This window comes from Martinezella rhizogenes (genome assembly GCF_000799715.1).
Classification (GTDB): Bacteria; Pseudomonadota; Alphaproteobacteria; order Rhizobiales; family Rhizobiaceae; genus Rhizobium; species Rhizobium rhizogenes_C.
Genome location: NZ_JUHG01000017.1, coordinates 173,015 through 399,242, shown reverse-complemented (window position 1 = coordinate 399,242; position 226,228 = coordinate 173,015). Strand labels below are relative to the sequence as shown.

The following is a 226,228-nucleotide window of genomic DNA, read 5'->3' as shown; positions in this document are numbered from 1 at the left end:
GATTTCGACGTTCGGCGGCAGCGTCTGCTTCACGCTCTCGATGGTCGACCTCACGGCCTCGGCGGTATTGATGGCGTTGGCGCCGGAGGCGAGCATGACGGCGAGACCGGCCGAAGGATGGCCGTTATAGGTGCTCGAGGTGGTGTAGGACGAGGCGCCGAGTTCGGCGGTCGCGACATCGTTGAGGCGCACGAGCGAACCATCGGGCAGGCTCTTCAGGATGATGTTGTTGAACTGCTCCGGCGTCTGCAGCCGGCTCTTGGCCGTGACCGTCGCGTTGAGCTGCTGGCCCTTGCGCTGCGGCAGGGCACCGAGCTGACCGGCCGAGACCTGCGAATTCTGCGCCTCGATCGCCGTGGTAACGTCGCCTATCATCAGTTGGTATTTTGCGAGCTTGTCCGGGTCGACCCAGATACGCATGGCATAACCCGAGCCGAAGAGCTGCGTGTCCCCAACGCCGGAAACACGTTTCAACGTGTCATTCAGCGTGCTGTTGATGTAGTCGGCGAGGTCATTGGAATTGAGCTTGCCGTCCGTCGAGACGAAGCCGACGACCATCAGGAAGTTCGAGGTTGACTTGGAAACGACGATACCCGTCGATTGCACCGTTTGCGGCAATTGCGCGGTGACGAGCTGCAGCTTGTTCTGCACCTGCATCTGCGCGATGTCGGCATCGGCCTTGTTGGTGAAGGTCAGCGAGATCGAAGCCTGGCCCGTCGAGGTTGACGTCGACGTCATGTAGTCGAGATTGTCGATACCGGTCATGCCCTGCTCGATGACCTTGGTCACCGAGTTCTCGACGGTTGCGGCGTCGGCGCCGGAATAGGTGGCGGTGATGCTGACCGTCGTTGGGGCGATCTGCGGATATTGCGAGATCGACAGCGTCAGGATCGACAGCGCGCCCGCCAGCATGATGACGATGGCAATGACCCAGGCAAAGATCGGCCGGTCGATGAAAAAACGAGACATCAAACCACCTCACTTCACAATTGCGGCGTTGGCGGCTTCTTTGAGCTGGCCGGACGCACTGGAGGATGCCTGCGAGAGTTCCCCCGTCGCATCATTGACCGTGACTTCGTCAACCTTCACTTCCTGGCCGTCGCGCACCCTTTGCAGTCCCTCGACGACGACCCGGTCGCCATCCTGAAGGCCCTGGTTGACCAGCCAGCTATTGCCGATGCTGCGCTGGACAACGAGCACACGCTGCTGAACCTTGCCATCGGCATTGACGAAGAAGGCCGTCGGCTCGCCCTTTGTGTTGCGCGAGACGGCGCGTTGCGGCACGAGATAGCTGTTCGGGGCGACACCCTCGGCGATCGTTGCCCGCACATACATGCCGGGCAGCAGCAGGCGGTCCGGATTGGGGAAGACCGCGCGAGCGGTAACGGTCCCAACGGTTTCAGACACGGATGCCTCGAGGAATGCGAAGGTCCCGGGCTGGGAATATTGCGATCCGTCCTCGAGCTTGAGGTTGACCGAGACGTTGTCGCCGCTGGTCTTCAACCGACCTTCGGCGACCGCGCGGCGGAAAGCCAGGAGGTTCGTGCTCGATTGAGTCACATCGACATTGATCGGATCGAGCTGGTTGATGGTTGCCAGCGCCGTCGTCTGCTCGGCGGTGACCAACGCTCCCACGGTGACCGAAGAAGCGTCGATGCGTCCGGAAATCGGGGCGCGGATCTTGGTGTAATCGAGGTTGATACGCGCCGTCTCCAGGGCGGCCTTGGCGGACGCCACATCAGCCTTCGCCTGCGCCAGGGTGGACAGCGCGTCGTCCAGATCCTGCTTGCTGACTGCATCCTGCGCCGTCAAACCCTTGTAGCGCTCCACTTTCGACTGGGCGCTCGGCACTGCACCCTCCGCCTTCTGCAAGGAGGCAACGGCGCTGTCATAGGAGGCCTGGTAGGAACTCGGATCGATTTCGTAGAGCACATCGCCGGCGGCGACTTCGCTACCTTCCTTGAAATTGCGCGCCCTTATGATCCCGCCGACCTGTGGCCGAACCTCCGCGATCAGGGAAGCCGCCGTTCGACCGGGGACTTCCGCTGTGATCGCCACCGATTGCGGATGCAACGTCATGGCGCTGACTTCCACCTTGACCGCGCCCATCGGATTTTGTGTGCTTGATTGCTCGGAGCACGACTGCAACGCGATGCCCATCGACAGCAGCGCTGGAAGCATCAGCGCCGAGATCGGGATTTTATTGTGAACGACTGGAGCGCAGGCGGGCCGGAGATACGGCAAGTGGCTAAAGCGAAATTTGATACTCATAAGAGGTCTGTCCAATCGCGAATTCAACAATGCAAGGGGCCGGATGGCAGGTTTGATGTGACAGTCAGAGCGATGTCCGCAGACACGGCTCCAACGCCAGCATCCGGAAAGCCGGATCAAGTTGGGCGGACCATCGCCGAGAGATGTCATCAAAGTTTGCCAACAGCGGGCAATTCGGTAATCAATTCTGTCACGGTCCGGCGGCCGTGACATTTGGTTACAATTTTGATGTTGCGGGAAACGTCCCGAAAACTTCAAAGACGCGTATCAAGCGTTCCTCGGGCGGAAGCCTTTGGAAACAAGGGAACCAGCAATGCAACGAACACCCCATGTCCTCGTCGTCGACGACCACAAGGAGATCCGCGACCTCCTGGCCAAGTATCTTGCCAAGAACGGACTGCGCGTCAGCACGGCGAACGGCGGGGCGGAGATGCGCCAGCAATTGCGGACCGCCACGATCGACCTGGTCGTTCTGGACATCATGATGCCGGGGGAGGACGGACTATCCCTGTGCAGGTCGCTGCGCCAGACGAGTATGGTGCCGATCGTGCTGTTGACGGCGGTGTCCGACGAGACCGACAGGATCATCGGCCTGGAGCTCGGCGCGGACGACTACGTCACCAAGCCCTTCAACCCGCGCGAACTTCTGGCGCGCATCCGCGCGCTGCTTCGCCGCGCCAATGCCACCGCATCCGTGGCATCGGATCCGGAGCACAAGCGCTACCGCTTCGGAAATTGGACGCTCGACGTCTCGCAGCGATCGCTTGTCGATGCATCCGGCAGCGAGGCGGCACTGGGAACCGCCGAGTTCCGTCTGCTGCTCGCCCTCGTTTCGCGGCCGGGTGTCGTTCTCACCCGTAACCAGTTGCTCGATATTACCGCCGGCCGGTCCGCGCAGGTTTTCGACCGCAGCATCGACAATCTCGTCAGCCGCTTGCGCCGCCGCATCGAAGACGATCCCCAGCAGCCGACGCTCATCAAGACCGTATGGGGAGATGGATACACCTTCGCCGGAACCGTCGAGGAGGTGTCGTGAAGCATCTGCGCTGGCGGATATGGCCACGAAACTTCGCCGCGCGGCTGATCATCTCGCTGGTCGCGGCTCTCACGCTCGCGCAGGTCGCCTTGATCGTCATCCTGAACAGCCAGCAGGACGGCATTGCCGAGCGGGTCGTCCATGGCCAGACCTTGAATGTGACCGCTACCCTGGCAAAGCTCCTGGCCACATCCCCGGTCAACGAGCAGGGTCGCATTATCGAGGCATTTCGGTCGAGGCTATTGTGCGCCGGGATCGAAACGGCCCCTGCGGTCAGCCGTGAGATGAACGCGACTGAAAAGGACCTTGCCGATCGCCTCCTCCGGCAACTCCAGGGCCTGCATTCCGACGCCCCTCGAACTGCCATCGAGCAGGACATGGCTCCATGTCTTGATTTCGCAAAGGGACCGGAGAATTCGGGGCAACAGCCTGATCCGAAGCTGCAAGCGGGTGACGATTTCCCATATCCGTCGCGGATCGTTACTGTCATCACGCAGGTGCCCCTGCCGGACGGGCGTTGGCTTGTCGTATACAATGGCATAGCCCTCCCGACCTTCTGGAGTCCGGTTGCCTTCCTCTCTCTCTTTTTGTCGTCGCTGGCGGCAATCGTCGCTGTGACAATCGCCGTCCGCTCACAGACGAAATCCCTGCGCATGCTGGCAAGCGCATCCGAGCGGTTTGGCCGTGGGGAGACATTCTCGCCCCTGAAAGTCAGCGGTCCGTCGGAAGTCGCGGCAACGATCCAGGCATTCAACACGATGTATCAGAGATTGAGCCAGTTCATTCGCGATCGGTTGCGCCTGTTTGCCAGCATCAGCCACGACTTGCGAACGCCCTTGACGACGCTGCGGCTGAAGGCCGAATTCATCGACAACGACGAGGTCCGGGAGGACATCGTCGCCACGATCGACGAATTGACGACCATCTGCGAAACCACGCTTGCCTTCACGCGGGCCGAGGTCAGCATGGAAGACACCACCCTGGTCGATCTTGCCGACCTCATTCGGCAGGTTGCGGAGGAGTTGCGGCTGACTAAAGGCGACGTGCATCTTACCGCCTTGCCGTCGCTTCCCTATCCCTGCCGGCCGGTCGCCCTGAAAAGAGCCTTGAGAAACCTCATAGAGAACGCCATTCGCTATGGCGGTACCGCTTCCGTTAGCCTTAACGATGCCGATGGCGAAGTGATCATATCGGTCGAGGACGATGGCCCCGGCATACCGGACGATGAGATCGAGGATGCATTTGAGGCTTTCGTCCGCCTCGAACCCTCACGAAGCACGGAAACGGGCGGCCTTGGTCTCGGACTGTCGATCGCTCGCAGTATCGTCAAGGCCCATGGCGGCACCCTGTTCCTGCTGAATCGCGAAGACCACGGCCTGAGGGCCGAACTGCGGCTACCCTCGAAATGAATGGCGCGCCCAGCAAAAAGCCGACCGGAGCTTCCCCCGGTCGGCTATTGGAAACGCTAAGACAGCATCGTCCGTTTAGCTGCGCTTCCTGAGCACGCCGTAGACGATGTTGCGGTTCTTCCCGAAGAACACGCTCGCTTCGTAGTCCTGCCCATCCGTGCTCGCATGGATGATCTTCCACATGTCGGCTTCCGAACGGAGCAGGAGCGCCCAATTCATGAAGGTTTCGATGTAGCCGTCGACCAGAATGGGATACGAATAGTTGGCGAACAGGAAGACGCCATTCGGCTTCAGCATTTCCAGGCAACGCTGCGTCAGCTTGATGGCGACCTTGTCGACCAGATAGTCATACAGGCCCGAGGCATAGACGAGATCGAACTGGCCCGGACGCGAACGCCCCGTCAGCAGGTCGCGGACGGAACCGTTAATGGATTCGACCGCGGTCCCCTGGAAATCGCGGGCGATCGTGCCGATGCTGATCGGATCCTGGTCGAGGGCAACCCAGCGCTTGAGCGCCTTTTCGCGTAGAGCCACGGAATGAGCCGCCTCGCGCAGATGTCCGGCGGCGACGCTCAGGACTTCCGTTTCCGGACCCCTCGCCGCTGCCACTTCATCCACATGACGCGCCAGGATGTCCCGGCGATCCCAGTTGGCCATCGAGGACGGAGCAGTGCTGGTATACTCGAAAAGCGCCCGACCACGTTCGGTGGCCTTCGCAACGTCGTCCAGAATGCTCTCATGCCGATATATGAAGTCGAGCAGCGTGGCGTCGCCCGAATAGCCTCTCGGTTTATCGACGGACCACTTGGTCAGCGGATCTTCCTGAAAGATTGCGGAAACCGGGTGGTTCTGGATGATCGGCACCAACTCCTGCCAAACGCGCGGGTGCAGCGAATGGCGGGTTTCATGAAGCGAAAGCGTCACCCGATCGATAATTTCGGTCGGATTATGGTCTTTCTCGAATTGCTGACGGGCGAGTTCGAGCAACAGGGCGATTTGCCCCTTGCCAACGATCAATTGCTCTTCGAAACGGTCGCCCTTGGGTAGCTCCAGTTCGTTCGCGATTGCCGCCGGGGTAATCAGGCTATGGCCATCGAAATCCATCTTCCGTTGGTTCATGCGAGTTATCCTCTGTTAAATATGAGTAAATTATAAGTTACCGTTTATGGAAACCAGCACTTCTTCAACAGGTCGGTGTTCCAATGATTTCTATCATAATGTGAAACTTTTGATTAACCATAGGATTTCTTTAACATGCTTAACGCCGCGCATTTTCGACTTGATTTTAACGGGATATAAAAAACGACCGCCTATTAGGTGGGAAAATGGCCGGTCTAACGCATCTTCTCAATCCAGGGACGGATCAGCGGCCGCATGAATGCGTCAATGGAATCCGCAGATAAGATGCACCAAAAATTTCTCTGCGAAGCGTAGTACGAGCGAATGGAACAGTGCATGAAGCGCATGTTTGCCAATTCGGCAGAAGTCGATCTCGATAGGAGACTGCAGAGGCCGTCGCCTGCTGAGCTTCAAGACCTCTATCGACGAAATGACGAGATGGCCCGCACGCGCGCGGCGCGCAGCGGCCTGTGGATCGCGGTCATCGTTTATATATTATTCTCGACGACAGACCTTTTGCTGATCCCCGATGTCGCGACCTATACGATCACGGCCCGTTTGGCGGTCGGCGTGATCGCCCTTGCCATATTCGAAAGCCAGAGACACCTGAAAGTCGGCATCACATGGCTCGACCGTACCAGCGCCCTGGCGCTGGTCTTGGGATATGCCGTTTGGATATTTCCAGCGATCCGGACCGTCCACACGGATAGCCTGTCCTATTACATGATATTCGGTGCCATCTTCATGATGGGCGCCAATCTGTTCTTCAGCTTCAGATTTTTGCTATCGGTGGTTGCGTCTGGCGCTGTCCTGGCGACGTTCCTCCTGTCCCTGACTGCATTCTGGCCGACGGATATCTATGCCCTGGCCTTCAGCACATTCTATGTCTCGTGTTTCGTCTTCACATCCTATGTGAACTGGAAGTTGAACCACGAGCGATACAATGTCTTCCTGAATGCGTTGGAAGCACAGATCCAGCAGAGAGAGGCCACTGAACGGGGCGAGGCTCTGCTTCGGATGTCGAATACCGACTATCTGACGGGACTCGAAAATCGCCGGGCTGTCGATCACAGGCTGAGGACCTACTGGAAAGAATGGCAGGCCAATAATCGTGGCTTCGCGGCGGTCCTTGTCGATGTTGACTTTTTCAAGAAATACAACGACTTTTATGGTCACCAGGAGGGCGATCGCTGCCTCATTCATATCGCGTCGGCGATCAAGGAGGCCGTGGCGCCGCTTGGTGGCTCGATCGGACGATACGGCGGCGAGGAATTCATCGTGCTCGCCCAGTTCAGCGAGAAGGAACGGGTCGCCTATCTTGCCGAACGAATCCGCGGCACCGTCGAACAGTTGCGCCTTCTCCACGAGGAGCGGCGCGATGGCACGTCGGTCGTGACCGTGAGCGTCGGAGCTGCCTTCACCAGGGAACAGAGCGGCGCAAAACTCGAAAAGATCATCCACGAGGCCGACCGGGCTCTTTATGGCGCCAAGGCGAGCGGCCGCAACTGCACCCGCCTGTTCGACCCGAACGATCCCAATAGCAGCGATGAAAGCGAAAATATCGCGGCGCTGCTAAAGATCGCAATCCATCAGAATCTGGTGTCGCTGGTCTACCAGCCCATCGAGGATGTCGCGTCCAGGCGGCGGGACGTGGTTGAAGCGCTCATGCGCCTGAGGACGCTTGACGGCAGCATCATCCCTCCGAGCCTCTTCATCCCGATTGCCGAGCGTACCGGCATGATCCTCGAACTCGGCCGCTGGGTGATACGCACGGCCTGCCGCGATCTTCTCGCGGACAATCATGTCCAGATCGCAAGCATCAATGTTTCTCCGATCCAGCTCAAGATGCCAGGCTTCGCCGCGAGTGTGGCGGCGATCCTGTACGAGACCGGGGTTTCCGGCAGCAGGCTGGCTTTCGAGATCACCGAGGGTCTCGAAATGGAGATGCATTCCGACATACTGAGATGCATCAACGATCTGAAAACGCTGGGAATCAGGATCTGGCTCGACGATTTCGGCACGGGCTTCGCCGGCCTGTCATGGCTGCGCCTCATCGACTTCGACACGGTAAAGATCGACCGCTCCTTCCTCCATGGCAGCGCCACTGTGCGGGGCAGGGCCATGCTTCAAGATATTGTCGGCCTCATCCGCAACCGTGGCCCCAAGATCCTGGTCGAGGGAGTGGAAACCGAAAAACAACTCGCCTTGTTGCGAGAGCTGCGCATTGATTACGCACAAGGCTATCACGTCGGACGCCCGGCCTTGGCCCAGACTTTTCGCAATGACGCCGAAGAAGAGGTTCGCCCGTCGTCGGCCGCGCCATCATCGTCATCGGCATGAGGGTGCACCCGGTTTCCTTAAGCGGGTACACGCCCATCATCCATGCTTTCAGCTAGCAATCAGAACTTGACGCTTGCGGAGAGAACCGCGCTGAAGGGTTCGCCGATCTGGTTGCCGAGATTGGTCGTTCCGATCGACGAGGTGTAGTAGGTCTTGTTGAAGATGTTCTTCAGATTGAGCTGCAGCGTCAGCGGCCGTTCCATCTGGAAGGTATAGGCGGCGAAAGCGTCCGCCACGATATAACCGGGCAGGAAATAAGCATTGGTGTTCATGCCCGCCCGCTTGCCGGCGCCACGAAGGCCCGCGCCGACCTTCAGCGTGTTGCCGTTGCCGCCGAGCTCGCCGAAATCATAGACGAAGAACAACGAGCCGGTGTGACGCGGGACGTTGACCAGCTGTTTGCCGGCGTAGGTCGGATCCTCAAGGACCTTGGCATCCGTAAAGCCGTAGCTGGCGATCATGCTAAGTTCGTCGGTAATTTCACCGGCGATATCGACCTCGACGCCCCGGGCACGAACGAGACCGGCAGTCTTGACGTAGGTTTCGCCGTCGATCACTTCCGAATAGGCAACATTCTTCTTGTCGCTGGTATAGAGCGCGACATTGGCCGTCAGCCCCTCGGCGATCTCGAATTTGCTGCCGATTTCATAGGAGATGCCCTCCTCCGGCGGCAGATTGCCGTAATAGCTGGCGATCGAAGACTGCGGGCGGAAGGTCTTGGCGATATTGCCGTAGAAGGAGATATCCGGCGTCAGCTTGTAGACCACGCCGCCGCGCGGCACCCATTTGCCGCCATGGCTGTCGGTATTGGTGACGAAGGGGCGCCCCTTGCCGGCCATCAGATCGTAGTACTGATAGCGAAGGCCGCCGACGAGGATCCATTGGTCGTCGAGATGGAGCGAATCCTGGATATAGGCCGAGGCGGTGGAGATTTGCTCAGTCTGGTCGCTATCGGCCTTCGAGACGGTCGTGCAAGCCGGCATTTTTCCATAGACCGGATTGTAGATGTTGAAATTCACCGATTGCCCGCAGCGGATGAGATCGGTGCGCAGCGTATCGGCGTAGTCGTAGGAAGTGCCGAACAGCAATTCGTTGCGCAGGCCACCGATGTCGACGTCGCCGCTGAGATCGGCGCGGACGGCGTGATTGTAGATTGTCGAGTCCTGCGTCGCGTCGGCCCGTCGGGTGACGTTGCCCGTCGCCGCATTATAGGCCATGGCGCGGGCCTGATTGTCGGAATATTCGTTATAGCTGTAGCCGTAATCGAGGCTTAGCTTCCAGTTTTCATTCAACTCGTGCTTGACGTTGATGGTCGCCATGTCGGAGCTGCCCTTGGAGATATTGTAAGGCTCATCGAAGCGGATTTTCGGATCGACATTGACGGCATGGCCGGTATTGAGATCGAAGATCGTGCCGCGATCGAAGGGAACGCTGTAGTCCTCATGCGTATAGGAGACAGTGACCTCGGTGTCCTCGCCATACCAGGAGAGCGACGGCGAAATGACCCAGTCCTTCGTCTTGCCGAAATTGCGCCAGTAATCGACATTCTTGTATTCGCCGATCAGGCGGTAGGCGAAATCCGTGCCCTCAATCGGGCCGGTGAAGTCGAGGCCGGTCGAGCCTCCGCCGAAGCTGGAAGCGGTGCCGTAGATCTCGCCGCTGAATGTCTGCTGCGGCTTCTTGGTGACGACGTTGATCATGCCGCCGGGATCGAGAATGCCATACAGCGTCGAGGACGGCCCCTTCAGCACTTCAACCCGATCGGTGGTGGCATTGAAGCTTCTCGGCAGCGCCGTCTTCAGGCCGTTGGTCAGGATGGAGCCGTCGCGATTGTCGCCGAAACCGCGGCGGATAACGGAATCCTGCGTACCGCCGAGCGTGTTCGATTGACTGATGCCGCTGATATTGGACAGCGCATCGTCCAACGACTGCGCCTTCTGATCCTTCAACACGTCCTGGCTGACGACATTGACGGCCTGCGGGATATCGATCAGCGGTGTGTCGGCGCGCGTCGCGGTGACGGTCGACACCGGCTGATACCCCTTGGTCGCGCCGTCTTGGCCGCCGCTCTTGACGGTAATCGGCTTCAGAACCGTGTCACCCTCGGCCCTGTCATTTTTCTGGGCCGCCACGGTTTCCGATTTTTTCGGCTGCACCACGGCATCCTGCGCCATCGCTGGATAGGCCGCGCAGGCGCTTAATATCAAAATGGCCGTTCGCACATGATGGATCTTTGCGCCCGTAACCGCCGTCTGCCCCTGCTTCATTCTGCCCCCGTATCCTTGCGGATATCGTCTAATTCCAACGCCTGATGTGAATACCCGCGTGATCGTGAGTTTGGCGGCTTATTCTTTTCTTGAATGTAGTAGTCAACTTTTAATTCGGCGATTTCTTTCCAACTGACCGCAACACGATCAGGCGCGGATAAAGAAATACATCCATTTGCTCAAGGAGACTTTCCGGAAACACCTATTTTTTCAGTAAGATAAGGGCGCCTTATCCTCTTCAGGCATATGCGCCTGAATGGCTCCCCATCCACCATCCCCCAGTTGACACGAGGAATCCCCGGAATTTACAACGCAAAAAATTTGACTACTACATTCAAGAATACTTTCCCTCGGACGGAAACCCACGCGAAAGAGTGCATGCCACAAGGACAGGAAGAGATTTCGGAACGACAGGGCAGGACGGCTGCGACCGTGCTATCCGTCGAAGGCGTCTCCGCGGGCTACGGCAAGCGGCTGATCCTGGACGGCATTTCGCTGTCCATTCCGGAAGCCACCATGACCATGCTGGTGGGGCCGAACGGCTCCGGCAAGTCGACGCTGCTGTCGGTCATGGCACGGCTCCTGACGCCGATGGGCGGAACGGTCAACCTCGACGGCAAGGCGTTGCACGCCATCCCGACGCGCGAGGTGGCACGCAAGCTCGGTCTTCTGCCGCAAAGCCCGCTGCTGCCGGAAGGCTTGACCGTCTATGATCTCGTCGCGCGCGGGCGCTACCCACATCAAGGTTTCCTTCGGCAATGGACGGAAGCCGATGAGGAGGCCGTCCGGCATGCGCTGACGGTGACTGACACGCTAGAATTCGCCGGCCGGCAGGTCGATAGCCTTTCCGGCGGCCAGCGTCAGCGCTGCTGGATCGCCATGGCGCTCGCGCAGGAAACACCCGTCATCCTGCTCGACGAACCGACCACCTTCCTCGACCTGCATTACCAGGTGGAAGTTCTCGACCTGCTGCGGCACCTTACCCGCGAACACGGGCGCACCATCGTCGCCGTGCTGCACGATCTCAATTTCGCGCTTCAATATGCCGACCGCCTGATCTTCCTGAAGGACGGCGCGATTGCCGGCGTTGCCGAACACCCCGGCGAATGCAGCGCCGTCCTCATTCGCGATGTCTTCAACACCGAGGTGGTCCGTCTCGCGCATCCGGAAACCGGCCTGCCCCTTTTCCTTCCCTCGACCAAGGCGGCCAAGAGGGAACGATGAGCGCGATCCCGGTTTCAGCCAATTCCATGCCACGGCGCGCGCGCCCGATGCGCAGCCTTCTCGCCCTCATGACGCTGGCGGCGGTTATTCTCGTGCTGGCCTCGATCCATGCCGGCATAGGCGCGCGGCCGGTGGCACCGGCCACGCTGCTCAAGGCCGTCTTCGCCTTCGACAGCCACAATTTCGAACATCAGATCCTGGTGAAGCTGAGGCTCGCCCGGCTTGCCGCCGCCCTTCTCGTCGGCGCGGCACTCGGCGTCGCCGGCCTGCTCTTGCAATCGCTGCTGCGCAATCCGCTCGGAGAGCCGCATATTCTCGGCCTCAATGCGGGAGCAAGCCTTGCCGTTGTGCTAACGAGCAGCCTGCCGTTTCTGGCCGATGGCCTCGCCCGCCCGCTGGTGGCGGCACTCGGCGCGGGCCTGCTCTTTGCTGCCGTCATTGCGCTCGCCTCCGCCGGACGCGCCGGAATGACCATGCTGAAGGTCACCTTTTGCGGCATCGCGCTTTCGGCGCTTGCCTCCTCCCTCACCTCGGCAATCCTCATCCTCGATGAAGAGACATTGCAGGAAATGCGGCTCTGGCTTGCCGGCGATCTCGCCGGGATCGGTTATGATCTGATCGGAGCGGCGCTTGCGCCCATCCTCATGGGAATGCTGCTGGCCTTCATCATCGCGCCGCGGCTCAACGCATTGGCGCTTGGCGATGCCGCGGCAACCGGGCTCGGCGTGCCGGTCAGGAGCACCCGACTGATCGGGCTTGCTGCCACGGCGCTTCTCTGCGGCGCTTCGGTCTCCGTCGCCGGCCCGATCGGCTTCATCGGCCTTATGGTTCCCAACGCCGCCCGACAGCTTTCCGGCGGCGATCTCCGGTTTGCCCTGCCGCTTGCAGCACTCGGCGGAGCGGCCCTGCTGCTGGCCGCCGATATCGCCGCGCGCGTGCTGATGAGCCCCCACGAGCTTGCAACCGGCATCATGACCGCCATCATCGGCGCGCCGCTCTTCATTCTCGCCGCCTCAAGGTACTTCCGATGAGCGTCGCACGGCAGAACGGCTATCATCTCATCACGCTGGGGCCGCTGTCGCGCCGTATCCATATGCGCAGTTGCATCGTGCTTGTCTTGCTTTGCCTCTTCGTCGTTGCGACGGCCTTGGTCACAGCTCCTCTCGGCAGCCACGAGGCAGGCTTCCGCGAGCTCCTGACGGTGCTCTTCGATCCGGCCCACGCGACCGGCGAAGGCCATCAGATCATTCGCGATTTCCGGCTGCCGCGCATCATCATGGCGGTGCTTTGCGGCGCGATGCTCGGGCTTTCGGGGGCCGCCCTGCAATCCCTAACACGCAACGGCCTCGCCGATCCGGGTCTGCTTGGGGTCAAGGAAGGCGCCAGCCTTTCCGTGATCACGCTGATCCTGTTCGTGCCGTCGGCCGGGCTTTATCTCAGGCCCCTCGTCGGCATGGCTGGCGGGTTTTTCAGCGCGCTTCTTGTCGCCTCGCTCGCGCGTGACCTGACACGCATGCGCTTCGTGCTGATCGGCATCGGATTTTCCTGGCTGATGTCGGCAGCCCTTTCCGTGATCCTGACGACCTCGGATATTCGCGACGTGCAGACGGCCATGGTCTGGCTAGCCGGCAGTCTCAACGCCGTCTCCTGGGATGTGGTGCCGATCGCGCTTGTCTGCGCCGGTCTTGGCGCTTCGATCCTTTTCCTGACCGCAACAGCAGCTGACGCCGCCGTGCTCGGCGATCCCTTGGCGATCGGGCTTGGCGTATCGCTGCGGCGGCTTTCGATCCTGCGCTTCGTCGCACCTGTTCTTTTGACCGCAGCCTGCGTGTCCTGCGTCGGCAGCCTCGGCTTCGTCGGCCTCATCGCACCGCATATGGCGCGACTGGCGATCCGTGGCAGCGGCGAGACGGCGATTCTCGCCGGCAGCGCGCTGTTCGGCGCATCCCTGGTGCTGATCGCCGACAGCATCGGCCGACTTGCCTTCGCGCCGCTCCAGCTTCCCGCCGGCATCGTGCTTGCGATCGTCGGCGTTCCCGTCCTTCTGCTTCTGCTCTGGAAGAGCCGCAACCTTCTTTGAGGATTGTAATGTCTAGACGTTTTGCCGCCGCACTTCTCGTGCTCGCCGTCACCGCTGGTCCGCTGCTTGCGCAGGATAGCGAGAAGCGCGTTTTCACCGATGATTTCGGCCGCAAGGTCGAGGTGCCCGTGCATCCGCTGCGGATCGTCTCCATGCATGACCTCGACATCACCATCCCGCTGATAGAGCTTGGCATACGCCCGGTCGCGAGCCACGGCCGCACCGGCACCGATGGCAAGGCCTATCTGCGCTCCGGCCCGATCCTGACCGGCATCGATTTCGACAATTCGGGCATGCGCTATATCGGCGCCGTCACCGTCGATCTCGAAGCCGTGGTCGCGGCGAAACCCGATCTCATCATCACCGAACCCGGTCGCACGACGCCGGTCGAGCAGCTGGAGAAGATCGCGCCGACCATCGTCATCGACAACACCGTCGGCAGCGCGCCGCATATCTACGAGCGCCTCGCCGATCTCACCGGCACGCAGGATCGGCTCGCCATTCTCGACCGGCGTTACCGCGCGCAGATCGAGGAGTTGAAACAGGTGGTGGATCCGTCCAAGATCACCGTCTCGGTATTGCAGGCGCAGAACGGCAAGATCAGCATCTATCATACTTACCGCGCCCTCGGACGCGTGCTGCGCGATGCCGGTTTCCGGTTTCCCGATATCATCGAAAAGATCCCGGAAGGCGGGCGGATCGAGGTCAGCGCCGAGCGGCTGCAGGCACTCGATGCCGATTTCATTTTCGATACCTACCGGTCGGATACCGGCGGCACGCCCGCCGAGGAGATCGCCGCAATGAACAAGGTACTCCCAGACTATTGCCAGTTCCTCGCAGCCTGCCGCGAGGGGCGCTACATCCTGCTGCCGCGCGAGGAGGCGATCTCCAATTCCTATGCGGCGCTCAACCTGATGGTTTCGATGGTCCAATCGCATGTTGCGGGGCGTCCCGGCTTAAAGCAGCCGCAACAGTGATGCGCCCAAGACTTTCAAAATCGGTAAGAATAAGACAATGTGCCTTCCTTAATATGATTATCTAAGGAAGGTATCTTACCGGCCATGGACGCCGCCCCCAGAATCCAGAAGAAGACGCGCCGGATCGACCGCTTCGGCGAACGACTGAAGAACCGCCGCGCCTCCCTGTCGCCGAGCCTGCTCAGCGTCGCCGATTTTATCGACCAGCATCGCCACGCCATCCTCGGCAAATCCGCGCTCGAAATCGCCAACGAGACCGGCACCTCCGACGCGACGGTCATTCGCGCGATCCAGGCGCTGGGCTTCGAAGGGCTGCTCGACCTCAAGGACACGCTGGAGGCCCATATCGGCGAAACGGATTCACCTTCCGAAAAGATGGCGACGACAACGCGAGAGCTGAACAGCAACGTCGATTCCGCCATCGATTTCGTCATCAACGATCACCGCAATGCCATGGAAGCCCTTTCCGCACCATCTAATCGTCAAGGTATGGCGGATGCCATCGCGGTCATTCTTGGGGCGAAGCGCATCGGCATTTTCGGCATCGGCGCCTCCGGGGTGCTCGCGACCTATGCCGCCCGTCTCTTTTCCCGCAACGGCTATCCTTCCTATGCATTGAACCTCACTGGGATCGCGCTCGCCGAACAGCTTCTGACCATGGAAGAAGGCGATGCGCTGATCATGATGGCCTATGGCCGGGCGCACCGCGAAGGCATGACGACCATCACCGAGGCGCAGCGCCTCGGCATCCCGATCGTCATGCTGCTCGGACAGGAAGACACGGTGCTGCGAAAGCATGCTGATGCATCGATCATCATTCCCCGCGCCAAGGTCGAGCATGTCGCGCTCCACGGCCCGACCCTCGTCTGCCTTGAATCGATGATGCTCGCGCTCGCAACCGCCGCTCAGGAAACGACGCTGCAATCCCTCGACCGCCTGATTACCCTGCGTAGCTCCATCCGCCCTAGCAAACGTTGAGGAAACGGTCTTATCAATCTGAAAATAAGCGGGTAATTCATTCCAAGAATTCGAGAGAAATAGCATGCAATTCCTTGCCCGCCTTGGCCGGCCTCTCTAGTTTCCGCGCCAACGAAGGAGTTTAGAACCCATGAACTTTGCCAAGCGAACTTCGACGACGCTTTTTGCTGCCGCTCTTTCCATCGGCGCGCTTTTCAGCTCGATCGCCCATGCCGACGCCACACTTGACCGCATCAAGGGACGCGGCTCGCTGACGGTCGGCGTCATCCTGTCCGGCGCGCCATTCGGCTACATCGATCCGGCTGGCCAGGAGCAGAAGGGTTATAATATCGATATCGCCAAGGCGCTGGCCGACAAGCTCGGCGTCAAGCTGGAGACGGTGACGGTGACGCCGCCGAACCGGGTGCAGTTCCTGCAGCAGGGCAAGGTGGATATCCTGATCGCCAACATGCAGTACACCGAAGAGCGCGCCAAGATTCTCGACTACGTTCCCACCCCCTATGACCGCAGCGGCGGCGCTGCCGTTGGCCGCAAGGACAGTGGCCTCAAGGACTGGAGCGACCTGAAGGGCAAGGCGGTCTGCGTTTCCCAGGGTTCGAACTACACACAGCCGCTCATCGAGCAGTATGGCGCCGAAGTGAAGGCCCTCCCCAGCCAGCCGGAATCGCTGCTGGCACTGCAGGGCGGCAATTGCGTCGCCGCCGTGCATGTCGGCGCAACGGTCGGCCTTCTCCTCAAGGATCGCCCGGAGGAATGGAAGGACTACACCATCCTCTTCCCGACCGAGCTCATTCCGTCCGATTCGGTAATCTGGCTGCGCAAGGGCGAGACCGATACGAGCAATGCGCTCGACAAGGTCATCCGTGAGCTGCATGCCAACGGCAAGCTGCTCGAATACGCGAAGGCCAACCGGCTGCTCAATACCTCCTATCTCGAGGAAGAGCACAAGAAGCTCGAGAGCGAAGGCAAGTGACGCTTTAGGTCGCTTGAAGCAAGGCTGCTTATGGGGAATTCCCTTCTTCAGGCCTTCATAGACTGGACGGGCAAGATCGGGCTCAACTACGAGTTCCTCGCCAGCGGTTATGAGGCACAGATCTGGCGTGGTGGTTTTATCACCACGCTTTATCTCATTGTGCTTCTAATTCCGCTCAGCCTCGCTTTTGGTCTCCTCTTTGCGGCCATGCTGACATCCAGCCGCAAACTGGTATCCGTGCCTGTAAGAGCGTTTATCGAAATCACCCGCAACACGCCGACGCTGGTGCAGCTGATGTTCAGCTTCCTGGTGCTCAACACACTCGTCTCCAATCTCCTTGGCGGCGCGCAGAACAATCCGCTCTCGCCTTTCTTCTGGGTCGTCGCTGTCGTCGGCCTGCATGTGGCCGCTCTGCACGCCGATGCCATTCGCGGCGGCATCGAGGCAGTCCCTGAGCAGACGGTAGAGGCGGCCCGCGCCATCGGCTTCAGCAGGCTGGAGATCCTGCGGTTCGTGGAAGCGCCGTTGGCGATCCGTGCGTCTCTGCCGGCGCTGGTCAACAATCTGATCAATCTGGTGAAGCTCACGACTGTCGGCAATGCTATCGCGGTGAGCGAGATCACCTACGCCTCAATTATGGTCTGGACGCAGCGCGATAACGTCGTCGAGCTGATGATCGTCATCCTGCTGTTCTTCAGCGCCATCAACCTGGCGGTCGCCCGTATCGGTCATTGGGTCGAAAAGCGCCTGGCCGTGCCGGGATTCGGGGTGGGATTATGACCAACATCAAGATCCTCTCCGCGTCGGCGCACAGCCGGCTACCCTGGTTGTTCGGCGCGCTGATCGCTATTGCCGTCATCTGGCTGCTTGCCGATCTGTCACTGCTGTCGACGCTTATCGAGTGGCTGCCCTATCTCGGCAGCGGCTTTCTCATGAATATCCTGATCAGCCTGCTCGCCATGACGGGCGGCACGTTGGTGGGCGTGATCCTCGGCATCCTGGAACTCGCGCCCTTGAAGATCGTCCGCTATCCGGTCGTCTCCTATGTCCAGGTGTTCCGCAATGCGCCGCATCTCGTGCTGATCTTCGCCACGACCTACATCTTCCCCTTCGAGATCGTGGTGGCCGGCCACTACCTGCCCTTCCCCGACTGGCTGAAGGCGGTGATCGGGCTTGCCATCCCGGCCAGCGCCTATGTCGCCGAGATCACGCGCGGGGCTATTCAATCGATCGCCACCACGCAATGGGAAGCGGCCAAGGGGCTTGGTTTTTCCAGGCTGCAGGCGCTGCGCTGGATCATCCTGCCGCAATGCGCCCGCCGTTCGTTGCCGCCCTGGATGAACCTCTTCGCCTCCATCACCATGGGAACCGCGCTCGCCTCGCTCGTCGGCGTGCATGAGCTTCTGCACGCCGCCACGGATGCAAGCACCGCCGTTCGCCGTCTGGATTTCACCGTGCTTGCCTATATCGTGGTGATGACGGCGTTCTTCGTTCTTTGCTATCCTATTTCCAGCCTGACGCGCCGCCTTGAGCGCCGCCTGAAAGTATGAGGAGCTGGGCATGAGCCAAGCCGCGACCAATCCGATCGTCGAACTGGCGGACGTGCACCTGTCCTTCGGACCCACCGAGGTACTGAAGGGGATCGACCTCCAGGTTGCGCGGGGCGAGACCGTCTCGATCATCGGCCCATCCGGGTCCGGCAAGTCGACGATCCTGCGCTGCATCAACGCGCTGGTGACGCCGCAATCCGGCCGCATCACCGTCAATGGCGCGCGCGTCGACCAGATGACCAGCGAAGCGGACCGGATCAAGCTGCGGCAGAAGATCGGTATCGTTTTCCAGCAGTATAATCTGTTTCCACATCTGACAGTCATCGACAACATCACCCTCGCCCCGATCCGCATCCTCGGCGTCGATCGGTCTGAGGCCGAACGCCACGCGAAGGATCTTCTGGCGCGCGTGCGTCTGTCCGAGAAGGCGCAGATGTATCCGGGGCAGCTTTCCGGCGGTCAGCAGCAGCGCGTGGCGATTGCCCGCGCACTTGCCATGAGGCCGGATCTCGTCCTGTTTGACGAGGTAACCTCCGCGCTTGATCCGGAAACCGTCGGCGAAGTGCTTGCCGTTATCCGTGACCTCGTCAAGGAGGGCATGACCAGCATCCTCGTCACGCACGAAATGCGGTTTGCCGAGGAAATCAGCGACGTCGTCGTCTTCACCGAAAACGGCCTCATCGTTGACAAGGGATCGCCCGAGGACATTTTCCAGAAGTCGGCAAATCCGCGCATCCGCCGTTTCGTCAACGGACTGGCGGGCGCGCGTGGCGCTCTGGAAGACGGCGAAGGCATCTGAAAGGGATCGATTATGGACAAGGTCTTTCCGCTCACCACCGCCTTTGCCGAGGCCATCGTCTCGTCCGAGTCTCTAAAGGACAAAGCCGCCGTTGAGGCTGCCCGCACAGCAATCATCGACTGGCTCGCCTGCGCCTTTGGCGGCGCGCTCGATCGCACGACGCTGATCCTGCTCGACCAGATGTCGCCCGGCAACGGCAATGCTGTGATTATCGGGCAAGAGCGCCGGACGGATGTCCTGACGGCCGCGCTGATCAATGCCCACGCTGGACATGTGCTCGACTACGACGACGTGCATTCCAGCGTACGCGGCCATCCAACGACGGTGATCGTGCCGGCCCTTCTGGCGCTTGCTTCGGAAACTCGGCTTTCCGCCGAGCAATTGATTGCGGGCTATGTGGTCGGGCTCGAAGCCATGGCGCGCCTCGGGCTCTCGCTCGGCACCAAGCATTACGAGAACGGCTTCCATGCGACCGCGACGCTCGGCACGATCGGTGCTGCGGCGGCTGTCGCCCACGTGCTTGGCTATTCGGTCGAGGAGACCGCCGTGGCGCTAGGGCTCGCCGCCACCCACTCGAGCGGATTACGTCTGCAGTTCGGTTATGACGCAAAGCCTTATCACGCTGGCATGGCCGCACGCTCCGGCCTGTTGTCGGCCAGGCTCGCCAAGGCCGGTTTCGGCGGCGCCAGGGATTTCCTCGACAATCCCATCGGCTTCTTCTCCGCCTTCGCCTTTGGCGAAGAGCGCCCGCAGGCCACGGTGGAGAATTGGGGCTCCCCTTGGCAGATCGTCTCGCCCGGCCTGACGCTCAAGGCCTTTCCGTGCTGCACGGCAAGCCATCCCGTCGGTGTAATCGGCATTCAACTGCATCAGGAAGGCTTGCGCGCGGACGCGATCGGGTCGGCGACCATCACCTTCCCGCCGGGCGGTGATGCCGCGTTGGTGGTGACGAACCCAACCACCGGGATCGATGCCCGCTTCAGCGCCGAATATGTCTTTGCGACCGCGCTCATCGATGGAGCGCTCCGGATCGATCATTTCGGCGAAACGCCGGTGCGCGAGGACCTGATGGCGGTTGCCCGCCGGGTCCACCGCCGGCATGACCAGACCGCTCCCCGCCTGTCCAGCGATCCAAAGACGCGTTTCGTGATCGTCGATGTAACCCTCACCAATGGCGAACGACTGATCCGCGAGTTCAAGGGACTGCCGGGGGTCACCGATCCCACCGACAAATTCCGTGGCGCGACTGGCAACCATTCGGCTGTCTCAGCCGTTCCAGAGCTTGCAAGGACGATGCTGAGCGAGGATGATCTCTATCGGCTCCTCGACATGCTCGCCCGACGGCTCACCTGATCTTTTCCGTAATTCCAAGGCATGAAACCATGAGCAAGACCCGCAAGATCCATCTCGGCCTTTTCCTGCAGGGAGCCGGTCATCACGTCTCCGGCTGGCGCCATCCGGACGCCGAAGCCGGCAGCGAGAACTTCGACCTGCTGCGCCGCGTGGCGCAGATGGCGGAAGCGGCAAAGTTCGACATGCTCTTCCTGGCCGACGGCCTGACGAGCGCCATCGACGCGCACCCATCGATGATCGCCCGCTTCGAGCCGTTGACGCTGCTTGCCTCGCTCGCCATGGTCACCGACAAGATCGGCCTTGCCGCCACGGCGTCGACCACCTACGGCGAGCCCTATCATCTTGCCCGCGCCTTTGCCTCGATCGATCATCTGAGCCATGGACGCGCCGCCTGGAACATCGTCACGACCTCCTATGCGCGCACGGCCGCCAATTTCTCCAAGAGCCATCCGGAACACGACGAGCGCTATGCCGTGGCCGAGGAGTTCGTCGATGTGGTGCGCGGGCTCTGGGATAGCTGGGACGATGACGCCTTCCGCAAGGACAAGGAAAACGGCGTCTATGCCGATCCGTCCAAGGTGCGCGTGCTCGACCACAAGGGCAAGTACTACACCGTCAAGGGGCCGCTCAACATTCCGCGTTCGCCGCAGGGACATCCGATCCTGATCCAGGCCGGTTCCTCCGGACCGGGTCAGGATCTTGCCGCCCGCACCGCCGACATCGTCTTTACCGCGCAGCAGAGCCTCGATGAAGCCCAGGCCTTCTACAAGAGCCTCAAGGGCAAGGTTGCGGGCTTCGGACGCGATCCCGATAGCGTGGCGGTCATGCCGGGCTTCCTGCCGGTGATCGGCAGGACGACGGCCGAGGCCCGCGAAAAGCTCGATGTCCTGAACCACTGGACGGACATCAAGAGCGCCATGCCGCTTCTCGAGGAGCGGATCGGCCACAGCCTTGCCGACTACGATCTCGACGGCCCACTGCCGGACCTGCCGATTTCGGACCAGTTGCGCAGCCGCGCTGAGTTGCTGACAGAATTGGCACGACGGGAAAAACTGACGATCCGAGAACTGGCGCTGCGGGTCGCCGCCGGCCGTGGACATCATATCGTGCTTGGAACGCCGGTTGAGATTGCCGAGCGTATGCAGCAATGGTTCGAGAATGGCGCCGCCGACGGCTTCAACGTCATGCCGCCCTTCTTCCCCGGCGGCCTTGAGGATTTCACCCGCGAAGTCGTGCCGATCCTTCAGGAAAAAGGTCTTTTCCGCACGGAATATGAAGGCACAACGCTGCGCGACCACCTCGGCATTCCCCGGCCGCCCCTCGGCTGAGGGCGTTCCTCTCATAAGAGGCGCCCTCGACAACGCGTCAGGTTTGAAGGCCCGCCTTCCAAATTGGAAGGCGGGCCTTTTTACGAACGATCAGACCCGCGAGGTGCCTGTACCTCGCAGATCGCCAGAGGTTGATGCGCGGGCCACCATCCGCCCGACAAACAGAACCAGTACTGCTGCTGCCGTAAGGCAGGCCGCAAGGAAGAACATCGGCGCAATCGTGCTTCCGGTGACATCCTTGATCCACGGAACGACGTTCTGCGCGACGAAACCTCCAAGGTTGCCAATGGAGTTGATGGCCGCAAGACCAGCGGCGGCACCGGCTCCCTGCAGGAAGCGCGACGGCAGGCTCCAGAAAACCGGCTGCCCGGCAAAGATACCGGCAGCGGCAACGCAGAGGAACGCGAACTGAAGCGTATGGTTTGGAATGACCGCCGACAGCACCAGGCACACAGCCCCCGTCAACGCGGGAATGACGATATAGGGCGTCTTGGAAGCAGCCTTATCCGCCATGGACGGGACAACATAGAGGGCGATTGCGACGAGCACCCATGGAATGATGTTCAGGAAGCCATTCGTGGTGTTGCTGACCCCGAAGCCCTTGACGATGGTGGGGAGCCAATAGCTGAGGCCGTAGGCCGCCAGCGGAAAGCCGACATAGCAAAGCGCCATCAGCAGAACGCGCGGATTGATCAAGGCCCGGAAACCGTCGGATGCATTCTGCTCCATGCCCGCATTTTCAGTGGCAAGCCGTTCCTTGAGCCACTTCTTTTCCTCATCGCTGAGAAAGGTGGCCTTTCCCGGCAGGTCGGACAGATAAAAGAAGGTCACTATGCCGGCAATGATGGCGGGAAAGCCTGTGGCGATGAACACCCACTGCCATCCAGCATGACCATAGAGGCCATTCAAGTCCAACAGCGCGCCACCGATGGGTGCTCCGATTGCATTGGCCAATGCGCTGAAAATCATGAACAGCCCGACCATGGTGCCGCGATAGGCAGAGGGATACCAAAGGGTCAGAAGATAGAGAACGCCGGGAAAAAACCCCGCCTCGCAGGCGCCAAGCAGGAAGCGCAGGATATAGAACATGGTCGGGCTCTGGGTATAGGCCAGTGCGACCGTGACGATGCCCCACGACACCAGGATGCGGGCAAACCATTTGCTCGCGCCGAACTTGTCGAGGAGCAGGTTGCTCGGGACTTCAAACAGGAAATAGCCGATGAAAAACAGCGACGCACCCAGGCCGTAGGCATATTCGCTCATCCCCAGAGCATCAACCATTTGCAATTTCGCGTAGCTGACATTCTGGCGATCAATATAGGCGATAAGGTAGAGAATACCTAAAAAAGGCATGAGCCTCCAAGTGATCTTGGAGATAAGCCGTTTTTCATCAACCACGTCGTTTCCTCCTAAAAGTCGCGCTGGACCATATAGATAGCGCAACCCGGCGTTTATCAATCCAAAAGCGTTTAGAAAAACAAGCCGGTCCACGCAAGTCCTACATCGCCATCTGCTGACAAGAGAGAAAAAGGCGTTACAGGCGACGAAGCGCACCGTCGGCGACCACCAGCTGCGGTATTTTTCCGGCACAATGTTGCACAGGTTGAAATTACCGCGTGGGGTTGACCAGAGAAGATTCAGACTTAGCATTATGGTTGTGGCATTTCATTCAGCCGCGGCGCCCGGGCGCCGCGGGGCAAAAATAGCTCCGAATGCCTGCAGGATGCTCGTATGTTTCAAACATGTGATTATCCTTCGGCTAATTGAGTGAAGCCTGTCACAGTTTGGCCGGATTCGCTCATAAACGCTCGGAAGATTGTTTGGCGTTTTACCGATCCTCGCGGGGCTTACAAAATCGAGTAAGACGCAAACGACAAGAACAATATCGGGGAGTTGGCGCCATCAGGGAGAGTGTCCGACAAAGGCTGAGAGCCGGGGGTGTCTATGTCGAATACACGCGACCGCCAATTGGACGGGCTGAGAACTTTTGCCGTCACAATGGTGCTCTACGCACATTTCGTCGCGGCCGACGGAAATTTTTGGGGGCATCTCGGTGTCCGTCTCTTCTTTGTAATCAGTGGATTCCTGATCACACGACTGTTGTTGGACGCGCGCTCCGCCGTTCAATATGAGCCGGCCACCGCGCTGAAATCATTCTATATCCGCCGCGCATTGCGTATATTTCCACCCTATTTCGCGATGCTGGGCTTCATTTGGTTCGTCAACCTCGAGGGCGCCCGCGGCAGCCTGAGATGGCACGCATTTTATCTGTCGAACTACTGGTATGCCATTCGCGATCAGTGGACGCCCTGGGTTCTGTGCCACACCTGGAGCCTCAGTATCGAGGAACAATTCTATATTGTCTGGCCGCTGGTGATACTGCTGGCACCGCGTCACCGGATCGAGCGTATCTGCGTTGCCGTCATTGCATGCTCGATCGCCTACCGCCTCTGTTGGCCGCTGACGGGAACGCCCTCGCTCATGCGCGATCTGCTTCCCTCAGCGTCGATGGACGCACTGGCAGCCGGCGCGCTGCTCGCGGCCTATCGCGGCAGGACCGAGGCCTGGCCGCAATGGATGCGGGTCAGCTGGATGCCGCTGACAGTCGTGGCCGTCATCGCGCTTTGGCTGAGATCAGAGCCCATGACACCGCTGCTCGACTGGGCAGTCTGGATCGGCAGCGAGGTTTTTCCGCTCGTGCCGATGGTCATGCTGGTCGGATACTGTTCGTCGGGCCTTGGAGGCCCCCTCGGCCGGTTGCTCGAACTGCCACCCATAATGGCCGTCGGACGCATCAGTTACGGCATCTACCTTTTCCATCCGATCGTCCTGTCCTTGATCGTCAAGGCTCAGCCCTGGATCCCGATGAATGTCTCGGAACAGGGGCCTGCCCGCTTCGTCATCGGCAGCACGGCCACCTTGATACTCGCCTCGGTTTCCTGGGCATTTCTTGAAAAGCCGCTCAACAGTCTCAAGCGCTATTTCCCTTACGTGGTCTCGAAAGACCAAATCCTTGCTCCGTCATCCGCAACTGTGGGTGGCCCAGATCTCCAATCTCCAATAAGCATGCGAGCCGAATAATGTCCGTTCCACTGGTCTCCGTCGTACTGCCCGTCTACAACGGCGAACTTTATCTTGCCGCGGCGATCGAAAGCATCCTGCGCCAGGATCACGAGCGCCTCGACGTCATCGCGATTGACGACGGCTCCACCGATCACTCGCTGGATATCCTGCAACGCTACCAAAAGGCCGATGATCGCGTCCGCATCGTCTCGCGGGAGAACCGTGGTCTTATCGCAACCCTGAACGAAGGCATGACCCTGGCAAAAGGCGACTTTGTCGCCAGGATGGATGCCGACGACATTTCCTATTCGACACGCCTCTCGCGACAGGTTTCCTTGTTCACGCAGCGGCCCGAGCTTGCGATCAGTGGCACGGGCATCGACCGGCTCATCGGCAATCGTGTCGTGCGCGGCACGCAAAACCCGATCCATCTTTCAGCGAACTGGCATGTACTGTCGATGTTCTACACCGTCTTCATGCACTCAACCGTGATGTACAATCGCAATGTCATCCCGCAAGGCATGCTGATGTATGACGCAAGCTATGTGCATGCGGAAGACTTCGATCTGTTCCGGCGGATTACGCGAGAGTTTCCGGCCGCCATGATCGAGGAGAGCCTGGTCGCATACCGCATTCACGACGAGAGCGTTACGAACAAGCACAAGCGGCAAATGCGCCTTACCCATCTGAAGATTGCCGCCGAGAACCTTCTGCGAGAATCGCTGATCGACGATCCGGACGCTCTTTATGACATCGGTGTGGTGGTGACACCGGACACGGTTCGCCGCGTCGCCGACTGTCTTGTCTCCATGGAGGAAAAAATTGAGGCTCGCACCGACGCAGCGGCATCAAGCTATGAAGACGGCGCCTTGTGCTTCTTCTACTTCCTCTACCAGCTCATCGCTGACGAGAAGCAACCACGACTGACGCACGCATTCCTGACACGCACCGGAAAATGGCATCTTATCCGGCGCCGGGAACGATACGGCCTTCGCGCCGGTGCCTATGCGCCATGGTGCGGCCGCGTCTGGAGCGAGGCAAGCACGCAACTGGACGCGCTGGCACGGTATAGGCAGTCAGTGCCTATCAAAGCAGTGCCACCGCTTCAGGGTCTCGCATAGCATGACCGGGGGACGCCCCGACATCGTGCGAGAGCACGCACAGGAGGCCGCCAAGGCGCCGTCCCCTTCCGGAGGGCACGATCCCGTGGCGAGCTTTATCGTCTGCACCCGCAACCGCGCCGAAGCGCTCGAAGCCTGCATCCAGTCGATCGAGGTCGCCTGTCGCTCGCATGCCGCGATGGCGAGCGAGCTCGTGGTGGTCGACAACGGCTCGACCGACGATACCGCCGAGCGTCTGGCCCATATCGCCGCGACGTCGAGCATGGCGATCATACCGGTGACGGAGCCGCGCCGTGGTCTAGCGGCCGCCCGCAATACGGGGATGGAGCGCTCGCGCGGCCAGATCCTGATTTTCATCGACGATGACTGCGAGATCGACGACCGCTATCTGCAAGACCTGGAGCGGTATTATCTGACCGGCGAGCAATACGTCATTCGGGGCGGCCGCGTCGAACTCGGCAGCGCGCGTGATCTGCCCTTCACGATCAAGCGATCGCCGGAACGCGCATTTTTCAGCCCTGACATTCATCCCGGCGGCTTCATACTGGGTTGCAACATGACCATGCATCGCGAGGTCGCCATGCGCGTCGGCCGCTTCGATGAGCGGTTCGGCGCCGGCGCTGCCCTGCAGTCCGCCGAGGATACCGATTATCTGGTCCGCGCCTTCCAACTCGGCATCCCGATCGAATATGTGCCCGACATGACCGTTTTCCATTATCATGGGCGAGATACACGCGAGGCGATCGAGCGGCTTCACCGAAGCTACAGCCTTGGAAACGGAGGGCTTTGCTTGAAACACATGTTCAAGGCGCCGTGGTTGTTTCGTCACTTTTGCTGGACACTTCGGTCGGCCTGGCGAGAGCTGTTCGGTGGATCTCGCTTCGACCCCGAAGTCTCTCTATCGCACTGGCCGATCGTATTCATGAATTTGCTGGGAGCCGCTGAATTCATGCGCCTCACGATCACTGGCCAGCCGCGACAACCGGACCTAAACCAGATCAAACAAGCGGCTCGTTCGCTGAGGTGATATTCGCCATGCTGAAATTCTTCCTGCCGGGCCTGCAGCTACTGCGCCACGCATTGGGCCGGCAGATGCGTCTGCTTCCGGTCGTGGTCATTTTAGGGCTAGGCAGCGCGGTATTGGAGGGCGCAGGCATCGGTCTGATTATTCCCATGCTCGGCATCATCGGCGGCCAGAAGGATCCGTCCGGAATGGGCGGTCTCTCCGCCGCCTTCCAGCAAGTGGGGTCCAGCCTGGATGATCGGCAAAGATTACTGGTCATCGCGGCCGCCGTGCTTGCATTGATCACCCTGAAGAATGTGCTGGCCTTCGCCAATACCGTGCTGACCAACTTCATCTACGGCAAAGCCGGCCACGCGATCCGAAGCGCGCTCGCCGATCAGCTTTTGAAGATCGGATATCCGTTCTTCCTGCAGGAAAGCCCGGGGCGGCTGCTGAACATCATTTCCAACGAATCATGGCGGGCGTCGGATGCGATACAGACGGCGCTTGCGGCCATCGTGAACGCATCGGCCACCATTATTCTTTTGGCCTTCCTGCTGCTTCTGTCATGGCAGATGACGCTCTGTGTCGCCGTTGGCCTCATCCTTGTCCAGATCGCCCATGCGGTCCTGTCGGCCGGGCTCAAACTGCCCAGCCGCGATGTCACCTCCTTCAACAGCGAACTTGCCACCAGAATGCTTCATCTCGTTCATGCCGGACGACTCATCCGCGTGTTCGGGCAGGAAAAGCGCGAGAAAGCCATATTCGACGGGGCGTCGAATGCCGTGCGAAAGGCGGGCTTCGTCCTCCAGACCCGACAGGGCGCGCTGCCGCCGCTGACAGAAGTGCTGCATTCGGCGCTCTTCCTGGCGGTGGTCGTCAGCGCATGGCTTTGGGGCATAAGCTTTCCGATCATCGTCGCTTTCGTGGTCCTGCTCTACCGGCTACAGCCGCATGTGCGCGCCTTGCAGCAAGCATGGAGCCAGGTACAAGGCTGGAGCGGTTCCCTGGAAGAGGTCAGATGGCTGCTGGACTCCTCCGACAAGCCGAAACCGCCGACGGGACATGAACCCGCGCACGGACTCCGCCAGCAGATCAAATTCGACGGGGTGACCTTCAAATATCCGGGCTCCAGCTCCCGGCCCCTGGTACTGCGCTCCGCCAGCTTCGATATCCGCCAGGGTTGCTCGACGGCAATCATCGGCAGATCGGGCGCCGGAAAGACGACGATCGTCAATCTACTCTGCCGGTTTGTCGAGCCCGACGACGGCGACATTCTCATTGACGGATTGCCGCTAAGCCGGATCGACCCGGCCCAGTGGCGAGGCAGGATTGCGCTTGCCAGCCAGGACCTGGAGCTTGTGGATGGCACGATCCTGGAAAATATAACCTATGGACAAAATGCTTCGCTCGCCGAGGCGGAGCGCGCAGCAAGGCTCGCCGAGGCGCACGAATTTATCGAAAAGCTGCCCGACGGCTACGAAACGATCGTCGGCTACAGGGGAGCGAGCCTGTCGGCGGGCCAGCGACAACGAATAGCCTTGGCAAGAGCGCTTGCGCGGGATCCCGATATCCTGATCCTGGACGAAGCCACCAACGCCGTGGACGGATTGTCGGAGGCGGCCATCGTTGAGACCCTGAAGTCGAGAGCCGGTCGCCGCACGACCGTCGTCATCAGCCATCATCGCAGTACCATTTCATTCTGTGACGAAATCGTCATCCTCGGCGGCGGCGGCGTCCGCAACCAGACCCCGTTTGCCGCCGTCGCCTCGTTGAGCATGGATCAGCTTTACGAGCATGAGGCGCTGGAGAAGCATTAGGATCCGAGGAAGAAAATGATATCAAATGCGATGCCATGCGCGAATAGGTTCATCGGCATGCTGGTCGTTATTCCCTCCCCCAGGCCGAAAGCATGGGCACAGAGGCAATCAGATCGCGCGTATAGAGATGTTGCGGCTGATCGAAAAGTTGCTCCACCGGCCCAGTTTCGACAACCACGCCGTCCTTCATGACGGCGATGCGATGGCTCATATGCTGCACCACGCCAAGATCGTGCGAAATGAAGACCATCGACAAGCCTAGCCGTCCCTGAAGGTCGACCAGCAGATCCAGCACCTGCGCCTGCGTCGTGACATCCAGCGCGGACACCGGCTCGTCGCAGATCAACAGTTTCGGTTCAGCGGCAAGCGCCTGGGCGATGGACACACGCTGCCGCTGGCCGCCGGATAAGGTGTTCGGCCGGCGCGAAAGAAGCTCCGACGACAGGCCAACCAATTCGATCAGTTCCGCTATTCTCCGCCGCCGCGCCGCCCGGTCGAGATCGCCTCGCAGCCGCAGAGGCTGGTCGATGATGCGCTCCACGGTGAAGCGGGGATCGAAAGAGCCAAGAGGATCCTGACTAATGGTCTGGATGCGGCTGCGCAGGGGCCGCCGCTCGGCTTCGGCAAGCCTGCTCCATGGTTTGCCTTCGAAGAGCACGTCGCCGTTGGCCGCTTGTCGCAGCCCCAACGCGACTTTGCCGAGCGTCGTCTTGCCGGAGCCGGACTCGCCGACGATGCCGAGCGTTTCACCCCGGCCAACGTCGAGCGAAACCTGCTTGACCGCTTCAAGCCGGCTGCCGTCAGGTCGCCTGAAGCTCACCGAGACATTGCGGATCTCCAAGAGCAGCGCCTCAGCCTCCATAACCTTCCGTGGGATCGGCGCGCCATCGGTTGCGCTCAGCCAGCGGCCACGGGTCGCGGCCGTTGGCACGGCGGCGAGCAGGCGGCGCGTATAGTCATGCAGCGGCTTGGACAGCACCTGTCGTGCCGGACCGGCTTCCACCAATTGGCCATCCTGCATCACGACCACGCGGTCGGCGAGTTGTGCGGCAACCGCGAGATCATGCGTAATGATAAGAACCGCATGACCGGCGCGCGCCAGCGCCTTGAAAACCGCAAGGACCTGCCGCTGCACCGTCACATCGAGCGCCGTGGTCGGCTCGTCGGCGATCAGCAGGCGCGGCTGCGCGGCCAGCGCCGAGGCGATCAGCGCTCTTTGTCGCAGCCCGCCGGAAAGCTCATGCGGATACTGGGCGGCGCGAATTTTGGGATCGGGGATGCCGGCGCGGCCGAGCAGTTCCTCGACACGCTCCGCCACTTGCGATCGAGGCAGCAAACGATGCGCCAGGATCGGTTCGCCAACCTCACGACCGACCGTACGCAAGGGGTCAAGGGAGACCAAGGCGTCCTGCAGGACAAAGCCAATCTCCCGCCCGCGAAGCTGGCGCCAGGATCGCTCCGATAGACCCAGAAGATCCAGCGCTTGTCCATCATGGCCGACAAGCGTCATCGCCTCCGCCCGAACGGCGGCCCGGGAACCGGCAAGCCCGACGAGCGCGCGCGCCGTCACCGATTTCCCCGAGCCAGACTCGCCGACGAGTGCCAGGATTTCTCCGGCCGCGATCTGAAAGGAAACGTCCCTCACCGCCTGAAACCTGCCACGTGGCGTCGGAAAGGTTACGCTGAGCCTTTTCACCTCCAAAAGTGTGGTGGTCGAAGGAACAACAGTGAAATGGCTCCGCAGGATGGCGTTATCCAGGTTCAACGGGCTTCCCCCTTGGACAAGAGGTTCTGCAACCGGCGGCCGAGAAGGGTGATCGAGATTACGGAGATGGCTACCACCGTCGCCGGCAACAGGCTGGTCCAGGGGGCGATGTCGAGGAAATTACGGCCATTTGCCAGCAGCGCGCCCCATTCCGGCGCCGGCGGCACGACGCCGAGGCCGAGAAAGCTCAGAGCCGATGCGGAGAGGACGGAACTCCCGACCCCGATCGTCGCCAGGATCAGCAGCGGGCGGATGGTATTCGGGATGATATGCCGGGTGACGATCGTCCAGGGATGTTCGCCGAGCGTAACGGCATGCTCGACATAGCCCGAAAGCTTCACTTGCATCACCTGCGAGCGGACCAGTCGCGCATAGGAGGCGACACTGGAAAAACCGACGGCAAGCAGCGTGTTCAAAGGCCCGCGCCCAAGCACGGCGATCACCAGCAGCGCCAACAGTATTTCGGGAAAGGCGAGCAGAATATCGATCAGGCGCACCAGAATGCGGCTGACCGCCCTCGGCGCAAGCGCTGCTGCCGTGCCAAGTAGAATACCGCCGAGGGTGGCGATCATGGTGGCGCCGATGCCGATGGCCAGGGACAGCGATGTTCCGTGCACGACGCGGGAGAAGAGGTCGCGCCCGAGCTCGTCGGTGCCGAACCAATGCCGCAAATCCGGCGGCATCAATATCGCATCCGTATCCACAGCTTCGGGGTCGAAAGCAGTGAACCATTGCGGCTCCCAGATGGCAACGGCAAGAACCACCACGATGGCAAACGGAACAAGCAGGCCGGGAGCCAGCCAGGGATTAGCGCCGGCGCCGCCATCTTGACGCCGGCGTAGCGCCGCATCGAATAGTTCAGCACTGCTCATTGTGCCACTCTCCGTAAGCGAGGATCGATCAGCAGGTAAAGAGCATCAACCAGCAGGTTGATGATGACGAAGACGCAGGCCGACAGCATCACCAGCCCCAGCACCAGCGGCATGTCACGGGTCTTGATCGCCTGGAGCGTGATCTGGCCGATGCCGGATCGGCCGAAGACCGTTTCGGTGAGGATGGAGCCGCCGAGCGTGCTGGCAAACAAGGTGCCGGTCAAGGTGGAAGCGGCGAGTGCTGCATGGCGCAGACCGTGGCGAAACCGCAGGAGGGTTTCGCCGACACCGCGAGCACGCACCGTCAACGCGAAGGGCTGCGACAGAGCCTCTTCCAGACCGTCCCGCAAGACTTGGCTCAGGAGCGCAGTCAAGGGCAGGCTGAGCGCAATCGCCGGCAGCACGAGAGAGGCAAACCCGTCATTGCCGGTCACCGGGAACCATTGCAGTTGAAAACTGAACAGCGACAGAAGCACGATGCCGATCCAGTAGACCGGTGTGCTCAGCAGGATCAGCTCGAGACCGGAAAGCGTCACCGCCAGCCCTCGTCGGCGGCCCGCCGTCGCCAGGGCAACGGTTATCGCCAGGCTGAGCGCGACGACGATGGCGCTGCCCGCCAGTTGCAGCGTCGGGCCAGCCGCCTCCGCTATGACGTCGATGACGGGCTGCCGGTACTGATAGCTCTCACCGAAATTGCCGAGCAGCGCATTGCCGATATAGCGCGCATATTGCAGCACCAGCGGCTGATCCAGCCCATATTGATGGACCAGAGCCGCCCGCTCGGCCTCATCGACGATATTCTCGCCGCCGGAGAGGATCGAGACCGGGTCGCCCGGAATGAGCTTGACAGCGATGAAGGCGATCGTCGCCGCGCCCCACAACACGGCGACGATCACACCCAGCCGCCTTGCGACGGCATGGATCAGGTTACGGGTTGAGCCAGGCATCATAAAAATTCGGTTTGGCGTTGGTGGCCCAGCTAATGCCGAGAAGCTTCTTGGAGGCGCCAAGCTGGTAGGCGGCGACATAGCGCGGCACCGCATAGGCTTGGTCGATGATCTCCGTCTGGATCTCGGCATAGAGCCGCTTGCGCTCCGCGTCGCTTGCGCCGATCGCCTTGCTCAACTTTTCGTCGAGACTGTTGATGCGAGCATAATTCGCACCATTGGGCGGCGCATAGGCCGAATGAAATACCGTGCGCAGAATGTCCGGTTCGGCACGCACGTAGTAGAGCGAGACAAGGTCGTAATCATTGGCATTCGTGCGAGCCGTATAGCCACCGGCGTCGACGGGATCGAGCTGAAGATCGAAGCCTGCCTGACGCACCTGATACTGCGCCGCCTGGGCAAGGGTGATATCAGAATCGCCGACCTGGGCGCTGTCGTAGACGTAATGAAGCGTCAGGCGCTGGCCGTCCTTCTTGCGAATTCCGTCCGCATCCTTTTCCTTCCAGCCGGCTTCATCGAGCAGGCGGTTCGCCTTGGCAAGATCGAAGCCCCATTTGCCGCCAAGGCGTGGTTCGTAATAAAGCGTCGAAGGCCCGAGGATACTATCAGCAGGCTTCAACGTGCCGAAGTAAGCCGCCTTCACGGCCGATGCGACATTCACCGCGCTCTGGAAAGCCTGGCGAACCTTGACGTCCTGGAAGGGACCTTTCGAGATGTTCAGGAGAAAGGCACTGGTTACGCCCGGATTCTCCTTCGTCACGACCTGCAATTTGCCATTGCTCTGTACGGAGCGGAAATTGGCGGGCGGGACTGCGTCGATAGCATCGACTTGCCCGCTTGCCAGAGCGCCGAGACGAACCGATGCCTCCGGCAGGTATTTGAAATCAATCTCGTTGAAATGAGCCGGCCCCTTATGAGTGGCATAGCCGGGTCCCCAATTGTAGTCGGCGCGGCGGGTCAGCTTGCTGCCATTGCCCTTCACGAAACTATCGAGGACGTAGGCCCCGGAGCCGACAACAGTATTGGTGGTGCTCGCCGCCTTCTGTAGATAGGCCGGGGACTGGATCCCGAGATAAGGCAGGCTAAGTCCCTGCAATAGCGGCGCGAAAGACTGACGATAGCTTACGACGACGGTCTGTGCGTTCGGCGCCTCGATCTTGTCGATCGGGCCGAGCAACGACTTCGCATAGCTCGAGGTCGTCTTCGGATCCAGGATGCGATCGAAATTATACTTCACCGCCGCCGCATCGAGCGGTGTGCCATCGCTGAAGGTCACGCCTGGCCGCAGATGAAATGTATAGACCGTGTTGTCGCCATTGATCTCCCAGCGCTCGGCCAGCCAGGGCGTGAAGCTGTTGTCCTCGGCCTGGCCGACGAGCGAGTCGACGATATTGCGGGTGATGACCGCGGTAATCGAGCTGCCGGTGATCGACGGATCGATAATCGCGGTGTCCGTCCCCAAGCCAACCTTGAGGATACCGCCATCGACCGGCTTGGCGCCTTCGGACGCCGCCCAGGCATGGGGGCTGGCCAGAGAAAGGAAGGACAAAGCGACGACCGCGCGGACGCTGCTTCTTAACGAAACTCCAAAGACTGCACGCCTCATATTCTAAGCCCCGATACTGGAAACGATCAAAAATGACCGGCCCTGCCTGCGTGCAAACTTGCGACGCATCGGCAATCCCGTGCTTAGAATATTGTCTATAAAATTAATGGACTAAAGGTATTCTGGTTCTTTTGACGCGATGTTCGAAAAATACCGTTTCAATCTTACACCGGTCATCTATCCGCCGAAGGCCATCTGGCCTCCGATCGCGCAATTATTTGATCCGCCAGATGGAAGATCCATCCAGCATCAGGTGTTAGGCGACGCGCTCGAAACGCGTACGGATATGTTCGATGTAATGCTGGCCGGGCGAAGCCGCCTTGACCATGGCGATAGCGGCCTTTTCCGGAACGCCGGCAAACAGGCGCTCCTCGCCGTTCTTGAAGCGAATATAAAGACGTCCGTCCTCGGGGTGGAAAGCGACGGATTTAATAATTTTCGATGAAACTGGAAACTCTTTCATAGCGCCCTCTTCTTTAAAACGGTTATGCCATGAAAACCCCAACACCGAGTGAAGTGACCTAGTTAAGGAAGAGTAGTCTGCAACCATCCGTTTTTATCGAATGGCGGAAGCGATCTCCGGCACTGTTTTATCGCCCTCCCCCAAGGCCCGTTGCATCAGCACCGTATCGACCCACTGGCCGAGCTTGAAGCCAGCGGATTTGAACGTCCCGATGGGCTGGAACCCCATGCGGCGATGCAACGCGATGGAGCCCGCATTGCCGCTATTGCCAATGACAGCCAGCATCTGCCGCCATGGCCCCTTTTCGCAGCGGGCGATGAGCTCCTGAAGAAGCGCGCTGCCGACACCTAGGCCGCCGAGACCATCCGCGACATAGACCGAATCCTCGATCGAGAAACGATAAGCCGGGCGAGGCCGATAGGCGGTCGCATAGCTGTAGCCGACAATCCCGCCATTCAATTCGGCAACGAGATAGGGCAGCCCCATGGCGAGTACGGATGCCCGTCGCGAACGAAGCTCGTCAACTGACGGCGGCACCTCCTCGAACGTCGCCAGTCCATAGAGAACATGATGCGTATAGATGTTGCGTATGGCCTCCATATCCCCATCGCCGGCATCGCGAATGACGGGCTGAGCCCGCTGAATGGATATGTCTCGGTCTTCCAGGGTCTGCTCGCTTTTCATTGCTCAATCTCGTCTCAACAAGCCGTTGTCCTTAACGACGCCGCATCATGGAGAACGGCAGGTCATGAATGAAGCTTTTGGCGATTATACCAAGCATAAGGAAAACTTTGCCTACCGACCGACCCGGTATTGCTCTGGGGTCTTGCCGGACAGGCGTTTGAACATGGCGATGAAGGCCGAAGGTGTGCTGTAGCCGAGATCGAAGGCGATTGCCTGCAGGGTACGGCCCTTGTCGAGCCATTCGACGGCGCGCAGGAAGCGCATCCGCTGACGCCATTCCCCGAGCGGAATCCCGAGTTCGCGCTGGCAGCGCCGCTCCAGCGTGCGGACCGTCATATGGAACCGCGCCGCCCAGGATGCGAGCGGCAGGTCGCTTGCCGGGTCGGCCTGAAGCGCATCCAGGATCGACTGGATTTCGACTGATGCGGCATGAGGCAGATAGGCGTCGTGCGGCGGCGCGATCTCGATCTGGTCGAGCAGGACCTCGGCTAGCCGCCGGTCGCGACCGATTTCCGGCACATGGATGTCACGTTCGGCAAAATCGACAAGGATCGCCCGCAAGATCGGGCTCAGTTCCAGCGCGCAGGGCCGATCGGAAAACCGCCCGGAGCAATGGGCTGAAATATAGACCGAGCGATAGGCCGTCGCCGTCTCGTTATAGGCGCTGTGTTTCCAGCGCGGCGGGATCCAGACGGCATAGTGTGGCGGCGACAGAAAGCGCTTGCCTTCCACATCAATGTTCATCGAGCCGTAGGAAACGAAGCTCAACTGACCGAAGACATGCGCGTGCGGCGCCATGTAGGTATCAGGGCCGAAATCCTCGGCCCGGAAGTAAACGTCCGAAGGCAGATCCTCCAAAGGTGGCGGCACGGCGATGGTGGGCATCTGTCAGTCTCGCATTATCCTTTGTCGCAATTAAAGCATATACCGAGAAGACGACGCGATCTACGCTGGCCTTGAACCAAATGGACAAGGCGGATGAGCTACATCCTTCTCCTCATCACGGCATTGATCTGGGGTGGCAACGCCATTGTCACCAAGGCCTCGGCCGGTGTTATCTCGGCGGCGGAAATTGCCTTCTACCGGTGGGTCCTGGCAATCCTGATCCTGACGCCGTTCGTCGCCCGGCAGGTCTGGATGAACCGCTCAGTAATCGCCACTCATGGCTGGCGCCTCCTAATCCTGGGCTTCCTCGGTGGTGCAGGGCTGCCCTATCTCTCCTACATCGCGGCTCGCTACACCTCGGCCATGCATCTCGGCATTATCCAGTCGCTGATGCCTCTGCTGTCTCTCGTTCTGGCGATCATCCTGCTCGGCCACCGGATGACCTATGGCGCAATCGCGGGTGGGATCGTTTCGCTCCTGGGCGTTGCGGTCGTCGCCTCGCATGGGCAACTTACGACCCTGTTCACGCAAGGCCCCAATGTCGGCGACGCTATCATGCTGGTGGCAACCGTCTGCTATGCCCTCTACACCGTTCTTCTCAAGCGCTGGCCGAACGGCCTGCCCTTGCTGCAATCGCTCTATCTTCAGGCATGCGCCGCCGCCATTTCGCTGCTGCCGATCTATCTCCTATCCCCCGGGCTGGGCATCAGTGCAGCCAGCCTGCCGCTGATCGCCTATGCCGGCGCCGCCGCCTCCGTTGCGGCACCCTTGCTCTGGATGCGTGGGATCAATCATATCGGCCCAGCGCGCGCATCGCTGTTCTTCAACTTCGTGCCGGTCATCACCGCCATCCTGGCGATCCCGCTGCTATCCGAGCAACTCACAGCCAGCCTCATCCTCGGCGGAGCCTTGACCATGAGCGGCATCATTCTCGCGGAGCTTTGGCGTCGACCGCTGGCGAGCTGGAATCGGGGAGAACGCCGGCACCGCCTTGAGGGCCAGACCGAAGGAAACCCTCGCAGCGGCAACTGAGACTCAGGCAGACTTGAATCTTTACAAGCCGCATTGTCACAAAACTGTCGTATATTCTCATTTCTCAGCATAAATAGATGGTTCGGATGATTCAGTCGTCGTTGTCTCTTTCTGAAGAGAACGAAGAAATGACGAAGGGACCAATCGTTCTTGCCGCGGGGAATTCGTTGCAAACAGCGGTTTTCGAATGGAATGTCCGGATGGGGATCGAGGAGGATCCCCGCTGGAAATAGGGCCGGGCGCGGTCTGCGCCCGTTGGGACACTTGGGAGGAAACATGTCCATACGTTTTATCTGCGCCTCAGCTGCGGCGCTCACTGTCTCGTTTTCCATGACATCGAACGCATTTGCGCTGACCGAGCTGCAATGGTGGCACGCCATGTCGGGCGCCAATAACGAGGTCGTCGAGCAACTGGCCAAGGAATTCAACGAGAGCCAGAAGGACTACAAGATCGTCCCGGTCTTCAAGGGCACCTATCCGGAAGCGCTGAATGCCGGCATCGCCGCATTCCGCGCCAAGCAGGCTCCGGCAATCCTCCAGGTCTTCGATGCCGGCAGCGGCGTGATGATGGGGGCCGAAGGCGCGATCATGCCGGCGGCAGATGTGTTGAAGAAGGGCGGCTATACCTTCGACAAGTCGCTGTATCTGCCCGGTATCGTCTCCTACTATTCCAGGCCTGACGGGACAATGCTATCCTTCCCCTACAACTCCTCCTCGCCGATCCTTTATTATAACAAGGACACCTTCAAGAAGGCCGGGCTCGACCCCGAAAGCCCGCCGAAGACCTGGCCGGAGGTGTTCGACGCCGCCAGGAAGATCAAGGCGAGCGGTGCATCGGCCTGTGGCTTCACCTCCACCTGGCTCACCTGGATCCAGACCGAGAACTTTGCCGCCTGGAACAATGTCGCCTATGGCAGCAATGAAAACGGCCTCGGCGGCACCGACGTCAAGCTCGAATTCAACACGCCGCTCTTCGAAAAGCATTTCCAGGCGATCGCCGATCTCGCCAAGGACGGCACCTTCCGTTATGGCGGCCGTACATCGGAAGCCAAGCAGCTCTTCACCTCCGGAGAATGCGGCATCCTGACGGAATCCTCCGGCGGTCTCGGCGACATCGTCAAGAGCGGCATGAATTACGGTATCGGTCAGTTGCCCTACTACGACGGCGAAGGCCGGCCGCAGAATACCATCCCCGGCGGCGCCAGCCTTTGGGTTTTCGGGGGCAAGAGTGATACGGAATACAAGGGTATCGCCGAATTCTTCCACTTCCTCTCGCAGACCAAGATCCAGTCACGACTGCACCAGGTCTCCGGCTACCTGCCGGTGACGATGGCGGCCTATGAGGAGACGAAGAAGTCCGGCTTCTATGAGAAGAACCCCGGCCGCGAAACGCCGATCCTGCAGATGCTCGGCAAGGCGCCGACCGCCAACTCCAAGGGCGTGCGCCTGGTCAACCTGCCGCAGGTGCGCGACATCATGAACGAGGAGTTCGAGGCAATGCTGGCCGGCAAGGAAGACGCAAAGACGGCGCTCGACAAGGCCGTCCAGCGTGGCAACGCCGCCATCCAGCAGGCCATTGGCAATTGACGCATTGATGCGGTCCGGCCCGCAGCTGTTATGGCTGCGGGCAATTTCCCTGCCCTAGGAGATCGCTGTGCAGCGCGTTGTCTTTCCCAACAAGATCCTTCCCTATCTCCTTGTCGCTCCGCAGATCATTCTGACGGTGGTCTTCTTTTTCTGGCCGGCGAGCCAGGCGCTATACCAGTCGATGCAGCGAGAAGACCCCTTTGGGCTGAAGAGCAGCTTTGTGGGGCTCGCCAATTTCCGCGCGGTGCTGTCCGACGAGACCTATCTGCATTCCCTGCAGGTGACGGTGATCTTCAGTGTATCGACGGCGCTGCTGTCGATGATCGTCGCGCTGGCGCTCGCGACCGCCGCCGACAAGGTGGTGCGCGGGCAGACCCTCTATCGCACGCTGCTGATATGGCCCTATGCGGTCGCGCCCGCCGTCGCCGGCATGCTGTGGCTCTTTATGTTCAATCCAGCGATGGGCACCCTCGCCTACATTCTCCGCCGCAACGGCTTTGCCTGGGACCCGCTATTGAACGGCGATCAGGCCATGGTGCTGGTGATCGTTGCCGCCGCCTGGAAGCAGATCAGCTACAATTTCCTGTTCTTCGTTGCCGGCCTGCAGGCAATCCCCAAATCGCTGCTCGAAGCTGCCTCCATCGACGGCGCGCGCGGCAACCGGCGCTTCTGGACGATCGTCTTTCCGCTGCTGGCGCCAACGACCTTCTTCCTGCTGGTGGTCAACACCGTCTACGCCTTCTTCGACACCTTCGGCATCATCCATGCCGTCACCGGCGGCGGACCGGCAAAGGCGACGGAGACCCTCGTCTACAAGGTCTATAATGACGGCTTCGTCAATCTCAACCTCGGCTCCTCGGCGGCGCAGTCCGTGATCCTCATGGTGATCGTCATCGCGCTCACGGCCTTCCAATTCCGCTTCGTCGAGAAGCGCGTGCATTATGCGTGAGGCGAGCCGATGATCGAAAAACGTCCCGTCGCCAATCTCGTCGGCCATCTGATGCTGATCCTCGGCATCATCATCGTCGCCTTCCCAATCTATTACACCTTCGTCGCCTCGACGATGACATCGGCCGAGATTCTGAGGCCGCCGATCTCGCTGCTGCCGGGAGGGCATTTCGCCGAGAACTATGGGGAAGCACTCTCCGGTGGCGTCGAGCGGGTGGTCGGCGTCAGCCTGCCGCGCATGCTCTGGAACACGTTTGTCGTGGCGATCGTCATCGCCGTCGGCAAGATCGCGATCTCCTTCCTGTCTGCCTTCGCGATCGTCTTCTTCCGCTTTCCGCTGCGGATGGTGTTCTTCTGGATGATCTTCGTGACGCTGATGCTGCCGGTGGAAGTCCGAATCCTGCCGACCTACAAGGTCATCGTCGATCTCGGCATGATCGACACCTATGCCGGCCTGACCCTGCCGCTGATGGCATCGGCAACGGCCACCTTCCTGTTCCGGCAATTCTTCCTGACGGTTCCCGGCGAATTGCTGGAAGCCGCCCGCATCGACAATGCCGGCCCCTTCCGCTTCATGCGCGATATCCTGCTGCCGCTATCGAAGACCAATATCGCCGCCCTGTTCGTGATCCTCTTCATCTATGGCTGGACCCAATATCTGTGGCCGCTGCTCGTCACCAACGACGCCAAGATGTCGACGATCATCATCGGGCTCAGGAAAATGGTGGATTTCGCCGATGCGGCGACGCCGTGGAATTTCGTGATGGTGACGGCGATCCTGGCGATCATTCCGCCCATCATCGTCGTGGTGCTGATGCAGCGCTGGTTCGTCAAAGGTCTTGTGGAGACGGAGAAATAATGGCTGGGATCACCCTCAAGGATGTCCGCAAAACCTATGGCGGCGGCATCGACGTCATCAAGGGCGTGTCGCTCGATATTGCCGACGGCGAACTTGTCGTGCTGGTTGGGCCTTCCGGCTGTGGCAAGTCCACGCTTCTGCGCATGATTGCCGGGCTGGAAAGCATCACATCGGGCACGGTGTCGATCAATGATCGCGTGGTCAATGAGCTGGAACCATCGGACCGCGACATTGCCATGGTCTTCCAGAACTATGCGCTTTATCCGCATATGACCGTGCGCCAGAACCTCGCCTATGGTCTGAAAAACCGCAACATGCCGAAGGACGAGATCGAGCGGCGGATCGACAAGACAGCCCGCTCCCTGGAGATAGAGCAATTCCTGGAGCGCAAGCCGCGCCAATTGTCCGGTGGCCAGCGGCAGCGCGTCGCCATGGGCCGCGCCATCGTGCGCGAGCCGGCGGCCTTCCTATTCGACGAGCCCCTCTCCAATCTCGACGCCAAGCTGCGCGTGCAGATGCGCGTCGAGATCAAGCGGCTGCAACGATCGCTGGCGACCACCAGCGTCTATGTCACGCATGACCAGATGGAGGCGATGACGCTGGCCGACCGGCTGGTGGTGCTGAATGGCGGCCGGATCGAGCAGGTCGGCACGCCCATCGAACTCTACGAGCGCCCGGCCACGACCTTCGTCGCGACCTTCATCGGCTCGCCGTCGATGAACCTCCTGAAGATTACGGAGAAAAGCGGCCTTGCTCTTTCAGCGGGCGCCGGCCCCGTCGGCAACGACACGACCATCGGCATTCGGCCCGAAGACCTTCATCTGGCCGAAGCTGGAAATGCCGCCGCCTTCAGCGCAAGGGTACGCGTCCAGGCGGTGGAGCTGGTGGGCGCGGAAAGCTATGTTTACGGCATCCTTCCGGATGGCCAGACCATCGTCTTTCGCGTTTCCGGACGATCCCAGATCGCGATCGATGCCGAGCTTGTGGTTGCCGCTTCCGCCAATGCCCTGCATTTCTTCGACGGCGAGGGAAACAGGATAGAGCCCGCATAAACGGTTCAAACCTTGGGACGACGCTGTTGGAGAATGTCGTTTCGTAGGCGTATCGGCTTTCCATGTCACGCTCCGTCATTTATGACGAATTTATGACAACGCATGTTTGGAGCGCCGACAGTGAACTGGTTTCGTAAATTGATGCCGCGGGAAGATCGCTTCTTTGATCTCTTCGAGCGGCATTCTCGCACCGTCGTCGGCGCGGCCGAAGCTTTGAACGAATTGCTGGCCGGCAAGGACACGGAGCAACATTGCCAGCGTATCGTCGCGCTCGAGAACGAAGCCGATGAGATTGCCCGCGAAGTGCTGCTCGCCGTGCGGCGCAGCTTCATCACGCCCTTCGATCGGGGTGATATCAAGGACCTGATCATGTCGATGGATGATGCCATCGACATGATGCACAAGACGGTCAAGACCATCCGGTTGTTCGAACAGACGAGTTTCGATCCCAGAATGCAGGAGATGGGGGCTGCGATCGTCCAGGCCGCCAAACTGGTGGCCGAGGCAATCCCGCTGCTCGATCGCATGGGCGCCAACTCGGCCCGCCTCAGCGTGCTCACCGAAGAAGTGGTGAAAGTCGAGGGCCGTTCCGACGAGTTGCATGAGCAGGGTCTCAAGGATCTCTTCCGCCGTCATGGCGGGTCGAACCCCATGGCCTATATCATCGGCAGCGAGATCTATGGCGAGCTGGAGAAGGTGGTCGACCGCTTCGAGGACGTCGCCAACGAGATCAGCGGCATCGTGATCGAGAACGTCTGATGGAGGCCACCCTCGCCCTTCCGCTGCTGGCGGGCCTGATTGCCGTCGCACTGTTCTTCGACTTTCTCAACGGGCTGCACGATGCGGCCAATTCGATCGCCACCATCGTCTCCACCCGTGTCCTGCGGCCGCAATATGCCGTGATGTGGGCCGCCTTCTTCAATTTCATCGCCTTCCTGTTCTTCGGCCTGCATGTGGCCGAGACCCTCGGCACCGGCATTATCGATCCGGGCATCGTGACGCCGCAGGTCATCTTCGCCGCGCTGATGGGCGCCATCGTCTGGAATATCGTCACCTGGATATTCGGCATTCCATCGAGTTCGTCGCACGCGCTGGTCGGCGGCCTGGTCGGCGCCGGGCTGGCGAAGACCGGCACCAGCGCGATCGTCTGGACTGGCCTGCTGAAAACGGCGGGCGCCATCGTCCTGTCGCCGCTGCTGGGCTTCGTGCTCGCGCTTCTCCTCATCTTGTGCGTGACCTGGATCTTCGTCCGGCAGACGCCCTTTGCCGTCGACAGTACCTTTCGCGTGCTGCAATTCGTCTCCGCCTCGCTCTATTCGCTCGGCCATGGCGGCAACGACGCCCAAAAGACGATGGGGATCATCGCCGTGCTGCTCTATTCCCAGGGCTACGGCGGCGGGGAATTCCATGTGCCGCTCTGGGTGGTGCTGTCCTGCCAATCCGCCATGGCGCTCGGAACCCTGTTCGGCGGCTGGAGGATCGTGCATACGATGGGTTCCAAGATCACCAAGCTCAATCCGATGCAGGGTTTCTGCGCCGAGACCGGCGGCGCGATCACCTTGTTTGCGGCGACATGGCTTGGCATTCCGGTCTCGACGACCCACACGATCACCGGAGCCATCATCGGCGTCGGCGCCTCCCGGCGTCTTTCCGCCGTGCGCTGGGGGCTCGCGGGCAATATCGTCATCGCATGGGTGGTGACACTGCCTGCCGCCGCCGCGATTTCCGCGCTGGTCTATTGGATCATGAATTGGGTGGGCTGAACGCCCACCCAAAGGCTTAGTGCCTTTTCCGTGACGGCGGCTCTCTCGACGCATCCACCAATCGCAACTCTGAAATCGGTGCTTTCTTGGGCAATACCAGTCGCTCACCAGCCCACTCACACCCTATGTGATCAATTAATATGCATGCCACGGGCACGCTCAAAACTTATGCGGAATTTCCACGGGAGCTGCTTGACAGACCGAGCTCTGCACGTTCTTAATGTGACCACTGATGCAAACATATACCAGTATATTGGTTGACCATCGGAGCGTCGTTCGCCCCGGCTGACACGCAAAAAGCTCCGATCCGTTGAATACGCACCGCGCCTTCCGAAAGCCCAGATCTGGCTTCCGGAGCGATGCCGCAATGCAAAGTAACGTCCGCACACCAAACGAAAATCCATAAGGGGAACTTCATGCGACGCCTGCTTTCCATGTCCCTCGCCCTGGTCCTCACCGCAAGCGCCGCCTATGCCGCGCCGGTCGAAGGCGGCAAGATCAATCTCATCGTCCAGCCGGAACCGCCGGGGCTGATGATCGGCATCGTCTCGAACGGTCCAAGCGGACTTGTTGGCGGTGAAATCTATGAAAGTCTGCTGCGCTACGACGACAAACTGCGGCCAATGCCTTCATTGGCGAAATCATGGGAAATCTCATCCGACGGGCTGACCTACACCTTTCACCTGCAGGATAATGTGAAATTCCATGATGGGCAGCCGATGACGTCAGCGGACGTCCTGTTTTCTGTGAAAGACTTCCTGCCCAAAACACTTGCGAAGCACCGAAATACGATGGCCCGCGTGGAAAGCGTGACCGCGCCGGATGACAAGACGGTCGTCTTCAAGCTCAAGCAGCCCTTCGAGCCATTCATCCGCGCCATGGATTACGGCGCAATGCCCATCATCCCAAAACATATCTATGAGGGCACGGACTACATGACCAATCCGGCCAACGAAAAGCCGGTCGGGACGGGGCCGTTCAAATTCGTTGAATGGAAAAAGGGCAGCTACATCAAGCTGGAGAAGAACAAGGACTATTACATCAAGGGTAAGCCCTATCTTGACGAAGTCTACTACCACATCATCCCGGACGCAGCATCCAGATCGGTTGCCTACGAGACGGGAAAGGTCGATGTCCTGCCCGGCGGATCGGTGGAGAATTTCGACGTTCCCAGAGTGTCCGCCCTTCCCAATACCTGCGTGACGCAGAAGGGATGGGAGTTTTATTCGCCTCTTTCGTGGTTGTGGCTGAACAACCGTACCGCCCCCATGGACAATCCGAAATTCCGTCAAGCGATCATGTATGCGCTCGACCGAGGATTCGCGCGCGATGCCCTGTGGAATGGGATGGGTAAGGTTGCGACCGGGCCCTTCTCGTCCGGATTGCCCTTCTATGCGCAAGGCGGCCCGGAATACCCCTATGATCCTGACAAGTCCAAGGCACTGCTGAAAGAGATCGGCTACGACGGCAAACCGCTTCGGCTTCTCCCCTTGCCATATGGCGAAACCTGGCAGCGTTGGGCGGAGGCCGTGAAGCAGAACCTTGCGGATGTCGGCATCCCGGTCGAAATCGAGGCCACAGACGTGGCGGGTTGGAACCAAAAGGTCAGCAACTGGGATTACGACCTGGCATTTACCTACCTTTACCAGAATGGCGATCCGGCGGTTGGCGTCGAGCGCAATTACAAGTCTGCGCAGATCGCCAAGGGCTCGCCCTGGAACAATGTCGAAGGCTATAGCAACGCGGATGTGGACAAGCTTCTCGATCAAGCGGCATTTGCGTTTCCGGCGGAGAAACGAAAGGTCCTCTACGATCAGGTACAGGCGAAACTACAGGAAGATGTGCCCGTGGCCTGGCTTCTCGAACTCAGCTTCCCGACGATCTACAACTGCAAATTCAAGGATCTGATCACCACCGGCATGGGTTTGAACGATTCCCTTCGCGACACCTACATCGAGCAGTGAATTGCTGCGCGAGATATGTCTCGCGCAGCTCTCCCGCAACGCATGGAAACCTAACCAGGGGGCTGTTATGGTGCGCTTCGTGACAGGACGATTGCTAAAGGCTGCTGTCATCCTGATCTGCATAACAATTCTGAACTTCCTCCTCATTCATGCCGCCCCGGGTGATCCCGCGGTGGTCATGGCGGGAGAAGCCGGCGATGCCGATGCCACCTTCCTGCAACAATTGCGGGAGCGCTTTGGACTTGACCAGCCGCTTTATGTACAGCTCTGGATCTATGTCTCATCCGTGATGCGGCTCGATCTGGGCTATTCCTACCGCCAGCAGCTCCCGGTTATCCAGCTGATCGCGGATCGCCTTCCGGCGACGCTTCTTCTCTCCCTCACCGCCTTCGTCATTTCATTGGGGCTCGGCATTCTAGCCGGAGCCGTCGCCTCGGCTAGACAGGGGCGTTGGTCGGATACGATCATCTCGCTGGTAGCGCTTATCTTCTATGCCACCCCCCTCTTTTGGCTGGCACTGATGGCGGTGCTTTTGTTTTCCGTGCAGCTCGGCTGGCTGCCCGGCTTCGGTTACGAGACAGTCGGCGCCGATTACACGGGCCTTACCCGCGCCTTCGATATTCTTTATCACCTCATCTTGCCTGCCCTGACGCTCGGGCTGTTTTTTATGGCTGTCTATGCGCGTATGACGCGTGCCTCGATGCTGGAAGTGAGCAGCATGGATTTCGTCAAGACGGCAAAGGCCAAGGGACTGCGCCCCGCCGTCATCCAGCGCCGCCATGTCCTACGCAATGCCATCCTCCCGGTCGTGACCCTTGCCGGCCTTCAGGCCGGGCAGCTTGTGGGCGGCGCGGTGTTGATCGAGACCGTCTTCGCCTGGCCGGGCATTGGGCGCCTGATGTTCGATGCGCTATCGCAGCGCGACTATAACCTGCTCCTCGGCGTCTTCATCGTCTCCGCCGCCATGGTGCTTCTCTTCAATCTGATTACCGATGTGCTCTATCGCATCGTCGATCCGCGTATCCGGGTGACGTCATGAAGGATTTCTGGAAACGCTTCTCCCGCAACAAGGGCGCCGTCATCGGTCTCCTTATTCTATTCGCTGTTATCGCCCTTTCGATTGTCGCTCCATTTCTCTACCCGAAATCGCCCTGGGCCATGGTGCAACGGCCTTTCCTGGCACCTTTCACCATGGATCGGTTCCCGTTGGGAACCGATCCGATGGGCCGCGATCTCGCCTCCGGCCTCGCCCATGGCGCGCAGGTCTCGCTGCTCGTCGGCTTCGTCTCGACCGTCGTCTCACTGCTGATCGGCATACCGATCGGCGCGATCGCCGGCTATTTCGGCGGTTGGGTGGACGATTGTCTGATGCGCTTTACTGAATTCTTCCAGAGCGTGCCAAGCTTCGCGCTCGCCGTCGTGCTGGTCGCCATCTTCCAGCCATCCATCGCATCGATCGTGGTGGCGATCGCCGTGGTGTCCTGGCCGCCGGTCGCCCGGTTGCTGCGCGGCGAGGTGATGTCGCTCAGATCACGGGAGTTCGTCGAGGCAGCAGTGCTCTCCGGCCAGACGCACGCAACCATCATCTGGCGGCAGATCTTGCCCAACACGCTGTCTCCTATCATCGTGCTTGCCTCGATGATGGTGGCGGCAGCCATCCTCATCGAAAGCTCGCTGTCTTTCCTCGGGCTTGGTGACCGCAACGTCATGTCCTGGGGCTATATCATCGGCGCCGGCCGCACGGTGATCCGCCAGGCCTGGTGGGTCAGCTTCTTTCCGGGGCTTGCCATCCTGCTCACCGTGCTCGCCCTCAACCTCGTCGGTGAAGGGCTGAACGATGCCCTCAATCCGCGCCTCGCGCGCCGTGGAAAGTGAAGGCATGATGACCGAAGAGATATCTTTCGACGTCGACATCCATCCGGACCGCATCGAACGCGGCGAACCGGTAGTGCATATCGACCGGCTGAGCATCGCGCTGCCGGAAGGCGCGGACCGGCCCTATGCGGTGGACCGCGTCAGCTTCCGGCTGCATCCGGGAGAAATGCTATGCGTCGTCGGCGAGAGCGGTTCCGGCAAGTCGATGTCGGCCAACGCGCTGATGGGACTTCTGCCCGAAACGGTTCGCGTCGCTCAAGGACGCATCCTGCTTGACGGCGTCGACCTCCTACAACTGCAACCCGAACAGCTTTACGGCATCCGCGGCCGGCGCGTGGCGATGATCTTCCAGGAGCCGATGTCGGCGCTGAACCCGCTGATGAAGGTGTCGGCGCAAATCGAAGAGGTGTTTGAGGCACATGGGCTGCTGACCCCCAGGGAGCGCAAGGCGAGAGCGCTCGATCTGCTCACCGAGGTCGGCCTGCCGGACCCTGTGCGTGCCGCGGGCTCCTATCCATTCCAGCTCTCCGGCGGTCAGCGGCAACGCGTCATGATCGCCATGGCACTGGCGCTGGAGCCGCAGGTGCTGATCGCCGACGAGCCTACGACCGCGCTCGACGTCACCACCCAGGCGCAGATATTGCAACTGATCCGCCGCCTGCAGACCGAGCGCAACATGGCGGTGATGTTCATTACCCATGATTTCGGCGTGGTGGCTGAGATCGCCGATTATGTCACCGTCATGCAACTCGGCCGTATCGTCGAGCAAGGCCCGGCGGAGGACGTGCTGTATTCGCCACGGCATCCCTATACGAGAAAGCTGATCGCCGCGATCCCGAAGCCGAGCGGTGGCAGCGTCTCTCAGCCGCAACGCGAAACGGTATTGTCGGTCGAAAATCTCACCAAGATCTATCGCATGGGCGGTGGGCTGTTTTCGAAACCTAAATCCGTCGATGCGGTCAAAGGCGTGACCTTCACCTTGGGGCGCGGCGAGACGCTCGGCATTGTCGGGGAAAGCGGCTCCGGTAAGTCATCGGTCGGGCGCTGTCTCGTGCGCCTTCAGGACCCGGATGGCGGCCGCGTTCTGCTCGGCGGCAAGGACATGGCACATTTGAAGGGCGCAGAGCTGCGCGCCATGCGCCGACGCATGCAGATGATCTTCCAGGACCCCTTCTCGTCGCTCAATCCGCGCGAAAAGGTCGGGCGGATTATCGCCGACGGTCCGATCGCCTATGGCGAAAACGAGAAAAAGGCGCTGACACGCGCCGCCGAACTGATGGAGATGGTTGGTCTTGATCCGAAGGGTGCGAACCGGTTCCCACATGAATTTTCCGGTGGCCAACGTCAGCGGATCGGCATCGCGCGGGCGTTGGCGCTTGAGCCTGAAATCATCATCGCCGACGAGGCGGTATCCGCGCTCGACGTGTCCATCCAGGCGCAGGTGCTGGAGCTTCTGGGCAAGCTGAAGAAGGAGCTCGACCTATCGCTGGTTTTCATCACGCATGACTTGCGCGTCGCCGCGCAAATCTGCGACCGTGTCATGGTGATGCAGAAGGGTCAGGTGGTCGAACTTGGCACCGGTGCGGAAATCTTCACAACGCCAAAACATGCCTACACCCAGAGCCTGATCGAGGCGATCCCCGGTCGGGACCGGGGATCGCGGATGATGTCAAAACATGCTTGAATTTGAACGGACGGCTGAAGAGCCAAAGGAGCCACTGCACATGCGTATCATGTCCAATTCCATCGAAGGCCGGGACATCGCCTATCAGATGCATCCCAACGTCAACCTGCGCAAATATGAAAAGACCGGCGGTCTGGTGATCGAATCCGGCGACGGCATCTATGTCACCGACAACAATGGAAAACGCTATATCGAGGGCATGGCCGGCCTGTGGTCCGTGGCGCTCGGCTTCGGCGAGAAGCGCCTGGCGGAAGTCGCCAAGGCTCAGATGGAGAAGCTGCCCTACTACCACACCTTCTCCTACAAGACCCATGGTCCTTCGATCGATCTTGCCGAACTGCTCATCAAGATCGCGCCGGTACCGATGTCGAAGGTTCACTTCACCTCCTCCGGCTCCGAAGCCAACGATCTCGCCTGCAAGATGGTCTGGTATCGCTCCAATGCGCTCGGCAACAAGGACAAGAAGAAGATCATCGGCCGCATCAAGGGCTATCACGGCGTCACGATCGCGGCCGCATCGATTACTGGCCTGCCACGCAACCACGAAAGCTTCGACCTGCCGCTCGACCGGATGGTCCATACATCCTGCCCGTCCTATGTGCATTTCGGAAAGGACGGCGAAAGCGAAGCCGATTTCACGGCTCGGATCCTCACCGATCTGGAAGAGCTGATCCTCAAAGAAGGTCCCGAAACCATCGCCGCCTTCTGGGGTGAGCCGGTCATGGGCGCCGGCGGCGTTCTGGTTCCCCCTGCCGGTTACTGGGAAGGCGTGCAGGCGATCCTGAAGAAATACGATATCCTGCTGGTCGCCGACGAGGTGATCTGCGGTTTCGGCCGCACCGGCAAGATGTTTGCCTGCGAGACCTACGATATCAAGCCGGACGTACTGATCGTCTCGAAACAGATCTCGTCCTCCTACATGCCGCTTTCGGCGATCATCATGAACGACGCCTTCTATCAGCCGATCGCCGACGAATCCGAGCGCATCGGCGTATTCGGCCACGGCTTCACGGCTTCGGGGCATCCGGTTGCAACGGCGGTTGGGCTTGAGAATCTGAAGATCATTCAGGAGCGCGATCTGGTCGGCAATGCCGCGCGCCTGGAGGAGAAATTCCTCGGCCGGCTTGCGGAGCTTGCAAAACACCCATTGGCGCATTCGTCGCGCGGCGTCGGGCTCATTGGCGCGCTGGAAATCAAGCCGTGGGACGACGCCAAGCCTGGCGATGCGGCCGCTGCCGTTTCGGCGGCCCTTGAGGAAGAGGGTGTGATCTCGCGCAATATCGGCGAAGCGCTTTGCTTCTGCCCGCCGCTGATCATCACCGCCGAGCAGATCGACGACATGTTCAATGCCGTCGGTCGCGCGCTCGACGCGGTCGAAAAAACAAGAGCCTGATGGGGATTTGGCAATCATGGATACATCGGTCAAAACAGATCTCGGCGAAATGAGTGCCGCGGAACTGTCAGCGCTTTTCGCATCCGGACGGGCTTCCCCCGTGGAGGCCGCCAAGGCCTCGCTTGAGCGCATCGAGCGCTTCAATCCGTCGGTCAATGCCTTTGCCTATGTCGTGCCGGAGATGGCGCTAGTGGCCGCCAGGGAATCGGAGGCTCGCTGGCAGAAAGGCGAGCCACTCAGCCCCATCGACGGCGCCCCGACCACCATCAAGGAGCTGACGCCCGTCAAGGGTATTCCATGGCGGCGCGGCTCGGCGCTCGGCTCGAAGGAACCTTCCGAGAAGGAATTCCTGATCATGAAGCGCCTGCGCGGTGCCGGGGTCACCATTCTCGGCACCACCGCCTCGCCAGAATTCGGCTGGAAGGGCGTCACCCACGGCCCCGCATTCGGCAACACGCTCAATCCATGGCGTACCGATCGCGCCTCCGGTGGCTCATCAGGTGGTGCGGCGGTGGCTGCCGCGCTCAATATGGGCGTGCTGCATGAGGGCTCCGACGGTGCCGGATCGATCCGCATTCCCGCATCCTTCTGCGGCGTATTCGGCATCAAGCCGACCTATGGCTGGATACCGTCCGATACGCCCTCGCCGCTGTTCGAACTCGCCCATCGCGGCCCGCTGACACGCACCGTGGAAGATGCGGCGCTGTTCCTCAACGCCACCACCGGGCCGACGCCGGATGCCATGTACGGCTACTGCCCCACGCCCGTTCCGGACTGGCGGGAAGTCATCCAAGGTGCCGACGTCAAGGGGCTGAAGATCGGCTACACCCGCAATCTCGGCTACGCGCAAGTCCAGCCGGAGGTAGCGGCCGCCATCGAGCGGGCGGCATCCCGCCTGGCCGAGATGGGCGCCATTGTCGAGGAGGTCGATCCCGGCTTTTCCAATCCGCAGGACGCGCTGCTGGCCCTCTGGTATGCGGCGGAAGCGCGGACGGTGGATCTTGCCAATCCCACCGAGGAACAGAAAAAGTTGATGGATCCCGGCCTTCTGCGCATTCACGCCAAGGGCAGCGCTTTGACCGCGATCGACTATGTGATCGCGGAACAGGTGCGGGCCGACCTCAAGGTGAGGATGGCGCGGTTCCACGAAACATATGATGCGCTGATGCTGCCGACCATGCCGACGACAGCCATTGAGGCCGGTGTCGATTTCCCTGGCGGTATCGAAGGCAAGGACTGGTCGGATTGGTCGCCATTCACCTATCCCTTCAACATGACGGGACAGCCGGCCGTTTCGGTTCCCTGCGGCTTCGACGCGGGCGGCCTGCCGATCGGGCTGCAATTTGTCGGCCCACGCTATCGCGACGATATCGTGCTGAAACTTGCCGCCGCCTATCAGGCGGCCTTTCCGGAAAAATTCCCTTCGGCGCCCCGCGCGCTGTAGTGGTATTTCAGCAGATAAACCTCCCTTTCACGATCGTGGAGAGGAAGGCCGGTCGGGCGCGGATGTGGGGCATCCGCGCCCGACCCAGAGCACACAAAAACAGAGGAAACCCATGTTACGCAGTTCCACCCGCGATGCCGGTATCGGTGCCGAATTGAAAACGGATGCGGCGGCCATACCCGCCGATCAAGCCGAAGCCATCGCCCGCGACAAATATGGGCTGGACGGCCGTGTCGAATGGCTGTGGGGAGAAAAGGATTCGAACTATCGGCTAACGTTGCCGGACGGGCGGGAATATCTCTTCAAGGTCCTCAATCCCGCCGAAGATCCCGGCATGACCTCGATGCACAGCCAGGCACTGCTGCATGTCGAGGCTGTCGATCCCGGTATCCCGGTGCAGCGCATCATTCGCACGCTGGATGGCGAAGCGGATTTCCGTATGACCGACGCGGACGGTGGCACACGCGGCGTGCGGATGGTGACCTTCCTGCCGGGCATCGCCCAGAAGGCTGCACCGCATTCTCCAAGACAGCGCCGCAATGTCGGCGCGCTGCTGGCGCGTATGCAGATAGCACTTGCCAGCTTCGCGCATCAGGCGGCCGGTCACCGCATCACATGGGATATGCAGCACGCCATCGGCGTGCGCGATCTGCTGTCGGTCTTCTCCGATCCGGAGCAGCGCCGCCGGTTGGAAACGGCAATGGACAATTTCGAAAAACAGATCCTGCCCGTCATGGCCTCGCTCCCTGCGCAGGTGGTGCATAATGATTTCAACATGGAGAACATCCTCGTCGATCCCGACACACCGGAGACGGTCAGCGGCATCATCGATTTCGGCGACATGGTACATGCGCCCAGAGTGTTCGATGTCGCGGTGGGAGCCGCCTACCAGATGGGCGACGCCGCGGACCCGGTCGAGGCGATCTGCGATTTCCTCGAGGAATATTCGACGCTTATCAGCCTGACAGAACAGGAGATTGCGGCCATCTATCCCGCCATCCTCACGCGCATGGTCATGCGTCTCGCCATTCCGCAGTGGCGGGCCGGGCTCTTCCCGGAAAACCGGGACTTCTATGTCCGCAACAGCCCGACAGTCTGGGCACAACTCGCCCGCCTCGACGCCATTCCGGTCGAAACAATCGTCGCGCGGCTCACCGCAGCCTGCCAGCAAGGAAACAGACAGCCATGACGCCCCCCGAAACCGCAAAAACCGCGCCCGTCATGATCAACGGTTTTGACGCGTCGAAACTGGCCACCCTGCCCGAACGCGAACGCCGGATGGTGGAGCGGCGGCAAGCTCTGCTCGGCCCCTCCTACCGGCTGTTCTACGACAATCCGCTGCATGTGGTGCGCGCGGAGGGCGTATGGCTCTATGACGCGGATGGTGAGGCGCATCTCGACGTCTACAACAACGTACCCTCGGTCGGCCATTGCCATCCGCGTGTCGTGGAAGCCGTCGCCCGGCAGGCCGCCATCCTCAACACGCACACGCGCTATCTGGACGACACCATCCTCGATTATTCCGAGCGGTTGCTCGCCACCTTCCCCGACGAGATCGAGCGGGTGATGTATACCTGCACCGGCAGCGAGGCGGTCGATCTGGCCTTGCGCATGGCCCGTCACCATACCGGCGGAACGGGCATCATCATCACCGAGAACGCCTATCATGGCGTCACCACTGCCGCCGCCGAGATTTCACCGTCGCTGGGCGCCGGCGTTCCGCTTGGCCCGCATGTGATGACCGTTCCAGCGCCGGACGCCTATCGCGCCGAAGGCCGTGACGTGGGGAACGCGCTTGCCGAGGACGTGAGCAAAGCAATCGCCTTCATGCGCCGCCACGGCATCCGCCCCGCTGCCTTCATCGCCGACAGCATCTTTTCGACGGACGGTATCCTGCCGGATCCGGCGGGCTTCCTGCAAAAGACGCTCGCCGTGGTCCATGAGGCCGGCGCGCTTTATATCGCCGATGAGGTCCAGCCCGGCTTCGGCCGCACCGGCTCTCACATGTGGGGCTTCATGCGCCATGGGATCGTGCCGGACATCGCCGTGATGGGCAAGCCGATGGGCAACGGCATGCCGATCGCCGCCGCCGTGATGAAGGCCGAGGTCCAGGAACGGTTCGGCAAGGACGTCCGCTACTTCAACACCTTCGGCGCCAATCATGTCTCGATCGCCGCAGCCAGCGCCGTACTGGATGTCATCCGCGACGAGAAGTTGATGGAGAACGCCGCCACGACCGGCGAGCACATGCTTGCGGGCATGCGGGCGCTGCAAGGGAAGTTCGCCTGCATTGGGGATGTCCGAGGCGCGGGCCTGTTCCTCGGGCTGGAATTCGTCAAGGATCGCGAAAGCCGCACGCCGGATGGAGCGCTGGCGCTCGCCGTCGTCAATGGGCTTCGAGCTCGCCGCGTGCTGATCAGCGCCGCCGGAATCCACGGAAACGTCCTGAAAATCCGGCCGCCCTTGCCATTTTCGCGCAAACACGCCGATATCTTTCTGGAAACGCTGGAGAGCGTGCTTACAGACATTGTATGAAGAACAGGCCGGGGCCAGCCGGATGATAAAACCAAAATATCTGGGAGAGGAGACCATTTCGGGTGAATGCGCGCATCAAGCGGCCTGAGTTACGGCCTGACGGCAACGGTCAGCCAAAAGCACAATGGGCCTACAACGTCATACGTGACGCCATCATCACCATGGCGCTCGAGCCGGGAACCATGCTGAGTGAGAAGGAGACCTGCGCAAAGCTCGGTATCTCCCGAACTCCCATGCGCGAAGCCGTGCTGCGGCTCGCCCAGGAGGGACTGGTCAATGTCGTTCCGAGCGGCGGCACCTTCATCAGCAAGATCTCCGTTCGTGGCGTCATCGAAGGGCAGATCGTCCGCTCCAGTCTGGAACTGCGGATGGTCCGCCTCGCCGCCCGGACCTATGATCCGGTCTTCGAAAAGGATTTCGATCTCCTGATGTTCCGGCAGGCAGACGCCGCCAAGCGGCAGGACTACGACGAAGCCTTTTCCGTCGACAACGCCTTTCATCAGCTGATCAGCAGGGCTGCGGGCTTCCCCAATGTCTGGCACACGATCCGCAACGCCACCGGCCAGCTCGACCGCGTCCGCCGCCGCGCCTACCCGAAGTCAGGCTATTTCGACGAGGTCGTGGAAGAACACCGCGCCATCTACGAGGCCATCCGCACGCGTAACGAGGACGAGGCCTACAGGCTATTGCGTCAACATCTCGACGATATCGAACAGGTCCTGGCCTTCGTCGTTGCTGAAGATCCGGGTATCGTCGTGCAGGAAGAAAACGCCGGCATCCTCGACGCCCTGTTGACGCCGAGGGGCTAGAGGCTGCTGCCGTGCAGCCTCTACAGGCTCTTTTCCCCTCAGCTTTTCAGCATGCGCGGATCGAGCGCATCGCGGACCGCATCGCCGAGATAGTTGACGCTCAAGACCGTCAGCGAAATGGCAAGGCCGGGCCATAGCACGCGGGACGGCGTGAGCTGCAGAAAGCTTGCGCCATCAAATAGCAGACGTCCCCATGTCGGAAAGTCCGACGGGAAGCCAAGCCCCAGAAAGCTCAGCGCGGATTCGGTGATGATCGCGGAGGCAATGCCGAGCGTTGCCGACACCATGATGGAGCTCATGACGTTCGGCAGGATATGCTTCAGGATGATCCGGTATTCCCGCATGCCGCTGCTTCTGGCCGCCATGACGAACTCCAGCCGTTTCACCGCCAGGACGTCGCCTCGCACGATGCGGGCGGTATGCATCCAGCTGGTGACGCCGATGACGAAGACGATCAGGATGAAAATTCCGGTTTCCGGGCCGAAATAGGCACGGAGCGTGTCGCGGAAGAGCATGATGATGACCAGCAACAGAGGCAGGAGCGGCAGGGCCAGAAACAGGTCCGTCAGGCGCATGAGAGGTCCGTCGAGACGCCGAAAATAGCCTGAGAGGACGCCGACCAAGGTTCCGAGCAGAAGCGCCAGCAGCATCGCGGTGATACCGACCGCCAGAGAAATACGCCCGCCCGCCATCACCTGCGCAAGCATGTCATGGCCGAGATTGTCCGTGCCGAAGGGGTGAAGGAGGGATGGTCCCTGGTTCTTGGCGCGAATGTCGATCTTGTTCGGATCGACGCTGTGGATGATTGGGCCGACATAGACGACCAGCAGGATGAATATGAAGACGATCAGGCCGGCAAAGCCGCCTCTGTGAGCGCGAAATTGCCGCCATGTGGCGGCCATGATCGAGCGTGGCGGCGCGGTCAAGGCCGCCGTCGGGATTGCTGTTACGTCAGTCATAACGGATCCTCGGGTCAAGAATGCCGTAAAGCACGTCGGCAATCAGGTTGAAGAGAACGATCAGCACCGCGAAGATGAAGGTCAGGGTCTGAACCATTGGGATATCCCCGCCCTGCACGGCCACGATCAAAAGCTGGCCAAGGCCGTTCACCCGAAAGACCTGTTCGGTGATGATGGCGCCGGAAAAAATCGTCGGCACGCCCAGCGCGATAACGGTCACGACCGGTATCAGGCTGTTGCGCAGCACATGCACCAGAAGCACGGTCTTTTCCTTGACGCCCTTGGCGCGCGCGGTACGGACATAATCCTGATGCAGGTTGTCGAGCATGGAGGCGCGCACGAAGCGGCTGATATGCGAGACGTTGTAAAGCGTCAGCACCATGACCGGCAGGAACATCTGTTTGATCTGCGCCACAAAGCTCGACCAGTCCGTCACGCGCAGATTGGTGTCGTAGACCGATGGAAACCAGTGCAAATAAGAGCTGAAGACAACGATCAGCAGCACGCCGGTGAAGAAGGTTGGCACGGAATAACCAACCATGGAAATGAAGGTGCCGATCTGGTCGAAGATCGAATATTGTTTGTAGGCGGAGAGAACGCCGATCGGGATCGCCAGCAATACGCCGAAGAGGTAGGAGAGACCCACCACCCACAATGTTTGCGGCATGCGCTGGACGACAAGATCGACCACCGGGCTGCGTGTTGCCCAGGAGAGCACCCGCAGTCTATGGCCATCACCGAACTGCCAGCCGGTGATCTGCTCGAGAATATTCAGCGGTTCATTGATGAAGAATTGATGCAACCATCTGAGATAACGGATCAGGAAGGGCTGATCGAGACCAAGTGCTGCGCGGATCTGTTCGCGGACCTCCGGCGGGATCGTCAGCGGCAGATCGCCGGTCGGATTATTGGGCGCGAGGTCGAGAAGAGCAAAAATGACAAAGCTGATAACAAGCAATGTCGGCACGGCAAAGAACAGCCGTCGCAGGGTAAAGTTAAACATCGGAATGTCTCCAGTCCTTCAGGCGACGCAAAACGCCGGCTCCGTCAGAAGACGGAACCGGCGATCGCTGCGTCTTACTTCTTGCGGGACCAGTCAGCGACGTTCCAAAGTTCGGAATCCCAACCGTTGATCCTGACGCCTTCGAGGGTGGCGGAGCGCGCCGAGACCTGGCCGCGGTAGATGAGCGGGATATGAGCGCCCTCCTCCGTCAGCATGTCATTGGCTTTCTTGGCAATTTCCGCGCGCTTGGCGAGATCGGCCGTCTTCGACAGTTCAGTGACAAGCTTCTCATATTCCGGATTGCAGTAGCGCGGCATGTTCTGCCCCTGCCAACCGTTCGAGGGGGCGGGAATTTGGTTGCACAGCCATTCCGCCAGATATTTTTCCGGGTCCGTGCCGTCGAAGTTGTTGGTGTACATCTCGACGTCGGCATAGAATTTCTGGAACGTATCCGGGCTGGCGGGATCGCCGCCGAAGAAGACGGAGGCACTGACATTGCGCAGTTCCGCGGCAACGCCGATCTGAGCCCACATGTCCTTGACCAGCGCCTGGGTGGCCTGACGCACGGAGTTGGTCGATGTCTGGTAGAGGAAGGAGAGCTTCACGCCGTTCTTGGCGCGGATGCCGTCCGAACCCTTGACCCAACCGGCCTCGTCCAGGAGCTTGTTTGCGCCATCGACATCCGGCTTCAGGCACCAGTCGTTCGCCGTCGACGCATAAACCTCCGGGCCTGGCACGATATTGCAGGTCGGCTTGCCGGCCGCGCCATATCCAGCCTCGTTGATGACGTCGCGATCGATCGCCATCGACAATGCGCGGCGAACGGCCGGGTCCGACAATGACGGATGCGGGCCGGCTTCCTTGGTCGAGCGCTTTTCGCCAAGCGACGGGTCGACGGCATAATGGTTGAGGTTGATACGTTCGACCTGTGATCCGAAGGCCGTCACAAGCTCGCCCTTGCCGGCTGCCACCATGGTTGCGAGAATTTCCGGCTCGACCTGCATGTTCCAGGCATAGTCGTATTCGCCGGTTTCAAGCACCGCGCGGGCCGCGGAGACCGCATCGCCGCCGCCTTTGAGCGTTACGGTGGCGAAGGCAGGCTTGGCCGGATCGCGGTAATTCTTGTTGGCTGTGAAGGTAATAACGTCGTTCGGCTTGAACTCCTTGACGACGAAGGGGCCGGTGCCGATCGGGCCGAAATTGGCGGATGTGCAGCCGGGAGCAGCGGCTCCGACGCAATCCTTGAACTGCGCCTTCTGGATGATGGGCGACTGGCCACCGACGAAAGCGCCATAGGGGTAATATTTCGGCTCGGTGAAGGTCATCTTGACGGTGTGGGGGTCGACGGCTTCCACCGACTTGATACCCTCATACTGCGCCTTCTGCGCGCAGCCGCCATCCGGCGCCGTGCAATACTTCCAGGTGAAGACCACGTCATCCGCAGTGAAATCCGTGCCGTCAGACCATTTGAGATCCGGCTTCAGCTTCCAGACCATGCTCGTCATATCCGGCGCAATGTCGCCGTTTTCCAAAGTGGGGATCTCCGTCACCAGCATCGGCACGAGCTTGCCCGTTTCGTCGTAGCGGGCCAGCGGTTCGATGACCATGGACGAGCTGTAGACTTCCTTGGTACCGCCGGAGAGATATGGATTGAGCGTTGAAACAGCCTGCCAGAACAGGATCTTCAGCTCGCCATCACCGCCGCGTTCCGCATGGGCGGTGGAACCTGCCATGGCGAATGCCGCAACCACGCTGGCAAGAAGGATATTGCGTCTCTTCATCTTGATTTCCCCTATGTGATTCTTGTGTGTTGAGTGATCGACGCGACATATCCCAAATGCCGCGTCGAAAAGGCTTGTTTCCGAGAGTGCCCATCCACCGAAAGGCGGCTTGTCAGGACACGAATTTGCGCAATCATGATCCTGGCCTCGGCCCGTCACAGGCCGATATCGCAGCATGCATGAATGTCGTATTGCAGGATGGAATAGGACGAGAGGTCCGCGGCGACAAAGGCCGGGAGGCTGCGTGAGCCAATGGTTTGACGACCATATAGGCTTTCGCGCCCTTTGGTTGTCCCGAACGCTTCAGGCGTAGGCCATCCACGACCGCCACCGGATCCTCGCAAATCGACAGAATGATAACCTCCTGAAATCGCTCAGTTTTTATTCTTTTAAGGCCCGACCATTTATGCGCGCTGAAACTCTCTTTGGCCGCTGCCTGCTATCATTGTTCCCGTTTATTAGCACTCGCGTTAAAGGCGATGCTCAAATTTTGAGCCATCTAAGCACAGGCCTATTTTTCGTTCAAGAATGAAAGTTGAAGCTTGCAAAATCAGATTTTCGCAGCGCAATATACCGCCATATCCCACAGACCCGGACGATTGAGGATAGACGATGCCGATATTGAACCGTGCCGCAGAGATGCAGGAAGAAGTCGCCGGCTGGCGGCGCCATTTGCATGAGACGCCGGAGCTACTCTACGATGTCCACGAGACATCAAGCTTCGTCGCGGAGAAATTAAGGGCGTTTGGCTGCGACATCGTCGAGACTGGTCTCGGCAAGACCGGCGTGGTCGGCATCATCAAGGGCAGACATGGCGACGGGCCGACGATCGGCTTCCGTGCCGACATGGACGCCCTGCCGATCACCGAAACCAGCGGCAAGCCATGGACGTCGAAAGTGCCCGGCAAGGCGCATTCCTGCGGCCATGACGGCCATACCGCCATGCTTCTGGGTGCCGCGCAATATCTGGCGGAAACCCGCAACTTCAGAGGCTCGATCGCGGTGATCTTCCAGCCTGCCGAAGAAGGAGGCGCTGGCGCGCTGGCCATGCTCGATGACGGCATGATGGACAAGTTCGGCATCAGCGAAGTCTACGGCATGCACAATTCGCCCGGCATGCCGGTCGGCAGCTTTGCGATCCGCAAGGGATCGCTCATGGCGGCGGCCGACAGTTTCGAGATCACCATCAACGGCAATGGCAGCCATGCCGCAGCCCCGCATCTCTCGATCGATCCCGTTCTGACATCCGCCCATGTGGTGATTGCCCTGCAATCGATCGTCTCGCGCGGAATGGACCCGCTGAAATCGCTGGTCATCTCCGTGACCACGACCCATGGCGGCACGGCCCATAACGTCATTCCGAGCTTCGTCACCTTGACGGGAACGGTGCGCACGCTTCTGCCCGAAACGCGCGACTTCGCCGAAAAACGCCTCAAGGAAGTGGCGCAGGCGACCGCGATGGCGCATGGCGCAACGGCGGAGGTCAACTACCATCGTGGTTACCCGGTCACCGTCAATCATGAAAACGAAACGGAATTCGCGATCGGCGTCGCAGGCTCGGTTGCGGGCGCTTCCAGCGTCGACGCCAACGTGGCGCCACGCATGGGAGCGGAGGACTTTTCCTACATGCTGGAATCGCGCCCCGGCGCCTTCATCTTCATCGGCAATGGCGACACCGCCGGCCTTCACCATCCAGCTTACGATTTCAACGACGAGGTGCTGCCCTATGGAATCAGCTATTGGGTGACGATGGCCGAAAAAGCCCTCGCCGCATGATCTGACGCGGGGGCTGAAAAGCTGGATGAAGCGAAGTTATTTATAGCTGATCGTGTTCCCGGCTCTCGGCCGATTGAAGAAATGGCGGTCGAAACTATAGCCGTTTGTTCCGGTAAAGCTTGCAAAGAGCGCCGAGACTGGCGTCGTCAATGTGTATTGCACCCGGGTTAGCACGACCTGCACGCCTACTTCCTTGATCTGCGAGGGCACATCGATCGGTGTTGCAGCTCCATAGCTAAGGGCGGACGTATTGAGAGCAGCAGACCAGTTGACCGTCGCGTTACCGCTTTTACTGATATCATCCACCGCGACCGTGATCGTGAGCCCCGTGGTATCATAAGGCTGCAGGATGAAGCTGGAACCGGAAAGAAGATTGGCGACATCGGATTTCGTCCAGGCGCCTTGCTGCGAAATCATATCCCCCGTGGTGGAAGCGATCTCATCGATCTTCCGGCTGACCGTGAGTGCGTGGCCGAGATCGACGGTTCCAACAAGCAGCAGCAGCAGGATTGGCAAGACGATTGCGAATTCCACACCCGAAGTGCCGGACCGATCGCGCGTCAGACGGTGAAGACAGAGTTCGACGAACCGGTAAATGGGCAGGCTCCGTTTCATGATCAGAAGGGCTCGTTGCGGAACAGAACGGAGGATCCGAGCAGATAGCGACCGTCGGCCATCTTGTTGCTCGAAAACGTGAAGAAGTTGACGACGGCATCCCAGGGCAGGAATGCCTGGACCAGAACGAAATCGCTGCCCTTGCCGATATTATAGGTCTCGGTGACGGCGAGATTGCCGCTGGCGTTGATGGGATTGGCACTGGTGGCGGACGATAGATTGGAGAGTATGTCGACCTTGACCAAAAGATTGGCGGAACAGCTGAACGAGAAGAGCATATCGTCGCAGATTTTGGCCTTGAAAGCGGCTTGGGTGGTCTTCGACGAGGCGACTTCTCCGGTGCGGATCATCCGGGAAATCTTTTGAACCGATGCATCCAGCGCGGAGTTGACGAAAAACATCAGCGATATCTCGATGATCGCGAATATCAACATGAACAACGGCAGAGCCAAAAGCGCAAACTCGATCGCGGCCACGCCTTTCCGATCGGCAAGGAGGCGGCGGAACGATGCAAACGACCTTCTTCGCATCATTGGGTCAGCCGAACGGAGGCAAGGTATTGCGTGAAGAGCGCCGACAGGCCGGCCGTAATATCCGTCGCAGACGACGCAGACATGAACAGACTTTTCGAGGACGCGCAGTCAGATAGCGCATAGGGGATGTAGTCCAGCCGCGAAATGCTGGTGGACACACCGCGTTCCATGGTGCCACCCCAAGTGCTTTTCCAATTGGCGCTCGCCATGCTCATGCCCACGGTTGCGTTGTAACCCCAGTCCGTGGTGATCGGCAGATATTCGGTATAAAGAACCGCCATGGTGGCGGACTGTTTTTTTATGTAATTGCACCAATCCGGATTGAGCGGTGCCACCTTCGGCTGAGATTGCGCACCACTGGTTACCCATTCGCGCTGCGATTGAACGCCGTCGGTCAACAACAGCACCAATTTAAGCGGCGACGCCGAAGAGGAGCCGTCTCCGCCTGTTCCGACTTTATTCTTCAGCGCCGCCAGCGAGACGTCAAAATAGGTATAGGTCGTCGAGGTTGCGCTTGTAAGGTCCGAATCCACGCGATTACTAGCGGCAGTGGTGTCCAGGGTTGGCGCCAAAACTTCCGTGATTGTATCGCCCAGACTGTACAGCCCGACCTTGATCCGCTCATGAGTCTTGTCATTGGTATTGATCATGTCGATCACTTCATGAACGGCATCCACGGCAACATCGGCCCGCAGCTTGATGTTCTTTGCGGTGCTATAGGCGTAATTGTTGGCGTATTTCGCACCTGCGACAGTTTGCTTATCGCCCGTATGGCAGGCGAACTGACATCCGATGCCCTTATACATGGCCTGTTGACCCGCGGTCGTCGCCGCCAGCAGCATCGACGGGGATTTGTCGATGACGATGTAGACGTTGAGGTAGGACGATGCCGGTCCCTTGACGGCGCTGGCGACGCTGACGGGAACGGTATTGATATTGGCGATCTTCATCAGGGTCGTGGGAACAGTGCCGCTCGCCGTCGCCGTTATGCGATGGTTAGTCGTATCGATTTCGATATCACCGAGAGAATAGCTGCTTTCCGTCTGAGCATGGAACCAATCGGAAACTTTTTGCTTGAGGGCATCCGTGTTACCGCCGTCGACATTCTTGACCGCGGCGATCAGGGCCGCGTCAAGATCGCTCTGCATGCTCTGCCGGACATTATAGGCCCGAATATAGTCGAAGCTGGCACCGACCGCGAGGAGCATCGGCACCATGGTGAGGGCAACAACGATGGCGACGTTGCCGCCCCTGTTTCTTCCCAGTGCACGAAATATAGCGAAGAATCGGTTGGGTAAATAATCCAGCTTCAAGAACCACCATCACTTAAATTACGAAAAAGTGATGCCACTACGAACCGATGAAGATTAATCTTTCATGGATTCTTACAAATACCGGATAAAATTATAACATTGGCAAACGACTTTCTGCGTAAATTGTATATTATATCGCATTACGTATCTTAGTAATAAGCTATACCTTGCATCTCGCAGTAGAGTTAGATGTAGCGAAAATATTCCTGTACGTGCCCTGCTGCCAAATCTGATTAATTGAGGCCCCCCGCCGCCCGCACGCCGTGGCCGTCAAGTCCGGGCTCCTGGGTCGGCGATATCGGATTGTATTGCGCGCGCATCGTATCGGCTGACTGGCGAACGACTTCGGAAATCTGCAGGAATTGCTTGGCCAGGGGGTTTGTCTTGCGCCAGATCATGCCGATTGTTCGCGAGGGCTGGGCAGTCTGGAAGCGTGCCACGGACACGGACGCCGAGCGCGTCTCCACGCCCACGGCCATTTCCGGGATCAAGGTGACGCCAATCCCGGCGCTGACCATCTGGACCAGCGTCGACAGGGAGCTGCCGTCCATCAATTCCCGCGGCAGCGCCGAGTGTATATTGCAGAACGACAAGGCCTGATCGCGAAAGCAATGCCCCTCCTCGAGCAGCAGCAGCCTCATTTCACGTAGCGCTTCACGATTGGGCACTGGCTTGCCCTCATCTTCGCCTGGCCGGACCAGCACAAAATTCTCCGAGAACAACGCAACCTCCGTCAACGACGGCTCGGAGACCGGCAAAGCGACAATTGCCGTGTCGAGCCGGCCCTCCGCCAGCTCCTGAACCAGCTTCGAGGTCAGCGTCTCGCGCACATGGATCTCAAGCCCATCATGCAGGCGGGTGAGATTGCCGATGATAGCGGGCAACAGATAGGGCGCGACCGTCGGGATAATGCCGATCCGCAGCCGCCCCACCAGCCGGTCCTGCGAGGCCCGCGCCAGATCACCCAGTTCGTCGACCGAACGCAGGATCTCGCGCACCCGCAGTGCAAATGCCTCTCCGAAGCTGGTCAGCCGGACCTGGCGCGCACCTCTTTCGAAGAGCTCCGTGCCCAGCGTTTCCTCCAGCTCCTTGATCTGCATCGACAGAGCGGGCTGAGAGATGGCACAGGCATCGGCCGCACGTCCGAAATGGCCTTGTCGTGCCAAAGCCTCGAAATAGCGGAACTGCTTCAGTGTTAGATTTGTCATAACCCTACCTTATCGCGACGATCAGAAAATCCAACTTAAATTAATGATGGGGCTTAGCTATAGTGCTTAAAGCAGAGATGAGATGCGTCACTGTCACATGCGGCCCATACAGTCGTCGCTGACAGTGCGCATTTCGTTGATGTCCAGACTATCCAGAACGCCGACGCCCCAAGCTCGTTCGCCTCAGGAAGGTCTTCCTCTGACCAGCTCAATTCAAAGAATCTCAAGGGAGAGAATTATGGATACGAAAGTCGACAACGCGGGCAAATGTCCCGTCGTGCACACGCACACGTCCCATGGCGGTCGGTCGAACCGGGACTGGTGGCCGAACCAGCTGAACCTCAAGATTCTCCATCAGAATTCCTCCCTGTCGAACCCGATGGGCACGGCATTCAACTATGCCGAGGAGTTCAAGAAGCTCGACCTGGAGGCCCTGAAGCAGGACCTCTTCGCGCTGATGACCGATTCGCAGGATTGGTGGCCGGCCGACTTCGGTCACTACGGCCCGCTTTTCATCCGCATGGCCTGGCACAGCGCTGGCACATACCGCACCGGCGACGGCCGCGGCGGCGCGGGAGAAGGCCAGCAGCGTTTCGCCCCGCTCAACAGCTGGCCGGACAACGTGAACCTCGATAAGGCACGCCGCCTGCTCTGGCCGATCAAGCAGAAATACGGCAACCAGATCTCCTGGGCCGACCTGCTGATCCTCACCGGCAACGTCGCCCTTGAATCGATGGGCTTCAAGACCTTCGGCTTTGCCGGTGGCCGCGCCGATGTCTGGGAGCCGGCGGAAGACGTCTATTGGGGCGCCGAGGATACTTGGCTTGCCGACAAGCGTTACTCCGGTGATCGCGATCTCGAAAAGCCTCTCGCCGCCGTGCAGATGGGCCTGATCTATGTCAATCCGGAAGGCCCGAACGGCAACCCCGATCCGCTTGCCGCCGCCCGCGACATCCGCGAGACCTTCGCGCGCATGGCCATGAACGATGAGGAAACCGTCGCCCTCATCGCCGGCGGGCATACATTCGGCAAGACCCATGGTGCCGGCGATGCCGCGCATGTCGGTGTCGATCCCGAGGGAGCCGGCATCGAGGAACAAGGCTTTGGCTGGACAAGCAGCTTCGGAACCGGCAAGGGCGGCGACGCAATCGGCAGCGGCCTGGAAGTCATCTGGACCACGACACCGACGAAATGGAGCAACAACTTCTTCGAAAACCTGTTCGGCTTCGACTGGGAATTGACGAAGAGCCCGGCCGGCGCGCATCAGTGGACGCCGAAGAATGCCGGCGGCGCCGGTACCGTGCCGGACGCACATGACCCGTCCAAGCGCCACGCGCCGTCCATGCTGACCACGGACCTTGCCCTGCGCATCGACCCCGCCTACGAAAAGATTTCGAGGCGCTTTTTCGAACATCCGGATCAGTTCGCCGATGCCTTTGCCCGCGCCTGGTTCAAGCTGACCCACCGCGACATGGGTCCTCGCGTACTCTATCTCGGCCCGGAGGTTCCGGCCGAGGAATTGATCTGGCAGGATCCGCTCCCGGCTGTCGATCACCCTTTGATCGACGCCAAGGACATCGCCGACCTCAAGGACAAGATCCTTGCCTCGGGACTGCCCATCTCGCAGCTGGTCTCGACTGCCTGGGCCTCGGCCTCAACCTTCCGCGGCTCCGACAAGCGCGGCGGCGCGAACGGCGCGCGCATCCGTCTTGCGCCACAGAAGGATTGGGAGGTCAACCAGCCTGCCCAGCTCGCAACCGTGCTCGCAACACTTGAGGGCATCCAGAAGGCATTCAACGATGCCCATTCTGGCGGCAAGAAGGTGTCGCTCGCGGACCTGATCGTCCTTGCCGGCTCTGCCGCTGTCGAAAAGGCTGCGAAGAATGCCGGTCACGACATCGAAGTGCCGTTCACGCCGGGTCGCGCCGACGCGACGCAGGAGCAGACCGATGTGGACTCCTTTGCCGTTCTGGAGCCAATCGCCGATGGGTTCCGCAACTATCAGAAGGGCGAATATTCCATTTCGCCCGAGGAGTTGCTGATCGACAAGGCACAGCTGCTGACGCTGACTGCGCCCGAATTGACGGTCCTGGTCGGCGGCTTGCGCGTGTTGAACGCCAATGCCGGACAGTCACAACATGGCGTTTTCACCACGCGCCCTGAAACGCTGACCAACGATTTCTTCGTCAACCTGCTCGACATGGGCACGGCGTGGAAGGCCTCCCCGGACTCGAAATTTGTGTTCGAGGGACGCGATCGCGCCACCGACGAAATCAAGTGGACCGGCACCCGTGTCGACCTCGTCTTCGGCTCCAACTCCCAGCTTCGGGCGCTTGCCGAGGTCTATGGCCAGGGCGATACGCAGGAGAAGTTCGTGCGTGACTTCGTGTCGGCCTGGACGAAGGTGATGAACGCGGATCGCTTCGATCTCGTCTGATCTCCGGACAGAAATACGCTCGGGCGCGGCTGGGTTCCAGCCGCGCCCGATTCATGTGGCGATCAAGCTTATTGCGGATTGACCGCTCGGCTAGCCAGGCGGAAAGGGCTGGATATTGTTGCGCCGATGGCATTGAAGACGAAGGCTCCGGCCTTTCCGACCGCGTTCGTTTTTCCATTCGTGCCGGCATCAAAATTCGGATTCATCGACGCCAGGGCGATGAAACGATCATGATTGCCTGGATCGGACGCTTTGAGCTCTGAAATGTCGATCAGCCGGACACCAGCTTTGACTGCCGCCTCGCGGACGAATTCTTCCCTGACATCAAGCGCACCGACGCGGGGCACGCCGCTTCCCAAAAATGTCGAGGCTTCCAGCGCGCGATCATCTCGCGAGACGAGGACCGTCAGAGGAGGAGACATTTTGCCGATCACATTCAGCTGCGAGATAAACACATCGGCATCTATATCCGGGGCCGCCAGCACCACTGCAAGCTTGGCCAGGACGTCCTCGCGGCCTTCCAGCTTCAATTGCCTGAGAGCCTCGGTGGTCAACCAGCCACCCATGCTGTGAGCGAACACCATAACTTCGCCGCGTCTGCGATCCCGCGTGAGATCGATGAGAAGCTGCGTCAAGTTATCCCGTGAAAATGTGGCTGAATCCTTATCGGCTATATAGCCTGCCAGCGCCGCTTGCGACGGCCATGAGAACAAGATCGGCACGGCCGGGAGATTTGAATCCGCTCTCAACTGAGCAAGGCGAAACAGGGATTCCTGAAAATTGTAATTATACCCGTGGACAAAGACGACAACCCGGCGCTCTCCGCCCTTGTCGGGAAGCGCCTTCAAAAAACTCTCTCGGCCGAGGACGGCCTGTCCAGTGACCGCGAATGTCTTCTGCGGGTCAGGTTTCGGGTGGGGCCATTCTATCTGGCCGCTCTTATGGGTCGGAGGGATGGAGATCGTGAACTGGGCATAGTTCGTTGAAATCGACCGTCCATTCGTGAAAATATTCTGCGCCGGATCTTTTCTTGGCCGGGTCGTTGCCGAATAGACCGTAATCGCATTCGTCGTTACCGGCGCTTTGGAAACCGTTTCCAATACATCAGGTCCTGGGCGGCTCGCACATGACGTGAGGATGGCCATTATCAGAAGCAGGCTAAATCTTTTCATTCTCTGGCCTCTGCCTCCGGTTGGTACGCAACGGCATTACCATGCACATGGGTGCCATTCAAATGATTCATTGACTCATACGTCAACGAATTGAAGCGGCCATCGAGAGACGGTCCTCTACCCAAGCCCGATGCAAGGTGTCGGCAAGGCTTCCATCATTTTCCAATCAGCAGCAAAATCCATTTTATAGGCTATTCAGCTAGGAGAGATACTTATCGAATTTCAGGTTTCGAATATTACTTTTTCTTTCCAGAATAATACTGGAGGCACTCGCCATTTATTATTATTGTTGTACTCTGCACCCTACTATGCTGGTCTGTCAGTTGGAACGGGACGCGCGCATGCAGATGAAAACCGAATTGCCGAGCGGGAAAGAACAAACACCCACTCGCGGACGCATAAAAATCCTGTATATTCAACCGGGTACAAGCTCTTTCGCGGGCATTGAGCGCGTGGTCGATACGATCTGCTCTGCCCTGTCGGAGAAATACGCGGCCGATTTCGAGATCGACGTCCTCTATACGTCTCAGCACAAAAACCGGCCAGCCGGAAAGCAAAGCTACAATACGATCGATAGAATTGCGCACAATAGACGCGAGTTGATGTCTATCTTGAGGAGCGTGTTCAAAAGCAGGGACTACGGCCTTATCGTCGTCCCGCAGATCGAGCCGACGGTTATCTGCATGATAGCCTGCCTGGGAATCCGAAGGAACTTTGCCATGCATCTGCATGGCAATCCACGACTGGAGCCGAGCCACCTGAAAGCCAAGATCCTGTTCTTTCTAATGAAGATCTATTTCATCAAGCGCCTCTCCTATGTCTTCGGCACCTCGCCCAAGCAACTTCAATCATTTAAAGCCATGTTTGCCAGCAAGACCCCGCAATACTGGCTGCCAAATCCCGTCAGAAAGTTTGATTCCCTAAAAAGCAAACCCGTCGACGAAGTAAACTACGTTACCTTTGTGAATGTCGGCCGATTTTCCTATCAAAAGGGGCAGGACATCCTGCTGGACGCATTTGCCGAGCTCTGCAAGGTTCGCAAGAACGTCAAGTTGAAGGTCGTCGGCTACGGCGCCGGCGAGTCGGAACTGCGCGATCAAATCAGACGACTGGAACTCGAGGACGTGGTGAGCATCGAGCATCATCCCGATAATCCACAGCCGGCATTGTCCACCAGTGACGTTTACGTGTCGACATCGCGCTGGGAGGGCTGGTCACTGGCGATATGCGAGGCTTTGAGGTTCGGCCTGCCGGTCATATCGACCGACTGTGAGTTCGGTCCGAGTGATATTCTCGTGGACAGGCGCCTGGGACTTCTCGTTCCGGTCAGCGGTGGCGATGAGCTGGTCAAGGCAATGATATATTATTGCGACAACCTGCAGGATGAATTGTCCCATGCCGAGTACAGACAAAGCTTCATAGATAGCTTCGACACCGAGCGGGTTGTCGATGTGCATGCCGATGCCTTGCGCGTCGCTGCGAAGGAGTTTTCCTAGGCGGGGGCAACTGCGCCCCGCCGCGACAGATTAGCTGATATCACGCGTAAACCTGCATGTAGTCGACCCGCATGTGGGTTAGCCGGTCTTCCGGCTTCAGCGGATTGGGGAACGGAACGTCCGACCGCAAGGCGAGCGTGAGCAGCGGCCAGAACACGTCGCCGCCCGCATCCATCTCCGCCGCGCGGCCCAGCGTCCAATCGATGGGCTGCTGGGTTTTCGGGTCACGGATCTGTTTGCGCTCGAAGTAGAAACGGCAGCGGGCTCCCTCGACGAGCAGGCCATAGCGGAAATATCCTGTGGTGATGTCGACATTGGTCGGGACGCCGATGCCTTCGTGATGCTCACCCGGCTTGCCCCACTCATGCAGGTATGCGCCGTAGAGATCGTGTTCCCACCCCTTCTGTTCGACGATATCGAGCTCGACGCTTGTCTTGGGAAAGAGGATGCTCCTGCCGTTCATCAACCAGAAGGCGGGAAAGCTCAAGGGATGGGCGGGAAATCGCATCCGCGCCTCGAAATAGCCCTGCCGCCACCCTTTGAGGATCGTTCCGTCGGGCTTGGCGGTCTGGATATTGCCGGAAATCCATTGATATTCAGGCAGGTTATTGCCGTAATAGCTCGGCACATTCATCTGGTGTCCAATATACTGGGCCGAAATTTGAAGCGCCTTGCCATTGCTCGCTGATGGGTCGTCGACGATCGCATAGGGATTGAAGCCCTCTTCGCCATCAATCCGGCTGAAGGCGGATCGCCCGTAAAAGCCGGTATCGAAAGTCGTCGCCTTGGGACCCGCATGCCATATGGCCGTGTCCAGCGTCGTAAATCCTTCGTCGAAGACCAGGCTGCGACCTTCGGTCGGATCGGGAGCCTCTTCGGCGGAGGGCCGATTGTTCGTCAAGAGTAGGCCGCCGGCAGCAGCGAGCGAGGCGGCCCCGATCAGGACATTGCGCCGAGATGTTGCGGTCGTCATTTTTTGTCCTTTGTCATCCTGTCGTGCGTTGCGATGTCACGTCGCCAGCTAGGCTGCGGCTTGTGCGGCCTTAGAGCTTGGCGCAAGGGCACCCTCATAGACCTCCATGGTCTCGCGAGCGACACGGTCGATCGTCATGCGTTCGATTCGTATCTGGCTCTTATCCTGCCACTCCCCGATGCGGCTGGGGTTTTCAAGCAGGCCGCAGAGTGCTGCCGCCAGCGCCGGTGGGTCGTGCGGCGGCACGAGAATTCCAGCCGCGCCATATTCCAGCAATTGCGGAATGCCATCCACCTTTGTCCCGATGACGGCGCAGCGTGCCTCGCGCGCTTCGGAAAGAACCAGCGGGGCGGGGTCGGCATGTGACGGCAATACGAAAATGTCGGCGCCCACCATCCAGGGGAAAGGATCTTCTTTTGCGCCCAGGAATGTGACGGCTGACGCGCAGTCCATCTTCGCGACCGTCTCTTGATAGTCGGCGTGGAACGGCCCCTCCCCGACGATATAGAGCCTGGCCGTGGGGTGCTTATCGTGTGCGAGACCAAAAGCTTCGAAAAGATCGGGGAGCCCCTTTCGCGGGTGCAGTCCGCCGACAAATAAGATGCTCGGAGATCCGAGGACAACGGGTAACGGACTGCGGTCTTCGATGCGCGCCGAACCGATCGTGCCATTGAGGACGACGCGAAGCTTCGATGCCGGTATCCCGCGCTTCAACATAGACGCGCCGACGGCCTCGCTGACCGCGATCACGCGCGTTCCGAGACCCATCAGGATCGCGCTTTTCTCGAACTCGTTGTGGACCGTGGTAACGAGGGGGATGCCGGCGACCTTGCAGATCGGCCACGCCAGCACGGCGCTTGTCATCATATGGGCGTGAACGATCTCCGCCCGCCATGTGCGAACATGTCTACGCAATGCGTACGATGATTTAAGCAGATTGAGCGGTTTTCTCTGATGGTCAACCACCACTGTCGTAACACCGTGCCTGTGGAGCAACCGATCGAAATCGCCGCCACCGCTCGCGACGCAAACGTCGTGACCAAGCTTGGCCTGCGCGCAGGCCAGATCCACCGCCGCGTGGACATGCCCATTCAACCTATTCGTGTGATTGAGAATGTGCAAAATTCGCATGAAACGCACTCCAATATCACTGTCAACAAATACAAATCTTTCGATACCGGAATGAAACCCGAATATTACCTACTCTTTTCAGACTATATTCCATCAAAATCTTGGGCATCATCGATGCTTCTGATCATCTCCGGCATACACCTATTCTTCATCTCTCCCGACCCTGCACAACGCTACCTATACAACTTGCGTCTCACGCAGCGAGGCCTCAGCCTCCACCGTGGAAGCACGCGCGGTCGGTTGATAGTTGAACCCGCCCTGGCGTCCGAGAGATTCGAGGCCGAATGCCTGGAGTTGCCGGATGGCTTCGGCTGCATGTTGAGCAGCGCCCCGGCTATAGATCGGATATGCCTCTTCCAGGACATAGCTTCCCTCCAGCTTGAGATCGCCTTGGAACAGTCCATTGGCGCGGACATGGTCCCTGAAATCGCTTTCGGCCTGCTGTACCGAGCCACCGGCGTGGTTGCCGATGACTTCCGCCGTGAAATATTCACGACCGTCCGCGCGGCCGTAGAAGTCGGAATACATCGTCAGGCGCTTCCATGCGCCCTCGTGGGAGAAATTATAGATGATCGACTGACGAAAACCGCGATCACCGGAAAAGCTGAAATAAAGGCCGATGAGCGTGATTGTTTCGAGTCTTCGCCCGGAATCGAGCCCGCACAATTCTTCCGCCCTGTGAATGGGAATGGTCGAAATGACGCGGTCGCATGCGACAATTCTGTCTTTGAGCTGCAGATGAAACTGGTCTTGGACCTTATAGACCCTCAGCATTTCAGCAGCCAAGTGAAACGCGGCTCCGCCTTTTTCCAGCCGGTCGGCGGCGGCCTTGTAGAGAAATCGAAACCCTTCCTTGGGACGCGCCATTTGCCGATTGGTCGGACCTGCCCGTTTCGGCTTCAGCAGGCGCGAAATAAGGTTCTGAACAGACGCATGCTCGCTAATCCAGAGCATTCGCTTCCTGGCGAGCTCAATATCGATCCCATCCGTCGCAACCCCGTAGAAGCGCTTCATATAGGAGTCCAGGCCGGAACGGTGGAGCAGGCGCGCGCCAATCCAATAGCGCGCGAACTCTTTTGCGTTGCGCATTTTCCGCTGGAACAGGCGAGCATAGATCACCGAAGCGAAAATCCGAACGGTCTCTATCAGGCCCGCACCGAAAATATCATCCCGAACCGAGATCGGATAGGTAGTGATCATCCCTTGAGGGTTCAGCCGCGCCCATTGCGGACTGATCGGCACATATAATGGCAGCAACTCGGGAAAATGGTCGAGCAAAGGAGAGTCGTCCTGAAAAATCAGGCTGCCGATGTCGAACGTGTATCCCCCACAGGACCAGTCGATATGATTTCCGCCAATATGGTCATATTCGTCAACAATGAGAATCCGGGCATAGCCCTGCCTCAGGAGAACTGACGCGGACACCAGCCCTGAAATACCGGCCCCAAGGACGACGGCATCAAACCGCTCCGCCTCCGTGACGGGGTCGATGATGATCTGATGGCCTGCATCGTTCATGGAGTCGCCCTCACCTCCAACCGTCTTATAAGCGTAGATTATATTTCTAGACATTGGAAGTTGAATTCAAACATATCTCTCAAATAATTTGCATATTATAGTGTCATCTAATCTTCATTGGAGGGAAAATGGAACAAAAATTCAAGTGATTTCTTTTATAAATCGAATAGTACTTGATATATTTTGCCCTATGCTGCTAATCTATGCTTCAAATTGATATCGATCCATGATTATAGTCAGTTCGATATTGGAAATTATATCTCGCATAGACAAATTGACTAAATCGGTGCACGCCGAGGGGGTGTTTAGTGCTACGGCGAAGCCTCGACGATTTCTATCAGCACGCCAACGAAATCGAGCTGATTTCCACCGACGTGTTCGACACGTTGTTGCTGCGCAATGGAAAGTCGCAGCGCTCCCGAATTGCCGCGGGTGAAGCGCAATTTGCGCATCTCCTGAGAGAGCGGGGTCTGACCATCGGCAAGAGCGAGCTGGCGAGGGCTCGCCTTCTTGCCCAGAAATTTGCTTACCGCGCGCTCAATACAGGCGGTGGCGCGGGCGAAGTGCGCCTGACCGATATCATACGCTGCCAGCTCGCATTGCTCGGTTTGCCGGAGGACCTGGCGGACGAGCGCCTCGCCATAGAATTGGCCGTCGAAAAAACGGCTCTTTCAGCGAACGCGGCACTGGCCACCGTGTTGAGGCGATATCGACAGACCGGCGTCCGGATTGTCGCAGTGAGCGACACGGGACTTTCAGCCGACCGACTTGCGGAATTGATCAACCATTTCCACGGCCCAGGACTTATCGACGGGATCTATTCGAGCGCGGATGCCCAGGCGAGCAAGCGCTATGGCGGACTGTTTTCCGTCGTACTTGAAACCGAGGCTGTTTCCCCGTCCCAAATTTTGCACATTGGTGACGATGTGATGGCCGATGTCCGGGTGCCCAATGCGATGGGGATCAAGACAGTTCATCTCCCAAGAAGCCGCCTCGATCGCTACGCTTCGCGCGCGGACGGGGCAACCACAGAAGCGTTCAGGCAAATCCGTCAGCGCCTGGTGCAGCGCGACCGGGATATTCCCGCGCCAAACGACAAAATCTCCTTCGGCCGGGATGTTTTCGGGCCGATCGTCGCAGAGTTCTGCCTGTTCATCTGGCTATATGCCACGCAGGCAAAAGCTGGCGATGACACCGCGCTGTTGTTCTGCGCAAGGGGCGGAATCGGTATCAGGGAGGCTTTCGAGCGGGTTCTACAGGCGCTCGGTCTGCCACTTGACCTCAAGCGCGACAACATTCTGGTTTCAAGGCTCGTCGCCGCGCGTTCGGCGGTCATGACCAGGAGCCCGACGGTGCTGGACGAACTCGCTCGTGAGTTCCAGCGGGGAAGCTTTGCGGATGTTGCCCGCGCATTGGGTGGGCAAAACTACGAACTGCCAGAGCCCTGGCAACAAACTTTCGATCCAAAGCGGTTTTTCTCGCTGCTCGATACGAACGCCGGCCATATGGTGCTGGAGGACATTCGCAAGCAGAACGACCTGTTCATTCGCCATCTCGATCAGATTTCGGATCAAGCGAAACGTATCGTTCTTTGCGACACGGGCCTTTACGGCAGTACTCAACGGCTGTTGGCTGCCGGCCTTCCCGATCGCCGCTTCGAAACCATCCAATTTGCACGCTGCAATTACAAGGGGCTGAGCGAGGACCATTTTCCGATGGTCACTGGCCTCGTCGTCGAGCAGAATCTGTACAGTCCGTTCAAGGTGGAAACCGTGATCCTGCGATATTGGCAGATCATCGAAAGTCTGTTCGAACCGGCGCTGCCATCCGTTCGTCAGTTCAGCGAGGATGCCGACGGCGTTATCGAGGCCAATTCCGGCGATATCCGCTATGGAAAGCTCGATCCAGCGACCGGAAACCCACTTCTGTCCGGAGCATTGCAATATATCGATCGGATTAAAAGCGGGGCGCAGGTTTTGCGCGATGCCGACTGTGCCTGGGTGCGCCTCAAGCAAGCGATCACCAACCCGAGCCAGATCGATATTGTGGCGCTCGGCGTCGGCGCTCGCTCGGTCGATTTCGGCCGCTCCGACGTGGTGCATGTGCTCAATCGCCCGCAAAACACGGATCTTACCAAGAAGCTGATGTCGGTTAAGTCGCATCTGTGGCGCGAAGGCGCAATTGCGCGCGACTTCCCACTCCTCAAACCGCCGCTGCTTGCCGCGCTCGAAATGGCGCATGTACTGCGGGGGGTCTCGGCTCGCTTGTATCGTTGAATAAATGAGTATGCCAAGGACAGTTTTATGAATGCTGCAATGCGTCTTAACTGCGGTCCTGTCAAAGGATCTTTCGGCTTCCGGCGGCAACTGACCCTGCGACCTGCGTCAGATCTGATTGAGAAATCAAGACAACTGTCTCGACCTCTCGGTTCAGTCGAGGCTCAACCAGAAGAGCTTCGGCTCGCCATGGAACGGCATGGCCCTAATGTTGGGCGACCACGACGATGGGCGGGGGCTTAGGTTCAAAATGCTCGCGTTCAAAGCCTTCAAAGGAGCCGGCTGGCTCATTGTGTCACGCTTCCTCGGGCGCATCATCGATTTCTTCACGCTCCTGTTCCTCGCTCGTATCCTGACCCCCGCGGATTTCGGTCTGGCGGCGCTGGCAATGTCGCTTGTCGTCGTGGTCGACACTGTCCTCGAGGTGCCGGTCACCCAAGCGCTGGTCCGGCTGAACATCATCGACAAAAGCCATCTGGATACCGGCTTCACGCTCAGCGTCATGAGGAGCGGATTGATCGCGATCATCGTCATGACCGCCGCCTGGCCCTTTTCGATGTTCAATCACAACCCACAACTGATCCCGCTGATTGCCATGTTGGCATTGGGCCCGATCGTGAAAGGGTTCTACAGTCCGGCGATGGTGCATTTCGCCCGGGATATGGGCTTCCAGCAGACCTTCCTGATGGAATTTTGCGGGAAACTATGCGCCTTCGTCGTCGCCATCATCACCGTTTTTTCCGGAGGGGCTTATTGGGCCATTGCCGCCAACTTCGTTACCAATTCGATAGCGGCCGTGGCGATGTCCTATGTGCTTGCACCGTACCGGCCGGCGCTCTCGCTGGCGCGTCTGTCGAACTTCGCCGGCTTCGTCGGCTGGTTCAGCTCCGCGCAACTGGTCGCGGCGCTGAATTGGCAATTCGACCGTGTTCTGATCGGCGCTGCCACCGATAGCACCACGCTTGGCCGTTATGCCGTGGCGAGTGATGTGGCTGTGGTTCCGACGCAAAGCCTGATCGGCCCGGCGCTGCAGCCGGTGATGGCGGCCTTTTCGCAGATCAATTCGGATCCCCAGCGAATGAGGCTGGCCTTTCTGAAGGCCGCCCGTTTCGCAATGCTGATTTCAGTGCCGGCCTGCGTCGGGATATCGCTGACAGCGGATCTTGTCACCGATTTGCTGCTCGGAGAGAAATGGAAGGACGCGGCTCCCCTGCTCAGCATGCTTTCGCTGGCGGTGCTCCCTATCCCCTATTTTCAAACCCTGTACTCGGCCAGCATTGCCCTTGATCGCCCTCATATTCTCTTCAGGCTGAACGCCATCGATCTGGGTTTCAGGATCGTTCTGATCTCGATCGGCTTTTACTTTTTTTCGACCGGCGGAGCCAGCGTGGCGCGCGTTGTCCTCTCGACGATCATGTTCGGATTCTATTTGAACGACGTCCGACGGCTGTTGGAGCTTGGAATCTGGACGCAGTTGAAAAACATATGGAAGATCGCTCTTGCCGCGATCGTGATGGCGGTGTGGGTTCTCATGCTGCGAGAAGAACTGGCGGGGCGGTCCTGGAATCACATCCTGGAGCTGGCCTTCGTTGTGGCGATGGGTGCAGCAGCCTATGTCGGGACGCTCTTTGCCCTCGGCATGCGATTGATCACCGGGCGCGGGCGGCTCGAACTGGCTGATCGTCGGCGATGATCGCGTCCCCGCCCGATCGCGTGACAAGCTCAGTGCCGTTACAGCAGCGACTGAATTAGCCCGATAGTTGAGCGTTTTCCGCCGTTCAGCCGATAGGCGAGCCCGCTGCGCGCGCGTCGGTTTGGGAGCACCATGGTCAGGAGGCAGAACGCCGCAACAGTCGCCTTGGTCTTCATGGGGTAGGATTCCCGCCAGAGTTGGCGGAGCAGATCAAAGAGACGTCCAATCGGCGGACGGCGTCCTTCGGCGATAGCCAAATAGAAGCTGCGTTCGAGATAGAAATATGTCTGCTCAGGCTGAACCAGTTCGTCCGCCAGACCATACTGCGCCAGAATTCGGCGCAGGTGGCTCATCCGCTGGACAAAGCGGTTTAGTTCCCCTCGCAGCGATGCCGGATCGACGGCGCGTCCCAGTCCGGAAATATTGCGGCCATGGACGCGGTAGCGTCCCAGTTCCTCAGACAGGCTTACGACATCGCCCATGAACGGCGCGGCAAACAGGATCACTCCGTCGACCGCGCGGTCGTAGGTCATCTCCCGGAGGTGTTCGCAAAGGTCTCGCCTGAACACGTTTCCAGATGTCGGCGGGGTGGTGTAGACGCCTGTGCGCAACACGCGATCGGCCAGTATCTGGCGTTCGCGGAACTCTTTCAGAGGTGTCGCGGCGCTAGTGACCGCCCCCTGATCATTGATGCGGGTCAGCGAGAATTGAAGCTTGGCAACGTCGCTATCCAGCTTCGAAATGATCGTTGCGAGCGAACCTGGAGCCAGCTCGTCGTCCGCATCAAGAAACAGAACGAACGGAGCCTGCGTTCGCTCCAATCCGTAAAGACCTGCCGCACGTTGTCCGCCGTTTTCAATGCGATAGGCGGTCACCCCCTCACCCTGAATGACGTCCCAGGACGAATCGGTCGAGCCGTCATCGATGACGACGAGCTCGCAATCATCGCGGCCCTGCGAAACGACGCTGCGGATCGCGTTCGCCACATAGGCTTCATAATTCCAGCAGGTGATGACGATGGAGATTTTGGGTGCTTCCATTCTCGTCATGCTCTTGCCCGATTGATCACAGTACCAATCACATTGGCGCCGGAGCGTCGCAATTGCTGCAAGGTATCGTTGACTTGTTCTGTGGTCGTCCGTCCGGCGCTGGCGACGATCAGGACGGCGTCGGCGTGAATTGCCAGGGCCTGCGCATCCGTCGAGCCGCCGACTGACGGCAAGCCGAGAAGCACGTCGCCTCTGGCACGGGCTGCTTCGACGATCCGCGCGACACGCCGGTCGCGGAAATCGACATAGAGATTCGTCAGGGCATTTTCGGAATGTATAGGGAGTACGGCAATGCCGTCACCGTCTCCGCGTCCGTTCCCGAAGATCACCTGTTCCGGCCGCATGTCGGCAACGAGCGCATCGGCCAGCGACGTTGTCGGCAAAGCGTCGGGACCATCGTCGCTGAGGTCGATCTGCCCCATCTCCGCATTGAAAAGTGTCGTATGCCGACCGCTCCGGCTGATGAATTGCGCCAGGCTCAAGCAAAGCGTCGACACTCCGGCGCCCGTCTCCCAGCCCGCGACCGCGATCACGATGCCTCGCTCGTTGCGAATTGCCGAGCAGGCGATCTCAATCGATGTCCTGAGATCGCGGATCGCCACGGCATAAGCACTGCCAGGCAGGTTGACGACCACGGAGCTTCTTCTGTTATGCGAGCCTCGCCTGAGGTCAACACGGCTTGCCGCGTCCGGCAAGGTTCCGAGACATGGTATCCCCGTATCCCGCATCAGGTCCTTGGCGTTGCGAACCTTCCGATCGAGCGCAAGATTGAGCGCAATCATGGAGAAACCGGCAAGCAGGCCGAGAACGCCTCCAAGTGCCGTGATCAACGATGGACGCGGTGCCGATGGGCCCAGCGGCGGCAGCGCTGCGCCGATAATCCGCGCATCGCCGTCTGGTGTTGGAATAGCGGGCAGCTTTCCCTGTTTCATGGCATCCGTCGCGGCATCGACCTGCGAAGCCAAGGCATCGAGGCGCCACTGAAGCACCTCTGTCCCTGCCTGGGCCATTTCCGCCTTGAAAGAGACCGCCTGCAGGATATAGCCGGACACGGCCGCATTCGCGACACGGGCGGCAAGCGCCGGATCCGAGGACGAATAGCTGATTTCCATGACGTAGGATTGACCGACCCTGCGCACGTCGAGATTCTTTGCAAAGGTCTGGAATGCCGCTTGACGCGCATCAGTGGCGGAGCCTTCGATATTGCTTGTCGCAGCCGTCCCATCGGACCGGGCTGTTTTGCCGGTCTCTGATGTTATCGCACCGGATCCTGTCGCCGGCACGTTCAAGATGCGCCGTACATTGCTGACGAAAAGATCGATCAAGCGGGGGGGCTGTGGACCGAGTTCCGGGTTGTTCTGTAAATCCAGATTGTCGAATACCGCTGAGAGCAGGCGCTCTGACCGGATAATCTGGAGCTCACTGTCCGCCCTGTTCAGGTCGAGATTCTGTGCTGCGCTCGCGTCCTGGCCCGAAGCCCATGTCGAACGGCGCGGTTCAAGGAGCATGGTCGCTGTCGCCGTATAGACCCGCGGCAGGGAATGGGCGTGGTATCCCGCCAGACCGATACCGACGGCCGTGCACAGAATGAGTTTGGTCTTATGCTGCAAGGCAAGCGAGCACATCGATCGCAGGAGGGCGACCGGTCCCTCATTGGGAGGATCCGCGGGAGCGTCGTCGAGCCGCCAAAGCCGGGACGAACGCTCTAAAAGAGACGGATTGTTCTGCGTCATCTGGTCGTCACCTCCGACTTAAGTTGCCCCGTGCTGTTTTTCGCTGTCAGCCTTGCCGCACGCTCGGGTTCCAGGCGACCTCGAAGAAGGTCGGCGATTGCGATCAAATTGCCCCTGACCCGTCCACGCCTGTCGACGAAGGGTTCGGGCCATGCCGCTCGCGTGAAGTTCATGGCCATGTTGCAAAAGATGTGGTTGGCAACCTTTGCGCCCGTCATCGTGCCTTTGCGCAGCATGTAGATGGGATTTACGATCTGCGAATAGCCGAAGCGATCACCGCTTATGCGACCATTCTTGACTCCCATATGCACGCCGAAAGCTTCCGCGCATTTGACGAAGCGACCACCCCGCCTGGCAAGTGCCGCGGCAAAGTCGCGATCTTCCAGCCATCCATAGAGGACAAGGCGCTCGTCGAAGCGCGTCTCGCCAATGGCTTGCGCCCGGAATGCCATATTGCAGCCGTAGGGACTGTACGGTTCTATCCAGCTCCAGTCGCTGGGCGAAGCGGCTTCCACAAGACGCAATGCCTCTTCGAAACTGATACCTGGACCGTTGACGCCGTCGGCGAGGACTCGTCCGGTAAAGCCTACGATCTGGCAATCGTCGCGAAATGCTCTTGCGGCCGCGGCAAGCCAATTCTTGTCCGCGATGAAATCGTCGTCGAAGAAGGCAACGATCTCAGTCGCTTCCGGGAGGCTCAAAAGCGCCGTATTGCGCTGCGTGGTCAGGCCCGGCAAACCTGTCACCACCGTCACCTCCGAATGCCCGACCAGATCGCCCGCATCCGCAAGATCAATGCAGGAAACGATAACGGCTTCGGGCTTCAACGTTTGCGTGGCGAGCAGGTGGCGGACGGTGGCGTTGACGATACCGGGGCGCCCTCGCGTGGCGATGACGACCGCCGTGCGCGGAGCGCTCGCAGCAACCGGCTTATAGGTCTGCGGTCGCGCGGCGGGCCGTTCGAGCAACTCCATGTAGCCGGCGGCCGTTTGCGACCAGGAAAAATGCCGGACTTGATCATATCCCCTTCCGACAAGCTCGTTGCCGAGTTCCGGGGTCTCCTTGAGTGTACGGATATGCCGGACCCAGGCCGCGGGATCGGAGGGCGAGGCAAGCAGCGCGGCGTTGCCACAGACTTCCGGCATGCTTGCACTGTGCGAGGCGATAACCGGGCAGCCGCGTGCCATGGCTTCGACGATTGGAAGACCGAAACCTTCCGTCAGCGACGGAAAAGCAAGGCAGAGCGCTCTTTCGAGCAGGTAAGCCAGATCGTGGTCCGACACACGACCGATCAAATGGACGTTCGATCGCTGTTTTAGAGCGCCGGGAACGAAAATCTCAGCCCCTCCGCCGGCGATCACGATGTCCACGCCGATTTCGTCAAGACCCGGAGCCGCGTCGACGAGCAACGCCAGATTCTTATGGCGGGCCCTGGAACCCAGCGCCAGAATGAACCGGCGATCGCTCTGTCCGAACGTTTCGGCAATGAAGCCCGGCGCTGTTTCCGCGAGTGCGGGATCCCAGCTCAACGCGTGTTCATAACCGTTTGGCAGCACCGCGATCTCCTCGACCCGGATTGGCAGATGCCGGGCGATCTGGCGTGCCGCGGCATGGGAGACCGTGGCTATCCGCGCGGAGCGACGCACGAGAAGCGGCTGCAATGTTCGGTAAACCATCCTAAAGGCGCGGTTATAGCTTTCGGGAGCCGAAAATATGTTGGCATCATGGATGCAGACGATCTGATCGGCCTTGGTGGCCGGCGCAGTGTTGCAAAGGTTGAGGAGCCGGCCAGGCCATTGAGCGGGTAAAGTAATCTGCTCCCAGGGATGGCCCGAAAGAGGTCCCGACTGTACCAGAGGCATATGGCTGAAACCCGGGTTAGGAGTTCCCGACGGAGCGATGATGGCCGCTCGCGCATCCGCCACGGCGAGCGCCTCATCAAGCGCACGCACGACATTTGAAGCGTAACGCTGCACCCCCGTTGCGTTCTGCGTAAGGAAGCGGCCATTGACCGCGAAAAGGGCGGCAGCACTCATATGGTTGCTCCTATCGGGCGGCTAGCGCGCACCACCTGTGTACCGCGCTCCGGTTGGGCCGAAGCCATGGCGGCCAACATGCAAAAGAACAGACCCTGGTCGATGACCGGGCTTACCAGCATGTCGCCGACCAGCAGACCCAAACAGCCGTTGCGGGCCGCAAGGCGAGCATCGGCCATAAAACTTCCCGGAATGCCGCGCTGTTTGATCAACGCTCCAAATGCGAAAGCCAAATAGAAGATCGTGCCGGGAATACCGACATTCGCAAGAAGGGCCAGCAGGAAACTGGAGGTACGGACCGTTCCAAGACCTACCCCTAGTCCCAGGCTGTCGACGATGTTCTGGATTGCGACCATGTTCCAGGAATTGCGCTCAATACCGGAATTGGACGTGGATTTGCCGAGGGCTACGATGTCGATGTAATTGTAGATAAGTTTCGACATGTCCGGGTCGATAGCGATCATGAGACCAACTGCCAACGACACCAGCGGCACAAAGACAATCGCCGCGGTGGCGGTGCTGTGGGTATTTTTTCGTCCGCTGACCGATATGGCGGTGGCGTAGAGGATCAACAACATGACCGGCGCGCCGACGAGCCCGGTCGACGACGTCGACATCACAACCAGCACGAGGGACACGGCAGCGATCGAGCCGCTAATATAGGGCCGGCGGCCGCAAAGCCAGAGTGTTCCGGTAAAGGCAAAAACGCCGAGCGTCGAGCGGGCAAAAGAGGATGCCTCGGTAAAGGACCCGACGATACGCTTCACGCCGGCGATCTGGTCGTCGGTATGAAGAGTATATTGTGCATTCCGTATGAAAGCGAGAATGGACTGCGTGCCGGTCGAGTAAGTACCGATGTCAAGCAGCGCGAAGACCGTGTTGGCGACGCTATAGGCGAGCAGTCCGGCGAGCACCGCTTGGAAGCCGCGAAAGGTTGAGGCGACCGCAACCGTCATCGCGAAGCAGATGAGGTTGCCGATCATATAGACGCTTTGCGTGAAGTTGCTCGACACCGGCACCAGCGGCACGGTGGAACGGGTATCGCCGAAGATCGTGGTTCCAAGCGGCACGATCTGGGTTACGCCGGTCAGGAGACGCGGCGCGAAATAGGCGCTCATCACGCCGTAGACCACCAGAAGCGCAAACCAAAATCCGGGTTCGCCGGGACGCAACGCATGAACGAATGCCTGCGCTACGCGTTCACGCGTGATGACGCCGAGCATGAGGAAGCCGAGAAGAACATGGCCCGGCAGGATATTCGCGGCTCCAAGGAACAACGCCGCCGCCGAGCCCAGCACGGCCATTACCGCCAGCGTCACGATCGTGGCCCCGTTGCCGAGAAACAGACAAAGCAGCCCGCTTAAGATGGCGACAATGCCAATCGGCTCGATGCTCATGGTGTCGCCTCACCCCGATCGGATGACCCACCGGCGAGCGGGTAAAGGAAAAGATCGCCGGGGCGAGGGTTCCGGTCCACTACGTGTTGAGCTGCAACATTCGTCTCGAGCAGCGGCATGAAGGTCTACTCTGCCAAAACGAGGAGCGAGTAGCCGCCAAGCAGCCGTACAGCCAAATCCGGATTGATGGAAAAGAGCAGCTTTCGCGGCAGACGCACCAATGCGCTGGTGAAGGCCTGATTGGGCAGTTCCAGACGACTTGCCGTGTATTTATAGTCAATGACCGAGTATCCGCAGTCCTTGAGCGTGGCAATTGCCGTGTCCTTGAAGAAGTAATGCAGATGTCCGACATTGGCGCGGAGCTTCGTAATCGGCCATGCGCGCAGCACCGACTGCACGGAAAGGTCGAGCGGAATGTGGAAGATCTTGTAGCGGCCGCAAGGCCGCAGGCCTTTGATGAAGGAAATATAATCTTCTACATGCTCTATGACATCGGCAATAACGACGACGTCGTGGTGGCTGTCTTTTTCCTCGACGACATTCGCTAGATGAAAGGAAACGTTGTTTTTCTCTTTCGTCTTGGCTCTCTGATAGGCATGGGGAGAAATCTCGTAGCCCGAGAACTGAACCTTTGGAAAGGCACGGGATAAATTGAGAAGAATCTCGCCCGTGCCGCAGCCGACTTCGCAAAGGCTGTCAAAACGCAGCCCGTTTTTTCTGATGATCTCCTCGATCTGGCGCGCCTTCCAGGGAGAATCCTCCTCGTGCCAGGTTGGGTTCAATTCAGCATATTGTTCGGAAACATAAATGTCCTGCAAAACTGACTATCCTTATACTGAGACACAGATACTGAGATACAAAGTTCAGTTCTGGCAGACCGTCACGGCAAGCGGCACCGCGGCCGCAAATAGCTGCCGGGCACTCCCGATCATCGACGGCGTACCATTTTAAGTATTTCCCCGGTCATTTCGGCGTCGCGGATGAAACGGCGCGACGGCTCAATAGCTGCCTTTCGACGACAGGACCGCTGGAATGGTCCTGGCCATAATCATCATATCGCCCCACAAACTCCGCTCCGCCACGTAGCGTGCGTCGAGTTCGACGCGCGCATTGTAGCTGGTGTCGCTACGTCCGCTCACCTGCCAGAGACCGGTCAGGCCAGGACGCACCTTCATGTAGTCGGCAAAGTAGGCGCCGTAGAGCTCGGCCTCGCTCGGAACGATCGGACGCGGGCCAACAAGGCTCATTTCACCCCGAAGCACGTTCAGGAGCTGCGGGATCTCATCGACGCTGTTCTTGCGCAAGAGCTTGCCGAACGGCGTAACGCGGGGGTCATCCCTGAGCTTCCGCGTGGCGTTCCACTCGGCCCTGGCGCCAGGATTGGCGTCGAGATGTTGGGCGAGCACTGCCTCACCGTTTGTGACCATCGTTCTGAACTTGAGGCAAGAGAACAAAACCCCGTTCTTGCCGACACGCCGATGGGACAGGAAGATCGGCCGGCCCTGCGTTACCAGAAGGATGGCCGCCACCATCAGGATCATCGGCAACAATACGATCAGAGCGATCCCGGCCAAAATTCCATCTATGCAATACTTGATAGAATCCGACGCGACACGAGAGGTGGAGTTCCTTGAAGTCGCCAGACCGACGGATACGCCGGCTCGTCGTCGCATCCGCAGACTATCCAATGCGTCTAATTCACTTCTCAGATCAATTTCCCTCATCTGCTTGCTCCATACTCGAAAGATATAAAGAAATACCGCCTGATATGCTCAGGCAACGCTGATATCGGAATGTAGAGTTACGTTAACAAATAATAAATAAATTGACAATGTCTTTATTGCGACGCAATATGTGTGTATGAAACACCATTAATCTAGTTAATACAGAAAGAAAGTTGGTGTTATTAAGTCTAAATTTTGAATTTGTCGTTTTATATATTTGAATATAGTAATATTCAACTGGAACTTAAGTTCGTATCATTGTTCTGTACTTAATTTGGGGGATCATAACGATGGCGGGCACGACTGGGCGGCCTACGGCGCCGTTGGTTCTGACGGAAGAAGAACGGGCTTATTTGGAGCAGCAGGCTCGCCAGGAAGAGGCCATCGCTCGGTCCATGTCCGAGCGATGCCGGATCATTCTGCGCTGTGCCGACGGCATCGCCAGCAAGCTGGTCGCAACGGAATTGGGAGTTCATGAGAACACCGTGGGCAAGTGGCGACGGCGTTTTCTACGAGATCGCATCGAGGGGCTCTTTGATGCGGACCGTTCGGGCAGGCCACGCACGATTGGTGATGACCAGATCGCCGCTGTGATCGGACTCACGCTCCAGTCGACACCCGAGGACGGTGGCCAATGGTCAATCCGTTCCATGGCGGCGGCAACAGGCTTTTCGCACACAACGATCCGGCGAATCTGGGCTGCGTTCGGGCTACAGCCACATCATTCGCAAACATCTCTACTGTCGAGCGATCCGCTGTTCAGCGACAAGGTCTGTGATGTCGTCGGGCTCTATCTGGCACCACCAAACCGCGCCTTGGCGCTCAGCGTCGATGAGAAGGGCCGGAGACGGGCGCAGAACCGTGGGCAATCCGCTGCGCCGATGATGCCAGGCCAGCCTGAGCGGCGGATGCATTCCCATGTCCTGCATGGCGCGACCCCGCTGCTTGCGGCCCTTGACCTCATTTCCGGCTTCGTGATCGGCAAGCACCACAAACGGTACGGGACGACCGAATTTCTCGATTTCCTCAAGCAGATCGATGCCAGCGTCCCCCCCGAACTCGATGTTCACATCATCATGGATAACCACGCTACCCACAAAATCGCGGCGGTCCGGTCGTGGCTGTCGCGCCGACCTCGCTGCCATGTGCATTTCACCCCTACATCGGCTTCCTGGTTCAATCAGGTGGAGAGCTGGTTTGCCGAATTAAGCCGCAAGCAATTGCAGTTTGGTGTCCGCACGTCGACCAGTGAACTGGAGGCTGACATCCGTGCCTTCGTCGAACGTCACAACGAAAATCTCAAACCTTACAAATGGGCAAAATCGGCCGATCAAAGCCGCTCTTCGGTCAAACACTTCCGCCAAAATACAGATCAAATACAATATCGCGAACTTTAGGTCAGCGCGCGTAGCCAAACATTACATTAATACTCAATGCAATACCTCGCGCGTGGTCCGTAATTAGATTATTTTGTTCCTGGAGTACTTCATGCGCGTTGCAATCATACATTATTGGCTGGTTGGAATGCGTGGAGGAGAAAAAGTTCTGGAAGCCCTTTGCAGGATGTATCCGTGTGCCGACATCTTCACACACGTATACGATGCATCGTCTGTTTCCGACGTCATCAGGAAGCACAAGATCCATACGACGTTCATCGACCGGCTTCCCGGCGCAAAGAAGCTCTACAAGAAATACCTGCCTTTGATGCCGATGGCGCTGGAGCAGATGGACCTGAATGAATACGATCTCGTCATCAGCAGCGAGTCCGGGCCTTCCAAGGGTATAATACCCAGTCCAGCGGCCTTGCACGTTTGTTACTGTCATTCGCCGATGCGATACATATGGAATATGTATAACAAATATTACGATAGTTCGGGCCTGATGACCCGACTGATGATGCCGCCGCTCGCGCACTATTTAAGAACCTGGGATGTTGCGACGGCCAATCGAGTGGATCATTTTGCTGCAAATTCGGCGACGGTTGCTCAAAGGATCAAGAGCTACTACCGGCGGGACTCGGAGATCATTCATCCGCCGGTGGATACCACCGCCTTTCATCCAATTCCGCCTTCTGAGGTCGGCGGCCACTATCTGATGGTGGGCGAACTGGTAAGCTACAAGCGACCTGACCTAGCGGTGGAGGCCTTCAACCAGATGAAGGCGGAGCTCGTCGTCATCGGCGGCGGCGAGATGCTTGATCGACTGCGCAGGATAGCCGGCCCCACCGTGACGATCATGGGCCCCCAGCCATTCGATGTTTTGAAAGATCAGTATTCGCGCTGCAAGGCGCTTATCTTTCCGGGCGAAGAGGATTTTGGGATCGTGCCCGTGGAAGCCATGGCGAGCGGACGGCCCGTCATCGCATTCGGTCGCGGCGGTGCGACAGAGACAGTGGTGTCGGACAAGACGGGTGTGTTTTTTGAAACCCAGACGACCGAAGCCATGATCGACGCTGTCGAGCGCTTGGATCGGATAGATTTCAATCCGGCCGATGCCGTCGCTCGTGCCGCCGAATTCAGGACAGAAGTTTTCATTGAAAAGTTCAAGTCTTTCGTCAGCAAATCAATCGTTGAGCGCACCAATGTCGGCCATTTGCAGAAGGTCGCCACCGGTGGCGGACAGGAGTGAAACGTCATGCGATCAGATGCTGTTTTAACAAGCCGCGCGCCGGATATCGCCTATCCTGGGCGGCGGCTTCCTTCAGCTTGCCGCCTGTCCTTTCTGGCTGCGATCGCCCTGTTCGAAATACTGGGTATTTCCAATGCCTTGGCAGACGATTATGTTCTCGGCCCCCAGGACAAACTGAAGATCCGGGTGTTCGAATGGCGGCCGATGGCCGGGGCGGCGGTCGAGTGGGCGCCGCTCACCGGGGAGTTCGTCATATCGACGGCGGGCAACTTGTCGATGCCCATCATCGGGACAGTACCGGCCGCCGGCATGACCTTGGAACAGGTCTCCGAATCCATCGGCGAGCGCTTGAAGACGCAAGTCGGCATGCAGAAACGTCCCAATGCGTCCGTCGAGGTGGCAGAGTACCGCCCGTTCTTCCTCACCGGGCTGGTGACCAGGCCGGGAAAATATAGCTACAGCCCCGGCCTTACGGTCGTTCAGGCCCTGAGCATGGCGGGAGGGATCTTCGGGTTGATCGACCCAAATCTTGTCGGCCTGCAGCGCGACGCTCTGGTTGCTCGCGGCGACCTGCGAACGCTGGAGGTCGAGCGCCTCAGCCTTCTTGCCCGACAGGCGCGTCTGGACGCCGTTACGCAGGCCCAACCCTCGATCGCCTTTCCGCCGGAGTTGATGACCCGGGCGGGTGACGCAACGGTCGATCGCATGATGCGTGAGGAACAGGATCTCTTCGACACACGCCAGCGGTCGTTGAGCACCGAGATCGACGCCCTCAATCAGGCCAAGCTGCTTGCAACCAACCAGATAGAGGCATTGAATTCCAAGGCGGTCTCGCTTGCCAAGCAGATCGAGCTCGCCAACAAGGATGTGGGGACGGTCAGCAAACTGATTTCCCAGGGGCTGACCGTGTCGTCCCGAGAGCTCGGGGCCAACCAGAACCTGGCGCAGCTCCAGAGCCAGAATCTCGACGTTGCGCTCGCCAATCTCAAGGCACGGCAGGACATTGCAAAGGCAGACGGCGATATTGCCGATGCCAGCAACCGCTACCGCGTACAGGCATTGACCGAGGCCACCGAAGTACGCGATCGCCTTGCCTCCAATCGGGAGAAAACGACGACGACGCGTGGACTGCTTGAGAATATCCAGGCTCGCGCTCCGGCAGCGGCGGCAAGCATGGCAGCGGATGACGGCCAGCGCACGCTCGTAACAACGATCGACCGCATCGTCGACGGCACCTTGCGGACCATCGTCGTCGGCGACAATGATCCAGTCGTTCCGGGGGATGTCATTCGCGTGGAAGACCAAAAGACGATGTCTTCCGAGCAGGCGACGAACACCAGTATCAAGCCCGCCATTACTCCTTGAACACCGAGTTTCTCTCCTGAAGATTGTGGCTATCCAGCGGTGCCGCGAAAGCCGGAACACCATACGTCCGTGGTAATTCACGTCTATCGTGTGGTCTATCCAGCGCCTATTTCGCCTTATGATAGCGAAGTTTCCGTAGCGCGGATTATTATTGCAAGAAAGTCCAGTAACTTCCCAGAATTACTGGGCTAGGCCATGATTCCGGCTTGTTCTACGAGCGGAGATAACTGATACTGATAGCAATACCGATTCTGGATCGGATACTCGGAGTTGAACGTTTGATGGCATGGGGCCTCGTTCTTTCATTTGTAGTCGGCGCTTTGTGCGCCCTAAGAGTGCCGATCCTTCACTTCACCATTATAGTACTTGCTATCATGGTGGGTTACGCAGCCATAAATATCGGCACCGGAACTTCGGTAACGCAAATCTTTGTGTGGACTGCTCTCTTAGCCATCGTGCTTGAAGCCGGTTACGTTTTCCCACATCTGTTGTTTTACGTCGTTTATGTGAAATTGCTCGGACGTGACATTCGGAGGTCCCCAGACGTTGGATCTGGGCTTTTTGCCTATAGCCCGTTTCGCGGACACCGGGATGAGATGCTTTCTTCGGCGCCCGAAGGTGTGAATGCAGAGACGAAAGCCCGGCCGCGAATTCAAGATTGAAGCGGTAAGCTTGCTCAACGAATGTAACAGTATGCGCCACCTGATATGAAGGCGGTATCAGGACCTATTGCGGTTTGCCGCAATGGAGACGGCTGGATGTTCCGCGCGCTATGTTGCTATGCCTTCCTCCAATCCATACCCTTGCTCTTACTGGCTGTGCGACAGAGGGCGATCCAAGGATCACCGCCCTCTCTCCAAAGCGCGCGATCCAGCTATTTGGCCACATGCCAAACTTGGCCGACGCCGTCGCCGGTCATGTCGCCGGACTTTTTATCTCCTGCAAAAGTATAAAGTGGTTTGCCGCCATAGGCCCACATTTCTTTCCCATTGGCGTCCTTGACCAGAGACCACTCACCCTCTGCCTTGGCCTTGTTGGCAGCATGAAAGGCGGGCCATTTTTTGAGGCAATCCTTATCGCAGTTTGATTTCCCCTGGGCATCCTTGTCGAAGGTGTAGAGGGTCATGCCGTTTTCAGTAGTCATGACCTTGCCCATTTTGGTGTCGACCATCTTAACGGGTTCGGCTGCCAGAGCCGGCAAGGTTGTTGCGGCCAAAAGGCCGATCGCGATTAACAGCGTTTTCATGTTTTCCTCCCATTCGGGAATGCCAGCGAAATGCCGACAGTGTCCGATATAGCCACACAGAAACGTCCGATCGCGGACGTGGTTCCATAAAGCGGCTGGACAAACAAAACGACGGAAACCAACACCCCGTCCGTAAAGGATAGTATTCTATGAAAGATCCGCACCATCACGAGCATGTGCAAGTAATTCTTATCGCCGCGCCGTCGATCCGTGCTATTGTCCGCAAACGTGCATAACAGCAGGCGCTGTCTTGAACGACGACGTCCATACCGGGGAAGGCTTTCGCACCGCGAGCCTCCGGCCCCTGAGGACATCAAACCATGGCCACTCTCTCCCCCCTGCCGCCTGAAGGCGCGCTTAATCTTGCCTTGGCGGTGGTTGCCTCGTCGAGCGCGCCGCTATTGCTTCTGGACGGCGATCTGACGGTGATTGCCGTAAGCGAATCTTTCTGCCGCGAATTCCAGATCGAGCCGGTCGAGGTGCCCAACCGACGGCTGTCGAGCTTGGGCAATGGAGAATGGAATGTGCGGCAATTGTCCTCTTTGCTGCACGCCACCGCTGCCGGGGCCGCCAATATCCATGCCTACGAGATGGACCTCAATCGTGAAGGTCAGGCATCGCGACGCCTGGTGTTGAACGCGCAGAAACTCGATTATGGAGACCCGGACCATATCCGGCTTCTTCTTTCCGTTTCCGATGTCACCGACGCTCGTCTCGCGGAAAAGCTCAAGGATGATCTCTTGCGGGAGAAAGAAATCCTTTTGCAGGAGGTCCGACACCGGGTAGCGAACAGCCTGCAGATCATTGCCAGCATCCTGATGCAAAGCGCGCGAAAAGTGCCATCGGAGGAAACCCGCACACATCTGCACTCGGCGCACAGCCGGGTAATGTCGATCGCTGCCGTCCAGCAGCAATTGGCTACTTCCAGACTGGGCGACGTTCGGCTCCGGCCATATTTTGAGCAGCTCTGCAAAAGCCTTGGCGCATCGATGATCCAGGATCCGAGCGAGCTTTCTATTGAAGTCAATGTCGATGACAGCATGACGAAAGCCAATGTCTCGGTCAGCCTCGGCCTGATCGTCACGGAATTGGTGATCAATGCTCTCAAGCACGCCTTCCCCAGCCATCGCAACGGTAAGATCATTGTCGACTATCACTCGAACAAGACGCAGTGGTCGATGTCGGTAAGCGACGATGGCGTCGGCGTTCCTGCAGATCCGGCGAGCTCGAAGCCCGGTCTGGGAACGGGAATCGTCGAGGCGATGGCAAAGCAACTCGAAGCGGAATTCACGACTGTTGCCGCCAAACCGGGAACGAAAGTGTCCATCGTCCACATATGATCAACATCAGTCCGCCAATTGCGGTCATCACTGAGCAACCAACATTTCCCTAGAGTGAAAGATCAATTCATGACAATCGCGAGTGAGGACGTGCCTGCCTATCGTTGGTGCCCGCTCGAGCTGGCGCCGGAAAACGACTTCGTGGGATTTTCGGGTGACAGGATGATCGGCAGAGTTTTCCTCGAGCCGCGGCCGCGTTTCAACGGACTCTGGCATTGGTCGAGCACGACCGGATCCGATCCCAGTTTAGAGGCCCTGCGCCAAGGTTATACCGCATCGGCACAATTGGCCATCGAAGCGGTCCAAACCTCGTACGAAAATGCAATCAGTATAGGACTGGTTTCTGGATCAGACGATAGGGCGGGAAAGAGCGCTGGATCATAGCGATCTCGCGCTCCCTCGTATAGCGTAGCGCCTTGAAGATGGGGCGTCTCCGTAAATGCACCCATCGCCGGGCGGGCATGTATGAACCGCACTAAGCTTGCCCACCCAGCGTACCTAATTTCGGATACCTGCATCATAGGCACGTTCAGGGTTTCACCACTTCGGCAAGCTCGCTTTGCGTAAGTCTCACCTCGGTTTCTCCCGGCTTCTCATCAGGATGCGAAAACTCCATACCCTTCGTTTCAGGCATATCGAGCGCTTGGGTCGTGTTCATTATTCCGACCGCCAAGCGCCTGCCACGTTTCTTGACGGTTGCTTCGACCATTTTCTTGGACATGGCATAGCTCCATTGGTTATATCATCATGATGCGCAATTTTGACGGCTCCGTGCTCGCCCGAAGGAATAAGGAATCTCTGACAAAGATGCCCTTTGGAGTGTTACGGCCATCAGGCGCTAGCGCCGCCTTCGTTGTCCCACCGTGCCAGCGATTCGGCACCAGGCGACCTGCCATCATGACGACGCGCATCGAAATCGGCCCTTAAGGCCTCACTAGCAATTTCCCCAGTGTCAGAGATCTCCATCACACCACGGTCTAAATCACGACGGTCTCTGTCGATTTCTATGACCGTGTAGAGTTTCTCGTTTCGGAACGCACTTGCTCCCATCGTCGCAATGCTCATGCCCGGCATGGATCTGACGTTCATGAAGTTGCCTTCAAAGGCGGCTGCCACGACACGCGCATCGCCTGTTGTCCGCGCCGCAACCAACATCTTGCCACGCGAGGGTGCAATGTCCCAATTAGGATCATTGAAGGCTGCGATAGGCACCAATTCGTAAACGCCGAGCGTCTCGCCGCGTCCCACAAACGTCGATGACTCTCTGGCAGCATCGCGCAATTGAGCCTGAGCTTCCACAGATTGCCCGACAGCGTTGCGGCTGGTTTCCTTGAACGGTTTGTTTCCGCCCGTCTTGACCCTGTTTGGCATTCGTATGCTCCTTATGCGGCACGCAAACGGTTGCGATATCCAAGGAAACGAGGCGGCTGGCTGGATAGTTCCGATCGGCTTCAAGGCATGATCTGGAACATCCGTGGTGACCATGCATATCGTGGCATCCAGGTTCGTCCTGTTTGAGGAGGGCGATGGCGCGGATGCCAAGTTTTGCATATTGCCGCGATGGCAAGTTTCGGCGGTTTCCGGGGCAACCACGCAGCGCCCTCGTCATTTCGAGTAATTTTAAACAATATCTAGAGACATGAAATTGTTATTGTTGAAGTAGTGGATATGTTTATGGTACATTATGCTTAAATTACTATTATCACACGAATATATGGTCAAGTATGACAATATAATCCATCTAAAAGAACAAGATTATCCTGGCTATACCCATGAAGATGATGCTCGCCACCTGCGCGCGGGGAGGCAGAACTGATCGGACGCCAATATGAGCAACATTGTCACGAGCAGAAAACGTCATAATGCATCGACCGATGCGTCGGGATGCCATCCCGTGGATATTTACGTTGGACAGCAAATTCGTCTTGCGCGCAAAGAGCAGCGAATGTCCCAGGAAGCTCTCGCGAAATGCCTCGGAGTGACATTTCAACAAGTCCAAAAATACGAAATCGGCGCCAATCGCGTCAGCGCCTCGAAGCTGTTCGAAATAGCGACAGCCCTTCAGAGGCCCGTTTCCTATTTCTTTGAAGGCTTTCTCAATGCGGCTGAGAGGAACCCGACGGACGCGGAAAGAGAAAGCGTCACGGTCATCCAGCATACCGCCGAAGGTCGGCGTCTGGCGAAGGCGTTCGTCGCGGCCATGCCACAGGTTCGCAAAGCGGTCGTCGGACTTTTGGAATCCATGGAGTAGCTGCAGGCAACCGTCACGCATCGGCCTCTTCCCTTCGCCACCAGTTTGGCAATTTGATTCTGCTGCATAATTCCTTAAATCGGAGTCGATTTAAGGACAAAATTATGCAGCAGTCTTAAAGTGCTACAGCGCCCTTTGCGCGTCATATTTGACGCGCGGCGCTGTCGTAGCGCGGCGGTGTCATATGAACATCATAAGTACCGGCATATTGTCCCGCGTTTGCCGATCTTCAGTTTCATGAGTTCACATGCCCGATATTTCTTCAACCGCATATCTGTCTCCCTCGGCTTCCTTCAGAATACATGTGCTCGCCGAAGCGGCGCTCGAAGGTGGCCACTTGGCGCGCGATTGCATCCGACGCCGCAAGGATGACGATCTTATCGCAAAGGCTCCGCGCGATTATCAAACTGAAATGGATGTCGCGGTCGAGCACGCGATCGTGTCCAGGCTTGCGAAAGCCTTCCCTGACTATGCCATCCGAGGAGAAGAGCAGGTGGGCGACCGCGAGGCAGCAAGCGAGGCGCCGGTCATCGTCATCGATCCAATCGACGGGACGACCAATTATGCCTGGGGGATACCGCATTTCGGCCTGACGATTTCGATCGTCGAAGAGGGCAAGGTGGTTGCCGGCGTCGTTTACGACGCCATGCTGGACGAGCTTTTCAGCGCCGAGGCCGGCGGCGGCGCCTATCTGAACGGCGAGCAGATCCGTTGCATCGACAATGGCGACGTCCAGAACACCCTGATCGGAGCGGGCCTGCCCATTCCGGGACAAGTCAAATCGGTGGATGAAGAGGTCTATTTCTCAGCGCTGCGGCGTTTGATGGCAAATACGGCCGGCGTACGCCGCCTGGGATCGTCGGCGCTTTCCATCGCCTATGTCGCTTGCGGCCGCCTCGACGGCTTCTTCGAGGACGGGCTTTCGCTACACGACTACGGCGCGTCGGTGCTGCTCGTGGAGGAGGCTGGCGGGATCACGACGTCCTTCGAAGGCGGACCGGTTCGCCGCAACGGCGACATACTGGCGGCCAACAAGGCCATTCACCCGTGGCTGCTCGCCGGCTTCCGATAAACTACATGACAATGGGGCCGATATAGCCCCATTTTATTTCCAGGCGGGTTCTCCCGCCGCCAGCACCAGCACTTCCAGCCCGACCGGATCGTCAGTGGTAATCTGATCCACGCGCAGCGCGAGAAGCCGCATCACTTTCGGCAGGATTTCCTTGGTCGCCACACGGATCGTGTAGGCATCGACCTGCCGGCCATGGGCATGGAATGCCCCGATCAGGTCAAACCCTTCGGCATCGGCAAACAGGACTAGATCGTGTTCGAGATAGATCATCCGTGCGCGCGGCGAGGCGGCAACGGCGGCTGCAACGAAGCCCTGGAAGTCCCGGCTTTCCCGCAATCGCTCGCTGGCACCTTCATGGCAGGGATCGTAGCCGATCGGCATATCGGGAACGGCTCGCGACAATCGCTCGACCGCTTCGGCATCCCCGGCGGACAGGATGACGGACCGCGCAACGGGAGCAATCGCCTTTGCAAAAGCAGCGATATCATCGTCGCGGATGCGGGATGACGGCACCTTCATGTCCAGTTGCAGCACAGCATCCGACGAATAACCGCCATCGCGGATGAGCGCCGCCAGGTCTTCGATCGAGAGGATCGGATGAGCCGTCTCTTGTCCAGCCGCATCGCGAAGGCGCAGATGGCCAAGGTCTTCGCGGGTGGCGGAGATGACTGGACCCTTGCCAGTGGTGGCCGGATGGAGATCCTCGTCATGCAGCACAACGAAGCCATCGCCACCATAGCGCTGCAGGTCGACCTCCATGCTGGCGCCGAGCGCCATGCCCTCGCCGATCCGGTCTTGCGTAAAGGCGATATCACCCGCCAAGCGACGCCCGCGATGCCACTTCAAGAGACAGCGATGCCCGTCCCGATCGATACGAAGGCCGCGATGATCAGACATTGTGAAGCCGCCTTCCGTCATTCTGTTCCAGCTCCGCGCTCGTTCGAAAGACGAGCCTGTTATCACGGAACAGGAAATGGGCGGCAACTTTCACCTCTACGCGCATCCCCCTGGACCAGGTTTGCTCCGGCGGGGTCATCGCCTTCAGCCGCGATCCATCGGCGGAGTCGACGTCGACAATCTGATGCGTGCCGAAATCGATGCTGCGGTGAACGATGGGTGCACCCACACGTTCGGAACGGTCGAGGGACAGCGCCTCCGGCCGGAAGGCAAGCGTAGCCTCCCCATTCTCGACGGGAAGATCGAGCGGGAAATCCGCATGCTGGAACCGGCCTCCAGCAACCGCGCCACGCACGAAATTCATCGAGCCGATGAAGCCGGCCACGAACTCGGTTTGCGGCACACGGTAGATCTCGGCCGGCGGGGCGACCTGCTCGGTCTTTCCGTCGCGCATGACCACGATACGGTCGGCCAGCGCCAAAGCCTCATCCTGCCCGTGCGTGACGAAAAGCGTGGTGATGCCGAGACGCTGCTGGATTTCCTTGACCTCCTCGCGCAGGCGTTCGCGCAAATGTTGGTCGAGGCTGGCAAAAGGCTCGTCGAGCAAGAGGATTTTCGGCTCAAGAACGAGCGAGCGGGCCAGTGCCACGCGCTGCTGCTGCCCGCCGGAGAGCTGCGTCGTCAGGCGCTTTCCATAGCCGGGAAGGCCGATCATGCCGAGCGCGCTTTCAACCTTCTCGCGAATCTCGGCCCTTGGCAAATGGCGTAGCTTCAGCCCAAACGCGATGTTGTCGAATACATTCATATGCGTCCACAAAGCGTGGCTCTGGAACACCATGCCGGTCGGCCGTTTTTCCGGCGGCAGCGCCGTCACGTCCTTGGCGTCGATCATGATCGCGCCGCCGCTTGGGCGCTCGAATCCGCCGATCATACGCAGCAGCGTGGATTTCCCCGAACCGGACGGACCAAGCAGGCAGACGAGTTCCCCATCCTCCACATCCAGCGAAAAATCGTGAACCGCGAAGGAAGAGCCGAAACTTTTCGAGACGTCCTTTATGGTCAGACGCGCCATGTCATCTCTTTTCTGGACCACCGAGGTCCGCATTTGATTGTGACCGGACGACGTCTCATGCGCCGAACCCGCGCGCGAAGGCACCCGTTCCGACCACGCGGCGGGCAAACATCAGGGCAATGAAGGATGGGACCCACAGCATTACCGACAGAACGGCCCCGTATTGCACGACGATCTGGCTGTTGATGAAGTTGATCATCAAGACCGGCATGGTCTTGATCTCCGGCGCGCCGATCAGCCATGCGCCTTCTGTTTCGTAGAAAGTGCTGACAAAGGTCAGCAGCAACGCGGCGGCGATCGTGGGCGCCGCCTGCGGCAGGGTGATCGACCAGAAGACGCGCACGGCCCCTGCCCCGGCATCGCGCGCCGCTTCCTCCATATGCTTGTCGACGTTCTGGAAGGCGGCAACCGGAATCCAGATCATCAGCATCAATGTGCCGACGAGCTGGATCAGCACGACGCCCCAGAAGGTGCTAATCAGCCCGAGCTTCAGAAATATGCCGGCAATGGCGACCAGAAGACCGAACTTCGGAAAGGCATGCGAGGCGAGGAAAGACAGGAAAAGGACGTCGCGGCCCGGAAACCGCAGGCGGGCAAAGGCATAGGCGGCAGGCAGGCAGATGACTGCTGAAAGAAGCGTGACGGTGGTCGCCAGCCGCAGGCTGAGAAAAACGGCATCCCACACATCGGCACGCGACAGCGTCTGGTGCCAGAAACGAAGCCCGAATTGTTGCGGGACAAGAGAGGGATAACGCCAGACTTCGCTGAATGCCCAGACACCGACAACGAGGAGCGGCAGGACGATAATCACCGTCAGGACCACCGCAAAGACGATGCCGGGCCAGTCCATGCGGAAGATTTTCGGCTGGCGGATTGCCTGCGACTGGGCAGCACTCATCGAACCCCTCCCCGGTTTTTGGCAATCGAGCGCACATAGAAGATGCCGAATACCAGACAAAAACCGAAGGTTACGACAGCCTGGGTGAGCGCATTCAACGGATCATCATTGTCGCCGAAGGTCCGCTGCATGAAAGGCCCCATCATTTCCGGCGAGGCCCGCCCCAGCATGTAAGGCAGCGTAAAAGCCGAGAAAATGCCAAGCACGGCGAAGGAGCCCGTCACTAGGAGCGAATTGCCCATGCGGGGCAGGATAATCGAGACGAAGACGCGCAAGGGTGACGCGCCGACGTCGCGTGCCGCTTCCACGGAACTGTTGGAAATGGAGCCGAGACCAGCAGTCAACATCAAGACGGTCAGCGGCAGGTTGTCCCATACGAGACCGATCACCGGGCCCCAGGGGGTAAGATAGGGTGTCGGAAGCTTCGGCAGGCCGATGGAATTGAGGATGAGATCGACAGCGCCATTGGGGCCGATGGTGCGGATCAAGGCATAGGAGAGGATGATCGAGGGCACGAACATCGGAAAGATCGCCAAAGCCTGCACGTAAGCGGCCAGCCGTCCGCGTGAAAAGCGCAGGTAGAGCGCAATCGGCAACCCGATCGCAATCAGCAGCACACCACAAACGGCCGTTGTCCATAGTGTCAGAGATAGATTGGCGAGACTGTAGGCGTCAGTGAAGAAGAAGCGATAGGAGGCGACGGAAAAGGCGATCTCGCCATCGGTGCCCCGGACAAAAATCGTCGTCAGCACCGCCGAGATGATCGGATAGATGATCAGCCAGACCACCAGCAGCACCGGCACGGCGACCAGCGCCAGTCCCACAAGCTTGCCATTTATGTCCGGCGCGCGTGCTCGCGCCGGAGCTGTCTTTGCCGCAAGATCGGACATCAGGTGCGGCTGATATTCGGAGCGACGTTACGATACCAGCCGTCATTCACGGCCTTTTCCCAGTCCCCGCTCGGGAAAGTAGGGATGGTCGCGGGAATGACGTCGGCATATTTCCGGCGCAGCTCATCCGAAAGATGATCCCAGGAAACACCGGGGAAGCCGCCGATCTCGGTAATGATGGCTTCCTGTATTTCCTTCGTCAGCATGAAGGCGGCAAGCTTCAGCGCCGCGTCCTTGTGGGCACCGTTCGAGAACACCGTCATACGGGAAAAGTCGCCGCAAAGCGCCAGATCGGTGAGCTGCACGAGACCTGTCGTTTCCGGCAGGACACCTTGCGAAATCGCCTGCAGAACCTGATCCGACCAGACCGGCGTCATCGTGACGACGCCCTGGGCGAGCAGCTGAATCGACTGGGTGTTGCCGGCCGTATAGGCACCATGGTCGTAGAGAGACGGGGCGATATCGGACAGAAGTTTCCATGCTGGGTTCAGCATCGCTTCGCCGGCCTCAGCCGAATAATTATCGATGGTGAACTTCTTCAGGTCGCGGCCATTGACCTCATGGATCGCGCGGCGGACGAAATTGCCGCCCGAACCGCCCTTGTCGGGACGGTTGTAGATGAACTGTCCCGGATTGGCCTTGATCCAGGCAACGAGCGCTTCCCAGGTCTTCGGCGCCTGCGCCGGATCGAGTTTTGTCTTGTCATAGGCAAGCAGGACCTGCGATCCCCGATAAGGGAGCGAGAATTCACTGTCCCTGGCGAGTGGATTGATCGTGTCGAATCCAGGAATATTCGCCGCCGACAGCTTCACCCAGAGCCCGGCATCTGCGCCGCCGGTCGGCAGGCGCGGATTGAAAGCCTCGAATATATCGGCTTGCGGATCTGTCTGGGTCTGGAGGGCTGCCAGAGCCCGATCGCCGATGGCCCGAAGACCGTTGTTGTCGCCGGCGTCGGTGACTTTGACACCAATGCCGGGATGGGCTTTTTCAAAGGCCGGGAGAACGATGTTGCTCCAGAAGTCGATAATGTTCTGATCCGAGCCGCTATAGAGGTTGATCACCTCTTCGGTAGCAAAGGCAAGACGCGGCATCGTCAGGGCGCCTGCGGCAGCGGAAAATGTGATCAGAAATTCGCGCCTGTTCATGAGCCTTCTCCATCATATCTCTGTCGCGCGATCGCGCTGGAAGGGCTCCTGCTAACCTTGGGTCATGACACCGCTGTGACAGAAAGGGCCGGGAATGATGGCTTTCGCGGTGTCGAAGACAGTGTCGACCTCCGCCAAGGTCGCGCTGCGTCACAAACCGGCACACAAAGGCCTTTCCTATTTGGCAACAAACGACTAAGTCGCTCTTTCTTTTATCGGAAACCGAATATTTGCGTTTCGTTAACCCGCTTGCCTTAGCAGGCCACACCCCGGCGTTCGCGCCGCATTGCCTGCAAGGAATTCATGAATGGCCCCCCACAATCAATCCACCTCAACCGAGATCTTCCAACGCAAGATCTCGGATTTCTGCGCGTTGCGGCTCGCGCCGCTGCTGCGGCAGCGGACGTTCGAAAACGTCCAGGCCTACATGATCGGTCTTGTTCAGTTTCGATCGCATCCACCGACGAGAGCAGGCAAGATCGATTGGCAGGCAATCGCCCTTGCCTGCGATATGGAAAGCGAGCTCACGGCCGAAGTGAAACGTGCCGTTCAACCGGGTTTCGATGCCATCGCCCGCTATCTGGGAACGAGCCGGCCAAATCAACCGAGCACAAGCGCGCCCCTCTCCCGCCGCCCCCCGAGCAAGCGGATCAAGATCGGCGCGAACAATTCCCAGGCTCCAGCCATATCTCTCAGAAAAGCGAAGGCCACTTCCTCCGACAGGCGATCGCCGCCGCTAACAGCAATACCAAACCGCAGCCGATGGGCCCCATAAGGCCCGTAACCCACGGAGGCGTGTACCGGGCTGAACCTTGGCATCTATCTGCACGGCGCGAACCAGGAACAGGGTAGAAGATCAATTCCAGACCGGTTCAGCATGCACCCGCTTTCAAATATCCAACTCAATTGACGGTGACGCTCTTCCAACCGCCATCATATATCCAGAGTTTATGATTGGTCGTATCGTATTGCATGGGCACCATACCTTTCACTGCGGTAGGTACGCCTGTCGGAGCGCCTGATGTCGCCGGTATATAGGGGAACCCAGTAGAGGCATTCGTGGACAATGATTGCTGCCCTATTTGGACGCCGCCGCCGGACGGATTAAGTGCCAGCGGCTTTGTTAAAGCGCCTGCTTCTATGCTCTGAAACACAAAGAGATCATTGACCGGATCATATCCCATGCCGAGGCGCTTTTCCGGGGAGGCGAAATCGGCGATATAGACATTCCCGCCGTTGGGACAGGTGTTGTCTCCATATGCACAGCTTTTCCATGAAGCATTTGCGATGGATGCTTGCGCTCTCAGCGTTCCGGCGAAATCCCATGGGTAAGCGGCGAAAGGATTTCCGTATCCAACGCCGTTTTTTCCTTTGCTGATAATTTGCAGACCAGTAATCGAACTGTCGATACGGTATGCGGCGGTAACGCCGCTTAACGGACCTGCGGTTATCAGGCCGGTCATGTTGTTTCTGGTGTTTTCGCTTGTTGCCTGAATGGCAACGCTTTGATTTTTTCCGGAGAGGCTGAAGTTGTTTACGATCAGACTTCGGACCCAGGGCGCTCCCGAGGTATCAATGAGCAGTGCCGGGTATGCCGCCAATCCGGCGGCACTGGGATCTGTGCATTGCAAATTATTGAATGTCGCAGGACCCTTGAAGTTTACGCAGTATTTCTTGGGATTCTTGATCAGGACGTTCGACCACACAGAATTATCGGCATAGAAATCGTTCCATATCCCATAGTTTTCAGGGTTGTAGATAGCGATGTTGGTATAGGTTGAATTCGGGGCAAAAGCTGAAAATCCAATTCCTGATTGGTGAGGGCCGCCATGGGGATCGCTCTTTGCATTGAATGAGGAAATATTGCTCCAGGAGCCGTACGCTTGCGCGCCGATGTCATCGATGAAGCCGAGATAGGACTGCACATCGATCGCGTTTGAGATAATTGCACCACCGCCACTTCCATTGTCGATTCCCGCTCCATTATGCCCAAGGATAGGACCGCTCGTTGCGTTGCCAGAGCCGCACTTGGTCGTGTAAATTTTGTCCAGAGTTACGAAAGCAGGCCTTCCGGCGATGCTCTGGTCACCCTTCATGGCTCCTATGCCAATGCAATTATTATAGCCTTCGCTAATCCGCAGATTCGATCCGTGAAATCGATCGGCTTCGATCACCAATGCAACGCCGCCCCAAGGGTTACTGTCGAAGTATGTTGGTGTCGTATAGGACGCTCTTGCCGGCAGTGCGTCTATGCTCAGGTTGTCAATAACGGTGTCGGGCGCTGAAGCGAGCACATCGATAACGGGTGCGGCCGGAGAACCACTTGGCGCATTCCACTGGATAATAGTTGCTGCGCCTTGTCCTTGGATTTCCATGGTGGAAGTAATTTTTAAGGTGCTGGCTGCCGTATTCAGGCAAAAGGTTCCCGAAGGTAGGACAAGCTTTCTGCCAGCGGCCGCTGCGATGGCTGTATTCAATGAGGCCGTTGCATCAATCGAGCAGGAGGGATTATTCACGAGACCATAATCCAGCGCGTTCACCGTTCCCGTGGGCGATGGAACAACACGCGCAATCTCAGCCGTACTCAATGGCCCGGGGGAGCGCTGTAGATCTTCGGAGAAACCATTGGACGGGACGATTGCGCAGAACAAAATGCACGCACAGGAGAATTTGAAGCGGAGAACTGCATTTCTCATGAAAATCATCCCCCCATGGGCAAACGGTCCGCTCCCATATCCTCCACAATCTTAGCCAAGACACGATATTGGGGGGTGTGGTATCCGCAATACAAACGACGCCACCGTTGTACGATATGCCGCAAACGGGCACGGCACAGGCCAGCGATCCCAGCCGAATTGCAGGATCAAGAAATACAACCATAAAAAGCAATCAAGCACAGAAAAAACTAAAAGTTGACAATCGCGATGAGCGAGGCTAGGGTGCGCTTGTCGATATTTGCTTGCTGAGCTTTGGTTACCGCGCGTTTAGCACCGCGCCCTGAACGAACCTTCCTTTCAAAAATCGTTATCATCATCCGGGATGTTTTGGCGTCGCGGTTTTTCAATATTGCTATGAAAGGGTTCATCATGACCACTGGCACAGTTAAATGGTTCAATTCCACCAAGGGCTTCGGCTTCATTCAGCCTGACGATGGCGGCGCTGACGCTTTCGTTCACATCTCTGCCGTCGAGCGCGCCGGAATGCGCGAAATCGTCGAAGGCCAGAAGATCGCCTACGAACTTGAGCGCGACAACAAGTCGGGCAAACTGTCTGCTTGCAACCTTCAGGCTGCTTGAATTGATATCTGCTTTCCTTTGACCGCGGATGTACCGGCACTGTTGAGAGCATGATACCAGCGAGGTCAGGCAAGTTGCCTGGCCTTTTTTATTGGCGCCCGCTTAGCGGCCCTCAAATCCAGGACGCACCATGACAGAGAAACACAGCAAATCTCGCCAGCAGGCGGAAATTGCGTTCGGTGATGCGCAGTCGCAGTTCTTTGCGCGCAATAGTGCGGTCGACGAACTTGACTCGCTTGTCCGCGCACGGCAGGAAAAGACCCTGCGGCTGCGGGAAGCCCGCGAGGCAAAGGAATCCGAGATGCGGCAGAAAGTGGCCACTGCCCTTGCCGCAAAACGCGCAGGAAAAATCTGAGCTCCGGCTTAGAAGACAAACAACCAGGACCGAGCATTGAAAAACGCCAGAAACAACGAACTTTCCGATCGCCGCGGCGCGGCCAAGGAAGCGAAAGCCGCTCTTCTTAACGCCTTTCGCGCTGCAAAAGACAGCAACGACCCCGCCAAACTTGCCAAGCAGGCGGAGCGCCAGGCCGTTGCCGCTGCCAGGGAAAAGCGGCACGCCGAGCAGCAACGAGCAAAGCTCGAAGAGCGCGAGCGCCTGCAGGCCGAGGCCATTGAGCGTCAGGCTGCCGCTGAGGCCGCCGCCAAGGCCGAGATCGAAGCACGCGAGACAGCGGAGAAAGACCGCATCGCCCGCGAGATTGAGGAAGAGGCTGCCCGGAAGGCTGAACGCGACAAGCGTTATGCCAATCGCAAAGCGAGGCAGGCATAACGTCAAGCAAGCAGATAGGCTTCCGCCCGCGCCGCCGGGCCGTTGCCTATGGAGCACGGGGTTGCCCCGCGCTCCAGTTATTACCGATCCGGTGACAGCCGCCCGCGGCGGGCAAGCCGATGCCCTGATAGAGATCAGAGCGTGTTGCAAGTGTCGGTCCGCCCCAGATCCAGCCCCCTCAAATGATGACCGAGTGCTCAGTACCGCCTTGCGGCCATCCAGGTCATCCGAGCCCTAAAGAGCTTCCGGCGTCACACATTCGCCGATAGTCTCCTTATTTGCGTCCCTTTGGCGCCCATCACATCAAGATCTTCTAATATCCCCTTGACGTAGCAATGGGAGCGAATAAAGCTAAATTAGAAGTAGCTGTATTTGGGGGCATCGCATGCGGGGGCATCCACTCATCGAAACGGCGAATGACAGTCTTTCTCCAACAGTATCGATAAGCCGCGTAGACATATGGCTCATCAAGGCCACGCGGTATGATGATAACGGCTATCCGATCCGCTGGATTCGATCCGCCATTCCCTCCAATTCGCTCGCCTGTGTCTGGGCCTTGGTCGATGATGCAGCGTCGCGTGGCGTGTTCGGTGCGGGGGCCGATGTACAGGTCCATGCCATCGACGAAACAAATACGCGGGTCGACATTCCAGCCATCCTGAAGAGCCATCGGACTCAGGGAACGCGGGTCATCGTCATGCTCGTCGGCGTGCAGACCAACCAGTATCCCCGGGCAATGGACATTGCGCGCCCACTGCGCCAGGCGGGCGTGCCAGTCTGCATCGGCGGCTTCCATGTTTCCGGCTGTGTCGCCATGCTCGGCGAAGATGCCGAGGAGCTGGCTCTTGCGCGCGAACTGGGCGTCAGCCAATTCGCTGGCGAGGCAGAACCCGATCGCCTGGACGCCGTGCTGCAAGATGCCTTGGCCGGCACGCTGAAGCCGCTTTACAATCACCTCAAGAAAGAACCCGTCCTGCCGGGTTCGCCGGTGCCTATCCTGCCGGGGCCTATCGTGCGGCGCTCCTTCACGCATTGGTCGAGCTTCGATCTCGGCCGCGGCTGTCCGTTCGAATGTTCCTTCTGCACCATCATCAACGTGCAGGGCCGTCATAGCCGCTTCCGCACGGCAGACGAACTCGAGAAGATTGTCCGCCTGAATGCAGCCGCCGGCGTCACCAAGTTTTTCGTGACTGATGATAATTTCGCCCGCAACCGCAACTGGGAAGCCTATTGCGACCGGCTGATCGAGCTGCGCGAGCGGGAGGGGCTGGAGGTACGACTGCTGATCCAGGTCGATACCATGGCGCATCGCATTCCGGGCTTCATCGACAAGGTGGTAAAGGCCGGCGTGAGACTGATCTTCATCGGGCTGGAAAACATCAACCCCGACAATCTCGAGGCGGCCAAGAAACGCCAGAACCGCATCGAGGAATATCGCGAAATGGTGCTGGACTGGAAGCGCCATCCCGTAGTGGTCAGCTGCGGCTACATCATCGGCTTTCCCGCCGATACCCGGGAATCCATCCTGCGCGATGTCGATCTGATCAAGCGAGAGCTTGCGATCGATGTCCTGTATTTCAACATCCTCACCCCGCTGCCCGGCAGCGAGGATCACAAGAAGATGAAGGATGCGGGCGTATGGATGGACCCCGACTTCAACAAATATGACCTCAATCACCGCGTCACCCATCACGCACGCATGAGCGACGCCGAACTCGACGCCGTTTTCCACGAGGCCAGCGCGCGCTATTACGACTTCGAGCATATGGAGCGCATATTCAAGCGCCGGGTACAGCTCAAGAACGGCATGCGGCTGACGACGCTTTACAATCTGATTGCCTATCGCGAGGGACCACGGCGCGAGGGTGTTGCGTTCGCCGAATTCGGGCTTGGCCGCATCATCGACCGCCATGAGCGGCGCTATGGCATGCCGCGCGAAAATCCGTTTCCCTTCTATGCCCGCTATGCCTGGCGCTTCGCGCGCACCATCGTAGCCTATGCCTATACCTATGTCCGCTTGCGCCTGAGCGTCGCCAAGGCGTGGCGCGCCTGGGGCCGCCAGGATCTCTTTCCCTATACCGATGAAGCCATCGCCACCATCGACATGCGCAACGATCCCCTCGTGCAGGAGACTGCGGCGCGCAGCACGGCTTATACCAAGCGCCGTCAGGAAAACCGGCTGAAGGCGCGGCTGGGTGAAGCTACATATACTGACCAAGGCACCGAAGTTGCCGGTCGTTGATAGGGTGTGCCCGCGTTACCGATGCTGCTGCACGCTCTCGATAAAGCGCCTGACGACCCCGGACGGGGTTTCGTCCCGGTAGGCGAGGTGTAGCGGCGCAACCAGGCCCGCCGCCTTCTCGATCCGAAAATAAACGATGCCATTCGCTTCCAGACGCGCCATGCATTCAGGGATGATCGAAATCCCGAGGCTGGCGGCAACGAGGGTCAGTGTCGACAGCAAACGCGGCGCCGCCTGGCGCTACGCGCCCCCCTCCCCATCGACAATGTCCAACCTGCGCACTCACGATACGCAACGCGACAGAAAAGCCGAATTCTACCCTGACTGCGCTCGCATTGGCGCATGCACGCCCCAGTTTCGGGAGGTTTGCAACCAACCGGAGGTGCCGGACGGCATTTCAGAAATGCTTTGGAAAAAAAGATCTGCATTTCACATCCGATCAGTGTGGGTCGAAAGGCACGCAACGGTCCGTGCGATGCATGACGAAAATTAGTGAGGTTTTGGATTTTGAAGTCGAACGTTCGGAAATTTGTGTTTCACGATCTGCAGAAAATCGATGGCTACATTGATCCGCCAGACGCCCTGGTCTTCCTGTCGCTGATAGAGAAACAAAGGGAAAAGAACCTGTCCGGCGGCCTTGCCGAAATCGGCGTCTACTACGGCCGTTCCTATTTTCTGCTGCGCAAGCTCAGCGCGCCGGACAGCAACGTACTGGCCATCGACCTTTTCGATATCGAAGAAGATGACGCGCAATACCAGCGCTTCCTCGACAATGGCAAATCGCTGGGAATTCCCGTTGACGAGGAACTCGTCATATCCGGTGATAGCACCATGCTCGATCCACAGGCGATCACCGACAAGATCGGCCAGGTTCGCTTCTTCAGCATCGACGGAGGGCATCTGCTCCATCATGTGGTCGCCGATAGCCGCCTGGCGAAAAACGTTCTGGCGGATCACGGCATCATCGCTTTCGATGACACTTTCAATCCCGCCTGGCCTGAAGTGACCATCGGCGTCTCGGATTTTCTGCGCAGGAACAGTGATACATTCGCGGCTTTCTGCATGACGAAATACAAGACCTATGTCTGCCGCCGGGAGTTTCACGACCTCTATCAGACGGCGGTCATGGACGCGTCCCATCTCAAGCCGTTCGAGCAGGCCGAGATGGATTTTTTGGGCTCCAAGGTCATCCGGCTGCACAATCCCATCAACCGCCGGGTTGCCTATGAACTCATGCAACGATTGGGCATGAGCGCGCTGTCCCAATGGGCTTATTGCCACGGCTAAGCATAGGAGGCCGCGTGATTCACACGCGGCCTCGCAAGAAACGAAAATGCCTCTTGCGCCAGCCTATGCCGGCAAGCGGCTTCGTGCCTTCTGGTTTTGCGCCTCCTGCGCCGACTTCAACTGTGCCTTGGTGTACATCAGGGCATGAGCCGCCAGATCTTCGCTGTCGTCCCACAGGTTGCGCCAGATGCCCAAAATCCCCTCGAGCGGCTGGCCGACGACGCGTGACGAGAAGGATTCAAAGGTGATCGGCCCGTTGTAGTTCGCCTTCACCAGTGCGCGAAATACACCCGCCAGATCGATCGAGCCCGAGCCCATATAGCCGCGATGGGAATCGCCCGTATGGAAATAACCGAGGTAATCGCCGGTCTCGATGATCGCCTGCGAGATATCCGATTCCTCGATGTTCATGTGATAGACATCGAGATGAACCTTGACGTTCGGCGCGCCGATGCGCTTGCACATTTCCACGCCTTGAGCCGCCGTATTGAGGACATTGGTCTCGTAGCGATTGACCACTTCCAGCCCCATGATGACGTTGCTGGCCGCCGCCTTCTCCGCGACGCGGCGAAGGATATCGACGGACTGGCTGACGCCGTCTGCGGTCGGCGGCACGGCATATTTCTGGAAAGCGGAATAGAGAATGCCGGCGATATGGGTCGCGCCGAGATCGCGGGCAAGCGCCACCGCGCGCTCCAGCTTGGCTTCGCCCCGCTTCATCTTATCGGGATCGTTGCTCGAGATATCCTCCTCTGCGCCCATCCCGAACGAGAACGTGCACCCCAACCCATGCCTGTCGAGCTCCGCCCGTGTATGGGCGGGATCGATCTCGTTCATATCCATCGCCGAGACTTCGATCAGATCGTATCCGGTCGTGGCGGAGCGGGCGATCGCACGCGTGCTCTCCTCCCTGCTCCAGCCTTTTTCCCAGACGAACGCATGCACACCGAGCTTGTTCATTGAGTATCTCCTCCTCCATCTCCGACGACGCCTCATGTTCCACGCCGCACGATCAGCCACCCCAAAAAGTGCTAACCGGAGCAATATTGACACGCTCGAACGGAAAGTCTAGCTTTTCATAAAACGTTTTACGGGAGGCTCGGCACCGCCGGGAAAGTACGTTGAAGCGCAGACAGCCGGTTTCGATCAAGACAGTTGCCGAGCGCGCGGGGGTCTCTCCCGCCACGGTTTCGAACGTCTTGAACGCAAAGCCGAGCGTGGCGCCCGAACTGATCGAACGCGTCCGCAGCGTGGTTGCCGAACTCGGTTATGTCACAGACAGCAACGCCTCCCGGCTGCGTTCCGGCAAGCACTCGCTCGCCGGCGTCGTTGTGCCGGATCTTTCCAACCCGATGTTCGGGACCTTCGTATCGACGCTCGAAACACTCGCCAGAGAGGATGGCTTCGATCTCCTGGTCGTCAGCGCCGCAAACGATGTGGAGCAGGAAAGAGAACGCCTACACGCCATCCGTTCCTGGCGGCCCGCCGGCCTGATCGTCATTCCCTGCGACGGCGCGCTCAGCGATCGGACACCCCCGTCCATGCATATGCCGATCGTCGTCGTGGACCGTCTGACGGACGACCCGGACTATGATCTGATCGCCGTCAACAATGCGCAATCGGCCGCCGCAATCGCCGCCCATCTGTCGAAGCAAGGCTATCGCTCCTGCACGGTTGCCGGCAGCATGCTGTCGATCAGCAATATTCGCGAACGCTGGGAGGGTGCTGCTTCGGCCGCCGGTGGCATGGCGCTCTCCATGCTCGAAGTCGGGCTTGAGGCGAAAGGCATTCGCCAGCGACTGCACGAGATGCTCACGCAGCAGCAGCCGGAAGCGCTTTTCGCGCTCGACCATATCACCGCGCTGATCGCCTATCAGACGATGACCGATCTCGGTCTTTCCGCGCCCGGCGATCTCGCATTCGCTTGTTTCGACGAGGCCGAATGGATGCGCCTCGTTCGACCCGCAATTACCACCGTCCGTCAGCCAATTGAGGAAATGGCAACGGCCGCCTGGCAGCAGCTCTCCCGCCGAATGGGAGGGAATGCCGATCCCGTCAGAACTTTGCGTCTGGCGTGCTCGGTGGAGGTTCGCGGCTCGACGCTGCGAGAAGGAGGGCGGTCTAGCACGGCTGCTTGAAAATAAAACGGAGGAGGAGAACATCATGGAAATTTCAAGACGCAGTCTACTCGGCACGCTGACCGGCGGAGCCGTGGCAGGGGTCTTCGGCTTGCCGAACCTGACGTTGGCGCAGGCAAAGCAGGTTCAGGCCGGCATCGTAGTGAAGATCGGCGGCATCCCGTGGTTCAACGCCATGGAGATGGGCATCAAGAAGGAATCCCAGGCCCTCAAGGCGAATGCATGGATGATCGGCCCGACACAGGCCGACGCTGCCCAGCAGGTCCGCGCCATCGAGGATCTGATCGCCCGCAAGGTGGACGTCATCGGCGTGGTGCCGAACGACGCGGCCGCCCTGGAGCCGGTGCTCGGCAAGGCCAAGGCTGCCGGCATCAAGGTGATCTCGCATGAAAGCCCCAACCAGAAGAACAATGATTGGGACTTCGAGCTGACCACCGTCGAGGCCTACGGCGAACAGCATATGGATCTGCTCGCCAAGGAGATGAAGGAGGAAGGCAAGTACATCGTCTATGTCGGCTCGCTGACCGTGCCGCTGCACAATGCCTGGGCCGACGCGGCGATTGCCTACCAGAAGAAGAAATATCCGAAGATGGAGATGCTCGGCGACCGCTTCGGCGTTGCCGAAAGCCTCGATGACTCGATCAAGACGACGCAGGACCAACTGCGTGCCCATCCCGATCTGAAGGGTATCCTGACCTTCGGATCGCAAGGGCCGATCGGCGCCGCGAAGGTGCTGGACGATCGCGGCAAGGCGAAGTCCATCGTGCTCGTTGGCGGCTTCTCGCCCGGCCAGGGGATCAAATATGTCAAAAGCGGCGTGATCCGCGGCGGCTATATCTGGAATCCGCTGATCGCGGGCCAAGTCTTCGTGCAGCTCGCGACCTTGCTCGCGGCCGGCAAGGAGATCACCGACGGCATGGAACTCGTCGAGGTCGGACCCGTCAAGGTCTTCCCCGAAAAGCGCCTGATCCAGGCACAAAAGCTCGAGTCCCTGGACAAGGAAAACATCCAGCGATTGGCAGATCTGGGGCTTTAAGCCCCCGCCTTGCCAAGAAGGCGACGCCGCCGGAGGGGTTTCAACGCTCCTCCGGCCGGTGTCCTTCTCGCGATGATCAAGCCGAACATGGGACTTTCCGATGAGTGCACAGGATCCATTTTTACGTCTCAGCAAGATCACCAAGCGCTTCGGCGGCGTGTTGGCGCTCGACGATATCGATTGGGAGGTCCGGGCGGGTGAGATCCATTGCCTGGTCGGCGAAAACGGCTGCGGCAAGTCCACCCTGATCAAGACGGTGGCCGGCGTGCATCCACCGACATCAGGCGAGATCGAGATATCAGGCAAATCCGTTCTGCCACTCACTCCGTCTTCAGCGCGCGCGCTCGGCATTCAGGTCATATTCCAGGACCTGTCGCTGTTCCCCAACCTCAGCGTCGCCGAAAACATCGCCATCGAAAGCCATCTGAAAAGCGATCTTCGGCCCGTTTCCTATGCCGGCATGAGGAGGCTCGCGCTTTCGGCATTGAAACGGCTGGATTTTCATCTCGATCCGGATGCCGCAGTCGCCGACCTGTCGGTCGCCGAAAGGCAGATCGTCGCGATCTGCCGTGGCATTGCCGCTGAAGCGCGGCTGATCTTCATGGACGAGCCGACGGCATCGCTCACACGCAGCGAGGTCAAGCGGTTGCTCGCCATTGTCACCCGCCTGAAGGCCGATGGCATCGCCGTGGTCTTCGTCTCACACCGGCTGGATGAGATCGTCGAGATTGCCGAGCGCGTCACGGTCATGCGCGACGGACGCAAGGTGGGGACCTATCCGGCATCCGAAGTCGATCAGCGTCGCATCGGGCATCTGATGACCGGGATCGATATTTTCCAATCCGTCGTCGCCCGCGACATGTCATCGAGCAAGCCGTTGCTCGAGGTCTCCTCGCTCAGCCGCCGTGGCGAATACAAGGACATCAGTTTCACCATCCGGCAGGGCGAAGTACTAGGGATAACCGGCCTGTTGGGCGCCGGGCGAACCGAACTTGCGCTCAGCCTTTTCGGCATGACCCGACCGGATAGCGGCACGATGACGCTTGATGGCCGCAAGCTATCGCTGCGCTCGAACCGCGATGCCGTGCGCGCCGGCATCGCCTATGTCTCGGAAGACCGCCTGAGCCTCGGCGTCATTCTCCGCCAATCGATCGGCGATAACCTCATACTGGCAGTGCTGAAGAGCCTGCGTGGGCGGCTGGGTCTGATCCCGGACCGCAGCCGTCGCACGCTTGCCACCGAATGGGTGAACCGCCTGGCGATCAAGATACCCGGTCTCGACAGGCCCGTCGGAACATTGTCCGGCGGCAATCAGCAGCGCGTGGTCCTGGCGAAATGGCTGGCGGCAAAGCCCAAGATCCTGATCCTCGACAGTCCGACGGTGGGTGTCGACATCAAGAACAAGCAAGGCATCTACAAGGTCGTCGCCGACCTCGCCCGGCAGGGCGTCGGCATCCTGATCATTTCCGATGAAGTCGCCGAGGTCTACGCGACCTGCGACCGCGTCCTGCACATGCGCGCCGGCCGCATCGTTGGCGAGGTCGTGCCCGGCCAGACCAGCGAACATGAGTTCGAGGAGAAAATCTATGCCTGAGATGCCGGACATCAGAAAGCTGCAGCGCCGTCCCGAGGTCTGGCTCGCCTTGGTGATCATCCTCGCCGTCATCGCGCTCAGCGCGACGGCGCCGGGTTTCCTCACTCTGGCCAATGTCGTCGACCTGCTGGAGACCTATAGCGTCCAGTCGATCATGGCGATGGGGCTTTTCGTCGTGCTGGTCTCCGGCGGCATCGACATCTCCTTCGCGGCAACGGCATCGGTCGCCCAATATGTGACAGCACTTCTGGCGACGCAATCGGGATTGCCGCCCTTCGCCTGCGTCGGTCTCGGTCTATCGGTCGGCATCCTGCTCGGCTGCATCAACGCGCTGCTGATCCACTTCATCCGCATCACCTCGATCATCGCGACCATCGCCATGATGAGCGTGTCGTTCTCGCTGCTGATGTATTTCTCACAAGGGAAATCCATCTACACCCTACCGGACTGGTGGACCGAGCGCATCGTGTTCTGGGAGCACGAGGCGCCGAATGGCGACCTGACGCGCATCACTCTGCCGATCGTCGTGATGCTGGCGGCAACGCTGTTTACCTGGTTCTTCATGACCCGGACGAAAACCGGACGGCAGCTTTATACGATGGGGGGCAATCCGGAGGCCGCCCGCCGCATCGGCGTCAATATCGCCAAGCTACAATTCATCGCCTACGGGTTCCTCGGCTTCATGGCTGCGGTCGGCGGCTTGTTGCAGGCGCATCGCGTCGGCGAAAGCGTGCCCAACGCCATGTACAATACCGAGCTTTCCGTCCTGTCGGCCGCCGTGCTCGGCGGTGCCAGCCTGACCGGCGGCATCGGCACGGTGCCGGGCGTGCTGCTCGGCATCGTGCTGCTCGCCATCCTGCAGAACGGCCTAAACCTTCTCGGCGTCTCCTCCTACTTCTTCCAGATTGTGATCGGCCTGACGATCCTGATCTCCACCTCGATCACGGTGATCAGCGCGCGCAAGCGCCGCCGCCTCAATCCGATAGGAGATGTGGCCCATGGCTGACTCGACCCATTCCCCGACCGACAACCTGTCCGCCCTTGTCGCGAGGATACGGGACGGCAAGCCCGGCTTGCTGGGGCTGTTGCTGGCACTGGTCATCGCGTTCTCGCTGACGATCCCTGGCTTTGCGAGCTGGGGCACCTTGAATTCCTTCGCGGTGCAATTGCCCATTCTCGGGCTTCTTTCGCTGGCAATGGTCGTACCGCTCATCACCGGCGGCCTCAACCTGGCGATCATCGCGACGACCAATCAATGCGCCCTGCTGATGGCCTGGATCATGCGCAGCATGACGACAGCGGATTCGTCTTCGGCCGAAGTCCTCGGCGTCGTTCTTCTGGCACTTCTGGCCGGCCTCATTCTCGCGCTCGTGATCGGCGTCGTGACCGGCACGATCGTCGCCTATACCGGCGTCCATCCCATTCTCGTCACGCTCGGCACAAAGTCCCTGATCGACGGGATCAGCATTTACATGACGCGCGGCGAGGCCCTCTCCGGCTTTCCGCAATCCTATTCGGTCGCCGGCAATTCGGTGATCGCAGGGATACCGGTGACATTCATCCTGCTGGTCGTCGTCGCCGTGATCGTCGGCATCATCCTTCGCAAGACGCCGTTCGGCATCAGTTGCGCCATGATCGGCTCCAACATGGAAGCTGCCCGTTTTTCCGCGATCGATACAAGACGGGTTCTGGTCGGCGTCTATACCATGTCGAGCGTACTCTGCTTCGTGGCCGCCGCCGTCACGCTTGCCGTCTTCAATTCGGCAAGCGCCGACTATTCGCAATCCTACCTGCTCGTGACCATCCTCGCGGCCGTGCTGGGCGGCGTCGATCCCTTCGGGGGCTTCGGCAAGGTCTCCGGGCTGATGATTGCGCTTGCCATCCTGCAGATCATCTCCTCCGGCTTCAACCAGCTCGGCATCAGCCCCTATCTGACGACGGCCATCTGGGGCCTCATCCTCATTCTCGTGATGGCCGTGCAGACAGTCTATCCGTACCTCACCTTCTTTTTCGGGCCACGCAACAAACGAGCGGACCGCCCATGAAAACCATTGCCGTTTTCGATACCGGCAAGACGAACATCAAGCTCTCGGTCACCAACGAGGCCGGCGGGCTGATCGAGACATTATCGACACCCAATACCGTTCATGACGGTCCGCCCTATCGTCATCATGACCTTGCCGCCATTGAAGCCTGGCTGCTCGATGGGCTCGCCACATTGGCCAACCGCCATGACATAACCGCCGTCGTCTGCACCGCACATGGCTCTGGCGGGGTACTGGTCGATGACGACGGGCCGGCCATGCCGATGATCGACTACGAGCAGGCGGTCCCTGCGGAGATCGATCGGGAATATCGAGAGATCGCGGGATCGTTTCGCGAGCGAGGCAGCGCGGTCATGCTGGGCGCCGCCCATCTTGCCCGACAGATGCTTTGGCTGGAGCGCGGTTGGCCGGATGTCTTTGCACAAGCGCGGCATTTTCTCGCCATTCCGCAATATTGGGCCTGGCGGCTCTCAGGCGTCGCCACCTCCGAAGTGACAAGCCTGGCGGCGCAATCGCATCTCTGGTGCTCGGCAGACGCCAGACCGGCGAGGCTGGTCGAGGCAAGGAGCTGGGAGCGGCTAATCCCGCCGCTACGACCGGCATGGTCGAGGCTTGCCGATATCAAGCCTGAGATTTCTAGACGGACGGGCGTGAAACCGACGACGGCGATCCTGTGCGGCATCCATGACTCCTCGGCGAACTTCTATCAGTATCAGGCGGCCGGCCTGCACGATGTCACCGTCGTCTCGACCGGCACCTGGATCGTGGCGATCAGCGATCGCTCCGGTCCTGATTTCGATGTCGAGCGCGCCGGTCTTTGCTGCAATGCCGACGTGGAAGCGAGACCCCTTTCCGGCATGCTGACCATGGGCGGCCGCGAGTTCGCGATGGTGGCGGGCGAGGACGACCGCCCAACGACGGAGGACAGCCTCGCGCGCCTGATCGAGACGCGCACCATGGCGCTCCCTTCCTTCGGCAGCGATGACGGCCTGTTTCCGGGAACATCGCGAAAGGGTCGGCTCACAGGTCCGCTTGCCGACCATGGTGACCTGCGCCATGCGCTCGCCCTGCTCTACGCCGCCCTTCTGACGGACAGATGCCTTCAGCTTGTCCAAACATCGACGGTGGTTCTGGACGGCTCGTTCGTGCGCGACCCGCTCTACAGCGCGCTTATCGCCGCCCTCAATCCCGGCCGCCGCGTGTTCGTCAACGCCGATCGATATGGAACGGCAACGGGTGCTGCCCTGCTGGCATCTCATGAGACACGGCAGGCGCCAGCCCCTTTGGCCCTGAAAGCGGCAACACCCTTTTTACACCCCACCCTTGATGAATACCGAGAGCGCTGGCTGCGCGCGGCCCAAACTGGAGGACAAGATGATGGACTATGACGATCGCCGCCAACGGGAGGCCATGGTTGAAACCTGCCGCAAGATGAATGCGAGCGGCATCAATCAGGGAACCGCCGGAAATGTCTCGATCCGCAATCCCGGCGGCTTTCTGATCACGCCGACCTCACTGCCCTATGACGAGATGAAACCCGACGATCTTGTGCAGATGAATTTTGACGGCACCTATGAAGGCCGCCGTCGCCCGTCGTCTGAATGGCGCTTTCATCGCGATATCCTCGCCGCGCGCGACGACATCAACGTCGTGCTGCATTGCCATTCGATCTACGCGACAACGCTCGCCTGCCATCACAAGACGATCCCGAGTTTCCACTACATGACGGGTATTGCCGGTGGCACCACGATCCGCTGCGCGAAATACGCGACATTCGGCACGCAGGCACTCTCCGACAATGCGCTGGAAGCCCTTCAGGACCGCCTCGCCTGCCTGCTTGGCCAGCATGGCCAGATCTCGCTGGGCAAGACCCTGCCATCGGCATTGGCGCTTGCCATCGAGGTCGAGACGCTTTCGCGGCTCTACGTGCAGGCCTTGACACTCGGAGAACCGCCGGTCCTCCCGGATGAGGAGATGGAACGCGTGCTGCAGCAGATGAAGAATATGAGCTATGGTCAAGCGCCGGACCTCGACGGCGTCAATGACATCGCGCGGCCAAAGCCAGCCTGACCGCTTCCGACCCGATCGTTTCAGCGAACCAGATTATCAGGCCGTCTTGCCGGCGGCCTTACCACTCGAATTGACGCACGCCATCAATCACATCACGTCCTTTCCTGACAGCAAAGGCCGGAGCCTCCGCGGCACGGCCCAGGATATAGCGCACGCCTTGCACGGGCGAGCGATGCTCCGGCGGCTCGGGCACATAAAGCGCCTGCTCCTGCAAATCCTGCGGCGGCTGATCCGCCTCGGAATATCCGACGATCATCGGATCGCGCGTATCGCATTGCGGCATGCAACGGTCGAACTGTGTGACATCCGAGGAGGCTACAGTTTTGACACTCGTGACCTTGGCATGGGCTGCAACGCGCTTGACCGGCGTGCTGGCTTTCGCAGCCGCCGACTTGTTCGCGGTAGCCGGTCTGAAGATCGGCGTTGGCAGCACGGTCGGGCTGGCGTCGATGGCCGACTGAAGATCATTCGCCGTCGCAAAATTCCTGGCATCGGCAACTTCGATCGCGCCGCGCCCGCCAATATCGATCGACGACATCAGCGGAGTTTCCGCCTCCGTGCGAGCAACCGCATATAGTCCCGCAACCGTCACTCCGCAGACGAAGAGGCCGACGCCAACTTTTCGGGCCAGTTCGCCTGCGGCACCAGGCACTTTGGTTTGCTGCATGCTCATTGCTCTCTCCATTCGACATTTGTCTGAAGTGAGAGTTCACACCACAATTGCGGCGCCCCTTTTGCCGAAAAGTGGCCAAGAGCAGGCGAATTGCAAAGAAATGTTGTAGGGCGCGCCTAGTTTCGGCGCTTTTTTGCTCAGGACGAGCGGCCCTGCTTGACGTTAGCGCGGTCGGAAACGCTGAAGCCCAACCGCTCCGAAATCTCGCCCACGGCGCGAAGAAGGCTATCGAGATAGCTTTCCCGGTTTCTCAAGCCATCCTCTTTCGGCGCCACCAGGCAAAGCGTTGCGATACATCGCCCGTCTTCCTGCTTGATCGGCGCGGCAAAGCAATGGGTGAAGTTTTCCACCTCGCTGTTGAAGGTGAAATAGCCGTCGATTGATGCCTGGCGAACTTCACCGATGAAACGGCTCGGGTCGAGCTGCTTGCCGTTCGGCAGGACGAAGTCCTCCGGCGGGATGAAATCGAGTATCTCGGCATCGCTCAGGTGGGAAACCAGCAGACGGCCGGATGCCGTCCACGGAATTGAAACGAGCTCGCCGACATTCGAGGAAATACGGAACGGACGGATGCCCTCGCGCATCATCGCGACGGTGTATTTGTTGCCTTCCAGCATGCACATCTGCGCCGTTTCGCGCGTCTCCTCGGCAAGACGCGTCAACAGGGTATCGGACTCGCGCATCAGATCGAACTGATCCGCATAGGCCGTGCCGAGGAAATAGAGCTTGCGGCCAAGGAAGACCCGGCCATCACCGCCCTGGTAGTCGAGCATGCCGTGGCGCAGAAGAAGGTTCACGAGTTCATAGATCGACGAGCGCGGCGCGCCGATCTCGACGGCGATCTCGTTGGGGCGCATCGGTTGACGCCTGGTGCGCAGAAACTCAAGAATTTCAAAGGCACGATCAAGGCCGCGCGTCCGTCGCGATACGATATCGTCTGCGCCTTCAGCCATCAAACATGCTCCATTTCCGGGGAATAGGCGCGACCGTGACAGTCGCGCCCGAACAACTCAACCTCTATCGGCGCGATAGGCGACGCAATCGACTTCCACCTTGCAATCGACCATCATCCGGGACTGAACACAAGCGCGCGCCGGCGGGTTCTTGCCGAAATACTCCGCATAGACGCCGTTGAAGCTCCAGAAGTCGCGGGGATCGTCAAGCCATACACCGACGCGAACCACATCCTCGATGCCATAGCCGGCTTCGTGAAGGATGGCGATCAGGTTTTCGATGGCCTTGCGGGTTTCCGCGATAATGCCGCCACCGACGATCTCGCCTTTCTCCATCGCGACCTGACCGGAAACATGCAGCCAGCCATTGGCTTCGACCGCGCGGGCAAAAGGCAGGGCTTGCCCGCCGGCTCCGGTTTCGCCGGCACCGTAACGCTTGATAGTCATATGACCTCTCTCTTTTCTTCTGGATTCTATATGTCAGCAGGCGGCACAAGGCCGCCTGTCATTCAGTTGAAGCTGGACGTCTTCAGGAATTCGGCAAGCCGTTCTGTCTTCGGCTTGACGAACATCTCCTTCGGATCGCCCTCCTCGCCGATAAGGCCCTGATTCATGAAGATGACCCGCGACGAGACCTCGTAGGCAAAGTGCATCTCATGGGTGACGAGCAGCATGCTCATGCCATCGGCGGCAAGTCCCTTGATCACCTGCAGCACCTCGCCGACCAGTTCGGGGTCGAGCGCCGAAGTCACCTCGTCGAAAAGCATTAGCCGTGGGGTCATGGCAATGGCGCGGGCGATTGCCACACGCTGCTGCTGACCGCCGGAAAGCTGGCCCGGATAATGATCGGCGCGGGATGCCAGGCCCACCCGTTCGAGCCATGTCTCGGCAACCGCGCGAGCCTCGTCGCGGTGCATCTTCTTGACCTTGATAAGCCCGAGCATGACGTTGCGGGCAGCCGTCATATGCGGGAAGAGATTGAATTGCTGGAAGGCCATGCCGGTCAGCGCCCGCTGGCGGGCGATGTCCTTTTCGCTCTTGCGCCGGCGCGCGCCACCGGCGTCGTCATAGCCGATCGGCTCGCCCTCGAGCAGGATCCGCCCGCCCTGGAATTCCTCGAGCATATTGATGCAGCGGAGCATCGTCGTCTTGCCCGAGCCAGAGGAGCCGATGATCGAAATGACCTCGCCCTCCCGCATGGTGCAGTCGACGCCCTTCAGTACCTCGACCGGGCCGTATTGCTTGCGCAGCCCCTGTATTTCGAGAAGTATCTTGCTCATGATGATCGAGCCCTCACGACGGAACGGCGGTCTTGCGCTCGACATATTTGCCGAGACGCTCGATGCCGTAATTGATGACGAAGTACAAAAGCCCCGCGAAGAAATAGAATTGGAGGCTCATGAAATTGCGCGAGATGATCTCCTGCATGCGCAGCAGCAACTCGGCGACGCCGATGACGGATAGCAGCGTCGAGGCCTTGACCATCTCGGCCGCGGTGTTCACCCAGGCTGGCAGGAACTGGCGCAGCGCCTGCGGCCAGAGCACATAGGCAAAGGTCTGGCGGAAGGTGAGCCCGATCGCCTTTGCCGCTTCGGTCTGCCCCCTCGGGATCGCCTGCAACCCGCCGCGCACGATCTCGCCGACATGCGAGGAGCAGAAGATTGCGAGCGCGAAAACACCGGCCTGGAATGGGCCGAGATCGATGCCGATAGTCGACAGGACATAGTAGCTGGCCAAAACCAGAACCAGAACCGGCGTCCCCCGGACGAAATCCGTATAGACCCGCACGAAAAAGCGCAGCACCGGATTGCCATAGACGAGGCAAAGCCCGACGAGGACGCCGAGCAGCGAGCCGACGACGATCGCAAGCAGCGAGATGGACACCGTGAGGCCAAGCCCCTTGAGAATGGCGAGACGCGCGATCCAGAGCTGATCGAGAAAAGCGGTAAAATCGGTCATGACATCACCTCGGGACGGCAAGGCGGCGCTCGACGACGCGCATCAGCGCGGCCAGCACGACACAGGTGAAGACGTAGAGGCCGGAGGTGACGAGCCATGTCTCGATGACGCGAAAGCTTTCGACATTGATCTTTCGTGCCTCGAAGGTCAGCTCCGGTACGGCGATGGCCGCCGCAAGCGAGGTGTCCTTAAAGAGCGAGATCACCGTCGAGGAAAGCGAGGGCAGCACATTGCGGAACATCAAAGGCGCGATGATCGAGACGCGGATCTGCATCGGCGTCAGGCCGATGGCAAGGCCAGCTTCCGACAGTCCCTTCGGGATGGACAGCAGGCCGGCACGAAAGACCTCGGCCAGATAGGCACCCGAATAGATCGACAGCACCGCGATGAAACTCTGGACCTTACCGATACGAAAGCCCATCTGCGGCAAGGCGAAATAGGCAAAGAGAACCAGCACAAGGATCGGCAGATTACGGATGACCGTCACGTAAAGTGCGGCGGGCCGCCGGACCCAGCCGCTTTTCGCCGTCAGGGCGAAAGCGACGAGCAGGCCGATCAAGGCACCGATCAGGATGGAAATGAAAGCCAGACCGAGACTGAGCAGCAGACCTTCGAGAAGCTGGTCGAAGCTGCGCCAGACGGCGGCGAAATTGAGCGTATAACCCATGGCGCAATCCTGCAATCAAGGGTGAGGAAAGGACGGAAGGCGACCTTCCGTCCTCGACGATATCACTTGTATTCGACTGGGAAGCCGATTTGCGGCGGTGCCAGATCCTTGCCGAACCAGGTCTTGTAGGACTTGGCATAGAAGTCGAACTCGACGCCGGTCATTGCCTCATGCAGGGCGGTGTTGACGAAGTTCAGCCAGTCCTGGTCACCGCGCTTGACGCCGCAGGCATAGGTCTGCGGGTTCCAGCCGTAGCCGGCATCCTTGTAGCGGCCGGGGTTCTGCGTCATGTACCAGGCAAGCGATGACTGGTCGGTTGCGACCGCGTCGGAGCGGCCGGATTCCAGCGCCTGATAGATCAGATCCACCGATTCATACTGGTCGACGGTCGCGTCCGGCAGGGCGGCATGCACCATCGCCTCAGCATAGACGTTCTGGAGCACGGAGATCGTGACGGACGAACCGGCGGCCTTGAGCGTGGCATAATCCGCGTATTTGCCATCGGCCTTCAGCATCAGCCCGACGCCCTCGCGATAGTAGGGGATGGTGAAGGCGATCTGCTGCGCGCGTTCGCCGGTGACTGTCATGAACTGGCAGGTCAGGTCGACCTTGTCGGTGGTGATGTTCGGGATACGCGCGTCGGAAGACTGGTTGACGAACTCGATCTTGTCCGGATCGCCGAACAGCGCCTTGGCGACGATGCGGCCCATGTCGATGTCAAATCCTTGAAGCTTGTCATCGGCGCTCTTGAAGTGCCACGGCGCATTGGTGCTGCCAGTGCCCATGACGAGATGGCCGCGAGCAAGCACCTCGTCGAGCTTGCTTTTGGCCTGCTGGGCGGCGGCGGGCATTGCAGAAATAAGGAAGGCTGTGGCCAGCGAAAGCAGGCTGGCGCGAAGTGAGACGGTCATGACGTTCCCCTGTCAGATAGTTGTTTTCAATGTCCAATATTATGGACATGTGTCCAGTTTACTGGACTTTCATATTGAGCAATGCAATTTGAGAATTGTCAAGCGTTGGGAGAGGCAGAATCTGCGCGCGCAGATGCAACCGCGCCAGCGCCTTTCCATAAGCACCTTCAGCGTCAGCACGAGGCACGCACGGAGCGCGTCGACTTCAGTCGATATTCAGAGGTGGTTTGCGGACGACGCGGATTACATCCGCTTGTCGTCAGGCGGTCTCGCCTTCGATCAGTTCAAAACCGAGATCGATGGTTTGCGAAGGCGCGTCGTCGAGCACGAGTTGAGCGGCGACCTGCCCTACCGCCACGCGCGGAGTGCGGATGGTCGACAATGGCTGCGGCGTCACCCTGGCCATATCCAGACCGTTGTAACCGAAAATGGCCAGTTGCGACGGAATGGAAATGCCCCGCGCCATGCAGTGGAAATAGCCGCCCAACGCCATGTCGTCGTTGGAGAAATAGATGGCATCGAGGTTCGGCACACGCGCAAGCAGCCTTTCGAGCCCGAGCCGGCCGGCCTCGACCGAGGATGCGCCTGGATGAATTTCGCGGCCCGCAAGCGGCTTGCCTTCTGCTTCCAGCGCGGCGCAGAAGGCTGCGAAACGCTTGCCCGCACGCGTGTCGCGCACCAGATCATGGCCGACATAGCCGATGCGGCGATAGCCGCGCCGCAGCATAAATTCCGCACTCACGCGCGCCGCCACGGCGTTTGAGAAACCGACCGCGAGGTCGAGCGCCGTACCATCGAGGTCGAGCAGTTCCACGACACGGCAACCGCTCGCGCGCAGCATTTTCGCCGTTCCCTCGCTGTGTTCCAGGCCAGCCAGCATGACGGCCGACGGCCGCCAGGCGAGCATGGCCGCGACCATCGCCTCTTCCCGGTCCGGATCATAATCGGTCACGGCGAAGACCGATTGATAACGGCTCGCCTCAAGCACCCCGCCCGCGCCACGCAGCACGTCCGGAAACACGATATTGGAGAGCGACGGGATGACGAAGGCGACGAGGCGCGATCCCGCCGAGGCGAGCGCTCCGGCGATACGGTTGGGCACGTAGCCGAGACGTTCGACTGCCGCCATGACGCGATCATGCGTCTTCTTGGAAAACGAGCCGTGATTGCGAAGCACGCGCGAGACCGTGCTCTCGCCCACCCCGGCCGCTTCGGCAACCTCTGAAAGCGTGACCGTGGGCTGAGGTTTGACGTTCATGTTCCCTGAAAACCCCTATGCGGCTCCGCATTATAGTCGCACGGAAGCTCGTGTTCCCGTGGCCATTTTCCACGTCCCGCTCCTTTAACACAAGATTTTTGGCAGCGCCGCCAAATTCCCATTGGCAGCGCTGCCAAAATACAGTAACGAGAAATGGCAGCGCTGCCAATTTTAGGGCGCGCGGCCGGAAGAAGGTTCTGGAGGGACCCCGGCTTTTCCATTCGGAGGAGGACATCATGACATTTCAAGCGCAGGCCACAGCCCAGGGCGAGCGCGCCGGCAATCCGGTCGAGGACCTTGCATACCGCAAGGTCTTTTGGCGAATCGTGCCCTTTCTGGTGCTTTGCTACATCGTCGCCTATCTCGACCGCGTGAATGTCGGCTTTGCCAAGTTGCAGATGTCGAGCGAACTCGGCCTGTCGGAAGCCGCCTACGGGATCGGCGCCGGCATCTTCTTCATCGGCTACTTCCTGTTTGAAGTCCCGAGCAACGTCATCATGAACAAGGTCGGCGCGCGGGTATGGATCGCCCGCATCATGGTGACCTGGGGTATCGTGTCAGCCGCCTTCATGCTGACTACGTCCGAAACCATCTTCTATATCCTGCGTTTCCTGCTCGGCATTGCCGAAGCCGGCTTCTTCCCGGGCCTTATTCTCTATCTCACCTCCTGGTATCCGGCCCGCCATCGCGCCAAGATCATCACGACCTTCATGTCGGCGATCCCCGTATCGGCCATCTTCGGCAATCCGCTGTCCGGCTTCCTCATGGATAGTTTCCATGGAACGCATGGCCTTTCCGGCTGGCAATGGATGTTCCTGATCGAGGCCGTTCCGGCAATACTCCTCGGCGTGCTGGTGTTCTTCTATCTCGATGACAGGATCAGCGATGCCAAATGGCTGACTGCGGACGAAAAGGCCATTCTGACCACCAATATCGAAGCGGAAGACCGCGCCAAATCGTCAAGCCCGCATGATGTTGCAAGCACCCTGCGCGACGGCCGCGTCTGGCTGATGTGCCTGATCTATTTCTGCTTCGTCCTCGGACAATACGGCCTGAACTTCTGGATGCCGACCATCGTCAAGGCGAGCGGCGTTGTCGGAAACCTCAATATCGGCCTGGTCTCGGCCATTCCCTACATCTGTACCTTCGTCGTCATGATCGCGCTCGGCCGTTCCGCCGACCGGCATCGCGAACGCCGCTGGCACCTTGTCGTGCCCGCCCTGATCGCCGCGGTCGGCTTTATCGCCGCCACCGCCAGCACCAGCACGACATTTTCGATCATCGCTCTTTCGCTTGCCGCGGCAGGCGCCATCAGCTGCGCACCCCTGTTCTGGTCACTGCCGACAGCTTTCCTTGCCGGCACCGGGGCGGCGGCAGGCATCGCCTGGATCAATTCGGTCGGCAATCTCGCTGGCTTCCTCGGCCCGTTTCTGGTTGGCTATCTCAAGGACCTCACCGGCAGCACCTCAGCCGGCATGTATTTTCTGGCGGCAGCGCTCGTCATCGGATCCATCGCCGTGCTGACCGTTCCGGCAAAAAGCGTCAATCGCTAGAATGAAAGGTCCTCCGGCGCCAACGGCCGGAGGACCGCACACCCCTAGGACATTGCAAGGATATCGACATGTCATCCTCCGCTGAAAACTCGCAACATCAGCTTGTCGCCGCCGTGATCGGTTTGGGATCCATGGGCCTCGGCATGGCGCGGTCCATGAAGCGCGCCGGCCTCGACGTCGTCGGCTACGACATATCGGCCGCCGCGATCGATCGTTTCGTCAGCGAGGGCGGACGGGGTGCCGCGAGCCCGGCAGCGGCGGCAAAAGATGCCGATATCGTGGTCTCCGTCGTCGTCAACGGCGGGCAGACCAGGGACGTTCTCTTCGGCGCCGGCGATGTCGCAGACACCATGAAGCCCGGGGCAGTCTTCATCTCGTCGGCGACCATGGATCCGGCGGTTGCCCGTGATCTGGCGGAGCGTTGCACGGCACTCGGCCTGCATTATCTCGACGCGCCGATCTCAGGCGGCGCGGTCAAGGCCGCCAGCGGCGAGCTGACCATCATGGCGTCTGGCACGAAGTTGGCCTTCGATGCCGCGCGCCCGGCACTCGACGCCATGGCCGGCAAGGTCTACGAGCTGGGTGACGACGCCGGAACCGGCGCGGCCTTCAAGATGATCAATCAGCTTCTGGCCGGCGTGCATATCGCCGCCGCCTGCGAGGCGATCACCTTCGCGGCCAAACAGGGGCTCGATCTCGACAAGGTCTATGAGGTGATCACCGCTTCGGCCGGGAATTCCTGGATGTTCGAAAACCGGGTGCCGCACGTTCTCGAAGGAGACTATTCACCACGCAGCGCCATCGAGATTTTCGTCAAGGATCTCGGCATCGTACAGGACATGGCCCGCACGGAGCGCTATCCGACCCCGCTCGCCGCCGCCGCGCTACAGATGTATCTTGCCGCATCGGGTGCGGGCATGGGACGCGACGATGACGCCTCGCTTGCCCGGCTCTATGCGCAGCTTTCGGGCACGGTTCTGCCGAACACATGAGCGACGAAACGCGCAAGCAGTAAACGGAGACAATCAGCATGCCCGTCTTTGCGGCCAACCTGACGATGATGTTCAACGAGTGGCAGTTTCTCGACCGCTTCGACGCGGCGGCTGAAGCCGGTTTTACCGCCGTCGAATACCTCTTCCCCTATGAATTCGCGCCGGAAGCAATCGCGGAACGGCTCAAGCGCAACGGATTGACCCAAGCGCTTTTCAACATGCCGCCCGGCGACTGGAACGGCGGCGAGCGAGGGCTTGCGGCCCTTCCCGATCGCTTCGAGGAGATGAAGTCGAATGTGGAGAAAGCGCTCGACTATGCCGAGGCAACCGGCGTCAAGCGCCTGCACCTGATGGCCGGCCTGGCCAAGCCCGACGACGAAGCGGCTATCCGCGCCTATCGCCGTTCCGTCGAATATTGCGCCGGACGGCTTGCCGAAAAAGGGCTGGACCTCGTGCTCGAGCCGATCAACGGGCGCAACATGCCGGGCTATTTCCTCAATGACTTCAATCGTGCGCGATTGTTGATCGGGGAGTTGGCCCGCCCCAATCTCAAGCTTCAGTTCGACATCTACCATCGGCAGATCATGCATGGCGATGTCGCAATCGCCTTGCGCGAGATGATGCCGATCATCGGCCATATCCAGACCGCGAGCGTGCCATCAAGGCAGGAACCATGCAGCGAGGAGCTGAACGACGCATATCTCTTCGCCGAGATCGACCGGCTCGGCTATGAGGGCTTCATCGGCTGCGAATATATTCCGCGAAACCATACGCTCGACGGCCTCGGCTGGTTTGCACCGTTCAAAAGGATAAAGGGATGACACTCTTGCTCGGAGCGATTGCCGACGATTACACCGGTGCGTCGGATCTCGCCAACACGTTCACCAAGAACGGCCTGCGCACGGTACAGACGATCGGCATCCCCGACCCGGATCTGCCGCTGCCGGATGTGGATGCGGTCGTTATCTCCCTCAAGATCCGCTCGGTCGCGGCGCAAGATGCTATTTCCGCCGCAAGCAAGGCCGAAGCCTGGCTGCGCGCTCGCGGGGCGATCCATGTCCTCTACAAGATCTGCTCGACCTTCGATTCCACCGATGCCGGCAATATCGGCCCGGTGACCGATGCGCTGCGTAATGCTGCGGGCGGTGACCCTGTGATCGTCACCCCCGCCTTCCCGGAAACCGGCCGCACCGTCTATGCCGGCCACCTCTTCGTCAACGGCGTTCCGCTCGACGAGAGCCCGTTGAAAGACCACCCGCTCAATCCGATGCACGACGCCAACCTCGTGCGGGTTCTTGCCCGGCAATCCTCCGGTAGCGTCGGGCTCGTCGATCTCACGACTGTCGCCGGTGGTCCGGACGCTGTCCGCGCACGGCTTGCCGCTCTTCGAGAAACCGGCGTGACAGCTGTCATCGCCGACGCCGTTTTTGAAAGCGATCTGGAAACCCTGGGCACCGTTGCGCTGGAAACGCCGCTGTCCACAGGCGCTTCCGGGCTAGGCCTTGGCCTTGCGCGAGCGCTCAGGCGTTCCGGCAGGATCTCGCATCCGGCGCGGGCAACCGAGGATGCAATCGGCCCAGTCGGTGGCCTCGCCGCCATTATCGCCGGTAGCTGCTCGACGGCAACCTTGCGCCAGCTTGCCGAAGCCGAGCGTTCGATGCCGGTTCTGCGGCTCGACCCTGAAAAACTGCTCTCGGGGCATGACGAGCTTTCCAACGCAATCTCCTGGGCGGGCGACCGGATATCGGCCGGGCCGGTGGTCATCGCCGCAAGCGCCGATCCGCAAGCCGTCGGCCGCGTGCAGGCGCGTTATGGCCGGGAGGCCTCCGGTCATGCCATCGAACATGCCACGTCGACCATCGCCGCCGAACTGGTGTCTCGCGGCGTGCGGCGTCTGGTCGTGGCCGGTGGCGAGACATCCGGTGCTGCCGTCGACAGGCTCGGCATTCCCGCTTTCCTGATTGGCCGGGAAATCGCGCCGGGCGTTCCCGTTCTCAGAACCGTCGGAAACACCCAGGGGAACATGCTGCTTGCCCTGAAGTCCGGAAATTTCGGCGGCGACGACTTCTTTGCCGCAGCACTTTCCATGATGCATTAGGCAATCGAGGCAGGGACACAATGACGGAAGAAACGGAACTACGCGACAAGATCGCCCGCATGGGCGCACTCCTCTACAATCGCCAGCTTGCCCATGGCAGCGCCGGCAATCTCTCCGTCCGCCTCGAAGATGGTTCGATCCTGGTGACGCCCACCAATTCAAGCCTCGGATTCCTGGATCCTGCCCGGATATCCAAGGTTTCTCCCTCGGGCGAGCTTCTGGCCGGCGATCCGCCCTCGAAGGAAGCCTTCTTCCATCTTGCTGTTTATGAACAACGGCCCTCCGCGCGTGCCGTGGTGCATCTTCATTCCACTTATTCGGTGGCCGTGTCCTGCCTGTGCCATGACAATACCGACAATGTGCTGCCGCCGCTGACCGCCTATCACGTCATGCGAGTCGGCAAGCTTCCGCTGCTCAAATATTTCAGGCCGGGGGACCGAGCCTTGGCCGACGCCGTGCGTCTTGCCGCCCGTGACCATCGCGCCATGCTTCTCGCCAATCATGGACCGATCGTTTCGGGCAAGACATTGGAAGAAGCAGTCTACGCTTACGAGGAGCTGGAGGAGACATCCAAGCTCTTCTTCCTGCTGGGAGACCGCAAGACGTCCCCCCTTTCCCTCGAAGCAGTTGCCGAGCTCAACGAGGCATTTCCAAGCTGATTACAGCCCTCGGGAACAAAGACCCTCCCGACCGAATTTAGGTGAACGGCGTATTCACGCCATGTTCACGTGCACAGAGTCATTCTGGAAACACTCGATTAACCGAGTCGAAGATTTGCATTTCAAGACGCATCGCGTCGGAGGTGATCATGATGAAGAAGACAATTCTCACGGTTTTGCTCGCAGCTACGGTCGCCGGCAGCGTGTTGGCCCCAGCCGGCTTTGCCCAGGCGCAGGAATATGGTCGTTACCGTGACTGGAACGATGGCCCGCGGCGTCATCACCACCACAATGGCGGCGCGATCGCCGGCGGTGTGGCAGCGGGGCTCATTGGCGGCCTGATTGGCGGCGCTATCGTCAATGGTGGTGGCGGTGGTTATGGTTACGCAGCTCCTCCTCCGCCCCCGCCGAGATGCTGGACGGAGAGCCGTCCAGTTCAAAACGAATATGACGACGGCTACCATTACGAGCGGATGCGCGTCTGCGATTAAAGACCGCGAGCCTTAACGTCTAAACATGAGGCGCCGACACCATCGGCGCCTTTGTCGTTTGCAGCCTCTCTTCCCTCAGCGGCTAGCGGGATCGCCCCCACGCCGGACGAATGGAGACTGCCCCGTCAACTCGGTCAATGCACGAAACAGGAAGCGTGTTTCGAGCAGATTGAATATTCTCAAAAGAGTTTCCACCGCATCGATCGGTTTCACTAGGAAGTCCTTGGCGCCGAGCGACAGAGCCCTGCGCCGGGTTTCGATGGAAATATCGGCCGTCAGCACGACGATCGGAATAAAGGATGTCGGCCCGATCAGCCGGGAAAAGGTGTTCAGAAGAGCAAACCCGTCGATATGGGGCATCATCAGATCGAGCAGGATGATGTCCGGGCTCACCTCGCTGAAAAGCCGGGTGGCGTCCCTCGGATCGGTGGTCGTCGTCACCTTCTGGAACCCTTCACGGCGCAACAGGCGCTCCAGAAGTGCGACATTTGCGGCCTCGTCATCGATGACCAGAACGCTCGCCTCGGCGGCGATATCGATTTGCGGGTTCATTGCGCCATAACCTCGTCGAGCGTCTGCAGGAACTGTCTTATATCGAGCGGCTTCGCAAGAAAGCGTGTCGCCCCCTCCTGCAGCGCGCCCTGCCGCGTCACTTCCGTCGCATCGGCACTGATGACGATCACCGGTATGGCGCGCGTATCACTATCAGCCCTTAGACTTTTCAATACCTCCAGGCCACTGATATCCGGAAGATTGATGTCGAGCAGGATGAGATTCGGCCGATGCTCGCGCGCCAGCGACAATCCGAGATCGCCGAGCATGGCGGGAATGACCTTGGCGTTGCAATGGCGGGACAGCACATTTTCCAGCAGGCTCAGGCTGGCGGGATTGTCCTCGATACAGAGCACGATATCCAATCCGCGCTTGCCAGCGGGAGCATCCACAGCTCCGCTGACGGCATGACGAACCGCAACCGCCGAACCTGGCACCGCCGGTGCAAAGACGGTGAATGTCGAACCATCGACGCTGGTGGAGCTAAGCTCCAGCCTCCCGCCCATCACCTGCATCAAATGCTGCGACAAAGAGAGCCCCAACCCGGTTCCCAATGTGGCGGAACTGTCGGCACCCAGGCGCTCGAAGGGCAGAAACAGCTTTTCCTTCCGATCCTCGGCAATACCGAAGCCGGTATCGCTGATGTCGATGGCGAGCATATCGCCTTCCGCTAGCCGGGCGGAAATGCGAAGCATTCCGCCTTCGCGATTGAACTTTATCGCATTGGATAGAAGGTTCAAAAGCACCTGGAGAAGGCGCCGCCGGTCGACGATGATAGCCGCACCGGCGGCATGATCGACCTCGACGACAATGCCGACCTTGCGAGGCGCGGCAAGCGGACGGGCAAGGTCGACCGCCTCCCCGACAATCTCGCCGGCATCCAGTGTTTCGATATAGAGCTCCATCCGTCCGGCATCGATGCGAGCCAGGTCGAGCAAATCGTCAAGCAGGCTGAGCAGATGTCGGCCGGCCCTCAGAATCTGCGCCAGGCTTGCCTGCGTTTCAGGCTCTTCCAGATCCATTTCCAGAATCTGGGCAAAGCCGAGAATGGAGTTGAGGGGCGTCCTGAACTCGTGGCTCAAGCGCGAGTGAAAGGCGCTTCTGGCTTCGCTCGCTTGCTCAGCCTTATATCGGGCGGCCAGCAGCTCTTCTTCGTTGCGTTTGCGATCGGTGATATCGCGGGTAATCTTCGAAAAGCCCCGGGGATTGCCATTCTCGTCGCGAAGCGCGGTGACCACGACATTGGCCCAGAAACGCGAGCCGCCCTTGCGCACCCGCCACCCCTCGTCTTCGACGCGGCCATCGGCCTGCGCGCGCTCAAGCTCCTGGCTTGGCAGCGTATCGCGAACCTCTTGCGGATAGAATCGCGAGAAATGCTCGCCAATGATCTCGTCGGCCGTATAGCCCTTGATCCGCTCGGCGCCCGCATTCCAGCTCACCACCCGCCCCTGTTGGTCGAGCCCGAAAATTCCATAATCGTGGACGCCATCGACGAGGAGGCGGAAGCGTTCCTCGCTCTCGCGGAGCGCGCTTTCTCGTTCCTTCAGGAGTAGGCTTGCCTCCTGAAGCGCTCGCGACAGCACGCCAAGTTCGTCGCGCGCATTTTCTTTTGATGTCACCGGCTGTCCCATCGCCAGAAGGCGCGCGGTCTTTTGCAGCGAGGCAACCCGTCGGACGATGCCGTTCGACATCAGAATGATCGCCACCACGCAGCCGACCAGGCCAATAATCGCGCCAATGATCGTGATCCACTGGGCTCTGTCACGGATGGCATCCGCTTGCTTCGTCCGCTCTTCAAGAAGAGCATCCTCTCGTGCGCGCATCTGCTGAATGCGGGCGCGCAACTCGTCCAGCACCACCTTGTTGTCCACCAGCGTCCGGCGCATGTCGTCATTGATCGACTGATTGCTCCCACGGCCCTTGTCCAGCAGGTCGTTGAGGCCAGCAAGCTTCTGGAAGACCAGCGGCTCCATGCCGTCAAGGCGGGCGCGCTGCTCGGCGTCGGTTATCAACGGCCGCATGGCGGCGAAAACGCTAGGGAGTTCGGCATTGGCCTTTTCGAAAGGCGCGAGAAACGCCGCGTCTCCAGTCAAGAGATAACCGCGAACACCCGAGGCGCCCTCCGCCAGAAGCGCATGCAGCTCCAGAATGTCGGACTGGATGGCGAAGGTCACGCGCACATAATCTTCCGCGCGACGGCTTTCCCGATCGGCCAGGAACACCGATCCGAGAGCGATCAGCAGGCAGATCAATGGAAGTGCGATCACGATCACTCCCTTGCGGGCAAGAGGCTGATCGAGGAAACGAAGGGACAGGCCCGTCTTGTCGGTCATGTCGCCGGTCGTCAAAGCTCGTCCTTTCGCAGCAGGCCCGCCTGGATCGCCAGAACCGCCGCTTGCGTGCGATCATTAACCCCAAGCTTGCTCAGGATGCGCTCGACATGCACTTTCACCGTCCCCGGCGAAATCGACAGCGTTCGCGCGATACCCTTGTTGGTTTCGCCGGTGGTCAGGCTACAGAGAATTTCGCGCTCCCGGTTCGTCAGTCTCTCAATGACCGTTTCCGCCGGCGATTCACGATCTATCCTCGCCAGCATCCTGCGCATCAGATCCGTGTCGAAAAACGCCTGTCCGTCCAGCACGATGTCTATGGTGCGCAGCAGGCTCTCGCGGCTGACATCCTTGAGGAGATAGCCGCTTGCTCCAACCTTGATCGCCGCACTGAGGTAGTCGATGCTCTCATGCATGGTGAGCATGACGATCTTGGTATCGGGAGCGACTTTTCGGATTTCGGCGGCAGCCCCGAGACCGTCGAGCGGCGTCATACGGATATCGAGGAGAATGAGATCGGGGCGCAAGCGATCGCACAGCTCGACCGCCTCCAGCCCGTTCTTTGCCTGGCCGACGATGTCCAGGCTCTCCGATGTCGCAAGGACAGCGGCAATCCCCGAGCGCGCGAGATCATGGTCGTCGGCAATGACGATCGATGCAGTCTTCATGGAGACGATTCCCGGTTCAAATCGGTCGGCACTTCCGCCAGCAGCCGGGTTCCAGCGCCCGGCGCGCTGTCGATCGACAGAGTTCCGCCGACCAGCGCCAGGCGCTCGCGCATCGCCGGCAGGCCGACGCCATGTCCCCTCTCCGGCCGATGATCACCCACTGCAAAGCCGCGCCCATCGTCGGACACTGTCAGCGTGACGATCCCTTGCGCGTTTTCGGCAAGCTCAATTCGGACATGCTTGCAGGCCGCGTGCTTTTCGGCGTTGGCGAGCGCCTCCTGGGCAACGCGATAAAGGACGATCTCGACGGCACGCGGCAGCCGTGTCTCACCGAGCTGATCCGAGAAGGAGACATCCTCGATCCGCATCGAATCCAATTTCGCCCGGATCGCCGCTGAAAGACCCAGATCATCGAGCTCGGCCGGCCTGAGATCGGCGATGGCCAGCCTGATGTCGCCGACGCAGCGACGGGCAAGATCAATGCAGTTGGTCAGCTTCCGCGCGGTTTGCGCTTCGATATCCTGACCGGCGGTTGCCGCTTGCAGATGGAGAAGCAGGCTGACGAGGCTCTGGGCGACACCGTCGTGCAGATCATAGGCAACGCGGGCACGTTCTTTTTCCTGGGCGCCGATCATCTCCCCGACCAAGTGGGCAAGCATGGCTTCCCGGCTCCGCAACGCCTCCGTGAAAGCTTCGCGCTCCCGCCGGCGCCTCTTGTCGTTGAGAGCCGCCAGAAGCTGGTCTGCGACGATTTTCAGCGGTTGCCGGTCATCGTCAGTAGTCAGTGCCTGTATCTCGGGCGCAAGGGACAGAGAGATTTTGGGATCGTTTCCCTCAAGATTGACGGTAAAAACGATTCCCAAGGACGGTGTCGACGCACCGCGTTCGTACCGAATGGCCTCAACCGCCGGATCGTCGGGAAACTCGATCCGCGCGGCGGATGCGCCGCAGAAGGAACAGACAAGGGCAAGCACCTGCCGGGCGGCGATCTCGAAGTCCATTGTGTCGAGAATGGTTCGCGCCTCGACGATCAGTCTCAGGCGCGCGGCCTTTGCTTCGGACTCCCTGTAGAGCCGACGCAGTTCTCTCACGGGAGATTCTAGGTTTTCCACTGTCTCTGGTCTCTGGCATGAGCCGGAGCCTGATGCCCCGATCTTGCCTTAGATAAACGTTCCGTAAGCCGATGAACATACGCCAACCGGCATATCATTTCACCGCCGACCGGCAGATCGTTTCGCCATTTGACCAGACTTATCTTCAGGCTACCGGCGATGAGGCCGGAGAAAACAGTCAAAATTGGAGATACCCCCTTATGTATAAACTTGTCATGGTCGCCGCCGTCGCTTCTGTCCTGGCTGGCCAGGCAATGGCCGCCGAATGCACGCCGATCACCGAAAAGCAGGTGGAAGGCCTCTTCGACCGCTGGAACACGTCGCTCGCAACGCTTAGCCCGGAAAAGGTTGTCGAGAACTACGCCCCGGACGCGGTTCTCCTGCCGACGCTCTCCAACAAGCCCCGCCTGACGCAGGAAGAGCGCAAAGCCTATTTCGTAGACTTCCTGAAGAAGAAGCCACAAGGCAAGATCGATAGCCGCACGATCAAGATCGGCTGCAACGAGGCCGTCGACACCGGCACCTATACCTTCACGCTCGCCGACGGCACGAAGGTTCCGGCCCGCTATACCTTCACCTACGACTTCGAGAACGGAAAATGGCTGATCACCTCGCACCATTCTTCGGCGATGCCGGAAGCGCATAGCTAAGGCCAGACCGCAAGATGCGTCCGATGCGCCCAAAACAGGGCGCGTCGGACGTGCTTGTGCCAGCTTGATCACCGACGCATCACTGTCCGCGTGGTCACTTACAGCAACGAGGTCTGGAAACTGCTCGACAATCCCCAGCCGACATCGCTCAAGCTTGGGTAAATGCCGCGACGATTTCGAGGAAACGTTCGCCCGGCATCGACAGATCCGGCGCGCGCCAGGCAGCGGCGATCGGCAAGCTTGGCGGCTCCGGCTCGACCGGCCGGAAAACCACCCCCGGCCGCGCCACCGTCGCGATGCCTTCGGTGACAAAGCCCAGACCCACGCTGGCCGCAACAAGGCCGGTAAGCGTCGTCATCGGCGTCACCTCCTGGACGATGTGGGGGCTGATACCTTGGCCTTGGAATAGTGCGATGACGCGATCATAGATGCTGGGCCCGATAGCACGGGGCGCGATCAGAAAGGGCTCGTTTTCAAGATCGGCAACGGCGACTATCTTCCGCCGCGCCAAAGGGTGCATCGCCGGCAGCGCCAGAACCAGTTGCTGCTCCGGCAATGTTCGCGTGGTCAATTCGGACATTACCAGCGGTGGGTGCAGAACGCCGAGATCGATGTCGCCCGCCACAAGCGCGGCTTCCAACGACGGTGAGTTCATCTCGACCAACTCCACCGCCACATCCGGATAACGGCCACGGAAGACGCGAACGGCTTCGGGCAGCATTCCATAAAAGGCGATGACGGTGAAACCGAGCCGCAATCGGCCGAGTTCGCCACGCACGGCGCGAAGCGCCTGGGTTTTCGCAAGGTTTGCATTCGCGACCGCGGACCGCGCCGGCTCCAGAAAGGCTGCTCCCGCCGGCGTCAAGGCAACGTGGCGGCGGTCCCGCTCCAGCAGCGGCGTGCCGATTTCCTCCTCCAGCACGCGAATACGCTGGCTGAGCGCCGGCTGGGTGATGTTCAGCCGTTCGGCAGCCCTACGGAAATGCAACTCTTCCGCAACGCCAACGAAGCAGGCCAGGGCGCGAATATCCATTCCCCGATATCTTATAGGGATTCCTTATTACAGCAATCGATATTCCGATTTGATGCCAATCAGGATCGCGCGCATTCTTGTCTCATCGATCCGAGAAAGGAGCAAGAATGTACCGGAATCTCCTGACCCGCCATGCACTCGTCCTGTTGCTCAACTCCGCTGCTATTCAGGCGGTAGCCACAGAGTTACCTGATTTCACCGGGCGCATTTCCGCTGGCACCATCGCCGCGATTTCCGATGGCGACTTCGTCGGACAGAGCTACGCGACAGGTCGCCTCGCGCCACGGGAGGCCGGTCATCGCGACCTGCTCACCGTCATCTCGATCGCCGACGGCAAAATTATTACCGGAACCTTGCCGGCCTCCAATTCCGTCACCGCAACGCCGGAGGTCCTTGCCCTTACCCGCGACGGACGGGTAGCCTTCGTCACCGAGCGCCTCGGCGAGCGCCGGGACGGCGATGAAACGATACGCGATCTTCAGCCGGGACGGCGTCTCCTCGCCATCGACCTTACCGACAAAGCGGCCCCACGTCTTACCGATACCGCCGAAGTCGCGGACTTTCCGGAAGGATTATCCGTCAGCCCCGACGCGACGCGCCTAGCGGTCGTCTCCAATACGCCCGAGGCAAGCTTCGTGCAGATCGTGCCCTATGCAGAAGGACGCTTCGGCACGGTCGCCAATTTTGACCTGAGGGACTACGGCATTACCGGGCAAGCCAGTGGTGCTCGTGGTGGTGTAACCGCGACCAACGTCCACTGGCATCCATCCGGACGGTTCATCGCCGTCAATATCAATACGCAGAACCGCGTCGCCTTCTTCGAGGTGACGGAAAAGGATGGCAAACCGATCCTCCGGCCATGGGGAAATACCGTTGACGTCGGCGCCGATCCCTTCGTCGGCCGGTTCACCCCGGATGGCCGTTTCTATCTCACATCCGACTGGGGTCGCGATTTCACCGCGACGAATCTTGAAGGCCGGATTCCAGAGACGCCATCCTCAATCAGCGTGGTACGCCTCGCCGATCCCGGCATATCGGGCGAGGAAGCCCGCCATGAACGCATTGGCGGCGCTTCGACGGATATGGCCGCTGAAGGGCTCGCAATCAGTCCAGACGGACGGCTTGTCGCCACCGTCAACATGCGCTCGACCGCCTTCCTGCCGAGTTGGCAACGCTTCCGTCGTGAAGCAACGGTGACGTTGCTCACATTCGATCCGGAAACCGGCGCCATCGCGAAAGTGGCGGACTACCCCTTCGAAGGGGTCCTGCCAGAGGGCGGAAGCTTCGATCTTGCCGGCGATTATTTTCTCGCCACCGTCTTCCATGGTCACGACGGGGCAAATCGGGAAACCGGCGCTGGCCTCGAGGTATTCCGCGTCGTCAAAAGCGATCGTCCGGCGCTTGAACGGGTCGGACGCATTCCATTGCCTCACGGCGTTCATCACGTTGACGTGGCACGGTAAAAAGACGCCGGCTCTCCGCATAATCTTCGGGGGTCGCTAGATTTCCGGTGTGGTGGACAGCACCGCTTCCTTGAGCGCCTGAGAATAGGGATGCTGCGGATTGTCGAGAACGGTCTGCGCCTGCCCTTGCTCGACGATCTCGCCCTTCTTCATGATGACGATGCGGTCGCTGATGTAATAGGCGGTCGCAAGATCATGCGTGATGTAGATGATCGACAGGCCAAAATCCTTCTTCAGCTGACTGAAGAGATTGACGATCGCCATCCGGAGAGAGGCGTCGACCATCGAGACCGGCTCGTCGGCGACCAGAAGCCGCGGTTGCGGTATGAGCGCGCGGGCAATTGCCGTGCGCTGTAATTGCCCGCCCGACAGCTCATGGGGAAACCGGCCTTTCACCTCGGCCAAGCTCAGACCGATATGCTGCAGCGCTCTATCCGCCATGCGCTCGATTTCCTCGCGGCTTGGTCGCTGGCCGTCCGGCGCGAAACTCCTTGCCGTCTCGAAGAGATAGCGATCCACCCGCTTCAGCGGATTGAAGGCCTCGAACGGGTTTTGCAGTACCGGCTGGACCTGCCGCATGAAGGCGCGCCGCTCGGCCCTGCCATGAACCGCGACGGGGCTGCCCCGGAAATCCAGCCGTCCCTCCGTTGGCGCCGTCTGGCCGAGGATCATCGCCGCAATGGTCGACTTCCCCGACCCGGATTCGCCGACGATCGACAGGATCTCCGGCTCCTGCCCCAGCGTCAGGCTGACGTCCTTGACGGCGGTGATATGGCGCCCGCCGAGCAGACCGCCCTGCCGGTAGATCTTGGTAACATGCGAGAGCGAAAGCAGATCGTTCAAATCCGTTCTCCCGTCACTGCAAAGCAGGCCACGCGCCGATCGGGTTCCACATTGACCATCGGCGGCACCTCGCGGCTGCAAATATCCATGCGCTTCGGACATCTCGGATGAAAACGACAGCCTTCCGGCGGCATGGCGAGATTGGGCGGCCGCCCTTCCAGCGAGGGCCGGGAGCTTGCGTCGCCGATGCGCGGAAGGCTCGCGACCAGATGCTGCGTGTAGGGGTGCAGCGGCATATGGAAGAGCTTGCGGGTCGGCGCCTCCTCGACCAGGCGGCCGGCATAGACAATGCCGATACGGTCGGAGACGGCGGCATGGACGCCCATGTCATGGGTGACGAACAGGAAGGAGGACCCCATATCGCGCTGGATCTCGCGGATCATCGTCAAGACGTCGCGCTGCACGATGACATCGAGAGCCGTCGTCGGCTCGTCGGCGATGATGAACTCCGGCGTCAGGATGGTGGCAAGCGCGATCGTCATGCGCTGGCGCATGCCGCCGGACAGTTCGTGAGGATAGGCATCGAGAAGCTGGGGATCGAGTTTCAGCCGTTGCAGATGGCTGGCGACCCGTTCGAAGAAGGCGGATCTGTCCACCTTCATATGGCGAAAGGCGAAATCCGTGAAAGAGTGGCGAATGCGCCGCACGGGATTGAGCACGTTCATCGAGCCCTGCATGATGTAGGACAGATGCCGCCATCTCAGCGCCGCCCGTGCCTCCGCAGTCATACCATAGATATCCTGTGTGCCGCCGTTGAAGTGAAAGGTGACACTGCCCTCGACAACCCTCAGCGGCGGACGGATGGCGCCGGCGATGGTCTTGATGAGCGTCGTCTTGCCGCTGCTCGATTCCCCGGCGACGCCGTAAATTTCCCCGCGACCGATCGTCAGGCTGATATCGTCGACGGCGCGCACCTCGCGGTCTACGCCATAAAGGAAGGCTTTATAGTAGGCTTTGAGGTTCTTGACCTCGACCACAGCGTCCATGATCTAGCCCCCCATCCGGTTCAGCCGACTGCGCGGATCATTGTATTCGTTCATCGACATCGACAGCAGGAAGAGCGCCATGAACAGCACGATGATCGCCGCCACCGGAGCGGCAACCCACCACCATGTTCCGGCGATCAGCGCCGAATGCGCGTTCGCCCAGTAGATCATCATGCCCATGGTCGGCGTTTCGATATCCGTGAAGCCGAGCACCGACAGCGTGATTTCCATGCCGATCGACCAGATCATGTTGTTCATCGTCGTTGCGAAGACGATCGGCAGTACATAGGGCAGATGCTCCTGCACCAGGATCTTGTACATGCTCATGCCGGAATAGACGCTTTGGGTCGTAAACGGCCGGCTCTTGAGGCTGATCGCCACAGAGCGGATCAGGCGCGCGTCGTAGGACCAGCCGAGCGAGGCCATCACCACGATGAGCACGGTCCAGGTCATTCCGTCTTTCAGCACGAAGTAGAACAGGATCAGCAGCGGAAACTGTGGAATGACCATGATGCTGTCGTTGATCGCCATCAGCACCCGGTCGACGGTGCCACCGAGGTAGCCCGCCACAAGACCGACCACCAGCGAGATGATGCGGGACAGGAATGCCACCCCTATGCCGAAATAAAGCGTGTTCCTGAGAGCGGTCGTGAGCTGCCAGAAGACATCCTGCCCCCGAGACGTCGTACCGAGCCAGTAGTCACCGTCTGGCGGCATGTCAGGCGGCAGAAGATAGATGTCGGAAGGAGCATAGGGCGAAAAATAAGACAGGATCACCAGCGCGACGATCACTGCGAAAAGCAGCAGGCCGCAAAGGAATTCCGCATTCTGGCGGGCGAGGTCGCGAACGATCGTGAACATGGCCTACTCCACCCTGATGCGCGGGTCGATCAGCGGACCCAATATATCGATGATGAACACCGCGGCGGCGACACCGGCGATGGACAGTGCGCTCAGCCCCAAAACGAGGCTGTAATCACCGGCATGAACCGCCGAAATCAGCAGGTTGCCGATGCCGGGATAGCCGAAGACGATCTCCGTGATGACTGTGCCGTTGAAGACCGCGCCCAGCGACATGGCAAGGCCGGTGAACTGCGGCACCATTGCGTTGCGGGCGATGTAGGAGCGCAGGATGCGGTTCTTCGGCACGCCACCAAGTTCGGCGAAGGTCACATAATCCTCCGTGATAATGTTGGAGACCAGCGCCCGCATGCCGATCAGCCATCCGCCCGTGCCGACAAGGATCAGCGACAGCGCCGGCAGGATGGAGTGCTTCAGGATGTCGAGCACCAGTGAGAAGGAGAACTCCAGATTGGTGTTCATCTCATAGCCGCCGTTGATCGGCAGGATCGGCCAGAGATAGCCGAACAGGATGATCAGCACGAAGGCGAGAATGTAATAGGGGATCGGCTGCATCGCGATGAAGACGAGGCTGACGGCTTTCAGCACCATGCTCTTGCGGTAATAGCCCGCGAGCGCCCCGATCATATTGCCGAGGATGAAGGTGAACAGCGTCGCAACGGTCATCAGACCGATCGTCCACGGAAGGGACCGCAGGATGATGGTCGAGACCGGCGTCGGAAATGCGGAGAGAGAAGGCCCGAGATCGCCGGTCGCAAGACGCGCCCAGAAATGCACATATTGCTGCCAGAGCGAGCCCTCCATGCCGTATAGCTCGCGAAGCGACTGGCGCATGAGATCGACGGCGCGGGGATCGGACTGCCCCATTTGCTGGATGGCGCCGATACTCTGCTCGACGGGATCGATCGGGGTCATATGGGTGATGAAGAAGGTTGCGGAAATGCCGAGAAAGACAACGAGCAGGAACTGGCCGAATCGCTTCAATACGAAAATGGGATAGGACGCCATGCCGCCGCTTTCCTTGCTGCTTGCGCTTGATCACTCTTCAAAAAAGGGTCGCCGGACCCGCTTAACGCCCGGCGACAGGTGCCTGACGCGGCAGATACCGCGTCAGGGTTGGGAGGATTTATGGCTGCGCCGGCTTCAGCTTGACCATCATCAGCCGGGAATTCGCCCAATTGGGAACCGGATCGGTATAAGGGTCGGCGATCGTCGGGTAGCCTTTCCAGTAGGTGGTATCCATCGACGTGAAGACGTTGTAGGACATCAGCGGAATGGTCGGCATTTCGCGAGCGACAAGCTTCAGATAATCCTTGCCAAGCTCGATACCCTTCGGATCGTCGGCACTCACCCGACGAATATTCTCGATGATCTTGTCGAGATCCGGATTGGACCAGCGCTGCCAGTTGCGGGCAGCCTGATTTTCACCCTTTTTGGCCACGAAATCCGAATGCCAGCTGTCGAGGAAGAACGACAGGTCCGGATCGCCGCCCCATGTTTCGACACTCCAGGCAATAGCGACCTGGTAATTGCCGGGCTGGAGGCCGACCTGCCAGAGATTTACGGTCGGTACGGCCTTGGAATCGATGCCAAAGGCTGCCCATTGCTGGGCGATCAAGGTGCCCGCGCGGGTAAAGACCGAACGCGTATCGCCTTCCACCGTCAGGCGGATCTTGAAGGGCTGGCCATCCGGCGTCATCCATTTGCCGCCAACCTTCTTGAAGCCGGCCTTTTCCAGAAGCTCGGCCGCGGCCTGCGGATCTGGCTTCCACCAGCCATAACCGAAGGCCGTGCTGATCGCGGCCGGATCGGTCGGGATCTGATCCTTGTATTTGGGCTGCTTGCGCAGCATGTCGGCGACCTGCTGGCCGATCGTCGGATCATATGGCTTGATCTTGCGCTTGCCGGTATCGACTTCGAAATCCTTGAGCCAATCCTGCAACGGCGCCTGATAATCCTTCATGGCAATGGCCGTCGGCGGAACGCCAAGCGCCGAAAGCGTGGCGGTACCGCGATAGCTCGCCATGTCGACTGCCTTGATATCGATAAGCAGCGCCAGCGCCCAGCGGACATCGGCGTTACTAAACAGCGGATCCTGCGTGTTGAAGATTACCGCCGGTAGCGTCGGATCGGGATGGGCGAAGGGGAAGCCCGGAAACCAGCTTTCGACGGTCTTGGACTTCTCTTTCAGCGTGAACATGCCCTCGGGCGTGTTGTCGTGGATGATATCGAGATTATGCTCCAGCTGCGCGATGGTGCGTTTATCGGGCGGACCCGGATCGACATAGCTCACATATTTTGGACCCGGCTCGCCCAGGCGGGCAAGCGAGGTGCGCTGCCAGTCGTCACGTTTTTCCCAAGTGTACCACTTGCCCTGCGGATCAAAACTTTTCAGCTTGTAGGCGCCGAGCGAGACCGGATTGGCGAAATCATAGCGAACCGGGTCGGCAACTTTCTCAAAAACATGTTTCGGCATGATCCAGGCACCGTTCCACCGCACGGTGAAAAGAGCATGGAACCGCGAATTCGGCTGCTTGAGCTTAAAGACAACAGTATAGGGGTCCGGAGCCTCGACACTGGCGACCTGCACGGAAAAGGCAGCGCTCCAGTTCATGCCCGGATGGTCCATCTGGGTCTTCACCGTATAGACCACGTCATCGGCGGTGAATTCGACGCCGTCGCTCCAGTAGAGCCCCTTGCGTAGCTTGACCGTCATCTGGGTGAAATCGTCATTATATTGCGGCTTGTCGGCGGCGAGCGAATTGTCCCAGGCCGAGCCACCAAGCCCCTGTTCAGGGTCGATGTACCAGAGCGTATCCATCGTCAATTGCTGCAGGCCGGTTGAAACACCGCCGCCGCCATTGACCCAGATATTGAACCAACCGGGATTCTTGATCGTCCCTTCCGGATTCTCGACGATCAGCGTCTCCTTGCGTGGCAAGGTCGCATAATCTTGTGCCTTGGCCGCCGCGACCAGGCCGAACGTGGCCAGCGCGGCACCGAAAGCAAGCTTCTTCCACTTCTGCATGATCTCCTCCCTAGTTATCCATCGGACGACACGCCAAACGACATGCCGTGACTTTCAAACTCCCTGCGTTAGCCGGACCTTGAACACCTGATGTCCAAACCGGCTCGCAACAGATCACCGTACCGACATGTATCGCCTCCTCGCGACACGCCGAACGTCATTGCAGGCCGGGGCGCGTTAACCGCGTCCCGGCAGCCAACTGTCATACCGACAGCCGGATCACGTTATAGGACAGTGGCTTCAGCGTAGCGCGAAGCCGGCCATCCTCGATCTTTGCGTCACCCGTCTTGGCGGGAACGACCGCATTGGGCCGAGACGCCGTGTTGACCGCCTCAAGCTTCTCATGAACCATCTCGTACTGCTCGATGACGCGCGCGCCGGGGAAACCTTCCAGCCGGGTGTCGAGATCGAGTGCGGAGTCCAGGTGGCGGTTGACGGCAAACAGGGTGACCGTATTCCCCGTGGCGTCATGAACGGCGGAGACATCGAGATAAGGCACGTCGTCGGCCTCGTCGCTGTCATAGGTCGGACCGTCGGTGACCAGCCGAAGCGCGAAGCCGCGGCCGTATTTCGAAGCGAAATAGAGCGGATAATAGATGGTCTGCCGCCAGGCGGGACCGCCATCCTCCGTCATGATCGGCGCGATCACGTTCACGAGCTGGGCGATGCAGGCGATGCGGACCCGATCGGACCGGCGGATGAAGGTATTCAGAATACCGCCGACCTGAAGGACGTCTTCGAAATTATAGACATCTTCAAGGAGGTGCGGCGCATCCGGCCACTCGTCCCGCGCAAGGATGTCCTTGTCCTGCTGGTTCGAATGATACCAGACGTTCCATTCATCGAAGGAAATACCGATCGTCTTCTTCGAGCGCTTCTTCGCCTTGATGTAATCGATCACGCCGCCGATCGTGCCGATATAGCGGTCAAGCTTCTCCGCCTTGGCGAGATAATTCAGCGTGTTCTTCTCACGATTGGCAAAATACATATGCAGCGAGATATGGTCGGCGCTGTCGTAGCACTGTTCCAGAACCTGCGCTTCCCAGTCGGGATAGGTCTTCATTTCCGAATTGGACGAACCGCAGACGACCAGCTCCAGCGACTTGTCAAAACCGCGCATCGCCTTGGCCGTCTCGTCGGCCAGCCGGCCGTATTCGTAAGCCGACTTATGGCCAACCTGCCATGGACCGTCCATCTCGTTGCCGAGGCACCACAGTTTCACGCCATGGGGATCGGCCCAGCCATGTTTGCGGCGCAGGTCCGACCAATAGGTGCCACCCGGATGATTGCAATATTCCAGGAAGTTGCGTGCATCATCCAGACCGCGCGACCCCAGATTGACGGCCAGCATCGGCTTGGTGTTGGCCTTTTTGCACCAATCGACGAACTCGTTGACGCCGATCTGGTTGCTCTCGCGGGTACGCCAGGCAAGATCGAGACGCACGGGGCGTTCCGAACGCGGGCCTACCCCGTCTTCCCAATTGTAGGCGGATACGAAATTGCCGCCGGGATAGCGGCAGTAAGGAGAATTCAGTTCGCGAACCAGTTCGATAACGTCCTGGCGAAATCCGTCCGCATCCGCGGTCGGATGACCGGGCTCATAGATGCCCCCGTAGATCGCCCTGCCCAGATGCTCCAGAAACGAGCTGTAGAGCCGATCGTCGATATCGGCAATCCGGAAATCGCGATGGATGACTACTTGCGCCTTCACTGCTATCCTCCCGTATATGTATCAGATATTTCGTTCTTATACCTAGATGCTGATACACTTTTGGCAAGCCGTCAACGCCAATTTATGCGCCGTCCAAGCTAAAAAATCATCTTGCACTGCGGAAAATTTAGACAAAAAATAGCAATTTCAATGAATTATGTGAAAATGACCAGAGACGGCCATTCCATAGGAATGCCGGCTATATATCACAATTTGTGATTTGAATTTACGAGAGATCAATCCGCATGAGGATATCGCGACCGTAATTGCCGAAGCCGCGGCCGAATATGTTCACGCCACCCGTGTGGCGTGCATCGTCGGCGATGCCAATCCTGAGCCGGATCGAGGAATGCTGGCTGATGGCCAGGTCATCGATGGTGACATCCGAAGCGGCAACGCCGTCGATGAATGTGCCTTTTTTCGATATCCGCCAGGTCTTGAGCTTGCCGTATTGGGAGCCCTCAAGCTTCCACCAGTTCGGCGTGAAAGCACCGCGCTTGTCCCCATAGTCGCCCGGCGACATCCATGTGCCGACGGCGACGCCATTGACCCAGATGGTGATGTCCGAGGGCCAGTCGGGATTGGTTCCTGGGACCTCGGAGGAGAGCTCCATCGAGAACTCGATGGCATTGACGTTCTTGTTCAGGATCTTGGCATTGTTGGGGAATTTATACTCCACATGCCCGCGTCCGAACCAGAGCAAACCGGCCTGCATGCGCTGGGGATCAAGGAAATAGTCGGGAACATCGAGCAGGCCGATCACCCCCTCGGTCGAACAGAGGCCACACGGCGCATGGGTCTCGCAGCTCGTGTAAAGACCAATCGGCATCGCCACCTCGATCACATCCTCGTCGTGCTTCGGAGCCATGTCCTCGAAGCTGACAAGAATCTCATCATAAAGTGCTGAACAGATCTTCTGGTATCCCTTGCGGGCTTTTGCCGCCTTGGTCTCGACCAGTCCGGCCTCTTCCAGGATCATGATCCCGGTGGCAACCGTCGACTGCGGAAGGTCCAGGGCCCGCGCGATTTCATTCACATTCAGCGGGCCCTTGGAGCATAGCAACCGGAGCATGTCCACGCGCGCGGGCACGGAAAGTGCCCGCAGCGCCGCGGCATTCTCTCCGGCATAGATCGTTAGAAAGCCGCGCTTCATCGTTTCCTGCGTGCCCCATCAATTACTTTCATTTATATCAGCATTTCTGATTTAACAAGGCTATCAATGAATATGGATTGATTTCGAGCTTGGTGGGCTAATCCCCTGCGTGTGGTTATGGCTGCGCCGAATGCCCGCAGAGGAGCTCCGCCTGTTTCATCAGAGAGACCATTTCCTTTTTCAACACATGCGATCGCAGGATATCGATCGCGTGATTGAGGTTGGAACGAGGGTTGTAAAAAGTCTTGATATCCTCACCGGCCTCGCGCCTTGCCGTTTCCAGCCGCGCTTTCAATTCCCTCACTTCTGCTTTCACTATAAAGTACCGGCTCATCGCCTCGGTAAGGCCCACGTCGCTTGCATTGAGCGTCATCAATTTTCCGTCTCACTAGTGTCGATCGGCCGCACTGATCTGATTCGGATGGCAAAATCTGGATGACGGCGGTGTTTGCGACGAAGGCAAACCATTGTTGCCTCGACTTTGCCTGGACGCAATTGCAGGCAAAGCAGGTGACGGGCTACACCTCGACCATCAACATTCCCTCACGCCACTTCCCAAAGCATCCGCTATAACCGGCCATTGCGAAACGACGCAGCCGCGTGCCGCGCCGGCAATCGATCGCCCTCGCCGAAGATTCGGTTTCGCAGTGATCCCTCACCGTAAGCCGTCTTGTAGAGACCGCGATCCTGCAAGGCAGGCACGACGATGTCGATGAAATCCTCGTAGCTCTCCGGCGTCACCGTTCGCGTCAGATTGAACCCGTCGATCTCGCCTTCGGTGATCCAGCTTTCGAGCTCGTCGGCAATATCCGCAGCGTCGCCGACGATAACCGGATAGCGGCCGCCGACGGCCAATTCCTTCAGCAATTGCCGCTTGGTCCAGCCGCGCTGCTGCGCGAGCTGCGTTGCCGACTGGATGGCATTGGAGGTACCGTAGGCAATCGGATCGTCCAGCTCATAGCGGGAAAAATCGATGCCGGTGCTGGCCGCGAAATGCGCCAGTCCCGCTTCCGGGCTCGCATGGCGTAGATAATCCTCGTATTTTTCTTGTGCCGCCTGCCGCGAGCGATCCGGGATCACAGTAATCCCGACGAATATCTTCACGTCCTCCGGCCGTCGTCCCGCGTCGACGACCGCCTGTCTCAGTATGCGCGAGGTGGTCCGTGCCGCATTCTTGTCGGTCGCGGTGATGAAGACGCATTCGGCATGCCTTGCCGCGAACTGGCGGCCGCGCGCCGACGTGCCGGCCTGATAGAGCATCGGCGTCCGCTGTATGGAGGGTTCGGAAAGATGATAGCCGTCAACCTGATAAAACGGCCCGCGATGATGGATCGGCCTGACCTTGGCGGGATCGGCGAAAATCCGTGCCTGCCGGTCGGCACGCACCGCGTCGTCGTCCCAGCTTCCTTCCCAGAGCTTGTAGAGCACCTCCAGATAATCGTCGGCGCGATCATAGCGCGTGTCATGATCCGCCTGCCCATCCTGGCCGAGCGCTCGGGCGGCGCTGTCGAGATAGCCGGTGACGATGTTCCAGCCGATGCGGCCACCCGTCAGGTGATCGAGCGTCGACATGCGGCGGGCGAAGAGATAGGGCACTTCCGAATTGAGGTTGACGGTGATGCCGAAACCGAGATGCCGCGTCACCGCCGCCATGCCGGAGACCAGAAGCAGCGGATCGTTGACCGGAAGCTGGATGGATTCGCGCAGCGTCAGGTCGACGGAGTTCTGATAGACATCATAGACGCCGACAATATCGGCAAGGAATATGCCGTCGAACAGGCCACGTTCCAGCGTCCTGGCAACCGATGTCCAATAGTCGAGCGTCTTGTACTGATCCGACCGGTCGCGTGGATGCGTCCAGAGGCCATGATTGATATGGCCGACGGAGTTCATGTTGAAGGCATTGAGGAGGATCTGTTTCTTCATGGCATCGATAACCTAGATCGCGCCGTGACGCGGCGGCAGTTTGCCATTCAGGTAGTAGTTGCCGACAGCTTGATACTTCCAGCGGACCGGATCGTGCAGCGTGTGCGTCCGCACATTGCGCCAGTAACGATCGAGATTGTCCTCCGCCAGCGTCGAGGACGTGCCGGACAGTTCGAACAGCTTGTTGGCGGCGAGCAGCCCGGCCTTCGTCGACAGGATTTTCGCTTCCGCCACGGCGATCGACGCACGCGCAACGCTCTCTTCCGTCATATCGGCCCGCGCCGCATCGACCTCAGCGGCTGCACGATCAAGCAGCGCCTGCGCCGCCCGCAGCCGCAGCCAGACATTGCCGACCTGATGCAGCGTCAGCGGATCGTCGGAGGCACGATCGACCTTGGCGTCCAACCAGGGCCGAGCGCGCTCACGGATGAAGCGCAGCATCTCCTGATAGGCGCCGAAACCGATACCGAGATCGATGGCCGCATGCATGATCTGCGCAAACGGCCCGATGGTCGTCGGCCGCTCGAAGGAGGTCTGGAACGGAACGACCCATTCCGACTCTATCCTGACCCGCTCGAACAATACCGTGCCACTGCCCGTCACACGCTGCCCGAAACCGTCCCAATCATCATGGATTGTGACGCCCGGCGCGTTCCGGGGAACGAAGGCGAGATAGGTTACAGGTCCACTCTCCTCCTCGGCAACGACCAAGGTCGGAATCCAGTGGGCGTAGATCGCGCCGGTGCAGTAGAACTTCTTTCCCTCGACATACCAGCCGCCGGGCTCGCGCACGAGCCGGGTGCGGCGCTTAAAATCGCGCTGACCGATTTCGGCGAGCGCATTGCCCAGCCGCTCGCCGGCCAGCACACGCTTGTAGAAGAAAGCCTTCTGTTCCGCGCTCCCGCCGACGCGAAGTACCTCCAGCGCGTAATAATGGTTCTGCGGAATCTGCGACAGCGACCCGTCTGCGGCACCGATGGTGACGATCGTCTGCGCGACGGTCTTCGCCGAGACGCCCGCGCCGCCATATTCGCGGGGAACGGTGATACCCCAGAGGCCGCTGCTGCTGTATTGATCGAGTTCCGCCCAGGGCAGAAGCCGCTCGCTGTCACGCGCTGAAGCGCTCGCAGCAAAGTCGGTGGCGAGCCGCGCCGCGACCTCAAGCGCCTGCGCATCGTCACGGATGATATCGGCGGGGCGGCTTGGTGGCGGCGCGGGCGAAACGGATGTGGGTGAATTGATGTCGGCCATGTCGACGCTCCTAATTCCACTGATGGCGGGCTGGGAAGACGCCGTTGAGCTGGTAATTGCCAAGCAGGTGATATTTCCAGCGCACCGGATCATGCAGCGTATGCACCCGCGCATTGCGCCAATGCCGATCGAGATTGTGCCCGGCGCGGGTTGCGGCCGAACCCGCCAGATCGAACAGCTTCTCGGTCGCCTCCAGAGCGATCTCCGTCGTCAGGATCTTTGCTTCGGCAACCGCTGCCGAAGCCCGCGCGCTAGATGCCTCGGTGATCGGCGCGCGCGCCACTTCGTCCAACACTTCGCCGGCGGCGTAGAGTAATGCCTGCGCGGCGTGGAGTTCGGTATAGAGATGGCCGATCTCGTGAATGATGGTCGGATCGTCACTTGCCGATTGCAGGCCGGAATCCATCCACGGGCGCGCATAGTCCTTGACGAAAGCGACCGTGTCCTCGATCGCTGCGCGGGCGATGCCGGCATCAATCGCCACCTGAATGAGCTGCGAGACCGGCCCGGTTATGCCCGGACGGTCGGCAAGCTGCCAGACGGGAAAGACCTGTTCTCTACCGATCGCAACATCAGTGAATTCCACCGTGCCGCTGGCTGTCGTCCGCTGGCCGAAGGAGGACCAGTCGTCGATGACGTTGACGCCGCTAGCGTCATAGGGCGCCCAGACCTGAACCGGACGATCCTGATCGTCGACGGCGCGTGTCGGTATCCAGTGCGCGAAGATGGCGCCGGTCGAATAGAAGCGCCGACCGGTCAGCCGCAGCCCGTCAGGCGTCTGGCGCAGGCGCGTCGTGCTGACATTGACGGCATTGCGGCCACGCTCCGGTCCGGCATTGCCGATGCGGTAACCCCTGAGAATATCGCCATAGAAGCGGCGCTTCTGCTCTTCCGTGCCGATCTCGCGCAACAGCGACAGCACGCCGAACTGGTTCTGCGGGATCTGGCCGAGCGCCGGATCGGCCGCACAGAGGATCTCGAAGACCTTGGCGAGCGTGACATGCGAAACTTCGGCGCCGCCATAGGCGTTCGGAACCGTGATGCCGCCAAGGCCGCTTTCCGTATAGAGATCAATCTCCTCCCAGGGGAGCCGCCGTTCGCGGTCACGCTCGGACGCCCCTGTCCGGAATTTCTCGGCCAGCGCCTCGGCAGTTTTGATTGCCTGATCGTCGGTTTCGATGAGACGTGGTGGCCATGGCGGTGCCGGCCGGCGCGGCTCCGTCGTTTCGGTGGATATAGTGTTCGAGCCCGTGGGGTAGGCGTCGGTCATGCAAAACTCCTGAGAAAACGTCAGCGTGCCCGCAGGCGGCTAACGGCATAGTCGCCGGTAAACTGCACGAGGCAGACGAGTGCGATGAGGACAACGATGACCATGGCCATCACCGTCGTGTCGTAACGTTGATAGCCGTAGCGGATCGCCATATCGCCAAGACCGCCGGCACCGATGGCGCCGGCCATGGCCGACGCACCGATCATGCTGACGATGGTGATGGTGAAGCCGCCGACGATACCGGGCAGCGCTTCCGGCAAGAGCACATGGCGAACGATATGCCAGCGACGGCAACCGATCGCCTGCGCCGCCTCGATCAACCCACCATCGACCTCGCGCAGGCTGACTTCGGCAATGCGCGCGAAGAACGGCGTGGCACTGATCGACAGGGGCACGATCGCCGCCCAGACGCCGATCGTGGTGCCGGTCAGCAACCGCGTCAGCGGCAGCAGGGCGACCAGAAGCACGATGAAGGGTGTGGCGCGGAACCCGTTGATGAGTGCCGCCAGCACCCGGTTGAGACGCGGCGCATGGATGAGGCCGCCCGGCCCCGACAACACCAGGAACACCGCCAGCGGAATACCGATCACCAGGGCAAAAACGGCGGAGACACCGACCATGACTATGGTGTCGAGCAATGCCCGCCACAGGCGTTCATACATCAACGTCGACATAGCCCAATATCCTTGTTTCATGCGCAAGGCCGTCGAGCCGCGCCAGCCTTTGGCTTTCCGGCCGACGTGTAGCGATCAGCAGGCGGCCATGGACATGGCCGTCGATCCGGTCGAGCGAACTTTGCAACAGCCGCACCGGCGCACCGATGGCGGTGGCAATGGCGGCAATATCCGGCTCCAATCCGCCCTCGCCCGTGTAGGACAGCGCAATGATCGCATCTTCGCGGCGAGCAGGATCGGCCTCCAGCCGCAGGCGCCGTGCCACATCCTCGGGAATGTCGCGATGCAACGGCTGCAACAGCGCGCGGGTGGCGTCGTGCCGCGGATTGCCAAAGACGCGCCAGACCGGACCGGATTCGACCATGCCGCCCTGCTCGAGGACGACGACATGATCGCAGATTTCGCGGATGACGCTCATCTCATGGGTGATCAGCACGATGGTGAGGTTGAGGCGGCGATTGATATCCTTCAGCAACTGCAGGATAGACAGCGTCGTCTCCGGATCAAGCGCCGATGTCGCCTCGTCGCAGAGCAGAATCTCCGGGTGATGAACCAGGGCGCGGGCAATGCCGACACGCTGCTTCTGGCCGCCGGACAGGCGTGAGGGATAGGTGTCGCGCTTGTCCTCAAGCCCGACGAGCGCCAGAACCTCTGCGACGCGCTCCTCGATCTGGCGGCGTGGCACGCCGGCCACAATCAGCGGCAGCGCGACATTGCCCCAGACGGTCTTGGCCGACAGCAGATTGAAGTGCTGGAAGATCATCCCGACCCGGCGGCGCAAGGCCACCAGCGTATCCTCATTATATCCGCCGATATCTTCTCCATCGACGAGAACACGACCGCTTGTCGGCTTTTCCAGCCGGTTGATCGTCCTGAGCAGGCTCGATTTGCCGGCACCGCTGCGCCCGATAATGCCGTAGATCGCACCCGCCGGTATATCCAGGCTGATGTCCTGCAGCGCCCGCACCGATCCGGCCGAAGAGATGTAGGTCTTGCCGATCCCCTCGAAGACGACGGAACCCGGGCGTTGCCCGAGTTCCGTGTCAGGTTCCTGCACCACCACCGGGATCCGCCCCACACGCGGGAGAGACGAGAGGTCGGCGGTAGCGATGTCGTTGTCGATTACTGCAGCCATGGCAACGTGTAGAGCTTGCTGTTGGAAGCAAAGGCCTTGTCGATAGCCTGGCGAACCGCTGGAGAGTTCTGATAGAGGGCGACGAATTCCTTCAGCGCCGGATTGTCGGCTTTGTCCTTGCGGGCGGTGAAGACGATCGCAAACTGCTTGTCGTCCACACCGGAATAAAGCAGGCCGGATGACGGGTCGAAGGCCTTGGCCGCGACGATGAAATGCGGATAGCCTTGCGCCAGATCGACATCGCCAGTGACGCGTGCAAGCTGCGGACCTTCGATTTCCTTGAAGGTCAGCTTCTTCGGATTGTCGGTGATGTCATCCAGCGTGCCTTTGAAGCCGACACCGTCGCGCAGCTTGATGAGGCCGGCCTTCTGCAACAGCAACAGGCCACGGCCCTGATTGACGGGATCATTGGCGATGGCGACCGTGCCGCCCTCGGGAATGCTGGCGAAATCCTTATGCTTCAACGAATAGAGACCGATGTTGGCAAGGACCCCTTGGCCGACGCCGACGAAATCATAGCCGCGTTCTTTGATCGCATTATCGAGGAAGGGCTTGTGCTGGAAATAATTGACGTCGATATCGCCCGACTGAAGCGCGACATTCGGCGTCGTCCAGTCGCTGAATTCGACCACCTGGATATCCAGCCCCTTGGCCTTGGCCTCCGGGACAAGCGCCTCGACTGAATCGGCGTAAACGCCCGGCACGACGCCGACTTTCAAAGTGTCGGCAAAGGCCTGGGTGGAAAGCAGCAGAGCCGCAGCCGCAAATAGATTTGCGATGGTATGTTTCATCTATGTCCCCTCGATCGAAATGGGTGAGCCAACGCTCCCTCAATGAGGATGATCATAAAGACGATAGTTTTTATGCACAAAACGTGCCGTGCCAGAATCCGGGAGCGCCGGGCAAATTTATTCCTTGATATGAGGGTATGGCGGAAAGTTTGCCGCGCAACGTTTTAACGATGCCTCCGCTGATGTGCGAGGAAGGCGAGATGCGGCAAAACATATCCCGCCATTTCGATGCGAGCATTCATCCGGTTGTTATGGTAAAAGACTATCTTCGCTGAAAAGATGTACTGCTCTTTCGTCGCGCTTCGCATGAGAGTTGATGTGCAGTCCGAACCCGGTTTGCGGTCGGCTTTCGCCCCGCAGCCTCGGCGTCCTTAAGGGGTACCCAATCCTCAAAGGCGCATCGACCCTCCGGCGACTGGACCATTGGGGGATGAGATATGCGGGTTACAGCGGTAAGTGCGGTTTTGCGCGCGCGGGCAATTGCGGGAACCTATGTGGTCATCCTGGCGTGGGACTTCGTTCCCGGACAGGACGCCAAGAAAACCGGGCTGATGGGATTTGCCATTCAGCGCGAGGAGCTCAAGGACGACGCGGTCGTCGAGCGCTATTGGATGACCGGCATCAAGCGCTTCAAGGACAAGGATAAGGGTCTGCCGCCGGGGACGCCCGTCAGCACGGCGGAGCATCCGGTGCAGAGCTTCCAATGGGCCGACTATACGGCGGAAACCGATCACACCTACCGCTACCAGATCGTCCCGGTCTACGGCACGGTGAAGATGCTGCAGCTCGACACCGCCTCGGCCGTCACCCTCGAAATCGCGACCGAGCTGGAATATCTGCTCAATCCCGACAAGAGAAACGATGAAGCCCGCCATGACGTTTACTTCAATCGCGGCGTGATCGGCTCGCAGGCCTATGCCCGCCGTTTCGGCAACCGCATGCCCAATGCCGACAATCCCATGGCCGAGGAGATGGTCTGGCTATCGCGCGGGCTCTTCGAGGCGCTCATCAAGTTCATCGGCCTTGCCGAGGATCACCGCTTCGGGCTTCGCGCGGCGCTTTATGAGTTCCATTATCAGCCGGTCGCGAATGCCTTCGCCAAAGCGGTGGAAGCTGGCGCAGACGTGAAGATCGTCTTCGATGACGAGAAGACCTACAAGGCGGCGAACGAAGCGGTTATCCACAATGCCCGGCTCGACGAGATGAAGGTGGTCATCCCGCGCACCGTGACCGAGGGCATCCGCCACAACAAGTTCATCATCCTGCTTGAGGACGAAAAGCCGATCGCGGTCTGGACGGGATCGACGAATATTTCCGACGGCGGCCTCTTCGGCCATTCGAATGTCGGTCATATCGTCTGGAGCCCGACGATCGCCGAGACCTATCTCGAATACTGGACGCTGCTGTCGCAGAACCTGACGCCGACCAAATTGCGACCGAAAAATCGCGCGCTGACGTCCCTGCCTCCTGGCCGCACCCAGCCGAACAGCGTCACACCGGTCTTCAGCGCCCGCGACGCGAAGGACAGCAGCGAATCCCTGCAATGGTATGCCGACCGGATGGGCGAGGCGCGGGAGATTTCCTGCATCACGCTCGCCTTCAACCTGGACAAGGTCTTCAGCAAGGTGATCGCCCAGGACAATGACGTGCTGCGCTATATCGTCAAGGATGACGATCTCGGTGACGGCGAGATCATCGGCCGCGACCGCGACGTTCTCTTCGCCGCCGGCGGACGCCTGGAAAGCGGCGCGCTGGCAAATTTTCTGGCGGAGCGCGACAACCCGCTCAACACCAACGATTACATCCATGATAAATTCATGCTGGTCGATCCGTTGAGCGACGATCCGCTCGTCGTCAGCGGCTCGGCAAATTTCAGCCAGCCCTCGCAGCGCATTAATGACGAGAACATGATCGTGGTCCGCGGCGATACGCGTGTCGCCGATATTTATTTTGGCGAGTTCCTGCGTATTTTTGACCATCACTACGCGCGCTACGTCATCAAGAAGCTCACCGATGCCAACAAGCAGGATCCGGATGCCGGATATTTGAAGGCAAACCCGGAAGATTGGCTACGCGGCCAGTTCGATGAACGGAGCTATAAGGCCAAGCGCCGGAGATATTTCGTCGGACCGTGAGAACTGCGACCATTCCGCTCCTTTCACCGGGGCGAAACCCAGCCTAGGTTAGGGGGACCGAACTCCAGATAAGGCTGACGCCCCATGGCAACGCACCGCTTCGCTCCAACCGCCTATCACAATGTCCTCGGCTCACTTTTCCCGGCATTGTACATCGTCGATGGCGACACCGTCATCACCGAGACGATCGACGCGGCCGGCTATGACAGGGGAAATATCCGGCAGGCCCCAGGCCCCAACCCGATGAACGGTCCGATTTTTGTCGAAGGCGCGGAGCCGGGCGATTCGCTCAAGGTCGAGATCCTCGGCATGGTCCCGACGCGCGATACGGGTTTTACCCGTAGCGTCGTTGCCGGCAATGTCGTCGATCCGGAAGACGTGCGCACGCTGCCACCGAGCGACAGGGTAATCTGGCAGATCGATCGCGAGGCTTTGACGGCCCAGCTTTCCGAGCCGGTCGCTGGTCTGGAGGCTTTGGTGCTGCCGCTGTCGCCGATGATCGGCTGCTTCGGTGTTGCCCCTTCCCTCGGCCAGGCTATTTCGACCGCAACCAGCGGTGAGTACGGCGGCAATATGGATTATCGCCTGCTCGGACCCGGCACGACGATCTGGTTTCCCGTCTCCGCGCCCGGCGCCCTTTTCTTCCTCGGTGACTGCCACGCGGTGCAAGGAGACGGCGAGATCGTAGGGACCGGCATCGAGACCACCTTCGAGGTCACGGTGCGGCTCAGCGTCGAAAAGAAGAAGACGATCGTCTGGCCGCGCGGCGAGACGGCGGACGACATTTTCACCATCGGCAATGCCCGGCCACTCGACCAGGCGCTACAGCACGCAACTAGCGAAATGCTGCGCTGGCTTGGCTCCGACTATGGCCTCGACAAGACGGCCGCCAGCCATCTGCTCGGCCAGGTCGTGCGCTACGATGTCGGCAATGTCTTCGACCCAGCCTATACGATGGCCTGCCGCGTTTCAAAGAGCTGGCTGACGCGGCGCTAAAGCAATTCCAGGAAAAGTGTGTAGCAGTTTTCCGTCCGGAATTGCGTCAAAACAAAAGGATAGAGCGGCGAAGCGATTCCATGAAGCGCTGAACAGCTCTAGGCCTTCTCGGCGAAATTCATCAGCCGGCGTCGCGCGATTGATCCCGCCTCTGGTTGCGGGAAACGTTCATCTCCTGCCGTTCCTGCGCAAGGCTGCTGACGGCGGCGCGCAGTTGCGGGTGGCGGGACATGAACAGGTTGAAATCGCGACGCTCCAGAACGAGGAACTGACAGAAATCGACGGCGACCACATCGGCAGTGCGGCGCGCGCCGGTCAACACCGCCATCTCGCCGAAGAAGGAGCCGGCGGCGAGCGGGATTTCCTCGTCCTCAAGCTGCACTTCAACCGCGCCCGAGGCAACGAAGAACATGCTGTCGCCCCGGTCGCCGGTGCGTATGACCCGATCGCCCGGCAATGCCGATCGTGGCCGGAAGAGCAGCAGCAGCTCCTCCTGCGCGCCCTGATCGAGCTCGGCGAACATCGGAAAAGTCTCGATCAGCTGCTCGATTTCGAGATGATGCTGCCGGTCTCGCTCTTCGCGCTGCTCGCTGATGACGGCCAGTTCACGATACAAACTATCCTGTTTCGCCATGCCATAATTGGACGCGAAGGCCGGCCATCGGGAAAAGACCCATGCCTCCAGCCTCCCGGCGCCGGCGAAAACCAGCTGGTTGAGCGTGATCGACAGGATGGCACCGGCAAGGATCAGATCCTGCCCCTCGCGTGACAGAAGACCTAGGGAGACGCCAAGACTTGCCAGAATGAAGGAAAACTCGCCGATCTGGGCAAGTCCGGCAGCAACAGCAAAGCCCATGCCGAGGGGATAGCGCAGCAACACCACCACACAGAATGCAATCAATGCCTTTCCGAGAATGATCAGGGCGAGCACGCCGATGATCATCAGCGGTTCGCGCACCAACACCGAGGGATCGAAAAGCATGCCGACGGAAACAAAGAACAGCACCGAAAAGGCATTCTGCAACGGCAGGGAATCGGCCGCGGCCCGGTGACTGAGGTGGGACTCGCTCATGATCAGACCGGCGAAGAACGCGCCGAGCGCGAAGGAAACGCCGAATATCTGCGCCGCCCCGAAGGCGATCCCCAGCGCGATAGCGAGAACGGACAGGGTGAAAAGCTCGCGCGAGCCGGTGCGGGCGACAGACGTCAGCAGCCAGGGAACGACCTTGGGGCCGATGAAGATCGCAACGGCGGCAAACGCTGCCACCTTGAGGAGCGTGATGCCGATGGTCAGCCAGATCGACCCGGTGGCGGCGTGCTCGCCGGAATCGGCATGACCGCCGAGAGCGCCGGCGAAAGCCGGCAGCAGCACGAGCGCCAGCACCATCGCCAGATCCTCAACGATCAGCCAGCCGACCGTAACGCGGCCATTGGTCGAACTGACCAGATTGCGCTCCTCCAGAGCCTTCAGGAGCACGACGGTGCTGGCGACGGCGAGGCTCAATCCGAGGACCAGGCCGGCACCGATCCCCCAACCCCAGAGCGATGCGAGACCGATGCCCAGCAATGTGGCGATGGCGATCTGGCCGATCGCCCCGGGAATGGCGACGCCGCGCACCGCGAGCAGATCGGCCGCCGAAAAATGCAGGCCGACACCGAACATCAGCAGAATGACGCCGATTTCGGCCAATTGCGAAGCAAGCGCCATGTCGGCGACAAAGCCCGGCGTCGCCGAGCCGATCATGACACCGGCGACGAGGTATCCGACCAGTGGTGGCAGATGCAGCCGGTCGGCGAGATAGCCGAATATGGCGGCAAAGCCAAAACCGGCGGCAATCAATGCTATCAATGCGACGTCGTGCGGCACCGCGGCCCTTCCCGTTTTCCGGCGTTACCGCCTTGTCCCTGCTGTTTCGCGCTACGCTAGCATCGCATTTGCGGGGACGTCTACGGGATGATGCGAAACAAAAGACAAACCGCCGCCTTGCCGAAACAAGACGGCGGCGAAAGCAGCTCCTACTGATCCAGAACGATCTGCAGCTTGACGTCGCTCGGGCGAGCTTCCACGGCGCGATCGAAGGCTTCGATCGACTGCTCGAATGCGAAGGTCTCCGAGATCAGCGGCTTCAGGTCGACACGGCCGGAGGCGATCAGCGCGATCGAGCGCTCATACTGATGCGCGTAACGGAAGACGGTCTCGATGCGGATTTCCTTCGTCGAGGCCGTCGAGACATCGAAACCGACCGGAGCGACCGGCAGGCCGACGGCAACGATGACGCCGCCCGGGCGCGGCAGTTCCATCACGGTTTCCCAGGCCTTCGGCGAACCGGAGCATTCGAACACGACATCGGCGCCCCAATCGTCGGTCAGGCGCTTGACCTCCTCGATCAGGTTCTTCTCGCGGATGTTGACGGGGATCACACCCTGATACTGCGCGGCGATATCAAGCTTCGGCTGGGCGAGATCGGCAACAATGGCGCGGGCGCAGCCGCCGGCAAGGGCGGCGATCGCCACCATGGTGCCGATCGGCCCGGCGCCGAGCACGACGGCGGTATCGCCCGGCGTGATCTTCGCCTTGGTCGCCGCCTGCATGCCAACCGCGAAAGGCTCGACCATCGCGCCCTCGGCAAAGCTGACATTGTCCGGCAGCTTGAAGGTATAATTGGCCGGATGCACGACGAAGGGCGTCAGCACGCCATGGATCGGCGGCGTCGCCCAGAAGCTGACGGCAGGATCGACATTGTACATGCCGAGGCGGCTCGCCTTGGAATTGGCATCGGGAATGCCGGGCTCCATGCAGACACGGTCGCCGACCTTCAGATGCGAAACACCAGGGCCAATCTCGACCACCGTGCCGGCCGCCTCATGCCCGAGCACCATCGGCGCATTGACGATAAACGGACCGATGCGGCCATGCGTGTAATAATGCACATCCGATCCGCAGACACCGACCGTATGGATCTTGATCTTCACCTCGCCCGGCCCGACCTCCTGTGGCAGGTCGATGTCACGTAGCGCCAGCTCATGCTGGCGCTCCAATACCAGGGCACGCACCTTGCTCATCACGTCTTTCCTCTTTCAGAAGTAAACTCCCGCCCCGCGCGGCGGCAGGGACATCCACGTTCGTTATATAGCCGCGATTGGCATCACAAAATGACCTTTCGGCAAATTGGCTCGATGCAATGGAAAATCAATCAAACCGCCCATGAATATATTAATATTAGAATACACTTTTAAAATACCGTTCAACGACCAATCATATTAGTAATATTGACTAACGCTCCATTTCTTGCCCTTTTACCAGGTACGGAACAGGAGGACGCTCAAATGGTATATGACTGGACCGGCCAGCGCGCCCGCCGGACGAAGGCGCTGCGCGCGGCGAGTATCGCGATACTTCTTCTCTTTTTGATCACAGTTCCCGCTTTACTGCTGCATTACAACTTCATCCATTATCCCTATTGAGTCGCCGGAGGACGATTGCTTTTCGGCTGGTCGTTCTTGATCAAGCGGCCTTTTTCGCGCTCGATTTCGGCTTGCGCGAGACATTATCCCCAGCTTTCGGATCGAGCGGCAGGCAATCGAGAACCGCGAGCAGTGCGATGACACCGAGCATGAGGAAAGCCAGGCGAAATTCGATGGCGGTGATCCCGCTCAAGCCAAGCGGCGCGCTGATGACCTGGCCAATGCGGATGCCGATCGCACCGACCGCAATCCCCATTCCCATCGTCAGTTGAAACGCTGTGCTGAACAGCGTGTTCGCGCCAGTCATCTGCGGCGGCGGGATGTCGGCGAAGGCGATGGTGTTCAGCGCCGTAAAATGCATCGACCGGCACATGCCGCCGATGAACAGCACGGGAATGATGAACCAGATCGGCGTATCCGGAGAAAACAACGCGCAGGCCGCGATAAAGATCGCATTGAGGATGCCGTTGACGATCAGCACCGGCTTGAAGCCGAAGCGCCGCAGGATCGGTGTCGTACCTGGCTTCATCGCCAGATTGCCGGCAAAGACCGCAAGCGTCAGCATGCCGGCATGAAAGGCGCTCAGCCCGAAGCCGACCTGGAACATCAGCGGCAGCAGGAAGGGTACGGCACCGATGGCGGTGCGGAACAGCGAACCGCCCCAGATGGTCACGGCGAAGGTCCGCAGCTTCATTCCCGAGAGATCGATCAGCGGATGCTCGCTTCTGCGGAAATGGAATAGGGCTCCGGCTAGCAGTACGGAGCCGGCGATGACATAGGCCCAGGCCTCCAGCCAGACCGGATCGGGTCGACCGATAAGCTCCAGCCCGTACATCAGACTTGCGAGGCCAAAACCGCTGATGACAAAGCCGATCCAATCGAAGGGCGGCCTGACTGCGCTTTTGGTTTCCGGGATCAGCATAAGGGCGAAGATGAACGCCACTATGCCGAGCGGTAGGTTGAGATAGAAGATCCAGCGCCAGCTGGCATGGTCGGTGATGAAGCCGCCGAGCGGCGGCCCCAGTATAGGCGCCACCAGCGCCGGCCAGGTGATCGTCGCAATCGCCGAGATCAATTGATCCTTCGGCGTGTTGTTGAGGACCACCAGACGGCCGACCGGCACCATCATCGCGCCGCCGATACCTTGCAGGATCCGCATGGCGACGAAGGAACCGACACCGTTGGCAAGGCCGCAAAGAACGGAGGCGAGCGTGAAGATGACGACGGCCGTGGTAAACACCAGGCGCGCGCCGAACCGGTCGCTGATCCAACCGCTGATCGGGATGAAGATGCCGAGCGTCAAGAGATAGGCGCTCATGCCGATGTTGAGGTCGACCGGCCGGGCACCGAAGGACACGGCCATCTGCGGCAGGGCGGTGGCGATGACGGTACCATCCAGGTTTTCCATGAAGAAGGCGCCGGCCACGAGCAGCGCGATCAACAGCGGCCGGGAGCCGGACGGCTGCACTGCATCCTCCCGCTTGCGCGTGGACATATCATTCATTCTAAAACTGCTCCGAATCCGCATCGCATGCGGAGCCATCTAAACGGTTTCGACCCATTTCCGATAGGCTGAAATCGTCCCACCATTCAATGAAGCGATCACGTTTCGCTTGATCGCCGGATCAGAATTTGATCACGACGCCGCGCCTTCCCGCACTCCTTTATCGAACAATCCAGCCGACATGGCGCCAGTAGGCATGCGCAGGCAAGACATGGTAGACTTTTCGTCACGACATGGCGCAACGAGAACGGCCAAACCCAAGCCGGCCAACTATGGAACCACCACAAGCGAGCCTGGATACACCAGCGTGACGCCAGCTAGAACCACTACAAGCTGACGATTTCACTCACCTCGCCTTTCAATCAGACATGAGAGTCCCACTAATGAAACATGGCATTGATGCAACGATTGCTCCGGCGAGCCCGATTTCGAAATTGATCGTCACGCAGTCGCCCTTCGATGCCTATGTCCGCAAATACGGCACGATCCCGCGCCGCGGCGTCTTCGGTTATTTCGTCCATGAACTCGGCCGCCGCATCGTCGGCGGCGGTTACCCGGTCGGGGCGACGCTTCCAAACGAGCCCGACCTGGTGGAACAGTTCGGCATTAGCCGCACCGTCATCCGCGAGGCGATGAAATGCCTGGCCGGCAAGGGACTGGTGGAAATCAAGACCCGCGTCGGCACCCGCGTTAAGGAGCGCGCCAACTGGCATCATCTCGATACCGACGTCATGGTCTGGTATTACGAGACCGGACCGTCGGTGGAGATCATGCGCTCGATCAAGGATCTCCGGCGAGTGCTGGAGCCGGAAGCGACGGCACGGGCCGCCACCCGCGGCACCGATGAGGATATCGCCGCCATCACCTCCGCCTATGAGGACATGGTTTCCACCATCGGCGACATCAATATCAATGCCGATGCCGATCTGCGCTTCCACACGGCGATCTTCGCTGCCACGCACAACATGGTCTATGCACAGCTCATCGACCTGATCGCGGTCGCGATCTACGCCAATCGCACGCTTTCGAGCCATGACGAAGTGGCCGAGGGCCAAAAACACGCCTTGCCTTACCACAAGGCCATTCTCGACGCGATCGTCGCCCGCGATCCCGACGCAGCACTCAAGGCCTCGCACCACCTGCTCGATTCCTGGCGCTTCAACAATTACGATTTCTGAAGCGCTACCGCCGCAAGAGCCGGAGCGCTCATTCTTATCTCGTTAATGCGTCATCGCTTCCTGCGCGTCCGTCTTCGGCACCTGCCGGCGGCCGGCATCGTGCGCCACTGGAATGAGCCAGGTGGTCGCAAAGGCCAGGACGGCAAGCGCGACGACACCCCAGAAGCTCCAGTGCAGCGCCGCGTCGAAGACGCCGCGGATCGCCGGATCGGCGGCGAGATCGGAAAGGCCGGTCGGTTGGTTCAGCACCTCATGCAGTCTGGCCGCCAGATCGCCGCTGCCAAAGTGGACGATGCCGATATTGAGTACGGCCCCCAGAGCGGTCGCGCCGAGCGTATTGCCGAGGCTGCGCGAAAAGATGATCGACGCCGTGGCGCTGCCGCGCATCGACCATTCGACGCTGTCCTGCACCAAGACGATGCTGGTCAGGCTGATGAGGCCCATACCGAAGCCCATCAGGAACGAGCCGACGCCGGCCAGGACCGGGCTGCTCTCCGGCGTCAGAAACAGAAGAAAAGTTGCGCCGAAAGGGAACATGAAGCTGCCGGCACGGAGCGTCCTGCGGATGCCAAACGTGCGGAAGAAGCGGCTCGACAGCATCACAGCGAGTGGCCATCCGACAATCAGCATGGTCAACGTGAAGCCCGCCACCAGCGAAGAGCGGCCAAGCACTCCCTGCACATAGATCGGCAGGATGGTCGTCAGCCCGATCAGCGCCATGCCAGCCAGAAGCGTGACCGCATTGCTGGTGGCGATCAGCCGCCGGCCCCAGAGTTCGATCGAGATGATCGGCTCCGCCGCTCGCCGCTCCTGCCAGATGAACAATGCGCCGGTAACGACGAAGACGGCTGCAAGCGGACCGAGGACGCCGAGGCCGGAGCCGGTTTCTGTGAGGATCACCAGCAGCGAGATGATCGCGATCGAAAACAGGATGGTGCCGAGATAGTCGATCTTCGCTTCGCGCGGCGTGATCTGCTCATGCAGGAAGAACGTGAAGCCGATAATGGTCAGCACGCCGATCGGCAGGTTGATCCAGAAGATCCAGGCCCAGGAGAGATTGTCGACGATGACACCGCCGGCAAGCGGGCCGATGACGGCTGACACCGCCCAGACGCTGGCAAGCGCGCCCTGCACCTTGGCACGCTCCTCCAGCTTGTAGAGATCGCCGACCACGGTCATCGTCACCGGCTGGATGGCGCCGGCACCGAGACCCTGAAGCAGCCGGAAGGCGATCAGCGAGGCCATCGACCAGGCAAAACCCGCCAGCGCCGACCCCACAAGAAAGATCAGGATGCCGCCGATCAGCATCGGTTTGCGGCCGAAAATATCCGATAGCTTGCCGTAGATCACCGTTGTCGTGGACTGCGCCAGAAGAAACGCGGAGAAGACCCAGCTATAGTAGGTAAATCCGCCAAGCTGGCCGACGATATGCGGCATGGCGGTGGCGACAATCGTTGCTTCGATCGCAACCATGAAGGTCGCCAGCATGATCGAGACAATGACCAACGGACGTCTCGAACGATCGGCCGTGCTGGACATGACATTCCTTTCTGACGGTTCCACCCGACCGCAAACGCGTACAGGCCGTCAACACGGCCATGGGCGAACGATAAATAGTGAGATCAACGTCGGAGGGTTAAGTAACTACAGGGGCGTTGGCCTGCTGGTTCGTTATGATAAGCATTGCATACTTGCACCGGCGGATGTCAACCGTTTAACAAGGTCGTGCATGATCCGACCGCATCACGTTTTTGGAAAACATGTCGCGCTGGTGGAGAACCGGGATCACCACACGCCGTCATGCAGCGCCGTTGCCTCTTCGCACAGCATCGGCCCCACCACATCGACCTTGCGCTGGCCCGCCTCGAAAACGACCCGACAAGGCAGGTCAAGCGTGGGGTTTTCCGGATGGTTACCGGTGATCTCCTTGAGCTGGCTTTCACTGAGACCATAAACAACGCGGCCGACACCAGCCCAGTAGGCGGCACCGGCGCACATGGCGCAGGGCTCGGCGGAGGTATACATCGCGCATTGTACGAGAAACCCCGGCGAATATTGCTGCGAGGCCCTGGTCATCAGCACGCGCTCGGCGTGGCCGGTCATGTCCTGCGTTGGATTGTAGGCATTTTCCTGCTCCATCAGCACGGTACCATCAGGTCCGACCAGAATGGCGCCGAAAGGATGATTGCCGTTCAACCGTGCCCGCGCCGCCACCTCGAAGGAACGGCGCAAAAAGACTTCGTCGTTAAGAGGTGCGGTCATGGTCCCTGCCCTGCAATGAAACGCCATCTCGGCAACTTGCGCGAAGCTCATGCGGCTGACAAGCCGCTATTTCGGGGCAATGACGGGAAATGCGCGGCCGGGCAGAATGATTGCCCGGCCGCGGATTGATCTCAGGCGATGCTTTGCTCGAGATTATCCAGGATCGCGTTCCAGCCCTTCGTATGGCCCTGCCTCGCCTCCTCGTTACGGAATTTCACCTGTTTCAGGGTGATTTCCGTCGTATCGGGACCGAGTTCGGCAAGATCGATAGTCACCACGCTGTCATCGAGCGAGTATGGCGATTCCCAAGTAAAGGAGAGGCGTACATAGGGATCGATCTCGAGGTAGGTGCCCGCATGCGGGATCTCCCGCTCGGCGGCCATCATGACGATCGAAAATCGCCCGCCCTTGACCGGATCGGTCTTGACTCTGGATGCCGTGCCTCCATCCATCGGCGTTCGCATGAATTTCGCCAGCATTTCCGGCGAAAGCCAAGCATTGAACACTTTCTCGCGCGGAGCCGCAATTTTGCGGTTCACTGTCAATTCAAGCTCAGTCATCTCTTTCATCCTTTGAAACGAGTAGGTTGTCGAGCGCTGCAAGGCGCAGCTCCCAAATCGACTTCAGTTGCGCGAACCAGCCCTCCGTCAGCTGCAGCGGTTCGAGCTCCGCGGCAATGAAATGCTCGCGGCCCAAAGTCCTGCGGGTGACGAGACCTGCCTCCTCCAGCACCTTGATATGCTTGGAGACGGAGTTCAGGGACATCTCGAAATGAGCGGCGAGCGCCGTCACTCTCAACGCTCCCTCCTGAACAAGCAGCGTCAAGATTTGTCGCCGGGTGGTATCGCCGGCAGCCTTCAGAATTCGTGACAGAGCATCTTCGTCCATTTATTCACCCCTGTGGTTGAATATACAAAATCGCGCCGGATAGTCAACCATATGGATGAATATTTCGTATCATCACCAGAGCCGAGATTGGTGGCGGCGCCTTTGGTCGAGAATTTCTTCTGGAAAATCAATCGAAAGTTGCAAACCTAAGATCCATCGATCATACAAGCGACTTAAATCACCTTTGCAATTTACCATGATTGCTTTGTTCACTTTCTAAACTTACTGTCAGGCTAAAATACTGGTCAAATACGCTAAGCGGAACATCGAATTGCTCACCTCCTCGCAGCGGCAGCTTCTGCGCGTCATCAGTGAATCCGGCCCCCTCAGCCGGACGGTGCTCGCCACGTCGATGGGCCTCAGCAAGGCGGCGATGAGCGGCATCGCCCGCGATCTGATCAGCCTTGGCGTTCTGCATGAGACCGAGACGGTCTATGGCCAGGGCCGCCCATCGATCCTGCTCGACCTGCATCCGGAAGGCGCCTTTTTCGTTGGTATCTCGCTGCTCGAGGATCCGGCCCCAATGGTTCTAAGCGACCTCAACGGCAAGATCATTGCGCGCGAGACTATGCCGCTGTCGCGTGATCCGGAGATCATCGCCGGCTTGATCGCGGATGCCTTGCCGAAGCTGCTGGCCAGGCAGCCGGATGCGGCCAACAAATTATCCGGCCTCGGCGTTGCGCTCTCCGGTTTCGTCGACGAGAAGCAGGCCAATTGCGTGCAATCCACCCTGCTCGGCTGGCAGGACGTGCCGCTTGCCCGGATCATCCGGCAGAAGACCGGCATCGAGACCTTCATCGAGAACGATGCCAAGGCGGTGGCCGTCAGCGAAAAACTGTTCGGCAGCGCTCGCGACATCCTGAATTTCAGCGTCGTCTCTTTTGGCGACGGTATCGGTTGCGCCCATTTCATCGGCGGCAAGCTCTATCGCGGCAATCACGGCGGCGCCGGCGAAATCGCCCATTGCACCATCGAGCTTGATGGCGCGTCCTGCCGCTGCGGCAAACGCGGCTGCCTCGACACGGTCGCCTCGATGAAGGCGATCAAGGAGATGTCGAAGGCCGAGGGCCTTGCCTGCACGTCACTGACCGCGCTGGAAGAAGAGGCATCAGTTGGCAATGCCGCTGCTATCCGCATTCTGCACCGGGCCGGCGGCGCGCTTGGCCTGGCGATCGCACACCTGATCCAGTTCAACGATCCCGGCATGGTCCTGATTACCCATGTCGAAGGCAATTTCGACGGTCTGTTCAGCACCGTCATGCGGCAGGCGATCGAAGCCAATGTGTTGCCGCGCTATGCCGGCCAGACGCCGATCCGCACTCAACGCGTCGACGGCGACATCTGGGCGCGGGGCGCCGCCAGCATCGCCGCCCATAATTTCCTGATTGGTCCCAACCCGAATTAGAGGTTTCCCATGCGTATCGCCGTCGGTGGCATTCATACCGAATGCAGCACGTACAATCCGGTCCTGGCCGAAGAAAAGGATTTCCGCATCATACGCGGCGAGGCGCTGACAGCAGCCTCTTACTTCGCCTTCTTGAAGGACTACGACGCCGAATTTCTGCCGACCATCCACGCCCGAGCCATCGCCGGCGGCCCGGTCGCCCGCCATACCTACGAGGCCTTCAAGGCGGAGTTCCTTGAGCGGCTGAAGCCGCTACTGCCGCTCGACGGGCTTTACCTTGCCATGCATGGAGCCGTGTATGTCGAAGGCATGGAGGATGCCGAGGGAGACTGGATCGCGGCGGCCCGCGCCGTCGTCGGCGACGATTGCCTGCTGTCTGCCAGCTACGACCTGCACGGCAACGTCACCCAGCGCATCATTGATGCGCTCGACATGTACTCCACCTATCGCACCGCGCCGCATATCGATGTCGAGGAAACCATGCGCCGTGCGGTCAAGATGCTGACCGAGAGCCTGAAAACCGGTGTGAAGCCGATCCTGCTCTGGGCGCCGATCCCGGTCGTCCTGCCCGGCGAGCGTACCAGCACGGTCGATGAACCGGCCAAGAGCCTCTACGACCTGCTGCCCGGCATTGATGCCATCGACGGCGTCTGGGATGCGTCGCTGATGGTCGGTTATGTCTGGGCCGACGAACCGCGCGCCACCGCCGCCGCCATCATGACCGGCACGGATCGAGCCGTGCTGGAACGCGAAGCGAAGCGACTGGCGCAGGCCTATTGGGACGTGCGCAAGGATTTCGTCTTTGGTTGTGAGACCGGCTCGATCGAGGAATGCGTCGCCAAGGCGATCGCCAGCCCGACTGCTCCGGTGGTGCTGGCCGAATCCGGTGACAATCCGACCGGGGGCGGTGTCGGCGACCGCGCCGAGGTGCTAGCGGAACTGATCGCCAAGGGCGCCACCGGCGTCGTTTTCGCCGGGATCGCCGACAAGGCCGCAACGGAGGCCTGCTATGCCGCTGGCGTCGGCGCCAAGCTTGACCTGACCGTCGGCGCCTCACTGGACACCAAGGGCAGCAAACCGGTGACGGCCACATTCACCATCAAGTTCCTGCTGCAAACCGACGACCCCGCTGACCGGCAAGCCGTCGTCTCCATCGGTGGTATCGATCTGGTCGTGTCGGCAAAACGTCGCCCCTATCACAACATCGCCGATTTCACCCGGCTTGGCCTCGATCCGCATCAGGCCAAAATCATCGTCGTGAAATCCGGCTATCTCTCGCCGGACCTTGCCCCGATCGCCAATCCGAACCTGATGGCGCTCTCGCCCGGTGTGGTCGACCAATTCGTCGAGCGCCTGCCACGTCTGCGCAAGCAGAAGCCGACCTATCCCTTCGACAAGGATTTTGCCTTCACACCCGAGGTGTCACTCTCGGCTCGCTCGTTCGGCCGCTAGCAGTCCACGCGGCGGGCCGCTGCGCAAACATTATGCATTGAGCAGACTTGCACAAAAAAGAGCTTGACGCTGCGACCGAGTTGAATTTGTATTGAACCAATCGAAAATTGGTTCGGACCATTTAACCTCATGGCAGCCAGCGGCCTTCCTGAAAATTCCACTCATGCCCTGGAGAAGCTCCGGGGGCTTTTGGGCTCGGACAGTCTGCTGCCGGATGGAAAACTGCCGACCGAGCGGGCGCTTTCGGACATGTTCGGCGTCAGCCGCCGCGCCATCCGCCGCGCGCTCGAAGTGTTGGAGACCGAGGGCCGCATCTGGCGTCGTCAGGGATCCGGCACCTATGCCGGCCAGCGCCCGGATGACTGGAGCCAGCACGTCGGATCGATGATTGCCGGCACCAATCTCATGGAGATCATGGAAGTGCGCCTGCGCGTCGAGCCGCAACTCGCCCAGCTCGCCGCCATGCGTGCCAAGCCCGACGATATCGAGCGCATGTACGAGCTGACGAAGAAGATCGCCGCCAGCGACGACGCCGATAGCCGCGAGCTTTGGGATGGCGCGCTGCATCGCCTGATCGCCCAGAGCGCCGGCAACCAATTCTTCCTGACGATCTTCGACGTCATCAACCATGTCCGCCAGGACGAGGCATGGCAAACCATTCGCGAATTGGCCCGCAGTACTAACAACACGCGGCCGATCTCCTCCGCCCAACATGTGGCGATCATCGACGCGATCGCGGCGCGCGATCCGATGAAAGCAGCCGAGGCCATGCGCCAGCATCTGCTAATGCTGCAGGAAAGCCTAATCCGCGTCACCTCGCTAGATGCCCAACCGCAACGGAAGGAAATGGCCGAGGTGCTTGACTGACCATGGGCGTAGCTTGCGCTGAGACTGCCCGACCGGAGGGGAAACCGGCCAAAACTGCATTGAAAACAAAAATATAAACAGGAGAACAGGATGAAGATCGCCAAATTTCTGACATCGCTGGCCGCCGGTGTGCTGATCGCGCTGCCGGCCTTTGCCGTCGAACTCAAGATCGGCCTTCAGGACGATGCCGATGTGCTGGACCCGGCACAGTCGCGCACCTTCGTCGGCCGCATCGTCTATACCGCGCTGTGTGACAAGCTGGTCGACGTGACGCCGGATCTCAAATTCGTGCCGCAGCTTGCGACGTCCTGGAAATGGTCCACGGACGGTAAGCAGCTGACGATGGAGCTGCGCCAGAGTGTGAAGTTCCAGGACGAAACGCCGTTCAACGCGCAGGCCGTGGTCGACAATATCCAGCGCTACCAGACCATGCCGGAATCGCGCCGCAAGAGCGAACTTTCCTCCGTCGCCAAGGTCGAGGCATCCAGCGAATACGAAGTGACATTCACGCTGAAGGCACCCGACGTCACGCTGCTCGCCCAGCTCTCCGACCGTTCCGGCATGATGGTTTCGCCGACGGCGGCGAAGGCGGCGGGCGCCAAGTTCGGCGATCACCCCGTCTGCTCCGGTCCGTTCAAGTTCGTCGAGCGCGTGCAGCAGGACCGCATCGTGCTGGAGAAATTCCAAGATTACTGGAACAAGGACAATATCTTCATCGACAAGGTGACCTACCTGCCGATCCCCGATACCACGGTTCGCCTCGCAAACCTGCGCTCGGGCGATCTCGATATGATCGAGCGGCTCGCCGCCTCCGATGCCGGCACCGTCAAGAGCGACAGCAATCTCGTCTATGCCGATGCTATCGGCACCGGCTGGCTGGGGGTCTACGCCAATGTCGGCAATGGTCCGCGCGCCGATAATCCGCTCGGCAAGGACAAGCGCCTGCGCCAGGCTTTCTCGCTGGCGATCGACCGCGATGCCACCATGCAGATCGTCTATGACGGCACCGGCCTTGCCGGCAACCAGCCCTTCTCGCCAAACAGCCCCTGGTACGACAAGGACATTCCGGTTCCGACCCGCGACGTCGACAAGGCGAAGGCGCTGATCAAGGAAGCGGGCTACGATCGCGTGCCGGTCGAGCTTGCGGTCGCCAACAATCCGGTCTCGATGCAGATGATGCAGATCATCCAGTCCATGGTGGCCGAGGCCGGCTTCGACGTGTCGCTGAAGTCGACTGAATTCGCCACGCTGCTCGACGCGCAGACGGCCGGCAACTATCAGCTCAGCCGTTCCGATTGGTCCGGTCGTGCCGATCCGGACGGTAATATCCAGCAGTTCGTGACGACCGGCGCCGGCCTCAACGATTCCAAATACAGCAATCCGGAGGTCGACAAGCTCTTGCTGGAAGCCCGCCAGTCGCAGGACGATGCGGTGCGCAAGCAGAAATATGATGCGGCCGAAGCGATCCTCAACGAGGACCTGCCGATCATCTATCTCGGCCATCAGGCCTGGATCTGGGCCTACAATAAGAAGGTCACAGGCTTCCTAGCCTCGCCTGACGGCATGATCCGCTTGGTCGGCGTGAAGAAGAGCAGCTAGTTCGACAGCGGCCTGCGGGAGAGACGCCCCGCAGGCCCTTCCCGAGATCAGGATCCGGCTCATGTACACCTACATCGGAAAAAGGCTGCTGGTCGCCATACCGACACTGCTGATCATTTCCGTCTTCGTCTTTTCCCTGCAAAAGCTGCTGCCGGGCGACCCGATCCTTGCCATGGCCGGCGAGGAGCGCGACCCGCAGGTTATCGAATTCCTGCGCGAGAAATACCGGCTGAACGATCCCGTCATCTATCAATACGGCTATTGGCTACAAGGTGTGCTGAAGGGCGATCTCGGCACGTCTTTACGCACCAATCAGCCGGTGTTGACGCTGGTGGCCGAAAAGCTGCCGGTCACCATACAGCTCGCCGTGATGTCGATGATCTTCGCTTTTGTTATCGGCATTCCCATGGGCATATTGGCGGCGGTGAAGAAGAACACCATTGTCGACTACCTCGCCAACATCGTTGCCCTTTGTGGCTTGTCCGTGCCGAATTTCTGGCTCGGCATCATGCTGATCCTGCTGGTTTCGGTGAAGCTGCACTGGCTTCCGGCCTCCGGCTACCAGCCTTTCTTCGAGGATCCCTGGCGCTCGATCCAGACCATGCTGATGCCCTCCTTCGTGCTCGGCAATGCGCTCGCCGCTACATTGATGCGTCACACCCGCTCTTCCATGCTGAGCGTGCTTAGCGCCGATTATATCCGCACCGCCCGCGCCAAGGGCCTGTCGGAAGCCGTCGTCGTGTTGCAGCACACCTTCCGCAATGCCATCCTGCCCATCGTCACCGTCAGCGCGCTACTTTTCGGCGAGCTTTTGGCCGGTGCGGTGCTCACCGAGCAGATCTTCACCATTCCCGGCTTCGGCAAGCTCATCGTTGATGCGGTCTTCAACCGCGACTATGCCGTCGTCCAGGGCGTCGTGCTCTGCACCGCCTTCGGCTTCATCGCCATGAACCTGATCGCCGATATCCTCTATGTCCTCCTCAACCCGCGTCTGAGGGCCGCCCTATGAACGCGATCGTGCAGACGGCTGTTACCACCGCCCCGGCCAAGCGCGCGCCGAACCGCGCCTGGCGCAAATTCAAGGCCAACAAGGGCGCGCTGGTCGGCATATCCATCATCCTGTTCTTTACCCTGGCTGCCATCCTCGCACCGATCCTGCCTATACCGGATCCGGTTGCCACAAGCTGGTCGGCGATCCGCAAGGCACCCTCGGCGGCCCATTGGTTCGGCACCGACGATATCGGCCGCGACGTTCTCTCACGCATGATCTGGGGCGCGCGGGCGTCCCTGATGGCCGGCATCTTTTCCGTCGCCATCGCGGTGGCAATCGGCGTCCCCCTCGGCCTCATCTCCGGCTACTACGGCGGCTGGATCGACCAGATCATCTCGCGCATCACCGAGGCCTTCCTGGCGATGCCCTTCCTCATCACCGCGATCGCTCTTGCCGCGTTTCTCGGGCCAAGCCTCACCAATGCGATGATCGCCATCGGATTTTCGGCAACGCCGGTCTTCGTGCGCCTGACGCGTGGACAAGTGCTTGCGGTGAAGACGGAGGAGTATATCGAAGGTGCCCGCTCGATCGGCTTGCGCCATCTCAGCATCATCATCCGCTATATCCTGCCGAACGTCTTCGCTCCGATCCTGGTGCAGGCAACGCTCACCATCGCGACCGCCATCATCGCCGAGGCCAGCCTCTCCTTCCTCGGTCTCGGCCAGCAACCACCCGCACCGAGCTGGGGCTCGATGCTCAATGTCGCGAAGAATTATCTGGAACAGGCGCCCTGGATGGCCATGTGGCCGGGCGCTGCGATCTTTCTCGTCGTCATCGGTTTCAATCTCCTCGGCGACGGCCTGCGCGATGCGCTCGATCCGCGCGAAGCATGAATCATCTGAAAGGACATCCGCAATGACCGCATTCACGACACGCCCGGAAATCCTCGGCACCTTCGGCGTCGTCACCTCCACACACTGGATCGCGTCGGCCGTCGGCATGAGCATCCTCGAAAAGGGCGGCAACGCCTTCGACGCCGCCGTCGCGACCGGTTTTGTGCTTCAGATCGTCGAGCCGCATCTTTGCGGCCCCGGCGGCGACATGCCGGCGATCATCTATTCGAAGAAGAAGGACAAGGTCGAGGTCATCTGCGCCCAAGCCCCCGCCCCCGCCGGCGCGACGATCGAGCACTATACGAAAGAGGGCCTTTCGCTGATCCCCGGCGACGGCCTGCTCGCCACCGTCATCCCCGGCGCCTTCGACGGCTGGATGCTGATGCTGCGCGATTACGGTAAGCTCACCGTCCGCGATGTTCTCGAGCCGGCGATCCATTATGCCGAGCACGGCCATCCCGTCCTGCCGCGTGTCGCTGCAACCATCGCCGGCCTTGCCGACTTCTATCGCAAGGAATGGCCAACCTCACACGAGACCTGGCTGCCCGGCGGCTCGGCTCCGGAACCCTGGTCGAACTTCAGGAACCCAGTGCTGGCCGAAACCTGGAAGCGGGTGGTCTCGGAAGCGGAGGCAAAAAGTGGCCGCGAGGCACAAATCGAAGCGGCGCGCGACGCCTATTATCGCGGCTTCGTCGCCGAGGCGATCGACACCTACGTCCGCAAGGCCGAAGTGATGGATGCCAGCGGCAGCAAGCACAAGGGCGTGCTGACCGCCGATGACATGGCCAACTGGTCGGCGACGATCGAGGAGCCGCTGACCTACGATTATCACGGCTGGACCGTTGCCAAGATCGGCCCCTGGGGCCAGGGACCGGCCTTCCTGCAGACACTGTCGCTGCTGAAAGGCTTCGATATCGCCGCCATGGACCCGGCTGGCGCGGATTACGTCCATACCGTCACCGAGGCCATGAAACTCGCCTTCGCCGACCGAGAAGTCTATTATGGCGATCCGAATTTCTCCGAAGTGCCGCTCGATGTCCTGCTATCGGATGCCTATGCCACTGAGCGCCGCAAGCTGATCTCTTCTGAAGCTTCCTTCGACCTGCGCCCGGGCAAGATCGCCGGCTTCGAAAGCCAGTACGATCTTACCATGTCCATGCTGGAGGCGCCGGAAGCCACAGCCGGCGCGGTCTATGAGCCGACCATGTCGCATCTGACCGAAAAGCGCGGTGACACCGTGCATATCGACGTCATCGACCGCGAAGGCAATATGGTATCGGTAACGCCATCCGGCGGCTGGCTGCAATCCTCGCCGATCATTCCCGGCCTCGGCTTCTGCCTGAATTCACGCGCGCAGATGTTCTGGCTGAAGCCCGGCCTGCCCTCGTCGCTCGCCCCTGGCAAGCGGCCGCGCACGACGCTGACGCCGTCGCTCGCGCTCCATGAAGGCCGCCCGACGCTCGCCTTCGGCACGCCCGGCGGCGACCAGCAGGAGCAGTGGCAGCTGGCCTTCTTCCTGCGCTATGTCCATCACGGCCTGAACCTGCAGGAGGCGATCGACAAGCCGCTGTTCCACAGCACGCATTTCCCAAGCTCCTTCTACCCCCGCACGCGCGAGCCGGGCGGCCTCACGGCCGAGGCGAATTTCAGCCCAGAGGTGCTCGATACTCTGCGCCGGAAGGGCCACAAGCTGACGGTTGCGCCCGAATGGACAGTCGGACGGCTGACCGCAGCGCGGCGGGATACCGACGGCCTCTTGCGCGCAGCCGCCACGCCGCGTCTGATGCAAGCCTACGCAATCGGGAGATAGCCAATGACCTGGTCGATCGTTGCCCGCGAGCCTGAAACCGGCCATCTCGCAATTGCCGTCGCCACCCGCTTCTTCGCGGTCGGTAGCCTTGTGCCGCATATCCGCGGCGGCATCGGCGCGGTCGCGACACAGGCCTTCGTCAGTCCGCTCTATGGTATTGACGGGGTCGCGATGCTTGCCGCCGGCCATGCGCCGGAGGAGATCATCACGACGTTGACCGCCCGCGACGAGGGCCGCGAGCAGCGCCAGTTCCACCTGATCGATGCCAAGGGCAACAATGCCGCCTTCACCGGTGCCAAATGCATCGACTGGGCCGGCCATCTGATAGACGAGAATGTCTCGGTTGCCGGCAATATGCTGGCCGGGCCGCAGGTGATCGCCGAGACGCTTTCGACCTTCAAGAAGACCAAGGGCAAGCCGCTTGCCGAGCGGTTGCTCGAAGCCATGCGCGCCGGCGAGGATGCGGGCGGCGACAAGCGCGGCAAGCAATCGGCAGCACTCGTGATCCATCGCGACCAGGACTATGCCTGGCTGAACATCCGCGTCGACGACAGCGCCGATCCGCTGACCGAGCTCGAACGGCTCTATGCCGTCGCGCAGGAGCGTTATCTCTATTTCGCCGAGACCATGGCGACGCGGCAAAACCCTGATGGCATGATCGATCGCCGCGAGATCGACGAGAAGATCGCAGCGCTGGAAGCCGCAAGGATTGCCGAGGGACGCCCGTCCGCATCTTTCGCCACATTACCGAAACTGTCTTGAGCGGAAACAGATGCCTGATACGATGCGCAAAATCATAAAGGGGAACTCATGACGACCACAGCCGCACAGCCGACGAATCCCGATGTAAAACCCGTCCTCTCCGTCTCCAACCTGACGACGTCCTTCCTGGCGGATGGCGAATGGCGGCCGGTGGTGAAGAACATCTCCTTCGATGTCATGCCGGGCGAGACGGTGGCGATCGTCGGTGAATCCGGCTCCGGCAAGAGTGTCACCTCGCTGTCGATCATGCGCCTGCTCGCCAAGGGTAGCAGCCGCATCGAGGGCTCGGTCAAGCTCAATGGCCGGGAGATCCTGTCGCTGCCGGACAATGAGATGCGCAAGGTGCGTGGTAAGGATATCGCCATGATCTTCCAGGAGCCGATGACCAGCCTCAATCCGATCTTCACCATCGGCCGGCAGATCTCCGAGGCGCTCACCTGCCACGGCGACATCTCCAAGGCGGAGGCCAAGGCCGAGACGATCCGCCTGCTCGAAAAAGTGCGCATCCCGAATGCCGCCTCGCGCTTCGACGAATATCCGCATCAGTTTTCCGGCGGCATGCGCCAGCGCGTCATGATTGCCATGGCGCTGGCCTCGCGTCCAAAACTGCTGATTGCCGACGAGCCGACGACGGCGCTCGACGTGACGATCCAGGGACAGATCCTCGATCTCATCAAGGTGCTGCAGGAGGAGGAAGGCATGTCCGTCCTCTTCATCACCCACGACATGGGCGTCGTCGCCGAGATTTCCGACCGCACCATCGTCATGTATCGTGGTGAAGCGGTGGAGGCCGGCAACACCGACGATATCTTCCATCGCGGCCAGCATCCCTATACCCGCGCTTTGCTTTCGGCCGTACCGCGCCTCGGCTCGATGAAGGATCAGGCCTGGCCGTTGCGCTTCCCGATCGTCGACATCAAAACCGGCGAGCGCAGCGAACCGGTCGCCCTTGCCGACACTGTCGATCATCGCAAGACGCCGATCCTCGAGGTGAAAAACCTTGTGACCCGTTTCAATCTTCATGGCGGGCTGCTGGGCCGCATCACCGGCGCCATCCATGCCGTCGAGAACGTTTCCTTCGATCTCGCCCAGGGCGAGACCCTGTCGCTGGTCGGCGAATCCGGCTGCGGCAAATCGACGACCGGCCGCTCGATCATGCGCCTCATCAATCCCAACGCCGGCGAAGTCCGCCTCGACGGCTATGACGTGATGAAGCTCGATGCGCTTGATCTGCGCCGCATGCGCCGCAGCATCCAGATGATCTTCCAGGACCCCTTCGCCAGCCTCAATCCGCGCATGACGATCGGCTCTGCCGTTGCCGAACCCTTCATCGAACATCGTCTCGGCACCCGCGCCCAGGGGCGCGAGAAGGCGGCCGACCTTCTGGAACGCGTCGGGCTGAAGGCGGATATGATGTCGCGTTACCCGCATGAGTTTTCGGGCGGACAGCGCCAGCGCATCTGCATTGCCCGCGCGCTCGCGCTCGACCCGAAGGTCATCGTCGCCGACGAAAGCGTCTCGGCTCTCGACGTTTCGATCAAGGCGCAGGTCTGCAACCTCCTGATGGACCTGCAGCAGAGCCTGAACCTTGCTTATCTCTTCATCTCGCACGACATGGCGGTGGTGGAACGCGTCAGCCATCGTGTCGCGGTGATGTATCTTGGAGAGATCGTCGAGATAGGTCCCCGCGCCTCGGTATTCGAAAACCCGCAGCATTCCTATACGAAGAAGCTGATGGCGGCCGTCCCCGTGCCCGATCCGGCCCGGCGCGGCATCAAGCGCAACCTTGCCGTCGAGGAGTTGAAAAGCCCGGTGCGGCCGGTCGGCTACATCACGCCGATGCGTCGGTATCGCGAGGTCACACATGGTCACCTCGTCCGGATGGACGAGGCCGCTTAAGCCGGATCTTGACCTTGACTTCATCGGAAGCAGGGGATGATATCCGCCCCTGTTTCAAGATGATTTGGAGTGATTGCGATGACCGACAGCGTACTCGATATTCCGGTAAAGAGGATCGACGGCAGCGAGACGACGCTCGCCGACTACAGCGGCAAAGTCATCATGGTCGTCAACGTCGCCTCCAAATGCGGGCTGACGGTGCAGTATGAGGGACTGGAAAAGCTCTACGAGGACAAGCGGGGTGACGGCCTTGTCATCGCCGGTTTCCCGGCCAACGACTTCAAGGGCCAAGAGCCGGGCACTGATGAGGATATCCTGAGCTTCTGCACCCTGACCTATGACGTGCAGTTCCCGATGTTTTCCAAGATCGTGGTGACGGGCGCAGAGCGGCATCCGCTCTACAACAGCCTGATCGGCTCCGGCGTCGAGATCACCGGCGATGGCCCGATGCGCGAGCGCCTCGCAAAGCACGGCCTTGAGACCGGGCAGGATGGCGGCGTCGTCTGGAACTTCGAAAAATTCCTGATCGGCCGCGACGGCAAGGTTGTCGCCCGCTTCGCGCCTGACGTCACGGCGGACGATCCTCGCCTGCTCTCCATTCTGGAAAAAGAGTTGGCTCGCGCCGACTGACAAATCGCATCGTCATTGATAGATATGGCTATTGATTCAATCGCTTACGCCTCGCCTTGATCGGCGGCGCGAAGAGCGCGTCGCTCCGCCACGTCATTGCTTACCCTCTCGGCCAGGAGTATCCTCAGGGGTCCGAATATTCGGACAGAACGCTGCATCAATTCTGGGAGGAGGATGTCGTGCGTGAACCTGATGTACAAAAACTCGATGCTTTGGTCGGGCGCTTGGTCGGCGATCTTGGCGCGGCGGTCTCCGGTGTACTGGTGACCCTTGGAGACCATTTGGGCCTGTTCAAGGCCATGGCGGATGGAACGCCGATGACCTCGGCGGAATTGGCCGACAAGACCGGCGTTAGGGAGCGCTACCTGCGCGAATGGCTGTCGGCACAAGCGGCGGCCGATTACGTCAGCTACGACGACAAGACCGAACGCTTCTACCTGACACCCGAACAGGCGATGGTATTTGCGGAGGAAAACAGTCCCGCCTTCTTCACCGGCGCTTTCGATGTCGTTCAATCCATGTGGCTCGACGAACCAAAAATCGCCAATGCTTTCAAGACCGGCAGCGGTCTTGGTTGGCATGAGCACAGCGCCTGCCTGTTTCGCGGCACGGAGCGTTTCTTCCGGCCGGGTTATAACAGCCATCTCGTCTCGGAATGGATACCGGCACTGAGTGGTATGCAAGAAAAGCTCGAAGCTGGCGCTGCCGTCGCCGATGTCGGCTGTGGCCATGGCGCCTCGACCATCCTGATGGCGCAAGCCTATCCGAACTCGACATTCTTCGGCTTCGACTATCACCTTCCCTCCATCGAGCGAGCGAAAGCGGCGGCCAAGGAGGCGGGCGTCGACGGACGGATCACCTTCGAGCAGGCGACAGCAAAGGACTTCCCGGCCGCCGGCTACGATCTTGTGGCGATGTTCGATTGCCTGCACGATATGGGCGATCCCGTCGGGGCCGGCAAACATGTCAAGGAAAGCCTTGCCGACGACGGCACCTGGATGATCGTCGAACCCTTTGCGCATGATTGCCTGAAGGACAACCTCAATCCGGTCGGCCGAGTCTTTTACGGTGCATCGACGATGATCTGCACGCCGGCCTCGCTGTCACAGGAAGTCGGGCTTGGTTTGGGCGCACAGGCTGGCGAGCTGAAACTGCGCAAGGTCGCCATGGATGCAGGATATTCGCATTTCCGCAAGGCGACCGAAACGCCGTTCAACATGGTCTTCGAAGTCAGGGCATGAACTTGCGTCTCGCGTGGTCGACCGCGCGAGACGCAGGCTATTGAACGAGACCAAGCACAACTCTTACGTTGTGTAGGGCACGGGGCGAGATCAATGATCTTCCGCAACGTTGAGGCAGCCATATGCGCTCGCGGGTATTGACTTACATAAAATCAACTTTAAAGTGCATTTACCGCACCTATCTACCGGGGAATATTATGGACAAATACACGAAAACCATTTTGACGGTCATCGCGGTGGCGTTGGTCGTTATCGCCGCTCAAAACACCATCACCCCGGCAAAGGCACGCGGCGACAATTGCGGCTCCTATATGGAGCCATGCTTCGTCAAAGTGCTGAACTGAGACGATCCGCCCTTTAAGCGCCTCAAAGCCAGGACCGGCGGTGATAATCCGCAGCCCCGGTCCCGGCAATCCATCAGGAGGCCGCGAGTTTACGCGCGGCTGCAATGGCGGTGCGGGCGCCGGTGCGCAGCTGCGCCGTTTCGGCGCCGGCGATGACCAGGTCGAGACCGAGCTTCAAATATTGTCCGGCGCGTTCGCCATCACCGCCGAAGGCGCAGATCAGCTTGCCATGGGCGCGGCAGCGCGCGAGCGCATGCCCCATCGCCTGATCGATCGCGGCACTGTCGGGGGCGAGCCGCGCGCCGTTTGATAGCGCGATGGAGAGATCAGCCGGCCCGACGAAAATGCCGTCGATACCATCGACAGTGAGAATCTCGTCGATGGCGTCAAGTGCCATGCGCGTCTCCACCATGGCGATGGTGACGGTCAGGCTGTTGCCACGCTGCAGATAATCATCAGGTGAAATGCCAAAATGGTTGAGGGCGAGCGACGGTCCCCAACTGCGCTCGCCGAGCGGCGGATATTTCGTCGCCTTGACCAGGGCGCGGGCGTCATCGGCGGAATTGATCATCGGCGCGATGATGCCGGAAGCGCCGGCATCCAGAAGTCGCGAGGCCGAGGCGAAATCACCGACGGGGATGCGCCCGATCGCCGGTTTGCCGGCGAGCCGCACCTGGGCGATACCATTGGCAGCCGACGCCATGTCCCACATGCCATGCTGCATATCGAGCACGACCGCGTCGAAATCCTCCTGCGACAGGTGATTGACAAGCAATGGGTCTGGTGTGCCGATCCAAGCAGAAATCATACCGCCATTTTCCCGGCGTTTCAGACGTCCGGCGAAACCGTCAATATCAATCGTCATGGTGATTTTCCTCAATAATTGCCAAGCCCGCTACGAGCGAGATGCCCCTCCAGGACCTTCTTCGACAGCACAAGCAAGGCCCTCATCCCAATCGACAATACTCAATTCCAGCGCCTCGGCTACCCCGAAAATACAACCGACGCCGCATGCCGCACGACGTGTCAAAACTGTAGACAGCACCGAGCCATCAAATTCGTAAAGAAAACTCACCAAAAATATTGCACGAAGGCGACGCTTGAGAAAATTTCGCCAGAAATCGCGAAGAAAGACCTTGACGGCTTATTCAATCGCCGTAATTTGTTCGAAAAATTGACGAATTGGCGACAATGGATATATCGACCTCTATTCCCCATACCCGGCAGATCACATCGCGCGCGGTATTGCGCGCCATCTTCGAAACCGCCCCCGTATCCCGCGCCGAACTGGCGCGGCTGACCGGGCTCTCGAAGCAAAGCATGTCCGAGATCGTGCGTGATCTGGAAGCAGAGGGCTGGCTCCGTGTCACTGGCCGTACCCAAGGCGCAGTCGGGCGAAGTGCGGTGACCTATGAGCTGGAGCCGCGCAAGGCCCTCGTCTTCGGCGCCGATGTCGGCGGCACCAAGATCCACGCGGCGCTGGCCGGCCTTACAGGCGATATCATCGAAGAGGCCATCGAGAGCACGGATGCGCGTGGCGGCGAACATGTCATCGAGCAGATCGCCCGCATGCATGAAGCACTGCTGCAAAAATCCGGCATTGCCGCGAAATCCGTGGCAATGGGCGCGATCGGCATCCCTGGCGCCATCCACCCGAAAACTCGGCGACTGGCGATGGTACCGAATATTCCCGGCCTGACCGAGCTGACCCTTGAGGATAGTCTCCGCGACAGGCTGGGGCACGACATCCTCATCGACAACGACGTCAACCTGGGCGCACTTGGCGAACAATGGCGTGGCGATGGCCGCAGCATCGATAATTTCGTCTTCGTGGCACTCGGCACCGGTATCGGCATGGGGATCGTCAACGAAGGCCGCCTCATCCGCGGTGCGCGCGGAGCAGCCGGCGAGATCTCCACGCTGCCGATCGGCGCCGATCCCTTCGATTCCCGCAGTTTTGCGGCCGGCGCGCTGGAATCGTCGATCGGCAGCATCGCCATCCGTGGTCGTTATGAAGCACTCGGTGGCACGCCCGGCCTCAGCGTGCGCGACATGTTCGAGCGCAAGGATGACCCGGTCGCCGCGATCGTGATCGACGAAGTGGCGCGTCTCGTCGCCACATCGCTCGTCGCCATCGCCGCCATTGTCGATCCGGAAAGGGTGATTTTCGGCGGTAGCGTCGGAGCCAGGCTCGAGCTGGTCGAGCGGATCATCTTCTATCTTTCGCGCTGCGTGCCGGTGCCGTTGACCTGCACCATTAGCCCGCTTGGCAGTAAGGCCGGCCTGATCGGCGCCATCGCCGCAGCACTTGACCGGTTCCGCGCAACACTGTTCGAAATTCCGGGACGCGGAGAGCACGGCAAGGCTTCCATGACGGAAAAAACATCGTAAAACGGCATATAGCGGCCGCGCGCTCGCGGAAGCGAATAGGACAGATAGAGGACATTGAGAGAGATGCAGCAGCGGGATTTTTTCAAGCCGGGCCGTTCGGTCGCCGTTTCCGACAGAGGCATGGCTGCGACCTCGCATCCTCTGGCAACCCTTGCCGCCGTCGACATCCTTCGCGCGGGCGGCAGCGCTGTGGATGCGGCAGTTGCCGCGGTTGCGCTGCAATCCGTCATCGACCCGCATATGACCGGCATCGGCGGCGACTGCTTCGCTCTCTATAGTGCCGCCGGTGGTGTGCCGGTGGCACTCAACGGATCCGGTCGCGCGCCGCAAAAGGCAAAGCTCGACTATTTCCTCGAAAAGGGCTTCACCGCCATTCCCGACGATAGCCCGCACGCGGTTACGATCCCCGGCGCCATCGATGCCTGGTGCCGGCTAGTTGGCACTTATGGGCGTTTCGACATGGGTCGCGTACTCGCACCGGCGATCGCGGCGGCCGAAGAGGGCTATTGCATCACGCCGCGCGTCGAGCTCGACTGGCACCGCTACAGCGACCGCGTTGCGAAACACGCGGCTTCGGCCGCCTATTTCCTGCCGCATGGCCGCGCGCCACGGACCGGCGAACGCATGACCAACCCGGCGCTCGCCGCCACGCTGAAAGCCGTCGCCAGGGACGGTCGCGACGCCTTCTATCGCGGTAAGGTGGCCGAGGAGATCACCCAGGTTCTGCAATCGCTCGGCGGCTTGCATGAAGAAAGCGATTTCGCCGACTATAAGGCATTCGAGACCACGCCGATTTCCGGCAAGTTCCGCGGCAGCGATCTCGTAGAATGCCCACCGAACGGCCAGGGCCTTGCGGCGCTGTTGATCACCCGCATCCTCGACGGCTTTGATCTGCGCGACCCCAAGCTCTCGGAGGCCGATCGTATTCATCTGCACGCCGAAGCCACCAAGGCCGGTTACGCCATGCGCGACCAGTTGATCAGCGATCCGGACTATCTGACCTTCGATATCGATGAACTACTGTCGGACCGCTCGATTGCCGCCATGCGTGCGAAGATCAGCCTTGAACGCGCCGCCGATGCCTCCGTGTGGGATGGCCCGACGCACAGGGACACGGTTTATGTTTCCGTCGTCGATCGCGACGGCAATGCGATTTCGCTGATCAACTCGGTCTTCATGCCTTTCGGCAGCGGCATCTTTGCGCCACGCTCCGGCGTGCTGCTGCAGAACCGCGGCGCGGGCTTCGTCGTCAAGCAAGGTCATCCAAACGCCATCGGCCCCGGCAAGCTGCCCTTCCACACCATCATCCCGGCGATGCTGATGGAGAATGGCAAGGTGCGTATGAGCTTCGGCGTCATGGGCGGGCAATATCAGGCGGCCGGCCATGCCCACATGCTGACGCAGATCCTCGACCGCGATCTCGATCCGCAACAAGCAAGCGACCAGCCACGCAGCTTCTGCTTCGGCGGCAAGCTGTCACTGGAACCGACGATTTCGGAAGAAACCAGGCGGGATCTCGAACGACGCGGCCATATCGCCGAATGGGCGGACGAACCGATCGGCGGCGCGCAGGCGATCATGATCGATCACGAACGCGGCGTCCTCCTCGGCGCCTCGGATCATCGCAAGGATGGCGTGGCGCTTGGGTATTGAGTTTGACGGAGGATATCACGGTAATTTCGTGTTGAGCTTGCGCCTGATCGACGACGTGCATCACGAACGCGGCTGTCGCCCCGCACAAACCAACTTCAGATATTTTGACTTGCCCAGTGCGGGTTGCTCTCATTGCCTGATAGCGCCGCACTGAGCCCACAGTACGGGGTCGAGCAGCGCACGAATCGCTTCTCCATAGTAGAATTATCTCCTTCGCCATTGCGGTGACGAAGGAGATAATTCCGAGCCTCCCCCAAAAGGCTCAAATCACTTTGGTCCTATACCGGACAAAAGTACATATATTCGGCTGAATTAAATTGAATTCGGCGCATAAAGCTACATAACACGATCGCCGGCAAAAATTTTTACTACAGGATGCCAGCAAGAAACCGCAGGTTTTTCATCTAAGTTACTTTGCTTTCTGGCATATGGCGATTTATGACTGCAATCTCGCGAGACGCTTAGACCAAGCGAGCTCAAACGTCGTCCGAGAATTTCACACTAGCGGCGGCCCTTGTCTCGAGACATTTTTTATGTCCGATATCGTGCGGAGACTCCACGCCAGCTTGCGCATTTTTTTCGATAAACATAAATCGAACACTATCAGAGACTAGGATTATTGATCGGCTGCAGACTTTGATGGCGCGGCCGACTGGGAGACCCGATTGCTCTTGCCCTTACGAGGAGAGAGCATGTCCCCACCTAAAAAATCAGACATTCGCAATACGCTTTTAAGGTGCCTTTCCGATCAGGATTTCGATCATATTGCGCGTCATCTGGAGAGCATTGATCTTCCAAAACGCTTCATGATCACAACGCCTGATAGGATCAGCGACTATATTTATTTTCTCGAAACAGGGATCGGATCGGTCGTTGTACGCGCGCCCGACGGCAAGAGCGCCGAGATAGGCATCTTCGGTCGCGAGGGGTTTTCCCCCACCGTTGCCCTTCAAGGGGCCGACTCAGCACCCTTCTCGATATTCATGCAGGTTGCCGGCGCAGGATACCGCATCCAGAACGCCCACATCATGGCGGCGGCTAGTGATCGGCTTGAGATGCGCAATCTGTTTTTGAGATACGTCCAGGCTGCATCAATTCAAACGGCCTATACCGCCTTTTCGAACGCGGCAGACCAGATCGAGCAACGCTTGGCGCGTTGGCTTTTGATGTGCCACGATCGCACCGACGGAGACAAGATCGACCTTACCCATGACTTTCTTGCCGTCATGCTTGCCGTCCGTCGGCAAAGCGTCACGACGACCCTGCACGTTCTTGAGGGAAAGCACCTTGTCCTCTCCCAACGAGGCTTCGTCACGATTAGAGATCGCGTCGGCCTGGAGGCCCTTGCAGGAAGCTCCTATGGTGTGCCGGAACGTGAATACCGAAGGCTGATCAGCCAGACCGTTTGAATCGGGCGAAAATCTCCCCGGCGTTTGACCTGTCTGCAACCCCACCACCTACGGCGGAAGCCTCGTTGCTCTCTAGCTACGCTTCTATTAGAAGATACCGGACTGGTTCTCGTTCTACGAACTCGGCCTGTACGTGTCTCAGAACATGGCGTTGGCCGGCGAACGGAACCATGCCGAACGCAGCTTCGAAGGAAACCCAGCGAAATTCGCTATGCTCATGATTTATCGTGACGGCTGAGTTGGCTTCCACGAAACCAATAAAGACGGGCAGCATGCTGATGGCATCGCGGTCGGATTCGTAAAACTGCTCGCAGATGTCGGCCGAGTAGAGGCGACTGCATTTTATGCCGGTCTCTTCCCACACTTCGCGAAGTGCAGCCTCCCAGGCCTTCTCGCCCTCTTCAATGCCCCCGACAACCTGACACCATTCTCCCACCAGGGTGTGATTTCTGCGAAGCAGCAACACCTCTGCTTCATCTCCAACGCGGCGTAAAAGCACCACGGAGACAGCAAAACACCGGATCGGGATTTCAGCCATCAGCAATCTCGTCCTTCAAATGAGAAATGTCAGCCAGACGATAGCAGAATGCCCTTGAGTGATCACCTTGCTGCAAATTGGGCGGACCCGCGATCAACCAGCTGACGAGATCTCTCAGATAATCCCGCCGCTCCCGCCAACGGAAGCCGGACGCTCGTTCGCAACTTTCTTCCGATAACCACTCGCGCGATAAGCCGCGACCGGATCGATGGCGCCGCCGGTGCGGCGGCGGGCTTCGGCGAGGATCGGCTCGACATCGGCGCGATAGGCGCGCTTCAGCGTTTCGGACGCCATCAGCGCGTCGTTGGTATCCTGATATCCCGCCAGCGCCTTGCGGTCGACGATCAGCGCCTGGGCGTAGGCACGGCGGATTTCGTTGGCGCTGGAAATCAGGCTTTCGATCGGATCGGTGACGTTGTGTGACTGGTCGATCATATGCGCCGGATTGAAGTCGTTGACGCCGCGTTGCTCCGCGTCGATCAATTCGTTGAAGACGAGGAACAAGCGGTAGGGCTCGATCGCACCGGCGTCGAGATCGTCGTCGCCATATTTGGAATCGTTGAAGTGGAAGCCGCCGAGCTTGCCGAACTGGATGAGGCGGGCGACGATCATCTCGATATTCGTATTCGGCGCGTGATGACCGAGATCAACGAGGCACTGGGCTTTCGGGCCGAGCGTCTGCGCGATCAGGTAGTTGGTGCCCCAGTCCTGCACGACGCTGGAATAGAAGGCCGGCTCATACATCTTGTGTTCGGAAAACAGCCGCCAGTCGTCCGGCAGCGCCTTGTAAATGTCCGCCATGGCGGTGAGGTAGCGCTCGAACGCCCTGGTGAAATTGCTCTGGCCGGGGAAATTCGAGCCGTCGCCGACCCAGACGGTCAGCGCCTTCGAACCGATAGCCTTGCCGATCTCGATGCATTCGAGATTGTGCTCCACCGCCTGGGCGCGGGTTGCCGCGTCGACATGGCTGAGCGAGCCGTATTTGTAGGAATGCGCCTGGCCGGGGGCATCGGAGAAAGTATTGGAGTTCATGGCGTCGAAGCCGAGGCCGAGCGCATCGCCCTTTGCCCTCAGTTCCCTGGCATCCGCCTTGTCCCAGGGGATATGCAGAGAAACGGTCGGCGTTGCCCGCGTCAACTGGTTGATGACGGCGCAATCGTCGAGCTTGTCGAAAATGCCGCGCGGTTCGCCCGTACCGGGGAAGCGAGCGAAACGCGTGCCACCCGTGCCGACGCCCCAGGAGGGAATGGCAACGAAAAATTCGGAGACCCTCTTCGTGACGGTCTCGATATCGACACCGCGACGGGCAAGTGTCGTGCCCAATGCCTCGTAATCGGATGTCAACGCGGCGGCGCGCTTGTCATTTTCAGCAGCGACCAGATCCGGCGCAATTCTAAAATCAGTCATTCTTTCCTCCCAAAAAGCGAAGGCTCACGCCGGCATTCGTCCCGGCCGGCGCAAGCCGAATGATATCAGCGCGTGAAGCTCTGCGCGTTGCCGGCGTCGACGTTGATGATATTGCCAGTCGACTTGGCGGAAAGGTCCGAAGCCAGGAAATAGATCGCCTCGGCAATATCCTCCGGGAAGACATTGAGCTTCAGCATGGAGCGCTTGCGGTAATGTTCCTCCAGATCGTCCACCTCGATCTTCGATGAGGCGGCACGCTGTTCGCGCCATTCGCCGTTCCAGATCTTCGAGCCGCGCAGGACGGCATCGGGATTGACCGTGTTGACCCGAATGCCTGCATCCGCGCCTTCGAGCGCCAGGCAGCGCGCCAGATGGATTTCGGCGGCCTTGGCGGTGCAATAGGCGGCGGCGTTCGGCGACGAGGCCAGACCATTTTTCGACGCGACGAACACGACATTGCCGCCGATGTTCTGGCGGCGGAAGAGCCGGAAGGCCTCGCGCGAGACAAGGAAATAGCCGGTGGCTAGAATGTCGATATTGCGGTTCCACATCGAAAGCTCCGTGCTTTCGATCGGCGCGGAGGAAGCAATGCCGGCATTGGAGACGAGGATGTCAATGCCGCCGAACTCGACACAGGCGTCGGCGAAGGAGGAAATGACACCCTCTTCCTTGGTCACATCGAGCCTGACGCTGCGCACCGCGTCGGCGCCGTATTTCTTGGCGAAATCCGCCTGCGTGTTCTCAAGCGCCGCCTGATCGATATCCGCCAGCACGACGCAGGCGCCCTCATCCACCAGACGCGCTGCCGTGGCGCGACCGATGCCGCCGGCACCGCCGGTGACGAAGGCAACGCGGCCGGCCAGGCTCTTCGGCTTCGGCATACGCTGCAGCTTTGCCTCTTCCAGCAACCAGTATTCGATATCGAAAGCTTCCTGCTCTGGTAGGCCCTGATATTCGGAGACGGTGGAAGCACCGCGCATGACGTTGATGGCGTTGACGTAAAACTCGCCGGCAATGCGCGCCGTCGCCTTGTCGCGGGCAAAGGACAGCAGGCCGACGCCCGGCACCAGGAAGATCACCGGATTGGGATCGCGCATGGCGGGCGAATTGTCGTGCTTGCAGTCGTTATAGTAACGCGCGTAATCGGCGCGATAATCTTCCAGTGCCTTGTCGAGACCGGCGATAATGGCATCGACATCCGGCTTGGCCGGATCGAAATCGACGATCAGCGGGCGGATCTTGGTACGCAGGAAATGGTCCGGGCAGCTAGTACCAAGCGCACCGAGCGGACGGAGATTCTTCGAATTGACGAATTCGAGCACGGCATCCTGATCGTCGAAATGACCAAGCTTGCGCTCCGCCTTGCCGATACGTCCGCGGATTTCCGGCATCAGTTTGGCGGCAATCGCGCGGCGCTCTGCTTCAGGCAGGCTCTGGACCAAGGCACCACCGAAGATGGTCTTGCCTTCGGTCTTTGCAGCAAACCATTGAATGGCCTTGTTGATGATCGCAAGCGTCAGCTCGTAGCAATCCTTGGCATCGTTGGCCCAGGTGAAGAGACCATGGCTTTCGAGTACGACGCCCTTGGCATTCGGGTGCGCCTTGACGAAGGCTTCGAGATCGAGGCCGAGCTGGAGGCCGGGGCGACGCCAGGGCAGCCAGCCGATGTCGTCGCCGAAGATTTCGCGGGTCAACTCGCGGGAATTCTCGGCAGCGGCAATCGCGATGATCGCGTCGGGGTGCATATGGTCGACATGGGTGAAAGGCACGAAACCGTGCAGTGGCGTATCGATGGAGGCGGCGCGACCATTGAGGTTGTAGGTGCAATGCGGCAGGAAGCCGACCATGCGGTCCTCGTCGGCAACACCCTTGTAGATACCCTTGAGGCTGTCGAGCTTGTCCTGATAGAGCGTAGCGAAACCGTCGAGCTTGATGGTGCCGACGTCGCCGCCGGAACCCTTGACCCAGAGGATCTTGACCTTCTCGCCGGTCAACGGGTCGGTTTCCATGACCTTGGCCGACGTGTTGCCGCCACCATAATTGGTGATACGCTTATCCGCGCCAAGCAGATTGGAGCGGTAGAGCAACTTGCCCGGCTCGTCGAGCTTGGCCGCGTAGGCGTCATCCCAACGATTGTCCAGAAGTCGAACCTCAGCCGTCATGTCATCCTCCCATGGAATCATCATTTGCGAGCGCACCGAAACCACGGCGCCGCCCCGTTACGATCAGGATATCGCTCACAGAGAGTCACTTTGTCAATCGAAAACGATCATATTTGATAGTGTTGCGATGCAATATGAAAGTTTGTGATCGTTTATGATTGACACCCTGCCATATTTACGGAATAACCCCAACAAGGAGGAACCGATGCACGAACGCGAACGCCATCGCATCATTTTGAGCGCCGTACAGGAAAAACCTGTCGTGACAATTCAGGATATTTCTGAATTGACCGAGGCCTCCGAAGCGACGATCCGCCGTGATATCGCGGCCCTGCATGTGCAGGGAAAGATCCGGCGCGTGCGCGGCGGCGCCGAATCCATCCACCCCCCACAGCTCGGCAATCTGGCCGGCCGGCCCTTCCGCGTTTCGGAAGGCGTCAATATCGATAAGAAACGCGCAATAGCGCGCAAAGCCGCCGAATTGTGCAATCCGGGCGACGCCATCATCATCAATGGTGGCACGACGACATTCCAGCTCGTGCATTACATCTCGGGCTTCCGGCTGCAGGTGATGACCAATTCCTTCGCGATCGCCGAACATCTGGTCAAGCATTCAAAAAATACGGTGACGGTTCCGGGCGGCGCGATCTATCGCGAACAAAGCCTGATCCTGTCGCCCTTCGACAACGACACGACGCGGAATTTCTACGCGCGTCGCATGTTCATCGGCGCGCAGGGCGTCGGCCCGCTCGGCCTCATGGAAGCGGACGCGCTGCTGATCCAGAGCGAGCAGAAGCTGATGCGCCAAGCCGACGAGATGGTTGTCATGGTCGATTCCAGCAAATTCAAGCAGCGGTCCAGCCTGATCCTGTGCCCGCTCGAACAGGTGACAACCATCATCACCGACGACGGCATTTCGGCGGAAACCGTAAGGATGATCGAGGATGCGGGCGTATCCCTGATCATAACAAGCGTTTCGGCGCAGGCCGAAGAGGAGGATTCCCCATCAGTCGCGTGAGGTTCGCGGCTGTTGCGGAGTGAGCATAGCCTATCAACTTTGGGAGGAAGAGACATGAATATTGCAAAGAAACTGGCGGTTGGCGTAGCGCTCGCCGCAGCACTTATGGCCGGCACGGCCAGTGCGAAGGACATCAAGATCGGCCTCGTGGTGAAGTCGCTCGGCAACGGCTTCTTCGAAGCGGCCAACAAGGGCGCACAGGAAGCCGCCAAGGAACTCGGCGGCGTCCAGGTGATCTACACCGGCCCGACCTCGACGACGGCCGAAGGCCAGATCGAAGTCATCAACTCGCTGATCGCACAGGGCGTCGACGCGATCGCCATCTCCGCCAACGATCCGGACGCCGTCGTCCCTGCCCTCAAGAAGGCAACACAGCGCGGCATCAAGGTCATTTCCTGGGATTCTGGCGTCGCAAAGGCAGGCCGCATCCTGCAGTTGAACCCGTCCTCCAACGCGCTGATCGGCAAGATGTGCCTGACGCTCGCCAAGGATCATCTTGATGGCGGCAAGGGCGATTTCGCCATTCTGTCGGCCACCACCACCTCGACCAACCAGAACATCTGGATCGGCGAGATGAAAAAGCAGCTGAAGGACTTCGCAGGCCTCAATCTCGTCACCACCGTCTACGGCGACGACCTCTCGGATAAGAGCTACCGCGAGGCCCAGGGCCTCCTGACCTCGCATCCGGAAGTCAAGGTCATCGTCGCTCCGACGACCGTCGGCGTGCTCGCCGCCTCGCAGGCCGTCAAGGACGCCGGCAAGATCGGTAAGGTCTACGTGACCGGTCTTGGCCTGCCGTCCGAAATGGCCGGCGCCATCAAGTCGGGCGCGACGAAGGAATTCGCGATCTGGAACCCGATCGACCTCGGCTATTCGGCAACGCAGATCGCTTATCGCCTCGTCAAGGGTGAGACCACCGGCAAGCCGGGCAGCGAGATCAATGCCGGCCGCATGGGCAAGATCAAGGTCGGCGAAGACAGCGAAGCCGCCATGGCCGACCCCTTCGTCTACAACGCTACGAATATCGATCAGTTCTCCAAGGTTTTCTGATCGAAGCCTCGTTCGCAATGCACCGGCGGCCTCGGCCGCCGGACTTGGTTTCACCCTATCCGGTATATTGCTGATGACCACAGTCCTTCAACGACCCGCCACAGGTATGCCAATGGTGGACAGTACAGCCATTCTGGAAATGCGCAGCATTTCGCAGATCTTTCCCGGCGTGAAGGCGCTCGACGGCGTCAGCATCTCGCTCTATCCCGGCAAGGTCACCGCGCTCATCGGCGAAAACGGCGCCGGCAAATCGACGCTTGTCAAGATTCTCACCGGCATCTATCGCCCGAACGAAGGTGAAGTCCTCGTCGACGGCAAGTCGATCACGTTTCATAACGCCCAGGCCGCAATCGATGCCGGCGTCACCGCCATTCACCAGGAAACCGTGCTTTTCGATGAGCTGACGGTTGCCGAAAACATCTTTCTCGGCCACGCGCCACGCACGAAATTCCGCACCATCGACTGGAAGACGATGAACAGCCGCGCAAGGCTGCTGCTGGAATCGCTCGAAAGCACCATCGATCCGTCGATCCGCCTGAAGGACCTTTCCATCGCGCAGCGCCATCTTGTGGCGATCGCCCGCGCCCTGTCGATCGAGGCCCGCATCGTCATCATGGACGAGCCGACCGCGGCTCTCTCCCGCAAGGAGATCGACGATCTCTTCCGCATCGTCGGCAACCTGAAGGCCCAGGGCAAAGCCATCCTCTTCATCAGCCACAAATTCGATGAAGTCTATGAAATCGCCGACAATTTCGTCGTCTTTCGTGACGGCCGCGCTGTCGGTCATGGCCGGCTGAAGGAAACGCCGCAGGATGAGATCGTCCGCATGATGGTCGGCCGAGACGTCAAGGATGCATTTCCGAAGGTGCCGGTCACCATCGGCGACACCGTGCTCGAAGTTGCGAATTATTGCCACCGCACCGAATTCCGCGACATTTCCTTCAAGCTCCGTCGTGGCGAAATCCTCGGCGTCTACGGCCTGATCGGCGCTGGCCGCTCCGAGCTCTGTCAGTCCCTTTTCGGCATCACCCGGCCGCTCTCCGGCAAGCTGACGCTGAACGGCGAGGACATCCGTATCCACTCGCCGCAGGACGCCATCCGCGCCGGTATCGTCTATGTCCCGGAGGAGCGCGGCCGCCACGGCCTGGCGCTGCCGATGCCGATCTATCAGAACATGTCGCTGCCCTCGCTCGGGCGCACCTCGCGCAAGGGCTTCCTGAAGGCAGCCGACGAATTCGCACTCGCCCGCAAATATGCCGAGCGACTGGATCTGCGCGCCGCAGCCCTTTCCGTGCCGGTCGGCACGTTGTCCGGCGGCAACCAGCAGAAGGTGGTGATCGGCAAATGGCTGGCAACCCAGCCAAAGATCATCATCCTCGACGAGCCGACCAAGGGCATCGACATCGGCTCAAAGGCCGCCGTTCACGGCTTTATCAGCGAACTGGCGGCCGAGGGCCTCAGCATCATCATGATCTCCTCCGAACTGCCGGAGATTCTCGGCATGTCGGACCGGGTGCTGGTGATGAAGGAGGGACTTTCGGCCGGTCTGTTCGACCGCGACGGGCTGACACCGGAAACGCTGGTGCGCGCCGCCACGGGCAATGCATAGGGAGGGTTGGATGCCACGCATCCTCAAAAGACGCGAAACGCTGCTTTTTGCCATCATCATCGTGATGATCGCGGGCTTTTCGACGCGCGCGGCCGGCTTTGCCGAGCCTAGCAATCTCGCCAATATCTTCAACGACACCTCGATCCTGATCATCCTTGCGCTGGCGCAGATGACCGTCATCCTGACGAAATCGATCGACCTTTCCGTCGCTGCCAATCTCGCCTTCACCGGCATGGCCGTCGCCATGCTGAATGCCGCCTATCCCGACCTGCCGCTGATCGTTCTGGTGATCACCGCCATCGTCATGGGCGCGATGCTCGGCGCCATCAACGGCTATCTCGTCTGGGCGCTGGAAATCCCGCCGATCGTCGTGACGCTCGGCACCCTCACCATCTATCGTGGCATGGCCTTTGTGCTGTCCCGCGGCGCCTGGGTCAACGCGCATCAGTTCACGCCGGAATTCCTCAGCGTACCGCGCACGCCAATGTTCGGCCTGCCCGTGCTGGCCTGGATCGGCATCGCCATCGTGCTGATGATGTATTTCGTGCTGCGCTATACGCGCTTCGGGCGCTCGGCCTATGCCAGCGGCGGCAATCCGGTGGCCGCCGTCTATGCCGGCATCGATGTCGGCTGGACGCGCTTCCTCGCCTTCGTGCTGTCTGGTGCGCTGGCTGGCCTCTGCGGCTATCTCTGGGTGTCGCGCTACGCCGTTGCCTATGTCGACATCGCCAATGGCTTCGAGCTCGACAGCGTCGCTGCCTGCGTCATCGGCGGCATCTCGATTGCCGGCGGCGTCGGCTCGGTCGCCGGCACCGTACTCGGCGCGCTGTTCCTCGGCGTCATCAAGAACGCCCTTCCCGTCATCGGCATTTCGCCGTTTACGCAGATGGCGATCTCCGGCACCGTCATCATCCTTGCCGTGGTCTTCAACGCCCGGCGTGAACGCAATCGCGGCCGCATCATCCTTCGGGATCAGGCGGCGAAGGAAGCCTCGATCAAGGAGGTCGCCGCATGAGCATCGTTTCAGAAGCAACCACGGAAAAACGCAGCATTCCCGACCGTCTCGGCACGCCGTTCAAACGGATCCTGGCCAGCTGGGAGGTGCTGTTGCTCGGCGTCGCCATCGCGATCTTCATCTTCAATTCGCTGGCGTCACCCTACTTCCTCGATCCGTATAATCTCTCGGACGCGACCTTCAACTTCACTGAGAAGGCAATGATCGCCTTTGCCATGGCGCTCCTGGTCATCGCCGGCGAAATCGACCTGTCGGTTGCCGCCATCATTGCGCTTGCCTCGACAGCCATGGGCGCTGCCGCACAGGCCGGCGTCGACACGGTCGGCCTCGTTGCCATCGGCCTTGGGGTCGGGTTGCTCTGCGGTCTCTTCAACGGCTTCCTTGTGTCCGGGCTGAAACTGCCCTCGATCGTCGTCACCATCGGCACGATGAGCCTGTTTCGCGGCATCTCCTATATCGTGCTGGGCGACCAGGCCTTTGGCAATTATCCCGACAGCTTCGCCTATTTCGGGCAGGGCTATGTCGTTTGGGTCTTCTCGTTCGAATTCGTTCTCTTCATCGTGCTGGCGATCCTCTTCGCGATCCTGCTGCATGCGACGAATTTCGGCCGGCAGGTCTATACGATCGGCAATAATGATTTCGCCGCACGCTTCTCCGGCATCCCGGTCGAACGGGTCAAATTCATCCTGTTCCTGCTGACCGGCCTGATGAGCGGCATCGCCGCCGTGTGCCTCACCTCGCGCCTCGGCTCGACGCGTCCGTCGATCGCGCTCGGCTGGGAACTGGAAGTCGTGACCATGGTGGTCCTCGGCGGCGTATCGATCCTCGGCGGCTCCGGCACGATCGGCGGCGTCGTCATCGCAGCCTTCGTCATGGGTCTGGTGACCTTCGGCCTCGGTCTTCTCAACGTGCCCGGCATCGTCATGTCGATCTTCATCGGCCTGCTGCTGATCATCACCATCGCGCTGCCGATCGTCGCAAAACGTATCAAGACCATGAGCTCCAAATGACCGCATCCCTCGAACGCCACGCCTTCAAGATGAAGCTCAATCCCGGTATGGAGCTCGAATACAGGAAGCGCCATGACGAGATCTGGCCGGAACTGGTCGAGCTTCTGCATCAGGCCGGCGCCAGCGACTACTCCATCCATCTCGACCGTGAGACCGACACGCTATTCGGCGTTCTGACCCGACCCAGGGATCACACGATGGCGAGCCTTCCCGACCATCCCGTCATGAAAAAGTGGTGGGCACATATGGCCGATATCATGGCGACCAATCCCGACAATTCGCCCGTTCAGAGCGAACTCGTGACGGTCTTCCATCTGCCATGACCGCTATGCCAAGCTATCGCCGCATCGCCGTTCTCGACATCGGCAAGACCAACGCCAAGGTCGTGATGCTCGACGCGCAAAGCGGCGCCGAGATTGCCACTGTACGAACGACCAATACGGTGCTGAAGACCAGCCCCTATCCGCACTATGACATCGAGCGGCTATGGGACTTTGTCCTCGAGGCGCTGAAGGGCTTTGCTGAAACACCCGGCTTTGACGCGATATCGATCACCGCCCATGGTGCCTCCGCCGTGCTTCTTGCCGCCGATGGCGGCCTTGCCTTGCCGGTGCTCGATTATGAGCATGCCTATCCGGACGCCGTGCAAGAAACCTACGAACGCCTGCGGCCGCCGTTCAGCGAAACCTTTTCGCCGAGGCTCTCAGGCGGCCTGAATGTCGGCGCGCAGATCCATTATCAGAAGAGCCAGTTTCCAGACGATTTCGCCAGCGTCCGCGCGATCCTCACCTATCCGCAATATTGGGCCTTCCGGCTAACTGGCGTCGCCGCCAACGAAGCGACATCGCTCGGCTGCCACACGGATCTCTGGAATCCGACGACCGGAACCTATTCCTCGCTGGTCGATACGCTCGGCATTCGTCCCCTGATGGCGCCGATCCGCTCCGCCTTTGACGCTCTCGGGCCTGTCCTGCCCAGAATCGCTGCGGAGGTCGGTGTTGATTCATCGGTCCCGGTCTATTGCGGCATTCACGATTCCAATGCCTCGCTGCTGCCGCATCTGGTGGAGAACGAGGCGCCCTTCGCCGTGGTGTCGACCGGCACCTGGGTGATCTGCTTCGCGGTCGGCGGCGATCTTGAGCACCTCGACCCCAAACGCGACGCGCTTGCCAATGTCGATGCCTATGGCCGCGCCGTGCCCTCCTCGCGCTTCATGGGCGGGCGGGAGTTCGAGATTCTCGCGGGCGAGATCGGACAGGTACTGCCCGACGCTATCGAAGAGGCGCTGGAAATCGTGAGCGACAAGGGCATCATGCTATTGCCAAACGTGGTCGAAGGCTCCGGTCCCTTCCCCGGCAAGGCGATGCGCTGGATCGGTGATGCCTCAGCAAGCCCGGCGGAACGCCTCGCCGCCGCCAGCCTCTATCTGGCACTCATGACTGAGGCCTGCCTCGGCCTGATCGGCGCCAAGGGGGCGATTTTTGTCGAAGGTCCCTTCGCCCTCAATCGAGCCTATCTTTCAGCACTTTCCGCATTGACGGGATCCGACGTCATCGCTTTGCCCGGCTCGACCGGCACCAGCCAGGGCGCCGCGTTGCTGACCGGCATCAGGCCAGCCGCCGCGACAGCGAGCCAGCCTATCCGGGCCGAGTTGCGGGGTCTGCAAGACTATCGGCAAGCTTGGCACGCGGCCCTTGCCAGCGGCTAAGGAAATGCCGATCCGGCTCGCAACTGCTCCACGGCAAAATCGACAAAGGCGCGTGTCTTAGCGGAGACGTGCCGGCCTTCGGGATGCATGACATGGATCGGCAGCGGCTCCTCCTCGAAATCCTCCAGAATGATGCGTAGCCTGGCTTCGGCGACCGGCTTCGCGACCTGGTAGGAAAGCGCGCGTGCCAAACCCCAGCCACTTAGCGCCGCCGAAATCGAGGCGTCGACCGTGTTGCAGAACAGGCGTGGATGAAGAGCGGGAGAAACCTTGCCCTCGGAACCAAAATGCCAGTCGAGCGGTGCGGATGATCCGGTGTTCGCAATGATTGTATGGCCGGCGAGATCGGCGGGTGTCTGCGGGACGCCATGGTGCTCGAAATAGGAGGGTGCACCGCAGACGACGCGGCGCACAGTACCGACCTTGACGGCATTGTAGCTGGAATCCTGCAGGCGGCCGATACGCACGGCAACATCGATCCCCTCTTCCACCAGATTGACGATGCGGTCGAACAACAGCACGCGGCCGGTGACCTCGGGATGCAAGGCCAGAAACGCGGTGACGATGGGCATGATGTAATACTGCCCGAACAGCACCGGCGCCGTGACCGTCAACATGCCGGTGGGCGTCGCATAGGAACCGCCAGCCGAAGCCTCGGCCTCATCGATATCGCTGAGAATGCGGCGGCAATCCTCGACATAGTGGCGACCCTGCGCCGTCAGCTTCACCGAACGTGTCGAGCGCAGGAACAGCCGCGCGCCGGTCACCTCTTCCAGAAAGGCGATCGCGCGGGTCACGACCGGCGGGCTCATGTGCAACTGCCGCGCCGCGGCAGCAAAACTGCCGGCATCGGCTACCTTCACCAGCACCTTCATGCATTGCAGCCTGTCCAACCGCGTCTCCTGCCGTGATCGAGATTATTTCGTATTCTGGAATAGTTTCTTGTTCACTATCGCACTTCTGTTCTCAACTGGGAACAATCATGTTTGCATCGGGTCCACCACCCCCCAACCCGGAGACTAAAACATGAAGCTCTATTTCCATCCGCTATCCGGTCATTCCCACCGCGCTCGCCTGTTCCTCTCGTTGATCGGCGTCGATGCCGATATCGTCGAGGTCGATCTTGCCAAGGGCGAACACAAGACGCCGGCATTCCTGGCGCTCAATCCTTTCGGGCAGGTGCCAGTACTGGATGATAACGGTGTCATCGTCTCGGACTCCACCGCCATCCTCGTCTATCTTGCCAAGACATACGCTGAGAAAAGCTGGCTGCCGGACGACGCAATTGGCGCTGCCGCCGTGCAGCGCTGGCTTTCGGTGGCCTCGGGCCAAATCGCCTACGGCCCCTGCGCCGCCCGCCTCATCACCGTCTTCGGCGCCAAGTTCGATGCGGATGAGGTGATCGCCCGCGCCCATGCCATCCTGGCGCTGATCGACGCGGAGCTTGCCGTCCGCCAATGGATCGCGGCCGATCATCCGACCATCGCCGATGTCGCGCTCTATAGCTACATCGCCCGCGCGCCGGAGGGCAATGTCGATCGCTTCCAGTATCATAACGTCACCGCCTGGCTTGCTCGCATCGAAGCTTTGCCGGGCTTTTATCCCTTCCAAAAGACGCCGGTCGGCATTGCCGACGCGGCTTGAGGCTCGTTGAAAGGACGGATCATGTTCACCACCGACATAGCCGAAAGTGCCTCTCCCTGGCATGCCGGGGAAATCGCCCTGCAGAAAACGGTAGGCGTCGCGGAACGAATGGGCGAGCTCGGCCAGCGCGTGCTGCGCGATCATCTGATTGACCAGCACCGCGACTTCTATCCGCAGCTGCCCTTCATCGTGCTCGGCAGCGTCGATGCTGAAGGCGACGCCTGGGCGACGCTGCGGGCCGGCCGTCCCGGCTTTCTGCATAGTCCCGATATCCATACGCTAAGTGTCGACCTTGCCCGTGATCCGGCCGACCCCGCCGACGCGGGCATGGATGATGGCGACGCCATCGGCATGCTGGGAATCGAGCTTCATACCCGCCGCCGCAACCGGCTGAACGGCACGATCCGTCGGCATGGAAATGATAGCTTCGACGTCACGGTCGCTCAGGCCTACGGCAACTGTCCCAGATACATCCAGCTGCGGGATTTCACCTTGGTCCGCAATCCGTCCAGACAGACGGATCAGCAAGCAATACATCAGACTGCACTCGACGCCAGGGCAAAGCAGATGATCGCCGGCGCCGACACCTTCTTCGTTGCCTCCTATGTGGACCGCGAGGGCGGGCGGAGACAGGTGGACGTATCGCATCGCGGCGGCAAAGCGGGTTTTGTGCGCATCGGCGAGGACGGCGTGCTGACTATCCCGGACTTTAGCGGCAACCTGTTCTTCAACACGCTCGGCAATTTCGTTCTCAATCCGAAAGCAGGGCTGGTCTTTGCCGATTTCGAAAATGGCGAGCTACTGCAACTCAGCGGCGAGGCGGAGGTCATTCTGGATTCGCCGGAGATATCAGCCTTTCAGGGCGCGGAGCGGCTGTGGCGCTTCACACCGCGCAACATCGTCCGCCGTCCGGGCGCCTTGCCGCTGCGCTGGAAATTCCACGAGGATGGTTGGTCACCCAGTTCACTGATGACCGGAAGCTGGGGACCCACCGGCGGCGGTACTGAAGGCGGCTAAGAAACGGCTCTAACCCGTCAAATCCTGGGGGCTGGCCTTCAATAAGAATTCTCGAAAACGCGTCAAAATTGTCTTCGGGACGGTTATTTTCTTGCGGAATCGCGCTAATATTCCTACAGAAACTACCCTTATGAGCGCTTTTGAGGTCAAAAATGTCCGAAAGCGCTTATCGGCCTCGATGTCACTTCCTGTCTTCGTTTCAGGACGCCTCACGGCAGTTCGCGCATGACGACAGGCCATTGCGGCGGGTTCAAAGGGCCATAGTACCCATCCAAGGAGAGAGAAAATGAGTCTGAAGACATTGACGGCTGCGACCTTCATCGCCTCGCTTGCCTTTGCGCCGCTCGCGCATGCCGATATCACCATCGGCCTGATCGCGCCGCTGACCGGTCCGGTCGCCGCTTATGGCGACCAGGTCAAGAATGGCGCGGAGACCGCCATCGACGAAATCAACAAGAGCGGTGGCATTCTCGGCCAGAAGCTCGTCCTGAAGCTCGGTGACGATGCCGGCGATCCGAAGCAGGGCGTCTCCGTCGCCAATGGCTTCGTCGGCGACAGCATTCGTTTCGTCGTCGGTCCGGTAACCTCGGGTGTTGCCATTCCGGTTTCGGATGCGCTCGCTGAAAACGGCATCCTGATGGTGACGCCGACAGCAACCGCGCCTGACCTCACCAAGCGTGGCCTGACCAACGTCCTGCGCACCTGCGGTCGCGATGACCAGCAGGCGACCGTTGCCGCCAACTACGTGCTGAAGAACTTCAAAGACAAGAAGATCGCGATTCTCAACGACAAGGGCGCCTACGGCAAAGGCCTCGCGGATGCTTTCAAGGCGACGCTCAATGCCGGTGGCCTGACCGAAGTAATCAACGACTCGCTGACCCCCAATGAAAAGGACTACAGCGCGCTGACGGCGAAGCTGAAACAAGCCGGCGTCGATCTCATCTATTTCGGTGGTTATCATCCGGAAGGTGGCCTGCTCGCTCGCCAGCTGAAGGACATCTCCGTTTCTGCGCAGATCATCGGCGGCGACGGCCTCTCGAACAGCGAATATTGGGCGATCGGCAACGAAGCCGCCGCCGGTACGATCTTCACCAACGCCTCCGACGCGCTGAAGAACTCGGACTCTCAGGCAGCCGTCGCGGCTCTGAAGACCCGCAACATTCCGGCCGAAGCCTTCACGCTGAATGCCTATGCCGCCGTGCAGGTCTTGAAGGCTGGCATCGAAAAAGCTGGTAGCGCCGACGATGCGGAAGCTGTCGGCACCGCGCTGAAGAGTGGCGAGCCGGTTGACACCGCCATCGGCAAGGTCACCTACGGCGAAACCGGCGATCTCACCTCGCAGAGCTTCTCGCTCTACAAATGGGAAGCCGGCAAGATCGTTTCGGCCGAATAAGCCGTAACAATCAAGTCTTCAACATGTGCCGGGCCAGAAGTGGCCCGGCATTTTTATGTCTTTCGATATTCTCGGCCTGCATCAGCAGACACTGCGAAACCGATCGACGCAGGTGGAGAGAACCTCTTCCCCGGGCCGTTTCCACCAGTTCGCTTCAGAGAAGATTTCCACTTCCTGCGCTCCGACATAACCGGCCTTCTCGATGGCTGCGCGAATGCGCTTCAGGTCGATGACGCCGTCGCCCATCATACCGCGATCGAGCAGGAGATCCGTCGTCGGCACCAGCCAGTCGCAGATGTGGTGTGCCAGGATCTGGCCATTGGAACCGGCGCGGGCGATCTGTTCGTAGAGTTTCGGATCCCACCAGACGTGATAGACGTCGATAGCCACGCCGACGCCCTCACCCAGCAGGTCGCAAATGTCGAGTGCCTGCTCCAGCGTGTTCACGCAGGCACGGTCGGCGGCATACATCGGATGCAGCGGCTCGATCGCCAGCGGAATGCCGGCGCTGCGGGCATGCGGCAGGATTGTCGCGATACCATCCGCCACCATTGCACGAGCTTGGCCGATGTCTTTTGACCCCTTCGGCAGGCCGCCAACGACAAGCACGAGGCAATCGGCATTCAACGCCGCCGCCTCGTCGATCGCCCGCTTGTTGTCATCGATCGCCGCCTTCAAACCCTCGGCATCGGCGGCCGGAAACATGCCGCCGCGGCAAAGGCCGGTCACCTGCAGCCGGTTGTCGGCCACGATCTTTGCTGCCTCGGAAAGGCCGATCTTGTGCACCTGATCGCGCCACGGTGCGATCGCGACAATATCCTGCTTCAGGCAGGCATCGACGGCCTGGCGCATGTCATATTGCTGGCGCACAGTCGCAAGATTGATGGAAAGGCCGGATATAGCCATGCAGATGATCCTCCCAGATCCTGTTTCCGATTAGGCGACGCCAACCGTTGCAAGGATCGTCCTCATCCGTTGCACGGCAAGATCGGGATCCCTTAGAACACGCGCCGTATCCGCCAGACGGAAGAGCTCGGAAAGATGCACGACAGAGCGCGTGCTCTGCTGGCCGCCCAGCATCTGGAAATGATCCTGAAAGCCATTGAGATAGGCGAGGAAGACGACGCCGGTCTTGTAGAAGCGCGTCGGCGCCTTGAAGATATGGCGTGACAGCGGAACGGTCGGCGCCAGTATCTGATGGAAAGCATCAAGATCGTTCTGAGCGAGCTTGGAGAGGGCCACACTTGCCGCCGGCGCAATCGCGTCGAAGATGCCGAGCAGCGCATGCGAATAACCCTGGCTGTCGCCGGCGATCAAGTCTGCATAGTTGAAATCGTCTCCGGTATACATCTTGATCGCCGGGTCGAGACGGCGACGCATGACGATCTCTTTTTCGGCCGACAGCAGCGAGATCTTGACGCCATCGACCTTGGCAGCGTTGTCGTTGATGATGGCGACCGCCGTTTCCATGGCGCGCAGATCGTCCGACGATCCCCAATAGCCCGCCAGCGCCGGATCGAACATCGAGCCGAGCCAGTGGATCATCACCGGCTGCTTCACTTGGCCGAGAATGCGGTTATAGACGCGGATATAATCGTCCGGCCCCTTGGCCACAGCAGCAAGCGCACGGCTCGCCATCAGGATGATGCGCCCGCCCTGGCCTTCGACGAAGGCGACCTGCTCCTCATAGGCGCGGATGACGTCATCGATGGTAACGTCGGGGCCGGGAGCGAGATGATCGGTGCCGGCGCCATAGGCGATCAGCGCGTCCGGGCGATTGCGGGCGGCCGACTGTGCGTGGGTGATCAGCTCCTTGGCGCCGGTCCAGTCAAGGCCCATGCCGCGCTGCGCCGTGTCCATGGCTTCCGCCACGCCGAGACCGAGATCCCAGAGATATTCGCGAAACGCGATCGTGCGCTCCCAGTCGATATTGCGGTCGAGCCAGGGATCGTTATCCGCCAGGGGATCGACGACCACATGGGCGGCCGCATAGGCGACACGATTAAAACGATGGCCACCGGCCGGGCGCTCCGGCGGGCTGAGCGGTGTATTGGTGACAGTGAAATCAGCGAGCTTGCCGTCAGCCGTGGGCAAACGAAGAGTCTTGGTCATGATCTCGACCTCCTAGCGCGCGGCAAGTGCGGGAACGTCGACCCAGCGGCGCTCCGACCAGCTCTTCTGAGCAAGCTCGGCAAGCTGAACGCCCTTGGCGCCTTCACGAAGCGTGAATTTCCATGGCGCATCTTCGGCGACATGGCGCAGGAAACCCTCCCACTGCGCCTTGAACCCGTTGTCGAAAACCTGCGTATCCGGCACCTCGTCCCAGGTGTCGAAGAAATCGATCGTCTGCGGCTGATCCGGATTCCACACCGGCTTCGGCGTATTGACACGGTGCTGCGTGAAGCAGCGCATCAGACCGCAGACCGCCGAACCATGCGTACCATCGACCTGGAAAGTGACGAGATCGTCACGGCGGACGCGGACGGCCCAGGAGGAATTGATATGGGCGACGATGCCGCCCTCGAGCTCGAAAGTGGCATAGGCGGAATCGTCGGCATCGGCGACATAGGTCTTGCCGCTTTCATCGACACGGCTTGGAATATGGGTCGCACCGTAACAGCTCACAGCTTTGACCTCGCCGAAGAGATTGTCGAGCACGTAGCGCCAGTGCGGCAGCATATCGAGGATCATGCCGCCGCCCTCGGCCTTGCGATAGTTCCAGGACGGCCGTTGCGCCTTAATGCCCCAGTCGCCTTCGAAAACCCAGTAGCCAAACTCGCCGCGCACCGAGAGGATCTTGCCGAAGAAGCCGCTGTCGCGCAGCATGGCGATCTTGCGCAAGCCCGGCAGGAACAGCTTGTCCTGTACGACACCATTCTTGACGCCGCGGCGCTCCGCCGAGGCAGCAACCGAAAGCGCCTCGTCGAGAGTCTCGGAAATCGGCTTTTCGCAATAGACATGCTTGCCGGCGGCAATTGCCCGCTCCAGCAAAGAGACGCGCATCTGTGTCGAGCCGGCATCGAAGAAGATCGTATTGTTGGGATCGGTAAGGGCGCTGTCGAGATCGGTGGTCGTCTTGGCGACGCCGTGCTTGCGCGCAATCTCCGCGATCTTCTCGGCATTGCGGCCGACAAGGATCGGCTCGGGCATCAACCTGTCGCCGTTCGCGAGCAGCACACCCCCCTGGTCACGGATCGCCAGGATCGAGCGCACCAGATGCTGATTGTACCCCATGCGGCCGGTAATGCCGTGCATGATGATGCCGATCGGCTTTGTCGCCATAAGTCATTCCTCCCGTAAATAACTATATAGTTACATGATTGACACGACAATACGGCTCTGTCAACGACTGTCGTCGACGGTTGCTGCGGCAATAATGCGATTGGCTCAAATCGGGCGGCGCGCGTTCCTAGGGGCGCAGATAGGCGAAGATGACCTCGATGATATGCTCGCCCCAGGCGTCGATTTCCGATTTCTCGGATAGGTTGCGCTGAAAAATCGTCGACAGCGTCCAGCGGTTCGTCAGGAAGAAGGAGCCAAGCGCCGCGATGCTCATATAGATCTTGACGGGATCGCAGCCGGAACGGAAATCGCCGGTGGCAACGCCACGGTCGAGCAGACCGGAAATCTCCGCGACCAGCGGCGAATGCAGCTCGAAAATCCGCGCCGAGCGCTTCAGGAAGCGCGCCTTCTGCATGTTTTCCGTGCTGAGAATACCGAGGAATTCCGGATGATCCAGGAAATATTTCCATGTGAAAACAACCAGCTCCCGCATGCCCTCGCTGGGACTACGACGCGAGAGATCAAGCCTTGATTCCGCCGAACGGATGGCAACGTAACTGCCCTCGAGGACAGCGACATAGAGCGCGTCCTTGCCGCCGAAATAGTGGTAAAGCATGCGCTTGTTGATCTTGGCGCGCTCGGCGATGGCATCGACACGGGCGCCGCCATAGCCACGCTCGGCAAACTCCTTGGTCGCCGCCGCCAGGATCGCCTTGCTGGTGCGCTCCGCATCCCGAAGCCGTGGCCGCTCGACAGGCGGGCTCGATATCGCGGGTCCGGCGGTCTCGACATCAACGCTCTTCGATCGGCTCTTTGCGGTTTTGGCTTCAGACATCAAAGTTCCCGGCTGTATTGGGCAAGGCCGATGCGGCCTTCTCGCCACCGACAAGTAACCGATCGGCGCGCAAGTTGACAGCCTCCCAGAAATCGGAGGGTTGAGTAACTACATAGTTATATAAATTTGCGCTTTCGCGAAAGCAACGTAACTCGTCGGTCAACCCAGTCCAAACCTGCCCGCCGACCGCATGGAAGAACGGCGCCGATGAGCAGAAACCACCTTGCTTTCGACGGCCGCTCGGCTCAAGACAACGCAAACGAAGCAGCGCCGGACGGCTCCATGACGGATAGACAGATCGCGATTATCGGTGGCGGGCCGGCCGGCTTGATGGCGGCCGAAGTGCTGTCTGTTTCCGGCCATCAGGTCACCGTCTATGACAGCATGCCAACGGTTGCGCGCAAATTCCTGCTGGCGGGGAAATCCGGTCTCAATATCACCCATTCCGAGGATTTTGCCCGCTTTGCCAATCGGTTCGGCCCAGCCTCCGAACGCCTGCGCCCCGCCCTTGAGGCCTTCACGCCCGACAATATCAAGGACTGGGCGGTGGAGCTCGGCACGGAGACATTCACCGGCACCTCCGGCCGCGTCTTTCCGAAAGCCATGAAGGCCTCCCCGCTGCTGCGCGCCTGGCTTGGCAGGCTGGAAGCACAGGGCGTCAGAGTTTTGACGCGGCACCGCTGGTCGGGCTTCGCCGAAGACGGCTTTGCCTTCGAGACGCCTAAGGGACGCAAAATCGTGCGTTGCGACGCAGCGCTGCTGGCGCTCGGCGGCGCGAGCTATCCCCGGCTCGGTTCGGACGCTGGTTGGACCAGCTGGCTGCGAGATAAGGGCGTCGATATCGGCGACTTTCAGCCCGCCAATTGTGGTTTCGATGTCGCCTGGAGCGCAATCTTCAAGGAGCGCTTCGCCGGCGCGCCGCTGAAGGCAGTAACGGCAAGCTCGGATGCAGGCACATTTCCGGGCGAATTCGTCATTTCCCAACACGGCATCGAAGGCAGCCTCGTCTATGCCCATGCCGCCCGCCTGCGCGACCGGCTCGCGAGCGAAGGCAAGGCCGCACTGCTGGTCGATCTCGCACCTGGTAGAACGGCGGAACGCTTGTCGCGCGATCTGGCGCGGCAGGATGCAAAGGCCAGCCTCTCCAATCGCCTGCGCAAGGGCGCGGGGATCGAGGGCGTCAAGACGGTGTTGCTGCGGGAACTCGCCTCGCCGACTGCTCTCGCTGATCCGGAACAGCTATCGCGGCTAATCAAGGCCTTGCCGATCCCGCTGCTACGGCCGCGGCCCATCGCCGAGGCCATTTCGTCCGCCGGCGGCATCCGCTGGGACGGTGTCGACGACGGATATATGCTGAAGGCGCTTCCCGGCGTGTTCGCTGCCGGAGAAATGCTCGACTGGGAGGCGCCGACCGGTGGCTACCTCCTCACCGCCTGCTTCGCCACGGGCCGGGCCGCAGCGAAAGGACTGGAAGCCTGGTTACGACGATAACCGTCTCGAGACGCCGGCGCCGTCACCCGATCCGTCCATTCGCCATCAGCCACGCCACCGATTCCTGCACGGCCTGCAGCGAGGTATAACGCGGCGTATAGCCAAGGAGACGCTCGGCCTTGGCGATAGAGCAATTCGGGCTGCGAGCGATATGCTCCCACGTCGCCGTCGCATCCTCCGGCGTCTGGCCTTCCGCCCATTTGTCGTAGGCGAGAAATTCCAGCTTCGGTTCGTGGCCAAACCAGCGCGACATGGCTTCGGCGTAACCCCGCAATGTCAGCGCACCGCCCGAGACTGCGTGAAAGCTCTCGCCGGTGGAGGCCCGCCAATTGGCAATCGCGCCCATGAACATCTGGGCGACATCATCGGCATGCACGTGATGGACCGTTTCCAGCCCGAAATTCGGCAATGCGAGTGTCTCGCCGCGCGCCAGCGTCGAGAAGGCCGCCAGATTGAAATGGCCGGCCGGATTGAGCGGCTCCCAGCCAGGTCCGACAATATGGCCGGGATGGATCAAGGTGGCCGGAAAGCCCTTGTAGCGCGCCTCTCCCAGTAGATAGGCCTCAATGGCCGCTTTCTGGGTTCCATATTCGCCGAACGGCTGCTTCGGCGTTTCCTCAAGCGTCGGCACGACGGTGGAATAACCGTGTGTCCAGATCGTGCCCGTATGCAGGAAATGACCGACATTGCCGAGCAGCGCCTCGGTCAGATGCCGGGCGCTATCCAATGTGAAGCAGATCATATCGATGACGATGTCGGCTTTTAACGCTCTGATTGCCGGCCCGAAACTGCCGTCTTTTTCCATCGCGCCACGATCCATGGTCAACTGCTCGACATCATCCCATGCCCGGTTCGGCGAATAGGGTTTCGCCTGGCCGCGGCTGATCGCCACCACCTCATGCCCCGCCTCCACCAGTCGCGGCACGAGATAAGTACCGACATGGCCTGTCGCTCCAATGACCACAGCACGCGTCATGATGTCCTCCCAGGGATATTTTCGAAATCGGATGATGCCTAAATGCGGAATGAAGAAAATGATTGCTCCTAGAGAATAGGATCATGTTCCGCCTTGTCACCCCCGAGCGAAAGAAGAAGTCTTCTTTCTTACGACGGGACACCCGCGCAATGCTTTGGAGAAGCCACGCTACTCTCCTACCAGATCGTAAAGCCGGCGTCGGCTTTCACGGTCGTGCCGGTCATCAGGCTAGATGCGTCGCAGGCGAGGAAATGCACCACCGAGGCGATCTCGTGCGGCTGGCCCATCCGGCCCATCGGCGTATCGCGCAGCCAGGTTTCGACCACATCGGGATCGAGATTGAGGACCTTCGTCATCTCGGATTCGATATAGGTCGGCGCCACCGCGTTGACGCGGACGCCGCGCCCGGCCCATTCCGCCGCCAGTGAGGCGGTGAGATGGTGCACGGCGGCCTTGGAGGCGTTGTAATAGGTCTGGTTTTGCGGGCGATTGATGATGTAGCCGGACATCGAGCCGATATTGATGATCGAGCCGCGTCCGGCCTTCAGCATTGGCCGGCCGAAGGCGCGGTTGCACCAGAACACACCGTTGTAGTTGACGTCATTGACGTTCAGCCAGAGTTCGTCCGGCGTGTCCTCTGCAGGAGTGCCGGAGCGGGCAATGCCGGCATTGGCGACGAGAACGTCAATCCGGCCGTATTTGGCGAACACTTCCTCGGCGGCCCTGTCGACGGCAACCGAATCCGTCACGTCGAGGATCAGGATATCGGCTTCATAGCTCTTTGCCGCCAGCGCTTGCTTGCCGGACTGGGCTATCGCCTCTTCCCGGTCAATGATAACAACCTTGGCACCGGCCTCGGCCAACGCTTCGGCACAGGCCAGGCCGATGCCACGTCCGCCGCCGGTGACCACGGCAACCTGCCCATCCATCCTGAATTTCTCAAAGAACATCGAACTACTCCATCATTTATGGGAATCAGACACGCCGGCCACTCTTCCTCTCGAAGAGGTGAACCCGTTCGCGGTTGATGAGCAGCGGTATAGTCTCGCCAGGGCGCAATGCGATCCGGTCCTTGACCACTGCATTCAGGGGATCGCCCCCGATATGGGCAAAAATTTGCGTTTCGGATCCGGTCGGTTCGAGCACCGAGATCGTTGCCGACAGGCCTTCACTCTGATGTTCGATATGTTCCGGACGAATGCCGTAGACCACCGGCTCGCTATGCGGGGCTGTCCCTGCTGGCACCGGCAAGACGGTGCCCTTATCGCTGACGAAAGCCGTCTCGTCGTTTACGATTGCCAGTTTGCCATGCACGAAGTTCATCGCCGGCGAGCCGATGAAGCCTGCAACGAAGACATTGGCGGGGTGGTCGTAAAGGTCGAGCGGCGCTCCGATCTGCTCGACCAGGCCATCGCGCATGACAACGATCTTGTCGGCCATGGTCATCGCCTCGATCTGGTCGTGGGTGACGTAGATCGTCGTGGTCTTCAGCCGCTGGTGAAGTTCCTTGATCTCGACGCGCATGGTCACGCGCAGCTTGGCGTCGAGATTGGACAAAGGCTCGTCAAACAGAAAGACCTGTGGATCGCGCACGATCGCACGACCCATCGCGACGCGCTGGCGTTGGCCGCCAGAGAGCTGCTTGGGATAGCGGTCCAGCAGCTTGCCGAGATCGAGAATTTCGGCGGCTTTCCTGACCTTGGCTTCGATTTCGCTTTTGGGAGCACCCTTCAGCTTCAGCGGAAAGCCCATGTTGTCGGCGACGTTCTTATGCGGATAGAGCGCATAGTTCTGAAACACCATGGCGATGTCGCGGTCCTTGGGCAGCACGTTATTGACGACCCTGGCACCAATCGAGACCTCGCCGCCGGAGATGGTTTCAAGCCCCGCGATCATGCGCAGCAATGTCGACTTGCCACATCCGGACGGACCCACGAGAACAACGAATTCGCCGTCTGCTATATCGATGTTCACGCCATGAATGACCTGAAGACTTCCATACTTCTTGATGACGTCCTTGACGGCGACCTGAGCCATACCAATCCCTCTATTGCGGCAATAAGATCTGCATCTTGACTTCGCCCCGGGGGGCGGATGCAGCGGTTTCAAAGGCGCCGACACTGTCTTCAAAATCAAACGTGCGGGTGATGAGCGGCTTGACGTCGATTGCGCCTGACGACAGCATGGCCACGCAGCGCGGAAAGACATGAGCGTAGCGGAAGACATGTTCGACACGGGCTTCGCGCACCATGGCCTTGCCGACATCGTAGTGGATCGGGTGGACCTGCGACCCGATGAACACCACCCGCCCGCCCGGCGCCAGCGGATCGAACACGCCTTCGGCACCCCTAGGGTGGCCCGAGCATTCGAACAGGATTTCCACGCCCCAGCCATCCGTGGCCGTGAGAATTTCGTTGAGGAGGTCCTGGCGCCGCGGGTTGATCGGCACGACTGCGCCGAGTTTTGCGGCGATCTCGAGCTTTGCGTCGTCGATATCGCTGACGAAGACGCGTGCGCAACCGGCCGCCCGCGCCGAGAGCGCGGTGACCAGCCCGATCGGGCCGGCGCCGATCACCAGCGCGATATCACCTGGCTTGACCTGTGCCTTGGTGGCGGCGTGGACGCCGACTGCCAGCGGCTCGACCATCGCCGCTTCGGCGAAGGAAACATTGTCGGGCAGCTTGAAGGTGAAGTCGGCGGGATGAACCACCGTTGGCCGCAGCACTCCGTGGATAGGCGGGGTTGCCCAGAAACGCACGGCCGGATCGACATTGTACATGCCCATCCGGGTGGCACGGCTGTTAGGGTCGGGAATGCCCGGTTCCATGCAGACGCGGTCGCCGACTTTCAGCGATGTGACGTCGGCCCCGGCCTCGATGACCGTGCCGGACGCCTCGTGACCGAGGATCATCGGTGCCTTCACCTGGAAGATACCGGTGCCGCCATGGGTGTAATAATGCACATCCGAGCCGCAAATGCCGACTGTGTGCAGTTTGATGCGAACGTCGCGGGGCCCGAGCGTCTCTGCGCGCTCAATGGGAAAGTCCCTAAGCGACAGTTTCATCTTTTCTTCCAGAACCAGTGCTTTCATGGCCTATTCCATTTCTCGATTTCAGAAGGCACCCGGCTTCAGCCGCGCCAGACGATCAGGACGCCCAAGGCGACGGCCAGCACATGGCAGACCGTCAGCGGGATCGATTGTTCGAGGAAGCGCATCCAGAGCAGTTCAAGTGCGACAAACAGGTAGATGCCGACAAACACACGGTCGAACCAGTTGGTGACGATCGGCAGGAAGCCGACCCGCTCCTGTTTGCCGGCCACCACAGCGGCCGGTGCATCGTCTGTTTCGTCAGGATCGATTTGATGTTGCATCGCTCACTCCTTGACCGCGCCGAAGGTCAGACCGGCCACGATGTGGCGCTGGACCATCGAGAAAATGATGAGGGCCGGGATCAGCGTGATGACCGCAATCGCCGCCATTGTGCCCCATTCGGTCCCGGTGGTCGTGACATACTCCGAAAGGCCGGTAGTGATGGTGCGGGCGTTGAAGCTTGTGAGGGTTGCCGCCAGCAGAAACTCATTCCAGGCAAATACCCAGGTGAGAATGAATGTGACCGCAAGGCCCGGTCTTGCGAGCGGGAAGACGACTTCGTGGATCACCTGCCATGTCGAGGCGCCGTCGACGGTGGCGGCCTCGTCGAGTTCCTTGGGAATGCCGTCGATGGTTGGCCGCAGCGTCCAGATCGCGAAAGGCAGATTGAAGGTGCAATAGAGCAGGATCATCCCGATCTTGGTGTCGTAGAGCTTCCAGTCGCCGAAGGTGAAAACCTGGGTAAACAGCAGGTAGAAAGGCAGCAGGAACACGGCAGCGGGCGCCATGCGGTTGGTGATCGTCCAGAAGAAGATGTTCTCCTTGCCGGCAAGATCGAAACGGGACAGCGCGTAGCAGGCCAGAAAAGCCAGCACGGTGACCAGAAGCGCATTGCTGGTGGAGATGATCAACGAATTGATCATGTAGCCACGCAACGTCTCATTGTTGATCACGTTGACGTAGTTCTTCCAGTAGACGGTATCGAGGATCAGGCTTGGCGTGGTGAAGAGATCCACCGCCGGCTTCACCGAGATAACGAACAACCAGTAGATCGGAAACAGGGTCAATACGCTGAGAAACAGCCAGAGCAGCAGGTAGAGGACGGGGCGTTGTCGGCGCATCAGAATGTCCTCTTCTTTTCGCGGCGGGCGACGAGGGCGACATAAAGCAGCCAGCACATGACCAGCGTCAGGTAGAGCACGATCACCGATATGGCCGCGCCATAGCCGTAATCGGTCTTGGGAAACACGATCTTCCAGATATGCAGGCCGACATAGCGGGTTGCCGCTCCGGGACCGCCCGATGTCAGCATCCAGACTTCGTCGACGGTGCGCAGCGCATCCATCAGACGGATGAACACGGTCGCGAGAATTGCGGGCCGGATCATCGGCAGCGTGACGTGCCAGAAGATCTGCCAGCGGTTGGCGCCGTCTATCTGCGCCTGTTCGAACGGCTCCTTGGGCAGGGCGAGCAGCGCGGCGAGCAAGGTAAGCGTCACGAGCGGCGTCCAATGCCAAATGTCCATAATGACGGTCAGCGCAAAGGCAGCGCTGGCATCGCGACCGATATTCAGATCATAGCCGAGCCAGTGCTTGAGCAGATAGGGAATGATGCCGATACTCGGCGTCGTCATCAGACGCCAGACGGAGCCGACGACGATGGGCGCGACAATGAGCGGCAGCGTATGGATTGTTCTGAAGAAACCGCGGCCCGGAAACTCACGCATGAACAGTTGGGCAAGAGCATAGCCAAGGGCGATTTCGCTGAGCACGGCGAAGAATGCAAACTTGGCGGTGACGGCGACGGACCCGAGAAATTCCTGGTCGAAGACAAGCCGGCGGAAATTGTTCGCGCCATTATAGGCCATGGACGGATCGGCGCCGAACGGGTTCCAGTGATGAAACGCCAAATAAAGCACGTAGATGAAGGGTGCGATGCCGAATATGGCGAGAATTGCTATCGTCGGGGCAAGCATCAACCAGCCCACAGTGTTGGAACGCATGAACCTTGTCTCCCGGAAGTCGATGCTCGTGCCGCAGTGTCACCTTGCGCCGCGGAGCACTCAATGTGCGTCCCGGGCGGCCGCTCTTGCGGCTGCCCGGGCAGACTTGCGTTGGACTATTTGCGATAGCCGAGGTTCTTCAGCTCCGCTTCGGCGGCGGCCGCCATCTGGTCAAGTCCATCGTCGGGTGACACTTCCCCCAGCAGGATCCTGTAGAAGATCGGAGCCGTTGCTTCGCGCACCTGGGCGTGGAAGGGGTAAGGAGGGGCGCCGGCAAACAGCTTCCCATCATCCTTCAGCATGGAATAGTAGCCGTTGAGCTTCTTGTCCATTTCGATGATTTTCGGGTCGTCATAGGTTGCCGTGTTGGTGATGCGCGGTGCGGCGACTGCCCAATCGGCCTGGACTGAATCCTGGCCAATGAACTGCAGGAACAGCAGTGCCGCCTCCTTGTTCTTCGACGTTACGGGGAGCCCGAAAGCACCACCATCATAGTAGCCGATATAGCCCTTGCCGCCTTTGACCTCATCGAGAACCGCGGGTTCCGTTGGCGGCAGCGCCACGCCGACATTGCCGACGACCTTCGACTTTTCAGCGTCGCTGGCGATCCAGGCCGCGTTCTCGCCGTAGACCAGGCCCTGTGCGACACGGCCGGCGGCGAATGTCGTACCGACTTCCGTCCATGTGCTTGCCGCCGATTCCGGCGGGGCGATATCGCGCAGATGCAGCCAGTATTTCAGCGCTTTCTTGGCCTCCGGGCCGTTCATCGTACCGCCATTTTCGACGCTCGCCGCATAGTTCTTGGAAGCGTCGATGCCCCAATTGAACACACCGAAGGTTGGCGCAACGGACTCGAAAAATTCATACCAGGACGCCGGATGGCCGGTGTGGGCCTGCGCGGTGGTGCCCCAAAGCTCAAGGCCGTTGTCCTTGCCGTATTTGGTGAAGAATTCCGCGATCTGGGTATATTCCTCGTGCGTTTTCGCCGGGACGAGGTCCTTGCCGGTTTCCTTCTTGAACGCCTCCTTGATCTTCGGGTCGTTGAAGAGATCGGTGCGATAGAGATATATCTTGATGAAGGCTTCCATCGGGACGCCGAAGAGATCCCCATCGGCATTCTTGAAATAGTTGGCGAAGGTGGTGAAATGCGTCTCGTCGAATTCGGGCGCCTTCAGCGACGCGTCGTCCTTGAGCGACTTGGTGATATCGACAAGGAAGTTGCGGGCCAGATAGGCGTAGATGATGTCCTGTTCGATATAGACCATGTCATAGATGCCGGTCTTGGCTTCCATGTCCTTGATGGCCTTGTCGTACATCTGATCCCAAGACGTGGTTTCGATCGCGACCTTGATCCCGGTCTTCTTCTCGAACTCCGGCGCAAGCACATCCTTGATGTAGTTGGAGGGCGGCGTGCTCTCGGTCACACCATGCAGAACGACGCCCTTGTATTTCGCTCCGGCATCCGACCAGAAGTCAGCCTTTGCGGGCATGACAGTCGCCATGAGACTGATTGCGAGTGCCGCAAGTCCAATTCCATTTTTTCCGATCATAAACTCTCCTCCCAGAGTGTTCGTTGTGCTTGCGGACGGTTGTCGACAAGCATCTTGCTAGGCCCGACAGCAGTCGGGGCCTCGAAAATCCAACGCCCCGGCTCCTCCCGGCGGTCGAATTTCATCTCGCTATCATGGTCGGATACCGCAGCTTATTTTTGTGGACCCGCCTCCATGCGCGTCTGACGAACTTAGTATCGGTAAAAATCCTCTGCCACGCGTGCTTTGCGACCGACCTATACTTTTTCGCCGACCGCACCGATGCCGGCTGAAAAGGCGCGGATCTCCCTGAACGGATCCGCGCGCGCCTTGGTGCCGATCTTGTGAGCATTGCGGCGGTAGTCCGACGGCGTGCGACCGCAAACCTTGATGAACTGCCTGTTGAAATTGGCGATGTTGTTGAAGCCGACCTCGAAGCAGATGTCGGTGATTGGCCTATAGGTCTGCGTCAGCAGCGAGCAGGCCGCATAGACGCGCGCCAGAATGACATAGCGCGCAAATGTATGGCCGGTCTGCCGCTTGAAAAATCGGGAAAATGCCTGCGGCTCCAGCCCGCACAGCCGGGATACCGAGGCAAGATCGATATCGTCGCTATAGTGCTCGAGCACATAGCGCATGGCGACATCGAGTTCCCGCGGCAGTTCCACATGCGCGGAGGCCGGCGCCAGTCTCGATAGCCTGCGGCGATCGCCGGGATTCTGGGCCAGCGTGACCATCAGCTGCATAAACAGCACGATGCGCTCCGCGCCATGGGCACCGCCGATCTGGGCAAGCAGCCGCTGCCCGGCCATGGCCGTCGCGCCGAGAAACTCCACGCCGTAGACGGCATCTTCATAGAGTGGACGGATGCTGGCGAGTTCCGGGCAAAGGCCGGTGACGCGATCGGCCCATTCGGCGCTGAACTGAACCAGCATATCGCGGTTCTGGATCAAGACGCCGGGCTCTATATCGCTGACCCAATTGTGCGGGACGTTGGGTCCGGTCAGAACCAGGCAGCCTGGCTCGAACTCACCGATGTAATCGCCAACCATCATCACGCCCGAACTCTTGCGTGTCAGATGCAGCTCATATTCGGGGTGATAGTGCCACTTGGCTCCGAAATACGGATAATGGTGCATGTGCCAGCGGAAGGATTCCGCCGGTGCGCATATGACCATTTCAAAGTCCGGAACGATCCTTAAGTCAGCCTTCATGGCCAGAGCCCCTCCCCGGATCGGGTCGCGAGCATATCGCTCCGCCCAATCTGCCATCCCTGCGTCACTCGCGCCTGCAAGGGCTCCTCTCCCTCTTCGGCACGGCATATGCGAAAAAAATCACGCTTCAATTTGATCCGGCAGCACCCGCGAAATGTGTCTCAGAGTCTAGGATTTTCCCGTCAATTTGCGGCTTTACCATCTAGGATCGCCGCAATTCCGCTCTGCAAACCCCTCGCCTGGCGCAATTGGCCTTACATATGTTGTGTAAAAATACAAATTAGCGCTTTTGCCAAAAGTGTCAATACCAAACTGACACCGGGGTACGGACGTGAATACGCCGCACCTGGCGCGATTCTCCCGGCGAAAACTGCATCGGATCGCGTATCGACTATTTTCCACATCGATAGGCCGACACAGATGAAGCGACTTGACATCGAAGGCGATCGGCTATTTTGTTGTGTGTAGCAACATATAGGATATTCTTCTGGGAGGAGAATTACATGGGAAGATTGGGGATCCATTCGTTCGTCTGGACGGGCGGCGGCACGCAACACATGCTCGAGGACGCGATGGAGAAATCGGCCGCGTGCGGATACAAACTCATCGAGTTTGCTTATCTGCGGCCCGAGAAATTCAACCTCGACCAATTGGCCAAGCGGGCGCGTTCACTCGACCTGCAGATTGCCGTCACAATGGGCTTGCCGCTCAGTGCCGACGTTTCGAGCGACGATGCCGAGACGGTCAAGGCCGGTGAGCGCATGCTCGCCGATGCGGTCAGGGCCGTCCGCGACATCGGCGGCACCAAGCTCGGTGGCATCCTTTATTCCGCCCATACCAAATACAGCCGGATGCCGACCGAAAGCGGCCGCGCGAACAGTGTTCAGGCCATTGCCAGGACGGCTGATATCGCCAAGGCGGCGGACGTGGATCTCGTGCTCGAAATCGTCAATCGGTTTGAGACAAATCTGCTCAACACGACAGCGCAGGGGCTTGCCTTCATAGAGGCGACGGGTTCCGATCATGTGTTTCTGCATCTCGATACGTTCCACATGAACATCGAGGAGGCCAATCCGGCTGCGGCGATCCGGCTTGCCGGTGACAAGATCGGCTATTTCCACATCGGCGAGAGCAATCGCGGCTATCTGGGCGACGGTTGCATCAATTTCGACCTGGTGTTCGATGCGCTGCTCGATATCGGCTATGACAAGGACATCACCTTCGAGTCATTCTCCAGCGCCGTCGTGGACGAAGGTCTGTCGCTTGCCTGCGCCATCTGGCGAGACACATGGACGGAAAACATGCCGCTTGCCGAGCATGCCAAGGCCTTCATCGATCTCAAGATGCAGGAAGCAGTGCGACGACGGGCCACCAACGCACGCCCTTGACAGGGCAATATCATCAGCGGAAGCAGTGGTGAAAACCGTAGCTCTCGCATATCGACATTTGCGCTTACCTTTATTGCACCACCACTCGTCCGTTCCTCACAAAAATTAGCGGAGTTCATTTTTGACAGAGCCGGCGGTAGCAACGAGTTCGCCACGGGGAATCCGCCAGCGCAACGAGCTGGCGGCGTTGCGTGCGTTGTATCAGTTCGGCCCGCTCAGCCGGGCGGAACTTGCCCGCAGGCTGGGGCTGAACCGCTCCTCTTCCGGCCATATCATCGCTGGCCTGACGCTTGATGGATTGGTGCGCGAGGTCAGCGAAGGTGAACAGTCGCGCGGCGGTCACGCCCATGCGGGGCGGCCGGGAATCATGATCGAGTTGGTGCCAGGTGCCGTCTATTTCCTCGGCATAGAAATAGGCGTGGAGCATATTAGTGCCGTCGAGATCGATCTTGGCGGCAACATTGTCTCGACCACGGTCGAACCGTTCGACGGCGCATCCGCCGGCGTTACCGCCACCGTCGAGCGGGCGATCCAGATGGTGCTGGGGGCCATTCCGTCTTCAAGGCTGGAGTGCTGCGAAGGCATAGGTATTGCCGTGCCGGCACAAATGGACAAGCACGGATTTGTCCGGCTAGCGCCCTTGCTACGCTGGGAAAATGTCCAGCTTGCCGAATTGGTGCGGGAGTCCCTGCCCGTTTCCGTGCCAGTCGTCGCGGAGAACGATGGCAACGCGTTTGCTATCGGCGCTTCTTATGGGCGAAACGACAAGCACACCGGCGTGACGCTGTTCCTGGTCATGGAAAGCGGGGTTGGCGGCGGCATTATTGCCGATGGCAGCCTGTTTCGCGGCGCCAACGGATTGGCGGGCGAGATCGGGCATCTGAGAATCTCCAGTGCATCGGAGCCGAGCCGCAGCCTCGAGGAAGTTCTGGGCCTGGAACATATCATGACGGAGTACCGCAAGACACCGGCCATCGTTGCCCCGACATTCGGGCATTTCCTTGCCGATGTGCGCGATCGTGTACCCGGCGCGGTCTCGATTGCGGAGGAATGGGCAAGAGCCCTGGCATTTGGCCTCATCCAGGCCTGTCGCGTCATCGATGCCGACCGCATCATCCTTGGCGGTTCCGTCGCGGCTCTCTATCCGCTGATGGCGGCGCGCGTCGCCCACCATATCCAGTTAGCGCAGGAGGCAAGCTTTCCATTGCCATCCATTGACGTGAACGAAGAGGAAACAGTCGGTCCCGCCTTCGGCGCCGCCTGTATCCTCCACCAACGCTTTCTATCACAGGAAAGCCAACGCTTTGCGGAGGAGGCAAGCTGAGAGGGCAACATTGACATCGCCCTCTCCAGTACGCTGGCCGGGTCAATGTCGGCCGACCGCGCGATAACCTGCTGAGGAGCTGGTAGACAGTTAAGAGATAAAGAGGAGGAGACTAGGATGACCCTGAAACAATTCAGGCTGGACGACAAGGTTGCCCTCATTACCGGCGGCAATCGCGGCATCGGATTGGCGATTGCCCAGCTTTTCGGCGAAGCCGGAGCCAAATCCGTTCTGACCGCGCGCCGCGACAATCCGGAAGCGGACGCCCTGCTGAACGATGCCGGCTATGAGTATGATTTCGTATCCGCCGACGCCACGGACCCGGCCGCGCCAGACATGCTGATCCAGCATACGATCGCGAAATACGGACGCATCGATATTCTTGTCAACAATGCCGGTGTCGCCGTGCATGGCGATACACCGGATTTCAATGACCAGATGCTGGACACGATCATGTCCACCAATCTCATTCAGGCCTTTCGCTTTTGCCGCGCCGCAATGAAGCCGATGCGCGAGCAGGGCGGCGGGGTCATTCTGAACGTCGGGTCGATCTCGGGATTCGTCACGAACATTCCGCAGAATCAGGTCGCATACAATGCATCCAAGGCAGCGGTGCATATGATGACGAAGAGCCTGGCCAGCGAGGTCGCGGCTGAAAACATCAGGGTGAACGCGGTCGCGCCTGGCTATATCGACACCGACATGACCCGGGGCGGTTTTGCCATTCCGGAATGGGATTCCGTCTGGCGGCAGATGACCCCGATGGGACGCTACGGCCAGCCGGAGGAGATCGCCAACTGCGTCCTGTTCCTGTGCTCGCCGGCCGCAAGCTATGTCACGGGCTCCGTGCTCGTGGTTGACGGCGGCTACCTTACCCGGTGACATCAACCTTAAAATAGTCAGGAGGAGAATGAAAAATGACCAACAAACTCCAGGGAAAAGTCGTCGCCATCACTGGTGCCGCATCCGGGATTGGCCTTGCCTGCAGCAAGATCTGCGTTGAATCCGGTGCCCGTGTCGTCCTGATCGACCGCGCGGAAGACAGGCTGAACGCGGTTTGCCAGGAACTTGGCGGTAACGCTATCCCGTTGGTGATCGATCTGGCCGACACAAGCAGCATCGCGACCATGATGCCGCAGATCCTTTCAAAAGCTGGGCAACTCGACGTCTTCCACGCCAATGCAGGCTCTTATATCGGCGGCGATCTTATCGAAGGCGATCCGGATGCCTTTGACCGGATGCTCAATCTCAACATCAATGCCGTGTTTCGCTGCGTACACGCGGTCCTCCCGCATATGGTGGAGCGCAAGACCGGCGATATCATCGTGACAAGTTCCGTGGCTGGTCATGTCCCGGTGGTGTGGGAACCGGTCTACACAGCCTCGAAGCATGCGGTGCAAGCCTTCGTCCACACGGTGCGGCGGCAAGTCTCGAAACATGGAATAAGGGTGGGGGCAATCGCGCCCGGTCCGGTGGTGACGGCGCTCCTGAAGGATTGGCCACCGGAAAATCTCGAAAAAGCGATGGCAGCCGGCAATCTCATCGAGCCGTCTGAAGTTGCCGAAGCGGTCTTGTTCATGCTGACACGGCCACGCAATGTGACGATCCGCGACCTCGTGATCCTGCCACAGAACTTCGACATCTGATTGGCAATGACTTGCGGATTGGATCATGAAATCCGTCCGCTCACGGCCGGCCGACCCTGATGGCAAGCACACTCCCCGGTCCATGCACGGCGGCAAAGAACAGGCCGGCAAGGAACGTAAAATGGTCGACGAAGAAGCCGAATTCGGCCTGATTGCCAGCCCAATGCGACGGGCCGTGGAATGAAAACCCGAGGAAGATGACATAAACGGCTGCAACGATAGCCGCCGGTGTGAAGAATATGCCGGTCAGGAAGGCAATGACCAGCAGCCCTTCAAGGATCGCCGCGCACCAGGCGAGGAATAGCGGGAACGGGAAACCCACGGCGGCGATGTAGCCGGCGGTCGCGCCCATATCCATGAACTTGAACGAGACTGCCATCAGAAAAACGGCGGCGAAGATCAGGCGGGCGATGAGAATGGCGGCGGTCTGCCAAGCCGATTGAGCGTTTTCCACGATGTCTCTCCAGGTTGAAGTGGTCGATGCTCCAAGGACGGCCAACAGAAGAGAACTCCGACAGAGCCGGGAAAGTTTATTTTTCTCGGGACGATCGCCCCCGCCGTGTCGAAAGGCGGCTGCGTCAGGAGTTCAATTGACAACATTCCTTTGCCTTGGATCGGAGCGCGGTATTTGTGCTCGACTATCGTGTCAACGGCGCCCGGCGGTCCGAACGGCCAGAGGGCGGTGTCTGTATTGAGGATATCGCCTATTTCCCGGACGCTGCGGGACGTTATCCGCCCATTCCCGCTATTGCCCGGCCATCGACGCGCGGTTCTAGGCTCACGGGTCAGCGGCATCGACCTGGGCAATATTTCTTAACATCACAAAACCCAAGTTAACGACGTCGTCTGGGACAGTGCGACCGCGAGAGGCCGGCGCGTCGGGCTTTCACACTTTGCACGCGTTGAAAACTCTCTATCGGATCCCAGGAGCCAATTCGAATGTCATTGAGCAAGTCCTTATTAAGCCATCCGCGGCGTGTCGCCATCGCTGCTGGACTCGCGGTAGCTGCTTGCCCCCTAACCCAGGCACGCGCCGCCGACCCTTACGAGGGTGAAGAGCCCGCCATCCCCCGACGGAGAACTTCGACAAGGGACGGTTTGGGGGCATACGCCAGAAGCTTTCCGACTGGAATGTCATGGTCGGCGCCGGAGCCATGTATGCGCCGAAATTCGAAGGGTCGGACGAGTTCCAAGTGGCCCCCATTCCCATGATCTCCGCGACCTTCGGTGATCGCGTCACTGTCGATCCGAGCGGGCTGGAAGTCGAAGTGCTGAAGTCCAACGGATTTAAGTTCACGGTAAAGGGCGGTTACGACATGGGAGGTGGGCGCGATGAAGATGATTCCGACCACCTCAAAGGTCTGGGTGACATCGATGCTGGTGCACTAGTCGGAGCGCAGCTCTCGTATGAAATGGGACCGGTGGAATTCTATGCTTCTGTCGACAAGACGATTGGGGGCAGCGACGGCCTGGTCGGTCAGGTCGGAGCAAATGTCTCGCATCACTATGATCGTTTCATCCTTTCCGCGGGGGCTTCCGCGACATTTGCCGATGACAATCATATGGAGAGTTATTTCGGGGTAACCGCAACGCAGTCTGCAAGATCGGGATTGCGGCAATATGAGGCGAGCGCGGGACTGAAGCGTTTCGATATCGAGGCATCGGTAACATACATGGCGACGGAACACTGGATTGTGCGCAGCCAGGCAGGCGTCGGTTTCCTGACCGGCGACGCGAAGGACAGCCCGATCGTTCAGAACGACATGCAGCCATCTGCGATGCTGATCGTCGGTTACAAATTCTAGGAGCCCAGTAAGGCGCCGCAAGGCCGCTGACATCCTTTTTCGTTGGCCCTGGTTTCTTGTACTCGTCTCTGCATCGGGATCGGGTTTACCGTGACGGGCAAACCCGATCCCGATCCTCAGATTGCTCGGACCGGACTTCAATTCCGCATTGTGGTCATTCTCCCCCGGCGAACAGGCACTCCGGCTGAGTAAAGTCTGGAGCCGCCGGCCGGCACAACTGTTCCCAATATGAATCACGACTAATGACTGAGGCCGGGGAAGTGCGATGCGCCCACCCGACATCAAACTTAATCAATCTTAACCGGTCTTTGACCCCACCTCACATCCGATCGGCTACATCCCGTGCTCGAAGTGCGGGATTGTGAGTACAGCGATGAAAGCAGCCTATCGTAAAATCGTCACCATCGGCAGTGCCGCCGCCTGCCCAATCGTCTCGGGCTGCGCTGCCGTCGCCGATCTTGAGAGACCCGACGTGAAGATCGCAAATGTCTGGCATGCGACTTATCCACGTAACGGCCAGACCAGCAATCTAGTGTCCTGGTGGTCGGCCTTCGACGACCCCGTGGCGGCTGGGACGCGGGCGGCGGCCCCAGGACCTCTTCGGGAAAAGTCGAAAGGAAACCTGCTCTGATGCGACCGCTACCTCTTCTTCTTGCCCTTTTCCTGGGTGTGAATCTTATTTCCATCGCAGAGCCTGTGATCGCGCAACAGAACGAGGCAGCAGCGCTTACCGTTGCCGTGGCAAAGCCGGTAGAACGCCGGTGGCCCGAGACGGTACCGGCCAGCGGCTGGCTGAAGCCCTGGCATGAGGCTGTCATCGCCGCGGAAATCGATGGCCTGCGTGTGACGGATGTCCTTGTCGACGTCGGGTCGGTTGTCTCGAAAGGACAACCCCTCGTCCGGCTTGCCGACGAATCCGTGCGCGCGGAACTGCGTAATCAGGAGGCCGCGCTGGCAAGCGCCGAGGCCGCCCTTGCCAAGGCGAGGGCGAATGCCGACCGGGCACGAAAGATCCAGGGAAGCGGCGCGCTTTCGGATGAGAAGATCAGCGAGTATCTGATCGGCGAGCAGACGGCGATCGCGGGTGTCGAATCCGCCGAAGCCTTATTGGAAAGCCAGAAGATCAAGCTCACCAAGACAACTATTCTGGCCGTGGACGATGGGTTGATCACATCCCGCTCGGCCCAGCTCGGCGCTGTCGTGTCCTCCGGTACGGAGCTGTTCCGTATGGTTCGCCAGCAGCGCGTCGAGTGGCAGGCGGAAGTGTCCGCGCGCTATCTGCCCCGCATCAAAGCAGGCCTGAACGCCGCAATCGTCGGCCCCGGCGACCAACGCGTCAAGGGAATCGTTCGGCTTGTCGGGCCGACGGTCAGCACCGATACCGGGCGGGCGCTCACCTATGTGGCGCTGCCGGCGGAGGCCCGCCCGCCCATCGGCCTTTACGTCGCCGGCCAGATCGAGCTTGAGACCACGACGGCGATCACCGTGCCGGAGACCGCGCTCGTGATGCGTGATGGTATCGCTTATGTCTTCACCGTGGATGCAAGCAAGCGCGCCTCGCGCGTTCGTGTGGAAACCGGTCGTCGCAATGGCAGCGAAGTGGAAATCCTCTCGGGCCTCGGCCGCTCCACCGAAATCGTGACGGCGGGCGGCGCCTTCCTTTCGGACAAGGCCCTCGTCCGGGTGGTGGGAGACGCGCTCGTTCAGTTGGAGAGGGAACCGTGATGAACTTTTCCTCTTGGTCAATCCGCAATCCCGTTCCCGCCATCCTGCTGTTCATCCTGTCGACTGTCGGCGGTCTGCTCGCCTTTGACAGGCTAGCGGTGCAGAATTTTCCGGACATGGACCTGCCGACGATCCAGGTGAGCGCAGCGCTGGAAGGCGCCGCGCCAGCCCAGCTCGAAACGGAAGTTGCGCGCAAGATCGAAGACAGGCTCGCCTCGCTGAGCCTCCTCGACCACATCACGACGACAATCACGGATGGGAGCGTCACCATCAATGTCTCGTTTCAGTTGGGAAAGGGCAGCGAGGAAGCGCTGAACGAGGTGCGCAACGCCGTCGACAGCGCGAGCAGCGAGCTGCCATCCGAGATGCAGTCACCCAGCGTGACGAAGGTGACAGTGCAGGGTTCCACCCTCCTCACCTACGCCGTGCGCTCCGCCCGCCTTAACGAAACGGAGCTTTCATGGTTCGTCGACAACGACATGACGAAGGCTCTGCTCTCCGTATCGGGTGTCGGTGAGGTCAGCCGCATCGGCGGTATCGAGCGTGAAGTGCACATCGACCTTAACCCTCAGCTCATGAGCGCGCTCGGCCTCAGCGCTGCAACCGTTTCCTCGCAACTCAAATCCGTGCAGTCGGACATGTCAGGCGGACGGGCAGAGATCGGCGGAGGCAAGCAGGGGATACGCACTCTCGGCGCGGTTTCCTCAATCAGGCAGCTGAAGTCGCTCGCAATTCCCCTTCCCAGTGGGGAGCTGGTGCGGCTGGACGAGATCGGCAAGGTAACCGACAGTTTTGCGGATCGCTCGTCAATCGCCTATCTCGACGGCGAACCCGTGATCGCTGTCGAGGTCAAACGATCGAACGGCTTTTCGGATACAGGCGTTGCGGCCGCAATCGAAGCGGCCATGAAGGACTTTATCGCAGCCAATACCGATGTCGAGATCGTCGAGGCCTACAACACGGTCGGGCCGATCATCGAAAATTACGACGGTTCCATGCACATGCTCTACGAAGGCGCGATGCTCGCGGTTGTGGTGGTCTGGCTCTTTTTGCGCGACTGGCGGGCAACTCTGCTTTCGGCGGTGGCACTGCCGCTCTCCGTCATCCCGACTTTCCTTATCATGTATCTCGCGGATTTCAGCCTCAACACGGTGACCCTGCTCGCGCTCTCGCTCGTGGTCGGTATCCTCATCGACGATGCGATTGTCGAGATCGAGAACATCGCGCGGCACTTGCAAATGGGCAAGTCACCGAAGGAGGCTGCGCTCGAAGCTGCAGACGAGATCGGCCTTGCCGTCATCGCCACGACGTTGACGCTCGTCGCGGTCTTCCTGCCGACCGCCTTCATGAGCGGCATTCCCGGCCTGATCTTCCGCCAGTTCGGCATAACAGCCGCGGTGGCGGTTCTCGCCTCATTGGTCGTTGCCCGCCTACTGACACCGATGATGGCCGCTTACCTAATGAAGGGGCATCCCGTCGAGGTGAGAGACGGCCGGGTCATGCGCGCTTATATAGCCCTCGTCAAAACCTGCTTGCGATATCGTAAACTGACCATCCTCGGCGTCTGCATATTCCTCTGTCTGTCGCTTTCGACCCTTACCATGCTCAGCTCCGGTTTCCTGCCGCCATCGGACGACGCGCAGACGCAAGTCACGCTAACACTTCAGCCCGGCAGCTCGCTCGGACAAACGGACGCCGTGACGCGGCGCGCGTCAGATATCGTTTCCAGCCTGCCGGACGTGACGCGCGTGTTTACTGCCGTAGGAAGCGCATCATCACGCGACTTGATCGATTCCTCCGTAACCATGGACACGGCGACCGCGTCGCTCGTTGTCGATCTGAAGAAGATCGGCGAGCGCAGCCGCAAACAGTCTGAGATCGAAAATGATATCCGCCAGGCGCTCGCCGTACTTCCAGGTGTCAGGATCGAAGTGGGCACGGGCGGCAATGGCACCAAACTGGACATTGCTCTCGCGAGCGACGACCCCAATACACTTGCCCAGGCATCCGCCGCACTCGAAGAGCAACTGCGCACGCTCCCAGGCATCGGCGCAGTGACCTCCAGTGCCTCCCTGCAGGCACCGGAAATCCAGATTATTCCGAATCTTGACAGCGCCGCCGCCCTTGGCGTCACGCCAGAAGCAATTTCCAACGCAGCTCGCGTGGCGACGAGTGGCGACTATTCCTCCGCGCTCGCCAAGCTCAACCTGCCTCAGCGGCAGCTTTCGATCCGGGTCCGGTTCGATCCCAGCAACCGGACGACGATCGATGACATCGCCAATCTCCGCGTTGCCGGCGTCAGGGGAAGCGTCGATCTCGGCTCGGTCGCCGACATCCGCATCGGCGGCAGCCTTTCGGAGATCAACCGCATCGACCGCTCTCGAAACGTCACACTCTCGGTCGAGCTCAATGGCCGCATTCTTGGTGACGTCTATAGCGAGGCGCAGGCACTGCCCGCCCTTCAGAACCTTCCAGACGGAGTCAAGCTTGTCCAACAGGGCGAACTGGAGCGCAGCTCGGAACTCTTCGACAGTTTCGCCATCGCCATGGGGATCGGCGTGTTCTGCATCTACGCCGTGCTGGTTTTGCTCTTCCATGATTTCTTACAGCCGCTGACGATCCTGATGGCGCTTCCACTATCGCTCGGCGGCACCTTGCTGCCGCTGGTGCTGACAGGCACGAGCTTCTCCATGCCTGTTTTGATCGGCCTCCTCATGCTGATGGGCGTGGTGACGAAGAATTCGATCCTGCTTGTCGAATATGCGATCATGTCACGGCGCTCAGGTCTCTCGCGCTTCGACGCCCTGGTCGACGCCTGCCACAAGCGCGCGCGCCCAATCGTGATGACGACGATCGCCATGGGCGGCGGCATGCTTCCCGTAGCCCTGAGCCTCAGCGGTGGCGATGCGAGTTTCCGTCAGCCGATGGCGATCGTCGTCATCGGCGGCCTCATGACATCAACCGTCCTCAGCCTCGTCGTTATTCCCGTGATCTTCACCTTCGTCGACGACTTCCTGCTGCGTCTCAAGCGGATCTTCCGAGGAAGACAGCAGGAGCCAGAGCCTGTTCCATGAATTGACGATCGAGGCTGACCGTCTCCCACCAATCTGGCGAGCCGAAGACGTCCATGGCGGAACCACAGTAACAAAATTAAACACAATTGTTGCTGACAACCACGATAGAAAACGGGCTAACTAAAAGTCGGAATTCCGACACAAATGGCCAGGGCTATGAATAACGTCGCATGCAATGTTCTTCCTCAAGCGTCAGCCCGAATCCTCGTCGTCGAGGATGATCGGGATATCGCGAGTATGCTGATCGATCTGATCAAGGAGGCGGGTTACGCCGCCGAGGCGGTTGGGTCGGCCGTTGAAATGGACAGTGTACTGAAGAAGAAGGCGTTCGACCTCATAGTGCTGGATGGAATGCTGCCAGGTGAGGACGGTTTCAGCATATGCAGAAGGATCAGATCGTCCGATACAATCCCCATCCTTATGCTTACGGCGCGAACGAAAGAGATAGACAGGGTCGTTGGATTGGAATTGGGCGCAGACGACTATGTCACGAAACCGTTTAAATCCAGGGAGCTTTTGGCCAGAATAAAAGCGCTTCTCCGGCGCTCTTCCTATTCAACGCAAGTTAAGCCAACCCAGGAACCTATGACATTTGCAGGCTGGCGAATTGACCCGGTCACCCGCGAACTGACGGACACTGACGGTTTTCATGTGTCGCTTACGACGGCTGAGTTTGATGTGCTGCTGGTGTTCTGCCGGAACCCTCGACAAGTCATGAACCGCCAGGAAATACTTGCCCGTACCCACGCAGGCGCGGCCGGACCCATTGAACGCAGCATCGATGTACATGTCAGTCGTGTCCGGCAGAAAATCGAACCAAATTACAAGGAGCCGACATTCATCAAAACCGTGCGTCTGGGCGGGTATGTCTTCACCCCAGAGGTTGCGACAGAGCCATGATTGATCGCTTCCGCAAAGCGTCCATATGGCTCCAGTTCATAGTGTTCGCGTCTATTCCTGTTCCGTTGATCGTTATCGGTATTATTGCGATTCTACCTGAGCCATTCATTTTCCATAATGAAAAAATGCTTATGGTTAAAGGTGCGCAAATCGAGCTGATCGTGAATCAGGTCAGAAGCGCCAGAAATAACGTCGAAGTCGAGAATGTGGTGAGGGCAAGCGCCTCCAGCGGTCTCGAATTGAAGATTCTGCCATGGAGCGATGTCAGTAGCGAAGGGGCGCGTCAAACGGATGACCACCTCATCTCGGATGAGCTTCAGGGCGTCCTGCCTGCCGATTTTGAAGCGGTCGTTCTTGAAAACACTCCGGATGGCGAGGGACACAGTACACTTGCGGTGCGTCTTGACGCGTTGCGTGCTCTCGTCATTGGGTTCTCCGGTGCCGATATTTCCCCCTCATCTTTCAGCGCAGTTGTAGAGTTCATCGCCAAGGCCGCCGTTCTGATGCTGCCGATGCTTCTCTTGGTACTTTACATAAGTCGCATGATTACATCGCCTCTCGTTCGCTTTGCGGACGCGGCAGGGAAACTGCGCCTCGACGGTAACGATGAAGAACAGTTCACCGCCGAAGGCGCCAAGGAACTTCGCACGCTTGCGATGTCGCTCAACAACATGCGTCAACGTATTCGCAAAATGGTCGATGATCGCACACGGATGCTGACGGCTGTGAGCCACGATCTAAGGACGCCTTTGACGCGACTGAGAATGCGCGTCGAACGCTCGAAGGACCCCGCCTCAAGGGAAGCCATGCTGGCGGATATCGACAACCTTACCACGATGATTGAGGAAAGCCTTCAGTATCTAAGCAGCACTGCGACAGTAGAGCCGCTTCGAAAGGTTGATATTTCAAGTCTGTTGCGGACGATCACATCGGAATTTTGTGATCTCGGGCATGACGTGATTTAC

General features: G+C 59.8%; 198 protein-coding genes (1 of these 198 only partly in view). 105 read left to right on the top strand and 93 right to left on the bottom strand.

Translation table 11 applies throughout. The annotated features are described in order from the left end of the window. Positions 1–969, bottom strand: a 969-nt coding sequence (locus tag EX00_RS26185) for an efflux RND transporter permease subunit (RefSeq protein ID WP_047464468.1), incomplete at its 3' end; no start/stop codon positions are given. Positions 970–978: 9 nt separating this feature from the next. Continuing rightward, positions 979–2,181, bottom strand: coding sequence for an efflux RND transporter periplasmic adaptor subunit (locus tag EX00_RS26180; RefSeq protein ID WP_047464546.1), 1,203 nt, complete (start codon positions 2,179–2,181; stop codon positions 979–981). A gap of 403 nt (positions 2,182–2,584) precedes the next feature. On the opposite strand from EX00_RS26180, the gene EX00_RS26175 reads away from it, so the two are divergent. Both EX00_RS26175 and EX00_RS26170 read left to right on the top strand, forming a co-directional pair. After that, positions 2,585–3,307 (top strand): response regulator, encoded by a 723-nt coding sequence (locus EX00_RS26175; RefSeq protein WP_047464465.1) that lies wholly within the window; start codon positions 2,585–2,587, stop codon positions 3,305–3,307. Continuing rightward, complete coding sequence (locus EX00_RS26170) at positions 3,304–4,716, top strand: ATP-binding protein (RefSeq protein WP_047464461.1); 1,413 nt, start codon at positions 3,304–3,306, stop codon at positions 4,714–4,716. Before EX00_RS26175 ends, EX00_RS26170 begins: the two co-directional genes overlap by 4 nt. Before the next feature lie 75 nt (positions 4,717–4,791). Here EX00_RS26170 and EX00_RS26165 read toward each other — a convergent pair whose 3' ends face one another. Beyond that, complete coding sequence (locus EX00_RS26165) at positions 4,792–5,835, bottom strand: class I SAM-dependent methyltransferase (protein ID WP_047464459.1); 1,044 nt, start codon at positions 5,833–5,835, stop codon at positions 4,792–4,794. Between the two features lie 336 nt (positions 5,836–6,171). Between EX00_RS26165 and EX00_RS26160 the strand changes: the two genes are divergently transcribed. Beyond that, on the top strand, positions 6,172–8,175 hold the full coding sequence (locus EX00_RS26160; protein WP_047464456.1) for a putative bifunctional diguanylate cyclase/phosphodiesterase: 2,004 nt from the start codon (positions 6,172–6,174) through the stop codon (positions 8,173–8,175). A 59-nt stretch (positions 8,176–8,234) separates the two neighbouring features. On the opposite strand, the gene EX00_RS26155 is transcribed toward EX00_RS26160, so the two are convergent. Further along, complete coding sequence (locus tag EX00_RS26155) at positions 8,235–10,442, bottom strand: TonB-dependent siderophore receptor (RefSeq protein WP_047464454.1); 2,208 nt, start codon at positions 10,440–10,442, stop codon at positions 8,235–8,237. A 378-nt stretch (positions 10,443–10,820) separates the two neighbouring features. Here EX00_RS26155 and EX00_RS26150 point away from each other — a divergent pair, with 378 nt between their 5' ends. The 11 genes from EX00_RS26150 (at position 10,821) to EX00_RS26100 (ending at position 21,704) form a co-directional block, all read left to right on the top strand. Then, positions 10,821–11,666 (top strand): ABC transporter ATP-binding protein, encoded by an 846-nt coding sequence (locus EX00_RS26150; RefSeq protein WP_047464451.1) that lies wholly within the window; start codon positions 10,821–10,823, stop codon positions 11,664–11,666. Beyond that, entirely contained in the window at positions 11,663–12,697 is a 1,035-nt protein-coding gene (locus EX00_RS26145) for a FecCD family ABC transporter permease (protein WP_047464449.1), read from the top strand. The genes EX00_RS26150 and EX00_RS26145 overlap by 4 nt, the downstream gene beginning before the upstream one ends. Continuing rightward, complete coding sequence (locus EX00_RS26140; protein ID WP_047464446.1) at positions 12,694–13,746, top strand: FecCD family ABC transporter permease; 1,053 nt, start codon at positions 12,694–12,696, stop codon at positions 13,744–13,746. The genes EX00_RS26145 and EX00_RS26140 overlap by 4 nt, the downstream gene beginning before the upstream one ends. Positions 13,747–13,754: 8 nt before the next feature. After that, complete coding sequence (locus tag EX00_RS26135) at positions 13,755–14,723, top strand: ABC transporter substrate-binding protein (protein ID WP_047464443.1); 969 nt, start codon at positions 13,755–13,757, stop codon at positions 14,721–14,723. A gap of 84 nt (positions 14,724–14,807) precedes the next feature. Next, positions 14,808–15,701, top strand: coding sequence for a MurR/RpiR family transcriptional regulator (locus EX00_RS26130; protein ID WP_047464441.1), 894 nt, complete (start codon positions 14,808–14,810; stop codon positions 15,699–15,701). A gap of 130 nt (positions 15,702–15,831) precedes the next feature. Next, positions 15,832–16,674: a transporter substrate-binding domain-containing protein gene (locus EX00_RS26125; RefSeq protein ID WP_047464438.1), complete on the top strand. Its 843-nt coding sequence runs from the start codon at positions 15,832–15,834 to the stop codon at positions 16,672–16,674. Between the two features lie 30 nt (positions 16,675–16,704). Further along, positions 16,705–17,454 carry an amino acid ABC transporter permease gene (locus EX00_RS26120; protein ID WP_047464436.1) on the top strand — a complete coding sequence of 250 codons (750 nt, stop codon included), beginning with the start codon at positions 16,705–16,707 and terminating at the stop codon, positions 17,452–17,454. Beyond that, entirely contained in the window at positions 17,451–18,224 is a 774-nt protein-coding gene (locus tag EX00_RS26115; protein WP_047464433.1) for an amino acid ABC transporter permease, read from the top strand. Before EX00_RS26120 ends, EX00_RS26115 begins: the two co-directional genes overlap by 4 nt. 10 nt (positions 18,225–18,234) lie before the next feature. Continuing rightward, the gene (locus EX00_RS26110; RefSeq protein WP_047464429.1) at positions 18,235–19,023 is read left to right on the top strand and encodes an amino acid ABC transporter ATP-binding protein; all 789 of its coding nucleotides are present in this window, start codon (positions 18,235–18,237) and stop codon (positions 19,021–19,023) included. Between the two features lie 12 nt (positions 19,024–19,035). Beyond that, a complete protein-coding gene (locus EX00_RS26105) occupies positions 19,036–20,376 on the top strand; it encodes an MmgE/PrpD family protein (RefSeq protein ID WP_047464426.1) in 1,341 nt (446 codons plus the stop codon). A 29-nt stretch (positions 20,377–20,405) separates the two neighbouring features. Further along, positions 20,406–21,704 (top strand): LLM class flavin-dependent oxidoreductase, encoded by a 1,299-nt coding sequence (locus tag EX00_RS26100; protein WP_047464423.1) that lies wholly within the window; start codon positions 20,406–20,408, stop codon positions 21,702–21,704. 90 nt (positions 21,705–21,794) lie between these two features. On the opposite strand, the gene EX00_RS26095 is transcribed toward EX00_RS26100, so the two are convergent. Next, complete coding sequence (locus EX00_RS26095) at positions 21,795–23,102, bottom strand: MFS transporter (RefSeq protein WP_047464420.1); 1,308 nt, start codon at positions 23,100–23,102, stop codon at positions 21,795–21,797. A gap of 546 nt (positions 23,103–23,648) precedes the next feature. On the opposite strand from EX00_RS26095, the gene EX00_RS26090 reads away from it, so the two are divergent. From EX00_RS26090 to EX00_RS26075, 4 genes are read left to right on the top strand one after another with little or no spacing between them, the layout of a single operon-like run. Then, positions 23,649–24,785, top strand: coding sequence for an acyltransferase family protein (locus EX00_RS26090; RefSeq protein WP_047464418.1), 1,137 nt, complete (start codon positions 23,649–23,651; stop codon positions 24,783–24,785). Continuing rightward, the gene (locus EX00_RS26085; RefSeq protein WP_047464416.1) at positions 24,785–25,888 is read left to right on the top strand and encodes a glycosyltransferase family 2 protein; all 1,104 of its coding nucleotides are present in this window, start codon (positions 24,785–24,787) and stop codon (positions 25,886–25,888) included. The genes EX00_RS26090 and EX00_RS26085 overlap by 1 nt, the downstream gene beginning before the upstream one ends. 1 nt (position 25,889) lies before the next feature. Further along, positions 25,890–26,915: a glycosyltransferase family 2 protein gene (locus tag EX00_RS26080; protein ID WP_080761332.1), complete on the top strand. Its 1,026-nt coding sequence runs from the start codon at positions 25,890–25,892 to the stop codon at positions 26,913–26,915. A gap of 8 nt (positions 26,916–26,923) precedes the next feature. Further along, entirely contained in the window at positions 26,924–28,711 is a 1,788-nt protein-coding gene (locus EX00_RS26075; protein WP_047464409.1) for an ABC transporter ATP-binding protein, read from the top strand. 67 nt (positions 28,712–28,778) lie between these two features. Here EX00_RS26075 and EX00_RS26070 read toward each other — a convergent pair whose 3' ends face one another. From EX00_RS26070 to EX00_RS26040, 7 genes are all read right to left on the bottom strand, one after another. Further along, on the bottom strand, positions 28,779–30,476 hold the full coding sequence (locus EX00_RS26070) for a dipeptide ABC transporter ATP-binding protein (protein ID WP_047464406.1): 1,698 nt from the start codon (positions 30,474–30,476) through the stop codon (positions 28,779–28,781). Next, positions 30,473–31,348 carry an ABC transporter permease gene (locus tag EX00_RS26065; protein WP_047464404.1) on the bottom strand — a complete coding sequence of 292 codons (876 nt, stop codon included), beginning with the start codon at positions 31,346–31,348 and terminating at the stop codon, positions 30,473–30,475. Before EX00_RS26065 ends, EX00_RS26070 begins: the two co-directional genes overlap by 4 nt. Next, positions 31,345–32,295 (bottom strand): ABC transporter permease, encoded by a 951-nt coding sequence (locus EX00_RS26060; RefSeq protein WP_234709111.1) that lies wholly within the window; start codon positions 32,293–32,295, stop codon positions 31,345–31,347. Before EX00_RS26060 ends, EX00_RS26065 begins: the two co-directional genes overlap by 4 nt. Beyond that, positions 32,276–33,901, bottom strand: coding sequence for an ABC transporter substrate-binding protein (locus EX00_RS26055; RefSeq protein ID WP_047464398.1), 1,626 nt, complete (start codon positions 33,899–33,901; stop codon positions 32,276–32,278). The genes EX00_RS26060 and EX00_RS26055 overlap by 20 nt, the downstream gene beginning before the upstream one ends. A gap of 256 nt (positions 33,902–34,157) precedes the next feature. Further along, a complete protein-coding gene (locus EX00_RS26050; RefSeq protein ID WP_015917704.1) occupies positions 34,158–34,364 on the bottom strand; it encodes a KTSC domain-containing protein in 207 nt (68 codons plus the stop codon). A gap of 93 nt (positions 34,365–34,457) precedes the next feature. Beyond that, positions 34,458–35,048 (bottom strand): GNAT family N-acetyltransferase, encoded by a 591-nt coding sequence (locus tag EX00_RS26045; RefSeq protein ID WP_047464393.1) that lies wholly within the window; start codon positions 35,046–35,048, stop codon positions 34,458–34,460. Positions 35,049–35,159: 111 nt separating this feature from the next. After that, positions 35,160–35,933 (bottom strand): AraC family transcriptional regulator, encoded by a 774-nt coding sequence (locus EX00_RS26040; RefSeq protein WP_047464391.1) that lies wholly within the window; start codon positions 35,931–35,933, stop codon positions 35,160–35,162. 93 nt (positions 35,934–36,026) lie between these two features. On the opposite strand from EX00_RS26040, the gene EX00_RS26035 reads away from it, so the two are divergent. From EX00_RS26035 to EX00_RS25960, 16 genes are all read left to right on the top strand, one after another. After that, positions 36,027–36,965 (top strand): DMT family transporter, encoded by a 939-nt coding sequence (locus EX00_RS26035; RefSeq protein ID WP_047464389.1) that lies wholly within the window; start codon positions 36,027–36,029, stop codon positions 36,963–36,965. Between the two features lie 276 nt (positions 36,966–37,241). Further along, positions 37,242–38,552, top strand: a complete 1,311-nt coding sequence (gene ugpB, locus EX00_RS26030; RefSeq protein WP_047464385.1) for a sn-glycerol-3-phosphate ABC transporter substrate-binding protein UgpB — start codon at positions 37,242–37,244, stop codon at positions 38,550–38,552. 67 nt (positions 38,553–38,619) lie between these two features. Beyond that, the gene (gene ugpA / locus EX00_RS26025; RefSeq protein WP_047464382.1) at positions 38,620–39,501 is read left to right on the top strand and encodes a sn-glycerol-3-phosphate ABC transporter permease UgpA; all 882 of its coding nucleotides are present in this window, start codon (positions 38,620–38,622) and stop codon (positions 39,499–39,501) included. A 9-nt stretch (positions 39,502–39,510) separates the two neighbouring features. Further along, on the top strand, positions 39,511–40,359 hold the full coding sequence (gene ugpE, locus EX00_RS26020; protein ID WP_047464381.1) for a sn-glycerol-3-phosphate ABC transporter permease UgpE: 849 nt from the start codon (positions 39,511–39,513) through the stop codon (positions 40,357–40,359). After that, on the top strand, positions 40,359–41,411 hold the full coding sequence (locus EX00_RS26015) for a sn-glycerol-3-phosphate import ATP-binding protein UgpC (protein ID WP_047464379.1): 1,053 nt from the start codon (positions 40,359–40,361) through the stop codon (positions 41,409–41,411). Before ugpE ends, EX00_RS26015 begins: the two co-directional genes overlap by 1 nt. A 141-nt stretch (positions 41,412–41,552) precedes the next feature. Beyond that, positions 41,553–42,170 carry a DUF47 family protein gene (locus tag EX00_RS26010; RefSeq protein ID WP_234709114.1) on the top strand — a complete coding sequence of 206 codons (618 nt, stop codon included), beginning with the start codon at positions 41,553–41,555 and terminating at the stop codon, positions 42,168–42,170. Further along, complete coding sequence (locus EX00_RS26005; RefSeq protein ID WP_047464374.1) at positions 42,170–43,174, top strand: inorganic phosphate transporter; 1,005 nt, start codon at positions 42,170–42,172, stop codon at positions 43,172–43,174. The genes EX00_RS26010 and EX00_RS26005 overlap by 1 nt, the downstream gene beginning before the upstream one ends. 416 nt (positions 43,175–43,590) lie before the next feature. Next, positions 43,591–45,138, top strand: coding sequence for an ABC transporter substrate-binding protein (locus EX00_RS26000; protein ID WP_047464371.1), 1,548 nt, complete (start codon positions 43,591–43,593; stop codon positions 45,136–45,138). A gap of 67 nt (positions 45,139–45,205) precedes the next feature. Further along, entirely contained in the window at positions 45,206–46,177 is a 972-nt protein-coding gene (locus tag EX00_RS25995; protein ID WP_047464368.1) for an ABC transporter permease, read from the top strand. Then, a complete protein-coding gene (locus EX00_RS25990) occupies positions 46,174–47,013 on the top strand; it encodes an ABC transporter permease (RefSeq protein ID WP_047464366.1) in 840 nt (279 codons plus the stop codon). The genes EX00_RS25995 and EX00_RS25990 overlap by 4 nt, the downstream gene beginning before the upstream one ends. A 4-nt stretch (positions 47,014–47,017) precedes the next feature. After that, positions 47,018–48,697, top strand: coding sequence for an ABC transporter ATP-binding protein (locus EX00_RS25985; protein ID WP_052210955.1), 1,680 nt, complete (start codon positions 47,018–47,020; stop codon positions 48,695–48,697). A gap of 40 nt (positions 48,698–48,737) precedes the next feature. Continuing rightward, positions 48,738–50,090: an aspartate aminotransferase family protein gene (locus EX00_RS25980; protein WP_047464542.1), complete on the top strand. Its 1,353-nt coding sequence runs from the start codon at positions 48,738–48,740 to the stop codon at positions 50,088–50,090. A 16-nt stretch (positions 50,091–50,106) separates the two neighbouring features. Continuing rightward, a complete protein-coding gene (locus tag EX00_RS25975; RefSeq protein ID WP_047464365.1) occupies positions 50,107–51,534 on the top strand; it encodes an amidase in 1,428 nt (475 codons plus the stop codon). Between the two features lie 112 nt (positions 51,535–51,646). Then, a complete protein-coding gene (locus EX00_RS25970) occupies positions 51,647–52,723 on the top strand; it encodes a phosphotransferase (protein ID WP_047464364.1) in 1,077 nt (358 codons plus the stop codon). Further along, a complete protein-coding gene (locus EX00_RS25965) occupies positions 52,720–54,069 on the top strand; it encodes an aspartate aminotransferase family protein (protein WP_404944042.1) in 1,350 nt (449 codons plus the stop codon). Before EX00_RS25970 ends, EX00_RS25965 begins: the two co-directional genes overlap by 4 nt. A 62-nt stretch (positions 54,070–54,131) precedes the next feature. Next, complete coding sequence (locus tag EX00_RS25960) at positions 54,132–54,878, top strand: GntR family transcriptional regulator (protein ID WP_047464362.1); 747 nt, start codon at positions 54,132–54,134, stop codon at positions 54,876–54,878. A 38-nt stretch (positions 54,879–54,916) separates the two neighbouring features. Here the strand turns inward: EX00_RS25960 and EX00_RS25955 are convergent, their stop codons facing one another. The 3 genes from EX00_RS25955 to EX00_RS25945 all read right to left on the bottom strand — a co-directional run bounded on the left by EX00_RS25955 (position 54,917) and on the right by EX00_RS25945 (position 58,621). After that, entirely contained in the window at positions 54,917–55,837 is a 921-nt protein-coding gene (locus tag EX00_RS25955; RefSeq protein ID WP_047464361.1) for an ABC transporter permease, read from the bottom strand. Beyond that, positions 55,830–56,840 carry an ABC transporter permease gene (locus tag EX00_RS25950; RefSeq protein ID WP_047464359.1) on the bottom strand — a complete coding sequence of 337 codons (1,011 nt, stop codon included), beginning with the start codon at positions 56,838–56,840 and terminating at the stop codon, positions 55,830–55,832. Before EX00_RS25950 ends, EX00_RS25955 begins: the two co-directional genes overlap by 8 nt. Positions 56,841–56,914: 74 nt before the next feature. Continuing rightward, positions 56,915–58,621 carry a peptide ABC transporter substrate-binding protein gene (locus EX00_RS25945; RefSeq protein ID WP_047464357.1) on the bottom strand — a complete coding sequence of 569 codons (1,707 nt, stop codon included), beginning with the start codon at positions 58,619–58,621 and terminating at the stop codon, positions 56,915–56,917. 612 nt (positions 58,622–59,233) lie between these two features. Here EX00_RS25945 and EX00_RS25940 point away from each other — a divergent pair. Continuing rightward, the gene (locus EX00_RS25940) at positions 59,234–60,397 is read left to right on the top strand and encodes a M20 aminoacylase family protein (protein ID WP_047464355.1); all 1,164 of its coding nucleotides are present in this window, start codon (positions 59,234–59,236) and stop codon (positions 60,395–60,397) included. A gap of 36 nt (positions 60,398–60,433) precedes the next feature. Here the strand turns inward: EX00_RS25940 and EX00_RS25935 are convergent, their stop codons facing one another. The 4 genes from EX00_RS25935 to EX00_RS25920 form a co-directional block, all read right to left on the bottom strand. Further along, the gene (locus EX00_RS25935; protein ID WP_047464353.1) at positions 60,434–61,018 is read right to left on the bottom strand and encodes a TadE/TadG family type IV pilus assembly protein; all 585 of its coding nucleotides are present in this window, start codon (positions 61,016–61,018) and stop codon (positions 60,434–60,436) included. Further along, positions 61,015–61,545: a TadE/TadG family type IV pilus assembly protein gene (locus EX00_RS25930; RefSeq protein WP_047464351.1), complete on the bottom strand. Its 531-nt coding sequence runs from the start codon at positions 61,543–61,545 to the stop codon at positions 61,015–61,017. The genes EX00_RS25935 and EX00_RS25930 overlap by 4 nt, the downstream gene beginning before the upstream one ends. Beyond that, a complete protein-coding gene (locus EX00_RS25925) occupies positions 61,542–62,858 on the bottom strand; it encodes a TadE/TadG family type IV pilus assembly protein (protein WP_047464348.1) in 1,317 nt (438 codons plus the stop codon). Before EX00_RS25925 ends, EX00_RS25930 begins: the two co-directional genes overlap by 4 nt. Before the next feature lie 233 nt (positions 62,859–63,091). After that, positions 63,092–64,066, bottom strand: a complete 975-nt coding sequence (locus EX00_RS25920; RefSeq protein ID WP_047464346.1) for a hydrogen peroxide-inducible genes activator — start codon at positions 64,064–64,066, stop codon at positions 63,092–63,094. Between the two features lie 238 nt (positions 64,067–64,304). Between EX00_RS25920 and katG the strand changes: the two genes are divergently transcribed. Beyond that, on the top strand, positions 64,305–66,503 hold the full coding sequence (gene katG, locus EX00_RS25915) for a catalase/peroxidase HPI (RefSeq protein WP_047464344.1): 2,199 nt from the start codon (positions 64,305–64,307) through the stop codon (positions 66,501–66,503). Positions 66,504–66,571: 68 nt separating this feature from the next. Here the strand turns inward: katG and EX00_RS25910 are convergent, their stop codons facing one another. Further along, on the bottom strand, positions 66,572–67,648 hold the full coding sequence (locus EX00_RS25910) for an alpha/beta hydrolase (RefSeq protein WP_404944043.1): 1,077 nt from the start codon (positions 67,646–67,648) through the stop codon (positions 66,572–66,574). 368 nt (positions 67,649–68,016) lie between these two features. On the opposite strand from EX00_RS25910, the gene EX00_RS25905 reads away from it, so the two are divergent. Further along, a complete protein-coding gene (locus EX00_RS25905; RefSeq protein ID WP_047464340.1) occupies positions 68,017–69,171 on the top strand; it encodes a glycosyltransferase in 1,155 nt (384 codons plus the stop codon). Between the two features lie 40 nt (positions 69,172–69,211). Here the strand turns inward: EX00_RS25905 and EX00_RS25900 are convergent, their stop codons facing one another. From EX00_RS25900 to EX00_RS25890, 3 genes are all read right to left on the bottom strand, one after another. Beyond that, on the bottom strand, positions 69,212–70,144 hold the full coding sequence (locus EX00_RS25900) for a LamG domain-containing protein (protein WP_047464339.1): 933 nt from the start codon (positions 70,142–70,144) through the stop codon (positions 69,212–69,214). 48 nt (positions 70,145–70,192) lie between these two features. Further along, positions 70,193–71,275 (bottom strand): glycosyltransferase family 4 protein, encoded by a 1,083-nt coding sequence (locus EX00_RS25895; RefSeq protein ID WP_047464337.1) that lies wholly within the window; start codon positions 71,273–71,275, stop codon positions 70,193–70,195. A 177-nt stretch (positions 71,276–71,452) separates the two neighbouring features. After that, positions 71,453–72,793, bottom strand: coding sequence for an NAD(P)-binding protein (locus tag EX00_RS25890; RefSeq protein WP_047464335.1), 1,341 nt, complete (start codon positions 72,791–72,793; stop codon positions 71,453–71,455). 308 nt (positions 72,794–73,101) lie between these two features. Here EX00_RS25890 and EX00_RS25885 point away from each other — a divergent pair, with 308 nt between their 5' ends. Next, positions 73,102–75,069 carry a hydrolase gene (locus tag EX00_RS25885; protein ID WP_047464333.1) on the top strand — a complete coding sequence of 656 codons (1,968 nt, stop codon included), beginning with the start codon at positions 73,102–73,104 and terminating at the stop codon, positions 75,067–75,069. A 250-nt stretch (positions 75,070–75,319) separates the two neighbouring features. Then, complete coding sequence (locus EX00_RS25880; protein ID WP_047464330.1) at positions 75,320–76,762, top strand: lipopolysaccharide biosynthesis protein; 1,443 nt, start codon at positions 75,320–75,322, stop codon at positions 76,760–76,762. Between the two features lie 38 nt (positions 76,763–76,800). On the opposite strand, the gene EX00_RS25875 is transcribed toward EX00_RS25880, so the two are convergent. The 6 genes from EX00_RS25875 to EX00_RS25850 form a co-directional block, all read right to left on the bottom strand. Beyond that, entirely contained in the window at positions 76,801–77,802 is a 1,002-nt protein-coding gene (locus EX00_RS25875; RefSeq protein ID WP_047464328.1) for a glycosyltransferase family 2 protein, read from the bottom strand. Positions 77,803–77,807: 5 nt separating this feature from the next. Further along, the gene (locus EX00_RS25870) at positions 77,808–79,544 is read right to left on the bottom strand and encodes an exopolysaccharide biosynthesis protein (RefSeq protein WP_047464326.1); all 1,737 of its coding nucleotides are present in this window, start codon (positions 79,542–79,544) and stop codon (positions 77,808–77,810) included. Continuing rightward, positions 79,541–81,580: a glycosyltransferase gene (locus EX00_RS25865; RefSeq protein ID WP_047464324.1), complete on the bottom strand. Its 2,040-nt coding sequence runs from the start codon at positions 81,578–81,580 to the stop codon at positions 79,541–79,543. The genes EX00_RS25870 and EX00_RS25865 overlap by 4 nt, the downstream gene beginning before the upstream one ends. Continuing rightward, positions 81,577–82,977, bottom strand: coding sequence for an integral cytoplasmic membrane protein (locus EX00_RS25860; RefSeq protein ID WP_047464322.1), 1,401 nt, complete (start codon positions 82,975–82,977; stop codon positions 81,577–81,579). Before EX00_RS25860 ends, EX00_RS25865 begins: the two co-directional genes overlap by 4 nt. 125 nt (positions 82,978–83,102) lie before the next feature. After that, positions 83,103–83,795, bottom strand: a complete 693-nt coding sequence (locus EX00_RS25855) for a class I SAM-dependent methyltransferase (RefSeq protein ID WP_047464320.1) — start codon at positions 83,793–83,795, stop codon at positions 83,103–83,105. 180 nt (positions 83,796–83,975) lie between these two features. Continuing rightward, positions 83,976–84,701 (bottom strand): sugar transferase, encoded by a 726-nt coding sequence (locus tag EX00_RS25850; protein ID WP_080761331.1) that lies wholly within the window; start codon positions 84,699–84,701, stop codon positions 83,976–83,978. Positions 84,702–84,985: 284 nt separating this feature from the next. On the opposite strand from EX00_RS25850, the gene EX00_RS25845 reads away from it, so the two are divergent. The 3 genes from EX00_RS25845 to EX00_RS25835 all read left to right on the top strand — a co-directional run bounded on the left by EX00_RS25845 (position 84,986) and on the right by EX00_RS25835 (position 88,694). Continuing rightward, the gene (locus EX00_RS25845; RefSeq protein ID WP_162184557.1) at positions 84,986–86,098 is read left to right on the top strand and encodes an IS630 family transposase; all 1,113 of its coding nucleotides are present in this window, start codon (positions 84,986–84,988) and stop codon (positions 86,096–86,098) included. 91 nt (positions 86,099–86,189) lie between these two features. Then, positions 86,190–87,329, top strand: a complete 1,140-nt coding sequence (locus EX00_RS25840; RefSeq protein WP_234709110.1) for a glycosyltransferase — start codon at positions 86,190–86,192, stop codon at positions 87,327–87,329. Between the two features lie 6 nt (positions 87,330–87,335). Then, a complete protein-coding gene (locus EX00_RS25835; protein ID WP_047464317.1) occupies positions 87,336–88,694 on the top strand; it encodes a polysaccharide biosynthesis/export family protein in 1,359 nt (452 codons plus the stop codon). An 874-nt stretch (positions 88,695–89,568) separates the two neighbouring features. Here the strand turns inward: EX00_RS25835 and EX00_RS25825 are convergent. Further along, entirely contained in the window at positions 89,569–89,940 is a 372-nt protein-coding gene (locus EX00_RS25825; protein WP_047464315.1) for a COG4315 family predicted lipoprotein, read from the bottom strand. A 320-nt stretch (positions 89,941–90,260) separates the two neighbouring features. Between EX00_RS25825 and EX00_RS25820 the strand changes: the two genes are divergently transcribed. After that, the gene (locus EX00_RS25820; protein ID WP_047464313.1) at positions 90,261–91,280 is read left to right on the top strand and encodes a sensor histidine kinase; all 1,020 of its coding nucleotides are present in this window, start codon (positions 90,261–90,263) and stop codon (positions 91,278–91,280) included. 529 nt (positions 91,281–91,809) lie between these two features. Here the strand turns inward: EX00_RS25820 and EX00_RS25815 are convergent. Then, entirely contained in the window at positions 91,810–92,001 is a 192-nt protein-coding gene (locus EX00_RS25815; protein ID WP_047464311.1) for a hypothetical protein, read from the bottom strand. Positions 92,002–92,111: 110 nt separating this feature from the next. Further along, on the bottom strand, positions 92,112–92,651 hold the full coding sequence (locus EX00_RS25810) for a hypothetical protein (protein WP_047464309.1): 540 nt from the start codon (positions 92,649–92,651) through the stop codon (positions 92,112–92,114). Between the two features lie 457 nt (positions 92,652–93,108). Between EX00_RS25810 and EX00_RS25805 the strand changes: the two genes are divergently transcribed. Beyond that, the gene (locus tag EX00_RS25805; RefSeq protein WP_047464308.1) at positions 93,109–93,531 is read left to right on the top strand and encodes a helix-turn-helix domain-containing protein; all 423 of its coding nucleotides are present in this window, start codon (positions 93,109–93,111) and stop codon (positions 93,529–93,531) included. A gap of 247 nt (positions 93,532–93,778) precedes the next feature. Continuing rightward, positions 93,779–94,603, top strand: coding sequence for an inositol monophosphatase family protein (locus EX00_RS25800; RefSeq protein WP_047464307.1), 825 nt, complete (start codon positions 93,779–93,781; stop codon positions 94,601–94,603). 33 nt (positions 94,604–94,636) lie between these two features. Here EX00_RS25800 and EX00_RS25795 read toward each other — a convergent pair whose 3' ends face one another. The 6 genes from EX00_RS25795 to EX00_RS25765 form a co-directional block, all read right to left on the bottom strand. Then, on the bottom strand, positions 94,637–95,500 hold the full coding sequence (locus EX00_RS25795) for a glycerophosphodiester phosphodiesterase (protein ID WP_052210963.1): 864 nt from the start codon (positions 95,498–95,500) through the stop codon (positions 94,637–94,639). Next, positions 95,493–96,572: an ABC transporter ATP-binding protein gene (locus tag EX00_RS25790; protein ID WP_047464531.1), complete on the bottom strand. Its 1,080-nt coding sequence runs from the start codon at positions 96,570–96,572 to the stop codon at positions 95,493–95,495. The genes EX00_RS25795 and EX00_RS25790 overlap by 8 nt, the downstream gene beginning before the upstream one ends. A 55-nt stretch (positions 96,573–96,627) precedes the next feature. Then, a complete protein-coding gene (locus EX00_RS25785; protein ID WP_047464302.1) occupies positions 96,628–97,470 on the bottom strand; it encodes an ABC transporter permease in 843 nt (280 codons plus the stop codon). Continuing rightward, entirely contained in the window at positions 97,467–98,360 is an 894-nt protein-coding gene (locus EX00_RS25780) for an ABC transporter permease (protein WP_047464301.1), read from the bottom strand. The genes EX00_RS25785 and EX00_RS25780 overlap by 4 nt, the downstream gene beginning before the upstream one ends. Continuing rightward, positions 98,360–99,505: an ABC transporter substrate-binding protein gene (locus EX00_RS25775; protein WP_047464300.1), complete on the bottom strand. Its 1,146-nt coding sequence runs from the start codon at positions 99,503–99,505 to the stop codon at positions 98,360–98,362. The genes EX00_RS25780 and EX00_RS25775 overlap by 1 nt, the downstream gene beginning before the upstream one ends. A gap of 902 nt (positions 99,506–100,407) precedes the next feature. Next, complete coding sequence (locus EX00_RS25765; protein WP_047464528.1) at positions 100,408–102,201, bottom strand: hypothetical protein; 1,794 nt, start codon at positions 102,199–102,201, stop codon at positions 100,408–100,410. A gap of 390 nt (positions 102,202–102,591) precedes the next feature. On the opposite strand from EX00_RS25765, the gene EX00_RS25755 reads away from it, so the two are divergent. The 4 genes from EX00_RS25755 to EX00_RS25740 all read left to right on the top strand — a co-directional run bounded on the left by EX00_RS25755 (position 102,592) and on the right by EX00_RS25740 (position 105,815). Further along, positions 102,592–102,801: a cold-shock protein gene (locus tag EX00_RS25755; protein ID WP_007691656.1), complete on the top strand. Its 210-nt coding sequence runs from the start codon at positions 102,592–102,594 to the stop codon at positions 102,799–102,801. Positions 102,802–102,931: 130 nt separating this feature from the next. After that, on the top strand, positions 102,932–103,156 hold the full coding sequence (locus EX00_RS25750) for a hypothetical protein (RefSeq protein ID WP_047464294.1): 225 nt from the start codon (positions 102,932–102,934) through the stop codon (positions 103,154–103,156). A gap of 36 nt (positions 103,157–103,192) precedes the next feature. Further along, positions 103,193–103,573 carry a DUF6481 family protein gene (locus EX00_RS25745; protein ID WP_047464292.1) on the top strand — a complete coding sequence of 127 codons (381 nt, stop codon included), beginning with the start codon at positions 103,193–103,195 and terminating at the stop codon, positions 103,571–103,573. A 385-nt stretch (positions 103,574–103,958) separates the two neighbouring features. Beyond that, complete coding sequence (locus EX00_RS25740) at positions 103,959–105,815, top strand: B12-binding domain-containing radical SAM protein (protein ID WP_047464290.1); 1,857 nt, start codon at positions 103,959–103,961, stop codon at positions 105,813–105,815. A gap of 15 nt (positions 105,816–105,830) precedes the next feature. Here the strand turns inward: EX00_RS25740 and EX00_RS25735 are convergent, their stop codons facing one another. Further along, positions 105,831–106,037 (bottom strand): LysR substrate-binding domain-containing protein, encoded by a 207-nt coding sequence (locus EX00_RS25735; protein WP_047464288.1) that lies wholly within the window; start codon positions 106,035–106,037, stop codon positions 105,831–105,833. Positions 106,038–106,322: 285 nt separating this feature from the next. Between EX00_RS25735 and EX00_RS25730 the strand changes: the two genes are divergently transcribed. Continuing rightward, positions 106,323–107,102 (top strand): class I SAM-dependent methyltransferase, encoded by a 780-nt coding sequence (locus tag EX00_RS25730; RefSeq protein WP_047464286.1) that lies wholly within the window; start codon positions 106,323–106,325, stop codon positions 107,100–107,102. Positions 107,103–107,165: 63 nt separating this feature from the next. Here the strand turns inward: EX00_RS25730 and EX00_RS25725 are convergent, their stop codons facing one another. Then, positions 107,166–108,062, bottom strand: coding sequence for a sugar phosphate isomerase/epimerase family protein (locus tag EX00_RS25725; RefSeq protein ID WP_047464284.1), 897 nt, complete (start codon positions 108,060–108,062; stop codon positions 107,166–107,168). A 161-nt stretch (positions 108,063–108,223) separates the two neighbouring features. Here EX00_RS25725 and EX00_RS25720 point away from each other — a divergent pair, with 161 nt between their 5' ends. The 7 genes from EX00_RS25720 (at position 108,224) to EX00_RS25690 (ending at position 115,985) form a co-directional block, all read left to right on the top strand. Further along, entirely contained in the window at positions 108,224–109,240 is a 1,017-nt protein-coding gene (locus EX00_RS25720) for a LacI family DNA-binding transcriptional regulator (RefSeq protein ID WP_047464283.1), read from the top strand. 25 nt (positions 109,241–109,265) lie between these two features. Further along, positions 109,266–110,276 (top strand): substrate-binding domain-containing protein, encoded by a 1,011-nt coding sequence (locus tag EX00_RS25715; RefSeq protein ID WP_047464282.1) that lies wholly within the window; start codon positions 109,266–109,268, stop codon positions 110,274–110,276. Between the two features lie 100 nt (positions 110,277–110,376). Then, positions 110,377–111,870: a sugar ABC transporter ATP-binding protein gene (locus EX00_RS25710; RefSeq protein WP_047464281.1), complete on the top strand. Its 1,494-nt coding sequence runs from the start codon at positions 110,377–110,379 to the stop codon at positions 111,868–111,870. Continuing rightward, the gene (locus tag EX00_RS25705; protein WP_047464280.1) at positions 111,863–112,876 is read left to right on the top strand and encodes an ABC transporter permease; all 1,014 of its coding nucleotides are present in this window, start codon (positions 111,863–111,865) and stop codon (positions 112,874–112,876) included. Before EX00_RS25710 ends, EX00_RS25705 begins: the two co-directional genes overlap by 8 nt. Next, entirely contained in the window at positions 112,869–113,915 is a 1,047-nt protein-coding gene (locus EX00_RS25700; protein WP_047464279.1) for an ABC transporter permease, read from the top strand. The genes EX00_RS25705 and EX00_RS25700 overlap by 8 nt, the downstream gene beginning before the upstream one ends. Beyond that, positions 113,912–115,303, top strand: coding sequence for an FGGY-family carbohydrate kinase (locus EX00_RS25695; protein ID WP_047464277.1), 1,392 nt, complete (start codon positions 113,912–113,914; stop codon positions 115,301–115,303). The genes EX00_RS25700 and EX00_RS25695 overlap by 4 nt, the downstream gene beginning before the upstream one ends. After that, positions 115,293–115,985 carry a class II aldolase/adducin family protein gene (locus EX00_RS25690; protein ID WP_047464527.1) on the top strand — a complete coding sequence of 231 codons (693 nt, stop codon included), beginning with the start codon at positions 115,293–115,295 and terminating at the stop codon, positions 115,983–115,985. The genes EX00_RS25695 and EX00_RS25690 overlap by 11 nt, the downstream gene beginning before the upstream one ends. A gap of 58 nt (positions 115,986–116,043) precedes the next feature. Here the strand turns inward: EX00_RS25690 and EX00_RS25685 are convergent, their stop codons facing one another. The 8 genes from EX00_RS25685 to EX00_RS25650 all read right to left on the bottom strand — a co-directional run bounded on the left by EX00_RS25685 (position 116,044) and on the right by EX00_RS25650 (position 122,406). Then, on the bottom strand, positions 116,044–116,658 hold the full coding sequence (locus EX00_RS25685; protein WP_047464275.1) for a hypothetical protein: 615 nt from the start codon (positions 116,656–116,658) through the stop codon (positions 116,044–116,046). Positions 116,659–116,795: 137 nt separating this feature from the next. Then, a complete protein-coding gene (locus EX00_RS25680) occupies positions 116,796–117,611 on the bottom strand; it encodes an IclR family transcriptional regulator (RefSeq protein WP_047464273.1) in 816 nt (271 codons plus the stop codon). A gap of 57 nt (positions 117,612–117,668) precedes the next feature. Continuing rightward, entirely contained in the window at positions 117,669–118,058 is a 390-nt protein-coding gene (locus tag EX00_RS25675; protein ID WP_007691716.1) for a RidA family protein, read from the bottom strand. A 62-nt stretch (positions 118,059–118,120) separates the two neighbouring features. After that, on the bottom strand, positions 118,121–118,891 hold the full coding sequence (locus tag EX00_RS25670; protein ID WP_047464524.1) for an amino acid ABC transporter ATP-binding protein: 771 nt from the start codon (positions 118,889–118,891) through the stop codon (positions 118,121–118,123). 13 nt (positions 118,892–118,904) lie between these two features. Next, entirely contained in the window at positions 118,905–119,570 is a 666-nt protein-coding gene (locus tag EX00_RS25665) for an amino acid ABC transporter permease (RefSeq protein WP_047464271.1), read from the bottom strand. A 4-nt stretch (positions 119,571–119,574) separates the two neighbouring features. Beyond that, positions 119,575–120,237 carry an amino acid ABC transporter permease gene (locus EX00_RS25660; RefSeq protein ID WP_047464269.1) on the bottom strand — a complete coding sequence of 221 codons (663 nt, stop codon included), beginning with the start codon at positions 120,235–120,237 and terminating at the stop codon, positions 119,575–119,577. Positions 120,238–120,299: 62 nt separating this feature from the next. After that, on the bottom strand, positions 120,300–121,148 hold the full coding sequence (locus EX00_RS25655; protein ID WP_047464268.1) for a transporter substrate-binding domain-containing protein: 849 nt from the start codon (positions 121,146–121,148) through the stop codon (positions 120,300–120,302). 259 nt (positions 121,149–121,407) lie between these two features. Continuing rightward, the gene (locus EX00_RS25650) at positions 121,408–122,406 is read right to left on the bottom strand and encodes a LacI family DNA-binding transcriptional regulator (RefSeq protein ID WP_047464265.1); all 999 of its coding nucleotides are present in this window, start codon (positions 122,404–122,406) and stop codon (positions 121,408–121,410) included. Positions 122,407–122,642: 236 nt separating this feature from the next. On the opposite strand from EX00_RS25650, the gene EX00_RS25645 reads away from it, so the two are divergent. The 6 genes from EX00_RS25645 to EX00_RS25620 all read left to right on the top strand — a co-directional run bounded on the left by EX00_RS25645 (position 122,643) and on the right by EX00_RS25620 (position 128,199). Beyond that, a complete protein-coding gene (locus EX00_RS25645) occupies positions 122,643–123,959 on the top strand; it encodes an MFS transporter (protein WP_047464263.1) in 1,317 nt (438 codons plus the stop codon). 68 nt (positions 123,960–124,027) lie between these two features. Continuing rightward, complete coding sequence (gene ltnD / locus EX00_RS25640) at positions 124,028–124,951, top strand: L-threonate dehydrogenase (protein WP_047464260.1); 924 nt, start codon at positions 124,028–124,030, stop codon at positions 124,949–124,951. A gap of 38 nt (positions 124,952–124,989) precedes the next feature. Continuing rightward, a complete protein-coding gene (otnI, locus tag EX00_RS25635) occupies positions 124,990–125,772 on the top strand; it encodes a 2-oxo-tetronate isomerase (RefSeq protein ID WP_047464258.1) in 783 nt (260 codons plus the stop codon). Next, the gene (otnK, locus tag EX00_RS25630; RefSeq protein WP_047464257.1) at positions 125,769–127,049 is read left to right on the top strand and encodes a 3-oxo-tetronate kinase; all 1,281 of its coding nucleotides are present in this window, start codon (positions 125,769–125,771) and stop codon (positions 127,047–127,049) included. The genes otnI and otnK overlap by 4 nt, the downstream gene beginning before the upstream one ends. A gap of 20 nt (positions 127,050–127,069) precedes the next feature. Then, the gene (gene otnC, locus EX00_RS25625; RefSeq protein WP_047464256.1) at positions 127,070–127,708 is read left to right on the top strand and encodes a 3-oxo-tetronate 4-phosphate decarboxylase; all 639 of its coding nucleotides are present in this window, start codon (positions 127,070–127,072) and stop codon (positions 127,706–127,708) included. A gap of 149 nt (positions 127,709–127,857) precedes the next feature. Beyond that, positions 127,858–128,199, top strand: coding sequence for a hypothetical protein (locus EX00_RS25620; RefSeq protein WP_202903767.1), 342 nt, complete (start codon positions 127,858–127,860; stop codon positions 128,197–128,199). 75 nt (positions 128,200–128,274) lie between these two features. On the opposite strand, the gene EX00_RS25615 is transcribed toward EX00_RS25620, so the two are convergent. From EX00_RS25615 to EX00_RS25600, 4 genes are read right to left on the bottom strand one after another with little or no spacing between them, the layout of a single operon-like run. Next, the gene (locus EX00_RS25615; RefSeq protein WP_047464255.1) at positions 128,275–128,751 is read right to left on the bottom strand and encodes a response regulator; all 477 of its coding nucleotides are present in this window, start codon (positions 128,749–128,751) and stop codon (positions 128,275–128,277) included. Next, a complete protein-coding gene (locus tag EX00_RS25610) occupies positions 128,748–131,084 on the bottom strand; it encodes a PAS domain S-box protein (protein ID WP_047464522.1) in 2,337 nt (778 codons plus the stop codon). Before EX00_RS25610 ends, EX00_RS25615 begins: the two co-directional genes overlap by 4 nt. An 11-nt stretch (positions 131,085–131,095) precedes the next feature. Then, entirely contained in the window at positions 131,096–131,749 is a 654-nt protein-coding gene (locus tag EX00_RS25605; RefSeq protein WP_047464253.1) for a response regulator, read from the bottom strand. Next, on the bottom strand, positions 131,746–132,840 hold the full coding sequence (locus EX00_RS25600; RefSeq protein WP_234709109.1) for a sensor histidine kinase: 1,095 nt from the start codon (positions 132,838–132,840) through the stop codon (positions 131,746–131,748). Before EX00_RS25600 ends, EX00_RS25605 begins: the two co-directional genes overlap by 4 nt. Before the next feature lie 275 nt (positions 132,841–133,115). On the opposite strand from EX00_RS25600, the gene EX00_RS25595 reads away from it, so the two are divergent. Then, on the top strand, positions 133,116–133,511 hold the full coding sequence (locus EX00_RS25595; RefSeq protein WP_202903771.1) for an SgcJ/EcaC family oxidoreductase: 396 nt from the start codon (positions 133,116–133,118) through the stop codon (positions 133,509–133,511). A gap of 148 nt (positions 133,512–133,659) precedes the next feature. On the opposite strand, the gene EX00_RS25590 is transcribed toward EX00_RS25595, so the two are convergent. Continuing rightward, complete coding sequence (locus EX00_RS25590) at positions 133,660–134,544, bottom strand: LysR family transcriptional regulator (protein ID WP_047464245.1); 885 nt, start codon at positions 134,542–134,544, stop codon at positions 133,660–133,662. A gap of 107 nt (positions 134,545–134,651) precedes the next feature. Here EX00_RS25590 and EX00_RS25585 point away from each other — a divergent pair, with 107 nt between their 5' ends. Further along, entirely contained in the window at positions 134,652–136,007 is a 1,356-nt protein-coding gene (locus EX00_RS25585) for a lactonase family protein (RefSeq protein WP_047464243.1), read from the top strand. Positions 136,008–136,043: 36 nt separating this feature from the next. Here the strand turns inward: EX00_RS25585 and EX00_RS25580 are convergent, their stop codons facing one another. The 14 genes from EX00_RS25580 to EX00_RS25515 form a co-directional block, all read right to left on the bottom strand. Further along, entirely contained in the window at positions 136,044–136,850 is an 807-nt protein-coding gene (locus EX00_RS25580; RefSeq protein WP_047464241.1) for an ABC transporter ATP-binding protein, read from the bottom strand. Further along, entirely contained in the window at positions 136,847–137,836 is a 990-nt protein-coding gene (locus EX00_RS25575; RefSeq protein WP_047464240.1) for an ABC transporter ATP-binding protein, read from the bottom strand. Before EX00_RS25575 ends, EX00_RS25580 begins: the two co-directional genes overlap by 4 nt. A gap of 3 nt (positions 137,837–137,839) precedes the next feature. Next, positions 137,840–138,697: an ABC transporter permease gene (locus EX00_RS25570; protein ID WP_047464238.1), complete on the bottom strand. Its 858-nt coding sequence runs from the start codon at positions 138,695–138,697 to the stop codon at positions 137,840–137,842. Positions 138,698–138,700: 3 nt separating this feature from the next. After that, positions 138,701–139,705, bottom strand: a complete 1,005-nt coding sequence (locus EX00_RS25565) for an ABC transporter permease (RefSeq protein WP_047464236.1) — start codon at positions 139,703–139,705, stop codon at positions 138,701–138,703. 118 nt (positions 139,706–139,823) lie between these two features. Next, the gene (locus tag EX00_RS25560; protein WP_047464234.1) at positions 139,824–141,725 is read right to left on the bottom strand and encodes an ABC transporter substrate-binding protein; all 1,902 of its coding nucleotides are present in this window, start codon (positions 141,723–141,725) and stop codon (positions 139,824–139,826) included. Positions 141,726–141,927: 202 nt separating this feature from the next. Next, the gene (arfA, locus tag EX00_RS25555; protein ID WP_047464233.1) at positions 141,928–143,436 is read right to left on the bottom strand and encodes an arabinosylfuranosidase ArfA; all 1,509 of its coding nucleotides are present in this window, start codon (positions 143,434–143,436) and stop codon (positions 141,928–141,930) included. Between the two features lie 226 nt (positions 143,437–143,662). After that, positions 143,663–144,589, bottom strand: a complete 927-nt coding sequence (locus EX00_RS25550) for an ArsR/SmtB family transcription factor (RefSeq protein ID WP_047464231.1) — start codon at positions 144,587–144,589, stop codon at positions 143,663–143,665. Between the two features lie 115 nt (positions 144,590–144,704). Beyond that, positions 144,705–144,962: a hypothetical protein gene (locus tag EX00_RS25545; protein WP_047464229.1), complete on the bottom strand. Its 258-nt coding sequence runs from the start codon at positions 144,960–144,962 to the stop codon at positions 144,705–144,707. A 194-nt stretch (positions 144,963–145,156) separates the two neighbouring features. After that, on the bottom strand, positions 145,157–146,515 hold the full coding sequence (locus tag EX00_RS25540; protein ID WP_047464227.1) for an LLM class flavin-dependent oxidoreductase: 1,359 nt from the start codon (positions 146,513–146,515) through the stop codon (positions 145,157–145,159). 12 nt (positions 146,516–146,527) lie between these two features. Then, positions 146,528–147,766, bottom strand: coding sequence for an SfnB family sulfur acquisition oxidoreductase (locus EX00_RS25535; protein WP_047464225.1), 1,239 nt, complete (start codon positions 147,764–147,766; stop codon positions 146,528–146,530). A 10-nt stretch (positions 147,767–147,776) separates the two neighbouring features. After that, positions 147,777–149,036, bottom strand: coding sequence for an SfnB family sulfur acquisition oxidoreductase (locus EX00_RS25530; RefSeq protein ID WP_047464223.1), 1,260 nt, complete (start codon positions 149,034–149,036; stop codon positions 147,777–147,779). 20 nt (positions 149,037–149,056) lie between these two features. After that, a complete protein-coding gene (locus EX00_RS25525) occupies positions 149,057–149,710 on the bottom strand; it encodes a methionine ABC transporter permease (protein WP_047464221.1) in 654 nt (217 codons plus the stop codon). Continuing rightward, entirely contained in the window at positions 149,691–150,845 is a 1,155-nt protein-coding gene (locus EX00_RS25520) for a methionine ABC transporter ATP-binding protein (RefSeq protein WP_047464219.1), read from the bottom strand. Before EX00_RS25520 ends, EX00_RS25525 begins: the two co-directional genes overlap by 20 nt. Further along, positions 150,833–151,636, bottom strand: coding sequence for a MetQ/NlpA family ABC transporter substrate-binding protein (locus EX00_RS25515; protein ID WP_047464217.1), 804 nt, complete (start codon positions 151,634–151,636; stop codon positions 150,833–150,835). Before EX00_RS25515 ends, EX00_RS25520 begins: the two co-directional genes overlap by 13 nt. A 437-nt stretch (positions 151,637–152,073) precedes the next feature. Between EX00_RS25515 and EX00_RS25510 the strand changes: the two genes are divergently transcribed. Both EX00_RS25510 and EX00_RS25505 read left to right on the top strand, forming a co-directional pair. After that, complete coding sequence (locus EX00_RS25510; RefSeq protein WP_047464216.1) at positions 152,074–153,771, top strand: phospholipase D-like domain-containing protein; 1,698 nt, start codon at positions 152,074–152,076, stop codon at positions 153,769–153,771. Between the two features lie 84 nt (positions 153,772–153,855). Next, positions 153,856–154,767, top strand: coding sequence for an acetamidase/formamidase family protein (locus tag EX00_RS25505; RefSeq protein ID WP_047464214.1), 912 nt, complete (start codon positions 153,856–153,858; stop codon positions 154,765–154,767). 121 nt (positions 154,768–154,888) lie between these two features. Here the strand turns inward: EX00_RS25505 and EX00_RS25500 are convergent, their stop codons facing one another. Then, positions 154,889–156,634: a cation:proton antiporter domain-containing protein gene (locus tag EX00_RS25500; protein WP_047464212.1), complete on the bottom strand. Its 1,746-nt coding sequence runs from the start codon at positions 156,632–156,634 to the stop codon at positions 154,889–154,891. 149 nt (positions 156,635–156,783) lie between these two features. Then, positions 156,784–157,830, bottom strand: a complete 1,047-nt coding sequence (locus EX00_RS25495) for an NAD(P)-dependent alcohol dehydrogenase (protein WP_047464210.1) — start codon at positions 157,828–157,830, stop codon at positions 156,784–156,786. A gap of 264 nt (positions 157,831–158,094) precedes the next feature. Between EX00_RS25495 and EX00_RS31580 the strand changes: the two genes are divergently transcribed. Next, entirely contained in the window at positions 158,095–158,232 is a 138-nt protein-coding gene (locus EX00_RS31580) for a hypothetical protein (RefSeq protein ID WP_155294138.1), read from the top strand. Between the two features lie 40 nt (positions 158,233–158,272). Here the strand turns inward: EX00_RS31580 and EX00_RS25490 are convergent, their stop codons facing one another. Then, the gene (locus EX00_RS25490; protein WP_047464208.1) at positions 158,273–159,736 is read right to left on the bottom strand and encodes an MFS transporter; all 1,464 of its coding nucleotides are present in this window, start codon (positions 159,734–159,736) and stop codon (positions 158,273–158,275) included. A 383-nt stretch (positions 159,737–160,119) separates the two neighbouring features. Between EX00_RS25490 and EX00_RS25485 the strand changes: the two genes are divergently transcribed. Then, on the top strand, positions 160,120–160,914 hold the full coding sequence (locus tag EX00_RS25485; RefSeq protein WP_047464206.1) for a FadR/GntR family transcriptional regulator: 795 nt from the start codon (positions 160,120–160,122) through the stop codon (positions 160,912–160,914). Between the two features lie 42 nt (positions 160,915–160,956). On the opposite strand, the gene EX00_RS25480 is transcribed toward EX00_RS25485, so the two are convergent. From EX00_RS25480 to EX00_RS25465, 4 genes are all read right to left on the bottom strand, one after another. Further along, the gene (locus tag EX00_RS25480; protein ID WP_047464205.1) at positions 160,957–162,453 is read right to left on the bottom strand and encodes an MDR family MFS transporter; all 1,497 of its coding nucleotides are present in this window, start codon (positions 162,451–162,453) and stop codon (positions 160,957–160,959) included. Between the two features lie 246 nt (positions 162,454–162,699). Next, positions 162,700–163,176, bottom strand: coding sequence for a nucleoside deaminase (locus tag EX00_RS25475; protein WP_047464521.1), 477 nt, complete (start codon positions 163,174–163,176; stop codon positions 162,700–162,702). A gap of 131 nt (positions 163,177–163,307) precedes the next feature. After that, entirely contained in the window at positions 163,308–163,736 is a 429-nt protein-coding gene (locus EX00_RS25470; protein WP_047464204.1) for an SRPBCC family protein, read from the bottom strand. After that, complete coding sequence (locus EX00_RS25465; RefSeq protein WP_047464203.1) at positions 163,729–164,064, bottom strand: ArsR/SmtB family transcription factor; 336 nt, start codon at positions 164,062–164,064, stop codon at positions 163,729–163,731. The genes EX00_RS25470 and EX00_RS25465 overlap by 8 nt, the downstream gene beginning before the upstream one ends. A 271-nt stretch (positions 164,065–164,335) precedes the next feature. On the opposite strand from EX00_RS25465, the gene EX00_RS25460 reads away from it, so the two are divergent. From EX00_RS25460 to EX00_RS31805, 12 genes are all read left to right on the top strand, one after another. Next, positions 164,336–165,469, top strand: coding sequence for an ROK family transcriptional regulator (locus tag EX00_RS25460; RefSeq protein ID WP_047464202.1), 1,134 nt, complete (start codon positions 164,336–164,338; stop codon positions 165,467–165,469). Between the two features lie 9 nt (positions 165,470–165,478). Then, positions 165,479–166,921, top strand: a complete 1,443-nt coding sequence (locus EX00_RS25455; protein ID WP_047464200.1) for a M81 family metallopeptidase — start codon at positions 165,479–165,481, stop codon at positions 166,919–166,921. A 129-nt stretch (positions 166,922–167,050) separates the two neighbouring features. Next, the gene (locus EX00_RS25450) at positions 167,051–167,788 is read left to right on the top strand and encodes a FadR/GntR family transcriptional regulator (protein ID WP_047464199.1); all 738 of its coding nucleotides are present in this window, start codon (positions 167,051–167,053) and stop codon (positions 167,786–167,788) included. A gap of 90 nt (positions 167,789–167,878) precedes the next feature. Beyond that, entirely contained in the window at positions 167,879–169,387 is a 1,509-nt protein-coding gene (locus EX00_RS25445) for an ABC transporter substrate-binding protein (protein ID WP_047464198.1), read from the top strand. A gap of 61 nt (positions 169,388–169,448) precedes the next feature. Beyond that, the gene (locus tag EX00_RS25440) at positions 169,449–170,396 is read left to right on the top strand and encodes an ABC transporter permease (protein ID WP_047464196.1); all 948 of its coding nucleotides are present in this window, start codon (positions 169,449–169,451) and stop codon (positions 170,394–170,396) included. Beyond that, positions 170,393–171,271, top strand: a complete 879-nt coding sequence (locus EX00_RS25435; protein ID WP_047464195.1) for an ABC transporter permease — start codon at positions 170,393–170,395, stop codon at positions 171,269–171,271. Before EX00_RS25440 ends, EX00_RS25435 begins: the two co-directional genes overlap by 4 nt. Before the next feature lie 22 nt (positions 171,272–171,293). After that, positions 171,294–173,081 (top strand): gamma-glutamyltransferase family protein, encoded by a 1,788-nt coding sequence (locus tag EX00_RS25430; protein ID WP_047464192.1) that lies wholly within the window; start codon positions 171,294–171,296, stop codon positions 173,079–173,081. A 3-nt stretch (positions 173,082–173,084) separates the two neighbouring features. Continuing rightward, complete coding sequence (locus EX00_RS25425; protein WP_047464190.1) at positions 173,085–173,843, top strand: DUF1028 domain-containing protein; 759 nt, start codon at positions 173,085–173,087, stop codon at positions 173,841–173,843. Between the two features lie 48 nt (positions 173,844–173,891). Beyond that, complete coding sequence (locus EX00_RS25420) at positions 173,892–175,742, top strand: ABC transporter ATP-binding protein (protein WP_047464188.1); 1,851 nt, start codon at positions 173,892–173,894, stop codon at positions 175,740–175,742. Positions 175,743–175,820: 78 nt separating this feature from the next. Continuing rightward, positions 175,821–176,372: a glutathione peroxidase gene (locus tag EX00_RS25415; RefSeq protein ID WP_047464186.1), complete on the top strand. Its 552-nt coding sequence runs from the start codon at positions 175,821–175,823 to the stop codon at positions 176,370–176,372. A 179-nt stretch (positions 176,373–176,551) separates the two neighbouring features. Beyond that, positions 176,552–177,613 carry a class I SAM-dependent methyltransferase gene (locus tag EX00_RS25410; RefSeq protein ID WP_047464520.1) on the top strand — a complete coding sequence of 354 codons (1,062 nt, stop codon included), beginning with the start codon at positions 176,552–176,554 and terminating at the stop codon, positions 177,611–177,613. 197 nt (positions 177,614–177,810) lie between these two features. Continuing rightward, positions 177,811–177,957: a hypothetical protein gene (locus tag EX00_RS31805; RefSeq protein WP_047464184.1), complete on the top strand. Its 147-nt coding sequence runs from the start codon at positions 177,811–177,813 to the stop codon at positions 177,955–177,957. A gap of 73 nt (positions 177,958–178,030) precedes the next feature. On the opposite strand, the gene EX00_RS25400 is transcribed toward EX00_RS31805, so the two are convergent. Further along, a complete protein-coding gene (locus EX00_RS25400; protein WP_047464181.1) occupies positions 178,031–178,822 on the bottom strand; it encodes an HpcH/HpaI aldolase family protein in 792 nt (263 codons plus the stop codon). A gap of 326 nt (positions 178,823–179,148) precedes the next feature. Here EX00_RS25400 and EX00_RS25395 point away from each other — a divergent pair, with 326 nt between their 5' ends. The 3 genes from EX00_RS25395 (at position 179,149) to EX00_RS25385 (ending at position 183,410) form a co-directional block, all read left to right on the top strand. After that, positions 179,149–180,348 carry an ROK family transcriptional regulator gene (locus EX00_RS25395; protein WP_047464179.1) on the top strand — a complete coding sequence of 400 codons (1,200 nt, stop codon included), beginning with the start codon at positions 179,149–179,151 and terminating at the stop codon, positions 180,346–180,348. 63 nt (positions 180,349–180,411) lie between these two features. Then, on the top strand, positions 180,412–182,001 hold the full coding sequence (gene ggt, locus EX00_RS25390; RefSeq protein ID WP_047464177.1) for a gamma-glutamyltransferase: 1,590 nt from the start codon (positions 180,412–180,414) through the stop codon (positions 181,999–182,001). A gap of 665 nt (positions 182,002–182,666) precedes the next feature. After that, on the top strand, positions 182,667–183,410 hold the full coding sequence (locus EX00_RS25385; protein WP_309546373.1) for a Crp/Fnr family transcriptional regulator: 744 nt from the start codon (positions 182,667–182,669) through the stop codon (positions 183,408–183,410). Between the two features lie 76 nt (positions 183,411–183,486). Here the strand turns inward: EX00_RS25385 and EX00_RS25380 are convergent, their stop codons facing one another. The 3 genes from EX00_RS25380 to EX00_RS25370 form a co-directional block, all read right to left on the bottom strand. Then, positions 183,487–183,948: an NUDIX hydrolase gene (locus tag EX00_RS25380; RefSeq protein ID WP_047464174.1), complete on the bottom strand. Its 462-nt coding sequence runs from the start codon at positions 183,946–183,948 to the stop codon at positions 183,487–183,489. Between the two features lie 114 nt (positions 183,949–184,062). Next, the gene (gene rhaI / locus EX00_RS25375) at positions 184,063–185,355 is read right to left on the bottom strand and encodes an L-rhamnose catabolism isomerase (protein ID WP_047464173.1); all 1,293 of its coding nucleotides are present in this window, start codon (positions 185,353–185,355) and stop codon (positions 184,063–184,065) included. 65 nt (positions 185,356–185,420) lie between these two features. Beyond that, entirely contained in the window at positions 185,421–187,517 is a 2,097-nt protein-coding gene (locus EX00_RS25370) for a bifunctional rhamnulose-1-phosphate aldolase/short-chain dehydrogenase (protein ID WP_047464172.1), read from the bottom strand. A gap of 205 nt (positions 187,518–187,722) precedes the next feature. Between EX00_RS25370 and EX00_RS25365 the strand changes: the two genes are divergently transcribed. The 7 genes from EX00_RS25365 (at position 187,723) to EX00_RS25335 (ending at position 194,927) form a co-directional block, all read left to right on the top strand. After that, positions 187,723–188,535, top strand: a complete 813-nt coding sequence (locus EX00_RS25365; RefSeq protein WP_047464171.1) for a DeoR/GlpR family DNA-binding transcription regulator — start codon at positions 187,723–187,725, stop codon at positions 188,533–188,535. A gap of 54 nt (positions 188,536–188,589) precedes the next feature. Next, on the top strand, positions 188,590–189,585 hold the full coding sequence (gene rhaS / locus EX00_RS25360) for a rhamnose ABC transporter substrate-binding protein (RefSeq protein WP_047464170.1): 996 nt from the start codon (positions 188,590–188,592) through the stop codon (positions 189,583–189,585). A gap of 73 nt (positions 189,586–189,658) precedes the next feature. Then, positions 189,659–191,194 carry a sugar ABC transporter ATP-binding protein gene (locus tag EX00_RS25355; RefSeq protein ID WP_047464169.1) on the top strand — a complete coding sequence of 512 codons (1,536 nt, stop codon included), beginning with the start codon at positions 189,659–189,661 and terminating at the stop codon, positions 191,192–191,194. Positions 191,195–191,204: 10 nt separating this feature from the next. Continuing rightward, positions 191,205–192,209 carry an ABC transporter permease gene (locus tag EX00_RS25350; RefSeq protein WP_047464167.1) on the top strand — a complete coding sequence of 335 codons (1,005 nt, stop codon included), beginning with the start codon at positions 191,205–191,207 and terminating at the stop codon, positions 192,207–192,209. Continuing rightward, positions 192,206–193,219 carry an ABC transporter permease gene (locus EX00_RS25345; protein ID WP_047464165.1) on the top strand — a complete coding sequence of 338 codons (1,014 nt, stop codon included), beginning with the start codon at positions 192,206–192,208 and terminating at the stop codon, positions 193,217–193,219. The genes EX00_RS25350 and EX00_RS25345 overlap by 4 nt, the downstream gene beginning before the upstream one ends. Further along, positions 193,216–193,542, top strand: coding sequence for an L-rhamnose mutarotase (rhaM, locus tag EX00_RS25340; protein ID WP_047464163.1), 327 nt, complete (start codon positions 193,216–193,218; stop codon positions 193,540–193,542). Before EX00_RS25345 ends, rhaM begins: the two co-directional genes overlap by 4 nt. Then, positions 193,539–194,927, top strand: a complete 1,389-nt coding sequence (locus EX00_RS25335; protein WP_047464162.1) for an FGGY-family carbohydrate kinase — start codon at positions 193,539–193,541, stop codon at positions 194,925–194,927. The genes rhaM and EX00_RS25335 overlap by 4 nt, the downstream gene beginning before the upstream one ends. On the opposite strand, the gene EX00_RS25330 is transcribed toward EX00_RS25335, so the two are convergent. Continuing rightward, positions 194,924–195,820 (bottom strand): LysR substrate-binding domain-containing protein, encoded by an 897-nt coding sequence (locus EX00_RS25330; protein WP_047464160.1) that lies wholly within the window; start codon positions 195,818–195,820, stop codon positions 194,924–194,926. The genes EX00_RS25335 and EX00_RS25330 overlap by 4 nt on opposite strands. Before the next feature lie 133 nt (positions 195,821–195,953). On the opposite strand from EX00_RS25330, the gene EX00_RS25325 reads away from it, so the two are divergent. The 3 genes from EX00_RS25325 (at position 195,954) to EX00_RS25315 (ending at position 198,981) form a co-directional block, all read left to right on the top strand. Continuing rightward, the gene (locus tag EX00_RS25325; RefSeq protein WP_047464158.1) at positions 195,954–196,571 is read left to right on the top strand and encodes a glutathione S-transferase family protein; all 618 of its coding nucleotides are present in this window, start codon (positions 195,954–195,956) and stop codon (positions 196,569–196,571) included. A gap of 21 nt (positions 196,572–196,592) precedes the next feature. Then, on the top strand, positions 196,593–197,588 hold the full coding sequence (locus EX00_RS25320) for a pyridoxamine 5'-phosphate oxidase family protein (RefSeq protein ID WP_047464157.1): 996 nt from the start codon (positions 196,593–196,595) through the stop codon (positions 197,586–197,588). A 286-nt stretch (positions 197,589–197,874) separates the two neighbouring features. Next, positions 197,875–198,981: a branched-chain amino acid ABC transporter substrate-binding protein gene (locus EX00_RS25315; protein ID WP_047464156.1), complete on the top strand. Its 1,107-nt coding sequence runs from the start codon at positions 197,875–197,877 to the stop codon at positions 198,979–198,981. An 81-nt stretch (positions 198,982–199,062) separates the two neighbouring features. On the opposite strand, the gene EX00_RS25310 is transcribed toward EX00_RS25315, so the two are convergent. The 4 genes from EX00_RS25310 to EX00_RS25295 form a co-directional block, all read right to left on the bottom strand. After that, positions 199,063–199,887, bottom strand: coding sequence for a sugar phosphate isomerase/epimerase family protein (locus EX00_RS25310; RefSeq protein ID WP_047464155.1), 825 nt, complete (start codon positions 199,885–199,887; stop codon positions 199,063–199,065). Positions 199,888–199,917: 30 nt separating this feature from the next. Then, positions 199,918–201,093, bottom strand: coding sequence for a dihydrodipicolinate synthase family protein (locus EX00_RS25305; protein ID WP_047464154.1), 1,176 nt, complete (start codon positions 201,091–201,093; stop codon positions 199,918–199,920). 12 nt (positions 201,094–201,105) lie between these two features. Beyond that, complete coding sequence (locus EX00_RS25300) at positions 201,106–202,263, bottom strand: Gfo/Idh/MocA family protein (protein WP_047464153.1); 1,158 nt, start codon at positions 202,261–202,263, stop codon at positions 201,106–201,108. Positions 202,264–202,390: 127 nt separating this feature from the next. Beyond that, positions 202,391–203,098, bottom strand: a complete 708-nt coding sequence (locus EX00_RS25295) for a TetR/AcrR family transcriptional regulator (RefSeq protein WP_047464152.1) — start codon at positions 203,096–203,098, stop codon at positions 202,391–202,393. 282 nt (positions 203,099–203,380) lie between these two features. Between EX00_RS25295 and EX00_RS25290 the strand changes: the two genes are divergently transcribed. Continuing rightward, the gene (locus EX00_RS25290) at positions 203,381–204,589 is read left to right on the top strand and encodes a TIGR03862 family flavoprotein (RefSeq protein ID WP_047464518.1); all 1,209 of its coding nucleotides are present in this window, start codon (positions 203,381–203,383) and stop codon (positions 204,587–204,589) included. Positions 204,590–204,611: 22 nt separating this feature from the next. Here the strand turns inward: EX00_RS25290 and EX00_RS25285 are convergent, their stop codons facing one another. The 9 genes from EX00_RS25285 to EX00_RS25245 all read right to left on the bottom strand — a co-directional run bounded on the left by EX00_RS25285 (position 204,612) and on the right by EX00_RS25245 (position 213,401). Then, positions 204,612–205,565 (bottom strand): NAD-dependent epimerase/dehydratase family protein, encoded by a 954-nt coding sequence (locus tag EX00_RS25285; RefSeq protein WP_047464151.1) that lies wholly within the window; start codon positions 205,563–205,565, stop codon positions 204,612–204,614. Positions 205,566–205,741: 176 nt separating this feature from the next. Further along, positions 205,742–206,515, bottom strand: coding sequence for an SDR family NAD(P)-dependent oxidoreductase (locus EX00_RS25280; protein WP_047464150.1), 774 nt, complete (start codon positions 206,513–206,515; stop codon positions 205,742–205,744). Between the two features lie 25 nt (positions 206,516–206,540). Then, on the bottom strand, positions 206,541–207,602 hold the full coding sequence (locus tag EX00_RS25275) for an ABC transporter ATP-binding protein (RefSeq protein WP_047464149.1): 1,062 nt from the start codon (positions 207,600–207,602) through the stop codon (positions 206,541–206,543). 10 nt (positions 207,603–207,612) lie between these two features. Next, entirely contained in the window at positions 207,613–208,656 is a 1,044-nt protein-coding gene (locus tag EX00_RS25270; RefSeq protein WP_047464148.1) for an NAD(P)-dependent alcohol dehydrogenase, read from the bottom strand. A gap of 38 nt (positions 208,657–208,694) precedes the next feature. After that, a complete protein-coding gene (locus EX00_RS25265; RefSeq protein ID WP_047464147.1) occupies positions 208,695–208,937 on the bottom strand; it encodes a DUF2160 family membrane protein in 243 nt (80 codons plus the stop codon). 3 nt (positions 208,938–208,940) lie between these two features. Continuing rightward, positions 208,941–209,777, bottom strand: coding sequence for a carbohydrate ABC transporter permease (locus tag EX00_RS25260; protein WP_047464146.1), 837 nt, complete (start codon positions 209,775–209,777; stop codon positions 208,941–208,943). Continuing rightward, positions 209,777–210,658, bottom strand: a complete 882-nt coding sequence (locus tag EX00_RS25255; protein ID WP_047464145.1) for a carbohydrate ABC transporter permease — start codon at positions 210,656–210,658, stop codon at positions 209,777–209,779. Before EX00_RS25255 ends, EX00_RS25260 begins: the two co-directional genes overlap by 1 nt. Positions 210,659–210,774: 116 nt before the next feature. Beyond that, the gene (locus EX00_RS25250) at positions 210,775–212,208 is read right to left on the bottom strand and encodes an extracellular solute-binding protein (RefSeq protein ID WP_047464144.1); all 1,434 of its coding nucleotides are present in this window, start codon (positions 212,206–212,208) and stop codon (positions 210,775–210,777) included. A gap of 236 nt (positions 212,209–212,444) precedes the next feature. Then, on the bottom strand, positions 212,445–213,401 hold the full coding sequence (locus EX00_RS25245) for a helix-turn-helix domain-containing protein (protein ID WP_047464143.1): 957 nt from the start codon (positions 213,399–213,401) through the stop codon (positions 212,445–212,447). 503 nt (positions 213,402–213,904) lie between these two features. Here EX00_RS25245 and EX00_RS25240 point away from each other — a divergent pair. The 4 genes from EX00_RS25240 (at position 213,905) to EX00_RS25225 (ending at position 217,759) form a co-directional block, all read left to right on the top strand. After that, positions 213,905–214,789, top strand: coding sequence for a sugar phosphate isomerase/epimerase family protein (locus EX00_RS25240; protein ID WP_047464142.1), 885 nt, complete (start codon positions 213,905–213,907; stop codon positions 214,787–214,789). A 121-nt stretch (positions 214,790–214,910) separates the two neighbouring features. Further along, a complete protein-coding gene (locus EX00_RS25235) occupies positions 214,911–216,113 on the top strand; it encodes an ROK family transcriptional regulator (protein WP_047464141.1) in 1,203 nt (400 codons plus the stop codon). A 117-nt stretch (positions 216,114–216,230) separates the two neighbouring features. Beyond that, the gene (locus EX00_RS25230) at positions 216,231–216,995 is read left to right on the top strand and encodes an SDR family NAD(P)-dependent oxidoreductase (protein ID WP_047464140.1); all 765 of its coding nucleotides are present in this window, start codon (positions 216,231–216,233) and stop codon (positions 216,993–216,995) included. A 35-nt stretch (positions 216,996–217,030) separates the two neighbouring features. After that, positions 217,031–217,759, top strand: coding sequence for an SDR family oxidoreductase (locus EX00_RS25225; RefSeq protein WP_047464139.1), 729 nt, complete (start codon positions 217,031–217,033; stop codon positions 217,757–217,759). 40 nt (positions 217,760–217,799) lie between these two features. Here EX00_RS25225 and EX00_RS25220 read toward each other — a convergent pair whose 3' ends face one another. Further along, a complete protein-coding gene (locus EX00_RS25220) occupies positions 217,800–218,213 on the bottom strand; it encodes a DoxX family protein (RefSeq protein ID WP_202903766.1) in 414 nt (137 codons plus the stop codon). A 682-nt stretch (positions 218,214–218,895) separates the two neighbouring features. On the opposite strand from EX00_RS25220, the gene EX00_RS25215 reads away from it, so the two are divergent. The 6 genes from EX00_RS25215 to EX00_RS25190 all read left to right on the top strand — a co-directional run. After that, on the top strand, positions 218,896–219,564 hold the full coding sequence (locus EX00_RS25215) for a MipA/OmpV family protein (RefSeq protein ID WP_047464138.1): 669 nt from the start codon (positions 218,896–218,898) through the stop codon (positions 219,562–219,564). A gap of 373 nt (positions 219,565–219,937) precedes the next feature. Next, positions 219,938–220,195 (top strand): hypothetical protein, encoded by a 258-nt coding sequence (locus EX00_RS25210; RefSeq protein ID WP_047464137.1) that lies wholly within the window; start codon positions 219,938–219,940, stop codon positions 220,193–220,195. After that, positions 220,195–221,289 (top strand): efflux RND transporter periplasmic adaptor subunit, encoded by a 1,095-nt coding sequence (locus tag EX00_RS25205; RefSeq protein WP_080761330.1) that lies wholly within the window; start codon positions 220,195–220,197, stop codon positions 221,287–221,289. The genes EX00_RS25210 and EX00_RS25205 overlap by 1 nt, the downstream gene beginning before the upstream one ends. Next, complete coding sequence (locus EX00_RS25200) at positions 221,289–224,363, top strand: efflux RND transporter permease subunit (RefSeq protein ID WP_047464136.1); 3,075 nt, start codon at positions 221,289–221,291, stop codon at positions 224,361–224,363. The genes EX00_RS25205 and EX00_RS25200 overlap by 1 nt, the downstream gene beginning before the upstream one ends. Positions 224,364–224,507: 144 nt before the next feature. Then, the gene (locus EX00_RS25195) at positions 224,508–225,263 is read left to right on the top strand and encodes a response regulator (RefSeq protein WP_047464135.1); all 756 of its coding nucleotides are present in this window, start codon (positions 224,508–224,510) and stop codon (positions 225,261–225,263) included. Further along, positions 225,260–226,228, top strand: the 5' portion of a protein-coding gene (locus EX00_RS25190) for a sensor histidine kinase (RefSeq protein ID WP_047464134.1). It continues 480 nt past the right edge of the window; the window shows 969 of its 1,449 coding nt (coding positions 1–969); its start codon is at positions 225,260–225,262; its stop codon lies beyond the right edge, outside the window. The genes EX00_RS25195 and EX00_RS25190 overlap by 4 nt, the downstream gene beginning before the upstream one ends.

Coding starts and splice junctions, on each gene's coding strand:
- EX00_RS26180 (WP_047464546.1), bottom strand. CDS start 2,181: ATGCTTCCAGCGCTGCTGTCGATGGGCATCGCGTTGCAGTCGTGCTCC.
- EX00_RS26175 (WP_047464465.1), top strand. CDS start 2,585: ATGCAACGAACACCCCATGTCCTCGTCGTCGACGACCACAAGGAGATC.
- EX00_RS26165 (WP_047464459.1), bottom strand. CDS start 5,835: ATGAACCAACGGAAGATGGATTTCGATGGCCATAGCCTGATTACCCCG.
- EX00_RS26160 (WP_047464456.1), top strand. CDS start 6,172: ATGAAGCGCATGTTTGCCAATTCGGCAGAAGTCGATCTCGATAGGAGA.
- EX00_RS26155 (WP_047464454.1), bottom strand. CDS start 10,442: ATGAAGCAGGGGCAGACGGCGGTTACGGGCGCAAAGATCCATCATGTG.
- EX00_RS26150 (WP_047464451.1), top strand. CDS start 10,821: ATGCCACAAGGACAGGAAGAGATTTCGGAACGACAGGGCAGGACGGCT.
- EX00_RS26145 (WP_047464449.1), top strand. CDS start 11,663: ATGAGCGCGATCCCGGTTTCAGCCAATTCCATGCCACGGCGCGCGCGC.
- EX00_RS26140 (WP_047464446.1), top strand. CDS start 12,694: ATGAGCGTCGCACGGCAGAACGGCTATCATCTCATCACGCTGGGGCCG.
- EX00_RS26135 (WP_047464443.1), top strand. CDS start 13,755: ATGTCTAGACGTTTTGCCGCCGCACTTCTCGTGCTCGCCGTCACCGCT.
- EX00_RS26130 (WP_047464441.1), top strand. CDS start 14,808: ATGGACGCCGCCCCCAGAATCCAGAAGAAGACGCGCCGGATCGACCGC.
- EX00_RS26125 (WP_047464438.1), top strand. CDS start 15,832: ATGAACTTTGCCAAGCGAACTTCGACGACGCTTTTTGCTGCCGCTCTT.
- EX00_RS26120 (WP_047464436.1), top strand. CDS start 16,705: ATGGGGAATTCCCTTCTTCAGGCCTTCATAGACTGGACGGGCAAGATC.
- EX00_RS26115 (WP_047464433.1), top strand. CDS start 17,451: ATGACCAACATCAAGATCCTCTCCGCGTCGGCGCACAGCCGGCTACCC.
- EX00_RS26110 (WP_047464429.1), top strand. CDS start 18,235: ATGAGCCAAGCCGCGACCAATCCGATCGTCGAACTGGCGGACGTGCAC.
- EX00_RS26105 (WP_047464426.1), top strand. CDS start 19,036: ATGGACAAGGTCTTTCCGCTCACCACCGCCTTTGCCGAGGCCATCGTC.
- EX00_RS26100 (WP_047464423.1), top strand. CDS start 20,406: ATGAGCAAGACCCGCAAGATCCATCTCGGCCTTTTCCTGCAGGGAGCC.
- EX00_RS26090 (WP_047464418.1), top strand. CDS start 23,649: ATGTCGAATACACGCGACCGCCAATTGGACGGGCTGAGAACTTTTGCC.
- EX00_RS26085 (WP_047464416.1), top strand. CDS start 24,785: ATGTCCGTTCCACTGGTCTCCGTCGTACTGCCCGTCTACAACGGCGAA.
- EX00_RS26080 (WP_080761332.1), top strand. CDS start 25,890: ATGACCGGGGGACGCCCCGACATCGTGCGAGAGCACGCACAGGAGGCC.
- EX00_RS26075 (WP_047464409.1), top strand. CDS start 26,924: ATGCTGAAATTCTTCCTGCCGGGCCTGCAGCTACTGCGCCACGCATTG.
- EX00_RS26065 (WP_047464404.1), bottom strand. CDS start 31,348: ATGAGCAGTGCTGAACTATTCGATGCGGCGCTACGCCGGCGTCAAGAT.
- EX00_RS26060 (WP_234709111.1), bottom strand. CDS start 32,295: ATGCCTGGCTCAACCCGTAACCTGATCCATGCCGTCGCAAGGCGGCTG.
- EX00_RS26055 (WP_047464398.1), bottom strand. CDS start 33,901: ATGAGGCGTGCAGTCTTTGGAGTTTCGTTAAGAAGCAGCGTCCGCGCG.
- EX00_RS26050 (WP_015917704.1), bottom strand. CDS start 34,364: ATGAAAGAGTTTCCAGTTTCATCGAAAATTATTAAATCCGTCGCTTTC.
- EX00_RS26045 (WP_047464393.1), bottom strand. CDS start 35,048: ATGAAAAGCGAGCAGACCCTGGAAGACCGAGACATATCCATTCAGCGG.
- EX00_RS26040 (WP_047464391.1), bottom strand. CDS start 35,933: ATGCCCACCATCGCCGTGCCGCCACCTTTGGAGGATCTGCCTTCGGAC.
- EX00_RS26035 (WP_047464389.1), top strand. CDS start 36,027: ATGAGCTACATCCTTCTCCTCATCACGGCATTGATCTGGGGTGGCAAC.
- ugpB (WP_047464385.1), top strand. CDS start 37,242: ATGTCCATACGTTTTATCTGCGCCTCAGCTGCGGCGCTCACTGTCTCG.
- ugpE (WP_047464381.1), top strand. CDS start 39,511: ATGATCGAAAAACGTCCCGTCGCCAATCTCGTCGGCCATCTGATGCTG.
- EX00_RS26015 (WP_047464379.1), top strand. CDS start 40,359: ATGGCTGGGATCACCCTCAAGGATGTCCGCAAAACCTATGGCGGCGGC.
- EX00_RS26010 (WP_234709114.1), top strand. CDS start 41,553: ATGCCGCGGGAAGATCGCTTCTTTGATCTCTTCGAGCGGCATTCTCGC.
- EX00_RS26005 (WP_047464374.1), top strand. CDS start 42,170: ATGGAGGCCACCCTCGCCCTTCCGCTGCTGGCGGGCCTGATTGCCGTC.
- EX00_RS26000 (WP_047464371.1), top strand. CDS start 43,591: ATGCGACGCCTGCTTTCCATGTCCCTCGCCCTGGTCCTCACCGCAAGC.
- EX00_RS25995 (WP_047464368.1), top strand. CDS start 45,206: ATGGTGCGCTTCGTGACAGGACGATTGCTAAAGGCTGCTGTCATCCTG.
- EX00_RS25990 (WP_047464366.1), top strand. CDS start 46,174: ATGAAGGATTTCTGGAAACGCTTCTCCCGCAACAAGGGCGCCGTCATC.
- EX00_RS25985 (WP_052210955.1), top strand. CDS start 47,018: ATGATGACCGAAGAGATATCTTTCGACGTCGACATCCATCCGGACCGC.
- EX00_RS25980 (WP_047464542.1), top strand. CDS start 48,738: ATGCGTATCATGTCCAATTCCATCGAAGGCCGGGACATCGCCTATCAG.
- EX00_RS25975 (WP_047464365.1), top strand. CDS start 50,107: ATGGATACATCGGTCAAAACAGATCTCGGCGAAATGAGTGCCGCGGAA.
- EX00_RS25970 (WP_047464364.1), top strand. CDS start 51,647: ATGTTACGCAGTTCCACCCGCGATGCCGGTATCGGTGCCGAATTGAAA.
- EX00_RS25965 (WP_404944042.1), top strand. CDS start 52,720: ATGACGCCCCCCGAAACCGCAAAAACCGCGCCCGTCATGATCAACGGT.
- EX00_RS25955 (WP_047464361.1), bottom strand. CDS start 55,837: ATGACTGACGTAACAGCAATCCCGACGGCGGCCTTGACCGCGCCGCCA.
- EX00_RS25950 (WP_047464359.1), bottom strand. CDS start 56,840: ATGTTTAACTTTACCCTGCGACGGCTGTTCTTTGCCGTGCCGACATTG.
- EX00_RS25945 (WP_047464357.1), bottom strand. CDS start 58,621: ATGAAGAGACGCAATATCCTTCTTGCCAGCGTGGTTGCGGCATTCGCC.
- EX00_RS25940 (WP_047464355.1), top strand. CDS start 59,234: ATGCCGATATTGAACCGTGCCGCAGAGATGCAGGAAGAAGTCGCCGGC.
- EX00_RS25930 (WP_047464351.1), bottom strand. CDS start 61,545: ATGATGCGAAGAAGGTCGTTTGCATCGTTCCGCCGCCTCCTTGCCGAT.
- EX00_RS25920 (WP_047464346.1), bottom strand. CDS start 64,066: ATGACAAATCTAACACTGAAGCAGTTCCGCTATTTCGAGGCTTTGGCA.
- katG (WP_047464344.1), top strand. CDS start 64,305: ATGGATACGAAAGTCGACAACGCGGGCAAATGTCCCGTCGTGCACACG.
- EX00_RS25910 (WP_404944043.1), bottom strand. CDS start 67,648: ATGGCCATCCTCACGTCATGTGCGAGCCGCCCAGGACCTGATGTATTG.
- EX00_RS25905 (WP_047464340.1), top strand. CDS start 68,017: ATGCAGATGAAAACCGAATTGCCGAGCGGGAAAGAACAAACACCCACT.
- EX00_RS25900 (WP_047464339.1), bottom strand. CDS start 70,144: ATGACGACCGCAACATCTCGGCGCAATGTCCTGATCGGGGCCGCCTCG.
- EX00_RS25895 (WP_047464337.1), bottom strand. CDS start 71,275: ATGCGAATTTTGCACATTCTCAATCACACGAATAGGTTGAATGGGCAT.
- EX00_RS25890 (WP_047464335.1), bottom strand. CDS start 72,793: ATGAACGATGCAGGCCATCAGATCATCATCGACCCCGTCACGGAGGCG.
- EX00_RS25880 (WP_047464330.1), top strand. CDS start 75,320: ATGCTCGCGTTCAAAGCCTTCAAAGGAGCCGGCTGGCTCATTGTGTCA.
- EX00_RS25875 (WP_047464328.1), bottom strand. CDS start 77,802: ATGGAAGCACCCAAAATCTCCATCGTCATCACCTGCTGGAATTATGAA.
- EX00_RS25870 (WP_047464326.1), bottom strand. CDS start 79,544: ATGACGCAGAACAATCCGTCTCTTTTAGAGCGTTCGTCCCGGCTTTGG.
- EX00_RS25865 (WP_047464324.1), bottom strand. CDS start 81,580: ATGAGTGCTGCCGCCCTTTTCGCGGTCAATGGCCGCTTCCTTACGCAG.
- EX00_RS25860 (WP_047464322.1), bottom strand. CDS start 82,977: ATGAGCATCGAGCCGATTGGCATTGTCGCCATCTTAAGCGGGCTGCTT.
- EX00_RS25850 (WP_080761331.1), bottom strand. CDS start 84,701: ATGAGGGAAATTGATCTGAGAAGTGAATTAGACGCATTGGATAGTCTG.
- EX00_RS25840 (WP_234709110.1), top strand. CDS start 86,190: ATGCGCGTTGCAATCATACATTATTGGCTGGTTGGAATGCGTGGAGGA.
- EX00_RS25835 (WP_047464317.1), top strand. CDS start 87,336: ATGCGATCAGATGCTGTTTTAACAAGCCGCGCGCCGGATATCGCCTAT.
- EX00_RS25825 (WP_047464315.1), bottom strand. CDS start 89,940: ATGAAAACGCTGTTAATCGCGATCGGCCTTTTGGCCGCAACAACCTTG.
- EX00_RS25820 (WP_047464313.1), top strand. CDS start 90,261: ATGGCCACTCTCTCCCCCCTGCCGCCTGAAGGCGCGCTTAATCTTGCC.
- EX00_RS25815 (WP_047464311.1), bottom strand. CDS start 92,001: ATGTCCAAGAAAATGGTCGAAGCAACCGTCAAGAAACGTGGCAGGCGC.
- EX00_RS25810 (WP_047464309.1), bottom strand. CDS start 92,651: ATGCCAAACAGGGTCAAGACGGGCGGAAACAAACCGTTCAAGGAAACC.
- EX00_RS25805 (WP_047464308.1), top strand. CDS start 93,109: ATGAGCAACATTGTCACGAGCAGAAAACGTCATAATGCATCGACCGAT.
- EX00_RS25800 (WP_047464307.1), top strand. CDS start 93,779: ATGCCCGATATTTCTTCAACCGCATATCTGTCTCCCTCGGCTTCCTTC.
- EX00_RS25795 (WP_052210963.1), bottom strand. CDS start 95,500: ATGTCTGATCATCGCGGCCTTCGTATCGATCGGGACGGGCATCGCTGT.
- EX00_RS25790 (WP_047464531.1), bottom strand. CDS start 96,572: ATGGCGCGTCTGACCATAAAGGACGTCTCGAAAAGTTTCGGCTCTTCC.
- EX00_RS25785 (WP_047464302.1), bottom strand. CDS start 97,470: ATGAGTGCTGCCCAGTCGCAGGCAATCCGCCAGCCGAAAATCTTCCGC.
- EX00_RS25780 (WP_047464301.1), bottom strand. CDS start 98,360: ATGTCCGATCTTGCGGCAAAGACAGCTCCGGCGCGAGCACGCGCGCCG.
- EX00_RS25775 (WP_047464300.1), bottom strand. CDS start 99,505: ATGAACAGGCGCGAATTTCTGATCACATTTTCCGCTGCCGCAGGCGCC.
- EX00_RS25765 (WP_047464528.1), bottom strand. CDS start 102,201: ATGAGAAATGCAGTTCTCCGCTTCAAATTCTCCTGTGCGTGCATTTTG.
- EX00_RS25755 (WP_007691656.1), top strand. CDS start 102,592: ATGACCACTGGCACAGTTAAATGGTTCAATTCCACCAAGGGCTTCGGC.
- EX00_RS25750 (WP_047464294.1), top strand. CDS start 102,932: ATGACAGAGAAACACAGCAAATCTCGCCAGCAGGCGGAAATTGCGTTC.
- EX00_RS25740 (WP_047464290.1), top strand. CDS start 103,959: ATGCGGGGGCATCCACTCATCGAAACGGCGAATGACAGTCTTTCTCCA.
- EX00_RS25725 (WP_047464284.1), bottom strand. CDS start 108,062: ATGAACAAGCTCGGTGTGCATGCGTTCGTCTGGGAAAAAGGCTGGAGC.
- EX00_RS25715 (WP_047464282.1), top strand. CDS start 109,266: ATGGAAATTTCAAGACGCAGTCTACTCGGCACGCTGACCGGCGGAGCC.
- EX00_RS25710 (WP_047464281.1), top strand. CDS start 110,377: ATGAGTGCACAGGATCCATTTTTACGTCTCAGCAAGATCACCAAGCGC.
- EX00_RS25705 (WP_047464280.1), top strand. CDS start 111,863: ATGCCTGAGATGCCGGACATCAGAAAGCTGCAGCGCCGTCCCGAGGTC.
- EX00_RS25700 (WP_047464279.1), top strand. CDS start 112,869: ATGGCTGACTCGACCCATTCCCCGACCGACAACCTGTCCGCCCTTGTC.
- EX00_RS25695 (WP_047464277.1), top strand. CDS start 113,912: ATGAAAACCATTGCCGTTTTCGATACCGGCAAGACGAACATCAAGCTC.
- EX00_RS25690 (WP_047464527.1), top strand. CDS start 115,293: ATGGACTATGACGATCGCCGCCAACGGGAGGCCATGGTTGAAACCTGC.
- EX00_RS25685 (WP_047464275.1), bottom strand. CDS start 116,658: ATGAGCATGCAGCAAACCAAAGTGCCTGGTGCCGCAGGCGAACTGGCC.
- EX00_RS25680 (WP_047464273.1), bottom strand. CDS start 117,611: ATGGCTGAAGGCGCAGACGATATCGTATCGCGACGGACGCGCGGCCTT.
- EX00_RS25675 (WP_007691716.1), bottom strand. CDS start 118,058: ATGACTATCAAGCGTTACGGTGCCGGCGAAACCGGAGCCGGCGGGCAA.
- EX00_RS25670 (WP_047464524.1), bottom strand. CDS start 118,891: ATGAGCAAGATACTTCTCGAAATACAGGGGCTGCGCAAGCAATACGGC.
- EX00_RS25665 (WP_047464271.1), bottom strand. CDS start 119,570: ATGACCGATTTTACCGCTTTTCTCGATCAGCTCTGGATCGCGCGTCTC.
- EX00_RS25660 (WP_047464269.1), bottom strand. CDS start 120,237: ATGGGTTATACGCTCAATTTCGCCGCCGTCTGGCGCAGCTTCGACCAG.
- EX00_RS25655 (WP_047464268.1), bottom strand. CDS start 121,148: ATGACCGTCTCACTTCGCGCCAGCCTGCTTTCGCTGGCCACAGCCTTC.
- EX00_RS25650 (WP_047464265.1), bottom strand. CDS start 122,406: ATGAACGTCAAACCTCAGCCCACGGTCACGCTTTCAGAGGTTGCCGAA.
- EX00_RS25645 (WP_047464263.1), top strand. CDS start 122,643: ATGACATTTCAAGCGCAGGCCACAGCCCAGGGCGAGCGCGCCGGCAAT.
- ltnD (WP_047464260.1), top strand. CDS start 124,028: ATGTCATCCTCCGCTGAAAACTCGCAACATCAGCTTGTCGCCGCCGTG.
- otnI (WP_047464258.1), top strand. CDS start 124,990: ATGCCCGTCTTTGCGGCCAACCTGACGATGATGTTCAACGAGTGGCAG.
- otnK (WP_047464257.1), top strand. CDS start 125,769: ATGACACTCTTGCTCGGAGCGATTGCCGACGATTACACCGGTGCGTCG.
- otnC (WP_047464256.1), top strand. CDS start 127,070: ATGACGGAAGAAACGGAACTACGCGACAAGATCGCCCGCATGGGCGCA.
- EX00_RS25620 (WP_202903767.1), top strand. CDS start 127,858: ATGATGAAGAAGACAATTCTCACGGTTTTGCTCGCAGCTACGGTCGCC.
- EX00_RS25615 (WP_047464255.1), bottom strand. CDS start 128,751: ATGAACCCGCAAATCGATATCGCCGCCGAGGCGAGCGTTCTGGTCATC.
- EX00_RS25610 (WP_047464522.1), bottom strand. CDS start 131,084: ATGACCGACAAGACGGGCCTGTCCCTTCGTTTCCTCGATCAGCCTCTT.
- EX00_RS25605 (WP_047464253.1), bottom strand. CDS start 131,749: ATGAAGACTGCATCGATCGTCATTGCCGACGACCATGATCTCGCGCGC.
- EX00_RS25595 (WP_202903771.1), top strand. CDS start 133,116: ATGGCCGCCGAATGCACGCCGATCACCGAAAAGCAGGTGGAAGGCCTC.
- EX00_RS25590 (WP_047464245.1), bottom strand. CDS start 134,544: ATGGATATTCGCGCCCTGGCCTGCTTCGTTGGCGTTGCGGAAGAGTTG.
- EX00_RS25585 (WP_047464243.1), top strand. CDS start 134,652: ATGTACCGGAATCTCCTGACCCGCCATGCACTCGTCCTGTTGCTCAAC.
- EX00_RS25575 (WP_047464240.1), bottom strand. CDS start 137,836: ATGGACGCTGTGGTCGAGGTCAAGAACCTCAAAGCCTACTATAAAGCC.
- EX00_RS25570 (WP_047464238.1), bottom strand. CDS start 138,697: ATGTTCACGATCGTTCGCGACCTCGCCCGCCAGAATGCGGAATTCCTT.
- EX00_RS25565 (WP_047464236.1), bottom strand. CDS start 139,705: ATGGCGTCCTATCCCATTTTCGTATTGAAGCGATTCGGCCAGTTCCTG.
- EX00_RS25560 (WP_047464234.1), bottom strand. CDS start 141,725: ATGCAGAAGTGGAAGAAGCTTGCTTTCGGTGCCGCGCTGGCCACGTTC.
- EX00_RS25550 (WP_047464231.1), bottom strand. CDS start 144,589: ATGAAGCGCGGCTTTCTAACGATCTATGCCGGAGAGAATGCCGCGGCG.
- EX00_RS25545 (WP_047464229.1), bottom strand. CDS start 144,962: ATGACGCTCAATGCAAGCGACGTGGGCCTTACCGAGGCGATGAGCCGG.
- EX00_RS25540 (WP_047464227.1), bottom strand. CDS start 146,515: ATGAAGAAACAGATCCTCCTCAATGCCTTCAACATGAACTCCGTCGGC.
- EX00_RS25535 (WP_047464225.1), bottom strand. CDS start 147,766: ATGGCCGACATCAATTCACCCACATCCGTTTCGCCCGCGCCGCCACCA.
- EX00_RS25530 (WP_047464223.1), bottom strand. CDS start 149,036: ATGACCGACGCCTACCCCACGGGCTCGAACACTATATCCACCGAAACG.
- EX00_RS25525 (WP_047464221.1), bottom strand. CDS start 149,710: ATGTCGACGTTGATGTATGAACGCCTGTGGCGGGCATTGCTCGACACC.
- EX00_RS25520 (WP_047464219.1), bottom strand. CDS start 150,845: ATGGCTGCAGTAATCGACAACGACATCGCTACCGCCGACCTCTCGTCT.
- EX00_RS25515 (WP_047464217.1), bottom strand. CDS start 151,636: ATGAAACATACCATCGCAAATCTATTTGCGGCTGCGGCTCTGCTGCTT.
- EX00_RS25510 (WP_047464216.1), top strand. CDS start 152,074: ATGCGGGTTACAGCGGTAAGTGCGGTTTTGCGCGCGCGGGCAATTGCG.
- EX00_RS25505 (WP_047464214.1), top strand. CDS start 153,856: ATGGCAACGCACCGCTTCGCTCCAACCGCCTATCACAATGTCCTCGGC.
- EX00_RS25495 (WP_047464210.1), bottom strand. CDS start 157,830: ATGAGCAAGGTGCGTGCCCTGGTATTGGAGCGCCAGCATGAGCTGGCG.
- EX00_RS31580 (WP_155294138.1), top strand. CDS start 158,095: ATGGTATATGACTGGACCGGCCAGCGCGCCCGCCGGACGAAGGCGCTG.
- EX00_RS25490 (WP_047464208.1), bottom strand. CDS start 159,736: ATGAATGATATGTCCACGCGCAAGCGGGAGGATGCAGTGCAGCCGTCC.
- EX00_RS25485 (WP_047464206.1), top strand. CDS start 160,120: ATGAAACATGGCATTGATGCAACGATTGCTCCGGCGAGCCCGATTTCG.
- EX00_RS25480 (WP_047464205.1), bottom strand. CDS start 162,453: ATGTCCAGCACGGCCGATCGTTCGAGACGTCCGTTGGTCATTGTCTCG.
- EX00_RS25475 (WP_047464521.1), bottom strand. CDS start 163,176: ATGACCGCACCTCTTAACGACGAAGTCTTTTTGCGCCGTTCCTTCGAG.
- EX00_RS25470 (WP_047464204.1), bottom strand. CDS start 163,736: ATGACTGAGCTTGAATTGACAGTGAACCGCAAAATTGCGGCTCCGCGC.
- EX00_RS25465 (WP_047464203.1), bottom strand. CDS start 164,064: ATGGACGAAGATGCTCTGTCACGAATTCTGAAGGCTGCCGGCGATACC.
- EX00_RS25455 (WP_047464200.1), top strand. CDS start 165,479: ATGCGTATCGCCGTCGGTGGCATTCATACCGAATGCAGCACGTACAAT.
- EX00_RS25450 (WP_047464199.1), top strand. CDS start 167,051: ATGGCAGCCAGCGGCCTTCCTGAAAATTCCACTCATGCCCTGGAGAAG.
- EX00_RS25445 (WP_047464198.1), top strand. CDS start 167,879: ATGAAGATCGCCAAATTTCTGACATCGCTGGCCGCCGGTGTGCTGATC.
- EX00_RS25440 (WP_047464196.1), top strand. CDS start 169,449: ATGTACACCTACATCGGAAAAAGGCTGCTGGTCGCCATACCGACACTG.
- EX00_RS25435 (WP_047464195.1), top strand. CDS start 170,393: ATGAACGCGATCGTGCAGACGGCTGTTACCACCGCCCCGGCCAAGCGC.
- EX00_RS25430 (WP_047464192.1), top strand. CDS start 171,294: ATGACCGCATTCACGACACGCCCGGAAATCCTCGGCACCTTCGGCGTC.
- EX00_RS25425 (WP_047464190.1), top strand. CDS start 173,085: ATGACCTGGTCGATCGTTGCCCGCGAGCCTGAAACCGGCCATCTCGCA.
- EX00_RS25420 (WP_047464188.1), top strand. CDS start 173,892: ATGACGACCACAGCCGCACAGCCGACGAATCCCGATGTAAAACCCGTC.
- EX00_RS25415 (WP_047464186.1), top strand. CDS start 175,821: ATGACCGACAGCGTACTCGATATTCCGGTAAAGAGGATCGACGGCAGC.
- EX00_RS31805 (WP_047464184.1), top strand. CDS start 177,811: ATGGACAAATACACGAAAACCATTTTGACGGTCATCGCGGTGGCGTTG.
- EX00_RS25400 (WP_047464181.1), bottom strand. CDS start 178,822: ATGACGATTGATATTGACGGTTTCGCCGGACGTCTGAAACGCCGGGAA.
- EX00_RS25395 (WP_047464179.1), top strand. CDS start 179,149: ATGGATATATCGACCTCTATTCCCCATACCCGGCAGATCACATCGCGC.
- ggt (WP_047464177.1), top strand. CDS start 180,412: ATGCAGCAGCGGGATTTTTTCAAGCCGGGCCGTTCGGTCGCCGTTTCC.
- EX00_RS25380 (WP_047464174.1), bottom strand. CDS start 183,948: ATGGCTGAAATCCCGATCCGGTGTTTTGCTGTCTCCGTGGTGCTTTTA.
- rhaI (WP_047464173.1), bottom strand. CDS start 185,355: ATGACTGATTTTAGAATTGCGCCGGATCTGGTCGCTGCTGAAAATGAC.
- EX00_RS25370 (WP_047464172.1), bottom strand. CDS start 187,517: ATGACGGCTGAGGTTCGACTTCTGGACAATCGTTGGGATGACGCCTAC.
- EX00_RS25365 (WP_047464171.1), top strand. CDS start 187,723: ATGCACGAACGCGAACGCCATCGCATCATTTTGAGCGCCGTACAGGAA.
- rhaS (WP_047464170.1), top strand. CDS start 188,590: ATGAATATTGCAAAGAAACTGGCGGTTGGCGTAGCGCTCGCCGCAGCA.
- EX00_RS25355 (WP_047464169.1), top strand. CDS start 189,659: ATGACCACAGTCCTTCAACGACCCGCCACAGGTATGCCAATGGTGGAC.
- EX00_RS25350 (WP_047464167.1), top strand. CDS start 191,205: ATGCCACGCATCCTCAAAAGACGCGAAACGCTGCTTTTTGCCATCATC.
- EX00_RS25345 (WP_047464165.1), top strand. CDS start 192,206: ATGAGCATCGTTTCAGAAGCAACCACGGAAAAACGCAGCATTCCCGAC.
- rhaM (WP_047464163.1), top strand. CDS start 193,216: ATGACCGCATCCCTCGAACGCCACGCCTTCAAGATGAAGCTCAATCCC.
- EX00_RS25335 (WP_047464162.1), top strand. CDS start 193,539: ATGACCGCTATGCCAAGCTATCGCCGCATCGCCGTTCTCGACATCGGC.
- EX00_RS25325 (WP_047464158.1), top strand. CDS start 195,954: ATGAAGCTCTATTTCCATCCGCTATCCGGTCATTCCCACCGCGCTCGC.
- EX00_RS25320 (WP_047464157.1), top strand. CDS start 196,593: ATGTTCACCACCGACATAGCCGAAAGTGCCTCTCCCTGGCATGCCGGG.
- EX00_RS25315 (WP_047464156.1), top strand. CDS start 197,875: ATGAGTCTGAAGACATTGACGGCTGCGACCTTCATCGCCTCGCTTGCC.
- EX00_RS25310 (WP_047464155.1), bottom strand. CDS start 199,887: ATGGCTATATCCGGCCTTTCCATCAATCTTGCGACTGTGCGCCAGCAA.
- EX00_RS25305 (WP_047464154.1), bottom strand. CDS start 201,093: ATGACCAAGACTCTTCGTTTGCCCACGGCTGACGGCAAGCTCGCTGAT.
- EX00_RS25300 (WP_047464153.1), bottom strand. CDS start 202,263: ATGGCGACAAAGCCGATCGGCATCATCATGCACGGCATTACCGGCCGC.
- EX00_RS25295 (WP_047464152.1), bottom strand. CDS start 203,098: ATGTCTGAAGCCAAAACCGCAAAGAGCCGATCGAAGAGCGTTGATGTC.
- EX00_RS25290 (WP_047464518.1), top strand. CDS start 203,381: ATGACGGATAGACAGATCGCGATTATCGGTGGCGGGCCGGCCGGCTTG.
- EX00_RS25285 (WP_047464151.1), bottom strand. CDS start 205,565: ATGACGCGTGCTGTGGTCATTGGAGCGACAGGCCATGTCGGTACTTAT.
- EX00_RS25280 (WP_047464150.1), bottom strand. CDS start 206,515: ATGTTCTTTGAGAAATTCAGGATGGATGGGCAGGTTGCCGTGGTCACC.
- EX00_RS25275 (WP_047464149.1), bottom strand. CDS start 207,602: ATGGCTCAGGTCGCCGTCAAGGACGTCATCAAGAAGTATGGAAGTCTT.
- EX00_RS25270 (WP_047464148.1), bottom strand. CDS start 208,656: ATGAAAGCACTGGTTCTGGAAGAAAAGATGAAACTGTCGCTTAGGGAC.
- EX00_RS25265 (WP_047464147.1), bottom strand. CDS start 208,937: ATGCAACATCAAATCGATCCTGACGAAACAGACGATGCACCGGCCGCT.
- EX00_RS25260 (WP_047464146.1), bottom strand. CDS start 209,777: ATGCGCCGACAACGCCCCGTCCTCTACCTGCTGCTCTGGCTGTTTCTC.
- EX00_RS25255 (WP_047464145.1), bottom strand. CDS start 210,658: ATGCGTTCCAACACTGTGGGCTGGTTGATGCTTGCCCCGACGATAGCA.
- EX00_RS25250 (WP_047464144.1), bottom strand. CDS start 212,208: ATGATCGGAAAAAATGGAATTGGACTTGCGGCACTCGCAATCAGTCTC.
- EX00_RS25245 (WP_047464143.1), bottom strand. CDS start 213,401: ATGAAGGCTGACTTAAGGATCGTTCCGGACTTTGAAATGGTCATATGC.
- EX00_RS25240 (WP_047464142.1), top strand. CDS start 213,905: ATGGGAAGATTGGGGATCCATTCGTTCGTCTGGACGGGCGGCGGCACG.
- EX00_RS25230 (WP_047464140.1), top strand. CDS start 216,231: ATGACCCTGAAACAATTCAGGCTGGACGACAAGGTTGCCCTCATTACC.
- EX00_RS25225 (WP_047464139.1), top strand. CDS start 217,031: ATGACCAACAAACTCCAGGGAAAAGTCGTCGCCATCACTGGTGCCGCA.
- EX00_RS25215 (WP_047464138.1), top strand. CDS start 218,896: ATGGTCGGCGCCGGAGCCATGTATGCGCCGAAATTCGAAGGGTCGGAC.
- EX00_RS25210 (WP_047464137.1), top strand. CDS start 219,938: ATGAAAGCAGCCTATCGTAAAATCGTCACCATCGGCAGTGCCGCCGCC.
- EX00_RS25205 (WP_080761330.1), top strand. CDS start 220,195: ATGCGACCGCTACCTCTTCTTCTTGCCCTTTTCCTGGGTGTGAATCTT.
- EX00_RS25200 (WP_047464136.1), top strand. CDS start 221,289: ATGAACTTTTCCTCTTGGTCAATCCGCAATCCCGTTCCCGCCATCCTG.
- EX00_RS25195 (WP_047464135.1), top strand. CDS start 224,508: ATGGCCAGGGCTATGAATAACGTCGCATGCAATGTTCTTCCTCAAGCG.